Source organism: Nocardioides sp. CPCC 206347 (assembly GCF_048654605.1).
In the GTDB taxonomy this organism is placed as follows: domain Bacteria; phylum Actinomycetota; class Actinomycetes; order Propionibacteriales; family Nocardioidaceae; genus Nocardioides.
The window spans coordinates 166,216-391,618 of record NZ_JBMCYZ010000005.1 but is presented as its reverse complement, the minus strand read 5'-3'; the positions used below and the strand labels follow the sequence as shown (position 1 = coordinate 391,618).

Genomic DNA, 225,403 nt, shown 5'->3' with positions numbered 1-225,403 from the left:
GCGGGGACCCGTTCCTGGTAGGTGATCGTGTCACCGTCGCCCGCAGCGACGTCACCGATGTTCCAGACCAGCGGGTTGCCCGAGGGCTGGGGTTCCCCGGCGACTGCGACGTACGTCAGGCCGGGGTCGAGGACGTCGGTGATCGTCACGTTCTTCGCAACGGCGTCGCCGTCGTTGCGGTAGGTCAGGGTGCAGGTGGCCAGACCGCCGGGCGCGACGACGTCGTCACAGTCCTTGACGATCGACATGTCCGGAGACCCGACCGTGGAGATCGGCACCGTGTCCGTGGAGGGCACCCGGGTCTTGTCCGAGGACGTGATGGCAACGTTGGCGCACGAACCGACGCTCACGACGACCGCATCGAACGCGACGGTCGTGATCGTGCCGTTCTTGACGTTCGCGAAGGTCCAGACGACCTCGCCACCGGGTGGGATGACGCCGTCGACCGCGGTCGGCGCGGAAGCCGGTGCCGGGGTGGCGTTGCCGGCGTACCGCAGGCAGGTGGGGAGCTGGTCGGTGATGGTGACATTCTGCGTGCCCTTGGCCGGGCCGACGACCTTGGAGGCGATGGTGACGCGCACGCGCTGGCCCAGGGTCAACGGGCTGTCCGCCGTGATCGCGTCCTTGCCGTCGATCTTCTTGTCGGTCTCGGTCGCGAGGATCGCGTTGACCGGGATCGGCACGTCCTTGCTGCCGAAGCTGATCGTGCCGCCATTCGCGGTAGCGGTCCCGACCGCCATGTGGAGGGCCGAACCGTTGTAGAGGTGGGAGCCGATCGCGAGCTCCGCGCCCCACCTCAGCACGAGTCCGCTCGCCGGGATGACGACGTTGTGGAACGTGTAGGAGACCTGCTCGACCCCGGAGCTCACCGGGTTCGGGAGGTCACGCGTCACCGTCAGCGTCGTCTGGTCCGGCGCATTGCAGCCGGTCGCGCCGGCCGGCGTGGTCGTCGGGGCGCCCGTGCAGACCTGGAAGCTGTTGAGGTCCTCGATGCCCTTCACGCCACTGCGCTTGTGGTCGGCGAGGATCTGGAGGGTGCTCAAGGTGCCCGGGCCGGTCAGGACCAGGCGGAAGGGGATGCTGTCACCTTCGGCGTACCCGCCCGTGTTGCCGGGCGTCCACGACTTCGACAGGGCGTCGTAGCCCTGGATCTTGACGCCGATGCCACCCCCGGAGCCACCACCGCCGCCGGGTCCGGGCTTCGCTGCCTGACTCGGCAGTGGAGGTCCGAAGGACAAGGCCACCATGGCGATGACCGTCATGAGTGCTTGCAGAGCGCGCCGTGAGTGCATCTTGGTTCTCCCCGTCAGGTATGGACGAGGCTCACCCCGGGAGAGGTTCCCTCCCCATTACCCGTGGGCCGACCCAGTCGACGGTACGCGCAGCACCCGATCGTGAGGAGACCTCGGTTCCGCTGGTCGCTGCGCGCGCCCGGGATCAGCCCGGGGAGATCGTCGATGCGCGGTGGAACAGGTCGCGTGCGCGGAGGATCGCCCTCATCACCGGGTCGCGGGCGAGCGGCGTGCCGGTGTCATCACACGGGGGATCCGGGGTGGTCTGCAGGACGAACACGGGACGATCGGGGTGGGCGTCCGTCAGCAGACGGGTGATCCGCGGCCCCACGTCGGTCAGCGCCAGGAGGCCGTCAACGGCGAGGAAGCGCGGGTGTTCGCGGACCAGCAGGCCGAGGCAGGCGGAATCCATGAAGACGACCGCCGACAGGTCCAGCCGTACGACGACCCGGCCCGTCTCGCGTTGGCGATGGAGGACGTCAGCGAGCCACTCCCTGGCTGCGAGGTCGAGGTCGCCCCGCACCCGGATGGTGGCGCATCGAGGATCGCCGTCGGCGAGTGTCACTTCGTACCCGGTGTCGGGCCGCGTCGTGAGAAGAAGGACCTCCGTCATGATGACGCTCCTCTGGAAGGACGGTGCGTCACCCGGGGTCCGGGGGTGAAGGCGTCCAACGCGGACGCCCGTTGGTTCGTTCTACCAGCACCGGGATGTGCCCGTCCACAAAGTCCCCGCGGTCGGGGCATTCGGGCTACTGTCGAAACACATGGCCACGAGGGGGAAGACCGCGAGCGGCATCCTCGCGTCGCTGCTGTCATCGGACCAGGAACCGGCCACGATCCTCAGCCGTCTGTGCGACGACTGCGCGCGCGACATACCCGTCACCGGAGTCGGCCTCGCGCTGATCAACGATGACGGCCATCAGGGGGTGGTTGCGGCCACCGACGGGCTGGCTGCCGCCATGGAGGACCTTCAGTTCTCACTGGGCGAGGGTCCCTGCATCGATGCGTCGCGGCATCGTCGGCCTGTCCTCCAACCCGAGCTGGCGCGTACGGCGATGGCTCGTTGGCCCGCCTTCGGCCCCGAAGCGCTCGACGCCGGGATCGAGGCGATCTTCGCCTTTCCCCTGCAGGTCGGCGCGATCAGGATCGGGATCCTCGATCTCTACCGCGACCAGCCGGGAAGCCTGGCACCCGAGGCCGTCGCGGATGCCCTCACGTACGCCGACGCAGCCGTCCAGGTCGTCCTGCACCTGCAGTCGCAGGTGTCGCCCGGAGGCGGACTGCCTCCTCAGTTGGCGCACCCCATGGAGAACCGTGCCGAGGTGCACCAGGCCACCGGCTTCGTGTCGGTGGTTGCGGCCGTGACCCTGGCCGAGGCCCTGCAGCTGTTGCGGGCGCACGCGTACGCCGCGGAGCGCCCCATCCTCCTGGTTGCACGGGACGTGCTGGCGGGAACCCTTCGCATCGGATCGCTGAGGAGCGATGATGAATGAACAGCCGCTCGCTACGTCATCACCCATGCACGGCAGACAGGAACCATCGTGAAGACCGAACAGCGGCTCGCCGAGATCTTCGTCGAACTGGCCGACACCCTCGTCGCCGAGTTCGATGCCCTGGACTTCCTCGGCACTCTCACCGAGCGCAGCGTCGAGCTCCTGCACGCCGATGCTGCTGGTGTCATCCTCAGCGACCAGCACGGTCGGCTGCAGGTGGTGGCATCGACCAGCAACCGGGCCCAGGACCTGGAGCTCTTCGAGCTGCAGAGTGAAGAGGGGCCGTGCCTGGACTGCTTCAACAACGGTCACGTCGTCGCCAACGTCGACCTCGCCGAGGCGCAGGCGCGGTGGCCCCGTTTCAGCGCCGCGTCGCTGGAGCTGGGTTACCAGTCCACCCACGCCGTCCCCCTTCGCCTGCGCGACCAGGTGATCGGCGCCATGAACCTGTTCTGCACCGACCAGCGTGAGCTCAGCCGGGACGACCTCGCGCTGGCCCAGGCCCTGGCGGACGTGGCGACCATCGGCCTGTTGCAGGAGCGCGCCGTGCGCGAGGCGGACCTGCTCGCCGAACAGCTGCAGACGGCCTTGAACAGTCGTGTGCTGATCGAGCAGGCCAAGGGCGTGATGATGGCCAAGTCCGGGGTGGACGTCGATGAGGCGTTCCGCAGGATGCGGGACCACAGCCGGAAGAACCAGCTCGCGCTGCGTGATGTCGCGGCATCGATCCTCGACGGCACGCTTGCTCCGGAGCGCATGAGTCCGTGATCGGGACCCCGGGTGCGCGATGATGTGGAGGTGACGGACTCCAGCGCCAGGTCCACGTGGCCGCCCGTGACGAACCGCGTCCGGATCCTCGACGCGGTCACCACCCTTCTGGCGAAGGGCCCGTGGTCGTCGATCTCGCTGACGAAGGTCGCCGACGAAGCCGGGGTGTCGCGCCAGACGATCTACAACGAGTTCGGCGATCGCTCGACCCTGGCTGACCTGTACGTCGAGTTCCTCGTGGACCGTCTCGTCGACCAGCACGTGCCCGTCGACGACGAGGCGCTGATCGCCGACGGCGACGTGATGGGCGCCCTTGCCCAGGTGCTCGGCTCCTGGTTCTCGTCCGTCGTCACCGACCCTGTCCTCGGCCGTGCATTCGACCGCTCCGCGTCGGGAGGACTGTTCGGCGGGATGGTGCTCGACGAGCTCGCGCTCGTCGAGCGAACGACGCAACGCCTCGCCGAGCGGTACGTCGTCCTGGCTCCCGGCCTCGCGATCGACCGGGCCGTCCCGATGGCCCGCGTGGTCGCCCGGCTCTGCATCAGCTACCTGCTGGTGCCCGCGCCGCAGGACCAGGACCCGGTGGCGGACCTGGTCGCCGTACTCGGGCCACACGCGGTGAACCTGTTCCACGGGACGTGAGGCGGCAGTGGAGACGGTCGAGGAGTTCTTCTCGCGCTCGGTGCGTTCCTGGAGTGCGGATCCCGCGGACGGCGCCCTTCCCGGCGATCCGGCGCTCCTGCACTCGCTCTTCGCAGCCCAGCTGCAGAGCCGCCACCTGGACTACGCGGCGCGCTGGCTGCAGGGACAGGGACGCGGCCACTACACGATCGGGTCCGCGGGCCACGAGAGCAACGCGGCGCTGGGACTGCTCACGCGCGTGGACGACCCGGCGCTCCTGCACTACCGCTCCGGCGGCTTCTACGCCGCCCGGGCGGCCCGGGCTGCGACGACCGACCCCATCCGGGACGTGCTGCTGAGCCTGACGTCCTCGGCGCGCGACCCGATGTCGGGCGGGCGGCACAAGGTCTGGGGTCATCCCGACCTCCACATCATTCCGCAGACCTCGACGATCAGCTCGCACCTGCCGCGCGCGGTGGGACTGGCGTACGCGCTGGGCCTCGCGCGGGCGGTCGGCCGACGTACGCCCTGGCCGAACGACGCGATCGTGGTCAGCAGCTTCGGCGATGCGTCCGCGAACCACTCGACGGCGGTGGGTGCGATCAACGCGGCGTCGTACCTCACCCAGCGGGAGGTGCCGTGCCCGATCCTCTTCGTCTGCGAGGACAACCGGATCGGCGTCAGCACACGGTCCCCGGACGGCTGGCCCGGCGCCATGCTGCAGGGCATTCCAGGCATCGCGTACGTCCACGTCGACGGTGCGGACCCCACGACGCTCCTCGACCGCACGGCGGCGGCCGTCGCCCGCGTGCGGGAGACCCGGCGGCCCGTTGTCCTCCATCTCGACACCGTCCGCTTCCTCGGCCATGCCGGCTCGGACACCGAGATCGCCTACCGCACCCAGGGCGAGATCGTCGGCGACTACGAGCAGGATCCGCTGCTCGCCACGGCCCGTTGCCTGATGAGCGGTGGACTGGCCACGCCGGACGAGATCCTGGCGGCGTACGACGACATGCGGACCAGGGTGATGGACGCGGCGCGGAGTGCGCTCGACGAGCCCCACCTCCCGGACCGGGCGCAGGTGATGGCGCCCCTCGCCCTGCCGGCGGTCCCGCCACCCGTCACCACCCCCTCGGCGGCCGCCAACGAGCCCGACGGCGCCCGGCTGACCCTCGCCCAGGCGATCAACCAGACCCTGGCGGAGCTGCTGGCCACCCACCCCGAGATGCTGGTGTTCGGTGAGGACGTCGCCGTCAAGGGCGGCGTCTACGGCGTCACCCGCGGGCTGCGCAAGCGGTACGGCGCCCAGCGGGTCTTCGACACCCTCCTCGACGAGCAGACCAGCCTCGGCGTGGCGCTCGGTTCGGCCCTGGCCGGGTTCGTCCCGGTCCCGGAGATCCAGTACCTCGCGTACCTCCACAACGCCGAGGACCAGCTGCGCGGCGAGGCGGCGTCGCTCAGGTTCTTCTCCAACGGCCAGTACCAGAACGGCATGGTCGTCCGGGTCGCCGGACTCGCCTACCAGCGTGGCTTCGGCGGCCACTTCCACAACGACAACTCCGTGGCCGTCCTGCGCGACATTCCCGGGCTGGTCCTCGCGGTCCCCAGCCATCCCGCCGACGCACCGGGCCTGCTGCGCACCTGCCTGGAGCTGGCCCGCCAGGACGGGCGGGTGTGCGTCTACCTCGAGCCCATCGCGCTCTACCACGTCCGCGACCTGGCGCCGGGCGACGGTGGCTGGACGGCGCCCTTCGCGGACGCCGCCAGCGAAGGTTCAGACCGTCCGCTGGGCGAGGTCGGTGTGTACGGCGACGGTGGTGACCTGTTGCTCGTGAGCTTCGGCAACGGCGTGCCGATGAGCCTGCGTGCCAGCGAACGACTGCGCGAGCACGGCATCGCGACCACGGTCGTCGACATGCGCTGGCTGTCGCCGCTGCCACTCGACGGGTTGCGCACGCTGGCCGAGGACTTCCCGGCGGTGCTCGTGGTGGACGAGACGCGCGCCAGCGGGGGAGTGTCCGAAGGGGTCGTCACCGGCCTGCTCGAGCACGGCTACCGGGGCCGGCTCTCGAGGGTCGCCAGTGCCGACACCTTCATCCCGCTCGGCCCTGCGGCCGCGACGGTGCTGCTGTCCGAGGAGGACGTGGTCGCCGCCGCCCTGTCCGGGCGGTGACGAGCCAGTCCTCAGTGCCGGTCGTCAGTCGGCAGTGTCAGTCGGCGAGGACGTGCCGCGCGCCGGCCTTGGTGAACAGGTCCTGGTTCTTGGCGTACCACTCGACCGTGCGGTTCAGGCCCTCTTCGAAGTCGATCTTCGGGGTGAAGCCGAAGTCGTGCAGCTTCGACGAGTCCAGGAACTGGTCCGGGATCTCGATGAAGTTGTCCGGCTTGGGGATGGTGACCGACTCCAGCTTGTTGTCGAGCATCCCGCCGATCTGCTCGATGACCTGGCGCACGCTGCGGATGTTGCTGAACTCCTGCGGCTCCTTGCCGTCAGCAGTGGTGAAGCTGCCGACGTTGTACGCCGCCCAGCCGTAGGTCGCACGACCGGTGCTGGGGATGTCGGTGTTGTAGTGGCGCTCGACGTTCTCGGCGAGGAAGAGGTAGGAGTCGACCAGGTCGTCGATGTAGACGTACTCGCGCAGCACGTCGGCGTTGCCCAGGTTGATGACCGGGGCCTTGCCGTTGAGCATGCGCAGGCTGGTCCGCGGGATCAGGCGCGAGAAGTTGAGGTCACCCGAGCCGTAGATGTTGCAGCTGCGGACGATCAGGGCGGGCACCTTGAACTGGAACCCGTAGGTCTGCGTGATCATGTCGGCGCAGGCCTTCGACGCGCTGTAGACGTCCATTCCGCGCAGCGCGTGGCCCTCGCGGTACGGCAGCGGCTCCGGGTCGTCGAGGTCGGCGTGGTCGCCGTAAGACTTGTCGGTCGAGGCGATGAGCACCCGCGGGATGTTGTTGATGCGCGCGGCCTCGAGCACGTTCATCGTCGGCAGGATGTTGTTGTGCAGCGTGCTCATCGGAGCGTTCGCTGCGTCACCCACGATGGCCGAGGCCGCGAGGTGGAAGATCGTGTCGATCTGGTGGCGGTTGCACAGGCGCTGGACCTGCGCGAAGTCGTCCATCTCGCAGACCTCGACGTCCGGCCGGCCGTCGAAGCCGAGCAGGGCGGCGGTGGGCACGGGGCGGTTGTGCCGCACGGTGATGGTGACGAGCGCGCCGCGGCGGATGAGGGCCTCGGTCAGGTTGCTGGCGACGAAGCCGTCGCCGCCCGTGATGAGGACACGCTTGCCGTACCAGAAGTCGTTCATGGTGGGTGATTTTTCCTGTCGGACTCATTGGGCGCCTGCCGCACGTACGGCGACAAATACACCCACGCAAACTGCGAAATTCGGCGTGGGGGCGGCCGAATTCGGTGACCATTGGTCGAGCGGGCGCGACTCTATCAGCGGCAGGATCGATATGGTGGCGACTGCCAGATCTCGCTCAACAAGGAGTGTCGTTGCAGACCCCAGTCGTCATGTTCGTGTTCAACCGACCGGACCTGACCCGGCGCACGCTGGCCTCGATCAGGGGCGCGAAGCCCGAGAAATTGTTCGTGATCGCCGACGGGCCGCGGGCAGGGAACGAGAACGACGAGCGGCTCTGCGCCGAGGTGCGCGCGCTGTTCGACGAGGTCGACTGGCCGTGTGAGGTGCTGCCGCGGTTCGCCGAGACGAACCGTGGGCTCGACCCCAACATCGAGGCCGGCATCGACTGGGTGTTCTCCCAGGTGCCCGAGGCGATCTTCCTCGAGGACGACTGCATCGCCGACCCCACCTTCTTCGTGTACTGCGAGGACCTCCTCGAGCGCTACCGGGACAACAAGGACGTCTGGCTGATCTCCGGCGACACCCACGAGGTGCCCGAGTCCTACTTCGGTGACAACAGCTACGACTTCGCGACCTGGGCCAGCATCTGGGGCTGGGCGAGCTGGGCCGATCGCTGGCAGGCCCACCGGGCGCTGTTCGACCGTCAGCACGTCCCCGTCGACGAACCCGGCCGCCTGGTTCCGCCGCACCGCGCGGTGCCCGCACCGCCGCACCCCGACGCCCTGGTCTCCGAGGCGGGTCGCCGCCACTTCACCAAGGTCGCCGAAGACGTCGACCCGTCGTCGTACTTCTGGGACCACCACTGGTGGGTCACGATCATCAACCAGAACGGCCTCTCGGCCGTGCCGCGCCACAACCTGATCGAGAACGACGGGTACGGCGAGGGCGCCACCAACGTGCGCGCGAAGAAGGACTCGATCCCGGCGCGCCCACTCGAGCTCCCGATCCGGCACCCCGCCGCGGTGGTGCGCAACCGGAAGGTCGAGGAAGAGCTCGAGCTGGTGATGGTGCGCACGGACAGCCTGCTGCCGCGCATCGTCAAGTCGATCATCCGGCCGCTGTGGCTGCGCGCGATCGTGCGCAAGATCGTCACGCAGCCGCTGATCTGGCGGCTGGTGCGGAAGGTCCTCCGCTAGGTCCCGCGGATCCTGGTCAGATCGCCGTGGTGTCCGAACGGGGATCGACCAGGATCTTGGCGTGCTTCTCGGGGTCGCCGAGTGCAGAGAACGCCGCTTCCACGCCGGCGAGCCCGACGGTGCCGGTCATCAGCGGTGTGGGGTCGACCTTGCCGTCGGCCATCAGGTGCAGGGCCTCGCGGAACTCGGTGGGCAGGTAGCCCAGCACGAACCGCAGGTCGATCTCCTTGTTGATCGCGATCGCCGGGCGGATCGCGTCGCTGCCCATGCAGACGCCGACGACGACCACGCGTGAGGAGATCGGCGCGCTGGCGATGACCTGGTCGATGATGCCGGGCACGCCCACGCACTCGAAGATCACCGGTCCCTCGGGCAGGGCGCCGAGCTTCTGGGCCGTCTCCATCGCGGTCCACCACGGCAGCAGGGGTACGGCGCGCAGCTTGGTCATCGAGTCCACGGCGAGGTCGAACAGCCCCGCAGCGGTGACGTACTTCCCGCGGGCGTCGGCGGCGTCGTACGGCGAATCGGTGGCCGGGTTGACGACGACGTCGGCACCGCACTGGGCGGCGAGCGCACGGCGGCCGGGGGAGAAGTCGCTGGCGATGACCGTGCGGACGCCCGACGCCTTGAGCAGCGAGATCACCGCGAGGCCGATCGGGCCGCAGCCGATCACGACCGCGACCTGGCCCTTCTTCACCTGCCCACGGCGTACGGCGTGCAGCCCCACCGCCATGGGCTCGGTCAGCGCGGCCTTGTCGGAGGGCAGGCCGTTGGGCACGGGCATCGCGAGGGCCGCCTGGACGACGACCTGCTCGGCGTACGCGCCGGGAGCGTGGACGGAGAGTCCGGTGGTGTGGACGGCACCGCCGGTGCGCAGGATCGGCATCGCGACGACGCGGGTGCCGGTCTTGATCTCCTTGCTGGTCCGCGGCCCGCGGTCCACGACCTCGCCGCAGAACTCGTGGCCGAAGACCACGGAGTCGCCGGCACGCATGAAGCCGTCATAGCCACTCGCCGCGGCCGCGTCGGCCATGTCGTCGGCGTGCACACGGGCGTGCAGGTCGGACCCGCAGATGCCGCAGTGGTGCACGTCGAGCAGCAGGTGGCCGCGACCCGGCTCGGGTGCCGGGACGTCGGTGACCTCGAGCTTGGTGTCGTGACAGACGACGGCCTTCATGGCTTCTCCTCGGAGTTCGGTGCGTGTGCTTGGTGCGGGGCCGCGACGGTCTACGCGTAGGTGTAGTCGTCCAGGTCGTAGCGTGCAGCCTCCCACTTGGTCTCCAGCGTGAGGGCCGGCCGCAACGGCACGTCGCCGTGCGCGTCGAAGTAGTAGCTGTTGGCCGTCGCGCAGGCATCGCGGAAGAACACCTGCTGGGGTCGGCGGCCCAGCATCCGCTGGAAGTAGGCGTCGTTGGCCTCGGCGGTCACCTCGACCCGGGTCGAGCTGCGGCGGCGCGCCTCGCGCAGCGCGCGGACGATGTGGCGGCTCTGCGCCTCGATCAGGTTGAAGTACGACGACCCGTTGAAGCCGTAGGGCCCGAGCATCATGAAGAGGTTGGGGAAGCCCGGCATGCTGACGCCCTGGTAGGCCTGGAAACGGTTCTCGTCCCACCACGCCTCGAGGTCGAGGCCGTCGGCACCGACGACCGGGATCGGCGGCATGTTGCCCTTCTCGAAGACCTTGAAGCCGGTCGCCAGGATGAGGACGTCGATCTCGTGCTCGACACCGTCGGTGGTGCGCACGCCGCTGGGCGTGATGGCCTCGATGCCGGTGGTCTCGAGCACCACGTTGTCGCGGTTGAAGGCCGACAGGTACCGGTTGGAGAAGCTGGGGCGCTTGCAGCCCAGGCCGTACTTCGGCGTCAGCTTCTCGCGGGTCACCGGGTCCTTGACCTGCTGGCGGAGGAACGCTCGGCCGATCCGCTCGGCGCCGTCGGCCAGCGGTACGACGCCGTAGAAGTGCGCGGCGATGGGGAAGTTCGCCTCGACGAACGCCTCACTGATCGTGCGGGTCAGGGTCTTCGCGCCGGGCACCCGCAGCGCCGTACGCAACGGCCAGGCGAGCCGTGCATCGGGCTTCGGCAGGCACCAGATGGGAGTGCGCTGGAACACGGTGAGCTGCTCGACCTCGGGCGCGATGGTGGGGATCACCTGCACTGCGGAGGCGCCGGTGCCGATGATCGCGACCCGCTTGCCGCTCAGGTCGACGTCGTGGTCCCAGCGTGCGGTGTGCAGGGTGGTTCCGGTGAACGACTCGACGCCGGCGATGTCCGGCAGCTTCGGCTGGGTCAGTGCGCCGGTCGCGACCACGACGTTGCGCGCCACGATCTCGTCACCGTCGGCGGTCTCGAGCGTCCACTCGTGCGTGTCGTCGTCGAAGCGGGCGCCGGTGACGCGGGTGTTGAAGCGGGTCCGCTCGCGCAGCCCGTACTTGTCCGTGCAGTGCTCGGCGTAGGCCTTGAGCTCGGCACCGGGCGCGTAGACGCGCGACCAGGTGTTCCGCTGCTCGAAGGAGAACTGGTAGCTGAACGACGGGATGTCGACACCCACGCCCGGGTAGGTGTTCCAGTGCCACGCACCGCCGACGCCGTCACCGTCCTCGAGGAGGAGGAAGTCGTCGAAGCCGGCCTTGTCGAGCTGGATCGCCACACCGATGCCGGAGAAACCGGCGCCGATGATGACGACGTCATGGGTCGTGGTGGTGGGCATGATGCCTCCCGATCGATCGAGGGTGTCAGTAGAGGTCGGCGCGGACGACGAGCCGGTCGCCCCGGGCGCGCGAGACGCAGGGCAGCAGGCAGCCCGCGGCGCGTTCGTCGTCGGTGAGGGAGCCGTCGCGGTGGTCCGCGTCGCCGTCGACGACGGTGAGCCGGCAGGTGCCGCAGAAGCCCTGGCGGCAGGAGTACGGGATCGCGGGGTACGCCTCGGCCAGCACGTCGAGCGGCGATCGGTCCGCCGGTACCTCGAAGACCTCGCCGGTGTTCTCGAGCTCGAGCGTGAACGCCCGGCCGTCGACGACCGGCGGTGCCGAGAAGCGCTCGAAGTGGAACTCGATGTCGGCCCGGTCCAGGAGGCCCGACCGCAACGTGTCGATCATCGGGATCGGCCCGCAGCAGTAGACGGCAGTCCCGGCGTCCACGCCGGCGAGCAGGTCGGCGGCGGTCGGGAGACCATCGGCGTCGTCGGTGCGGACGACGACCCGGTCGCTGTACGCCGCCAGCTCGTCGAGGAACGGCAGGGTGTCGCGCCGGCGGCCGACGTAGACCATCGTCCAGTCGACGTCGAGCGCGTCGGCGAGCCGCAGCATCGGCAGGATCGGAGTGATGCCGATGCCGCCGGCCACGAAGTGCAGCCGTTCGGCGGGGGATCCGTGCCCGGGCACGGCCAGCGGGAAGGCATTGCGCGGTCGGCTCACCCGGAGCGTGGCGCCGAGGGGCAGGTCGTGCATCTCGGCGGACCCGCCGAGGCCACCATCCTCAGCCGGGATCCGTCGTACGGCGATCCGGTACGACGTCCGGTCGGCGGGGTCACCGCAGAGCGAGTACTGCCGCTTGCGTCCCGACGCCAGGAGCACGTCGAGGTGTGCCCCGGGTCGCCACGACGGCAGGCGCTCGCCGTCGGGTGGGGCCAGCTGGAAGCTGACCACGTCCTGGTCGGTCGCGACGACGGTGCGCTCGGTGACGACCAGGTCGAGGCCCGCATCGGGGAGCCGCCGGGTCGCGGGGACCTCGGAGGGCCCCACGCGCGTCCACGCCCGGAGGATGAGGTCGGCGGCGCTGAGGAGGGGGTCGGAGGCGGTGCTCTCCATCAGCTCGCGGCCCGGGCTGCAGGGCTCTTCGCCAGGTAGGCGACGGCCTGTGCGGTGTTGCCGATCCACTCGGGCGTGAAGCGCGGGTGCAGGCCGAGGGCGGCGCTCCATCCGATGCTGCGCAGCGTCGGCAGGGTGCCACGCCGGCCGCTGCGGACGAGCTCGAACCAGACACGGGCATAGCTGTGGTCGGGCAGGTCGGGGTCCTGCTTCACGAGGTCGTGCGCGACCCGGCCGAGCAACAGCAGGAAGCCGGCGTACGCGATGCCGAGGGCGCCGGCGCGCTGGAGGTAGCCGACACCGAAGTACTCGGCCACCTCGTGCGCGACCATCCGGTGCTCGACCTCCTCGGCGCCGTGCCAGCGGAACAGGTCGAGGACGGCGGGGTCGGCGTCGTACTCCTCGAGAGGGGCGGTGAGCACCCAGTCACCGAGCAGTGCGGTGAGGTTCTCGATGCCGCCGATGAGGGCGAGCCGGGCGACCAGGTGCTTGTGCCGGGCGGCCGCCGTGGGCAGGTTCCGCGGCCCGAGCATCTGCTGGAAGATCCGCTCGGCGACGGCGACCATCGGCGCGGTGTCGATGCCCTGCGCGCGGAAGAGGTCGCCGAGGACGTCGTCGTGCGCCTGGGCATGCATGGCCTCCTGGCCGATGAAGCCGCGGACGGCCTCACGCAGGTCCGCGTCCTCGATCAGCGGGAGCGCCTCGTTGAACGTCTCGCAGAACCAGCGCTCGCCCTCGGGCAGCACGAAGTTGATCGCGCTGATGATGTGGGAGGCGAAGGCGTCGCCACGGATCCACTGCAACGGGGTACGGCTGACGTCGAAGGCGACGTTGCGTGCGTGCAGGGCGACCACGCCGGGGTCGGTCAGGGTCCTAGGCATCGTTGCCTCCACGGTTGAGGACGTAGCTCGTGACCAGGTCGGCGACGAGCTGGGGATCGCTGACGGGCAGCCAGTGCCCGCGGTCGAGGTCGACCCGCGTGAGGTCGACGGTCCAGTCGGCAGCGCCTTCGAACATCGACGGCGTCATCGCGATGTCCTTGGAGTTCACCACCAGCTGGAGGGGGACCTGGCTGCGCCGGGGCTGCGGGTGGAGCAGGCGCTCCAGCATGTTGGCGCGGTAGAGGCGGACCCCGGCGACCATGTCCTCAGCGAAGGTCGCGGCGGGCTCGGGCGCGGCGATCCCTTCCGTGGCCTTGAAGAGACGTGGCCAGACCCGGGGGCCGACGACAGGCAGCAGTGCCTCCGGAAGGCGCGGGGTCAGGAAGAAGTAGATGTACGACGACTTGGCCGCCTGTTGGGCGAGCGTGGCGAGGTTGCGCGGCGTCGGCCGCTTCGCGAGTCCACGCAACCAGGTCACGGCATGGTCGAGGCTCGGTCCCGAGATCGAGGTGAAGCTCGCGAACCACTCGGTGGCATCGGGCCGGCAGACGGCCTCCCACAGCTGGATCGATCCCCAGTCGTGGGCGACCAGGTGCACGGGGCGATCGCTCACGGCCTGGGCCACGGCGACCGCGTCATCCGCCAGCAGCTCGAGCGTGAACTTGTCCTTGGTGCCGGGCAGGGGAGAGGCGCCGTGGCCGCGGGTGTCGTAGGTGACGACGTGGAAGTTCTCGGCGAGCAGGGGTACGACGTCGTCCCAGACGGTGTGCGTGTCCGGCCAGCCGTGCACCAGCAGGACGGTCTCGGCGGCCGGGTCGCCGTGCTCGAAGACGGCCAGGCGGGCGTCGCCGCTGACGACGTGGGTGGTGCGGGTTTCGTGGTGGGTCTGCCGAGTGGCGTCCATGACATCTCGCTTTCACAGTTCACGTGAACAGTAACCGTACTATGGGTCCCACGACCCGACGATGACAACGGAAACGGGACTTGATGAAGGTCACACGAGCAGCCCAGCGGCAGGCGACGCGACAGGCCATGCTCGAGTCCGCCGTCGACGTGGTCTCCTCCGAAGGGCTGGCGGCGGTGACCACCCGCCGGATCGCCGACGCGGTGCGGGTGTCGCAAAGCGCTGTGATGTACCACTTCCCGACGCGCCTGGACCTGCACTCCGCTGCGGTCCGGCACCTCGCCGACGGCATCGAGGCCGATGCGCGCCATTCCGTCCGGGAAGTCCTCGACACCGGGGTGGTCGACGCCGAGCAGCTGATCGACCTCGCCTGGCGCATGCTCGCCACCCCGCGGGCCCTCGCCGTGGCACAGCTGTGGATGGCGGCCGGCTCCGAGCCGGCCTACGTCGAGACGGTGCGGGAGCTCGAGGTCAAGATCGTCGACATCGGGCTCGAGGCGCTGCGCCCCCTTGCCGACCGGTTCGAGGACGAGGCCGCTCTCTTCGCGTTCATGGACACGGTGTTCTCGGTGATTCGTGGGCTCGTGATCTCGGTGCCGGTGTGGGGGATGGGCTTCATCGAGGAGCGGTGGCAGGGCAGCAGGAAGATGCTGCTCGGCCTGGTGCCGCCGGGCTGAGCTGGGCGACAGTTGCACCACTTTAGGTCAATAAAGTGGTGTAACGTGGCGGGATGAACCACGGTGCAGCTGGCTTCGCGATCGGGTGGGAGCTCCATCCCTGGGAGCGCGAGCCCACGCGTGAGGCGTCGCGCCGGCAACGGCTGGCGGCCCGGGGTCCCTACCGCGCCGCCGTCCCGGCCCGGATCGCGGAGCTGCCGGTGTCGATGGACGCCGGTCTGCAAGCGGAGGCCGAGGACGCGATTCGCGAGATCACGCGGTTCGACGCCGAGGTCGCTGCCCTGGCGGACCGTCGGGCAGAGGTCGATGGAATGACCGCCGCGACCGAGCTGGCTCCGCTGGCCTCGGTCCTGCTGCGCACCGAGTCGGCGTCGTCGTCGGAGATCGAGGGCGTCACGGCCGGTGCCCGGGCGCTGGCCCTCGCTGCCGTCGACGCGAAGAGCGGCCCCAACGCCCAGCTCGTCACCGCGAACGTCACCGCCATGCAGCGGGCCGTGGACCTTGCCGACGACATCAGCAGCGACTCGATCCTGGCTGCCCACGAGGCGCTGATGACCGGTCACGAGTACGCCGCCCCCGGGCGATTCCGCACCGAGCAGGTGTGGATCGGCAATCGTGCGCTGAGCCCGCACACGGCGTCGTTCGTGCCGCCGCACCACACCCGTGTCGTGGCGAGCATGGACGACCTGATCGCGTTCGCGCAGCGCGGGGACCTGCCGGTGCTCGCCCAGGTGGCCCTTGCGCACGCTCAGTTCGAGACCATCCACCCGTTCAACGACGGCAACGGCCGCGTCGGTCGAGCGCTGGTTCATGCGCTGTTGCGCCACTCCGACGTGACGCGGCGGATGACTGTCCCTGTCTCGGCAGGTCTGCTGACCGACACCGGTGCCTATTTCCGCGCGCTGACGGCCTACCGTGCCGGAGATGTCGGGCCGATCATCCGACAGTTCGTCAACGCGTCGTTCCACGCCGTCGGCAACGGACGTCAGCTGGTCCAGGACCTCGACGCGATCCACCAGTCGTGGACGGAGCGACTGTCCTCGCGTCGCGGCTCCGCGGCCCGGCGCCTGCTGCCGTCCCTGCTCAATCAGCCGGCAGTGAACGTCGCGTACGTCGAGCGTGCCGGCGACGTCGCGCTGTCGGCCGCGCAACGCGCGGTCGAGCAGCTGGAGCAGGCCGGGATCCTGGTCCGCTCGGGCGCGGGCCGACGCAACCGGGTCTGGGTCGCCCCCGAAGTCATCGACGCGCTGGACCGATTCGCAGAGCGGGTCGGGCGGCGGGGGTGGTGAACACCCCCGCCGGGATGCCCGAACAGTGAGCTACTGGGTCAGTTGTCGTTCTGTACGTCGCCGCGCCATGCGCCGGTCTCGGTGCCCCGGGCCTCGATGAAGTCCTTGAAGCGCTCGAGGTCGCCCTTGACGCGGTGCTCGTCCACGTTGATGGCCGAGCCGACCTTCTCCACGAGGTCCGAGGGCTGCCAGTCGATCTGCACCATCACGCGGGTCTTCGCGTCGTCCAGGCGGTGGAAGGTCACCGCCCCGGCCTGCTTGGTGTCTCCGCCGGTGCTGGTCCAGGCGACGCGCTCATCGGGGTGCTGCTCGGTGATCTCCGCGTCGAACTCGCGCTCGACGCCGGCGACGCTGGTCACCCAGTGCAGGCGCTTGTCGTCGAGCTGGGTGATCGATTCGACCCCGGACATGAACTGCGGGAACGACTCGAACTGCGTCCACTGGTTGTAGGCCGTGCTCACCGGCACGTCGACATCGATGGACTGCTGGATCTGGGTCATCTGACTACCTTCCGTCGGGATTTCGTCGGCCTCCGGCATCCGCTGGAGCGGGCGGGGCGATCGACTGTCCATTCGATGCAGTACCCGTCCCCACCGGACGCAGACGGGCTGCCGCCCGCAGGCTCACCTCCGACGACAAGCCGCCCACGGGAGACGAGGTGACGATCGAGCACGGTCGCCGGGATACCGTGAGCCGTGTTCCATGTGATGTTCCTCGAGCCCCGGATCCCTCCCAACACCGGGAACGCGATCCGGATGGTGTCCGGCACAGGAGCCACGCTCCACCTCATCGAACCGCTCGGGTTCGACCTCTCGGAGCCCAAGCTGAAGCGGGCGGGCCTGGACTACCACGACCTCGCGTCCGTGCAGGTGCACGCCGACCTCGATGCCGCGCTGACCGGCGAGGCACTGCAGTCCTCGAGGGTCTTCGCGTTCACGGCCCATGCGACCCGTTGGTACACCGATGTCGAATTCCGGGCGGGCGACGTACTCCTCTTCGGGCCTGAGCCGACCGGACTGCCCGACGACGTACTGGACCACCCGAGGGTCACCGAGCGGATCCGGATCCCCATGCTGGCGGGCCGCCGGTCGCTCAACCTGTCGAACTCCGCGGCCGTGGTGGCCTACGAGGCCTGGCGCCAGCAGGGATTTCCGGGAGCGCAGTAGGAGGGAACTGGCATGTCTCCTGACGACCACACTCGTTGAGCCACGTCGTGTCTGTCGGTCGTGGCGGCCTGTCCGGATTAACCTCGGAACGTGGCCGACCTGACCGAACCCTGCCCGAACTGCGACACCCTCATGCGCTGGGAGACCTCCCACGAGCGCTGCGACGGATGCGGTTACATCCGGCCGTGCTGTGAAGGCGCTCCCTGCAACTGAGGACCAGGTCCTCGTGCCAGCTGCCGCGATCTCGATGACCTACACAGGAACGAACGGAGTGTCGCGATGACCAACCACGAGCTGGGGCGCCCAACGGTGGTGTCGGCATGAGCGTCCACATCGAACGTCGCGGGGCCGTCACTCTCGTGGTGCTGGACCGGCCCGAGGTGCGCAACGCCGTCGACACCGAGCACGCCCGGGCGCTGTACGACGCCTTCCTGGCGTTCGACGCCGACGACTCGGCCAGCGTCGCGATCCTCACCGGGGCGAATGGCGCGTTCTGCGCGGGAGCCGACCTCAAGGCCGTCAGCGCGGGCACGATGGAGGTCGCCCCGCCGACGGGTGTGGCGCCCGAGATCGGGCCGATGGGCCCGACCCGGCTACTGCTCTCCAAGCCCGTGATCGCCGCCGTCGAGGGACATGCGGTGGCGGGCGGGCTGGAGCTCGCGGCCTGGTGTGACCTGCGCGTGGCTGACCCCGACGCGGTGTTCGGCGTCTTCTGCCGGCGCTGGGGTGTGCCGTTGATCGACGGCGGCACGGTCCGGCTGCCGCGCCTGGTCGGGCAGTCCCACGCCCTCGACCTGATCCTGACCGGCCGCCCGGTCGGCGCCGACGAGGCGCTGCGGATGGGCCTGGTCAACCGGGTCTCGGCGCCCGGCAAGGCGCTCGAGGAGGCGGTCGCGCTGGCCGAGCAGCTGGCGGCCTTCCCACAGGCGTGCCTGAGGGCCGACCGGTTGTCGGCGTACGAGCAGGAGGACCGGGCGATCCCCGACGCGATCGCCAACGAGTGGGCTCACGGGTCGCAGGTGCTCCTCGAGGCGATGAGTGGGGCCGGCGTCTTCGCAGCCGGGGCCGGTCGGCACGGCAGCTTCCGGTTCCCGTCGACGCGCTGAAGCGCCATGCTTGGGGGGCCGCACCCTGGAAGCAACTCGTTCGCGGCCGGACCGGGAGTGACCATGACTGAAGCCAAGCACCTGGAAGTCCTCATCGTGGGCGCCGGCTTGTCCGGCATCGACGCCGCGGTGCACATCAGCCGTGCCTTCCCCGCGAGGAACTATGCGGTGCTCGAGCAGCGCGGCGAGCTCGGCGGGACGTGGAGCCTGTTCAAGTACCCTGGCATCCGTTCGGACTCCGACATGTACACGCTGGGCTTCGGCTTTCGCCCGTGGGACGGCAAGAACGCGATCGCCGACGGGGCCGACATCCTGCGGTACCTGCAGGACACCGCGGTCGAGTACGGCGTCGACAAGCGGATCCGGTACCACCGCAAGGCGACCCACTTCGCGTGGTCCTCGGCGGACCAGTTCTGGACCGTCACGGTCGAGAACACCGAGTCCGGCACCACGGAGACGATGACGGCTGACTTCGTCTTCTCGACCAGCGGCTACTACAACTACGAGGCCGGCTACACCCCGGACTGGCCGGGCCTCGAAGACTACCGGGGTCAGGTGGTGCATCCGCAGCACTGGCCCGAGGACCTGGACTACACCGGCAAGCGGGTGGTGGTGATCGGCAGCGGTGCCACGGCGGTCACCCTGATCCCGTCGATGGCCCGCGACGCGGGGCACATCACCATGTTGCAGCGCACGCCGACGTACATCGTCAGCCAGCCGCGGATCGACCCGATCGCAGAGACGCTCAAGCGCACGATGCCGAAGAAGCAGGCAGCGAAGCTGATCCACGCTCGCTACGCCGCGGTCACGATCGGGTTCTACGAGTTCTGCCGGCGCAACCCGAAGGTCGCGAAGGTGCTCCTCAAGCGCTGGGCCAAGCTGCACCTGCCGGACGACTTCGACTACGACACCCATCTCACGCCGCCGTACGACCCGTGGGACCAGCGCCTGTGCGTCATTCCGGGTGCCGACCTGTTCCGGGCGATCCACAGCCACAAGGTCGATGTCGTGACCGACCACATCGAGCGCTTCACCGAGAGCGGCATCGTGGTGAAGTCCGGCAAGGAGCTCGAGGCCGACATCGTCGTCACGGCGACGGGTCTCGACGTGATCGCCATGGGTGGCGCGACGATCGAGGTCGACGGAGAGCAGATCGACCTGGGCAAGACCTTCACCTACAAGGCGATGATGCTCAGCGGCATCCCGAACTTCGCCTTCATCGTCGGCTACTCCAACGCGTCGTGGACGCTGAAGGCCGACCTCGTCTGTGAGTACGTCGTGCGGTTGCTCGAGTACATGGACCAGCACAACCTCAAGGTCGCCGTCCCTCCGCACGAGGAGGGTCTCGTGCCGGCACCGATTCTCGACCTGGATTCGGGCTACCTGAAACGGGCGGCCGGGCGGCTTCCGATTGCCGGTGACCGCGACCCCTGGCGGCTCAAGCACAACTGGTACTTCGACAAGAAGTTCCTGCGCAAGAGCAAGGTCGACGACGGCGTCATGGAGTTCACGGCCTGAAGGAGCCGGCTGACGGATCGGCGCAGCCGCCAGCCAGGCCCCTATCCTCAGCCTGCGAGCGCCGCGGTGACGGCGACCCCGAGGACCAGGACGCCGATCAGGAGCGTGATCTTGCCGACCGTCGACGGACGGCCGTTCGACAGCGCCAGGCAGGCGCCGGCGCCGGCGAAGACGACGGGCAGGCCGGTCCAGAAGACGGCCACCAGGGGCACCGACACCAGCGCGAGGACCAGGCCGCGGCGGTCGGCACGCTGCGGGGAGGCAGTACGCACGGCCAGGCCGAAGGCGATCGCGAGGCCGACGGTGATCACCCCGACGACGACCAGCCAGCTGTAGAAGTCGTTCCTGGTCCGGGTCGCCTCGTAGTTGGCGAGGGGCGACCAGAAGGTGCCGATCGCGGTGAGGACTGCGGAGATGCCGGCGCTCGCCGCGGCCCAGGCGGGCCAGGTGCGGGTGCCGGTGGTGAGAGATGCGGTGGTGGTCATGGCTGCTCCTCGGTGGAAGGTGAACGAACAGCTCCATGGCACCGGTTCGCCCGTCTTCTCGGCAGTGACCGGTGACCGTGCGGGCCCGGGACGATTTCCCGGGACAGTTGGGACAAAGCGGCACCCACAACAGCCCGTCTGACTCCACACTGGCTCCATGACCGTGCCGTCCGACGCCGCGCTCCGCCGCCTGGGGCTGGCCGTGTTCGGTGCGCAGGTGGCGCTCAACCTCGCCTACTACTTCCTGTCGCGGGGCGTCTCCGACCAGCCAGCGCTCACCTACGAGACGCAGACGGACGCGAGCAAGATCGTGCTCGGTCTCGCTCCGGGCCTGGTCGGGCTGTTCCTGGTCTGGGCGCGGCCGCGCAACCCGATCGGGTGGCTGATCGGGGTCGCCGGGCTGTCGCTGATGCTGAGCAACGCCGGCCAGATGTACGGCGCCCGCGCCTTCGCGATGCCCGAGGAAGGACTGCCGCTCGGCACCCTGGTGCTCTCCCTCTCCGCGCCCCTCTGGGTCCCGCCGGTCTACTTCCTGGTGACCCACCTCCTGGTCCGCTATCCCAGCGGGTCGGTGAGCGGGCGCTGGCCGCGCCGCTTCGACCGCGCCGTCCTTGTCGCGTACCCGTTCCTGTTCGTCGGCTATGCGACGAGCGACCCGTCGGTCACCGACGTCGTGCGCGACGAGCACCCGCCGGTCCGGCTGCCGGAGCTACTTGCGGGCGCAATGGCAGGGGCTGCTGCGGTCGTGATCCTGGTCTGCGGTGTGGCGATCATCGCCGACGCCGTACGCCGGATCTGGACGTCGACCGGCTCCGAGAGGTGGGCGCTGGTCTGGCTGATGGCAGCGACCGTGTTCGCCGTCCTGGTCATCATGGTCGGACCGGACGAAGCCCTGGGTGACCTTGCGTACGCCGGGGTGCTGGTCACGGTGGCAACCGGGGTCCTGCGGTACGGGGCGCTCGGCATCCATGTGACGGTGCTGACCGGCGACCGCAACGACCCCTTCACTGCCCTGAACCGGCTGGGCTCCTCCATCGGGCAGGACATGGACGAGCGCTCGCTCGGAGACGTGCTGGACGCGGTCCGGGAGGCGCTCGACGTCGACGGCATCGCGATCGACGGACCGGTCCAGGCACTCTCCGGCACGCTGCGCGAGTCGCCGCGAGAGTGGCCGCTCGAGTTCGCGGGCGCTGACCTCGGCGTCCTGCTGGTCGGTGGCCGGCCCGGCCGCGCGGGACTCGGCCGCGCCGGAGAACGGTTGGTGGAGGCGGTCGTTCCACTGATCGCGGCTGTCCTGCACGCCGTCCAGGTCGCCGAGGAGCTCCGGGTCCAGCAGGAGAGGGTGGTCGCTGCCACCCAGGCGGAGCGGGTGCGGCTGCGCCAGGAACTCCACGACGGCCTCGGGCCTGCGCTGACGGGGATCGGGCTCGGTCTGGAGGCCCTGACTCCCCGGGTGCCGACCATGGACGTCGAGCTCGTCACGCGACTGCGCGCCGAGGTCGCCGGGTCGCTCGAGGAGACCCGGCGGATCATCGACGACCTGCGACCGTCGGCGCTCGATGACGGCGACCTGGGGGCCGCGCTCCGGCGCCGCGCGGAGCAGCTCCGGGCAAGTGGGCTCGTGGTCGACGTCGACATCCCGGCAGAGCTCCCGGTCCTGCCCGCCGCCGTCGCAGTCGCCGTGTTCCGCATTGCCGAGGAGGCGATGACCAACGTCGTCCGGCACTCCGGTGCGGGTCGGGCCCGGCTCGCGGTGTCCTGCGAGGGCGACCAGATCGTGCTCGAGGTCGAGGACGACGGCGTGGGGCCGGGCGCCGGCCGCGCTGGCGGCGTCGGCGTCGTCTCGATGCGTGACCGGGCCGAGCGACTGGGCGGCCGGTTCGAGATCGTGGCGACGGATCCCGGTACCCGGATCCGGGTCCACCTGCCGTGGGAGGTGGCGCCATGATTCGGGTCGTGGTGGCCGACGACCACCCGATGGTGCGCTACGGGATCACCGCGGTCCTCGCCGACGTCGCCGGGATCGAGGTGGTGGGTGAGGCCGCGGACGGTCAGGAGCTCCAGGCCCTGGTCGCCACGGCCGGCCCCGACGTCGTACTCACCGACCTGGCCATGCCCGTCATGGACGGCATCACCGCGATCGGGCGGCTCCGGGTCAGCCATCCGGGTGTCGCCGTGCTCGTGCTGACCATGCACGAGGACGACGAGTCCGTGCTCGCCGCGCTACGGGCTGGTGCCCGCGGGTACCTGCTCAAGGGAGCGGAGCGGGCCGAGCTGGTCCGGGCGATCGAGTCCGTTGCTGCCGGCGATGCGGTCTACGGGCAGTCGGTGGCGAACCGGATCATCGCCCTGCTCTCCGGGGCGGCGGCCACCCACGCGCCAGCCTTCCCGGAGCTGACCCCGCGCGAGCGCGAGGTGCTGGACCTGATCGCCGCCGGTCTGCGCAACCGGGCCATCGCAGAGCGTCTCGGGATCTCCGAGAAGACGGTCCGCAACAACGTCTCCTCGGTGCTGGTGAAGCTGCAGGTCGAGGACCGGACCAGTGCGGCGATCAAGGCCCGCGAGGCAGGCCTCGGTCGCGACGACTGACCTGACAGTGTCCGAGCCCGGGGCAGGCAGGCCGTTCAAAACCTCAACCACCGCGGCCGCCGTGGGCGTGGGATGCTGGCACATGCGATGGGTGCTGGTCGCGTGGTCGGTCGTGCTGCTGCTGGTGGCGTGTGCGCCCGACGCACCGACCGCGCAGCGGCCTGCTGCCGATGGCTCGTCGACCTCCAGGGATCTGCTGCCGGTGGTGGTCGACACCGACCTCGGCGCCGACGACCTGCTGGCCCTGCTCGTGCTGCTTCGCGACCCGGCCGTCGACGTCCGTGGCATCGCGATCAGCGGCACGGGCCTGGTGCAGTGCGAGCAGGGCGAGCAGAACCTGGCGCGCCTGCTCGCCGTACTCGACCGGACCGACGTGCCGTTCGGGTGTGGCCGTGAGAAGCCCGGGCCTCACGGCCGGTCGTTCCCCGTGGAGTGGCGCAGGGCCAGCGACGCGATGAACGGCGTGGACCTGCCTGAGGTCGAGGATCCGGTCGAGGACCTGGTCGCTCGGCCGGACGCTGTCGCCGTTCTCGCCCAGGCGGTCTCCGCGGGACCGGCCACGGTCCTGGCGCTGGGCCCGTGGACCAACCTCGCCGACCTCCTGGCCGCGGACCCGGCGGCCCTCGAGCAGGTGACGGGCATCCTCTCCATGGCGGGCACGATCGAGGCGCCCGGCAACCTCGAGGTCGCGCCGACGACGTCGAGCGACCACGTCGAGTGGAATGCCGGGGCCGACTCCGACGCGTTCGCCGCGGTGCTCGGGTCCGGCGTGCCGGTGACGCTCGTACCGCTCGATGCGACCCGCCACGTCCCGGTTCCCGAGGACGTCCTCGCGCTCCTCGGTGCCGACCACGAGGCCGCGGGTGCTGACATCGCCTACGAGATGTACCTCCGAGCGCCAGCGCTCGCAGGGCCCGGCAACTACTGGTTCGACCCGGTGGCGGCGGTGGCGCTCACCGACCCGGACCTGCTGACCTGGGAGCAGTTCACGGTCTCGGTGACCCTGGACGGCCCCGCGGCGGGTCGGATCTCGCGTGACCCGTCGGGTCGGCCGGTGAGGGTGGCGACCCGGGCGGACGGTGACGGCGTGGTCGAGGCGACCCTCGCAGGGCTGCGCCGGGGTGCGCCACGGCCGGGAGGTGTGGTCGCGAACGGGTCCCTGGAAGTCTCGTTCGACGGCACGACCTGCTCGCTCGGCACGCCGCTGCCGACGACCGCCGGCATCGTCAGTCTCACCCTGCGCAACAGCTGGGAGGGACCGACCGGACTCTTCGTCGCGGGCGTGGGCGACGGCCACACCTGGGACGACGTAGTGGCCCACGTGCAGTCTGCGGACTTCACCGACCCGGGCAACGTGCCCCCTGCCTGGATCCGGCAGCCGGGCGGCGAGGCCCCCTTCGCCGACGGGCGCGGTGATGCGACCTCCCTGGCTGTGCTCCCGTCGGGGACGGTCGGCGTACTGTGCGCCGCGGGGGAGTTCCCGCAGTTGAGGTTCGTCGACGGTGGCACGTTCGTGCTCGGCGGATGAGTTCGCTCAGGTCTTGCTTCGGTGAGTTCGTTCGCGAAATGTCGATGGCCCCGGGGGAGACCCGGGGCCATCGCAGTCACGACGCCGGCGAGTGGGACATCACCCCGAAGCAACTGTCGGTGCCCATCTACGTGATCGAGGTGGAGACGGAGCCGATCGCTCCCGAGCGCATCGCGGCACTCGGCTGAACCAGTGGCATGGGCCTCGTGACCCAGCACGCGATCATGGAGAACTACCGCCTCACCCCGCGCAACACCATCGTCTTCGGTGTACGACGACTGGAGCGCGGCACCACCTACCCGCTCCCGGAGAAGACGCCCGATCCCGGCCTGGTCGAGGAGCTGGCAGGTGCCTTTGCGCGGCGGTTCCCGTCGCTCGCCGACGTCGCGGTCGAGCGCGCGTGGGCCGGGTGGATCGCGATCACCTCGCCGCCGCGGCCGGTAGCCGTCCCTCCCAGTCACGCGCAAGCGTCGCCGATGTCGGCTCGTCCTCCGCGATCGACGATGACCTCTATCGGGGACGCCAGCGTGCCGTTCGGCCGCTTGCAGGTGAGTGTCCACGCCTCCTTGACGGGGTTCTCGACGCGTGGCCTCGGGCTCTGGAACGTCACGCCGCCGTTGCCCCAGTCGTCGAACGCCTGGCCGTCGACCTGGTCAAAGTTGACGACCACGGCCGTGTACGTTCCGGGCGGAGGGTCGAACAGGACGGCGTCCTCGGTCGTGTCGCCGAACGCCGCGGACTGCGCCACGAGGTTGCCAGCCGCGTCGTAGACGTAGAGGTCCCAGTCGGTGTTCGCGTCGCCCCAGTCGATGTGCACCGCCATGCGGCCGTTGTCGTACGTCGGCAGGCCCTCGACCTCGAACTCGATCTCCTCGTGCGCTCCCGCGAGCGGGTCGCCCGTGTTCTCTCCCGGCTGGCCGGCAGGGTTGGCCAGCGCGATCGGCCCCTGCGGCGGTCCCAGCGCGTCGCGCCCGTCGCGTCCGGCGACGACCGGCCGCGTCGACGGGTTGACGTTCCACTCGAACGTCGTGCCGTCGGTGACCATGGAGTACTCGAGCGTGTCCTGGAACGTCTGGACGGCGCCGATGTCCGTCCCGTAGTCGTTGTTCCAGATGGGCGAGGTCTCGGTGAGGAACGTCTTGCTGATCGTCAGCGTCGAGCCGGCCGGTGCCGAACCCTCGATGACCGAGTGCAGGGCCTCCTCCTTCGTCGACGTGAGCATCTCGTAGTAGGCCTCGCGGTTGCCGCCCCTGCCGGCTCCCGCTGCCTGGCCGCGGCCGAGGTACTCGTCGACGACGCCGTTGTTGTACGGCGGGTGGAACTCGTCGGGTCCGATCTCGTAGGTGAATCCGAGCGAGCCAGCGGTCCAGAACGTCCAGTCCTCGGTGCTGCCCGTGGTGTCGTAGAGCCCGTAGCCCGGGATGTTGGCGTAGCCGTTGTGGCTGGTCATCCGCGCCCCGAGCGCCTTCACGAGCGATTCCTCGAGCGGGGCACCCATGTCGGCAACACCCGGCGGGCGCAGCACGAGGTTCGAGAACGTGTGGTTCGTGATCAGGTTCGTGATCGACCGGGTGCTCTGCAGTTCGCGGATGTTCTGGATCTCCGGCTCGGAGAACGGCGCATCGCCGCGGAACGTGTCGTTGGACCAGGACACGCTCGCGCCGCTGCCGCCCCACAGGCCGCCGTAGTTGCGGTTGGGGTCGGTGCCACGCAGGCGCCCGGCGGCGTTGTCACCGCAGGTGCCGCTCGCGTACTGCGCCGGCGTCGAGGACGAGATCCGGCAGTTCTTGCGCTTCATCTCGTAGTCGAACAGGCCGAAGGAGGCGCTGAAGCCGGCGTGCCGAGCCTCCCGCGAAAGGTTGAAGCCGTCCACGTTGACGATCGGTACGACGATCGTGCGCGTCGTGTTGACCAGGTCCGTGGTCCGGCTGCTCCTGCCGTAGTTCGTCAGGAGGTCGTACGCGAACTCGATCACGTGCTCGGACGACGGCCACTCACGCGCGTGGTGGACGCCCATCTGCAGGAAGATCGGCTTGCCGTCCCGCGCGTTGGGGTTCTGCGTGATCTCGATGCCGTGGATGTCGCGGCCCTCGACCGACTGGTGGTTGAGTGTCAGCTCCTTGACCAGCCCCGGGTAGCGGATGGCCAGCTGCTTGAGCTCGAGGTTGTAGTCCGCGAGGTGGCGGTAGGCGTTGCTACCGCTGGGCAGCTGCGTCTTGGGGTTCGCGGCCGCGAATTTCGAGTCGGCGGTCGCGTTCGACTTCGAGCGTGACTCGAGATCCGCGATCCGGACGCTGAAGGTGAAGCCGGCCTCGCGCAGCTTGCGCTCGTCGGCGGTGCCATGCAGGACGACCTCGACGGAGTTCGAGTCGCCGTGCTCGGTGAGATCGAGGTCGAGGCCCTGCAGCCGCTGCTTGAGCTTGCGGGTGGGGGTGTTGACATCAACGATCTTCACCTTGCCGATGGAGTGCTCTGCGATCGCGACGAAGTCGATCGACAGGTCGGCGCTCGACGCGCTGCCTCGGAAGCGGCACGCCTGGACGCGCAGCTTCTGGCCCTTCTTGACGAAGCCCTCCGCCAGCTCGTTGGACGTGAAGCCGGCCGAGCCGGCGACCGTGCGACCGGAGCTGAAGTCGAAGACGCCGAGGTCCCAGTCGCCGCCGCCCGACAGGCGCGCGCGGACGAGGCCCGTGACGGGCGCGGTCGCCGTGACCGTCTGCGTGCCGGCGGCCCCGTCGACGTACTTGGCGTGGCACGAGCGCGCGACGGCCGTCGCGGCCGTGACCTTCTGGCCGGCTGCCGCTTGAGCAGGTACCTGGGCAGGTACGGCGGCTATGGCGGCGCCGACCAAGGCGAGCGCGAACGCCGCCTTGCCCCACGCCGAGTGTCGTCGCAAGCGATGGGTGAGGCTGCCTCGTGTCATCGGGATCTCCGATCCGGCGCCGCCGCTGCAGCACCTGGGTGCTAGACATCCCAGACTAGATCGAGCCATCACCCTTGCCTAGATGTCTACGCACGCATTGCGGTGACCCCGGGAAGGCGCGATCGGAGTCCGTAACAGAAATGACGGTGGCCCCAGGAACTCCTGGGGCCACCGTTGCGAACTGTGTGCGGCTTCGAGACGGTCGCCGCGCGACCCTCCTCAACCTCCGATCGATCAGATGTCGTAGTACTGACTGACTGACCCATGCTGACCTGCGCAAACGTCGAAATCGTGTGGCCATTTGTACCAGCCTTGTAACTCTCGGCCGCGCGGGTTCCGCGTGAGCGCCTCGATGGGCTGGTTTGTCCGACCACGGTACCCCGGGTCGTAGTACGCCCGGAGTCGCGACGGGGATGGAGTTCGCCGTCGCTGGCGATGGGCGGTTGGGTTCCCACTACGCGGGCGTCGCGCCGTCGCGTGTGGTGGCGTGTCGACGCGATCCGAACCGGCGCGGGCGCGTCAGCGTGACCTGCTAGCGCGCAGGTGGATGGTCCCTACGTTTGGGTCGCCAACCGGGGCGCCCCTCATGGACTCTTCTCGGGAGTACTTGCGAGGGGCATCGTTCCGGGAGGCCAACTCTCGGGCGCCAACGCAAGCGAGGGACACAGTGCTCGCGCGGTTGCAGGACTCGACCGTTGCACGGCTGGCGATGTGCAGGCCTTCTACGACGGGACGAGGAACAGGCACGATCTTGCGTGCGAGAATTTCTTCCGGGGAGACCCAGACGACGTCGCCTTCAGAGCGCGAGGCGGCCAGGCCTGCTTCGATGTCGTTGTGGGCTCGGATAGAGAGCGCTCGGGCTGGTCCGGTGAGGCCCGGGACGTTGGCCTTCTCGGAGACGACGTAGGCGAGCTCCGAACTGGACCCGAGGGCATGGAGGGTCGCGCGAGTGCTGCGATCGAGGCCGCGCCTGGTGGCGATGACGTCGAGGCTGTCCATCGTGGTGGAGCCGTGGGTCAGCTCACGGCAGGCAGCGCGGACCTCGGCGGCCGCACGCGTGAGGTCTGGGTCCAGACGAGCATCTGGGGCGGTGAGGTCATCCCAGCGGCTGGCGAGGTTGCTCCAGGCGCGGCCAGACTCGGCGATCGCCGGAGAGAGCCGGTCGTTGGGTTCGACGCGGCCGCCGATTTGTGCGGCGTCGACGAGCACCATGGCGGCACCGGCGAAGAGTCCCTGGGTGCGGGTGATGAGGACCATGTTCGTTGGCCAGGCGTCGGAGGCGAGGGTGCGGTGGGCCTGGATGTCCCACCCGGCGAGAGCGCGGGAGATCCGGGTGTCGTCCTCGACCGGTCGGCTGGCTTCGCCCCGGAGCGCCTGGGTGAACCGTCCGTCGATGTATCTGCCCGCGGCCGCCTCGGAGACGGTCATGCGGCGGATCCACTCGGTGGTCGGCGGTACTGCGTAGGGGGAGTGACGAAGGTTGAGCTCGATGGGGCGGTTGGTACCGAGCGCGGCCTGGTACCGGCTGCGGCCGTGCTGGTGCAGCGAGACACCGACGGCGTGGGCGCTGACGTACAGGGCGTGCATGATCCGGGCGCGAGCGGCCTCGAGGTCGCGGAAGCTCTCGGTGCGCTGGACCGGGATGTCGGCGCCGTAGCGGTGCACCAGGTCGCCGGCGTGACCGAGGGTCCTGGTCATCTGTGTCAGGCGCCGATCGGGCCGGCTCGCCGGCGGCCAGCTACTGCTGCGCAAACTCCTGCCGATCGCGTCCCCGACCGAGACCAGGCGGGTGATGGGTTCATCGCGGGTGTGCGCACCTGCCCCGAATCCCTGCCCGGGCAGGCTGCTCCACAGCGACGCCGCGGCCGTGACCAGGTCAGGCCAGCCATGTAGGAGCCGGCCGGCGTCGTCGCCGGCGACGTCCATCAGCAGGTGGCGCGCCGTGTGGTCGACGTCGTGCAGCAGCTCGCCGACGGTGCGGATGTCCCGAGAGGTGAGCGGGATCTGCGTGATGTCGAAGAGCGCGTCGTCGACGTCGGCGAAGCCGCGCCGGCTGTCAGCATCCAAGGTCGCGTGCCTCCCGGATCAGGTCGCACAGGTCGACCACCAGTTGGGAGCTGTTGACCAGGTCGGGCCGGTGGGCCGGGAGTGGCCGGGTGAGCTCCTCCGCGGCCGTGAGCAGCTGCAGCGCGCTCTGCCCATCGAGGTCCTCCTGGTCGACGTCGGGCAGCTGGTAGTCCTCGGGGAGGAGTGAGCTGGCCTGCGCCTGTGCCAGGTAGACGCCGAGACCGAGGGACTGCAGCGGTGAGTCGGGCTCTGCCCCTTCCCAGACGCGGGTGGCGGCCTGGTGGAGCAGCTGGGCGATGGAGCCGAGGCGGTCCCAGGTGTCATTGGCGGTGAGGGTGTTCACGGGTGGTTCCTTTCGATCGGAGTGGTCCGGGATCGGGTCTGGTCCATGAACCCAGGTCGGGCCCGGTCCCTGCTCTGGCTGGATTGGGGCTGTGGATAACTCCGTTGGTGTCGGCGGCTGGGCACAAACTGGTCTCGTTTTCCTAAGTCGCGCGGAGGTCGTCGAACGATCACCCCGCGGCAAAGTCGAGAGATTCGCACTAGTGCTAACCGACGGAGGTGGTCGAGATGAAGGTCCCGATGACGGTGCTGAGGGTCGTGACCCTCGGGCCTGCGCTGCTGGTGAGCTTCGTCCTCGCCCGTGGTGGTGTTCGCGCTGCTCCCGCCGGCGCTGGGCCTCGCCGCACAACGTCAAGGTCTACGGGTCCGCCGCCACCCACGTCCACGACACCTGCGGCTCCGGGGACCCGGTCTTCGTGCACGGCCTCGAGCGCACCGAGAGCTGGCCGGCCAAGGAGACCGGCGAGAAGCGCACCAAGAACGTCGTGGTCGTCGACAACCGCTTCGGCGAGGTCGGCATTTCGCTTAGGTACGTCTCCGCCCGGATCGAGCGTGCCGAGCGCGCCGCGGCGCAGGCCGGCTGAGGGCGGGGACGGGCCCGATGGACCTCGTCGTACAGTCCCCGGACGAACTGCTCGCCGCAGTGCCCCACGTCCTCGGCTTCAACATGGCCCGAGGAGTCGATCATCCTGATCCCCTTCGGGCCCGGTCTCCCGATCACCCGCGTCGACCTGCCCAAGACGGCACGGGCCCGGGACGAGGTCTGGGATGCGATCGCGGACGTCTACGGACGGCATGCCCGGCCGGGCGCGCGGGTCGGCATCGTGTGCATCACCGAGGACCGCCGCAGCGCCGAGCTGGCCAGCCAGCACCTGTCCACCCGGCTGGACACCGTCGGCATCACCACGCACCTGAGGTTGTCGGCCGACGGCGAGCGCTGGCGGGAATTCAACACCGGGGCCACCGGCCTGCAGACCCAGGCGACCGCCGAGCGGATCGCCGCGAAGACCGTTTTGACCGGCGCTGTCCAACCCGCCGCCAATCGGGCCGCCTGGCAGCGTCCCTGGTCGGAGACCGTGAGCCGCTCGCCCAGGTCCTCCCTGAGGCGCGCGCCGCGGCAGTCACGCGCAGCCCCAGCGGCGAGCGCGAGTGGGCCCTGGACCGACTCGAGCAGTTCCACGCAGACGGAAACCGCGTCACCGACGTCGACGGCGCTCGGATGCTCGTGGCCCTGGAGACCATCAGCACCCGAGACGCGCTCTGGGAGGACATGAGCACCCATAACACCGCATCCCACATCTCCCTGTGGACCGACCTCACCCGGCGCGCGCGGGACGAAGTCCGCGCGGCGCCGGCCTCGATGCTCGGCTTCGCCAGCTGGCTGCGCGGCGACGGGGCACGTGCCTGGTGCGCACTCGACGAGGTGCCGGCCGACCGGCCCTACTCCATGGCCGCCATCGTCGCTTCGGCGCTGCAGAACGGCCTCCATCCCCGGGAGTGGGAGCGCCACCAGACGCAGATGCGCGAGGTCGGCGCCGAGCTCGACGAGTCGTTCGTTCCGAAGCCACCCGGCCACCACAACCAGCGGGACGCCCCACGGGCTCAACCCGCCACCGACCGACCTGCCCCCGGCCGCTGAGGAGAGATCCGTGATGGACCGCGACGACACCACCCCGCAGCAGAGCGTCACCGGGCGCCAGCTGCAGCGACTGGTCGTGCCGGCACCTGCCGCATACGACCCCAGCAAGCGCATCGACGTCATCCACGAACCCGACCTCGACCTTCTGTGGGGAGGCACCGAATAGGCGCCACAACCAGCGACGTCGACGAGGCCGACCGCCTCGCACGCGTCAAGCTCAGCTGCACCATCGAGCCCGGCGACCTCCGCGTCACCGGGCTGGTCAGCGAGCTCGGGGCAAGCAAGGTCCTCGGCTACCTCGAGGCCGCCGCCGAGGTTCAGCCTCACTGGGCCTTCTCGATCGGCCACGATCTCGCCCACGTCGACCCCAGCCGGGTCCTCGAGCAGGCAGAGAGCCGCGGCATCCGGTTTCTCACCCCGGCCGACGCCGAGTGGCCCAACCGACTCGGAGCGCTGCGCGAGGCCGGCGCGCTGCACGACCGTGGCGGCGAACCTGTCGGCCTGTGGGTCAGAGGCGAAGGCGACCTCCGCCAAGGTGGCGGCCAACGCTGTGGCGGTGGTCGGATCACGAGCTGCGACCAGCTACGGCATGGAGCAGGTGAGCGACCTGAGCCGAGAGCTGACCTCCACGGGTCAGACCATCGTCAGCGGCCTCGCGTTCGGCGTCGACCAGGCCGCCCATCGCGGAGCTCTGGCCGCCGGCGGCCCCACCATCGCCGTGATGCCCTGCGGAGTCGATCGCCCCTATCCGACCGCGCACGCTCAGCTGCTCGAGGCCATCGCGCAGCGCGGCCTGGTCGTCTCCGAGACCCCACCCAGCACGGCCCACACCCGAACTCGATTCCTGGCAAAAAACAGGATCGTGGCCGGCCTCGCCGAGGGGACCGTGGTCGTCGAGGGCGCCATCCGCAGCGGCGCGCTCAACACCGCCCACTGGACCACCAACCTCCACCGGCCCCTCACGGGCATGCCCGGCCCCGTCACCAGCGCCGCCTCCACCGGAGTCAACCAGCTGATCCGTCACGGCCAGGCATCCATGGTCACGAACGCCCAGGAGGTCCTCACCGACCTCACCACGGCCACCGCCGTGGCGAGCGCGCCACCGATCGACCAATCCTACGTCCCCGCGACGCGTCGCCAGGCGCCCGACCGCGTCCCGCCGACCGCCGCCACGATGTCGCGATCCGCGCCCGGCCGGTAAGCCCCGCCCAGCTGCACCGGATGATCCGGCCCTGTGGATAGCCTGCTTTGCGTCGGAGACCCCGCATACCGTGGCCACCAGACCGGATCTCAAGCCAGCACCGCCGGACGTTCAGGAGGCACCACCGATGATCGAAGGAGCAATGCAGCCGCCGAGCGCGAGCGCTGTACGAGTCGACTGGATGTGGAACACCCAGGTCGAGCGCGTCCTGGACGCCCCCCGACCTCCTCAGCTGGGCCAGCTGATAGCCACCCAGCAGCGCCCGACCGTACGTGCAGGTGGGCGTCGATGGGCGGCTACCTGCCAGCACAGACCTACCGCGAGGAGGCCGACACAGCTGGTCCTGGGTGACCGGACCGCGAAGGCGACCCCTGTCGGAAGGTCTGGAGGCGGCCCGTGCCTCCTGTCGCCAGCCACTGGAGGCCGCGGGTTGGGTCGTCAACGAACGCACGATCGCGAACCTCGAGCGCGTCCTGCAGAAGCTCAGCGGAGCACTGGACGCCCCAGCGCGAGTGGCTTGCCGCCGGTGGCGGCCGAGGCGGCACTCACAAAGAGGTAAGCGCCTACGAGGACAAACGCGAACACCACGAAACCGGCGGTCTTCTGTAGTCCCAGAGACCCGTTTGCGGTGGCGAGCAGAACGAGCAGCAGCGCGAGGTCCACGAGCACGAACAGCAGGGTAAAAGCCAGGGGGAGCCGGAGTGTCACAAGGGTCAGCATGACGATCATCACCAGCCAGCTGATGAGGAACAGTTCCTGGGTCCTGATTGCATCGTCGGCCGCGATACCGAACCAGTTGTGGGTGAGGCCAAGGACGAGCAGTGAGTAGCTAAGCCAGAAGCCGGCGAAGACCCCGAACACGGCACCGACAACGCTCTGGCCGATCGCGGCCGCCCAGATGGCTGCGATGGTCAGCCCAAGCCCGGTGGCAGCAACCAGGATCGCCAACGAAGCTCCGGCGGCCGCTGGGGGCACGAATCCGACCAGTACTAGCCCCAGCGCGGTGGAACCGACGATGAAGGACGGCAGTCCCAGAACCGAGGGGTCCCCGGCCCAGACTGGTGCGGGTTCGACCGCTACAGGGTGGTTGAGATCCAGGTCGGACGTAGTCATGCAGCACCTCTTCTTCGGGGCACGGCCGGGTTGGCCGTGGCGCCGGAGGTCCGACGCGCTGCGACCTTATGGGCGTCGAACTGCGTCAGGCTCCGTCCTCGGAGGACCAAAGAATCGACGGTCGTTGGGCCGCCCGGGAGCAGCGGTGGACACGCGGACGTCGACGCAAACACAGCCCGCGGGCGTCGCCAGCACTGGGTTTAGTTCCAAGACGTCCAGATCACGATGCCGGACCATCAAGTCGCCCACGCGGCACACGAGCTGGGCGACGGCGGATATGTCGACCCCGGGTGAGCCACGCACTCCATCGAGGATCGCGGAGCCACGCAAGCTTCGTAGCAGCGCGTGGGCTTCCTGCTCGGAGAACGGCGCGCCCGCGAAACGTACGTCGTCCGAGAGTTCCACCAGCACGCCACCCAGGCCAACGACCACCACCGGACCGAAGGTCGGGTCTTGCAGCCCGCCAACGACGAGCTCGACTCCGGTGGCCATTGGTTGGATCAGTACCTGCGCATCGTCGTACGATCCGAGAAGTCGCCGGGCCGCGCTCCCCACCTCGTTTGCGTCACGCAGACCGAGGACCACCCCGCCGACATCGGTTTTGTGGGTGATCGACCCATGTTGCAACTTGACCACAACGGGGTAGCCGAGATCCTTCGCGGCCTCGACCGCCGACTTCTCGTCGCGACACAGGGTGCCAGGCACAAGCGGGATCCCCTGATCGGCGGCGAACGCCAGGTCGACGGCCGGGTCGTACCCGAGTCCCATGGGAAGCGTGTCCGCGCCGCGCTCGTCGCAGGTCGATCGCAGCACAGCGGGCGCGGACCGGAGTTGACCAAAGCGGACCGCATGTCCGATAGCTCGGGCGGTTCGCTCCGGCCATTCGAGAACTGGCACGCCCGAGCGCCGGAGCATGGCCGCGACGGGCCGCTGCGACTGCCTGGCGACCCAGCACACACAAACGGTGACTGGAACACCGTCACGGCGCAGAGTTTGAACGGCATCGACGAGCCGCTCTGCCACCTCATGATCAGCCGCGCGCTGCAGCAACACGGCCACCACGACGTCGACCTCGCCGGACCGGGCTAGGTCCTCGACCAGTGAGGGGTAGAGATCGGCGAAGCGCGACCAGACCGGTGTGATGTCTACGGGGTTGCGAGGACTGGCATATGAGGGGAGGTCGCGGGCCAATCGCTGCTGGAGCGTGTCCGAGAGTTCGGGTACCTCCAGCCCTTCCGCCTGGAGCAAGTCCGTCAGTTCCGTGCCGATGCCACCAGAGTTGGTCACGACGGCCACGCGGGGCCCACCTGGAATGGGTTCTGCATCAAGCAGCGCCGCGACGTCGAGCATCTCAAGCCCGGTTCGGGTCACGATGGCCCCTGCCGAGACCAACACGTCCTCCCAGACCCGCCTGCTGGTTGCGAGCGCCGCGGAGTGCGAGGCCGCTGCCCGCGCTCCGGAGGGAGATTGGCCGAGAAGCGTCACAACGACAGGCTTGTCCGGCACGAGCGCTCGAACCTGCTTCAGAAGCTCCTGCCCGGCGCCCACTGACTCCAGCAGAAGGCACGCCACCCGTGTCTGAGGGTGTGCTGCCAAGTGACCTAGAACCTCAGCTTCGTCGACATCGGACCTGTTGCCGGTCGAACAGCCGACGGCGAATCCGTATCCGTCGTCCGCGGACAGCACGGGCAGCGCCATCGCATATGAGCCTGACTGAGTTACCAGGCTGACGCCCCCTGAAACGGCGATCGATTCGCGGGTCAATGACGCATTGAGGGAAGTACCAACAACTTGCACTCCCAGACAGTTCGGTCCGAGCAGCAGCATTCCGGCCCCGCGGGCGATGGCTACCAACTCGTCCTGCAGGATTCGTCCACGCTCGCCTGATTCGGCGAAGCCGCCACTGAGCACGATGCAGGCACCAATTCCGGCTGCCGCGGCGTCGGCCACGACACGTGGAGTGGCTTCGGCGGGCACGGTCACCACCGCCAGGTCGACCGGCCCTGCCACCTCACGCAGCGAACGGTGAACGTGGTGCCCCTCGAGCTCACCACCGTGGACGTTGACCGGCACAACCTCGCCCCCGAATGACGAGAGGTTCGTCCAGACCAAGTTGCCGACGCTCCCCTCCCGTGCGGAAGCGCCGACCACGGCGACGCGCCTGGGCTCGAACAGCGCCCGCAGGGATCTTGGCCCGAACGGCTGCTGGTCACTATCCGTCATCCCATACTCAGGCGATCGCAGGCTCGGACGTGAAGGTGCGGTCGAGTTCGGCAGAGTCGAACTCACTTGCATGTACAGCAAGCGGGTCAACGGCGCGCACCATTTCAAGCTCCTCCGGCGTCGGTACGGGCACCGTGCCCAGATCCGAGGAGATTTGCAGCTCGAAGCCGGTCGAGCGCTCCACCTCTTCGAGTGTCACGTCGGGGAACAGCTGAACCAGGCGGGAGCGTCCAGCGTCGTCGTAGTGGAACACCCCGAGTTCGGTGACGAGGTGCTGTGGCCCCCCACCTGTGTAGCCGAGCTCGACCCTGCTGCCACCCGGGGAGCGATGGCCGAAGTCGGTGATGAAGTCGCACTCGCGTACGAGCGTCCGGCCGGAGCGGTGCCGGGTCGTCCAGAGCGTCAGGTTCTGGATGGTCGCCGAGATGTTGCAACCGCCGCCACCACCACCCAACTTCACCTTCAGTCGATCCAGCGGCCCGACGGCGGTGACATTGGTGTTGCCGTAGGGGTCGATCTGGCCACCGGAGAGAAACATCCGGTCGACTTCGCCTCGGCAGGCGGCGTCGAAGAATTCTTCGAAGCGCATGCTGTAGGCCGCCCCGTATTTCAGGGCATGGTCGTTGCTGGTCGGCGGCACAAAGGGCGGGTCCGGGTTGACGGCGTACATCGCCCCCTCGATCAGGAGCATGTTCGGCGCGTGCGTACGGCGGGCAACGTGCATAGCCACTTGCGCGCAAGGACTCCCGAACCCGTGGAAGACGACCTCACGGTCAGAGATCGTCCGGGCCAGCGTGACCACGAACCACTCAGGCAGTGTCCAGTTCATGCGAACAGTTCCTTCCACTCCTCGATCGAGTGCGACCATGACATCAGTCGGTCCAGCCGGTCCTGGCCCAGCGCCGCACGGTAGGCATCTTCGCCGCCGAGTCGCGTTACCCAGTTCGTTAGGTATTCCTGAGCCGTTTGGGTCTGTCCGGCCGCCGCTACGTACGTCGCCAGGTGTTGCCGGTCGTAGGCGTACCCGGGGTAGCAGGAGGTCGGGTGTGCCCCGAACGGAACCTCGACCACGACCGATACGCGGTGTCCTGGAATGGTGACACCGGTCGCCACGACCTCCTCGGTCGTGACCAACCGGTCGACCGTCGCCACGACCTGTCGAGCAGCACGGGCGAAGTGTTCGTCGAGCACGTAAGGCTGCTCCAGGTGCAGATTTCCAGCCCGATCGCCAATCGGGGCGTGGATCAGGGCAACGTCTGGCTCAAGCGGCGGTACGGCGACGAGTGTCTCCCCGGTAAACGGGCACACTGTCTCGGCGTACTCAGGGTGCATTCGACGGATGTCGGTCCCCTTCACTCCGCGAACGGGGAGGAAGGGGAGGCCCATCTGTGCCGCGCGCAGTTGGGTCAGCATCGTTACACAGCAGGTCTCGCGAATCTCCAGCTCGCCTGCCTCCGCCGCGCGCCGGTAGGAAGGGGCGAGCCCAAGGTCCTGTTCGAAGCCCACATAACTCTCTTCGCAAACCGAGACTGCGCCCGCGGCGACGAGAAGGTCGACGTCCATGCCGTGGGCAGAGCCCACGACGTGCAGGTTCCGCCGGCCGAGCCTTACCAACTCTCGGACGAGGGCCATCGGAAGCCGGGAGGACAGGCCGCCGCCCAGCGCCACCATGTCCCCGTCGCGCACTCGGGCAGCGGCCGACGGCAGATCGCCTACTTTGTCCTGATCGACGAACATCGCGCTCCTTCTTCCTTCATTGGCTGGTCATTCCGCCGTCGACCGTCAGCACTGAGCCGGTGACGAAGGCCGACTCGCTCCCGGCGAGGTACAAGGCGGCGGCTGCGATGTCCTCAGGCTGGGCAAGCCTGCCGATGGGGTACTTCACGAGCGTCATCGCAAGTCCGCGTTCCAGGTCTCCGTCGCCGCGCGCCCTTAGGAGCGGTTCCATCAGCGGGGTGTAGACCGTGCCCGGCGCGATGACGTTGACGCGGACGCCTCGTGGTGCCAGGTCCACCGACATGGACCTGGTTAGCGCCAGCACCGCACCCTTGGCGGCGCAGTACGCCGCGAAGTTCGCCACACCCACGATTGCGGCGACCGAGGCCTGGTTGATGATCGAGCCCCCTCCAGCCGCCAGCATGCTCGGCAACACGGCCCGAGAAGCAAGGAAGGTTCCTTTGGCGTTGATCGCCATACAGCGGTCCCAGTCGTCCTCGTCGGCGACATCCACGGCACCGGTACTGGCGACGCCGGCGTTGTTGTAGAGCACGTTCACCGGACCGAGCGACTCCACCAGTGTCCGAACAGCTGCGCAGACCTCAACATCGACCGAGACATTCGCCGCAACGGCGATGGCCCGTGCGCCCTTTGCCGTCAACTCGTCAGCGACCCGGGTCGCGGCAACTCGGTCGACGTCGAGAACGCCAACCGCCGCTCCTTCGGCCGCAAAGAGGTGGGCTGCGGCACGGCCGATCCCAGCCCCACCACCAGTGATGAGGGCGACCTTGCCGCTGAGCCTGCCGGTCAACATGCGATGGACCTGTACTCCAAGCCGAGTGCCCTTACCAGAAGGCTCTCCATCTTCAGCGTCTCGAGCGTCGGGCTCCCGATGCCATGAGCGACGACCACACGGTTCATAGTCCGCGGCTCCCGGCGACGGCTGACGGACGGTTCGCCTCACGCTGGGCGGCCTGGGCCACCTGCGTGATCGGGTCGTAGACAGGGGAGAAGGGAGGCGCATAGGCGAGATCGAAGCCGGCCAGGTCATCGACGGTCGAGCCGGAGTGCAACGCCGCTGCGACCACATCGATCCGCTTGGCCGCGCCGTCGGCTCCGACGATCTGGGCTCCGAGGATACGTCCACCGCGTTCGTGGACCAGCCGAACATGCATGGCTGCCGAGCTCGGGTAGTACTTTGCGCGCGTCTTCGCGGACACATCAGCAGCGACAGCATCTAGGCCTGCGGCCCTGGCCTGCTCGAGCGAAAGCCCTGTGTGTGCGACCTCGAGGTCGAAGACCTTGACGACGGCTGTCCCCACGACACCAGCGAAGGCTGCGTCCCCACCGGCTGCGACGATGCCCGCGACACGGCCGGTCTTGTTCGCGGCGGGCCCGAGCGGCACGTACGACGGTGCGGCCAGGACTCGGTGGTGGTGCGCGACGCTGTCGCCCGCGGCGAAGACACCGGCGTGCGACGTCTGCATTCGTTCGTTGACCAGCAGTGCACCTGCCTGCGATGTTGCGAGGCTGGCAGCAGCGAGTAGGCCGGTGCGGGGACGTACGCCGAGCGCGAGTACGACAAGGTCTGCAGTCAACTCGTGGTCGTCTAGCTCGACGACCACTGCGTCGGTGCGCAGTTGGAGCCCTCGGAGGCTTGAACCGAGGTCCAGTTGGACGTGCTTTCGCACCTCGACCTCGACGCGCTCCGCGATGACCTCGTCGAGCGTTGACATCACGCGCGGTAACCGGTCCACGACAGTCGTTTTCACACCCCGGTGGGCCAAGCAGTCCGCGACCTCAAGACCCACGTAACCCGCGCCGACGACGACGGCTCGGGCCACCTCGGGGAGCCGGGCACGCAGAGCCATCGCGTCATCGAGGCTGCGGACCGTTACGACTCTCGGGTCTTCGGTCCGGAGCGTCGGTGGGACGATCGGTTCAGCGCCTGCTGCGTAAACCAGCGTCGAGAATTCCAGGGTCTCGCTGTCTGATGTTTGTGCCGTGCGTTCATTGAGGTCGAGTGCCACGACCTCGACGGAATGGCGCAGGTCGATGCGGCGATGTTCGATGAACTCGGTCGGCGGATGCGCGATCAAGGAGGCGGCGTCCGCGACCAGGCCGGCCAGATAGTAGGGAATGCCACAGACACCGTAGGCGGAGTAGCGACCTGACTCGAGGACGGTTATCTGAAGGTCCGGGTCTGTCCGGCGTGCCGCGGAGGCGGCCGACATCCCGGCCGCACCTCCGCCGATCACGAGGAGGCGCTCCGCTGGGTTGCGCCGAAGATGGTTGGACACCCGGCCAACCTAGGGAGGGTGATGCCGATCGACCCATAGCCTAAAAGGGCGAACAACCGCTGGTTCTTTGCCCTCTTGGGCCGGGGTGGACCCCGGCGATCAGGCCTAGCGTCCCGTTGAGTCAGCGTCAATCACGACGTGACGAGCGCGACGCAGGAGGAGACGATCGGATGTACCCACCCTCATTCCTGGCAGTTCCTGGACGTTCAGGGAAACCGCGCGTTGCGGGCCTAACGCATATGCTCGACAAGGGACTGGGCGTCATCGCGACTCGCGAACTGCTTGAAAGTCACGTGGACCTGGTCGACATCGTGAAGATCGGCTGGGGTATCGCCTACGTCGACTCCTCGGCACAGCGTCGCATCCAAACGTACGCTCGTGCAGGGGTCCCAGTCTGTTTGGGCGGCACGCTTTTGGAGATCGCCGCGGCCCAGAACCGGGTCGATGAGTTGCGCGTCTGGGCCCTCGAAATCGGCGTCTCCATGATTGAGGTTTCCAACGGTCTCGGTGTGCTCGATGCGGACCGAAAGAGTCAGCTGATCCGCACTCTTAGTGCCGACTTCACGGTTCTCGCAGAGGTCGGAAGCAAGGACGACCGCCCACCGGTTCTCGCCGCTTCTTGGGCGGCAGAGATGGAGCGTGACCTGGAGTCGGGCGCTGCCTGGGTGATCGCGGAGGGACGTGAAAGCGGAACGGTTGGGCTCTACGGTGCTGACGGCCACGTGCGCGAAGACCTCATCGCGAAGCTGACTTCGCGAGTACCCGTTGATCGTATGATCTTCGAGGCGCCCCAGAAGGCGCAGCAGACCTGGTTCATCCGGTCGCTGGGACCTTCGGTCAATCTCGGCAACATCGGCCCCGACGACCTCGTAGCCCTAGAGACGCTCCGGCTCGGCCTGCGCGCCGACACCGCACTCGTCGGGTCGTTGATGCTTGGAAGCTCGTCACGCCGGTGATACCGCTGCCCATCCCGAATACGATCTCGCGTCCTTACCGGGGGCTGTCGCTGCAAGACGTCGAAGTAGACCTAGACGACACCGACGCGGTGACTGCCTTTCTGATGGGCCGCGAGGTCTATCGACGCACCCGGTGGCTGCTGTTGCGCAACGACGCACGGCTGGCTCTGGTCGAGGTGCGTACCGCAAACGAAGCGCCGTTGCTCGCTCCGGTGGTGCAATTGCGGGTCCTATCCGGCCCTGCCCGTACCACCTGGCTTGAAGACGCGACGGTCGACGTCGGCAGTGCGACGGCCCTGGCCAAGGCGGTGGAGCTCGCGCTGAGCCCGGATGTGGACGCTTATGCCGTGCAGGGTCGCTATGAGCATGTCAACGTCATCTGGCGGCCCGAGCCGGTACGGGTGACTGTCACCGAGGTCATCCCGCCCGAGCCGGCGAAGTTGTACGAGATGGCCCGCGCAGCCGTCGCCTTCGACGAAGATCTCCCTCCCATCGATCTGGTGCTCGACGCCGTCGACATCCGCGAGCTTGCTCGTGAGCACCGCGCTCCGGTCTACCTGCTCCCGTGTCGGGGCTCTGGCGTCGACTTGCCCGGTGACGTCGCCTTTCTCGACACGCATCCGCCCGCACGGGAGGGCTGGCTGTTGGTGGGCTGTGGACGCTCGCAACAGTTCCACCGACACTTCTACGGTACGGACGCACGGCAGGTGGATTTCTGCCCGAGCATCCGCGCCGCTGATCACCTCACCGGTCGAGTTCTCACTAAGTGCTGCATGCTGGAGCGTGGCGTCGAGCGTCATGGGGATCGGGTGGTCGTACCTTGGGGCTCGACGCTCGATGAGGTGCGCCTCGCCCTGCGTCTGCTCAATGGCCTAGGCCCGGTCGCCGAAACCGGCCCCCTCGGCTCGGCCCGCACCGTGCCAGTCGCGGGAATCGAGGGCCTGTGAGTGCGCACCTGACTGACTCCGAGGTCTATGGCCACTTGTGGGCCTCGCCCGAGGTGCGCGCGCTGTTCACCGACGAGGGCCGGACATCCGCGTGGCTGGACATCCTGGCAACACTCGCCGAGGCGCAGGCGGATACCGGCCTGGTTCCGCAGGCCGCAGCGGAGGCGATCCGTCGCACCGTGACCACATGGCGCCCCGACATGGCCGAGCTCGGCGTCCGAACGCGGGAGACCGGCCACTCCACCATGGGACTCATCCAGATGCTCCAGGAGGTGCTCCCCAAGGAGGCCGGCGAGTGGGTCTACTACGGTGCAACGGTTCAGGACCTGACCGACACGTGGTTCGCCCTGGTGATGCGGACCATGACGACGCTGCTTCAGCGCGATCTCGATCGCGCCCGAGGAGCCGCTGCTGCGTTGGCCAACCGCCATCGCAACACCGTCATGTGCGGCCGCACCCACGGTCAGCCAGGGCTTCCCATCACCTTCGGTTTCAAGGCGGCGGTGTGGGCGGCAGAGCTCGACCGACACCTCGACCGGCTCGAGGAAGGCAGGTCCCGGCGCGAGCTGGTGCAGATCGGCGGCGGTCTGGGCACGATGGAGTTTTGGGGTGGGGAAGCCGAGTCGATGTCCGTCGCCTTTGCCAACCGGCTGGGGCTCGCCATACCGACTGTTCCGTGGTTGACCGCCCGCGATGGCGTAGCCGAGTTCCTGTCCTTGCTTGCGCTGGTAACCGGGACGATCGCGAAGATCGGCGACGAGGTGTACGAACTCCAGCGCGACGAGATCGGTGAACTGCGTGAGCCACTCACGGACGGCACGGTGGGCAGCATCACGATGCCGCACAAGCGCAACCCCGAGCTTTCCGAGCTGGTCAACACGCTGGCACGGCTCGTGCGTGCTGCTGCGTCATTGGCTCTGGAGGGAATGGTCCACGGGCACGAACGGGACGGCCGGGCGTGGAAGACCGAGTGGCTGATCATTCCCGAGGCCTGTATGTACGCAGGTGCGAGCGTCGCTGCTGCCATCCGGCTGCTGGAAGGGCTTGAGGTGGACGCCGACAGGATGCGCGCGAACCTCGACCGGCTGGGCGGCTACCCGATGTCCGGGCCGGTCATGCGGGCTCTGTCGGACAACATCGGCAAGCACACGGCCCAGCGGCTCGTGCAACAGGCGGCGCGTGAGGGTCGCGAGCGCGGCGTTGACCTCCGGACGGCTTTGGAATCCGCGTTGGCCTCCGCTCCGGGGCTGGCGCTGGACTCGGCCGAGCTAGATCGGCTGCTGGATCCGGACCAGGCCTTGGGCTCAATTCCTCGGTTCGTTGACGCCGTGGTGGGTCAGACGGACATGTTCACCGTCGGTGACCCAAGCGGAGGAGGGGTCGATGAGTGCGACGGCCTTTGAAAGGATAGTGCAGCGGCTAGCGCGGGTGCGGCTCGCGTGCCTGCCAACTCCCCTGCACGCGGCCCCCCGACTGTCGGAGGAGTTGGGTGTCCCGATCTGGTTCAAGCGCGACGATCTCACCGGGATCGGTCTGGGCGGCGCAAAGGTGCGCGCGCTCGAGTTGATCCTGGGCGACGGCCTGGCTCGTGGGTGTGACGTCCTCGTGACAGGGTCCGGGCCGCATTCCAACTGGTCGATGCTGGCGGCGCTCAGCGCCCAGCGCTGCGAGATGGCGTCGGTTCTGTGCTTCTACGGCGATCCTCCGCCGGACGCGACGGGGAACCTGCGCCTGGCTCAAGAGTTCACCGGAGCGACGGTGATGTTTTCTGGCGACTCCGCGCGGTCGTCGGTCGATGCGCTCATCGAAGAGGTCGCCGCCGACCTTGAGAGACGTTCACGCCGACCGCTTGTCCTTCCCCGCGGCGGTGCCGTGGCGCTCGGTAGCGTGGGTTTCTACCTCGGTGCCCGCGAGATCCGCGAGCAAGCGGATCGCATCGGGTTGCAGACTCCGGTCGTCTGGCTGGCGACCGGTTCGTGCGGCACTCAGGCCGGGACTGTCCTGGCAATCGCGACCGGTGAGCTGGACCGGGTGGTAGGCGTAAGTGTCAGTCGGCCAGTGGCCGAGTGCGTCAGGAGGGTGCAGGACCTCGCCATCGGTGCCGCGGGCCTGCTCCAACTACCCGCTCCTGACTCTGCTTCGGTCGATGTGCGCGACGCGTGGATCGGTCCCGGATACGGAGTCCCCTCCGAGGAGGGGAAGGCCGCAGCGGCACTCGTGGCCAGGACCGAAGGGGTCCTCCTCGATCCGTGTTTCGGGGCCAAGGCCATGGCCGCGCTCATTGGGAGTGCAAGGGCGGGCGAGGAGAAAGGACCTGTGGTGTTCCTGGTCTCCGGAGGCGCGCCGACTCTGTTCGCAAAAGAGATGGCACTGTGACCGCAGCGATCCCCGAGGGATACCTCGGAACCTCAGGACGTATATCCGAAGGACCTGCACCCGAACTGATCGAAGCTGGATATCGGCTTGAGCTGGGCGATGCCGAAATGCTGCACCATGGCCTTCACCTCGCCGACCTGGCACACGTGATCTCGCTGGACCGGCAGCGGCTGATGCCCGAGGCAGCGGCGCCTGCCTTGCTCACCCAGCTGCTTGAACTCGGCGAAGTGACCTTCGCTGATTTCCAGTTCGATGTCCGACTCGGCGACGCGTACAACAGTCGCGAGCAAGAACTAGTCAGGCGTGCGGGCGATCTCGCAGGTTGGGTCCATCTTGGCCGCACCCGCCGAGAGGCTGGTCGGATCGCGTTCCGGCTGTCCCTGCGCGACCAACTTCTCGACCTTGGCGATGCAGTGGCGGCGTTCACTGACGTTGTGGCGGATAGGGCAGTGTCAGCCGCCGAAGTCGTTTGGTCCGACCTCACCTACCTGCAGCCGGCGCAGCCTTCGACCTTTGGTCACTACCTGGCGAGCTTCGCTGAGGAGGCAGCGCGACACCTGCCACGTCTGAAGGCTGCGTACGTATGGGCTGATATCTCGCCGGCAGGCTCGGGTGGGGTAGGCGGGACCCGCATGAGCCTTGATCGAACAGGCCTTGCAGATCTCCTCGGGTTCTCAGCTGTCGGGCGCAACACCAGGGACACGATGTGGAATCTCGACGGGCTCGTGGATGCGGTGACAGTGGCCGTCCAGGCCACGCTGACCGCATCGCGTTTGGCCGAGGATCTGCAAATCTTCGCGAGCCCAGGGTTCGGATTGGTGCAGCTCCACGCCTCACACTGTCGGGCCTCAGTCCTGATGCCGCAGAAGCGCAACCCCTACGCCCTCGCCGTGATCAGGGCTGGGGCGGGCACATTGGTCGGTCGGCTGACCGGCTTGCTGACAACGTGCCGTACGCCGTCTGGCCAGACTGACAACTGGCTTCACACCTACGGCGAGGTGACCTCCTCGCTGGCACTGGCCACCCGGCTGTTGGCGCTGGCCCGAGCGGTGGTGGAGCGACTGGAGTTGGACGATGAGGCGCTCGCGCAGAGTGCTCATGACGAGCAGACTGCCGCTACCGACCTGGCTGACGCGATTACTCGCTGCACCGGGGTGGATTACCGGACGAGCTACCGGATCGTCGGCCGAGCTGTGGCAGTTAGCCTCGCGACGGGACACGGGCTGTCAACTGAGTCGGTCAACGAGGCGGCCGCGGCTGTCACTGGCAGTGACAACTTGTTGCGTGATGGGGCTGTCGATGTCGCGGCGATCCTCGATCCGGTCCAGGCGGTCTGTACCCGCCAGGAGTTGGGCGGCTGTGGTCCTGCTCAGGTCCGACAGGAGATGAGGGCGCTGCGCCCGGAGGTGAAGCTGCACCGAGATTGGCTAAACGCACGCCGGACCGCCCATCGAGAAGCCGAGACCGCCCTGGTGTCGGCGGCCCGGGCGGTTGTTCGCGCCGGTACCGAAAGCTAGGTGGCCATCTTGGTGCGAGCATGCTGCGGACGTGTCCTCGGAGGTCCGCGAATCGAGGGGCTTTCGTCCCGTCGGGCCGGTTCGTTGTCCGGCTCGGAAAGTGCACGATGCAGTCATGACCACCACTCTCGCCACTAAGCCAACCGCACAGGACGACGCGGACGAGGTCGCCCGTGTTGTAGCCGCCGCTCGTGCAGCCTCCGAGAGGATCGCGGACTGGGACCAGGATCGGGTCGACGGCCTCGTGACAGCGCTTGCGTGGGCCGTTGTCCGCCCCGATCACGCGCAGGCGCTGGCCCGCCTGGCCGTGGACGAGGGTGGCTTCGGAACCTATGAGGACAAACTGATGAAGATTCAGCGGCGGGTGGTCGGCCTGCTAGCCGACATGCGCGACGTACGAACCGTCGGCGTGGTCGAGGAACTCCCGGAACGGGGCTTGGTCAAGATCGCGAAACCTGTGGGTGTGGTGGCGGCTCTGATTCCCACCACAGGTCCGGATGCGACCCCCCCGATGAAAGCGATGATGGCTTTGAAGGGCCGCAACGCGATCATTGTTGCTCCACATCCGCGGACCCGGAAGACCAGCGAACTTGCAGTCGAGTTGATGCGTGCCGCTTGTGCCCAGGTAGGTGCGCCAGAGGATTTGGTGCAGAGCCTTCCTTCTCCTTCGATGGGAAAGACCACTGCTCTCATGCAGCAGGCCGACCTGATCGTCGCCACTGGGGGTGCAGGCATGGTCAAGGCTGCTTATAGCTCCGGCACCCCGGCATACGGTGTCGGCGTGGGCAACTCGGTGCACGTCATCGACCAGACCGCGGATCTCGACGACGCCGCCGAGATGATCGTGACTGCGAAGACCTTCGACCTGGCGACAAGCTGCCTGGCCGACAACTCGCTCGTGATCGAGAGCACGGTGTACGACGCACTCATCGGCCGCCTCCGGGCTCGGCACGGCCACGTGTGTAGCCCTGACGAGAAAGCTGCTCTGCAGCACGTGATGTGGCCTGATGGAGGAGAGATCCCGGCAATCGAGGTGATCGCCAAGCCGGCCGCGACGATCGCTGAGCTCGCCGGCTTCGTGGTGCCTCCGGAGACCGCGTTTCTCGTGGTCGAAGAAGACGGCACCGGCCCGGCGCACCCGTTCTCCGGGGAGAAGCTCTCCGTCGTCCTGGCGGCCTACAGCTACACGGGCGGCATCGATCAGGCGGTCGCCTTGGTCAACGCGATCACGACCTACCAGGGCCTGGGACACACCTGCGGCATCCACACGTCCCGCGACGCGCACGTCGAGGCGCTCGCAGCTGGTACCCGCACGGCACGCGTGATGGTGAATCAGAGCCTCAACGAAGGCGCCGGCAGCCCGCGCAACGGACTGCCGTTCACGCTGAGCCTGAGCTGCGGAACCTGGGGCGGGAACGTCACCACGGAGAACGTGAATGCGCGTCACTTCGTGAACCTGACCTGGGTCTCCCGGCCAATCCCGCCCCGCGTGATCGACGAGCAGGACCTGTTTGAAGCTCACTGGGAACGCAACGGACAGTAGGCTCCTCGTCCCAGCGGGACACAGAATGGCTGCTTTCTAGTCCAGATAGGACGGGTCACGCGCGTCGTGGCGGAGGTAGCCTGACCCTGAGATGGACCCGACACAGGCGATCCCAGAGCGGGGTCATGCAGCCGACAGCGGCGGAGGCGTATTTGACTTGTCTCCGGTCGCTTTGCGAGAACAACTCACCAACATGCGAGGGCTGTTGGTGTTGTCGATCTTGATGACCGAAAGCCCCGACGAGGACCAGATCCTCAATCTGGCGACGTCGTCTGCATCCTCGTTTGGATCATGGCGGGTCCATGCGTTCGCCTTTGTCGATGAGGATGTGCTCTGGACTGCCCGAGGCACTGCGCATCATCGGCAGCGGATCCCTGAGGACCTCGCGGTCGCACTCACGCGATTAGAAGAAATGGGGGGCCGGTTGTCGTGGCCTGTCGCGCCCTGGACCTATGCCACTCCAATGCGAACTCCAGGCGGGATGCTTGGGCACCTCATCGCATCCGCCGACCAACCGCCGAGTCAGGAGGAGGGGTTCCTGATCAAGGTGCTCGCCCAACAGACCGCCGTGGCTGCGTCGAACGCCCGACTTCGGGCCATCGAACGTCAGCAGACCGTCGAACTCGAGTCCGCCAACGCAGCGTTGGAACAGACCGTGGCGGACTTGCGGCGCGGCACTGAGATTCACGCCCGACTGACGGCAGCTGTCGCGTCGGGCGAGGGGTCGAACGGCATCGCCCAGATTCTGCACGAATTGTCGGGACGTCCTGTCGCGATCGAGGACCGCCATGGAAACCTGCGCGCGTGGGCTGGGCCGGGCGAGCCAACGCCGTACTCGAAGTTGTCAGCGCAAGAGCACGAGGTCTTGGTGCGCAAGTTGGGGTCCCAGCCCGGATCCCTCCGTCACGGTGGACGAATCGTTGCTATGGCCTCGCCTCGACCAGGGGTCGCGGGGCTCATTGCACTCGTCGACCCAGAGGACTCGTGCGACGCGGCAGACATCATGGCGCTCGAGCACAGCGCCACTGCGCTCGCCGTTGAACTCGCGCGGGTTCGGGGTCTTGCGGACGCAGAGATCCGGCTGCGCCGCGATCTGCTGCACGATCTGCTTGCAGGCATCGACGACGAGAGCGCCTATGCCCGTGCGGATGCGCTCGGCTACGACCTCGGGTCCGAGCACAGGGTGCTGCTGGTTGACTCGCCCAGCTCGGCAGGAAGCGAGGACGACATGCTACACGCCGTGCGTCGGGCGATGCGCGAGGTCGGGATCATTGGCTTGCTCGGCACTCTCACCGGCTCGGTCGTCATCGTCACCAGCGGTTCGGGGGACTGGGAGCCTTTGCGTGAGGTCATTGTCCGAGAGCGAGGGGGTCGCCAATGCAACCTGAGCGCAGGTAGTGCCCGCCAGCGCCCCTCAGAGGTACCAGAGTCTCTGCGTGAGGCGCAACTGGCCTTGCGCCTCCTTCAGGTCTTGGGAGGAGCGCCACGCTCAACCGAGTATGACGACCTGGGGGTGTTCCGTATGTTCGCCGCAATTCCCGAACTAGGACACGTGGACGCCTTCGTCCGCACCTGGCTCGGGGCGCTCATTGACTATGACGCGGGCAAAGGCGCCGAACTCCTGCACACGCTTACCGTCTATCTGGCCGAAGGCGGTCACTACACCGAGACGGCGAAGGCGTTGATGGTGCATCGCAGCACCCTCAAATACAGGTTGCAGCGGATTCGGGAACTGACCGGGTTCGACCTCAACGACCCCGAGACCAACTTCAACCTGCAACTCGCAACGCGCGCCTCGCTGGTGCTGCAGGCCGTTCACCACTGAGTGAGCACTGCCCCCAGTGGGGCGGACGTCCCGCTGACTTTCGCCCCTGCAGGACGGTGCGACACGGCTCCACGCGTGACTACGGTCACACAAGTGGAACCAACAGTCGACACTAGGACGGGCCGAGTGACTCAGGAAACCGTGGCAACGAGAACACTCGAGGACGGGGAGGTCCCCAACGTCGAACTCTTCCAGAAGGTCGTAAACATCCGCCGATTCCTGGAGAAGGTCGATGCCCTGTACCGCCAGGGACGGGTGCATGGCCCGGCACACCTTGGCCTGGGCCAGGAGGCGATCGCAGTCGGCGTTGGTTCACTTCTGCGCTCCGGGGACCGTTCGATCGGGACCTATCGGGGTCACGCCCACGCCCTCGCCCGCGGTGCCTCGCCAGAGTCAATCCTGCGCGAACTACTCGGCCGTGAGGGCGGGATCTGCGCCGGCAAGGGCGGCTCGATGCACATCACTAGCGTCGAGCATGGCTACTACGGCTCCTACGCCATCGTCGGTGCTCACCTGACTATCGCCAACGGGTTGGCCTGGGCGGACCAGATCCAGGGGAACGATGCGGTTACCGTCTGCTTCTTCGGCGACGGGACGGTCAACATCGGGGCCTTCCACGAGGCGCTGAACTTGGCAGCGGTATGGAAGCTCCCGATCGTATTCGTCTGCGAGAACAATCAGTACATGGAGTACACCCCGATCTCGGCGATGATCCCAACCGCGCGTCCCGCTGCGGACAAGGCAGCCGCCTACGGAATGACCCCGATCGTGGTGGACGGGAACGACCTCACCGAGGTGCGTCGCGTCATCGGGGCCGCGATCGAGGACGCGCGTTGTGGCCGGGGGCCTGCCCTCGTGGAGGCCGACACCTACCGCCTGAAGGGACACTCGGCGGCCGACGCCGGGAAGTACCGTCCCGCCGAGGAGGTCGAACGGTGGCGCTCCCGTGACCCGCTCCTGGTCTACCGGGAGCAGCTGATCGCTGCGGGACTCCTCGATGAGTCGGCGGCGGAACAGATCTGGACCGACGCGCGAGACGAGTTGAACGCGCTGACCGAGGCGGTCCTAGAGGCGCCTCCACCGGACGCGTCGGGAGTCTGGACCGACCTATGGAGCGACGGGAGTTCGTCGTGGCGCAACTGAGTTTCCGCAACGCGGTGCGCGACGCACTGGCGCAGGAGATGCGCAGAGATGAGCGTGTCATCGTGCTGGGCGAGGACGTTGCCATCGGCGGTGTCTTCAAGACAACTGCCGGTTTGCTTGATGAGTTCGGCCCGCGGCGAATTTGGGACACGCCGATCTCCGAGCAAGCGATCGCCGGAGCGGCTATGGGTGCCGCCATGGCCGGGCTGCGACCCATCGCAGAGATCATGTTCTCCGACTTCTACGCCACGTGCTGGGATCAAGTGGTCAACGAGATCGCCAAGACGCGATACATGACCGGCGGACAGGTCGCCATCCCGCTCGTGCTGCGCGGAGCCAACGGCTTTGGCAGCCTGGGATTTGGAAGCCAGCACGGTCAGGCATGCGAGAACTGGGCGATGACGGTTCCTGGCCTCAAGATCGTTTCCCCCGCCACCCCGGCCGAGATGAAGGGCCTCTTGGCGGCTGCCATCCAGGACCCAGACCCGGTGCTGGTATTCGAGCACAAGGCGCTCTACGGGGCTGTCGAGGAGGTGCCTGAGGGCGATCTGGTCATCCCGCTCGGCTGTGCGCGGACTGTGCGCACCGGTCGGGACGTCACGCTGGTCGGGCTCTCCATCACGGTGGTGACTTGCCTGGCGGCCGCTGAGCAGCTCGCTGCCCAAGGCATCTCCGCTGAGGTGATCGACCTCCGTTCCCTTGTCCCGCTGGATGCACAGGCGGTCCTCGAGTCCGTCGCCCGCACCCACCGGCTCGTGATCGCCGAGGAAAACCCCGGTCAACTGGGGTGGGGTGCCTCACTGAGCTCGATTGTTGTGGAAGAGGCGTTCGGTGAGCTCGCCGGACCACCGGTCCGAGTCTCCGGCGGAAACATTCCCTACCCGGTGGCCAGCGTGCTCGAGGCGGAGGTCGCGGTAACCCCAGAGCGGGTCGTGCGAGCGGTCCAACAGGCACTTGGCATCTCGGCACCCACCACGGTTGCGGTCCCGCAGCCTGCAGCAACCAACTGAGGAGTACGAGCATGAAAATTCGGGAAGAAGAAGTCTTGCTGCCAACGTCGGCTGTCTCCGCGTTTCCGCGGCCGCACTGGCTACAGGGTCGAGTACTCGGCTCGCTGAATGAGCCGGTCTACCGCAGCCACAACGCGCGAGTTACCTTCGAGGACGCGACGAAGATCTGCGCCCACGAGCAGGAACAGGCCCGCCTCGACATCCTCTGTGACGGCGCGCAGTACTACGAGTGGGAGGCCCCAGGCTTCCAGTTGGAGCCGATCTTCCATTTCATCCCCGAGAACCTCGGCGGGTTCCGGCCCTACGGCCCTCCCGGTGACGGAGCGAAGTACGCGCCGTTCTACAAGGCAGTGGTTGCCGAGAAGATTGAATGGAAGCGCCCCATCTTCGAGTCGGTCGTCAACGCCATGAAGCTCGCTACCGACCGGCCGTTCAAGGTCGCGTTCCTCGGCCCTGCGCAACAGAGCATCATCGTGGACAACCAGTTCTATTCCGATCCGGTTGATGTCGCGCGCGACCTGGCGATTGCGATGAACCACGAACTGAAATACCTGGCGGGGATGGGCCTGGAGGCTGTGCAACTGATCGACGTACTTGCTCCGTACACGCAGGAGTCGTGGCAGATCGAGGTGCAAGAACTGATGTTCGACGGTGTGGAGGTCATGAAGTTCTGGCATGTCTGCTACGGGAGCGTGGATGGTCAGCGGGACGTCTTCGAGGCGAAGACCCGCGACATGATGCCGTTGTTCAAGGCGTCCCCCGTGGACGTGATCCAACTCGAGAGCTGCAGCTCCGAGTTTGGCGAGCTGGAAGCCTTCCGTGACTTCCCAACCGACAAGGTCCTGGGTCTGGGAGTAGTCGACGCCAAGAACACGATGGTCGAGACCCCTGAGGTCATCGCCGAGCGGATCCGGAAGCGGCTTGAAATCGTGCCGGCCGACAGGCTCCTGGTGTCCCCCGACTGCGGGCTTGGTTACTTCTCTCGCACCACGGCCTACGCGAAGCTACGCTCGATGGCAGCGGCGGTCGAGATGGTCCGGAGCGAACTCTAAGGCGATGCCCGTAAGTCGCACGCAGACCAATGGGAAACGTGCAGCGGGATTCAGGTGCCCCCGCGGCGACCCGGCTCAGAATGGAGATGGGATGACGAACACCGACGACTTCTTTCCTGCCGGTGCAGGCATGGCTGCGGGGGACCACCTGTGCGGTTTCTACCGCAATGACCACGAACGTGACGCGATCGTGATCCCCTTCATAGAAGAAGGTCTGGCCGAGGGCGCGTCGTGCACCTGTGTTGTGGACAGTTGTACCCCGACACAGGTGCTTGACCGGCTGGCTCAGGACATTGACCTCGCCCCGCACCTTGACGCGCATCACTTGGAGGTTTTGACGGCAGACGATACTTACCTGAGTCGCGGGACGTTCCTGGTTGAGGAGATGCTGCAGTTCTGGGAGTCAAAGGGCCGTGCTCTGTGGGGCGACACCGTCCCCGAAGCTCCAGTTCGCAACCTGGGAGACATGAGCTGGGCGCACCGAGAGTCGGTCTGCTTCGAGTCGCTGATCAGTTACGAGGCCGAAATCAATCGGATCATGCGCGACTTCCCGCAGATCAATCTATGTCTCTACGACCTTAACCGATGCTCGGGGGAGGTGGTGATGGATGTGTTGAAGACTCATCCGAAGGCGCTACTGGGGGGAATGGTGATCGACAACCCTTACTACATCGACGCCGACGAACTCATCAGCAGCCAGCCAAGCCAAGCATCGCCAGCCCCCGAAATGGCGGATGCTCAGACCGCGGCAGGTAAGTGACCACGCCATCTGCATGCCTGAAGCATTAGGGGCTCGTCGACGCCTTCGGCCCGCTGCCCGGAGCGAGAGGCACGCCCAACCGCTAGTGGCGGTTCGGAGTCACCGCAGCTCAGCGTTTTCTACGCCGGACAGCACGGCGTCGACCAAGAGCCCCGGGTCGGCTCCTCGGTGGACCAAGGTGTCGGCTAGGACCACTCGGAGACCCACTGCTTCGATCTCGTTCGCGAATGCAGCGTCCGCCCGATCGAGTACGAACACCCCGGCGACGTCGGCATAGAACAGCGCCACCCCCACTGGCGTCGGCTCGTAGCCGGCGGCCTTCAGGAGGCGGGCACGGCTTCGAGCTCTGCCGGCCTCACCCTCGTCATCAATCGGCACCGTCTCCACGGTCGGTGACACCACCACCGTCCGCTGTCGCGCCGATTGAAGTGCCGCTCGCATCCCCTGCAATTGCAGGATGGGTTGCAGGCTCGCGATGGGGTTGCTTGGCGCGATGACCACCAGGTCGGCGGCTGAGATGTCGTCCAGCAACCCTTCGACGGGTTGTGCGTCGTCCATCCCGGCGACATACGAGCGAAGGACGTCAACGTCGGCGTGCTCGCGCACCAGGAACTCCTGGTAGTGCAGATCTCGGCCGTCGCAAGTGACCACACGTGAGGTCACTTCGGCTTCGGTGGCCGGGAGGATCTTGCATCCGACCTGGAAGGCCCGGGCAATCTCGGAGGTAATGTCACTCAAGCGGTGTCCGGCGCGGAGTTGGCCGGTGCGGAAAAGGTGAACGGCCAGGTCTCGGTCACCCAAGTTGAACCACTGGTTGCCGGCGATCTCACTCAGCGTGGTCATACATTGCCACGTCTCCTCCTTGACGCCCCATCCGCGGCTTGTGTCCTGGCGGCCGCTCAGTGCATACAGCACGGTATCGAGATCGGGACACACGCGCAGGCCGTGCAGCCAGAGATCCTCGCCAGTATTGACTGCCACGGTCAGGTCGAGGTGCCGTGCAGGGTCGATCATGATGGTCCACAGCCGGGAGGCGCCGATGCCGCCTCCGAGTCCGACAACTCTCATGATTGCTCGCCCCTGATGTCGGGCCGGAGACGCAGCCGGAATCGTGCGCCCCCCTCCTTTCGGTTCTCGACCGTCAGGTCACCGCCCATCGCGGTCGCCAAACTGCTAGCAAGGACCAGACCCAGCCCGTAGCCGTCGACCTCCACGCCGGATCCCCGAACGAACGGCGTAAACAAGTGGGGGAGAAGGTCCGCCGGGATACCTGGCCCGTTGTCAGACACGGTGACCGAGATATTCTCTTCCTCTTCCTCGATCAGTACCTCGATGAGCCCCGCGGGCGCGCCATGGCGCACGGCGTTGGCGAGCAGATTGAGCACGATCTGGACGAGCCTGCGGCGGTCAATGTACGCCGCAACGCGGGTGCCGGCTCGTAGACGGATCTCGACGGCTCGTGCATCTGCCTCGGCCGCAACCAGATCGATGGCATCGCGGACCGCGTCGACAACCTGTACATCCTCGAGGTTCAGGGGAAGGACGTCCGCCTCCACCCGGCTAATGTCCAGGACTTCGGTGACCAGGGCGAGCAGGTGATCTGCGGCGGTGTTGATCCGCCTTAGCGCCTCCTGGCGACGCGGACCATCCAGGTCGAGGGTGCCGAGGAGTTCGGTGAAGCCCTTGATGGCCTGCAACGGGCTGCGCACCTCATGACTTACCGCGGTCAGGAGCTCCGATTTGGCCCGGCTGTGTTCATCGGCCGTGCGTCGAGCCACCTCGGCCTCCCGTCGGGCACTCTCGGCTGCCTCGACCGCCTGCCGTTCGGTCAGATCCAAGACGGTGATGGCGAACAGCCGGGGCCGGTTGTCAGCGCCCCGTACGACAGCGGCGGTTGCCTCGACGGGGACCTGGTCACCGGTCCCGGTTCGCAGATAGGTCTGCTGGGTGATGTGATCGAGGCGACCCGCCAGCATCTCGGCGACGGTGGACTCGGCCCAGGCGTCGTCGGTGAACACCAGTCCTAGCGGCTGTCCGGTGAGTTCGCTGGCGGTGTAGCCGGTGATGTCGACCATGGCATGGTTGACACGTTCGATGCGTTGGTCCAGCGCCAGCAACGCCATGCCAGCGGCGTTGTCCTCGAACGACCTCCGGAACAGCTCCTCGTTCTCGATCAGGTCACCGACCAGATGGCTGTGCTCAATGGCCACCGACGCCAGGTAGGTGAAGCGGTCAACCAACCGCAGTTCACGGGCTGACGGCTGTTGCGGACGGCGGTGGTACACGGCGAACGTACCGCTGGGGAAGCCTTCCCTACCGGGGATCGGCGTGGACCAACAAGCGACCAGGCCAGCAGCCTGCGCTGCCTGCCGGTACTCCTGCCACCTCGGATCGAGCCGCACGTCGGGCACGATGACCCGCTCGTTCAGGTACGCCGCGGTGCCACAGGACCCCGCAGAGGGACCGGGACGGAGCCCGTCGATGGCGACTATGTAGGCGCTGGGTAGGCGAGGCGCGGCGCCATGGTGAAGTCGTTGCCCGGACCGGTCTAGCAGCAGGATCGAGCAGTAGGCGTCTGGTATCAGCTCTTCGATCGCCTGGAGGATGCGCTCGAGCATGGTCTTCAGGGGAGCGGCGGCGGCGATCAACTCGAGGATCTCGGTGTGCCGACGGAGCACGACGGCAGCGTCTTGTGGCCCGAAGTCGAAGCCGGTTTCAGTGTCGCGCAGGGCTGCGTGTCCCTCGACGCGCCTGTTCATGCCGGCACGTCCAACTGGTAGCCGACGCCGTGCACCGTGCGAATCAAGCCGGTGGTGCCTGGTGCCTCTAGTTTGTTCCGCACCCGGTGGATGTGCTCAGTCACGGTCGCCTCGCCCAGCCAGTCGGCTGACTTCCACACGCGTTCGAGCAGTTGCGGCCTGGTGAATACATGCCGCGGGTGTCTGGCAAGGAAGGTCAGCAACTCGAACTCCTTGGGCGTCAGGTCGATGAGGGTGTCCTTCAGCCAGACCTCTCGGGTAGTGACCTCGATCCGCAAAGGACCCGCGATGATCGAGTCAGTGGGCTCCGGGCCTGAGCGGCGCAGGACCGAACGGACGCGCGCCAACAACTCGCCGGTGGAGAACGGCTTGACCAGGTAGTCGTCTGCACCTAGGTCGAGACCCATGATGCGGTCGGTCTCACCGCTCCGGCCGGACAGAATGACGATCGGTAGGGTCCGGGAGGCCCCGGCGCGCCCGGATCGGACCGCCCGCAGGACGTCCAGTCCGCCGAGGGTCGGCAACGAGAGGTCGAGGACCACTAGCGTCGGGGACTGATCGGCGATCGCCACGATGGCGGTCGGACCGTCGGCGGCCTCCAGTACCTCGTAGCCGGCGTCGTCAAGTTGCCAGCGCACGACTGTACGGATGCTCGCGTCGTCGTCAACGACCAGCACCCGGGGGCGAACCTGATCGCCGTCGGGTGCTGGGCCTGCTGCGGCCGGGATGGTCATAGATGACTGCTATCACCTAGCGCCAGGCCCCACAAGATCCGTGGGCGGCACTGACGCCCAAGCCGGCTCCCAACGTTGAGGATGCGTTGATATTGCGTTGACAGGGTGGTGAGATCCAGGTCACAGAGTGTGCGTGTGACGTTCATCGCTCCCCGAGGCCCCGACACCGTCGCAAGTGTCCTATCAGCTCAGACGTCTTTGCGTCCAGATGCCACGTTCTTGGTCTTCGAACGCGAGCCGGGTGTCGTGGAGACCATCACGTGGGCCGACCAGGAGGCGAGGTCGCGGCGGGCCGCCATGGCGCTGAAGGAGCTGGGGATCTCGGCTGGCACCCGCTTTGGTGTGCACCTGACCAACTGCCCCGCCTTCTACGATGTGTGGTTTGCCGCCGCTCACCTTGGCGCCGTGATGGTGCCGACCAACCCGATCGCGACGGGCTCTGAGTTGCGGTACATGCTCGAGCATTCGGGTTGCCGAGTGGTCTTGACCGAACCCGGTCTCCAGGAAACAGTGCATGCTGCGGGTGCCGAGCACGTGGTCGATGTGACGGGCAGCTGGACGGACGGCGTGGAGCCGTGGGTTGGACCGTCGGCTGCTGCGGCCGGCGATGTCTTGGCGGTGCTGTACACGTCGGGGACGACCAGTCGACCCAAGGGCGTGGAGATCACTCACGCGGCGTATCTGGCAGTCGGCGACGCGGTCGCCAACCACGTGCGCCTACGCCCCGACGACCGCTTCCTAGTGGTGCTCCCGCTGTTCCACGCCAATGCCCAGTACTACTGCACGATGGCGGCACTCGTCTCCGGTGCGTCAATAGCGTTGACTCCCCGATTCAGTGCCAGCCGTTGGTCCGAGCAGGCGGCGGCACTCGAAGCAACCGTCGCAAGCCTGTTCGCAGCACCTATCAGGATGATTCTGGCGAAGGATCCGACCGATTGGGACCGGGCACACAAGCTCCGGGTCACTCTGTTCGCCCAGAACATGTCGAAGGAACAGGCTTTCGAGTTCGAGCAGCGCTTCGCGAACCCCCTCGTGCAGCTCTACGGCATGACAGAGACGGTCATCCCGCCGACGATGAACCCGCTGTACGAGACACGTCACTCCCTGAGCATTGGGCGCCCGCTGCCAGGCTCCCGCCTCCGCGTCGTCGACGTCGACGGCCAGGACGTGCCTGCGGGCGACCCCGGAGAGCTGCTCGTGGGCGGCGAACCAGGCCAAACCATGATGCTCAGATACCTAGACGATCCAGAGGCGACGGCCGCCGCGCTCTCCGACGACTGGCTGCGGACCGGTGACATGGTGCGGGCCGACGTGGATGGCTACCTGTACTTCGTCGACCGCGCGAAAGACATGATCAAGCGCTCGGGAGAGAACGTCGCGTGTGGCGAGATCGAGAGGGTGGTCGATCAGCTAGACGGAGTCCTTGAGTCGGCTGCCGTTGGCGTGCCGGACTCGATGCTGGACGAGGCGATCCACGTCTACGTCGTGGCCCGTGACGGCCTCCGGCTCGACGCCGAGGACGTGATCGCGCACTGCCGTCGCGAGTTGGCCAAATTCAAGGTCCCCGACCAGGTCCACGTCGTTGAAGAACTTCCGCGCACATCCGTGGGGAAGATCCAGAAGCACCTGCTGCGCCGACCGGTGCCGCAGGCCCGATGAGATGAGGTACGCAATGACTGCAGTGCAGCCAGAGACGACGGTCCCGGCACCGACGTCTTCGCTCGGCCTGACGTTCAAGGAGGCGGTCGGCCGTCGACGCTCCATCCGCTACTACAAGCCTTGGCAGCAGGTCGAACGCCAGAAGGTTCAGAAGGTACTGGAGGCGGCCCGGCTCCAGTCCTGCCATGGCAACGCGCAGCTGGTGCGCAAGGCCGTCGTCGTCCACCGCGACGAAACCGATCCCGACGTCTTCGCCGGTCTGGTCGAAGCGCTCTACAACCAGCCGCAGGCTTCCCAAGCGCCTGTCCACATCTACTGGACCATCGACCTGGCAGGCTGGGACAACCTGCGCGAGTACCTGACGGGTCTCATGGACGCAGGCGCACTTACCTCCAGCTACGGCTGGAGCGAGCAGTTCATCGACGAGATCGTGCTTAACACCGCGGACTTCAACGTCATGGCTGGAGAGCGCCAGTTCGCAGAATGGCTCTCGGCCATCGAGACCGGGCTTGCCATCGGAGCCTCGCTCTTGGCTGCCCAGGACGAGGGTCTCGGTACGCAGCTGCTGACCGGGAACCGGCAGCGGATGGCGGAACTGCTCGGCCTCCCCGAGACCGCGACCGTCGCCCAGATCCAGCTGCTCGGCTACGCCGCCGAAGGGACCGACGCAGGTGGCCAGCGGCCGCGGCCCGACTTCGAGGACCTCTACTTCGACGGGAAATGGGGGAACTCCCTGCACCGCGACCCCGCCGTCGTCGCAGAGCTCATCGAGGCCGGCATGATCCAGACCCCTGCGCCGCTTCCGCACCGTCGCCGCGAGGTCAGGGCGCTCGCGGCAATGTTCGGCCTTCCCGACTGATCCCATCCCGAGCCCCGGGGGCGGCCTGACCGTGCGGCCGCCCCCGGGTTCCAGCCCACCAGAGGAAAGACCCCACCATGCCCAGCCCCGAATTTGCCGCCCATACGTCCATCCAGCGGTACGCCGCAACCCTCGATGACCTGACGGCGCGGGAACGCGACGACCGGCTCAACCTTCTTGAGGCCTTCGCGGCCCATGTGGACCGGGACCCCGACACGATGATCGCCGAGATCTTCGACGAGGAGACCCGCAAGTACAAGAAGCGCGGCTTCTACACCGAAGGCGCCAAGGCCTTCGCCGCTAGCTTCGGTGACTCGTCGAACGCCCAACTCCAGCGCAGCAATGTCATCCGCGCCTTCTTCATCGCCAACGGCCGACGCCTGCTCACCGAGCAGCCGGCCTGGATGAGCTGACCCACACGCGACCCGCCGAAAGGACCGTCATGGACGACCTGACGAGATGGAGCACCCAGGATCTGGTCGCCGAGGCCACGCGTCTCCGCGACCTTGCGTTCGGCACCCGCCTGACGTACTCGCCGAAGGTCTTCGTCCCGCTCACGCAGCTGTGTCGGGATCGGTGCGGCTACTGCACGTTTGCCACAGCACCCCGCTCGCTACCTGCCCCGTATCTCTCGCCTGACGAGATCCTGTCCATAGCCAGCAGGGGCGCAGATGCCGGCTGCCACGAAGCGCTCTTCACGCTGGGCGAGAATCCCGAGGCCCGCTACCCCGAGGCCCGCGCCTGGCTCGACGAACACGGCTACAGCTCGACCACCGACTACCTGGTGGCAATGTGCGAACTGGTCGTCGAGCAGACCGGTCTGCTGCCGCACGCCAATGCCGGAGCAATCGGTGCGGACGCGTTGGCCGCCCTGCGGCGGGTGTCACCCTCCCAGGGAATGATGATCGAGTCGCTCCGCGACGACCTCATGGCACATCGCGGGGCACCCGACAAGACTCCGCCTCGACGACTCGCGACCCTAGAGGCGGCCGGACACCTCCAGATTCCGTTCACCACCGGGATCCTGGTCGGGATCGGCGAGGGCGAGGCCGACCGGATCGCGGCCCTGCGGGCGATCGCTGAGTCCCATGCCCGGCACGGCCATGTCCAGGAGGTGATCGTCCAGAACTTCCTGCCCAAACCCGGCACCGCCATGCGCGCCGCGGCAGCCTGCACGCACGAGGAGCACGTCCGCGCGATCGCCATCGCCCGCCTCGTCCTACCGGTCGACATCCATCTCCAAGCGCCTCCCAACCTGTCCGAACCAGACCAGCTAGGCACCTTGGTGTCCGCGGGCATCGATGACTGGGGCGGGGTGTCACCAGTGACGGCGGACCACGTCAACCCCGAACGGCCCTGGCCCGCACTGACCACCCTCAGGACGGCGACCGAACTGACCGGCCGGACCTTGGCGCCTCGATTGCCGGTGTACCCGGAGTTGGCGGCGGACCCGGACCGATGGCTCGACGAGCGGCTTCGCTTCCCCGTGCTCGACCGATCCGACGCAGACCTCTTGGGACGCGACGACCCCGGCGCCCTGTGGCCCGAACGTCATCAGGCCGCGGCCAACGTCGGAACCGGCGCGGAGGTCATCCAGATCGGCCGCCGCTCCACCGGTTGGTACTCGGGTGCCGGAAGTGACCCCATCGTCCTGGTGCCCGGGCGCTCCGCCGCTGCCGGAGCCATCCGCGAGGTGATCGGCGGGGTCCGGGCCGGACAGGACGTCGGCTCCGAAGAGTTGCTGACCTTGTTCACCGCGCGTGGTCCCGAGGTCACCGCCGTCGCCGAGCTCGCCGACCAGATCCGCCGCGATGTCGTCGGCGAAGACGTGACCTTCGTCGCGAACCGCAACATCAACTACACCAACGTCTGCACCTTCCGATGCACATTTTGCGGATTCTCCAAAGGACCGCTGTCGCTCAACCTGCGCGGCAAGCCGTACCTGCTCACCCTCGAGGATGTCGCCGAACGAGCCGCCGAGGCTTGGGACCTGGGTGCGACCGAGGTATGCCTCCAAGGCGGCATACATCCGAACTTCGACGGCAACTTCTACGTCGACGTAGCCAAGGCGGTCCATGAGGCGGTCCCCGGCATCCATATCCACGGCTTTACGGCACTCGAGGTGATGGAGGGCGCGAAACGGCTGGGTGAGTCCCTCGAGTCCTATCTGCTGCGGCTGCAGCAGGCCGGACTGAAGTCGCTGCCGGGCACGGCAGCCGAGATCCTCGACGACGAGATTCGCGCCGTGCTGTGCCCGGACAAGTTGAATACCGAGGAATGGCTACAGGTCCACGAGACGGCCCACAGCGTCGGCCTGCGCAGCAACGTCACCATCATGTTCGGTGCCATTGAGACGCCCGAACACTGGGTTCGGCACATATTGCGCACCCGCGACCTGCAGCGTCGGACCGGCGGATTCACCGAGTTCGTGGGTCTCCCATTCGTGCACATGGCCGCCCCCATCTATCTCAAACGCGGCGCCCGCCGCGGCCCCACCTGGCGCGAAACACTGCTCATGCACGCGGTAGCGCGCATCGCCTACCGCGGCGACATCGACAACATCCAAGCCTCCTGGGTCAAGCTCGGCAGCGTCGGCGCCCAACAGCTGCTTGCCTCGGGCGTCAACGATCTCGGCGGCACCCTGATGGACGAGAACATCAGCCGCGCCGCCGGGGCCGCCCACGGCCAAGCACTGACCCCATCTGACTTCGCAGCCATCGCCGCGGCCGCCGGGCGCCCAATCCGCCAACGCACAACGCTCTACGGCGACATTCTGGCCGGTTCACGCGACGCCATACTGGTCGGTGGCAACTGATGTTCGACGCGCTGGCTCACTGGGAGCAATCACTCCGCAAGACCGTTGGACTCGACGACGTAGAGATAGACGCGCACCTCGCCGCCCTCCACCAGTTCTGCCATACCCACCACACCGATCCGGCGACCCTGCTGGACCGATGGCAGGAGTTCCCAGAACTCACCGTCCGGCGCGACGGCCCGGACAGCAGACGCCGACCACTCCTGGCGCTCGAAAGCTTCCTGATCCACAACGGCGTCAACATCTTCGGCGACCTGGTATGCGTCCCAAAGAACGCCGACGAACTCCGCCAACAATGGCGGCCCGACCGCATCGCGCTAACCAATTCAACCGAGGAACTCCCGTGATGAAACACCGGATCGCCGTGATCGGCGGCACGGGCCCACAAGGCAAGGGACTTGCCTTCCGCTTCGCCGCGGCCGGTCACGCTGTGGCGATCGGATCCCGCGATTTCGAACGTGCCCAGGTGGCGGCCGACGAGATTGCGAGCCGCCTTGACGGCGCCGTCGTCAGCGCGGGAACCAACGGAGACATCCTCAGCGACTGCGACATGGTGTTGTTGGCGGTTCCTTGGGACGGGCACGGCGAATTGGTCCGAACATTGGCAGAGCGGCTAGCTGGCCGAGTCGTCATCAGCTGTGTGAACCCGCTCGGTTTCGACAAGCGCGGACCGTTCGGACTCGAGGTCGCCGAGAGTGCCGCAGAAGAGGCTCAGCGCCTTGTCCCGGCGGCCATGGTCGTGGGTGCGTTCCACCATGTCGCCGCCGCCACGCTCTGGGAGGACACCGAACCCATGGGCCACGAGTCCGTGCTCGTGTGTGGCTACAACCACGAGGCCAAGCAGACTGTCGTGGAGTTGGCGCGCGCGGTTACGGGTACGCCGGGTGTCGACGCCGGAGCCCTGCGACTCGCCCGCCAACTAGAGCCGCTCACCGCCGTCCTCATCAGTATCAACAAGCGCTACCGGACGCGGTCTGGCCTGGCCATCACCGGACTACCGCCGGCCACGAACGCCGCGGAGGTCAGCACATGAGACGTCCAATCCTGTCCCGTGTGCGACGTGAAGCAACGACGTCACTCCCGACCGAAGCGGGCCATTTCACGGCAATCGGCTACGTGGACCGTCGCGGCACCGAACACCTGGCCCTGGTCCATGGCGAACCGCGATCGGGTATCGCGATGGTGCGGATCCACTCAGAATGCCTGACCGGTGACGCATTCGGCTCACGTCGCTGCGACTGCGGCCCCCAACTGCAGGCCTCGATGCGCGCGATCGTCGCGGAGGGCTCCGGCGCCGTCATCTACCTTCGTGATCACGAAGGTCGTGGGATCGGCCTGGTCAACAAGCTGAGGGCATACGCCTGGCAGGACCGTGGGCTGGACACCGTCGACGCGAACCTCGTCCTCGGACTACCGGTTGACGCCCGCGACTACCGGTCCGCCACAGCAATCCTGCGAGATCTCGGTATCGAGGCAGTCCGCTTGCTGACCAACAACCCGGAGAAGGTCTCGGCCGTGGCGGCCGCAGGCATCGACATCCGAGAACGTGTTGCGCTACGTATCGAGCCCGGGCTGGAGAATGTGCGTTACCTGCGCACCAAGCACGCGCGCATGGGACACCTCCTTGGGGCGAGCGATGCCTGATCCCGAGATGCAGATCGTCGTCGACGTCGACGGCCCCGTTCGGCGAATCCGGCTGCATCGACCTGAGCGGCTCAACGCCGTGACCCCGGAAATGCTCGTTGCGCTATTGGAAGCTATCCGGGCATCCTCCAGGGACCTAACAGTACGGGTGATGACACTTGAGGGCAGTGGCCGAGCGTTCTGTGCGGGTGGCGACCTCACCGCCCCAGGGCAGCCATCGGAGGGGACGGTCGCACTCGTGAACGAGGTAGTGGTCGCGCTGCGAGAGGCACCGTATCCGGTCGTAGCGTTGGTCCACGGCATCGCCGCTGGTGCCGGGGTTTCTCTCGTTCTCGCATGCGACGTAGTCATGATGGGCAGCACCGCCGCGTTGGCCCTCGGCTTCAGCAGTATCGGCCTGATGCCCGACGGGGGAGCCACTGCAACGCTTGCCGCTGCTGTGGGCCGAGCACGTGCCTTGGGCCTAGCCGTTCTCGGCGACACCCTGAGCGCTGCACAGGCACACGATTGGGGGATCGCGTCGCGGGTCTTCGACGACGACGAGTTCGACGCACGCGCTGATGAGGTCGTGCAGCGGCTTGCGCAGGGACCTACGGCCGCGTTCGCACAGACCAAGAAGGCCGTCGATGCGGCCACGCTAGGTGATCTCAGAGCGCACCTCGCTCGCGAGCGCGCCGCCCAGACAGAGTTGATCGCCACCGCGGACGGCGTCGCCGGAGTGCGGGCGTTTGTTGAGAGGCTCCAGCCCACCTTCAAGGGTTCTTGACCTCATACCCGCGTAGACCACACCTGGTTGCTGGGATGCGGGCGCCGTATGACGACGGTCGTCGCAGTGTCTTGCCCACCGGCGACGGCCTTCCCCGTGCCGTGTTCGGGCGACGATGGCGGGGGGAGGTCATCGAAGCTGGGGAGTGTTTGCACGTTCACGTGTCCTGGCAGGACGATGGTCCTCGACGTGGATGGTGGTGCGTATGCGCCAGCCGAGGATTGCGATGGCGAGGACCGCTGCGCCCGCGACCAGGAGGTACGAGCATCCCCAGGTTCCGGTGAGGGCGTGGGCTGCGCCGAACAGGAGTGGCCCGAGGAGGGCGATGGCGCATCCGATGCCTTGGACGAAGCCAGAGAGCGCCGTAGTTCCGGCGTGGGTGCGGGCGTGGGTGTTGATCATCGTCAAGGTGATGGGGAAGAGGACGCATCCGATACCGACCAAGAATGTCCACAGCACCGGGGCAGCACCAGGCGCGAGGGCAAGGCCGGTGTATCCGAGGACGTAGGCGACCGCGCAGGTGCCGGTCAGGAGGAACGTGTTGCGCAGGCTGCCAGTCAGCCGCGGAACAGCGAAGGATGCAATAAGGCTGACGCCGATGATCAGGGACACCATCGTTCCGCCGAGGGATCGAGGTTGGCCGGCGTCGACGAGGAGGGCCGGGAGCCAGGTAAAGAGGATGAATACGTTCCAGGATGTAAAGCCGTAGAGCGCCGCCCGCGCCCAGGCGCGCGGGATCTGCCACATCGGCAGCACTGGTCCCTCAGCTGCTGCGCTTGCCTCCACTGGATGGTGGATGTGCTGCGAACGGGGGTGTTGGAGCCAGAGCAGGACGGCGAATGTGGTCGCGAGGACGGCTGGGACTGCCCAGATGCCGACAGCGGCGCGCCAGCCAAATGCGATGTCGAGAGGCATAGCGAGAAGCGGCGGGATCAGAGCCCCACCATTGAGGGCTACGAGCTGGATGGTGTTGAGCGCCCCGATGTGGTCAGGGAAGTGCTTCTTGATCAGCGGGGGAACGAGCTGCGATGACGTTAACGCTGTCTGGGGTGTTGAGGCTGTGCGTGAACTCGCGGAGGGCGGCGCGCACTTCGCTGGCGGCTCGGAGCGGGCACCTCTCGATGCTTGGCCGTCTTGTGCTGGCCGATGCGATCCGAAGAAGCGACGAGCTCAATCCCAGCTACACCCACCGAGCCAAGTCACATGTAGTAGGCGTATCGCGGCGCCGGGCGTTCATTCGGGCCGAGGTGCTTCAGGATCCGGCCGATCGAGTCAGCTGTGCGCAGCGTGATGGGCACCCGTCCGTCGAGTTGGGTGGCGTTCCAGTTCATCTTGGAGAGCGCGAGCAGCTCAGTCGCGATCTCGGCCGCGCTCGACTGCACGTCGACAAGGCGGAAGGGGAGTGCCGACGGCACGTACATCCCTGGGTAAGTCCGGTAGAACGGAACGCTCCCACGGGTGTAGAGCAGGTGCCGGGTGTCGGTGAGCGACAGGAGCGTGCCTCGTAGGGTCGTCTGCTCGCCTTGCCGAAACAGCCGGGGGGAGTCATCGCGTGGGATCCAGACGAGTTCGAGCATGGCCAGGCGCTCCGCCTCGGCGGCAGCCCGGAAGCCCTCCAGCTCTTCAGGCGTGAACGAAGAGGTCTTGTGCAGCATGACGCGTGCGGGTGCCGTCTTGTGCTCGATGCGGTAACGGGCCAGCGACTGCTCAAGGAGGTCCTTGGCGTCGTCACCGGTGAGGTGTGGCTGTCGGTCGTCCTTCGACTGAGTGGCCTGCGCGCCACGGACGATCACGCCGTCGCCGCGCTCGTTGAAAACCTGCGCCACGCTCGTCTGCAGTGTTTCGTTGTCGGTGCTCCGGTAGAAGGCGACACCGACGTAGCAGGTCGTGAGGTCCCGGACATGGCGGGTCATCCGCCATGGCACGCCGCCGGCCTTGTAGTACAACGCCGTGTGCAGGTTCCAGGCCTTGGTTGCCTCGTCCTGCTGGCGTCGCCTGTCGCGGCCCTTTGGCTTGTAGGTCGGGTCCCAGGTCTCGCGTCGGATAATTTGGATGGGACGACTACCGCTCAGCGAGCGTGCCTTCAGCAGTTCGTGGAAGTCGAAGCCGATAGACGCAGCTTTTGGTTGCTCCCACGGTCGGTCAGGGTTGGTCTTCGGCTCCTCGCGTTCCGGCAGATCGTCGGGACGGCAGACGATGATCACGTCGCAGTTGGGTTCCTCATCGAGCGTTCTCAGCTCGGCCTCGTACAGTTCGACGCCCTTCTGCACAGCCTGCAGCGGACTCAGCGTTGCGATGTTCTCCAGGGCTCGTTTGTCGAGTGTGCGCTCCAGCCGTCCGTTCCAGATGATCGTCGAGCGGAAGCCGACGCTGGTATGGAACCCAGGAAACGGCAAGTAGAGGTGCGATAGCGGGCTTTCTTTGGGTGCAATTGGTTCGCGGCAGCGGTCGAGCCATGCCTTGACCCCATCGATGGCCTCCTTGGTGCCGACGATGCCGATCTGGATCGTCCGGACTCCCGTATTGCTCAGGTCGGCCGGACCGTAGTTGTTGATGCCGCTACGTGGGTCGATGTGGCGGCTGCCGTTGCCGAATTCCAGGTCCGGTTCTTCGATGAACGTGAGTTTCATGCCGTCTCCGCCAGCTCCCCGTCAGCCAGAGGATCGGTCGGGTCCGACGCCTCTGCCGCTCGCTTCCACTTCGCCTCGTCGATGCCTCGGTCGGTGTCGAAGGTGACGAGTTTGCCGAAGTCGAGGATGCGCTCGTTCTGGCTGAACAAGCTGTCATGGCCGCCCTCGCGACCGGCGAGGATGGCGGCCCACATGCGGGTCTCGCCGAGCGCAGCGGGGTTACGTTCGAGCCGCTTGATGCCGCTCAGGTACTGGGCTGTGAACCGTGACTCGCGGTAGCCGTCGATCGAGTAGTAGTAGTCGGGCGTCAGGGCGCAGAACCACTCGTCGTCGAGGTTGAGGAACTGCCACTTGAGGCCGGCGTGCTTGTAGTAGCTGACCTGCGATGGGTTGGTCTTCTTGGCGTGCGGCTTGAAGACGGAGCGCCAATGGGTGCCGCTTGTGTTCCAGCTCCGTGGCGACAGGTCGTCGGTGGCACGGAAGTAGAGCATGTGGCGCTTGCCGTGGAAGGCGCAGTCATCGCGGAGGTCTTGCCGGAAGGCGTTGTTGAGTAAGCGCACCAGTACTCGCTCGCTGTCCGGGCTGCCGTCGAGCAGTTCGCCGGTGGCCTCGATCGTCGGGTCACCGTTCACCGCGCCCGCCAGCGCGGTGTCCTCGACGGGGCTCCACGTCAGCAGCCGGCCGCCGAAGAGGGTGAAGTCGTCTCGGATGTCGAGGCTGCTCTCGCGCTGTAGGTCGTAGACCTTCCGGGGGAGTGTGACCGCGGCGTCGTATGCCCAGAACACGTCGGGCATCGTCACGGGCAGCAGGTTCGACTCCAGCGTTTCATCACGCAGATCAGCGACGGGCGTGTGCGCGCGGCCGTGAGGATCCGCAACCGCGAACAGCCGGTCGGAGACGTCCCCTCCAAGGGACATGGTGATCTTGTTGAAGTCCACACGTCCGCCGGCGCGACGGGCGGGATCCGCGAAGTAGGACTGGATGTGCGCCCACCAGGCTTCGCCCCGCTTGGGGTGTGAGCAGACCAGCAGGACGGGCATTGAAGACTTCATCCAGTAGTCCAGGTCGCGCTCGTCGCAGTCGTAGTGGAACCGGTCGGCGGTCTCACCGGGGAAGTCGTTGTCGCTGGCCTTGCTTTGCACCTGGAGGTGGCAGTTGCTGACTTCGCCCGTCGCATGGTCGCGCAGCTCGATCGTGCCATCGATGCCGGCGTCGACTGTGCGCTCGTGCCAGACGTGATCCATGGCGCTGACCCGCTGGTGGATAAGGGCGATACCAGCATCGCCGATGTGCGCGCTGCGGCTGACCTGCTTACCGCTTCCCACCCGGTCACCTCGCTTCTGCCGAGGAATCTGGAGGGCCTCGGCTCTCTGAGAGTACGAGTCGCCTCCGACAGTACGAGGCAGACGCGGTTCAGAGGCGGTGCTACCTGCGGGCGTCCGGATTTGATGAGGCCCACGCCTTTCGAGAGGACCGGTAGGCATCGCCGTTGTCACGCTCCACCTCGAGTCAGCGGCGTGTCCCAGCGCCCTCTGCCCAGCGCGGGTATCACGTAGGTCGCTCAACTTGTGAGGAGATTCGCGGCGGGGGCTCCCGCTTGCTCCGACTAGTGTCTGTCAGCGATGGTTTCCGGAATTGACCCCTCAGTGCTGCGCGCCGCTCGCGAGAAGGCGGGCCTGACCCAGCATGAGTTGGCGCGTCTAGTTGGTGCCGCCGGTGGGGAGCGCATATCTCGTTGGGAGCTGGGCGCGTCGGTTCCTCGGCCGGACTTCTTGGTCAAGCTTGCTAGAGCGCTCGACATCCCGACCCTTCGTCTAATTCACATGGAGGGTGAGGTTCCTGATCTCAGAGCACTGCGTTTGAAGGCGGGGCTGACGGTGCCCGAGTTGGCTGCGGCCGTCAACGTGGCTGTGCCGACCTACTACGCCTGGGAGCAAGGCCGTTGGACCCGACTCCCAGCAGCCAGGCAGCTTGAGAGTCTCGCGCGTGGGTTGGGGGACACAGTCGACGTCGTCGCCGCGGCCTTCCAGGAAGCCCGGCAGCAGCGTCTGCGGCGCGGGTAGGTCCAGCGCCGTAGACGGGCGCACCTGGCGCCGAGTTTGACCGTAATCCACAGGGAGATATTCCTCCCGAAAAGTCCGCATGATTTGTGGTCCCATTGACCTGGATGTTCGGTGCGTGCGAGCGCTCAGTCCCATCGGGGGGATTGGGCCACGCAACCACTTCCGGTCAGGACTCGGGCGATGACATCTCGGAATCGGTCAGCTGTGGATAACGACCCTCGCGATAGAAATGCACTAGTGTGGTTCTATCGAGTCGGGCTCGCGATGACCGCTCCCGGCACGTCTTGACACGTAGGTGATCGAGACAAGAGAGGACTCGGGGATCCATGTCGATGAACACTGCTCAACAAGCACGGGACGAGGTTGGCGCCAGTATCAAGGCACCTCCCGACCACAACCACTTTCCACGGCTGAGGCGCCGCCGCAGGCGTTGGGTCGTGGCACTCTGCGCGGCTCTTGTCGCTGCCGGCGGCCTGGGGACCGCGTTCGCGTTCACCTCGGTTAACGACGCCCAAGAGGTCCTGGTCGTCAGCAACGACATCAAGCGTGGCGAGACCATCGAGGCCGGCGACCTCGCCGTGGTGCGGGTCAGCGTCGACCCGGCGTTGACCCCGGTCCCCGGCAGCCAGAAGGCCGAGCTCGAGGGCAGCCGCGCTGCCGTCGACCTGTGGGCCGGCACCCTGCTCACCGCGCAGGCGGTCACCGACAACCTGGTGCCGGGGGAGGGAGAGTCCCTGGTGGGCATCAGCCTTACTCCCGCGCAGATGCCGTCGGAGCCGCTCTACGGCGGCGACGTCGTCCGGATCGTCACCACGCCCGGCGACCAGGGCGAGATCACCGACGAAGACCCGGTCACCATCGAGGCGACCGTCGTTGGTGTTAACCGGGTCGAGGAGACGGGCGAGACCGTCGTCGACGTCTCGGTGCCCGAAGCCGAGGCGGCCGAACTGGCTGCCCGGGCTGCCACCGGACGGGTCGCACTCGTCCTGGACGCCCGGGAGCGCTGAGGCATGGCGGTGATCGTCCTGGCCTCCGCGAGCGGTTCGCCCGGCGCGTCCACCACGGCGCTCGGGCTCACCCTCAACTGGCACCGACCCGTGCTCCTGGTCGACGCCGACCCGACCGGATCCTCCTCGGTCTTCGCCGGCTACTTCCACGGCACCCAGGAGCCGACCGGCGGCCTGATCAACCTCGCCCTGTCCCTGCGCGAGGGAACGCTGGCGGACGCACTGCCCCGCGAGACGCTGCTGCTGGACCCCGAGGCGCCGGCCGAGCGCTCGGCCTGGTTCCTACCCGGCATCCGCGCCCACGAGCAGGCCCCCAGCCTGTTGCCCCTGTGGGAACCGCTCACCGAGCAACTGCGCGCCCTCGACCGCAACGGCCAGGACGTCATCATCGACGCCGGACGACTCGGCCTCGCCGGCTGGCCCCAGCCGCTGATCGCCGGCTCCGACCTGACCCTGCTCGTCACCCGCAGCTCGCTGCCGGCACTGGCCGGTGCCACCAGCTGGGCCAAGACCCTGCGGGCACAGTTCGCCGCGGTCGGTGGGCTCTCCCGTCTCGGGGTCCTCCTCGTCGACGAGGAGCGACGCTGGCCCACGCTTCCCACCGGCGCCCGAGTCCGGCCCTACACCGCACGCCACATCGCCAAGGCCCTCCAGATCCCCGTGGTCGCCTCCGTGGACTGGGAGCCCGAGGTGGCCGAGGTCTACTCCCACGGCGCGCGCAAGCCCCGCAAGTTCGAGTCCTCCGGGCTGCTGCGCGGCTACCAGGGCAGCACCGCCGCCATCCAGTCCATCCTCGGCGCCAACCAGGCCGCCCTCGCTCCCACGAACGGAGGCCACGCATGAGCACCAACGGACACAACCCGGAGACCAACGGCCGCGACCCGCTGCGCGCCGACGAGTGGCTGGAGGCCCGCCATGCCGCGAACCGCGAGCCGACCTCGCCCTTCGCCCGCGGCACCAACGGCACCCCGCCGCCCCCGCCGCCGGTCGTCGAGGACCACGACCCGACCTCGCTGCCGATCTTCGCCGGCGCCTGGACCAGCGAAGGCGAGGGCCAACTGCCTGGCCGCGCCCGCTCGGAGTTCAGCCTGCGCCCGCTCGTCACGCCAGCGCCGGAGGAGCACCACGACACCCGCGGCGCGGATGGCGAAGTCGAGCTGGACTGGGAGCTGATCGCGCAGTACCGCGCCGAGATCTCGTCGCGACTGACCGCCCGGCTCGACAAGGAAGGTGGCCGGGTCACCGAAGAGGACCGCGAGCAGATGGGCCTCGACGTCATCGAGGAGCTCATCAAGTCCGAGGCCGAGACGCTGGTCTCCACCGGTCGGCCGCCGTGGACGAAGGACCACGAGAAGGAACTCAAGTCCGCCCTCCACGCCGCCCTGTTCGGACTCGGCCGCCTGCAGCCCCTGGTCGAGCGCGAGGACGTCGAGAACATCATCGTCATCGCCCGCGGCCCGCTCTGCTCGGTGTGGCTGGAGCTGGTCGACGGCACCCTGGTCGAGGCCGCCCCGATCGCCGACTCCGAGGACGAGCTGCGCGAGTTCCTCTCCGACCTCGGCGCACGGCAGAACCGACCCTTCACCGAGGCCCGGCCGCACCTGGACCTCCGGCTGCCCGGGGGAGCGCGGCTCGCGGCCGGCTCCTGGGTGATGGCCTACACCTCCGTCGTGATCCGCCGACACAGCATGCGCGAGGTGTCGATGGACGAGATGGTCTACGACCGCAAGGCATGTAGCCCGGTCCTGGCCGACTTCGTCGCAACCTGCGTGCGTGCCGGCAAGAGCATCGTCGTCTCCGGCGTCCAAGGCAGCGGCAAGACCACCTGGGTCCGCGCCCTGTGCTCGTGCATCCCGCCCTGGGAGATGATCGGCACCTTCGAGACCGAGTTCGAGCTGCACCTGCACGAGCTCGTCGACCGCCACAAGATCGTCCACGCCTGGGAGCACCGCCCCGGATCCGGAGAGGTCGGCATCGACGGCCGCCAGGCCGGTGAGTTCAGCCTCGAGGAGGCCATCCACCACTCCTTCCGGTTCAACCTCGCCCGCCAGATCGTCGGCGAGGTCCGCGGCCCCGAGGTCTGGAACATGCTCAAGGCCATGGAGTCCGGGCCGGGCTCGATCAGCACCACCCACGCCCGCAGCGCCGAGCACACCATCGAGAAGCTCGTCTCCTGCGCCATGGAGAAGGGCCCCCAGGTCACCCGCGAGCTGGCGATCAGCAAGCTGGCCGCCGCGATCGACATCGTGATGTACCTGCGCTCGGAGGTCGTCCCCAATCCCGACGGCACCTTCCGCAAGCAGCGCTGGGTCGAGGAGGTCCTGGTCGTCCAGCCCAGCATCGACGCCGCCAGGGGATACGCCACCACCCCGATCTTCGCCCCCAACCAGCTCGGCCAGGCCGTCGCGACCGGCAAGCTCGACAACTTCCTCGCCCAGGAGCTGGCGCGGCACGGGTTCGACCTCGAGGCGTACAAGGCCGAGTCCCAGGCCAACCCGGGGGTGGCCACGTCATGAGCACCGCCTTCCTGCCCGCCGTCTTCGGTGGGCTCATCGTCATCGGCCTGATCGGGATGGGCTACGCGCTGATCCCCGCGCCGCCCAAGCCGCCGCGGCCCGCCCGGACCGTCACCCCGTTCGGGCGGCTGGGGAACTGGTTCGTCCGGCTCGACCGCCGCACCCGGATGCTGATGGTCGGCGGTGGCGTTGCCGGCCTCCTGGTCGCGCTGGTGACCGGCTGGGTGATCGCGATCGTGCTCGTCCCGGCCGGGATCATCGGTATCCCGCTGTTGCTGACGCCCCCACCGGCGGCCGCGAGCATCGAGAAGCTCGAGGCGCTCGAGGAGTGGACTCGGTCCCTGTCCGGCAAGCTGACCGCCGGCCAGTCCCTGCGCTCGGCGCTCATCAAGTCCCTGCAGTCCTCGCCGGCGCCGATCGAGCGCGAGGTCGGCCTGATGGTCTCCCGGTTGTGGAACAACACCGCCAGCACCGAGGACGTGCTACGCGCCTTCGCCGAGGACCTCAACGACTCCACCGGCGACGTCGTGGCCAGCCAGCTGATCCTTGCCGCCAGCGGCCGCGGCCAGGCCGGACTGTCGAAGGCGTTGGACGCCCTCGCCGAGACCGTCGCCTCCGACGTGCGCGCCCGCCGCCAAACCGCCGCCGACCAAGCCAAGCCCCGCACCACCGCCCGCACCGTCACCGTCATCACCCTCGGTGTGCTCGGCATGCTCGCCTTCACCGGCGACTACATCGAGCCCTACGGGTCCCCGTTGGGCCAGGTCATCCTCGCCGTCCTGCTCTCGGCCTACGTGGCCACGCTGCTGTGGATGCGCCGGATGGCCGTCGCCAAGCCACTCCCGCGGTTCCTCGACCTCCAGGCCCGCAACGCGCACCGCGCCGCCCAACGCGCGGCACCGGGCGAGAAGGAAGGAGCACTCGCATGACCGGCCTGCAGATCGCGCTCGCCAGCGGCACCCTCATCGGGCTGGCCCTCGCCCTGCTCGTATGGCGCCTCGCGCCCTCCGACCCCGACCTGGTCGACGCGCTGGACCGTCTCTCACCTGACCACGTCGTACCCCGCCGCAACACTCCCAGCCTCGACGTCGACGCCGGCACCGGCTCGGCGGTCGATCGGATCGGCTTGTGGGCGATGAAGAACCTGCCCGGCGGCGCCTGGGCCCACACACCTCGCAAGGACCTGGCCATCCTGCAGATCAGTGAGACCCGGTTCTACGGCGAGAAGGTCGTCTGGGCACTGCTCGGCCTGGTCATGCCGCCCCTGCTGGCCGCCTTCTTCATGCTGATCGGCCTGCCGCTGCCGTTTGCCATCCCGACGCTCGGCTCGCTGGCGCTGGCCGCCCTGTTCTGGTTCATGCCCAACTGCAACGCTGCCGACGACGCCAAGAAGGCCCGCATCGAGTTCAGCCGAGCCTTGGGCGCCTACATCGACATGGTGGCCACCGGCGTCCGCGACGGATCCAGCGGCCAGCAGGCGCTGCGCTCGGCAGCCGAGGTCGGCGACAAGTGGGTCTTCAAGCGGATCGAGAGCGAGCTGCGCCGCGCCCGCTACATGACCCGCGCACCCTGGGACTCCCTGCACGGTCTCGCCGACGAGCTCGCCGTCCCCGAGCTCGATGACCTCGCCGACATCATGCAGCAGTCCGGCCAGGACGGAGCCCAGATCTACAACAACCTCCGGGCCCGCGCCGCCGCACTTCGCTCGGCGATGCTCAGCGCCGAGGTCGGCAAGGCCAACGCCACCTCCGAGCGCATGTACATCCCAGCCAGCCTGCTCGGCATCGTCTTCATGGCGATCCTCGTCACCCCTTCGATGCTCCGCTTCACCACCTGACCGACCTAACACCGAACCCAAAGAACCAGGGTCACCCAGACCGCAAACCGAACAACCAGGAAGGAAGAACCCCGATGTTGAAGCTCTTCATCACTCTTCAGATGGCGGCGCTGACCTCGCTCGCCTCCCTCGAGGACCGCGTCACCAGGCAGCGCGACGAGCGCGGCTCCGTCACGATCGAGCAGGTCCTGTGGGCCGGCGCGGTGATCGTCATCGTCGGCATCGTCGTCGCGGCCATCAAGTTCTTCGTGACCAGCGAGTCCGCCAAGATCAAGTAGGCCGCCATGTTCGCCAGCCTCCACCGCCGCAGCCGGGACGAGCGCGGGTCGGTGACCATCCAGATGGTCTTCCTGATGCCCGCGCTGTTCCTGCTGATGTTCCTCGGCCTCCAGGGCGCCCTTTACTACCACGCGAAGCAGGTAGCGCTCGCGGCCGCGCAGGAGGGCGCCCGTGAGGCAGGCAGCGAGACCGGCACCCGCGACGCCGGTGTGGCCACGGCGAACACGTTCCTCCACGACGCCGGAGGCTCCGACGTGATGACCTCCACCAGCGTCTCCGGATCACGGACCACGACCACCGCCACGATCACCGTTACGGGCAAGTCCATGAGCGTGATCCCCGGCTGGCACGTGACCGTCACCCAGAGCGCCAGCGTCCCGGTCGAGAGGCTCACCGAATGACCAGGCAGACCAGGCGGGCCAGCGCACGCCGCCGGCGCCGGGACGAGCGCGGGTCGGTGGCCATCGAGGCCGCGATCGGCGTCCCGGCCTTCGGCCTGTTCGTGGCGATGATCATCCTCGGCGGCCGCGTGGAGATCGCCAAGCAGTCCGTGGACGCAGCCGCCTACGAGGCGGCACGAGCGGCCTCCATCGAGCGAACTCAGAGCGAGGCCATCACCTCCGGCAAGTCCGCGGCCACCAGCAGCCTGTACGACCAGGGCCTGCAGTGCACGACCACCAACATCACGATCAACGCTGCGGCCTTCAACGCCCCGCTGGGAACCACAGCCCAGGTCACCGCCACCGTGACCTGCAAGGTAGACGTGGCGGACCTGAGCATCCCAGGCCTGCCCGGCACCCGGACGATCACCGCGACCGCCAGCAGCCCCGTCGACGCCTACCGGGAGCGCCGATGATGACCGCCCGCATCCGCAGTCTCACGATTCGGCGCTCGCGCGATGAGCGCGGCTCCATCAGCGTCTGGTTCGCCACCGCAGCACTGGCGATGATCATCCTCGTCGGGATGGCCGTCGACCTCGGCGGCAAGGTCCACACCCAGCAGCAAGCCCGCAGCGCTGCCGCCCAGGCCGCCCGCACCGGCGCCCAGGAGGTTCAGGGCTCGACCGCAGTCCGCGGCGAGGACCTCCACGTCGACCTCACCGCCGCCAAGACGGCCGCCTTGGACTATCTCCGCGCCGCCGGCGTGGAGGGAACCGTCCGCGTCGTCGACGGCGACACCCTGATCGTCACCACCACCGACACATACACCAGCAAGTTCCTCGGGATCATCGGCCTGGACACGATGCAGGTCACCGGGGAGGCGTCCGCGCGGCTCATCCGCGCCGAAGGAGGCATCGAGAGATGACCACGCCCACCCATCCCACCCTGGGCCAGCGGCTCACCGGCCTCGCAGCCTCGGTCGCCGTACTCGGCATCGTCCTCGGGCTGCCCGCACTATTCCTCGCGATCGGTGCCAGCCCAATCCCGGACCACGTCCCGACCCTGGACGGCATCAAGAACGCGCTCATGGCGCCCGACGACGGCACCCTCGTCCTCGGCCTGTTCAAGGTGATCGGCTGGGTCGCGTGGGCCTTCATGGCGCTGAGCCTGGTCGTGGAGGCCATCGCACGGCTCCGCAAGGTCCAGGCGCCCCAGCTGCCGGGCCTGGGCCGGCCGCAGGCCGCAGCACGCGGCCTCATCGGCCTCGCCGCTCTGATGTTCATCGCCGCGCCCATCGCCGCCCAGCCAGCCACGATCACCTCGGCCGCCGCGGCGCCGGTGACGGTGGGACACGTCAACGCCGGTGCCGCCGACCAGGCACCCGCCCAGCAGGACCTCAAGGTCGAGACGAAGCAGGAGCGCCAGCGCAAGACCGTCGACCACGCTGTGAAGCCGGGGGAGAGCCTGTGGTCGATCGCCGAGGACCACTTCGGCGACGGTGCCCGCTACAAGGAGCTCGTCGAACTCAACCGCGACCTCCTCGGCGCGCAGCCGAGCTTCCTCGAGCCCGGTTGGGTACTCAAGCTGCCCGCGCTCAACGGCGGGGCACCGGCGCACGACTACACGGTGCAGCCCACCGACACCCTCAGCGAGATCGCCCAAGAGCAGCTCGGCGACGCCGACCGCTGGCCCGAGATCTACCGGGCCTCCACCGGCATCACCCAGCCCGGCGGGGCCCAGCTGACCGACCCCGACGTCATCGACGTCGGCTGGAAGCTCAACATCCCCGACGCCGAGCAGGGGGGCAGTCACGACGACACCCAGCACCAGCAGTCGCGCGACGTCGAGCCCGAGACGCCCGCCGGCCCCGAGGACCAGCGGCCCGTCGACCCGCCGGCCGAGGAGGAGCCGCCGGTCGCCCATGTGCCCGAGGTGCCCGAGGTGCCCGAGACGGCCGTGCCCGACGCGCCGCCCCAAGCCGAGGAGCCGGCGGCGCCGGTCGCCGACGTCGACCAGGTCGACGACGCTGACGACTCGATCCTCGACGCGCCGTGGGTCCTCGCCGGTCTGACCGGCGGGGGCGTCCTGCTGTCCGGGGCACTGCTCATGGCCCTGCGGTCCCGCCGCCGCGCCGGCTACCGGAACCGGACGCCCGGCCGCGCGATCGCCGCGCCGCCTCCGGAGCTCGCGCCGGTCGAGATGACCCTGAACGCCACCGGTGCCGCGGCCGCAGCCACCGTGGAGTTCGCCGACGAGGCGCTGCGCCGCCTCGCGGCCGCCGTCGGCGCGCAGGGCACCACGATGCCGCCGCTCGCTGCCGTGGAGCTCGCGCACGGCAAGCTGACCCTGCACCTGAGCGCGCCGGCCGCCGTCCCGGCGCCCTGGGTGGGCAGCCCGGACCAGACCCACTGGCACGTCAGCACGGACACCGCCGTCGACGACCTCGGCCCCGACACAGGGAACGTCGAGCCGCCCTACCCGCTCCTGGCCACCATCGGCATGAGCGACACCGGCGAGACGTGGCTGCTCAACTGCGAGGAGCTGTCCACCCTCACCATCAGCGGCGACCAGACCTACGGCCGGGACTTCGCCCGCCACCTCGCCGCGCAGCTCGCCGTCAACCCGTGGTCGCGCCGCGTCCAGGTCGACTGCATCGGCGTGGCTGAGGAAGCCGTCGCCATGGACGAGCGGATCAGCTACTACCCGACCGGAGCAGCCGGGTCACCCGCGACCGCGGAAGCCCTCGCGGCCGCCGTCACCACGGTCGACCGGGCGAAGCGACACGACACCGACGCGTCCACAGCGCGCACCGGCAGCGTCGACGACGACACCTGGCCCGCCCGGATGCTGTTGCTCGACGCGGCTGCCGGAGACCCCGAGGACCTCGAGCAGCTGCTGCAGCTGGTCACTAACCACGTCGGGCAGTCCGCCACCTCCATCGTCGTCGCCGGCGAGCGACCCAACACACCGGGCGCCGTCCTGCACATGACGAACACCGGCCGCGTCGTCCTCGAGCACGCCGGCCTCAACCTCATCGCCGTCGGCCTCACCAGCGACGAAGCCCGCGGCTGCGCCCTGGTCTACGCACAGAGCGAGGTCGCCGAGGAGGTACCTGTCCCGGTCGACGAGACCGCCACCGACGGCTGGGAGGCCTACACCGACCAGTCCGGGGCACTGCGCCGCGAGTACACCCTGCCGCGCAACACCCCCGCGGACACCGTCGACGAGCCGCTGTCCTCCCTCCTGGAGGGCGACGACGAGGACTACATCCGGCACAGCGCGATCGTGCAGGAGGACCTCGAGACGCTGGCGCCGAAGGTGCCAGAGCACGTCCGAGCCGAGGTCGAACAGTGCGACCCCACTCTCGACCAAGACATCGCCGACTGGTTCTCGACCAACTGCGACCGTCCAAGGCTCATCCTGCTCGGCCCGGTCACCGCGCGCACCCACGGCAAGGCGCTGGCCAAGCGCAAGCCCTACTTCACCGAGCTGCTCGCGTACCTGGCCATGCACGGCAAGCACGGAGCCACCCGCGAGGAGATTGGCGAGGCATTCGGGATCACCCCCGGCAAGGTGCGCGACTACACCAACACCGTCCGCGAGTGGCTGGGCACCAACCCCACCACTGGAGAGCCCCACCTGCCCCACGCCGACAAGGCCCCTGCCACCAAGCTCCGCGGCGTCAACGTCTACCAGGTCGACGACGGTCTCCTGGTCGATCTCCACCTCTTCCTCCGGCTGCGCAAGCGCGGGCAGGCCCGGGGCGGAGCGGAAGGCGTCGCCGACCTCTGCACCGCGCTCGAGCTGGTCGGCGAGTCGAAGCCCTTCAGCCAACTGCGTGAAGAGGGATGGTCTTGGCTCGTCAACGAGCCCGACCGCGTTGACCTCATGGCGTCCGGCTGGATCGCCGACGTCGCCCTCATCGTCGTCACCGAGGCTCTCGCCGTCGGCGACCTGGTCAAGGCCCGCTCCGCCGCCTACGTCGCCAACCGGGCAGACCCTGACGGCGAGAGCACCCGCCTGTGCCTGGCGCACGTCATGAAGGCCGAGGGCGACCAGCTCGAGGCCGACCGGATCATCCGCGAGGAGATCTGCAACCGGTCCGACGACGGCGACGCCCCGCTGGAATTGTCGGAGCGCACGAAGACCATCATCAGTAACCACGGCTGGCTCGCGAGCTGACTCGGGAAGGGAGCACCAGCACATGACCACGCTCGACCAGGAGCTCACCGGCCGCTACGTCGCGGCCGGCGGCGACCGCCCCGACCTCGACGCCCGCCGCGTCGCGCGGGCCGTGTTCGTTCGCGACACCATCGGCACGCTCTACAACGCCGACAAGAGGTTCGGGATCGAACCCGCCGACAACGGCTCGCTGGCCGAGCTCGTCGACGCCGCCGAAGAACACCTCGAGCACATTGCCACCGACGTCAGCCAGCGATCAGTCATGGCGCCGCCCAACACAGGAGGAGACACCGCATGAGGAAGCACCACTCCGCACTCGGGGGAGTGGCCCTCGCCCTTGCCCTGACCCTCATGGGCTGCTCGGACGACGGCACCGACCCCGAGGCCGAGGACACCCCAACCACCACCCCGACCGAAACGCCGACCAGCGCTTCGCCGACCCCGATGACTCCTGAGGAGAAGGCTGCCGCGCAACTGACCACCTACCTCGAGGTTCGTGACGACGCGCTCCGTGCCGCGACCATCGACTTCAAGCGCCTCAACAAGGTCGCAACTGGACAAGAGTTCCTGAACCTTCAGCAGAACGTCTCTGGAATCGAGCGCTCCGGCAGCAAGGTCACGGGGGAGTACGTTCACTTGCTCGATGAGCCGCGCGACCGCGGCTCTCAAGTGCTTATCACCGACTGCGAGGACCGCAGCGGAGTCGAGCGCACGAAGGACGGCAAGCCGGTTCCCGAACCTAAGGACCCCGAGGGCAACCCCCTGCGAAACCCGGTGCCGATCGAGTACGAGTTGATCAAGCAGAAGGGCCGCTGGCTCGTCAACAGCTCAAACGTGCTTTGGGACAAGTCGTGCTAGCCCGGGCGCTCGCCGCGATCGTGGCCGCCGCATGGCTGGTCACGATTGGGGGCTCGTCGCCGGCCGCCGCTGATGGCGACCAAAACTGCCACTATGAGACCAATCCGGACACCGGCGAGGTAGTGCTCGTCTGCGAGGACCCCGGCGATGATGGCGACGAGGACAACGATCCTGGTGATGGAGGCTCGTCAACGTGCTCGTACCAAGGCAACGAGATTCCCTGCACGGGCCCAGAAGGATCGACTTGGAGCAGCGCTCACGGGTGCTACGTCGGAGAGGCGTTCCCCGCAGACGAGACCGAGCCGCCGCCCGGGCAGACCGAGGAGGACGGCGCCTGGCACGTCTGCTACTTCCCCCCGCCCGGGTCCTCGTGGGAACTGATGTGGATCGAGAACGGCACAGTGACCATCGATCCAGAGGTGCTGGCTCAACGGGCCATTGCATCGATGGACCTGGACCCGATCACGATCGGCATCGTCCCCGAGTCGGGCGCCAACCGGGTTGGTCTCGTTGGTCTGCCGGTGTGGATGTGGGTCGACAGCCCGACCGATGACACGTTCGGACCGATCACCGCGTCCGCCAGCGAAGGGCCGGTCTCGGTCAGCGCCACCGCCAGCGTCTCCAGCATCGTGTGGAACATGGGCGACGGAACCAAGGTGACGTGCACCGGCAAGGGAACGCCGTACGCCGATCACTACGGCAAGCAGGACTCCCCGACCTGCGGGCACCGCTACGCGAAGATGTCGACCAACCAGCCCGAGGGTGCGTACCAGGTCACCGCGGCCAGTCGCTGGGTGGTCGAGTGGACCGGTGGCGGGCAGTCCGGAACCATCGAGTTCGACCTGGCCACCGAGCCGCTCCCGATCCGCATCGGGGAGGCCCAGGTGCTGACCCAGTGACCCTGTACTACTAGCCGACCGATCACCGACACAGGTCCCCGTCCTCACAGCAGGACCGGGGACCTGTGTCGTTCGCTGCCCGAGCGCGGCCCGGAGGCACCGGGCCCCGCCCGAACTGAGATGCTCGTGCTGCCGCTGGTGGACGTGAAAGAGCCCCAGGCGTCTCGGGTCTCCTGGGGCTCGCGAGAAGCAGAGCATGGGGTGGCTCGCCTGCGCAGATGAATAAGACAACGCGCGAACCTAGACCTTAGGGCTCACGGGTTGGCGTGACAGCAGGCCCAGTCACGTGACCTGGGTGCCGCCTTCCTGGCGGTCAACGAGGCGGGGACCCGGGCCAGCGCCGCGCCGACCTGGCTGTCCCGGCGACAGGAAGCCGCGCCGTCGTGCGGTGCCGATCCAGTCCCGCACGGTCGGCTCGGGGCGCCCGAACTTCGTGGCGAGCCGACCCGTTAGCCCAGGCCCGTTGGCGGCTTCCTGGAGGTACGTGCGCGCTACGTCCTCGAGGAGGGTGTCCGGTAGGCCTGGTCGGCCGCGGCGCTTGCCTGCCGCGGAGCTCGTAGCAGTCTCCAATGTGCTGAGTTCCTCGGGCAGGAGGTCCTCTACCGCGATGTCTCGCCGGCCGTCGAGGCCGAGCTGGGTGACGCCCTCACTACGCCAGTCGTCTTGGGCGAGAGTCGCCTGCGCGCGAGCGACGATCTTGCCGAGAGGGATGCGGCGAAGGAGATCGCTCGTGATGAGCTGGCCCAGCTCAGTGCCGGGATCGTGGTCGGTTGCAGCGCGGTCCTCGTCGCCACCATCCTCGTATCGCCAGGTCAGTTTGAAGAGCTCGAGTTCCGCAACCTCCAGGCCGCGGCCGCGGTTGACCAGGATCCCGTAGACCCGGACCGGGAGGTCTCGCGACGTGTAGACGAAGTCCGCCACGTAGCCGGCGCCTCGCGCGCGGCTCTTCATGTAGAGCTCGAGGCGATCCGGCGGCGGCGGGTCGCCGGGATAGTCAAAGCCGGGATCGAAAAGAGACTGCTTGAACAGGTCGTACATCTGGCGCGTCCGCGTGAAGTCGTACGACAGGTCGCGGACCTCGAGGTGGTCGTCGGGCATGTGATCGGTGGCGTTCTCGGTCATGGTCTCGACGGTAGGCCAGCAGGGTCGCGAACCGTACGGAAAAACCGTCCGACTTGCGCCGCTCGATTAGTCGTACGCCTGCGGCTGTCGCGGCGGGCGCGGATTATGAGGCGGGGCGCTGACGTAGCGCGCACCCTCAGGCGACCCCTCGCGCGCACGACGTCCAGAAGCCAGAGAATAGAAACAATAGGCTCCGCGCCACCCTGGCCAAGAAGTTTCTGCAACTTTCGGGGGGACGCCCTCTGACCTGCGGAAACGCGCGTCCCCCCTCTGCGTCCCCCTCCGAATCGGGGGTTTGGGGGGACGGATGCGGGGACGCCCGCTCGCGACCTTTCTGCCGTGCACAGCCACGGACGAAAGGAGCGAGTGCGATGAGTGTGGGCGACCAGCTCGGCCTCGACGACAACAGCGAACTGCTCGACAAGGCCCGCCAGAAGTGGCCGACTTGGGTGGCCGTTGATCCACGGCTTGGAGTCGTCGAGGAGTTCGACGACCTCCGGGCCTGGCTGCCCTCGGTCGACAGCGCAGCCTCTGACGAGGTCCTCCTGGCGCTGGCCATGCTGGCGGCTCCCGATGGCGGTGACGACATCGCTGCCGCGGCCGCGCTCGCCAAGTGCCTGCTGCCCGGCGCGTGCCGGCTCGCCGGCTGGCTCAGCACCCTCCCTCCCCGCGAGGTCTTCCGCGACAGCCAGCCCGTCGCGGCCGGCTCCTGGTCGGCCGTCGAGCGGATCGACGAGCTGGTGGCCTCCCAGCTGTGGATCGAAGTCCGGACCTTCAAGTGGCGCCGGCTGCGCAAGGTCGCCGCGAACATCCTGATCAGCACCCGCGTCGGCGTCCTCCGCGAGGTCGGGGACTTCTTCCACGTCTCCCGCGCCGACCGCACGTGGGCGAACACCACCCTCGTGGAGTCCTTCTCCTCCGGCGACCTGGCCGACGGCGACGCAGGAGCGTGGAGCGCCACCGCGATGCCGATCGAACGGGTTGCCGGCGCCCCATTCCCCTGGCCCGAGATGCTCGCAGGCGCCGGTCCGGGGCAGGAGGAGCCGTCGGCCACCGAGGAGCTGCTGGAGCTGCTGGCATGGGCCTGCGAGAACCAGGTAATCAGCGCGGCCGACCGCTACCTGCTGCTCTGCCTGGTCGACGAGGCCGACCGCGTCGAGACCCGCAACCTCGCCCGCGGCTACGGCGGCCTGCTCAGCAACGAGGTGTCCAGCCGTGTCGCACCGCGGGTCGGGGTGTCCGAGGCAACCGTCCGTCGCCACGGCTCGCGCAGCATGCGCGCCCTCGCCGCGGCCGCCACGAGGAAGTTCGGCCATGACGAATGAGCGCGACCGTGATCGCTCCCACCGCCCGACGACACATAGGCGACTGGAGGTGGTGAAGCCCATGACATACACCCAGGACGACGGCGAGAGCCGGACGCCGGAGAAGATCGCCGACCTGTTCGCGATCGCCGGCCGCGAGGTCGAGGCGATCGAGCAGCTCACCGGCTGCGTCGCCCAACTGCACGAAGTCCAGGCCGCCAAGGCAGAGCTGGCAAGCCTGACCCCGGCTGAGGTCCGTGCCGCGCTCGAGTTCCGCCGCGGCGGTATCGGGGAGGCCAAGTGAGCACCCAGACCTCGAGCCGCCCGGTCGGCGTCGACGAGCTCAAGCGAGCCTGGGACGCCGTGAACGCCGGCGAGTTCCGCGTCGGCGCCGGCGCCGGCAAGGGACCCCGCGGCCGCGGCACCGCAGCCGCGGACGACTGGTCGCCAGCCGCGGGGGAGCACACCATCGCGGTGATCGGATGCGCCGGGTCGGTGGGAGCCAGCACCATCGCCCTGGCAGCCGGCCTGGCCGCCGCCGCCCCGGTCCGGGTGATCGAGTGCTGCTCGGTCACCGCCTCTGGTCTCGCCGCGGCAAGCACCGCCGAGCTCGGCCTTCACCCGACCGACTGGCGTCAGGGCAAGCGCGACCACGTCCTGCTCGAGCGGGCCAGCGAGGTCCTCGCCGGCGTCGACGAGATCCCGCTGCCGATCGACGCAGAGCACGAGACCCAGCTGACGATCCTCGACGTCGGCTGGGAAGCCGGTCAGCTGCTGGCCACCGACTGCTGGCTCGCCGAGGCCGTCCGCACCGCCGACCAGGTCGTCCTGGTCACGACAGCCACCGTCCCCGGGATGCGCCGCGCCTCGGTCGCGCTCGAGCTGCTGGCCAACCACTGCCAGCCCGAGCAGATCGCCCTCGCCGTGCGTGGGCCGCGCCGCAAGAAGTGGACCCGGGGCCTCGAGCACGCCGGCGGCCCCGCCTTACGTCGCGCCCTGGTCGCGGACCGGTGCGTGGAGATCCCCGAGGACCGCGAGCTCGCGGTCAACGGCCTGGACTCCCGGCCCGTCCCGGCCCCCCTCATCTCGGCAGCACGTCAGCTGCTCGAGCCCGCCCATCTGCCCACCTGCCCAACGGCGCCAGCGAAAGCGACTGACCCGAACCGGCGTCAGCAACCCGGAAAGGAAGTCCCTCTGTGGACGTCATGACCACTCTCCTCCCGATGGCCGCCCAGGTCTGCCCGAAGGCGCCGCCGGGGGCCGTCGGACCCACCAACGAGATCACCAGCTACGTCCTGTGGGGCGTCATCGTCCTGTTCGGTCTCGGCATCGTGATCGCCATCGGCGCGATCATCGCCGGCCGCGTGTTCTCCCTGCCGCACGCCTCCAAGGTCGGCGTGATCTCGGTGGTGGTCGTGTTCGCCTGCGCGATCGCCTACCTGGTCCTGCCCGGCATGCTCAACGGGATCCTCGGCAAGGGCTGCATCTGATGCGGCGCGCAGCCACGAAGAAGGCCGCCCAGGAATCAGGGGGCGCCACGGAGTGGGGCCGACGCCGCCTGCTCGGAATCCTGGCCGCAGTCGTCGTCGTGGCTGCACTCCTGCTCAGCGGCCTCGGCTACGCGGTCTACCTGGCCTTCGCCGGTATCGGCGAGGACTCCAACGCGATTGCCGGCGTGGCCACCGGCGAGACCGACCACTCGACGGTGGCCCAGGGTGCCGCGCACCGCGACGAGATCGCCGCCGAGCGGATGCTGGCCGTGCAGGAGAGCGCTGCCTTCCCGCCAGTAGCACCAGGGACCATCAACTCGGAGGCGCCCGTCATCAAGATCCCTGCAGGCACTGGCGTAATCGGACCCGCGTACGTGATGACCGGGTTCCCGCACACCCCCGAGGGCGCGATCGGGCAGCTCGCCCAGATCGACCTCGCGGTGCTGCAGTCGATGAGCCTGACCACGGCCGCAGAGGTCTACAACGCCTGGGCATTGCCCGGCGGGGTGCGCGCCGAGGAGTGGTGGATTACCGCCAGCGTCCGGGCGTTCCTCTCCAGCGCCGGGATGGGTGAGGTCAAGGACCCCAGTTCCTCGGTCTCCCTCCAGCCGGCCGCCGCGCTCGTGAAGGGAACCGACGGACCCGGCTGGGCAGTCGTGTGCGTGCTGATGAAGGTGACCGCCTCCTACAAGCAGGAGGGCCAGATCGCCTTCGCCCACTGCGAGCGCATGCAGTGGGTCGGTGGCCGTTGGATGGTCGCCCCCGGCGCCCCGCCCGCACCCGCCCCCGCGACCTGGCCCGACACGCAGCTTGCCCACGAGGCCGGCTGGCGCACCTGGTCGACCGACGACACCACTGACCCTGACCACCCCGGCGACAGCGAAGGGGACCGCTGATGAAGAACCTGACGACCGGCCCAGCCTTGAGTGGCGACCCGCGGGCCACCCTGGTGCGCATCGGCATCCTGGTGGCGATCGCCGCCATGGTGGCCACCGTCGTCTGGATCGGTGCCCGCACCCGAGCCGACGACTCCCGCGGCCCCGACCCCGCGGGCGGGGACAACTTGACCCAAACGGTCCAAACCGCGCCGGTCGAGCAGGTCGCACCAGACACCGCCCCGGCCGACGGCGTCGTGATCCCGACCGGCGACGACCAGGTCGACGGCTACCCGACCGGATTCCCGGCCACCGACCTGGGCGCCGTGGCGCTGCAGGTCGAGCTGGCCAAGGCTCAGCTCGGGTTCGACTACGACCAGGCCGTCACCGTCGCCCGCCTCTACGCCAACCCCGAGGACAAGGCCGTCTTCGAGGAGCGCTCCCGTGCCGCGGTCGCGCTGCGCCGCCAGCAGGCCGGCGTCGCGAAGGAGGGCGACGTGCCCGCCCCCGCGTCGTACGCCGTCACCCCGGTCGCCTACACCCTCGAGGAGCTCGACACCGGCTACTACGCGGTGAACCTGCTCAGCTATGTCACCCTCACCACCGCCGACGGTCAGGTCAAGGACAGTCTCTACGCCGGAACTCAGCTGATGCGGTGGTTCGAGGGTGACTGGCGACTGGTTCAGGGCAGCGAGGAGGACATCGAGCACCTGGTCTCCGAGGGCCAGCCGCAGGCGGTGGCGCCCGGCACCCCCGAGTTCGACAAGGCCGGCTGGATCCGGATCAACGGAGCTCCCCAGTGAGCACCGTCATCAACACCGTCGTCACCGCTGCGCGCCGGACGAGCCGACTCGGCACCGCCGCCCTGGCGCTCCTGGTATTCACCACGCTCCTCGGAGCTGCCACGACCCTCCAGCCTCCCGCCGCAGAGGCCAGCGAGCCGGCCGTCCGCGTGGCGCACCTCGCCCCGGTCGCCAGCGCCGGCACCGGCACGCTACCGACCCGCAACGTCAAGATGGGCTGCCCGGGGCCCGACGCCCTGTGCGATCTCGGCGGTGACGCGCTCGACTGCGCCAAGGACCCGATCGACTGTGGGAAAGACGTCGCTGGCGATGTGAGCGACGGTGCTAGCGACCTGCTCTCCGACGGCTGCGGGATCCTTGACGCGATCTGCGGCAACATCGGCGGGCTGCCCGGGCTTCCGGGGGTCCCTGGGCTGCCCGGGATCCCCGGTCTGCCGAACGTCGGTGACCTCTTCGGTGGCGGCATCCCTGGTCTGGGCGACATCCCCAACCCGTTCGAGGCGATCGGCGACGTCATCGCCAAGGCCGCGGCGGACGCCTGGACCGCGGCCATGCTCGCGATCTGGAACTCCGGCCTGTTCGTGCTGCGCATCGTGCTCACGTTCAGTGAGCTGTTCTTGACTCCGGACCTGAGTGCTGACGGCCCGGGCAAGGACGTCTACGCCTTCACCCTGTGGCTGGCGCTGGCCCTGGTGGTCATCTTGGCGATGGTCCAGCTCGGCGCCGCGGCCTTCAAGCGCGAGGGTAAGAGCCTCGCCCGGGCCTTCATCGGGTCCGGTCAGTTCGTCTTGGTGTGCGCCTGCTGGTTCGGGTATTGCGTCATGATCATCGCGGCCTGCGGGGCGCTGACCAAGGCGCTGATGAAGTCGCTGCTCAAGGTGCAGACTTGGCCCGACTGGGACCCGCTCGGCGGCCTCGGTATCGACGACATCACCGACGCCGGCGTGGCCACCGCGCTGGCTTTCCTCGGGATCTTCTTGTGGCTGGCCGCCATCGGGCACGTCCTGGTCTACCTGGCACGCGCGGCGTCCCTGCTGGTGATCACCGCCACGGGGCCGCTCGCGGCCGCCGGCCTGGTCTCGGACTTCACTCGTTCCTGGTTTTGGAAGTCGCTGCGCTGGTTCCACGCCGCGGCGTTCACCCCGGTGCTGATGGTGATGGTGCTGGGCATCGGTGTGCAGTTCGCCAACGGAGTCGCCGCCCACCTGGCCGAGGACACCGCCAAGGCGTTCGGCACCGCGCTGCCGGCCGTGATGACGATCCTGATCAGCGTCGTCGCCCCGCTGTCCCTGTTCAAGCTCCTGGCCTTCGTCGACCCCGGCACCCCCAGCGGCGCGTCGTTCCGCCAGGGCATGGCCATCCAGGGCGGCTTCCAGGGTCTGCTCGGCGGCGGCGGTGGCGCCGGCGGTGGCTCGTCGGCTGCGTCGAGCACCGACGCCAACGGTCGCTCCTCGGGCGAGCAGAGCGCCGAGGCATCGACTGGCGACCGGTTCAGCAAGTCGACCCAGGGCGCCCTGGGCAGCTTCGGCCCGGTCGGCCAGGCGCTGTCGACCGGCATGGGCTGGATCAACTCCGCCGGCGCGAAGGCGACCTCGCTGATGTCGGACGAGACCAACCAGGCCGGTGTCGGCCAGAGCACCTACGGCCCCGACTTCAGCGGCCTGGGTGGACGGCAGTCCGGTGGCCAGTCGGGCGGCCAGGGCGGGACCCACCCCGGGTCGCAGAACAGCGGGGACGACGACTTGTCGATGCCGACCCCGCCCTCGCCTCCTGTGCCGCCCACCCCGCCGACGCTGCCCACTGGCGGCGGACCCGGTGGTGGCTCGGGTGGCGGTTCTGGCGGCCAGGGCGGCGGGGGAGCGGGCGCCGCTCCCAAGACCCCGGCCGCTGGAGGCGGGGGAGCAGCAGGAGGTGCTGGCGGCGCCGGCGCGGCGGCTGGCGGCATCCCACCGGTGGCGGTGTAACCGATGCGCCGACCGCCCCACCTCGAGCACCGATCAGCACGCACCGACCTCACTGACCAGAAGGGAAGCCGACGATGACCACCTACGCCGACTACCAGCGCGACCGCATCGGCTGGTTCTTCGGCCTCTCCGGAGGCCAGCTGATGTTCCTGGCGCTGGCCAGCCTGCCGGCGTTCTGGGCGATCAGCCGCGGAGCGTGGTTCTCCGCGTTTCTGTTCGCCCTGGTCTGGTTGTTCCTGCTGGCCATCACCGTGATCCCGGTGCGCGGCCGCTCGGCCACCGGCTGGGTGTTCGCCTCGACGATGTACGCCGTCGGGGGCCTTTTCGGCTGGACCTCGTTCCGCGCCAAGGCCACCCAGGGCCGCGCCGAGGACCTCGACACCCCGGACCTGCCCGGCGTCCTCCAGGGCGTGCAGATCCACGACGGCCCGCCGCACGGATCGCAGCTGCAGCGCGTAGCGATCATCGAGGACCACGCCTTGAAGACCTGGGCGGTTACGGCCTCGATCGTGCACCCCGGCATCGGCATGAAGGACACCGAGGAGCGCGCCTGCTACGGCGAGGCGCTGGCCGGGCTGCTCGACGTCGCCGGCCGCACCGAGAAGGTCGACGAGATTCTCTTCATGGTGCGCACCGTCCCCGAGGACGGCGCCGAGCGTGACCTGTGGGTCAACCGCCACCGCCGCTCCAACGCACCGGAGCTGTCGGAGGTCGTCAATAGCGACCTGGCCCACGGCCTCACCCAGGCATCGGTGCGCACCGAGCAGTTCGTGACGATCGTGATCCCGGAGACCCGGATCGCGCGGTCGGCCAAGGAGTCCGGGGGTGGCTTCGAGGGCCGCTGCCGCGAGCTCTACCTGCTCATGGGCGAGATCGAGGCCCAGCTGCGCGGCCCGATGGGGATGACTCAGGTCCGCTGGCTCACCAGCCCCGAGCTCGCGTTGGCCTGCCGGACCGGATTCGCCCCTGGTGACCGGGCCGGCATCGTCGAGGCGCTGTCGCTGCGGGAGAAGGACCCGAGCGTCAACGCCGACGTCCCGTGGGCGATGGCCGGCCCCTCGGGTGCCGACGCCACGGTGCGGCACTACAGCCATGACGCCTGGAACTCGGTCAGCGCCACCATCAAGCTGCCGACCCGCGGCGTCGCCATGGGTGCTCTCGCCCCGATGCTCACCCCCAGCGAGTTCGGCGAGCGGAGGTCGTTCGTCGTCGCGTACCCGATCGTGTCCCAGTCCAAGGCCGACCGTCAGTCCGGCAACGCTGAGTGGGCCGCCGACCTGACCGAGGGGATGAACGAGAAGCTCGGCCGCAAGACCCGAGCCAAGCAGCGCGACGAGGCGCACAAGGCCCGCGGCCTGGACGCCAAGCTGGCCCGCGGCAACTCGCTGACCCGGCCCTACGGCGTGTGCACGGTCACCGTCCCAAAGTCGATGCGGATCACCGAGTTCGGGCGGCGCCTGGATGCCTCGGTCCGCCGCGCCGGGTTCGCACCGCTGCGCCTCGATCTCGCCCAGGACGTCGGGTTCGCCGCGTCCACCATCCCCCTCGGCACGAGCCTGACCCGAAGCGGAGACGCCTGATGACCACCAACCCCCGGCGGAACCGCCGCGGCGCCGATCGAGGCCGGGACATGGCGGCTTTGCTCTCCGACTTCGGGCACGACCTGCCCACGATCCCCACGCTCGCCCCGCAGGCCAAGGAGCCCCGACTCTTCCGCTACGCGCCGCGCCGCGGTGCCACCCGCCGCGGCCGAGGATGGGCAGCCGCCACCGCCCCGGCGATGGCCTGGCGGATGACCAGCGACCAGGCCCCAGTGTTCTGGCCCTTCGTGTCGGCTCCCGCCCTGCCCCCAACGGGCGCCCAGATGGGCGTCGACCAGCTCTCCGGCGGCAGCTTCTACTGCGACCCGTTCGGGTGGGTGCTGCGCGACGACGTGCCGGCAACCAACCCGAACATCTTCCAGTTCGCCAAGCCGGGAAGTGGCAAGTCCGGCACCACCAAGGCGTTCTGCACCCGGATGATGCCGTTCGGCTACCGCACCCTGGTCACTGGCGACGTCAAGGACGAGTACGAGTCGTTGTGCCGTGCGCTCGGTGTCGAGCCGTTCGTCATCGCCCCCGGCTTCACTGCCCGGGTCAACCCGCTGTCCATGGGGCCGCTCGGCGACGGGTGGGAGAAGCTCTCGGCCGAGGAGGCGCAGCGCCGCGCCACGATCATCTTCAAGCGGTGGCTGGTCCTGGTCCGCGGCCTGGTCGGCAGCATGAAGATCGACGACGAGCGCCGGGTGCCTTTCGGCCCCGACGAGTCCGACGTCGTGCGCAACGCGCTGGCGATCCTCACCGGCTACGCCGCCGGCAACAGCGTCCTGGCCGAGACCACCATCCCGCGGCTGTGGGACCTGCTGCGCAACCCCACCGAGGAGCTCGTCGGGGCCTGCGAGTACGCGAACAGCCGCGTGTTCCTCGACGAGACCCGGCTGCTGCGCAACGCGCTCGGCGAGCTAGTCACCGGCACCCTCGCCGGCCTGTTCGACGACTTCACCAACATCGAGGTCGACTGGCGGGCCCCGATCCAGTCGTTCAGCCTCTCCCGGCTCGACGGCCTCGGCGATGAGGCCGTGGGCATCGCGCTGCTGTGCATGAACTCCTGGGGGCGCGGTCTGCGGGAGATCGCCGAGCCTGGCGACCTGCGCATCGTGGTGCGTGACGAGGTCTGGAAGCAGATGCGCCTCGGAACCGCCGCGGTGGCGAGCTTCGACGCCGACCTGCGGCTCTCACGCGGCATGGCCGGCAAGGGCGGCGACATCCAGTTCTGCAACCTCCACAAGCCCTCCGACCTGCTCTCGGTCGGCGACGCCGACTCCCAGGCCGCGATGATCGCCAAGGACCTCCTCGAGCTGGCCGACATCAAGATCCTCGGCGCCCAGAAGCCCCGGGTCGCCCGCGAGCTCGACTCCATACTCGGGCTCGGCCCGATCGCCCAGGACCTCGTCTCCGGGTGGGCCATGCAGGACAAGGGCCGCGCCCTGTGGTGCATCGGCGACGCCACCTACAAGGTCCAGACGGTGCTCCACCCGCTGGAGAAGAAGCTCTACTACACCAACGGGGCCATCGAGTCCGCCGCCTGAGCGCCGCGACCTCGGGACTGACCTGCCATGAAGAAGCTGCTCCTCGCCGAACTGCCCGTCCTGATCATCTTCATGGGGCTGCCGTTCCTGGTGACCCTGATGGTGGTGATGACCACCACAGCGGCCGCCGAGTGCCGCACCCAGAGCAGCCAAGGCACCGCGCCCACCGAGCTCGGTGACCTCGGAGCCATCGACGGCCCCGTGGGCGGCCCGGTCAACGGCAAGATCACCTTCGCCCAGGCCAACATCCCGCGCCGCTCCGGCCTCGACGGATTCCGGGCCTCCATGCCCAAGGTCCTGTCCCAGAACCCCGAGTTCGTCACCCTCAACGAGGCCAGCGGCTGGAGCCTGGAGCAGATCGAAGCCGCCGCCCCGGGCTACTCAGCCTTCCGGGTGGCCGCCCCGGCCGGCACCAGCACCGGCGCCGAGCAGGCCATGGGCAACGTCGTGCTCTGGAAGAGCTCGACCTGGACGAAGGTCAACGGCGGCCGGGTCCAGCTCGTCGACGACGACAAGACCTTCTACGACGGCCGCCCGGTCACCTGGGATCGCTTCGCGACCTGGGTGATGCTGCGTCGCGCCGACGGCTCCGTGGTCTCGGTGGTCTCCACCCACCACATGACCAACCCGCACCGTTGGCCGAAGCAGCACGGCAACCCGCCACTGACCCGGCCTCAGCAGTACGGCGCCGGAATGGACATCCTGCTGCAGCTGCGCAACTCGCTCGCCGCCCACGGTCCGGTGCTGATCGGCGGCGACATGAACACCCAGGCCTCCTACACCGACATCCCCTGGACGGCGGCCGCGAAGATGAAGGCCGCCGGCTACGGATGGCACAACCACGGCGTCGACTTCATCTTCTTCCCGCACCACCAGGGCGCCCGCCTCGAGCAGGGCTGGGACGGCACGATGGTGTCGGATCACCACTGGCTCTCGGCTCGCATCGCGATGAACGGCGCTGGCCCGGAGAGCGCGCCCGAGACCACCACCACGACCGACGGGATCGTGCCCGCGGCGACCACCGCCCGGACGTCCGCCGAGCCGCCGGCCGGCGACGTGCTCGCCCAGCTGATGCGGCTGCGGTTCGCGTCCAACTACCCGACCATGACCGCCGAGCAGGCCCGCAACGCGATCACCATCGCCCAGGTCGCCCGCGACCTCGAGATTCCCCGCTACGGGCTGCAGATCGCGATCGCCGCCGCGATCCAGGAGTCCAAGCTGGTCAACCTCACCGGAGGTGACCGCGACTCCGGCGGCCTGTTCCAGCAGCGCCCCTCGGCCGGCTGGGGAAGCCGGGCCGAGATCACCAACCCCGTCCTCGCGGCCCGCGCGTTCTTCGGCCAGGCCCAGCACACCGGCAACCCCGGCCTCCTCGACATCCCCGGCTGGCAGAACATGCCGCTCACCCAGGCCGCGCAGGCCGTCCAGCGCTCGGGCTACCCCGACGCCTACGCCCAGTGGGAGGACGTCGCCGGCGACATCACCGATCTGCTCGGCGGCGACCTGCCGGACCTGCCCGACTCTGACTCCGAGGGCTCCACCACGAACGTGGCCAACTGCCAGGGCGAGACCTTCAACCCGATCACGGTCGGCACCCTCAACCTGCTCGGCGCCGGCCACACCGACAAGCCGGGAGAGCGGCCCGGGTACGACACCTGGGACAAGCGACTGCCCGGCGCCATGCGCACGATCGAGAACGCCGACATCTCGATCGCCGGCCTCCAGGAGGTGCACGGCCCGCAGGCCAAGGCCCTGGAGACCCAGTACGCGGCCAAATGGGGGATCTACCCGGCCAGCGGCAAGGCACAGAACCGGGTGATCTGGGACCGCAACGAGTGGGAACAGACCGACGGGCGCCTCGTCGACATCCCCTACTTCGGCGGCAAGGACGTCGGCATGCCCCTGGTGCAGCTGACCTCGACGACCACCGGACAGGTGATCTGGGTCTGGAGCATCCACAACCCAGCCAACACTCAAGGAAACGCCGCCGGGCACCGCCAAGAGGCGCTGCGCCGCCAGCTGGCCACGATGACCGAACTCGCCGGCGCCGGCACCCCTGCGGTGATCCTGGGCGACTTCAACGACGGCAAGGACGGCAACAACTCCTCGCACTGCGCACTGACCCCTGAGCTGAGCAACGCCTTCGGCGGCTCTGCCGAGCCCTGCAAGAAGCCCAAGCAGGACGCGCCGATCGACCACGTCTACGGCGCGAACCTCACCTGGGCCAGCGCCGAGGTCCACAACAGCACCCAAGCCAGCAAGATCACTGACCACCCGCTGGTGACCGCCACCACCGCCGGCAGCAGCGCCGGGTGCGCAGTTGACTCCGGCACCGCGGAGGCCAAGTACAACCTCGGCCCGGTCAAGCCGCGGCTGACCCAGCTGGTCAACATCCTCGGCCCCATGTTCGACATCAAGACCGTCGGCGGCTACCGCGAGAGCGCCACCGACCCCAACGGCCACCCGGCCGGGCTAGCGGCCGACTTCATGGTGCCACTCACCGCGGCGGGCCGCGCGCAGGGCGACCGTCTCACCGCCTACGCCAAGGCCAATGCCCAGAAGCTCGGCATCGACTACATCATCTGGTACCAGCGGATCTGGTCGGTCGCCCGCGCAGGCGAGGGCTGGCGGCCGATGGAGGACCGGGGGAGCGCTACCGAGAACCACCTCGACCATGTTCACATCAACGTCAAGCCCGGCGCCTCCGTCCAGCCGGTCGGCCTCGAGGGCGCCTCCTGCGACGAGGTCGTCTATCCGGTGCCCGCGCAGTACGTCGGGACCGACAACCACAACTGGCACGAGACCGGCGCGTACTGGTCCAAGTGGCACACCGGCACCGACTTCTCCGCACCCTGCGGAACCACCGTCTACGCCGCCCACGCCGGCACCATCGAGATCGACACCACCCAGCGTTGGGCTGGGCCGCAGCTGGTCAAGGTCACCACCGGCGCCGGGTCCCTGACCACGTGGTACGCCCACATGGCGACCGTCAGCGTCAGCCGCGGCCAGACCGTCGCAGCCGGCGAGCCGATCGGCCAGGTCGGCAAGGAGGGCAACGTCTCCGGCTGCCACCTCCACTTCGAGGTCCACCTCAAGAACGGCTCCATCTACGGCCCCGACAACGTCGATCCCTCGACCTGGCTCGCAGAGAACGCATCACGCCCGAGTCACGCCGTGTGATCGCACCGGAGCCCTGACAGCACATAGGTGACCAGCGAGGCCCAACGACCCACGACCGCCTGGAGGTGGCCATACGATGCAGCGTGAGCGACGACGAGACCCCTACCCGTGGACCTGGGAGATCCCAGTCGCGGTAGCCCTGGCGACCCTGTTCGTCATCGTCATCGGCATCCAACTCGGACGATCAGTCGCGAACCTGGTCGCCGGCGCCGGATGGACATGGCCCGACGCCAACGCCGGCGCGTTCCCCTCACCCATCGGCACCGCCTTCTGGACCAGCCTTCCCGCCGTCCTCGGCGGACACGCCGACGCCGGGCTGCCCAGCCCCACTCCCGACGGTCTGGCCGGTCGCGGCCTGGTCTGGGTCAGCCTCGCCCTGACTGAGGTCGCGCTGCTCACCGCGACCGTCTGGCTCGGCGCGTGGGCCTACCAGCGCTGGGGCCCGGGCCGCATGCGCGGCATGGCGACCGCAGCCGAGGCCGAGAAGCTGCTTGGCGTCACCCGGCTCCGCAAGGTCGCCGGCATCGTCCGCCCGGACCTCTACGGCAAGCACGCCGCCGCGACACCAGCACCGGTCCAGCGCACCGCCGGCGACCTCACCGAACAACCCGGCCCGCATCTGGGCCACGGCCTCAGCCCGTGGCTCCTGCACGGCCGGCGAACGAAGGAAGACCGATGAGCAACGAGACCCCACTGCACGGCAACCCGACACTTCGCACTCGCGGCCGCCGCCTGGGCGGCAGCAGCTGTCGCCGCCGCGGACACCGGCCGGTCCTCGTCGAGCGCCACTACGTGGCTGCCGGCCAGGTGGAACTCCTCTGCGAGGCCCGCGACCTGCTGTCCGACGCCTCTTTCCTGCTCCTCGGTCGCCGGGCAGAAGAACGCCGCGGCAGTGCGGTGATCTGCCGTCGATGCCTCGCCCCGTGCGGGGACACCGTTCCCGAGGTGGCGCGATGAAGCTGAGGTTCGACCCCTGGGACGTGGGCTGGCGCATCGGTGATGCCCACGAGCCGCGAGGCGGCGAGCTGTGGGTGCCGTGGGACCGCACCGCCGGCGTAATCGGCCCGCAGGGATCCGGAAAGACCCTCGACCTGCTCACCCCTGCGCTGCTCGGCGCGCCGGGTGCCGCCCTGGTGACACTGACGAAGGTCGAGGACCTCCTGCTCAGCCTCACCGAGCGCTCCCGCGACGACCGGCCCTGCGTGGTGCTGGACCCCTTCGGCCTGGCCGAGGGCGTCATCGACGAGCTGATCTGGGACCCGATCGCCGGCTGCGTGGACCCGAAGGTCGCCGAGCGGCGCGCCAAGGCTTTCACCGCCGGCACCGTCAAGGGCGCGATCAACGGCGGCACCGGCGACGATGCTGCGCGGTTCTACGCCGCCGAGTCCGCGAAGGTGCTGCAGGGCTACTTCCACGCCGCGGCGCTGACCGGTAGGACGCTCGAGGACGTGCTGCAGTGGGTCGCCAACCCCGCGGCAGCCACCCAGCCGATGGAGATCCTGCGGCGGCACCCGCACGCCGAGCCGTTTTGGCACGGCCTCCTGCACGGGGCGCTGAACGGTGACGACCGCACCGCCGGAAACACCGTCACCACGGTCCAGCAGTCGGTCTCGCTGTTCTTCCAGGCCGACATCCGACGACGCTGCATTCCCAGCCCCGGACGGCCAGCCACCGACCTGGCCGACGTCATCCGGCGCCGCGGCACCATCTACCTGCTCGGCCGCGAAGACCCCTACGCCTCGGCGAGCCCGCTGATGACCGCCGTCGCCGAGCACGTCTTGGACACCGGCCTGCTGCTGGCCAACAGCTCCTCGTGGGGAGGCCGCCTGTGCCCGCCCCTGGTCTCGGTGCTCGATGAGCTGCCCTCGACCGCACCGCTGCCCACGCTGCGCACCCGGATGGCCAACGAACGCGCCCAGGGGCTGTCGTTCATCTGGGCCGCCCAGACTCGGCCCCAGCTGACCAGCATCTTCGGCGAGCACGAGGCACGAGCACTGCTCGGCCTCACCAACGCCCTGGTGATGTTCGGCGGCTCCAAGGACGTCGCCTTCAACCAGGAGATCTCCGACCTCCTCGGAACCGTCCGCATCGGCCGGGTCACCCATTCCTCAGGCGGGTTCAACGGCGGCGGCCGGAGCTTCTCCGGCGACGACATCCCGATCATGCGGCCCGAGGAAGTCCGGCAACTGCCCGAACGCCAAGCTCTGGTCGTCGCCGAGAACGGCAAGCCGATCATCGCCAAGTTGCACCGCTGCGTCGAAGGCAAGGCCGGCGAACGACTGCTGGCCGACCAGCGGGCGCTGCGCGAGCGCCTCACCAACGACCGGCGCACGGTCATCACCCCCGAGGCCCGAGCCACCGCCGCGCTCGTCGAGGCACGCCGTCTCGGCTTCGTCGATGACGAGACCGACCACGCAAGGAGTGAACTTTGACCACCGAGCAACAGACCGGCCGGGCTGCACCCACGCTGATGGTCTTCCCGTTCCCCGTCGCCGGGGACCACGTCCGGCTCGCCTACCGCGAGCTCCACATCGCCATCAACGGCACCGAGGAGGAGAAGAAGGCCCTCGGCCACCACGCTCTGCTGTCGCGGCCCTGGGAGCCGGCGACTTGCCTGGACCCCGAGCTGCGTCACGACCTGTGGGAGTGGCTCGAGGACGTCGTGATCTGGCTCAACCGCGAGTACACCTGGGACGTCTCCGGGCTCATCCCCAGCTGCTGGCCTCTGCACCCGCACCTGGTCCACGAGATCGCCGTCCTGGCCGACCAGCGCCGGCGGGCCGGCCTGGCGATGACCAGCGACGCGCTCGAGGAGTGGCACCGCTACTCCCTGCCGGCGTTCACGGACCGGATGCGCAACAGGCTGCGCACCCACTGCGACGACGAGCACAAGAGCTGGCCGGCCAAGCCGCGCCACAGTGAGCACCTGGCCGACACCAGCCGCCAGCGCCGCGAGAACACGTTCGCCCACGACATCGACGCTCTGCCCGTCAACCGGCGGGCACACGAACAACCCCCGGCCGGTCCACCGCGGCTCGGCCTCGTCGACCTCGACACCGGCGAAATCCACGACGACGAGCGGGGCGGCGCTCAGCCGCGCACCCGCACCGAGAAGGGACCCCGCGAATGATGCAGGTGAACGAACGCTCCGAGGCCATCGGCCGAGCCCAGCGCGCCCTCAAGGCTCTCGGCGAGCACCCGCGCTCAAGCAAAAAGGAGCTCGGCCACGCCCGCGAACACGTCAACGCCTGCTACTCCCACGGCTCGGGTGAGTACGTGTGGAACGCCGTTGCACAGGTCGAGGCGATGGCCGAACGCCGCTACGGCGTATCGAGCACAGAGGAGCAGCGTCAGCTGGTCGAGGCGACCGAGGACCTCGAGAAGCCTGCGACAGCCGCCCGCGGCCGAGCGGCGGAGGACCGCGCAGTCCCGCCGCCGGGGTCGACCCCAGACGTGGAGCTCGCGCCCACTGCATCGCGATGAAGTGGGCACGACGGGCTCAAGACGGCGTTAGAACGCCGCTGAGAGAACGGAAACCCCTGCCAGCGGGTAGTCACACACCGCTTCGTTGTGGGAGAGCCAATCTGAGCGTTCTCGCCGCTTCGACCTCCCAGGCGTAGAACTGATGCCGGATCAGCTGACCTCAGCGCTCCTCATCGTGGTGGCTATCGCCTACCTCGGCGGAGCCGTTCTGTTGGTCGTGGCGCTTGCAAAGGTCCTGCTCGCCTGGTCGGTCAGCTGGCGCGCCAGCGGGCAAACAAGCCCGGTCGACGTCGTGCTGCAGCAGCGGGCCGCCGCGGCGATGGCCGCCGTCGCCGCAGTCGCGAACGTCCCGCCTCCGGCAACCGACGTCGTTGCGATCCTGGGCGCCCCGGTCGCCGGGGAAGCCGATGGGACCGTGGGCGATGGTGGTCTCGCGGTGACCCGCTTCCGGGCTGGTCGTCCCCCCACCGTGGTGTTCGCGCGGGCCGCGCTCACCGGCCTCAGCGCCGGCGCAGTGCAGAGCCTGGCCGCCCACGAGCTCGGCCACGTCATCCGCCGCGAACGCAGTTCGGCCGCGGCGCGGTACTCGTGGCTGGTCGGTTACTTACTCCTCGTGTTGGCATGCGCTGGTCTCACTGCAGCTGCTCTTGCGGCCTCGCCCCAGCTGGCCGGCCCCTCGTTGCTGGCCACGATGAGTGCGGCCGTGTCGTTTCTCGGTCTCCGCTTCACATTCGACCGACGCGAGGAGGCCGCCGCCGATCTCTTCGCCATCGACCTGACTCGCGACCTGGACGCGGCCGCCGAGCTGATGCGGTTCTACGAGAATAGCCTGGCGCGGCCGACGCCCGACGGCGGCCCCGCATGGTCGCGGCTGGAGCGGCGGTGGTTCGCAACCCACCCCGAGCCGCAGGCGCGGCTCGCAGCCATGCGCCGTCGCCTTGGGTGACGTCTCGAACGCGGCGGCGAACACCTCTGGTAGCAGCCGGGCCGACCGTTGGCCCGTTCAGCGGCTGGCAGCCGACGTAGTCCATCCGGTCGGCCGCGGCCTGGGTAGACCCTGGCTTCTTCGCTGCGTGAGGATGACGATCGTGATTCCAACCGATCTGGGACCAGTTTGGCGGCAGCACAATTGCTCACGTAAGCACAGGACCTATCTGACGATGGCGAAGTGCATCTGGAACGACGCTCCGTGGGTCTCCGGCGAAGGAGCTATCGCGTTGGTGGCGTGCAGACCTTCTGGGCCTGTCAGGTACCGGCACGGAGCCGTGTCCCTGCACCAGACGGCTGATAGTGCGTTGGAGGCCAAGACGTTGATCGACGAGACCGGCTGCGGAGGCCGCTGTCACCGCGACCACAGGATCGTGCAGCTGGTCATACCGTGACGCCAGCCTGCGGGCTTCCGGAGCGGCTCAGCGGCGTGGGGTACCGCGGCGGGGCGGCCGCGGACTGTTCACGTCCTGCCGATCTCGTGCCACGCCCGGCGACTGGGTCGGCGCCGGGGTGCCTTCGCCGGTGTCGATCGGGATCTCGAGGCGGGACACGATCCGGTAGCGCAGGTCACGCGCAGGGCTGTCGCCCATGGGCTTCTCAGCGACCAGGCCGCGCGTGGCGGCGCCGACGTCGTGACCCTGCTCGTGGGCCTGCTGCAGCATCGCGGCGGTGGCCGGCCAGTCGCCCTGCTCGAGCAGCCGTGGGTCGAGCTCGCGAGCCAAGGTGGCCCACCGCTCGGCCGGGGTCTTCTCGGCCGCGGCCGAGAGCCGTGCGCGAACCTCGCTGCTCTTGTGGAGCTCGGCCAGTGCCGCCTTCCGCGGGTCGGCATCCCAGGTCTTGATCGCGTCGCGCAGGTCGCGTCGTGCCTGCAACTGGGAGAGCTGCAGCCGGGCCCGGACCTGGTTGACGCCCGGCTCCCAGGCGCGGCTGGGACGTGCCGAGATGACCCGCATGGCGGCCAGATGTGCCTGCTCCGGGGCGAGGTTGTCCAGCCGCTCGGTGAGCAATTGGTCACCGAGCGGGCGGAAGGCGGGCTGGCCGCTGGCCACCGCGGCAGTGAGCGCGGCGGGCCCACGCTGGGCGAGCAGGTCGGCGGGGTCGAGGCCGTCGGGGAACCGCGCGAAGCCGGGGTCGAGGCCGTGCGGGGTGAGCATCCAGAAGTCCCGCTCGGCCGCGACCTGGCCAGCGAGGTCGGCGTCGGTGGCCACGATCGGGTCGCGGCCGACGGCAGCCAGCTGGGCGGCCTGCTCATCGGTCAGCGACGTGCCGAGGGGCGCCACGCCGAGGTAGAGGCCGGCACTGGCCAGCGTGACCGCTATGGCGTCCGTCGGGCCCTCGACGATCACCGGGACCGCACCCTCGGCGAGCAGTTCGTCGACGACACCGAATAGCTGGGCGCCCTTGTGGAACAGCGGGGTGTCGGCTGTGTTGAGGTACTTCGGGCCGCCCTTGTCGGCGTCGGTGAGGTCGGGCCGGCGGCGGCCGACGAAGCCGAGCACTTCGCCCTGGTGGATCACCGGGAACATCACCCGGTCGCGGAACCGGTCGATGAGGCGACCGGTGCTGGCCTCGGTCGCGACGCCGGTGGCCACCATCTCGGTGTCGCTGACACCGCGGCCGCGCAGGTGGCCGACCAGGTTGGTCCACCCGGCCGGCGCCTGCCCGGGGCGGAACCGCTCGTCGCCGGCGAGGTCGGTGCCGAACCGTCCGGTGAGGTAGTCGCGGCCCCACGAGTCGGTGAACCGGGCCTCGAAGAAGGCCTGTGCCATGTCGTTGATCTCGAGCATGCGTTCACGCGAGACGGGGGAGGAGTGCCACTCGTCGGCCCGCTGGTACATGAGCCGGAGGTCGGCGTCAGTGGGCTCCAGGCGGGTGCCGCCGAGGTCGCGGATGTAGGCGGCCAGGGTGAGGTCGGGTTCGACGAACTGGTCTTCATCGACGTCGACCAGGGCGCCGGCGTCGACCAGGTGCTCGTCGTACGGGCCGGGGTCTTCGGCGAGCGGCCAGTCGCCCCAGTCGGGGTCGGTGACGTGGTCGACGAGCGTGGCCGGGTCCGGCTCGACGCCGTCCCACAGGTCTGCGGGCGGCTCGTCGAAGTCGTAGGCGTGCGCGTGCTCGTCCGGGGCCGTCTCCAGCGCGATCGAGGTCCGCCAGACCAGCGCCTGGCACTCGTCGACGCGCTCCCAGCCGTCGCTCGGCATCGCCCGCCCTGCGCCCAGCAGGGCCTCGACCTGCCAGCCGCGCTGCACGCCGTGGTCGACGTTCGCCACCAGCGCGGGCCACCAGGTGCTGGCCTGGATGCTCGCGGCGCGCTCGGGGCCGAACAGGTCGGCGAGCCGAGGAGTCCACTCGGTGGTGACGCCCTCGCCGTGGGAACCGTCGCCGATCTGGGCGGCGACGGCCGGGGTGAGTTGACGGGCCATGCGCCACCACACGGCCGCCGCGGCGTGCTCGTCGGGCAGCGGTCCGGCGGGGTGGTCGGGTGCGGTGGTGGTGCGCAGCAGCTGGTGGGCGGTGACGCCGGCGCGGGACATCGCGGCCAGGCGCTCGGCGAGCAGCGGGGTGAACTCGTCGTTGCGGACCTGCGGGGCGAGCGAGTAGAGCAGCTGGCGCCATTCCTTTAGGGCCGGCGTGTGGTCGCCGCTGACCGCGCGGTTGAGGCGTCGCTGCCAGGTCGCGGGGGCCTTCTGCAGCTGCGGTGCACCGGTCGGTCGCCGGTCGTCGACCGGGACCTGCATGGCGGCTCGCCAGACTTCGATGTCGGCGACCGTGGCGGCCTCGGGCCGCAGACCGTTCTGGGCCCACACCGGCAGTGCGCCGTCGTCGGTCGCGCGGGCGTGGACGTGCTCGGCGAGCTGCTCGACCAGGTGAGCGCGCTGGGAGAGGTAGGGACCCCAGTGCGGGTCCTCGGCCAGGCGGGCCGGGACCGCGGGCATCCACGGCAGGGGCCCTGCGCCGGCGTTGCGCAGGCCGGAGGCGTCGAGGCGCCAGTCGAGGACCGCGGCGCGGTCGTGCGCGGTCTCCAGCTCCCGGCCTGTAGCGGCGGCATGAAGTGCGTCGACCGGGTTCTCGTCGGCCGCGCCGAGCAGCAGCAGGTGGGCACGCAAGGTTGGCCAGGCGGCCTCGTCAGAGAGCCCGGGGACGAGCGTTTCGACGGCGTTGTCCAGGGCGTCGACCACGTTGACCGGGGTGCCGTCGGCGGCGGTGATCGTGTGATGGCGAAGGAGGTCCTCGGCGGCGACGTAGAGGCTGTCGAGGTAGCGTTGTGCGGCCTCGCCGAGCCGGGTGGCCGGATCGGCCTGCTCGCGCAGCAGGCTGGTCGCCGACCGCTGCGTGTTGTCGCGCGCCAGCATCGACTCGAGGATGTCGGTCGGCGTGAGCGGCCGGACCAGCGTCGGGTGGATCACCGAGTGCGGGTCGCCGTCGCCGACGACCTCGACGTAGACGTGGTTCGCGTGCGCGCCGCGGGTCATCATCGTGTAGAGCTGCTGGCGCGACTCGCTGCCGGTGGCCAGGCCGTGCATCGTGTCAGCGGTGACGCCCTGGGCGGTGTGCACGGTGCACGCGTAGCCGAGCTCGGAGGATCGGGCGACGTAGTCAGCGGGCAGCCGCACCGTGCGGCCGTGCTGGGTGTGCTGGACGGTCAGGTCGCCGCCGTCGTGGATCTCCAGCACGTTCCAGCGGTCGCCGTTCTTCACCCAGTCGGTGGCCGAAGTACGCAGGCGACGGTCGTTCTCGCGGGTGATGATCAGTTCGCCGATCGAGGCCTCGTTGCCGTCGGCGAGCCGGCGGACCGGCCCGCTGGCGGCGACGTCGGCCAGGTCGATTCCTTCGAGCCGGTGGGCGCGGGCCTGCTGGTTCAGCTCGCTGACCAGGTCGCGGGTGGGGGCGAGCATGATCGAGTCCAGGCCGGCGGCACGGTCGGCCTGCCAGGCCGCGAAGACGTCCTCGGTCATGGTGGCCAGGTCGCCTACGTGGACGCGGTCGCGGTCGAGGTAGAAGCCGAGCGACTCGGGCTTGCCCTCGCGCAGCGCGAGCGAGGCCGCGCCCTCGGCGGGGTCCTTGAACCGGACGAGCTCGGTCAGCTGCAGTGCCCCGTGGGTTGCGCGGATGTCGCGCAGCACGCCGCCGGCGCCGATCGCGGAGAGCTGCTGGTCGTCGCCGATCAGTCGGACGCTGCCGCCGCGCTCGAGGATGTAGGAGACCGCCGCGTCCAGCGAGAGGGTGTCGGCCATCCCGGCCTCGTCGATGACCACGAGGGTGGAGGAGTCGATGCCGGCGACCCAGGCGGGCATCGCGGCGCCGGACTCGCGGGCCTGCTCGAGCGAATGGGTCAGCTTGGCCAGGGTGTCGGTCTGGGTGTCGATTTGGGAGCGCAGCGCGTCCGCGGCCGCCGCTGAGGGAGCCAGGCCGATGATGGTGCCGCCGCCATCGCTCCAGGCGCTGGCCAGGGCTCGCATCGCGGTGGTCTTGCCCGATCCGGCGGGCGCGATCGCCAGCTGCAGCCGGGCGCCGGAGGTGGCCATCTCACGGACCAGCGTGGCCTGTCCGGCGTTGAGGGTGATGCCGTTGGCGGTCGACTCGAGCAGCGCCAGGTCGACCGAGTCGGTCGTGACGGCGTACCCGTCGTGCCGGCCGGCGACCTCGACCAGGCGCTGCTCGGCGGCGAGCACCTTGCCCGAGGTGAACAGCTCGGCGCCGCTCTGGGTGTAGACCGAGGCCCCGTCCGCCCGACGCAGCTCGACCGGCTCGCTGATGGCGTCCCAGGGGCGGGCCATGCTCACCGAGCGGCCGTCGAGGACCTCGCTGACGAGCAGGTCGACGACCTGGGAGACCTGGTTGGTGGGCACGTTGGCGCCCCGAACCTGCCGCTGGGCCTCGGCGTAGACGTGCCAGAACTGCCAGGTGCTCCGAGCTCCCTCCATCGTCGCCACGATCCGGTCGGTCGTCTTGGCGAACCAGGCCGAGTCGGCCAGCGACCGCGCTGCGCCCTTCGGGTTCAGTGCGCCGTGGACCATCTGCTTGACCCGCTGAGGGGTGCCCAGCACCTCGATGGCCTCACGGCTCCAGGTCTCGCGCTGCTCGGCCAACGAGCGCGGCTCGTGCTTGGCCTCGCGGGTCTCCAGCGTCGCCTGCTGGGACAGCTGGATGGTCTCCACCGGCGTCGGCGGGCGGCCGTGGGTGGCCTGGAACGCGGCCGCGAGGACCTTGCGGCGGTCCTCAACGCTGGCGCGGCGCTTAGAGAGGCGGCGGTTCAGCTCGGGGTCGACGCCGACGATCTCGCGCACCGGCCGCTTGCGAGGGTCCTCGTTCGGCCGCTCCTCGAACCGCACGCCGAGGGCGTCGACCAGGTGCCGCTCGAGCGCGGTGTTGTAGGTCTCCGAGGCCGAGACCACCGCCTTGTGCAGCGGCCGGCCATCGATGGCCAGCCACTTGCCGTCGAGCGTCTGGACCTTGTTCGCCACGGCGACGTGCGTATGCAAGTCAGGGTCTCCCGCGCGGGAGTCGCGGTGGGTGAACGCCGTGGCGACCAGGCCGCGGACGTCAACCTGGCGGACGCCGTTGGTGCCCCGGCGGGTGAACAGTGCCTTGGACTCGATGAAGCCCAGCGCGTCCTTGATCGCCGCCTGGTGGGCCCGCTCGATCACCGCGGCGGTCTTCGGGTCGGAGATCGCCCACAGCACCGAGACGCTCTTGAACGGGGAGAAGGTCAGGTCGTAGCCGGCCACGGCGTTGGTCTTCGGTCGGGAGTGCTTGGCGATCGCGGCGGCCAGCTCGCGTGCGTCGGCGGGTTCGCGGCCGTGCTCAGCACGGAAGAACTCGGTGCCGACCTCGGTGCGGACCTTGGCCCGGTCGGCCGCGGGGACCGGCCAGTCACCCGGCAGGCCGGCGGCCTCGTTGATGGCCGCGATGCGCTTGGCGACCTCGATCCGGAACGGGCTGATGTCGTTCTCGTAGACCTTGTACGGCGTGCCGAGCTGGCGGGCCGTCTTGTAGTCCGCGTCGGCCGGCCGGTCGACGCCGTCGCGGCCGATGCGCAGGTCCAGGTTCTTGGTCCGCTGGGTGGCCAGCGGGTGGTGACCGGAGCCGAACAGGCTCTGCATGTGGTCAGCGGTGACGACGTCGCCGGCGTCGAGCCCTTCGAGTCCCTCCATGCCGGAGCCGACCCACACGCCGGGAGTCTCGCCCTTCTCGGTGTAGTAGCTCGCGAGGCCGGTGTGGCCCTTGTCCGTGGCGTCCATCGCTGCGACCTGGCGGGTCAGGTAGTCGTACCCCGACCCCGCCGTCAGCTTGTGGAGGCTCATCGTCACGGTCACCTACGTGCGCGCGGGCGTGCTGTGCGATCACTTCCGACCGGATTTCTGTTGTGTTCTTTCTATTCGGTAGACCGAGAATGCAAGAGGTGTGTGGCACTTGGGAGTTCGCGGAAATCTGGGGGGACGCTGAGCGGCGTGGGTGACGGCTGGGGCGTCGGGTTCGGACTGGCTGAAGTGGGCGGGGCTGGCTGGGGCCGAGATTGGCGGGTTCGGAAGGTTCTTGGCCGGAGGTGATCGCACGGGGACCGGGAAATGTCGTAGGTGACTGTCAGAGTCCATGTCGACACAAGTGAGGACCGGATGAGTCAGCAGACGATCAAGCAGCAGGCGCGGCGTACGGCGCGGGAGATGGCCGAGAAACGGCGCAAGGAGCGCGAGGAGCGCGAGCGCCGGGTGATCGACCTGGCAGAACAGGTCATGGTCGCGATCGGTGAGCGCGACGCGGCGGTGGCTGAGACCGAGAAGCGCGCCGGTGAGGCGCTGCGGGAGTTGACCGAGGCTGGGGGCCTGTCGCTGGGCGAGGCCGTCGAGTGGTGCGGCGAGACCGTGACCGTGCGCGAGGCGACGCGGCTGCGGCGGCTCGCCAGTCAGCCCCAGGCCGACGACGGCGACCAGGGCGGCGACGGCGCGACGATGGCGACCGCTGGGATTGGGGGAGCGGGTGCCGGTTCGTCGGCTGGATGACGCCGGCCTCGCGGCGGTCGCGGCCGCCCTCGCTGATCCGGCGGTGCTCGCGCGGTATCGGGCGAAGGTCGCCACGGTGCCGGGCAGTGAGTGCCTGTGGTGGACCGGAGCGGTCTCGGGTCGGTCCGAGCGAGAGCGCACTGACGGCGGTGGCCATGGCCGGTTCTGGTACGCGCCGGGGCGGGTGATCATCGCGCACCGGTTCGCGTTCGCGGTCATGCACGGCGTGGACGCGCTTGAAGAGGCGCGGCTGCTCGGGCACCGCTGTCACAACCCGCTGTGCCAGCGGATCGTACCGGAACACGTCGTGGTCTCGACCGCGCGCAAGAACCGGCAGGAGTGGGCCGTCCAACGGCGACTGCCCTACAGCCCGCTGGCCGACCCGCGCGGGCCGCGTCGGCGGGCGCGGGAACTGCGCGACCTGGCGCGTGAGGACCCGCAGCTGGTGGCCGACGACCTCGCGCGGCTCCAGGAACTGCTAGGCGAGCAACTGACGCTCTGGTGAGGCTGTGCCGACGCAGAAGGCCGCCCGGAGCGGACAGCGCTACGGGTGGCCTTCTGGCTGCTGCGGGTCAGGCGGGCTCCCCGTCGAGGAGTCGGCCGAGCGTCTCCCACAGGTCGAGGTAGCCGTCGGCGTCCTCGGGTGACCGCTCGCCCCACTTGGCGTGCAGGTCGCGGATGCGGTCGAGTCGGTCGAGCCGGTCGGGGAGTGCGTCACGGGCGGCGGTGATGAACTCGACGTCGACGGCGTGGCTAGTGGTCTTGAGGCCGAGCCGGTGGTCGTGCCCGGTGTAGTAGGCCACGAGGATGTTGTCTGGAATCAGGGCGTCGGCGGCGGTGGCGCGGATCTTGTCACCGTCCGGAGTCCACGGGCCGGGGGTGGCGCCGGGCCTCCAGGGCGCGGAGCGTGGCGTCGTCGCTCATGCGGGCTGGTGCGCCCGGGCGGCGAGGTCGAGCCGCCCGGCTGCGGCGGTCGCCACGGCGGTGATCCGAGCGGCCAGCGCCCGCAACTCGGCGGGCGTGCCCTGGATCGCGACCACGTCGTCACCGGCCAGCGTCAGGACCGGCTGACGGTGCTCGCCGGCTCCCACCCAGTCCTCGCCCGGCGTGAAGACCTGGACGCTGGTCTCCCGAGCGGCCAGCCACTCGATGTGCGCGCTCACTGGGTCACCTCGGCGGGCGCGGTGCCGATGAGGCGGCGGAACGCCTCCACGTCGGCCTCGAGGGAGAACAGGCGGCGCCGGTGCTTGTCGCTCTCGGCCGCGACCTCGCCCAGGACTTCCGCGAGGCCCTCCAAGAAGCCCACGACGGCGTCGGCGTCGACGGCATCGCCCATGGCGACCCACGGCTTGGGCACCCGCTCGGTGGCGGCGTAGGGCATCGCGGACATGGCGGCTCGGATGCGGCGCTGGTCGCGCTCGCTGATCACCGTCGTGGTTGAAGCTGCGTCGTGGTTGGTCATGACTGCTCCTGTTCGGTGGTGCGGTGGCTGTGCTCGGCGTGCAGGGCGTCCAGCGCCGTAGCGACGCTGGAAAGGGCCGTGTCCAGGTGGGCGCGGGCGGTCTCGGGGGTCCAGCGGCGTACGTCGCGCAGCCGGTGCTCGATGACGATCAGGTCGCAGGCCGTCTCGCTGAGGGTGTGCCGCCGGTCCTTGGCGGCGCTGGCCTCGACGTCGGCGGCAGTGCCAGTCGGGGTGTTGTCTCGTTTCGCGATGGTGACGAACTGGTTGAGCGGCAGGATGCGGCCGCCGAGGACCAGGGCTGCGATGTGGACCTTGCGTCCCGCGCGGCCGGGCTCATCCACGGTCACGGTGGTGATGAGGAAGGCGACGCCGGTGTCGGGGTCGACCAGAGTGTCCGTGGGCCGGAGATCCCATGCGCGGACCTGTTCGGTGGCGAGGTCGGTGTGGGTGGTCGTGTCGGTCATGGCTCCTCCTTTGGTTGGGCCGGTGGCGGGCCGGACTCGGGGTCTCAGCCCGCCACCGGAGGAACTGGCGTGACGGTCAGGCCGGGGCGAGAGCGGTCCAGGCGCGGCGCTTGATCCGGTCGGGGTCAACGCTGATGAGAACTCGCTTGGCGCGGGCGGCGTGCTCGTCGCCCTTGGTGCGGACCGGGGCGTAGTGGTCGACGTACTCGGCCACGGCCTGGTAGCCGGCCCATGCGGTGTCGCGGATGCCGGCCTGCGTCTCGGCGTCGGCGAACAGCCAGTGCAGCCGGGAGCGGCGACGGCGCTCGGTCTCGCGGACTCGCTTGGTCGCGTTGCCCTCGGCCTTGCCGAACGTGGCGTCGATCAGGGCGTCGAACGCGGCGTCGGTCATGGTCTGCTGGATCAGCCGCTCGGCCTCGACCTGGAACGCGTCGACGTAGGTGAACGTCAGCCCGAGCGCGTCGCGGGCGGCCTGCACGGCGGCCTTGGCGTTGCGGGTGTGCCGGATCGAGAACGACGACTCGTGGTTACGCAGGGCCGCGCTCTGGGTGTTCGCGCACACGACGCGAACCGGGGTGACGAGGATGCGGAACGCGCTGGACCCGTCGCGGCTGTTGAGCGCGGCGATGTTGAGGTCGACGCGGTCGGTGCCGCCGACCGTGAGCGAGTCCGGCAGCTGCATCGTGATGAACACCTGCCGCCCGCCGCGCAGCGACCCGGCGGTGTCGAAGATTGCGCCCGACTCGTTGGCCAGCAGGTTCAGGAACTCGGCGTGGTCCTCGTTCTGCAGCGGGGTGTAGCCGCCGCCGACGACGCCGAGCGCCTCGGGCGCTCCGATGAACGGGTTGGTGCGCACCGTGGCGAAGCCGGGGACCTCGATCGCGGTGACGCCGCCCTCGCTGACCTCGGCGGTGGTGAGCGGCAACTTGCGGACGTCCCAGCCGCCCAGGTGGCCGAGCCTCATGGCCTCCTCGGCGGTGAACGCGCGGTCGCGGACGGTGGTGCCCAGGCGGTGCCAGGCGTCCTTGCGGGCGAAGACGGCTGCGGCCTGCGTGCCGTGGGTCTCGATCTCGTGTGACATGGCGGGGTCCTCCCGGGTAGCGGATCAGACGAACTGACTTCATTCTATGGTTTCTATTCCACAGAGGGCGGTTCTCCACAGGAAGAACTGCCCTCAGGTGGGGGAGGGGAGCCGGTCAGGCGGCGCTATCGCTGGCCTCGGCGGAGTTGTTGCCGCCGTCGTCCTCGGTGCTCGGCTGCGGCTCCTCGCCGAGCAGGATCCGCTCGACCTCGCTGGGCTGGTAGCCCCACTCCACGAGTGCGCCGAGCACGCGGGCATCCCACGCGTTCGGGTTGCGCCACGAGTGCTTGCCGGTCGTGGCCTCCCACGCGGCCACGACGGCGGCGAGCGTGGTCATGGTCGCGGCCTTCGGCGTGCTCGCCTTGGTGGCAATCTTGCGGCACTCGTCAGCGCCGTAGTAGCCGGTCGGGACGTCGATCCCGAGCAGGGTGAAGAGCATCGGGTGCCGGTGGTCCATGGCCTTGCTCAGCGAGTGGTGGCCGGTGACGACGGCCTCGCAGATCAGGGCCTCGGCACCCTTCGGGGCGGTCCTGCGAGCAACGAGCGTCGCCAGCCACTCCCGGCGCACGGTCTCCGCGCTCGCCCACGCCTTGTTGTTGGCGATCACGCGGCGGCGCTCCTCGCGGCGGGCCTCGGCGTCCTCCTCGCTCTCGCCCTCGTCCCCGCTGTCGGTGGTGGTGCTGCCGGAGCCGCCGCCGCGACGACGCAGGCCGGAGGCGTCGAGGTCGGTGACGACCCACACCGGCGCGTACTGCTGGTAGGGCTCGGCGGGCTCGTAGTCGTCGTCCTCCCCGTCGGTGCCGTCCTCGCTCTCCTCGTCGTACTCGTCCTCGGGGTAGACCCACTCCTTGACGACCTGGACGCAAGCGCCGGGAACGTTGGGCCACTCCTCCTCGGGCAGCGGCTCGCCGTCCTCGGTGACCAGCCGCTCGATGCGCAGCACCTCGTCGGCCTCCGCGACTTCGTCGGCGCTGAGCACCGGCAGGCCCTCGGCACGCAACCGCTCGACCTCGGCGGCGTCGGCCTCGCGCTCGGCCGCCTCGTCGCGCAGCCGCTGGACCTCGTGGGCGAGCGAGCGCCGCCACTTCTTGGTGTTCTCCAGCCGCTGGACGGCCTCGGGGTCGTGCTCGAACTCGGCGAACATCGCGGCCTCCTCCAACGTCAGGTCGCCGGAGTCCAGCCGGTCGCGGGTCTGGTCGGCCTTGGTGACCGCCAGGGCGGCGTTCACGGTCGGGCGATCGATGCTCGTGCGCTTGGCGATCTGCGCCGCGCTCACGCCAAGCAGGGCCAGCTGCTCCACGCCCGCGACGATCTCGGCCTCGCGCATCCCGGCGCGGTGGATGTTCTCGACCATCTGGTCACCGATCCGGTCGGCATCGGCGGGCTGGGGCACGACGCGAGCCGGGATCAGGCCGGTGGGGGTGCCGACCTCGGCGGCGGTCACGGTGCGGCGCTGGCCGCGCAGCAGGACGTGCTGGCCGTCCTCGTTGCGGTAGACCGTGACGGCTTCCAGCACGCCGCGCTCCTTGATCGACTTGCGGAACTCCTTGTGGTCGGGTCGCAGGTCGGTGCGTACGTTGGTGCCGATGATGATGTCGGCGGGGTCGAGGTACGCGAACTCCTCGACCTGGACCGCGTCGGTGGCCTCGTCGGCGGCGGTGTCGGCGGGGGTCTGGATGGTGTCGGTCATGCTGCTGTCCTCCGTGAGTAGAATAGAAAGAACTGACAGGACTAAGTCTCCCAGCGGCGGCCGACGCCTACCGGGGCACAGGGCGGACCTGTGGAAAGGTGGGCACCCGGTGAGGGTGGGGATAACCCCGGCCTCCCGGGCGCGGACTCCGCAGCGGCGGCGCGGCGCAGCTGCACCTCGTAGCTGGCTGGAACGAAAGGAATGGAGCGAGGGTGGGAACGGCTGCGCAGGGCCCCGACCGGGAATGCAGCGGCGTTGGTGTTAGCCGCTGCAGCTCGTCGCCGGCGGATGAGACCAGGGGAGTGATCAGGTGACGAGCCAGACCACCATCCCGGTCGGGATCTACTGGAAGCCCGGCGTGTGGGACCTCGCGCGATCGGCCTACATCGCCGACCTGGACACCGACGCCGACTCGCCCGGCTCGTTCGTCGGCTGGCTCGCCCAGGCGCTTGAGCTGCACGCCCGGCGCTCACCACAGCAGCGGGCCGAGCTCGCGGCCGCGGGCGAGAAGCATCCCGCCCTGGTCAGCGTGACCCGCAAGAGCTTCAACAAGAAGCACGACCTGCCGGCCTCGACCATCGAGGCGGTCGAAGACGCGCTCGTGGCCGACCGCCAGGAGCTCGGCCGGATGCTCGCCCGCTCCGCGTTCGCCCAGGAGGCCGTGATCGCCGCGGCCGAGGATGCCCGCCGCCGGCTGGGCCTCGAGCTGCCGCCGCCTCCGCAGAAGCTCAGCAACCGGCCGCCGCGACGCCGGCCGGCACGGTAGGTCAGCTGGCCGCCTGGCACGGGTCGTGTCGGTGCCTACGCCTGCGTGCTTCTAAGCGCCCCGATCCGGTACCCGAGAGCCGGTCGGGGCGCTTCTTTGTGCCCTTGATGATCGCCCCGGACCCCGTCGCGGACCTAGGTGACCGCGGGGCCGGCCTGCGTCCCGCCCGAACCGAGGAGGAACGCATGTCCAGATCACCCCACCGCGCTCGACGCGGCTCAACCCACCGAGCAGTCCTGGCCACCCTCGCCGCGGTCCTGGCGTCCGCACTGTGCCTGGCCGCCGCCTCGCCGGCGGCCGCAGCCGAGCCCGTCGAGGACATGGGCTGCCGGATGGTCATCTTGGCCTCCGACAGCGTCTTCGACACCTCCTACGCCCACGACGGCATGCGACACACCTTCCGCGGCTGCCTGGTCAAGCGCGGCTGGTCGACGAAGTCCTACCGCGCCCTCAAGAACCGGCAGTGGCGGCTGAACAACCACCTGGCCAGCTCGGAGTGCCGGGTCGGCGACTACCACCTCTCCGGCGTCCGGCGGACCACCTACAAGGGCACCCGCGTCGTCGTCTGCAAGTACCGCTTCGACTACCTCGTGCCCTGCTGAGCAACCCCACGCGAGCACGAGCGGATCCGAAACAAGTTCGGCCGATGTGATCGCTGCCGGACCCCGATGGGACCTAGGTGACTGCGGGACCGATCCGAACGTCTCGCAGTCACATAGGAGGAAGTCATGTCCACCACCGTCACCTTCGCCGGCAACCTGGCCGAGGCTCCCGAGCTGCTCTACACCCGCGAGAACAAGCCGTTCGTCAGCTGCCGGGTCCTGGTCAACCGGCGCGTGCAGAACGACGAGGGGGAGTGGGTCAACGACGAGCCCACTGCCCACAACGTCAAGATCTTCGGCTCGGCCGCCACGCACGTGCACGACAGCTGCGGATCCGGCGACCCGATCTTCGTCCACGGCCTCGAGCGCACCGAGAGCTGGCCGGACAAGGAGACCGGCGAGAAGCGCACCAAGGACGTCGTGGTCGTCGACAACCGCTTCGGCGAGGTCGGTGTCTCGCTCAAGTACGTCTCCGCGCGCATCGAGCGCGCCGCCCGCCCGGCCCAGGCCAGCTGACCGCGCGGAGGTTCCGATGGATCTCGTCGTACAGTCCCCGGACGAACTGCTGGCCGCAGTGCCGCACGTCCTCGGCTTCAAGCCCGAGGAGTCGATCGTCCTCGTGCCCTTCCGGCCCGGGCTCCCCATCACCCGCGTCGACCTGCCGAAGACGGCCGCCGACCGCGAGGAAGTGTGGGACGCCCTCAGCGGCCCCTACGGCCGCCACGCCCGCCCCGGAGCGCGCCTGGCGATCCTCTGCTTCACCGAGGACCGCCGCAGCGCCGAGCTCGCCAGCCAGCATCTGTCCAACCGCCTCGAGACCGTGGGCATCACGACCCACATCCGGCTGTGGGCTGACGGGGAGCGATGGCGTGAGTTCAACACCGGCCAGACCGGGCTGCAGAACCCGGCGACCGCCGAGCGGATCGCAGCCGCGACCGTGCTGACCGGCGCCGCCCAGCCGGCCGCCAGCCGGGCCTCGCTGGCCGCGTCCATGGTCGGGGACCGTCAGCCGATCGCCCAGCTGATCCCCGCGGGCCGGCCCGCGGCCGCGGACAGCACTCCCGCATTCGAGCGGGACTGGGCACTGGACCGGCTCGAGCAGTTCCACACGGACGGCAACCGGCTCTCAGACGTCGACGGCGCACGGATGCTGGTGGCCCTGGAGACGATCAGCACCCGCGACGCGCTGTGGGAGGACATGAGCCGGGAGAACCACACCTCCCACATGGCCCTCTGGAACGACCTCACCCGCCGCGCCCCCGACGAGGTCCGCGCCGCGCCGGCCTCCATGCTCGGCTTCGCCAGCTGGCTGCACGGCGACGGAGCCAAGGCCTGGTGCGCCCTCGACCAGGTGCCCGCCGACCGGCCCTACTCCATGGCCGCCATCGTCGCCTCGGCCCTGCAGAACGGCATCCACCCACGCGAGTGGGAGCGATACCAGACCCAGATGCGCGACATCGCCGCCGAGCTGGACGAGTCCTTCGTCCCCAAGCCACCCGGCCAGCAACGCGACATCCCGGGCACGCAGCCAGTCACCGACCGAATGGCCCCGGGCCGCTGAGGAGGACCGCGATGAATCACGACGACGACACCCCGGTGCAGCACAGCACCACCGAGCGGCAGCTGCGCCGCCTGGTCGTGCCCAAGCCCGCGGCCTACGCCCTCGACAAGCGCCTGGACGTCATCCACGAACCGGACCTCGAGCTGCTGTGGGGAGGCCAGGAATGAGCACCCGAGCGCCCTGAAGCCGAGCTCGAGCGGCTGAGGAAGGACTGATCGAGCTCGCCCGCCGCAGCGGCTCGGCCTACGCGGCCGTGTCGCCTCGTCCCGCGTACAACTGTCCCCGCGCGCCGATAGGATTCCCCGCAAGGCGCCCCACTCTCGGCGGTGCAACCGGGCTGAGGACAGGGGCACGATGACGACCACGCAGTCGGCGAACAGTCATCTTGGCGCGGCGAAGGCCGCGAAGAACGACGAGTTCTACACGCAGTGGGGCGACATCGAGCGGGAGATGAACGCCTACCTCGAGTACGACCCCGACGTCTTCCGCGACAAGGTGGTCCTGCTGCCGTGCGACGACCCGGAGTGGTCGAACTTCGCGAAGTTCTTCGCGCTGCACTTCATGGACTACGGCCTCAAGAAGCTGATCTCGACGTCGTACGCCCCCGACAGCAACCCGGCGCTGTTCTCGTACGAGCCCACGCTCTTCGAGATGGGCGACCCGAAGTTCGACGAGACGAAGACGCACGCAAACGGCAAGAAGTTCGTGCTCGAGCCGAAGGACATCAACGACGACGGCGTCGTCAACATCGAGGACCTCCAGTGGGAGTACCTGGAGGGCGACGGGGACTTCCGCAGCGAGGAGGTGACGGCGCTGCGCGACGAGGCCGACTTCGTCATCACGAATCCGCCTTTCAGCCTGTTCCGCCCGTTCATGACCTGGGTCGTCGGCGGCGGACGGAAGTTCTCCGTGATCGGCAACAACAACGCGATCACCTACAACGAGGTCTTCCCACACATCATGGCGAACGAGCTCTGGAAGGGCGCGACGGCCAACAGCACCGACATGGTGTTCGGCGTGCCGAAGGGCGCGAAGGTGTCGGACGCCGACCGGCTCAAGGCCGAGAAGCTGGGCTACCCCTCGGACGACGAGCGCGACTACACGCGGCTCGGGAACTCCTGCTGGTTCACCAACATCGACCACGGCCGCCGTCACGAGCCTGTGCAGCTGATGACCAAGGCGGACAACGTCAAGTTCAGCAAGCACAAGGAGGTTCGCGGGCGGGGCTACCCGACCTACGACAACTTCCCGGCGATCGAGGTGCCGTTCGTCGACGCGATCCCCAGCGATCACGACGGCCTGATGGGCGTCCCGATCACCTTCCTTGACAAGTACAACCCCGACCAGTTCGAGATCGTCGGGAGCAGCGAGGGCGACTTCGCCCCGACACGGACCTACGGACCGAAGGAGCGCGTCGTCGACGGGGTCCGGATGAAGTCGAACACCGGAACGCTCGGCTGCTTCGTCCGCACCGACTCGTTCGGCGAGGGGACGTACTTCGACGTGGGCTACCCGGTCAAGCGCATCTACAAGCGGCTGTTCATCCGGCGGAAGGACGGGTAGTGGAGACCACGCTCAAGGAGTACACCGTCGACGAGGTCCTCAAGGGCTTCGTCTACAACGAGCTCGAGGGCAAGGGTCTGTTCGGGCTCGACGGCAAGCTCGTCATCCAACCGGAGTTCCAGCGCAACTACATCTACAACGACGGCAAGCGCGACGTCGCCGTCATCGACTCGCTGCTCAAGGGCTACCCGCTCGGGCTGATCTACTTCAACGTCGATGACGACAACGACCAGCTCGAGGTCCTCGACGGACAGCAGCGAATCACCAGCATCGGGCGGTTCATCACGGGCAAATTCGCGATCCAGGTCGCGGGCAAGGAGCAGACGTTCTCCTCGCTGCCGCTCGAGGACCAGGCGCTACTGAGGAAGAGCCCGCTGCTGGTCTACGAGTGCCAGGGCACCGAGTCCGAGATCAAGGAGTGGTTCCAGACCATCAACATCGCCGGCGTCCCGCTGAACAAGCAGGAGCTGCTCAACGCGATCTACTCCGGGCCCTTCATCACCAAGACGAAGGCCGAGTACAGCAACTCGAACAACGCCAACATGCAGAAGTGGTCCTCGTACGTCAAGGGCGACCCCAAGCGGCAGGAGGTCCTCGCCGTCGCGCTGGACTGGGTCGCATCGTCCCAGGGCAAGAGCGTCGACGCCTACCTCGCGCAGCACCGCCACGACACTGACATCGCCCAGCTGAAGACCTACTTCACATCCGTGATCGACTGGGTCGGCAGCGTCTTCAACCGCCCGCCGGACAAGGAGATGCGGGGCCTCGAGTGGGGCCGGCTCTACGAGGAGCACCATTCGACGTCGTACAGCGCGGCCAAGATCGAAGACCGCGTGAACGAGCTGCGCGGCGACCCCGCGGTCACCAGCAGCAAGGGGATCTACGAGTTCCTGCTCGGCGGCGAGAAGCAGCCGCAGCTGCTGGCGATCCGGCTGTTCGACGACAAGGACAAGCGCGTCGCCTACGAGCAGCAGACCAAGAAGGCCAAGGCCGCCGGCGAGTCGAACTGCCCGCTGTGCGCAATCGGCGGGGACAACAACAAGGCGCGCATCTACAAGCAGAACGACATGGACGCCGACCACGTGACCGCCTGGTCCAAGGGCGGCTCGACGAGCCTGGCCAACCTGACAATGCTCTGCGTGACCCACAACCGCGCCAAGGGCAACCGGTAATCCGGTGGCAGGGAATCCGAGGTAGCGATGCCCACGGGGACAGACGGAGGGCTGCTCGACAGCCCCAAGCCGCAGTCGGTCTACAAGCACGGCATCCTCGAGCAGTACGTCATCCGGTTCGCGACGATGACGGCCAGCAAGCTGAACCCCAAGCGGGCGGTGCTCTTCGACGGATTCGCCGGGCGCGGGCGCTTCGACACCGGTGAAGCGGGCTCCGCCGAGCACATGATGATCGCCGCACAGAAGGTCAAGGCGACGACCCAGATCGATCTGCTCCTAGTGGAGAAGGCCCGCGAGGACTACGCGAGCCTGGACAAGGTCGCCGATGAGTACCGCGCCCGCGGCATCACCATCGCGAGCCACAACGGGGACTGCGGCAACCATCTCGACGACGCGCTGCAGCTCGCCGCCGGGGCGAGCCTGTTCGTCTTCCTCGACCCATGCGGTGCCGTGCTGCCGATGGACTCGATCGAGGGCGTCCTCCGCAAGCGCGGCGCGTGGCCGCGGACCGAGGTGCTGCTCAACTTCAGCGCCGACCTGATCCGGCGTGCCGGAGGCCAGCTGAAGAAGGGCCAGCTCGACCTCGGCGGCGTCGCCAAGGCGGACGCCGTGTGCGGCGGCGAGTGGTGGCGGGACGTCGCCCTCCAGGCACACAAGGCCTCTGGCGGACAGGATTGGGAGTCAGCGGCCGAAGCCGTCGCCATCGAATACGCCCGACGTCTCACCGACGGCACCAAGTACGGGTTCGTCGTCGCGCCGGTACGCCGGCAGGTCCACCACCAGCCCGTCTACTACCTGACGTTCCTCACCCAGGACCCCCACGGTTTCTGGGTGTTTGGCGTCGCCGCCGCCAAGGCACGCGAGAAGTGGATCGACTTCCTCGGCCCGGACCCGGACGAGCGCGAGGGCATGCTGTGGGACACCGTGGCCGACCAGCTCAAACGTGAGCACGTCAAGGCGATCGAGCACGTCACCGACAACCTACGCCGCCTGACCGCTGACGGGCAGCCGAAGGCGGTGGTCCAGCACGTCCAGGGGGTCTACGGCGACCTCTACGGCGAGGCCAAGGAAACCGCGTTCACAGCGGCGCTCCGCGCACTGGTGAAGTCGGGCGAGGTCGAGTTCGTGACAAAGGGCACGAAGCCCCACCAGCACGTCATCCGCAAGGCCGCGGGCTAGCCCAACGCTGCAGCCAGCTGCGGCATGTCGTCCCAGGTCCGCCCGTCGAGCTCGCGACCGTTCGCCTTCGGCGTCCGGCCGCCCCACTGCTTGAAGAAGAACGCCACGCCGGCCTCGACGCACTGGTCGCGGATGTCCTCTACCCACGCGGGGTCCATCGGGCGCGCACGGGGCCCGGACTCGCCGCCGGCGATGACCCAGTCGATGCCGTCGAGCTTCAGCCCGGGAAGCGCCGTCAGCAGCGGCTCACACGACAGGAACCGCGTCGCAGCAGGGACGGCTCGCAGATGGTCGATGCGGTCGACGACGTCGTACGACTCCACCGAGACGCCCATCCAGAGGTTCTCCGGCCATTCGAGCTTGTCGGCGATCCTCGCCGTGCGGTGCGCGCGCTTGGTCAGCACCTGGTAGGTGTGCTGCGGGGTCTCGCGGATCACGTCGAACACGTCGCGGATGAAGTCGAGCGGCACCTTGGCGTGGAACAGGTCGCTCATCGAGTTTACGAACACGACCTTCGGTGTGCGCCACCGGTACGGCTGGGTCAGGGCCCGTGGGTGGGCCGTCACCCCGAAGCCGGGCCCGGATGTCCTGGGGTCGCCGTCGTTCTGGTACTTCTCCGCGCCCATGGCCTTGAGGCGCTTCGCGAGCGCCAGCGCGTAGCAGTTGTCGCAGCCGGCCGCGACCCGGTCGCAGCCGGTGACGGGGTTCCAGGTGACCTCGGTCCATTCGATCGCGCTGTTCGTGGCCACGTCATCACCCTCTCATCTCGGTGAGCGTATCGGGAGCCGCTCGAGCCGCAGGGCCGAACCGCCGTACGACCCACCTGCCACTTCCGTCACAGCTTCCCGGTGCTCGTGGCGGTCATCATGCCGCCCTGCACCGACAGACCCCACACCTACGCTGGACCCCAGGAAGGAGCCGCCCCGTCTACCCGAACCGACAGGCGACGTTCCTCCCCCCAGACCGTGCAGCGCCGCGACCGCGGAAGCGGCGATCGCGGCAGCACTCGTGGCACTACTGGCTGCACGGATCGCCTCCGAGACTGGCGCCGGGACAGGGACCAGTCGTTTCGCGAGGATATCGGCGGGGGAGACCCAGACGACGTCGCGGCCGGAGGCCTGCGCCGTTGCCAGGCCGGCCTCGACGTCGTTGTGCGCACGGCGGGACAGGGCCCGGGCCGGCCCGATGAGGTCGGGTGCATTGGCCTTCTCGGCGACGACGACCGCGAGCTCGGAGCCGCCCTCGATCGCGCGCAGCGTTGCGGGCAAGGCTTGGGGGAGCGCTGGGCGTATGGCGATGACGTCTGGGGTAGCGAGGACGGTCTTGTCGTGGGTGATCTGGCGATACGCGGCGCGAACCTCCGCGGCCGCGCGAGCTAGCGGCTCCTCGAGGCGGGCTCCTGGGGGAGCGAGGTCGCCCCAGCGGCTCGCTAGATTGCTCCAGGACCGCCCTGCCTCGGCGATGGCGGGGATCAGGCGGTCGGAACACGCGAGCACACCGGCAGTTGCGGCGGCGTCGACGAGGACCATGCTCGCGCCGGCGATCAGCCCCTGGGTGCGGGTGATCAGCAGGATGTTGGACGGTTCGAGATCCCGGGCCAGCGCGCGATGGGTCTGGATGTCCCATTTGGCCAGTGCTTGCGCCAGCCGGCCGCGGTCGTCGAAGGGGCGCATTGCTTCGCCGGCGAGGGCTTGGGCGAACCGGTCGGTCAGGTAGCTGCGGGCGGTGTTCTCGCAGGCGGAGATCCGGTCGATCCAGACGCCGGTGGGGGCGATCGCGTAGGGGGAGTGGTGCTGTGCCAGGTGGATCCGTCGGCCGGCGCTGCGGGCGTCGTTGACGCGGTCGCGGCCGTGCTCGTGGAGCGCGACGTTGACGGCGTGGGCGGTGAGGTAGAGCCCGTGCATGATCCGGGTGCGTGCTGCCTCGAGGTCGCGGTGAGCGCCCGGTTGCTCGTGGCGGATCTCGGCGCCGTAGCGGCGGACCAGCGAGGCGGCGTTGAGGAATGTCTGGGTCATCTGGTCGATGCGGGGGCTGGTCGGGCCTTGCCCTGGCCAGGCCGTGCGGCCGGAGAGGCTGGTCTCGATGGTGGCGGCCTGGGCGGAGAGGCTGGTGATGGGCCGGTCGCGCTCGTCGAGGCCAGGTCGTCGACCGGGCAGGGATGCCCACAGGTCCTCGGCGGCTGCGACCATCGTCGGCCAGCTGCGCAGCAGCGTGCCGGCGGCGTCTCCGTCGACGTCCATCAGCAGTTGGCGCGCCAGGTAGTCGACGTCGAAGAGCATCTCGCCGACGCTGCGCACGTCGCGCGAGGTCATCGGGATCTGGTCGACGTCGAAGAGCGCATCGTCGATGTCGGCGTAGGCCAGCCGCAGGTCAGTAGCCAAGGCCGCGGGCTTCCCGGATGAGGTCGCACAGGTCGACGACCAGTTGGGACCCGTGCACCAGGTCGGGCCGGTGCAGCGGCAGGGGACGGGTCAGCTCCTCGGCCTCGGTGAGCAGCTGCAGCGGCGTGCGCTCCTCGAGCTCCGAGTCCTCGTCGACGTCGGGCAGTTCGTAGTCGTCGGGCAGCAGGGCGCTGGCCTGGGAGTGCGCGAGATAGACACCGAGGCCGAGGTCGTGCAGCGGCGAGTCGGCGGCCGCCCTGTCGGCGTCGCTCCACACCTGGTTGGCGGCTTGGTGCAGCAGGCGGGCGATCGAGCCGAGGCGGTCCCAAGTGGCGTCAGCGTTGAGGGTGTCCACGGGTGTTCCTTTCGGTCGGAGGTCGGTCTGGCCCATGAACCCACGTCCCGGTTGGTCCTCGCTCCGCGGAGCGGGGGGCTGTGGATAACTCGGGGTCGTGTCGGCGGCTGGGCACAAACTGGTCTCGTTCGCCTATGTCGTACGGCGGTCGCCGGACGATCACCGCGAGCAAAGTCAAGAGATTCGCACTAGTGCTGACGGATGAAGGAGGGTCGTGATGATGAGGTTCCCGATGACCGTGCTGAGGGTGGTGACGCTGGCGCCGGCGTTGCTGGTGAGCTTCGTCCTCACCGTGGTGGTGTGCGCACTGCTCCCGCCGGCCCTTGGCCTGGTGGCGTTCCTGGCGGCAGCCGGCCTGCTCGTTGCGCTGGCGATCGGCCAGCTCGAGGTGCCGGCGATCGCGGCACTGACCAGGTCGCGTCCGGCGACCGCAGCTGAGCGTCAGGTGATGACGCCCGTGCTCACCGAGCTGGGCGGCCGCGGCGTCGACGTCGACACCCTGTTCGTACGCCGGCACCAGGGTCCGAGCACCCCGGTGGCTGTGGCGATCGCGGATCGCGCCGTCGTGGTCAGCCCCGGACTGGTCGACGCCACGTACCGGGGAGGAGTGACCGCTGCGGAGGCGGCCGCCGCGATGGCTCATGCCGTCGGCCGGCGGCGGGCGATCCGGCCGCGGCTGGAGCTCGCCGTGCTGGCGGCGACGGCGCCGTGGCGGCTGGTGGTCGCGACATTCCGTGGCGTGGGCCGGTCCTTCGCCTGGCTTCCGTTCGTGCGGCTGGCGTGGACGCTGCGGGGTGTCGTCGGAGTGATCTGCATCGTGCAGTCGGTTGCTGAGGGCCGGGCCGCTCCGGGCATCCTGGGCGGCGCGGTGATCGCCCTGACCTACCTGGTGCCGGCGGCCGGCCGGCGGATCGAGGCCCACTCGGAGGCCGCGGCCGACCAGCTGGTCGTCTCCCTCGGCCTGGGCTCCGTGCTGGCCGGCCTGCTCCGGCGTCACGGGCATCCGATGACGCTCGAGCGGCTGCAGCGCCTGGAGACTGCCGTCGAGCAGCAGCCGCGGCCGCGGCTGCACCTGGTGCACGGCTGAGGCTGCTTCTTGGGCGCTGCAGTCGGAGCGCGTGGGGCTACTCGTCTTCCTGGAAGCCGGACGTGGAGTGGTGCACGCAGCCGCGGCCGTTGCCCTCGTGCGGCTTGTGGTTCATGCACGGCAGCGACCCCAGCTTGTGAGAGCAGTCGACCCAGCGGACCGTCGTGCGGCCTGGGATGCGGCTGGTGTTCGATGATGCGAGTGCGGTAGCCATCGCGACCTCCTAGCGTCGCGGGCCGCGGCGGCGGCCGAGCTGGGGCCGCTGGTAGGCGGCCGTGTCGGTATGGTCGTGCTGGCGGCCGGATCGGTGGACCTGCGCGATCTCGGCGTCGGGGGAGGGGCCGGTGTCGGCGGCCGCAGCCTGAGCGGCGGCCTCCTCGGTGGCCCGGATCTCCTCAGCGCGCTGACGGGCCTCTTCCTCAAGCGCGGCTTCCTCGCGAGCGGCTTCACTCATGTGAACTCCCATGGATCCCGTGGACCGGCACCGGCTGCGCCAGTCCTCCTTGGTCTCCTATGTGCGGACCAGGGGCGGGAGCGATCACTTCGGCTGATCCGTGTTCGGCCTCAGGTGCTCTCAGGCCGGCTGCGCCAGCAGCGTGGCTCCGAGCAGTTGTGCGGTGTGCTCGAGGAAGGCCGAGGATCCGTTCGCGCCCGGCCTGTCGCAGCACGGGTGGGTGTCGAAGCCCTCGTCGACGACGATGCGGTGCAGCTGGCCACCGCAGGCACGACATCGCCGGCCGGCGTGGGTGGGGCACTGGTCGACCGCCACGGCGCAGGGCAGGCACGCCGCGGGCGTCGGTGGGCTCACCTGGTGGTCGCGGTCCCAGTTGCGGCGCTGGCCCAGCAGCGCGGCGGTCTGTTGCCACAGGAGTCGCTCGAGGTGCGGCGGCGCTGCTCGGCCCAGTGCCTGGTCGACCGCGGCTCTGAGCACCTTCTCACCGCACTCGAGGATGCGTTCGTCGATCCCGCGGGCGTAGCACCAGCGGGCCAGTGTCTTCGCGTTCGCAGCCAGCTGCTCGTCCATGATCCGTTCGCCCCTGGCCTGTCAGCAGATGCCCCACAGGCCGCGGTCAGCGCCCTGGGCATCGTCGACGGCCGCGGACAACGACTTCTCGCGGGCGAGCGTCCGGTCGGGCTTCGTAGCGGCGTGCGGCGCCGCTGGCCAGGAGCTCGCGGGCTACGTCGACGTCGTCGTGGTCGACGTAGCGGAGCAGCCGGTCGTAGCGGTCGCGGTTGGGCTAGGCGGTGTCGGTGACCAGCTCGACGGTGCTGCCGACCGGCGCGAGTTACTCGAGCAAACCGGTGGCGTCCGCGGCGTAGCACTCGGCCGGCTCCGGCGGGTGGGCGACTTCGGGGGCGTCGATGCCGAGCAGCCGGACTCGGCCGTGCTGGCGGCCGCCGGAGGTCTCGACGCGGATGGTGTCGCCGTCGACGACCGCGGTCACGCGCACCTGGCTGGTCTTGCCCTCGGCTGGTTCGGGGCCGGTCTGGGCTGCAGGCAGGGCGGCCTTGATCCCGCCGGCGGTCAGCGCGAGGATCGCGGCCGCGGCCAGGCCGATCAGGGCCTTCACCGGGCGACCCTCAGCTGCGGACGCTCGCCGGCACCAGGGATCGCACGCTGCTGCTCGCGCAGCCCGGGGGAGCGGTAGCCGCTCTCGGGGACCTGCTCGTCGCCGTCGAGCCGACCGGCGCCTGCCGGCTGCTCGGGGAGATCCGCGGCGATCTTCGCGGCCAGGTCCCGCAGCGGCGGGGTCTTCTCGGTGCGCCGGGTCGCCTGCAGCACCGTGGTGTGGTCGCGGTCGAAGTGCCGGGCGATCGTGGGCAGGCTGTGGCCGTGCAGTCGGGCGGCGGTCATGGCCACCGCTCGGGCGTCCGCGGACACCCGGCTCCGGTCGGCACCCAGGAGGACCTCGGGTGTGGTGTTGAAGGCCGCGGCGGCCGCCACCACGGGGTGCTCGACAGGGCCATCGGGCTCGAACGTCGAGGCCGTCGGCTGCTGGTGGAGGTTGACGACGTTCTCCTCGGCACGGTGGAGACGGGCGGTGTAGCGGCTGTTGACGTGCTCGCTCACCCGGGCCGCTGCGTCGGCCAGCCGGGGCCGCTCGGCGGTGCGGCGGACCGCATGGATCACCGAGCAATGGTCCTTGTTGAAGTGCTCGGCGATCGCCGGCAGGGACAGGCCGGTCTCGCGGGCGGCGGTCATCGCCACCGCGCGGGCATCGCTGACCGGTCGGCTGCGCTCGGCGCTGAGGATCGCCTCCGGTGTGGTGCCGAACATCGGCGCCGCGGCGTTGATGGCCAGCTCGCACACCGCCGCGGGGCCGGTTGCCGAGGAGGCCGGCACGCTCTGGTCGACCTGGACGGCCAGCACCACCACCAGCGATCGCAGCTGCTCGGCATCGAGCGGTGCGACCAGGTCGGCCACTTGGTCGTGCTGCCCGCGGCCGGCCGCGTCGAGGATGAGGCCCGCCAACTGGCGGCCGCCCTGGTCGAGGTCCATCGCTCCCCCTACCGACCCGGGGACCTGGGCGCCGGGGACGAGGCGCTCGGGATCGGGTCCCGGCTCTGCTCGGCCATCCGCCGGCGGGCGTTGTCGGTGATCTCGCTGGCGATCCCGGCCGACTCCCGGGCGCTGGCCGCTGCATGGTCGACGACATTGCCGAGCAGGCGCACGTCCTCGTCGGCGCGGCCGAGCTCCTTGCCGGCGGTCGCAATGCTGCGCTCCAGGCTGACCGGCTCCAGCAGGCCCATGGCAGTCACGTCCCGGCTGGCCTGCTGCGCAGTCTCAACGTGCTGGGCAGCCAGCTGGGCCACCGGCTTGGCCAAGGCGACCATCTCGCCGACGACCGCGATGCGCGGCTTGAGCTGCGCGACCTCGCTGGCAATGACCGGATCGGAGGTGTCAGCCAGGTCGAGGAGGGTGCGGGCATCGGTGACGGACTGCGAGGCGCGGTTGAGGTGCACCAACAGGTCGTGAGTGAGCTCAGGCATGTCGTTGCACCGCGTGCGCAACCGTCCCAAGTGCTCGCCGGCGGCCTCGAGGTAGAAGGAGCCGCGCTCGGACAGCTTGGCCTTGGCCGAGTCGAGCTCGGCGTCGTCGAGCACGCGGAGCGCGGAGGCGATCGTCTCCTGGAGCTCCTCCACGACCCAGCAGGCCCGGCTCACGGCCTGCTCCGCCTCGAACACGGCGTCGGCGGCGCTCAGGGTCGTGTCGGTGGTCATGCCGACTCACCACCTCCGATTTCGGGCGGGGGAGCGGTGGGAGGCGGCAGAACCTCGCGGAGTCGATCGAGCGCAGCCAGGGCCTGCTCGAGGTGGGCGCGGGCCTCGTGAACCGGGTCACGGTCGGCCGCGGCGGACGGGGAATCGGTGGGCGTGCTCACGGACAGCTCCTTGGTGGACCGGGGTCATCTCTCAGTCACCAAAGGAAGGTCGACCCGCCGGGGCGATCACCCGACGCAAAGAAATCCCGCGGATGCTCAGCGCGGCCGCGTCAGGGCTGGTCCCAGGGCATCGACTCCTGGCCGTCGTCGACGCCCTGACTGATGACGTGCGCGGTGGCGTTCCGCGCGGCGTTGAGGTGCTTGTGGAGGTCGACCGCGAGACCGCGGGCCTCCTCGAGGTGGAGGCGGGCGACGTCGACTGCCATCGCCGGGTCCGACTCGTCGGTCATCGCATCCATGCTGAGCGCCTGGTGAGCCAGGGCCTGCTCAAGCGTGCTGGAAAGCTGCGAGAAGGCCTGGGGGAGTGCGGCCGCGAGGTCGGCGAACTCCGCCAGCTGGTCCGAGGCCTCGGCCGGGATCTGGTCGCGCTCCCACATCGTGGCGCGGTTGAAGCCGTAGACGTGCTCGCGGGCCGCCGTCGCGTGTCCGCCTGCTTCGAGCTGGTCGTTGTCGTCCACCAGGTGCCTTCCTGCCGAGAGGTAGGACTTGAGTCTCGCGGATCTCACCGGCCGGCGATCGCCGCCGGCGTCGAGCCTGTGGACAACGGGGAAGGGGCGCGCGCTGCCTGCGGGGCGGGAGACTTGAGCAGCCATGGACGACTAAGCGGCCTTGATCGCGCGGCGCGTCGGGATGTCCGCCGCGGCGTGGTTCAGCGCCCCAGGATGTCGAGGCCTATCGTCGTCTCGCCGCGGCGGTCAGCGAGTGGAGCGCCTACTGCGCCCCGACGATGGAGACACTGACGGCAGACGACTCCGAGTTGCTCGGCGAGCTGGCCGACGTCGCGCCGCCGCAGCCCCTTTCCGCGCTGCTGCCCGACGTGACAGGGCCCATGCGGTCCGTGTTCGGCCCGCTCCAGGCTGTGTTGCCACCACGGTTGTTTCTGAGTGCGCGTCGCCACTCAGGAACGCGGCCGTCCAGATCCGCCGCTGGGCGGTGGCAACTGGCGGGTTTCGTTCTGCTCGCTTCGGCGCAGCATGTCCGGGCCCGCGTGTGCTGCTGAGGGATCCAGCCCGGCGTTCGCGATCATCTTCTGCAGGCTCAGCAGTTCGGTCGTTGCCTCGGGCCGCGTGCGTTCGTAGTGGCTCAGAACGTAGCGGTTGAAGAGCGGGACCGCCATCGCCAGTTGGCCGCGCTTGGGTGCGTAGACGTCGCCTTCCTCGATGAGCTCCTCACGGAGCCAGGACAGCTCTTGCTGGGAGCGACCGAGGGTCTTGGCGATCGCGGCTGTCGTGGCGCGCCCGCCGTGCAGAGCGAGGGCGGCAAGGAACTCCATCTGTCGATCGCTGATTCGGTCCCAGCGGGGGCCAAGGGTGCGGCGCTCGAGCATGTCGGCGATCTGGGGGAGTGCGGCTTCGACGTCGCCGAGGGTGATCTGGTCGGGCCCGGGCGCGGATGTCCAGATGGCGTGGGCGAACAGCTGCAGGTGGGCCGGGTAGCCGTTGCTGGCCTCGACCACGGCTGCCGCCGCCTCGGGGGTCCACGCGACACCGGCCTGGCGTGCTGGCTCCACCACGGCGTAGCGGGCGTCATCGGGTTCGAGGGTGAGGGGGATGGGCTCCAGCACGAAGAGGCGGTCAGGATGGGTCACGCCAGCCTTGCGGAGCGCATCGGGAGTGAAGGGCAGTCCGGTGCCGGCGAAGAGGACCGGCGCGGAGGGGCGGTCGACGTTGAGTCGGTGCAGCGTCGCCGCGAGCAGGGCGAGGTCGGGCCCAGAGGCGACCTGGAGCTCATCAACGGTGATCAGCAGGCCGCCGCTGTGGGCGTCCTTGCGGACTTCGGCCGCCAGCGTGGCCAGGGCGTCAGCGAGCGTTCCTGCGTCCAAGCCTGGTGCTGCGGCGTCGGATTGGCGAGTGGAGATCCCGGCACCGATGCCCGCGATGCTGAGGTTGACCCCACCGATCCGCTCGAAGGCTTTGCGGGCGCGCTGCCATGGGCCGGCCTCCTCGGCCATGCGGGTGCGAGCGCGCTGGAGCAGCGCCTCTACCAGACCAGCGTGACCCGACACAGCCTGGAGGTTGACCACCTCGAAGCCTTGCTCCTTGGCCAGGTCCGCGAACGCGCTCACCGTGACGGTCTTCCCCACGCCGCGCGGGCCAGCAAGGATCATGTCCTGGGCACGGACGCGGCCGCCAGTGACAATGTCGTTGAGCACCAAGTGCCAGTCACGGAGAAGGCCGTCGCGTCCTGCCAGGACGGGCGGGTTGTGGCCAGCACCGGGCGTGTACGGGCTCTGATCCACCAGCGCCACCCTTCCTAGACTCACCTAGATTTAGAGAGTTTTCTAGGTCAGTCTAGGTGGCAGTCGGGTCACTCGGCGGGAGGAGCTCCGCGTGTGTGACCGGCGTGTCAACGGCCGATCCGGGGTGGCGGGGGAAGATCGCCGCCGGCAGTGGACCGGTCGGCGCCGAGGCGTCGACGGGCTGCATGGTCGGGACTCTCGGGGGCTGCGCCGGCCTCGCCGGCGACGAGGGATTCGCCGAGCTTGTCCGCAAGCTCGGCGATATCGGCCGACAGGACCTGTTCGAGGATGTCGGCGATGCTGGCGGTGGAGCCGTCGCAGTGGTCGACCAGATCTGCGGCGAGGCGATCGAGGGCGCGGTCGCCCTGCTGGGTGAAGGTGACAATGCCGGGGCCCGGCTGCTCCGCGGGTGAAGTGCTCATTGGTCCTCCTCTGTTTGGTCACCTAGGTGATCCCGGACCTTGGGAGCGATCAGCTGTGTGAGGGCTTTCGCCAGATCGGCGGCGCGGCAGGCGAGCCGACCGGTCCGCCGCCGTCGTGCCGCAGAACGCGGAGCGCACCGGCGGAGAGGCCCGGGCGGCATCGGATCCGCTGCTAGTTGCGCTCGACTCGCAGAGCGATGATTCGCCACCCGTCACGAACGCGGCGTCGGGCGGCCGCGAGCGCCCGCTCGTAGTCGGAGTCCTCGACGGTCAAACTCGTCTCGGCCGAGGGTGTAGCCGCCCGCGGTGGTCGGGCGGGATCTCCTGCACCGTGGCGTACAGGGTGAGGACTCGTGCTTCGGTCTCGGTCACGCGTTCGACTCCTGCCCAGCCATGGTGCGCATCAGGCGAACGTCGCGGCGGAATGCTGATGGGATCCCAGCGCTCTCCTCCGGATCAACCTGGTAGCCGATCAGGCCATCCTCCACCAGGTCCGCGGCGGTCTCCAGGATGCGCGCCACGCGCAGGAGTAGTGCCGGGGGCATCTGGACCGACGGCTCGTCATAGAAGCCGGTGGTGGCCACCTGATCGTGGACCAGCAGGCCGAGATAGCTCTGCGCGTGTGCGATCTGAGCCACCCGATCGCGGGTGTGCTCAAGATCGTCGCGCTCGACGAGGAGGATGCGGACAACCTCGCCCAACCCCGCGAAGACCCTCCCGGCGAACCTCACGGGAACCGCGGCGGTCCGCGGTGCGCTCATCAGGTCCGCACCCGGTGTCTCTTCGACGAAGCCGAAGACGATCTCCCTGGCCATGCCGGCGAGGGCGTCGTCGGTGAGGTACCGGCGGGCGGTGGTGTCTGTGACGCGCATCTGCTCGGCGACGAACTGAACCCGTTCGTCGAGCAACTCGCCGGCAGCGGAGCGGGACATCGTCATGCCGAGGTCGGAGACGGCCACCAGGAGGTCGTCGATGCGCTTGTCGCGCCAGGATCGTGCAGCCACCCGATCAGCCGGCCGCAGTGGAGTAGGGGTCTGGCGTAGTCATCACCGGGATTCTGCCATCCAGGTGCGAAGGGGCGTCAGCGCCGATCGCGACGGGCGTGGGAGCTGGTCACGTTGTCGGACCGTAGGGCGGGAGCGACGGTGACGGACAGTGGGCCGGCGGCTCCAAGACAAGCCGTTGGTTCGGGTTGGCGCCTGCTAGCCGCGAGAGGGTTGCTCGAGTTCTCTGTCGACCCTTTCTCCCACGTGGCGCCCGGCTGCAAAGGCCGCATCCACTGCTGCCCGGGTTCGCTCCGTGCTGCTGGGCATGAGATGGGTATAGGTGCGCAGGGTGAAGCCGGGGTCGCTGTGGCCGAGGTACTCGGACACAGCGCGAATCGATTCGCCGGCGTCTAGGAGCACGGAGGCGTACCAGTGGCGTAGGGCGTGCATGCCGTTGTCACGCGATTGCTCGATGCCCACATGGGCTTGGCCGGGCTTCCAGAGCCGTGTGTTGAAGTAGTTGCGGTTGAGTGCAGAACGCTCGCGTGTGGTGAGTATGAGTCCTGCGCTCGATTTCGTGTTCGCCTGGGGTGTTCCCCACAGCAGCGTGACGCTACGTCGCGGGTAGTTGGCGAGGTGGCTGCTGAGTTCCGTTGCGACGCTCTCGGGCAGGGGGACGGTGCGGGTCTTATCGCCCTTCGGCAGGCCAAAGACGAGGCGGTTTCCTCCGAACACCTTGACTTGTCGCCTGACTTCGACGACCCCGCGGAGGAAGTCGATGTCCTCGACCGCGAGCCCGAATACCTCGCCTTGGCGTAGTCCCAGCCCCGAACCTAACGTGACTGCGATCCTGTATTGGGGCGGGAGTGCGTCGTGCATGGAGGAGACCCATTCGGACGGCCAAGGCACCACCTTGCGGCGCGACGTTGCGGGCCTTGTCACTGAACTGGCCTTGCACGGATTCTTGGCAATCATGTCGTCGTCGACCGCAGCCGAGAAGATGGCAGACACGTTGGAGAAGATGACGCGCCGGTAGGTCTCGGCCATCTCCATCGATCGCAGGAGCTTCTGAATCGTCGACGGCTTGATCTGTCGCAGTTCGAGGTGTCCCAGCGTCGGGAACACGTGGAGCCTGAGGCGCAACTCAGTCGCCTCATAGGTCAGTGGACTGAAGGTCCGGCTGTCGAGCCACTCCTCGGCATAGGCCCGAAACGAGATCCTGCCGGCGTCGACATCAAGGTAGGTTCCACGGAGCTTGTCCGCCTCAACGGTGTTGCGGAACGCGACCGCCTCGGCTTTGCGTCTGAAGGTCTTCCGGCGCTGCCGCCCCTCGGGATCTCGATAGTTCACAACGTAACGAGGGCTCCCGTCGTCCGCTGGCCTACCGGGACTAATGCTGGCCATGGCTGTCCTTGGCAGAGTCCGACGGGGTGACCAGCATTGCTGACGAGCATCTGCGGCCTGATGGCGCTGGAACCGATTCCGCCTGAGGCTGATGGCCTCTCGGTATCACTGATTCTCCTCGAGTTGCACCGTCCAGTTGATCACGGTTGCTGCCCGCCAGCGCAGGTGCTTTCCGACACGGAAGCCGGTGGGGCCGTAGCTCGTCGTCCGCCAGGAGTAGATGGTTTGCTTGGTCACGCCAAGGTAGGACGCGACATCGTCGATGTCCCACAGCTCTTGGGCGTCGACCAGCCTGGGTGGCCGGCTGCCGCGGCCTCCGCGCCGCCGCGGCCCAAAGACTCCCGGTTCCATAGCCGGCACGTTCGAGTTCGTTGCCATCATCAAGCCCCTCCTCGCGGCGTTGACGGACAGTTGGTCTACGGGCACCTATGTCCGACGGCGGCATGGGAGCGATCACGTCGGTGGAAATGATGTGGCACCAAGATGGCTCGGGCATCGCGGCGGTGGTCGCCGAACTGTGCGATGCCAGGCTGGTGGTTCGGGCAACCGACGCGGGCCGAGACCTACCCGGGGAGGCCTCTGAGGACCGTGTGGCAGGGGATGGCGCTACCCAAATTTGTACCGGATTTGTAACAGACGAGCGGCTACCAACAGCAAACGCCGCCGAACGACCAAAAGGTCGCTCGGCGGCGTTTGCGCAGGTCAGCGGCTGTTCTTTGCGGTCGTTCGGCGTTGCTGAATAACCGCAGCCGGAGGCCCGGTTAGATGTCGTAATACAGCTCGAACTCGTGCGGGTGCGGCCGCAGCTGCACGGGAGCGATCTCGTGGACCCGCTTGTAGTCCACCCACGTCTCGATCAGGTCGGGGGTGAACACGTCGCCGACCGTCAGGTAGTCGTGGTCGGCCTCGAGGGCGTCGAGCACGGCACCGAGCGAGGTCGGGACCTGGGCGATCTCGGCCATCTCGTCCGGCGGGAGCTCGTAGATGTCCTTGTCGATCGGTGCGGCCGGCTCGATCTTGTTCTGGATGCCGTCGAGGCCGGCGAGCATCAGCGCCGAGAACGCGAGGTACGGGTTCGCCGACGGGTCGGGGAACCGGGTCTCGATGCGCTTCGCCTTCGGGTTGGTGCCCGTGATCGGGATCCGGACCGACGCCGAACGGTTGCGCGAGGAGTAGACCAGCGAGATCGGGGCCTCGTAGCCCGGCACCAGGCGGTGGTAGGAGTTCACCGTCGGGTTGGTGAACGCCAGCAGCGACGGGGCGTGCTTGAGGATGCCGCCGATGTACCAGCGCGCCATGTCGGAAAGGCCGCCGTACCCGGTCTCGTCGTAGAACAACGGCGAGCCGTCTTTCCACAGCGACTGGTGGACGTGCATGCCCGAGCCGTTGTCACCGAAGATCGGCTTCGGCATGAACGTGACGGACTTGTTGTTCTCCCACGCGGTGTTCTTGATGATGTACTTGAACTTCATGACATCGTCCGCGGCCTTGAGCAGCGTGTCGAAGCGGTAGTTGATCTCCGCCTGACCGGCCGTGCCGACCTCGTGGTGGGCGCGCTCGACCTGCAGGCCGGAGGCCTCGAGGTTGAGGACCATCTCGTCACGCAGGTCGGTGTAGTGGTCGTACGGCGCCACGGGGAAGTAGCCGCCCTTGAGGCGGGTCTTGTACCCGAGGTTGTCGCCCTCCTTGCCCGAGTTCCACCAGCCCTCGACCGAGTCGATGTGGTAGTAGCTCTCGTTCACACCGGTCGAGTAACGGACGTTGTCGAAGATGTAGAACTCGGCCTCGGGGGCGAAGAACGCAGTGTCGGCGATGCCGGTGCTCGCCAGGTAGGCAAGCGCCTTCTTCGCGATGTTGCGCGGGTCGCGGGAGTACGGCTCACCCGTGATCGGGTCGTGGATGAAGAAGTTGACGACCAGCGTCTTCGACTTGCGGAACGGGTCGATGTAGGCGGTCGTCGGGTCCGGGAACAGTGCCATGTCGGACTCGTTGATGGCCTGGAAGCCACGGATCGAGGAGCCGTCGAAGCCGAGGCCGTCATCGAAGACGGACTGGTCGAACGACGAGACCGGCACCGTGAAGTGCTGCATGATGCCCGGCAAGTCGCAGAAGCGGACGTCGACCTGCTCGACGGATTCATCCTTGATGAACTTGAGCAGGTCTTCGCTGTTGTTGAACATTCGTTCCTCCTCGGCTGTGGCGGAGCCCCCAGCCATCGGTCAGTCAGTTCGATCTCCCCGGCAACCTACCGAATGGCTCCTTGCGCACGCATCACCCCCAACGTTTCGTCCATGTAAACAAAACCGGGAACGCGAACTGCCCCCGTCCCCGGGAGGGGACGAGGGCAGTTCGTTGACCGCAGGGAATCAGCGGATGAAGAGCATCTCCTGGTACGTCGGCAGCGACCACAGGTCGTCAGCGACGACGGCCTCGAGCGCGTCGGCCGCCTCGCGGACCTTCAGCATGGCCGGGAGGATCGCGTCGCGGTGGTACGTCGCCTCCTCGATGCCCTCGCTGGCGTGCGCGCCGGCCTGGGCAGCCTGGAGCTCGGCGATGCCAGCGCGGAGCGCGGCGATGAGCTCGGAGACGGCGAGCAGGTCGGTCGTGTCGGCGTCGACGCCGGCAGCCTTGAGCGCGGCGACGTTGCCCGCGAGCTCGGTCTGGTAGCGAACCGCGGCCGGGAGGATCGTCGTCTTGGCGATCTCCTCGGTCAGGTTGGCCTCGACGTTGACGACCATGACGTACTGCTCGACACCGACCTCGAAGCGCGACTCGAGCTCGGCCTCGTTGAGGACTGCGTACTTCGTGAAGAGCTCACGGGCCTCGGCGGTGAGGTACTCGGGCAGGGCGTCGACCGTCGTACGCAGGTTCTTCAGGCCACGCTGGGCCGCCTCGGCGTGCCACTCCTCGGAGTAGCCGTTGCCGTTGAACACGACCGCGCCGTGGTCCTCGATGATCTTCTTCAGCAGCGCCTGGACGGCGTCGTTGAACTCGGTGCCGGCGGCAACCGCGGTCTCGAGCTCGGTCGCGCAGAAGTCGAGCGCCTCGGCCATGATCGTGTTGATCACGGTCATCGGGGCGGCCACCGTCTGGTTGGAGCCGGCCGCGCGGAACTCGAACCGGTTGCCGGTGAAGGCGAACGGCGAGGTCCGGTTGCGGTCGCCCGGGTCCTTGGTCAGGTCGGGGAGCGCGTCGACGCCCACGGACAGGACGCCCTTCTGCTTCGAGGACGTGGCGCCGCCACCCTTGGCGATCTGGTCGAACACGTCGGCCAGCTGGTCGCCGAGGAAGATCGAGATGATCGCCGGCGGGGCCTCGTTGGCGCCCAGGCGGTGGTCGTTGCCGGCCGAGGCGATCGACAGGCGCAGCAGGCCGCCGTACAGGTGGACCGCGCGGATGATCGCGGCGCAGAACACCAGGAACTGGGCGTTGTCGTGCGGGTTGTCGCCGGGGCTGAGGAAGTTGCCCTGGTTGCCGTTGCCGAAGGAGAAGTTGACGTGCTTGCCCGAACCGTTGACGCCGGCGAACGGCTTCTCGTGGAACAGGCACTCGAAGCCGTGCTGCTTGGCGATCGAGCGGAACGTCGACATCAGCAGCTGCTGGTGGTCGGAGGCCAGGTTGGCGCGCTCGAAGACCGGGGCGATCTCGAACTGGCCGGGCGCGACCTCGTTGTGACGGGTCTTGGCCGGGACGCCGAGCTTGAACAGCGCGCGCTCGGTGTCGTGCATGAAGCCGAGGACGCGCTCCGGGATGGCACCGAAGTAGTGGTCGTCGAACTCCTGGCCCTTCGGCGGCTTGGCGCCGAACAGGGTGCGGCCTGCGTTGAGCAGGTCGGGGCGCGAGTTCACGAACGACGTGTCGACCAGGAAGTACTCCTGCTCGGGGCCACAGAAGGACACGACGTTGTCGATGTCCTTGTGGCCGAACAGGCCCAGGACGCGTCGGGCCTGGGCGGACATGGCCGCCTCGGCGCGCAGCAGCGGGGTCTTGTGGTCGAGCGCCTCGCCGGTCATCGAGACGAAGATCGTCGGGATGCACAGGGTGTTGCCGTTGGGGTTCTCGAGGATGTACGCGGGGGACTGGACGTCCCAGCCGGTGTAGCCACGGGCCTCGAACGTGGCCCGGATGCCACCGTTGGGGAACGACGACGCGTCGGGCTCGCCCTGGACCAGCGTCTTGCCGGAGAACTCCCACACGGCCGTGCCGTCGCCGACCGGCTCCATGAACGAGTCGTGCTTCTCGGCGGTCAGGCCGGTCAGCGGGTAGAAGACGTGCGCGTAGTGCGTCACACCCTTCTCCATCGCCCAGTCCTTCATCGCCTTGGCGATGATGTCGGCGAGGGCGGGGTCCAGGCGGTCACCGTTCTGGATGGTCGCGGACACGGCGCGGTACACCGACTTCGGGAGGCGCTTCTGCATCACCGAGAGGCCGAAGACGTTCTCCCCGAAGACCGCACCGGTCTCCTCGGCGACGTCGAAGAACGCCGTCGGGGTCTCGTTGGCCTCGATCTCACGGATCGCACCCAGGCGGGTCGGGTTCGCAGTCATGACACACAGTCCCTTCGCATTGGCGGCGCAATGCCGCCCGATCATCGAAGTCCTCACAGTAGGTAACGCGCGTTACACGAGAACGCCCTTGTGTTACGGGGGTGTTACAGAGTGTGTGACCTGCACCGCTAGCGTTGAGCCATGTTCGAGACCGCCTCCTGGGGCCGCCGCATCCTCGCCCTGCTCGTGGACTGGATGCTGTGCACGCTGGTCGTGATCGCCATCTTCGGCCTCGACGAGTACACCGAACCCGGCTCGATCGCCTCGGTCCTGGTCCTGGCCGTGTACGTCGTCGAGACCGCCCTGACGACCTGGCTGGCCGGCGGTTCCATCGGCAAGCTGCTGACCGGGCTGTGCGTCGTACCGGCGGACGGGCACCTGCGAAAGCTCAACCCGCTCAAGGCCTTCGGGCGTCAGGTGCTCGTGGCCCTGGTGATCCCGCCACTGGTCTTCCGCTCCGACGGTCGCGGCCTGCACGACCTGTTCGCGGGTACGTCGACGGTCACCTTCGCGACGCTCCGGTCGCTGACCAAGTAGCGCTCAGTACCCGACGAGCTTGGGCTGGGCCTCGATGGCGCGCAAGGCCTGACCAGCGCCGTTGATGGTGACCGTGCCCGGGATCTGTCGCCACGGCCCGCCGCCGACGCGGAAGCGCCCGGTGAAGACGGTGTCCAGGCTCGGTTGATAGGTGCCCGTCCGCAGGTAGTTGTGGGTGATCGTGAGGTCCGGGTACGGCGCCCCCGGCTCGGACGTCGCCAACGACTGGCCGTCGCCGAAGATCCAGTGGAACTCGGCCGGTGTCGCCTCAAGGGTGACTTGCTGACCGAGAAGCGTGACCGTGCGGCTGATCGGCCGGGTGCTGGTCGTGTAGAAGTTCGTGTCGAAGTTGACCAGGGTCAGCCCGTCCGGCGGCTGGATCACGAGCTTGGCCGCGGGGAGCTTGAGCTCAGCGAACGCGGTGCGGACGATGCTGACGGTGAGGACCTCCGGCCCAGAGTCGGGCGGTAAGCAGAAGCCGAAGGGCAGCACGCTCCCGTCGTTCACCGTGACTACTTGCTCAGCCCCGGAACAAGCCTGACCACCTGCGGTGAACACAGGCTGACCGTCGGACGAGTGGCTTGCGTCAGCGCCGCCGGTCTGCGCATTGTCGTCCGCTTGCTCGACTACCTCGACCAGCAAACTGTCCGACGAAACCTCACCCGTCGCTGACGACGTTGCGGGAGGCGGATCGTTCTCGTCTGCATTGGCTGGTGCCGCGATCGCCACGGCGAGGATCAGGAGCAGCAGCGAGGCGACCTTGGTCATTTCAGCCCACCTGCAGGACGTCGAGGCGCCACCGGCCATCAGCCCACATGATCAGCGCGGTGAAAGCATTGGTTGCAGCGCCTCGTTCCTCTGTGTCTCCGTCGCTGTCGGTGAGAGTTTGCTCGTCGTGGAAGACGTCGAGTTTCATTTGGAAGCCGTACGCGGCCTTTGACGTTGTCGTGACCTCTGTCGCGCTGATCGACTTCAGAGAGTTGACGCCTCCGTCAATACGTCCGCCGTCCTCGTACTGGTTCCGGAGTCGCTCGGCGAGGTCCTCGCATGCGCCGCACGTCGATGCGGAGAGGGCATTGAGGGTGCTTACCTCGCCGGTCGCTTGGGCGTAGTTGATGACGTCGAAGTAGTAGGTGATGAACGCCCGAGCCCCGGCCTCGGTGGCCTTGGTGGCAGCCGCGGGCAGCACCGGCTCGACCGGCTTCTCGGTCGGTGGCGTCGTACTCGGCTCCGACGAGGAGGCGGACGGCTGGGCCGTGGGTGACGGGTCGGCGGGGTCGCTGCCGCCGTCACAGCTGGACAGGGCGAGCACGGCCACGAGTGCGGTGGCAGCAGCGCGGAGTGGGCGCAAGGGGTCCTCCCGAGAGTGCTGCGCCCGGACCAGGGCGCGGAGCGACGGTATCCCGACGTGGGGGAGCGTCGCTACTCGGACGGGTGAGGCTGTGGACAGACCCCTGGGTCTCGAGACGGTTGCTGCGCAACCTCCTCGACCAACGGTGGCGGTCGGCGCGAAGGGTCAGCGGCCGCGGAGGTTGCCGCGCTGGCCCTTCATCGAGTTCGGGACCGGGCCGCGGGGGATCGGGACCTTGGGGCGCTGGGCGTCCAGGGCGCGCAGGCGCTGGCGGAGCTCGGTGATCTCGGCGGGCTTGACCTGGCGGCCGAGCTTCTGGACGTGGCGAACCAGCTTCTTCAGCGGGACCTGGCCCTCGTCGTTGCCGACGATGATCTCGTGCACGGGGAAGCCGCCGGCGACCCGCTCGTGCTTCTTGGCCTCGCTGATCATCAGGGGCTTGAGGCGGCCGACATTGCCCTCGCCGACCAGGACGATGCCGGGAGGGCCGACCACGCGGTGGACCATGTCCTGCTGCTTGGTGAAGCCGACGACCTCTTCGAGCACCCAGCCGCGACGCAGCATCGACAGGGCGCGGGCGGCGGCGCCGACCTGGCCCTCGAGCTGGGCGAACGCTGCCTTCTGGGCACGGCGGCCGAACACGATCGTGACGGCCAGCAGGCCGACCAGGAACGTCGCGAGGCCGGCAAGGATCCAGCTGAAGACCGAGTCGTTGTGCGGCAGCACGAAGCGGAAGAGCGCCAGGGCAAGGCCACCGGCGACCACGAAGGCGCCGATCATCCACCACAGGATGGGCTTGTCGACCTTGCGGGCCATCTTGTACGTCTCGACGATCTGCTTGCGGCGGCTCATCGTTGACGGGTCGAGAGGGGTGTTCGACATAGGTGCTGCTGTCTCCTCAGGCAGTGGCTTCTGCGGTCGCGCTGCGCGCGGACATCGCCTGACCGTACAACCGACCCGCACGGTACGACGAACGGACCAGCGGTCCTGAGAGGACTCCGGCGAATCCGATCTCCTCGGCCTCGGCCGCGAGCTCGACGAACTCCTCCGGCTTGACCCACCGCTCCACGGGGTGGTGGCGCAGCGAAGGACGCAGGTACTGGGTGATCGTGATCAGCTCGCACCCGGCGCCGTGCAGGTCGCGCAGGGCCTGGGAGACCTCCTCGCGGGTCTCGCCCATGCCGAGGATCAGGTTCGACTTGGTCACCAGCCCGAACGCACGGGCCTGGGTCAGCACGTCGAGGGAACGCTCGTAGCGGAACGCGGGACGGATCCGCTTGAAGATCCGCGGCACCGTCTCGACGTTGTGGGCCAGCACCTCGGGGCGGGACTCGAAGACTTCCTGCAGCAGCTCGGGGATGCCGTTGAAGTCGGGGATCAGGTTCTCGACGCCGGTGTCGGGGTTCATCTCGTGGATGACGCGCACCGTCTCGGCGTACAGCCAGGCGCCGCCGTCGGGCAGGTCGTCGCGCGCGACGCCGGTGATGGTGGCGTACTTGAGGCCCATCTTCTGGACCGACTCGGCGACCCGGCGCGGCTCGTCGCGGTCCAGGGGTTCCGGCTTGCCGGTGTCGATCTGGCAGAAGTCGCAGCGTCGCGTGCACTGGTCACCACCGATGAGGAAGGTCGCCTCGCGGTCCTCCCAGCACTCGAAGATGTTGGGGCAGGCGGCTTCCTGGCAGACCGTGTGGAGGCCCTCGGACTTCACCAGCTTCTGCAGCGCGGTGTACTCCGGACCCATCCGGGCGGTGGTCTTGATCCACGACGGTTTGCGTTCGATCGGCGTCTCCGCGTTGCGTACTTCGAGTCGCAGGAGCTTCCGGCCATCGGGAACAGCAGTCACCTCGTCAGGGTACTCCGCACCCGATGCCGGACCGGCATCGCGCCGGGGCCCTACGGGACGTCGCGGCGACGGAACCAGAGCAGCGATGCGAGGCAGGACGCGCCGACCGCCGTACCGAGGACGCCGGCGCCCTGCGCGAAGGTCAGCGTGCGTTCCTCGGAGCAGTAGCCGTAGTCGCCGCCCATCTCCTCGATGGCCTTCTGCGAGCACGGCACCTCGGCGTAGTACTCGATGCCATCGGTGATCACCGCACCGACATTGAGCGCCGGGTTCCAGCGGTCACCCACGCCCAGCACGCCGAGCAGGATCCCGCCGGCCAGGGCGATGCCGAACAGGATGCCGAGCGTGGCCACGGTGCTGCGGAACAACATCGTCAGGGCGAACCCGAGCAGCGCCGCGACACCGGCGACGCCGGCCGCGCGCCAGCCCATCTGCAGGCAGTCGAGGAGTACGCCGTCGGGCAGTCGGTCACGTGATCGGGCCACCGCCCCGATCGCCAGCCAGTACGACGTCAGGACCACCGTCGCGAGCGCGACTGCCGTCCCGGTGACCACGAGCGCCTTGGCGAACCAGACACGGAGTCGTCGCGGCTCGAACAGCAGCTGGTTGCTCACCGAGCCGCTGGCCCAGTCGTGGCCGGTGAAGGTGGTGCCGAGGAGCATCATCGCCATCGCGAGGATCAGCGTGATCGCGATGCCGGAGCCGCTGTCGCGCTCCTGGGCGGGGTCGAGCTGCGAGGAGTAGAGGTAGTTCTCGAGCCGCGGCTCCATGTCGGACCGGCAGGCCTTCTCGGCCTCCTCCGACCCCGGGGCGATGTCAGGGGAGTAGCCGCCCCACTCCTGGGGGTTGGCGACGCACTGCGCGACACCTTCCTCGAAACCGGGGTTGTTGCGCTCGGCCTCCATCTGCTGCTCGGCCTGGGCGATCTCGGCTGCCGACGGCGGGAGGGTGTCGATGACGAGGATGACGCCGATGATCGTCGGGACGATGAGGCAGGCGGCGACGAGGACCAGTGCGGCCCGGCGGTGCAGCAGCCGGCTCAGCTCGACGCGGACCAGGCGGAGGAAGGCGTTCATGAGTCGGCTCCGAGTCGCTCGGCGTCCGTCAGGGCGAGGAAGAAGGTCTCCAGGTCGGGCCGTAGCGGGGTCAGCTCCGTCAACCAGACGCCGGCCTCGCCGAGCACCTGGGTGATCCGCGCGGCGTCCTCGGTCTCGACCCGGATCGCGTCCTGCTCTGCGGTCGCGTCCAGCCCGGCCGCGCCGAGCACCTCCAGCGCCCGGCCGGCTTCCGGTACGACGACCCGGAACGCCGTACTGCTGCCGAGGAGGTCCTCGACGCGTCCGGATGCGAGCAGCTTGCCGTTGCCGATGATGGTGGCCGACGTACAGACCTGCTGGACCTCGGCGAGGATGTGCGAGCTCAGCAGCACGGTGACGCCGGCTTCGCCGAGGCTGCGGATGGTCTCGCGGATCTCGCGGATGCCGGCCGGGTCCAGGCCGTTGGTGGGCTCGTCGAGGATCAGCAGCTGCGGGTCCTTGAGCAGCGTCGCGGCGATCGCGAGGCGCTGCTTCATGCCGAGCGAGTACCCCTTGTAACGGTCCTTCTCGCGACCGTCGAGCTGCACCGTCGCGAGGGCTTCCTCGACGCGTGAGCGGGGTGCGCCGATCGCGTCCGCGAGCAGGCGCAGGTTGACCTGGCCGGTGAAGTTGGGGGAGAACTTCGGGGACTCGACCACCGCACCGACGCGGCCGATCACCTGGGGCAGCTTCTCGGGCACCGGCTCGCCGAAGAGCCGCATGGTGCCGCGCGTCGGGCGTGCGAGGCCGAGCAGCATCCGGATGGTCGTGGTCTTGCCCGACCCGTTCGGGCCGAGGAATCCGTGCACGCCGCCGCCGGCGGGAACCGCCAGGTCGAGGTTCTGTACGGCGACCCGCAGGCCGCCCTTGCGGGTACGGAACTCCTTGCGCAGTCCGCTGGTCTCGATGACGAGATCACTCACGTTGGCCCCTTGGGATCCGGTGGCCCGAGCGGCCAATAGATACCGAGTATAGGGTCAGCGGGCGGGGTAACTCAGGAGCGCCACGCCGCCGGTCTTCGCCGGGTCCGGGCGCGGCTCGTAGTCCGGTGTCGCCTCGTAGGGGCCCCACGCCAGCAATTCGCTGAAGTGTCGTCGTACCACGTCGAGGACCTCGGTGACGGGGACGTCGCGGCCGAGCTCCTGGCTGAGCGAGGTGACGCCGGCGTCGTTGATGCCGCACGGGACGAAGCGGTCGTACCAGCCGAGGTCGACGTCGCAGTTCAGCGAGAAGCCGTGCATGGTGACGCCGCGGCGGACCCGGATGCCGAGGGCCGCGATCTTGCGCTCGGGGCCGCGGTCGTCGGCCTTGAGCCAGACGCCACTGCGTCCGGGAACGCGCGCGGTCGTGACGCCGAAGTCGGTGCAGACCGCGATCAGCGCCTCCTCGACACGGCGCACGTAGTCGACCACCTTGACGTGGTCGGGCAGCCGGACGATCGGGTAGCCGACGAGCTGGCCCGGGCCGTGGAAGGTGATCTGGCCGCCGCGGTCGACGTCGATGACGGCCGCGCCGCCCGGGTCCAGGGGCCGGTCCTGCGGGAGCGTGCGCTTGCCGGCGGTGAAGACGGGCGGGTGCTCGAGCAGCAGGACGGTGTCGGGCGTGGTGCCGGCGACGACCTTCTCGTGGACCTCCCGCTGGAGCTCCCACGCGGCCATGTACTCGAGTGCTTCGGCGCCGAGGCCGACCTCACGGAACTCCACGGTCCCGAGGTTACTCCGGTGCCTGTGGATGACCGGATGCACGTCCGCCCGATCTGGCGTAGGAACAGGGCATGCGGATCTCGGGATCGCGACGGCTCCTCGCGAGCGCGGCCGTGCTGGTGGGCGTGCTGGTGCTCGGCGCGCTGGTGGTCGGAGCAGCGTTGCGCGGCGCCGCGCCGTCGGCGCCGCAGGTGAGGGCGCCCGCAGCCGTGGTGGCTCCCGAGGCCGCGACGGTGAGCGTGGTGCGCGCGGTCAGCTCGCTGGCGGTCCTCCGCGACTGGGACCGGGCCCGGGCGGCGGCGTGGTCGTCGGGTGATCCGGACGTGCTGGCCGGGCTGTACGTCGCCGGCTCCCGTGCCGGCGCGACCGACGTCGCCATGCTCCGGGCCTGGCGCGAACGCGGGTTGCGGGTCGAGGGGATGTCGATGCAGGTGCTCGCCGTGGAGCTGCGGGAGCGGAGCGAACGGCGGCTGGTGCTGGTCGTGACGGATCGTCTGGTCGGTGCAGTGGCCGTCACTTCGGGCGGGCGGCAGGCCTTGCCTCGTGACCAGGCGTCCACGCGGACGCTGGTGTTCCGCAGGACCGGCGGCCGGTGGTTGCTGGCCTCGGCTCAGGAGAGCCCGGTGGCGAGCACGGCGGCGACGTCCGGGTCCTCGAACTGATAGCCGAGGTCGAGCAGGGCCTGCGGGCGCAGGTTCATCGACCCGAGGACCTCGTCGGACATGGCGCCGGCAGCCACCTTCAGCACCGGCGACGGCACCGCGAAGAACGCCGGTCGGTGCACGAGACCGGCCAGGGTCCTGGTGAAGTCAGCGTTGGTCGGCGTCGTGGGGGAGCAGAGGTTCACTGGGCCGGACGCAGTCGGGTGCTCGACCAGGAAGGCCACCGCACCCACCCAGTCGCGCCGGGAGATCAGCGGGGTGTGCTGGTGCCCGTTGCCGAGGCGGCCGCCGAGTCCGGCCTTGAACTGCAGTCGCTGCTGCTGCAGCGGCGGATTGGTGCGGTCCTGGACCGGCGCCGTCCGGAGCAGTACGACGCGGGCGCCGGCGCCGATCGCCGGCTGGGCCGCCGCCTCCCACTCCCGGCAGACCCGGGTGAGCAGGGCGTGACCACGACTGTCGGAGGACTCGGTCAGCACCGCGGAGCCGTGGTCGCCGTACCAGCTGACGCCGGAGGCGTTGACCAGCGCGGGTGGCTCCGCGACGGCAGCGATCGTGGTGGCGATCGTGCTCGTCGTGGCGACGCGGCTGGTGCGCACGGCCTCGGCCCAGCTCTTCGAGTGCGGGTTGCCGATCAGGGGTGCGCCAGCGAGGTTGACGACCACGTCGGCTGCGCCGATCACGTCTGCGTCCACCACGCCGCCCTGCGGGTCCCACGTCGACTCACCCGGCCCGCGCGCCTCACGGCGAACCAGTCGGGTCACCTCGTGGCCGCGAGCCTCGAGCTCGGTGCACAGGTGGCTCCCGAGGAACCCGGACGAACCTGCGACGACGACGGACAGTCCTGCGGGCGTGGTCATGGTCAAACCCTCCCACCGCGCCCCAAGGCGTGCACGGGCGTGGCACCCTGTGGCGGCGCACCCATCCGAGGAGACCCATGCCTGTCGCACGTCCCCGCCGCCTCTCGCTGGCCGTTGCTGTCGTCGCCGTGCTCGCCCTGTCGGCCTGCAACGACGCCGAGAGCCCGAGTGCTGACCCGTCGGCCCCGACGACGGCGACCGGCGACGCACCCGCGCCGGTCGCCCCGGCCGTGGTGACCCTCGTGGAGCCGGGCGCCGCACCGCGCCGAGTCGTGGCGCTCGACGTCGAGGAGGGGCACATGGAGACGAGCACCCTCGAGCTGACGTCGACGACCTCGGTCGACTTCATGTCCTCGCCGCCGATCACCGTGCCGATGACCATCCCGTTCACGAGCACCGTCGCGGACGTCACCGACGACGGGGTGACCGTCGAGGTGGTCTACGGGAAGGCGACCGTTGCCGGCGGCGGGTTGCGCAAGGACGCGCTCGACCAGGCCCGCAAGGCGTTGGGGTACCTCGACGGCGTGACCGCCCGGGTCGGGTACGACCGGTCCGGCGCGGTCACGTCGCGAGACGTCGAGGTCGGCGACGACGCCCCCGACGTCGTCGGCAGGATCCTCGAGGACGTCGTCTCGCAGGGCTCCGCCCTCGCCGTCGCGTTCCCCACCGAGGAGATCGGTGTCGGTGCCCGTTGGAAGGTGGCGTCCGCCATCAGTGTCGGCGGCAGCAAGGTGGGGGTCGTCTCGACGTACCGGCTGACCGAGCTCACCGACGCCGGCTACGCCGTCTCCGTCCGGGCCACCCAGGTCACCGAGCCGGGCGACACCCTCGCCGGCAAGGTCATCGAGGGAAGCAGTACGTCGACCGGCACTGTCCGCGGGCAGACCGGCCTGCTGGGGCCGGCGGTCGCGAGGTCCTCCACCGAGGGCGACACGACCGTCGAGGTCGGCGGTCAGCGGGTGAGGACGACCTTCGAGGTCACCCTGCGGGCCACGACCCAGTAGTCCGACCGGCAACGCGAAAGCCCCCGGCCCGCTTGCGCGGTGCCGGGGGCTTCCGTGGTGCTCAGACCTCGAACTGGCCGGACTCGAGGCGCTTCTTCAGGTCGCGCAGGAAGCGACCGGCGTCGGCCCCGTCGACCACGCGGTGGTCGTAGGTCAGCGCGAGGTAGACCATGTGGCGCACCGCGATGGTCTCGCCCAGGTCGTCGTCATCGATGACGACCGCACGCTTGACCACGGCACCCGGGCCGAGGATCGCGACCTGCGGCTGGTTGATGATCGGGGTGTCCCACAGGGCGCCGAAGCTGCCCAGGTTGGTGATCGTGAACGTTCCGCCGGACAGCTCGTCCGGGCCGATCTTGTTCGTGCGGGTCCGCTCGGCCACGTCGGAGATCTTCTTGGCCAGGCCCGAGATCGAGAGGTCGCCGGCGTCCTTGACGACCGGCGTCAGCAGGCCCTTCTCGGTGTCGACGGCGAACGCGACGTTCTCGCGGTCGTAGTAGGTGATCTCGCCGGCCGGCAGGTCGATCGTGGCGTTCAGCGACGGGTGGTGCTTGAGAGTGTCGATCGCTGCCTTGGTGAAGAAGGGCAGGTAGGTCAGCTTCACGCCCTCGCGGGCCAGGAAGTCGGCCTTCGCGCTCTCGCGCAGGCGGGCGATGTTGGTGACGTCGACCTCGACGACCTGCGTGAGCTGTGCCGAGACGTGCAGCGAGTCGACCATGCGCTCGGCGATGATCTTGCGCAGGCGGCTGACCTTGACGGTCTGGCCACGCAGCGGCGACGGGCTGGCCGACGCGGCGGGAGCAGCAGCGGCCGCAGCCGGTGCAGTAGAGGCGGGCGCCGGAGCGGCAGCCTTGAGCGATGCCGCAGCGTCCAGGACGTCCTGCTTGCGGATCCGTCCGCCGACGCCCGAGCCGCTCACCTGGGCGAGGTCGACACCGTGCTGGGCGGCGAGCTTGCGGACCAGGGGAGTGACGTAGCCGGGGCCGTCCTCGGAGGCGGCGGGAGACGGAGCCGGAGCAGCGGGTGCCGGAGCAGCGGGTGCCGGAGCAGCGGGCGCCGGAGCAGCAGGTGCCGGAGCGTTGTCGACCGGGGCGGGCGCGGCGGGTGCGGGGGCGGGTGCGGCCGGAGCCGGCGGCGGCGTCGGGGCAGGTGCCTCGGCGGGAGCCGGCGCAGCAGGGGCAGCGGGCGCAGCCGGAGCGGCCGCCGGCGTACCGGAACCGATGATGGCCAGCTCGGCGCCGACCTCGACGGTCTCGTCCTCGGCAGCCTTGATCTCGAGCAGCGTGCCCGCGACCGGAGACGGGATCTCGGTGTCGACCTTGTCGGTGGACACCTCGAGCAGCGGCTCGTCGACGGCGACGGCGTCACCGACCTGCTTGAGCCAGCGGGTGACCGTGCCCTCGGTGACGGACTCGCCCAGCGCGGGGAGCGTGACCGCCGTACCGCTGGCGGCGCCGCCGGCAGCGGGTGCCTCGGCAGCGGGAGCTTCAGCGGCGGGTGCCTCGGCGGGTGCCGGCGCAGCAGGTGCCTCCTCGACCGGTGCCGGGGCGGCCGGCTCCTCGGCAGCCGGAGCTGCCGGCGCCTCTTCGGCGGGCGCAGCAGGCGCCTCGGCGGGGGCCTCGCCGGCCTCACCGATCACGGCGAGAACGGCACCGACCTCGACCGTGTCGTCCTCGGCCGCCTTGATCTCGAGAAGCGTGCCCGCGACCGGAGAAGGGATCTCGGTGTCGACCTTGTCGGTCGAGACCTCGAGCAGCGGCTCGTCGATCGCAATCTGGTCGCCGACCTGCTTGAGCCAGCGAGTAACGGTGCCCTCGGTGACGGACTCACCGAGCGCGGGAAGAGTGACTTCGGTCGCCATGGACCTCATCCTTGCACCACGACTGAAGCATCTGGCAACCAGCCACCCATCGATCGGGCAAACTGTCTGCATGGCTTGGTTCGATCGATTCCGCAGGGGCTCGAAGGTACGCATGAGTAACCCCACGGCAGAGGCGCGTACGGGTTCCACCCGTGTGCGCGCATCGGACCGTACCGACGAGCTGCACCTGCAGACCTGGGTGGGCGAGCGACGCGGCGTCGAGGGGTTCGTCGAGCCGCGTACCGCCGTCAGCGACGTGACGCTCCTCCTCGTCGCGCACGACGGGGAGTGGACCCGCCGACGGGTCCCGTCGGTCAAGTGGGCGCACGACTTCTGCAACCGCCACCAGATCCCGTCGTACGACGCCGCGGTGGTCGGTGTGCCGCAGCGGATGCGCGACTACAACTCCCGGGTCAGGCAGCAGCAGAAGCAGCAGCGGCCGCCGACGCCCTGAGCAGCTCGACGAGGGTCGCGACGCCGTAGCCGGTCGCGCCCGAGGTCCAGTGGCCGTTCGGGCCGCCGCGGTTGTACGTCGGCCCGGCGATGTCGAGGTGTCCCCACGGCAGCCCGCCCGTGAACTCGCGCAGGAACGCCGCGGCGAAGATCCCGCCGCCCCAGCGGATGCCGTCGTACTGCGACAGGTCGGCGATCTTGCTGCTGCGGATCCGCTCGTCCATGAAGTCCGGGATCGGCATCGGCCAGGCGTCCTCGCCCGCGGACTCGGCGGCGGCGAGCACCTGCTCAACGACGGCGTCATCGCCCATCACACCGGCGATCTTGTCGCCGAGCGCCATCACCATGTGGCCGGTCAGGGTGGCGATGTCGATGACCAGGTCCGGCGCGCACTCGACCGCGCGACCGAGTGCGTCGGCAAGCACCAGCCGGCCCTCGGCGTCGGTGTTGCCGATCTCCACGGTCTGGCCGTCGTACATCGTCTGCACGTCACCGGGGCGCATCGAGGCGGCGCCGATCATGTTCTCGGCGAGCGCGGCGAACCCGGAGATCCGGACCGGGAGGTCGAGGCGGGCGGCGGCGATCATCGCCTGCACGACGGCGGCGGCCCCGGCCATGTCCTCCTTCATCGTGCCCATGCTGGCGGCGGGCTTGATCCACAGGCCGCCGGAGTCGAACGTGATGCCCTTGCCGACCAGCGCGATGTGCAGGACCGCGTCCTTGGGGCGGTAGGACAACTCGACCAGGCGCGGCGGTGCAGCAGAACCTGCGCCGACGCCGAGGATCCCCCCGCAGCCGAGCTCGGCCAGTCGCACCTCGTCGAGGACGTCGACCTTCACCTTGGTGCCGCCGCTGGGGACCTGCTTGTTGCCTGCCTTCACCGCTGCGGTGATGGCGTCGGCGAACATCGGCGGGGTCAGGTCGGCCGGGGGAGTGTTCACCCAGTCGCGGGTGGCGAGCACGGCATCGACCACGATCTGGGCCGGCTCGACCGCGGCGACCACCTCGGCCCGGCGGGCTGCAGGGGTCAGGACGACGATCTCGGCCGGGGTGGTCGGCGTACCGGGCTTCGACTTGTAGGCGGTGAAGGCGTAGCCGCCCAGGCGGTAGCCCTCGATCACGGCGCGCACGAGCTCGGGACTGTCCGCAGGCAGTGCCAGTGCGACCGACGCCGCGTTGGTGACGGCGCGCGCGGCATTGCCGGCCGCTCGTCGTACCTCTGCCGGACCGGGGTCGGCGCCGAGGCCGACCAGCACGAGCAGGGGCGAGGAGATGACGCCGGCGGTCGGGACCTTGGTGACCTCGCCCGGCTTGCCCTTCGCGCCGACGGTGGCCAGCAGGCCGGAGAGCTTGCGCCCGTACGCCGCCGCGACGTCCTCCGCACCTGGCGCCAGGACGCCGTCCGGCAGCACCCCGACGACGACAGCCTCCGCACGGGTCTTGGCAGGACTGGCAGTTCGCAGGGCAAAGGACGTCACCGCCAGAGCCTATCGAGCGGGTGCTGCCGACGTGTTCGGGGAATGCAATAGATTCCGGTCATGGCTGATGCGACCCCCCTGCAGTCCCCGCTCCATGACCGGCACGTTGCGCTCGGCGCGAAGTTCTCCGAGTTCGGCGGCTGGTCGATGCCGCTGGAGTACCCGACGGGAGTGGTCAAGGAGCACGCCGCGGTGCGCGAGGGCGTCGGCATCTTCGACGTCAGCCACCTCGGCAAGCTCGTCGTGCGGGGCCCGGGTGCGGTGGAGTTCCTCAACTCGACGCTGACCAACGACCTGCACCGGATCGGCCCCGGCAAGGCGCAGTACAGCCTCGTCGTCGACGACGAGACCGGCGGCATCATCGACGACGTCTTCACCTACTACCGCGACGACGAGCACGTCCTCGTCGTCCCGAACGCCTCCAACAACGAGGAGGTACGACGCCGCCTGGCCGACGCCGCGCCCGAGGGCGTCGAGGTCATCGACCACCACCAGGACTACGTCGTGCTGGCGATCCAGGGCACGAAGTCCGACGAGGTCGTCGCCGCCGTGGGCCTTCCCGTGGGCCATGACTACCTCACGTTCGTCGAGGCTCCGTTCGAGGCCGACGACGCCGACCCGGACCCCGACGCGCTCGTCATCGTCTGCCGCACCGGCTACACGGGGGAGCGCGGCTACGAGCTGATCGCCTCGTCCAAGGTGGCCGTGGCGCTGTGGGACCGGTTGCTGGCCGCCGGCGAGGCCGTGGGCCTGACCCCGTGTGGCCTCGGCGCCCGCGACACCCTCCGCACCGAGATGGGCTACCCGCTGCACGGCCAGGACATCTCGTCCTCGATCACCCCCAACGAGGCGCGCCTCGGCTGGGCCGTCGGCTGGAAGAAGCCGGCGTTCTGGGGGCGCGACAGGCTGCTCGCCGAGCGCGAGGCCGGTCCGCAGCGCAAGCTCGTCGGCATCGTGTCTACGGGCCGGGCCATCCCGCGCCCGCACATGAGCGTCCGGTTGCTGCGCGACGTACCCCTCGGCGAGGTCACCTCGGGCACCTTCTCGCCGACGCTGAAGAAGGGCATCGGCCTGGCCCTGGTCGCCAGTGCGGTCAACGACGAGGCCGAGGTGATGGTCGACGTGCGTGGCCGCAACGAGGTCTTCCAGATCACCAAGCCGCCGTTCGTCACCCCCTCGGTGCGTGAGTCATGAAATCACCCCACGGTGTTCTCGATCTCCCCCGCTTCGCTCCTCCGTCCGACAACACCGCAGGGACCCCGAAATGATCCTCCCGGAGCAGCCGTCCACCTTCCGTCCGCCCGCCGTGCCGGAGCAGCCGTGGCACTGGCGGCTCGAGGACGCGTCCGGCGCCGAGGTCACCCTCGAGGGCGAGGGTGCCGAGGAGTACGCCGACAAGACGTTCCCCAGCCAGGGTGACGCCGAGTCGTGGGTCGGCGAGATCTGGGCCGAGCTGGCCGAGTACGGCGTCGCCCAGGTGACGTTGTTCGAGGTCGACCGCGAGGTCTACGGCCCGATGTCGCTCAGCGCCTGACGGTGTCGTCGCCGCGGGAGTTCCGTCAGGTCGACGTGTTCAGCGCCGAGCCGCTGCTCGGCAACCCGGTGGCGGTGGTGCACGGCGCCGAAGGACTCACCGACGAGCAGATGCAGGCCTTCGCCCGCTGGACGAACCTCAGTGAGACGACGTTCCTGCTCGCTCCCACCGACCCCGCGGCGGACTACCGGGTGCGCATCTTCACCGGCACCAGCGAGCTGCCGTTCGCCGGACACCCGACTCTCGGCACCGCCCATGCGTGGCTCGAGGCCGGGGGAGTGCCGGCTGGTGACGGCGTCGTGCAGGAATGCGGGGTCGGTCTGGTGCAGCTGCGGCGAATCGACGGCCGCCTGGCCTTCGCCGCGCCCGACCTGCTGCGCTCCGGGCCCGTCGACCCGGACCTTGCGGCGCAGATCGCCGGCGCGCTCGGGATCGATCGTGACGAGATCCTCGACATCGCCTGGGCCGACAACGGACCCGGATGGGTCGGCGTGCGGCTCGCGTCGGCCGACGTGGTGCTCGCACTGACCCCGGACTTCGCGGCGATGCCGGTCGACGTCGGCGTGGTCGGTCCCTACCCCCAGGGCTCCGAGTGCGCGGTCGAGGTGCGTGCGTTCTGCCCACACGCCGCCGGCACGACCGAGGACCCGGTGACCGGTTCGCTCAATGCGTCGCTCGCGCAGTGGCTCGCGGGCGGCGTGCTCCCGGCGTCGTACACGGCCAGTCAGGGGACGGTCCTGGGGCGCCGCGGACGGGTGCACATCGAGACTGACGAAGCAGGTTCGATCTGGGTCGGCGGCGACACCCTGACCACGATCCTCGGGACTGTCGCACTCTGAGCGCCTTGCCCGACTAACCTGCACCTGTGCGCTCTTACCTCGACCTCGTCCAGCGGATCCTCGACGAAGGTGTGGAGAAGGGCGACCGCACCGGAACTGGCACGCTGAGCGTCTTCGGGCACCAGATGCGGTTCAACCTGGCCGAGGGCTTCCCGATGGTCACCACGAAGAAGATCCACACCCGCTCGGTGTTCGGCGAGCTGCTGTGGTTCCTCCGCGGCGACACCAACGTGAAGTGGCTGCAGGACCGCGGCATCTCGATCTGGGACGAGTGGGCCGACGACAACGGTGACCTCGGACCGGTCTACGGCTACCAATGGCGGTCCTGGCCGACGCCGGACGGCGGACACGTCGACCAGATCAAGCAGATCGTCGAGCAGATCCGCCGCGACCCCGACAGCCGCCGGCACATCGTCTCGGCCTGGAACGTCGCCGACATCCCGCAGATGGCGCTCGCCCCCTGCCACACGCTCTTCCAGTTCTACGTCGCTCCCGCGGACGACGGTGGTCCGGCGCGGCTCAGCTGCCAGCTGTACCAGCGCTCGGCCGACGTGTTCCTCGGCGTGCCGTTCAACATCGCGTCGTACGCCCTGCTCACCCACATGGTCGCCCACGTGACCGGCCTGCGCGTCGGGGACTTCGTGCACACCCTCGGCGACGCGCACCTCTACTCCAACCACCTCGACCAGGCCCGGCTCCAGCTCGGCCGGGAGACGCGTGGGCTGCCCACGCTGTGGCTCGACCCCGAGGTCACCGAGCTCGACGCGTTCGACCTCGAACACATCCGCATCGACGGCTACGACCCGCACCCCGGGATCAAGGCGCCGATCGCGGTATGAGTACTCCAGGAGGCAGGCGCGTCACGATGGTGGCGGCCGTGGCCGAGAACGGTGTGATCGGTTCGGACGCCAACATCCCCTGGCACATCCCGGCGGACTTCGCGCACTTCAAGGCGACCACCACGGGCCACGTGCTCATCATCGGCCGCACCACCCACGAGGGCATCGGCAAGCCGCTGCCCGGCCGTCAGACGATCGTGCTCACCCGCGACCCGAACTGGTCCGCCGAGGGCGTCCGGGTCGCGCACGACCTCCCCGGCGCACTGGCGCTCGCCGACGAGCTGCTCGTCGACAGCCCGCGCGGCCAGGTGATGATCGGTGGCGGCGCAGCGGTCTACACCGCCGCCCTGCCGTACGCCGACGAGCAGATCCTGTCCGAGATCCCGCTGAAGCCCGAGGGCGACACCCACTACCCGAAGTTCAGCCGCACCCGGTGGCGCGAAGGTCGCCGCGACCCGCGCGAAGGCTTCACCGTGGTGTGGTGGGAGCGGGTCTTCGCCTGCGGCTGACGGCTGGCGGGACCTGTCCCCGAGACGGGGCAAGTGGCTGTCCACGGAGGCCGCGACCAGCCATCTGCCCGATCTCGAGCGGGCTGTGGAGAACGTCCGCCGCCGTTGGCGGAAATCGGAGACGGTGTCGGGGTGCCTCGTCGTACCCACCACATGACCCCGCCCGCGGTCGACCCGCGCCGGCCGGGGCTGATGTGGCCGGTCTCCATTGATCCTGCTGGCATCACGGGACCGACCCGGGCCCAGGCCCGCGGCAGCAGTTGGCTCAAGGAGGCCCATGGTCTGTACCTTCCTGCCGGCCGGGATCCGTCACTGGCCGTCGACCAGCGCATCGTGACCGCGGCTGCCGTGACACCGACAGGTGGCGCGATCACCGGCTGGGCGGCTCTGCGTTGGGGCGGCGCACGGCACCTTGACGGCACTCGTGGTCGGACCGTTCTGCCGGTTCCGGTGGCCGTTCCGCCGTCAGTCTGCGACGGCAGGCCGGGCATCACCGTCAGCGCCGAGCGGCACTTGAGGTCCCCGTTGATCGAGGTCGATGGGCTGACGCTGTCGTCGTACCTGGCAGCGACGGCCTACGAGGTCTGCCACGCTCCGTCCCTGCTCGATGCCGTTGCCATGATCGACCGGGCCTGCGCTGCCGACCTGATCTCGTGCGATGAGCTCAGGGCATACCGGGTGGGGTTGGCGGGCTGTCGGTGGGTGACGCGACTGGACGCTGCTGTCGAGCTCGCCGAGGAGAACTGCTGGTCGCCGACGGAGACTGCGCTCCGCCTGTGCTGGAGGGGCATCGGGATGACCCACGTCGTCTGCAACCGACCAGTGTTCGCCCTCGACGGAACGTTCCTGGGGACACCTGACGTGCTGGACGTGGAGAGTGGAACGGCCGGGGAGTACGACGGCGCGCTCCATCTGGCCGGCCGCCAGCGGGCCAAGGACATCCGCAGGGAGGGGGTGTTCCGTCGTGCGGGACTCGAGTACGTCGAGATGGTGGCAGCGGACCTGGCCGACACCAGCGACTTCGAAAGGCGTTCGCTGGATGCGCGTGCACGCGCTGCCGCCCTACAGCGGAACTGGACCGTCACACCACCTCCCGGCTGGGTGGAGACCCACACGGTCGACCGGCGCCGCGCGCTGACGCCCTGGCAGAGGAGCCGGTGGCTGCGGTGGCAGGCCTCCTGAGATCTCCGGGACGGGGCAAGTGGCTGTCCACCGAGGCCGCGACCAGCCATCTGCCCGATCTGGTCAGCCGGGCGGACCTTGATCGCGGCTGACAGGGTTGGCCCATGACTGTCGAACTCCGTGTCTTCACCGAACCCCAGCAGGGTGCGACTTACGACGACCTGCTGACCGTCGCGCTCGAGGCCGAGCGGCTCGGCTTCGGTGCGTTCTTCCGCAGTGACCACTACCTCCACATGAGTGGGGACGGCCTGCCCGGTTCCACGGACGCCTGGACGACGCTCGCGGGTCTCGCCCGCGAGACGAGCACCATCCGGCTCGGGACGCTGATGACCAGCGCGACCTTCCGCCACCCCGGCGTGCTCGCGGTCCAGGTGGCGCAGGTCGACCAGATGAGCGGTGGCCGCGTCGAGCTCGGCATCGGCGCCGGCTGGTTCACCCAGGAGCACACGGCGTACGGCATCCCGTTCCCCGAGACCGGCGAGCGGTTCGAGCGGTACGCCGAACAGCTCGAGCTGGTCACCGGGATGTGGGCGACGCCCGTGGGAGATCGCTACGAGTTCGCGGGCAAGCACTACCAGCTCACTGACAGCCCCGCGCTGCCGAAGCCGACCCAGACGTCCGGGCACCGCGGCGGTCCGCCGGTCCTGATCGGCGGCAAGGGCGCGAAGAAGACGCCCGCGCTCGCCGCGGCCTACGCCGACGAGTTCAACCTGCCGTTCGTCGACGAGGAGTTCACGGCCCTGCAGTTCGGCCGGGTCCGCCAGGCAGCCGAAGCCATCGACCGCGACCCTGCGAGCATCATCTGGTCGAACGCGCTCGTCCTCTGCGTCGGGGAGGACGAAGCGGAGATCGCCCGCCGGGCGGCGTACATCGGCCGTGACGTCGACGAGCTCCGCGCCAACGGCCTTGCCGGGACACCGGCTGAGGTGGTCGACAAGATCAAGCGGTTCGAGGCCCTCGGCGCCCAGCGGATCTACCTCCAGGTCCTCGATCTGGGCGATCTCGATCACCTGCGCCTCGTGGCTGCCGAGGTCATGCCGCTGGTGTGAGGGACGGCGGCGAGGTCATCGGGCGGCTTGACGATAGGCTGGACACCATGACTTCTGCACCCTTCGGCACCGTGCTGACCGCCATGGTCACGCCGTTCCACGCGGACGGCTCCGTCGACCTGGATGCGGTGCAGAAGGTTGCCAAGCACCTCGTCGACAACGGCAACGACGGCATCGTCGTCTCGGGCACCACCGGTGAGTCCCCGACCACCACGGGCGCCGAGGACGGCGAGACGCTCGCGGCCGTCAAGGACGCCGTCGGTGACCGTGCGAAGGTCGTGGCCGGTGTCGGCACGAACGACACGCGCCACTCCGTCGAGCTGGCCCGCCAGGCCGAGAAGGTCGGCGCCGACGGCCTGCTGCTCGTGACGCCGTACTACAACAAGCCCAGCCAGGCCGGGGTGCTCAACCACTTCCGTCAGGTCGTCGAGGCCACCGCCGTCCCGGTGATGTTGTACGACGTCCCCGGCCGTACCGGCACCAAGATCTCGCTCGAGACCTACACCGCCGCGCGGCAGTGGGAGACGGTCACGACCGTCAAGGAAGCCACGGGCGACCTGGCCCGCACCGCGCAGCTCGTCGACCTCGGCTACACCGTCTACTCCGGTGACGACGTCAACACCCTCGGCTACCTCGCCTACGGCGCCACCGGCCTGGTGTCCGTGGTCGGCCACGTCGCGGGCGTCCAGCTCAAGACGATGATCGACGCGTTCCTCGCCGGCAACCACGCCGAGGCGCTGCGCATCCACACCGGGCTGATCCCGGCGTTCGAAGCGATCATGGGCGTGGCCAACTACGGCGCCACGACGGCCAAGGCCGCCCTGGAGCTGAAGGGCGTGCTCGACAACCGGCGCGTCCGACCGCCACTGCTGGCGCTCGACGACGACGAAGTCGCGGACCTCCGGGCCGGGCTCGTCGCGGCGGGCCTGCTCTGATGTCGCACGCACACCCGGAACTGTCGGCGCCGCCGGAGCTGCCCAAGGGCGGCCTGCGCGTCATCCCGCTCGGCGGCCTCGGCGAGATCGGTCGCAACATGACCGTCTTCGAGTACGACGGCCGGCTGTTGATCGTCGACTGTGGCGTGCTGTTCCCCGATGAGCACCACCCGGGCGTCGACCTGATCCTGCCCGACTTCACCGCCATCCGGGATCGCCTGGACGCCGTCGAGGCGCTGGTGCTGACCCACGGACACGAGGACCACATCGGCGCGGCGCCGTACCTCCTGCGCGAGCGCCAGGACATCCCGCTCGTCGGCTCCGAGCTCACCCTTGCCCTGCTCAACTCCAAGCTCCGCGAGCACCGCCTGCGCCAGACGCCGTTCTACACGGTCAAGGCGGGCGACAGGATCTCCTTCGGTCCCTTCGACCTCGAGTTCGTCGCCGTCAACCACTCGATCCCCGACGCGCTCGCCGTGGCGATCCGTACGGGCGCCGGCCTCGTCCTGCACACCGGTGACTTCAAGATGGACCAGCTGCCGCTCGATGGCCGGATCACCGACCTCCGCGCGTTCGCGCGACTGGGGGAGGAGGGTGTGGACCTGTTCCTCACCGACTCCACCAACGCCGAGGTCCCCGGCTTCACCACGCCCGAGAAGCGGATCACCCCGGTCCTCAACCAGGCCTTCCAGGAGTCGAAGCAGCGGATCATCGTCGCCTGCTTCGCCTCCCACGTGCACCGCGTCCAGCAGATCCTCGACGCCGCCGTGCTGCACGACCGCAAGGTCGCCTACGTCGGCCGCTCGATGGTCCGCAACATGGCCATCGCCCGCGACCTCGGCTACCTCCACGTCCCGCCGGGCGTGATGGTCGACGCGAAGCAGCTCGCCGACCTGGCGCCGGAGAAGCAGGTGCTGATCTCGACCGGATCGCAGGGCGAACCGCTCAGTGCCCTGGCCCGGATCGCGCAGCGCAACCACCACTTCGTCCACCTCGAGGAGGGCGACACGGTCATCCTCGCCTCGAGCATGATCCCCGGCAACGAGAACGCGATCTACCGCGTGATCAACGGCCTGACCCGTCTCGGCGCCCGCGTCGTCCACAAGGGCAACGCCCTCGTGCACGTCAGCGGTCACGCCAGCGCCGGTGAGCTCCTCTATTGCTACAACATCGTCAAGCCGCGCAACGTCCTGCCGGTGCACGGCGAGTCCCGGCACATGCTCGCCAACGGCGAGCTCGCGAAGCAGACCGGCGTCGAGAACGTCGTCTATGCCGAGGACGGCGTCGTCGTCGACCTGGTCGACGGCGTTGCCTCGGTCGTCGGCAAGGTCGACTGCGGCTACGTGTTCGTCGACGGCCAGTCGGTCGGTGACGTCACCGAGTCCGAGCTCAAGGACCGCCGGATCCTCGGCGAGGAGGGCTTCGTCTCGGTCATCGTGGTCGTCGACTCCGTCAGCGGCAAGGTCTCCGCCGGTCCCGAGATCCACGCCCGCGGCCACGCGTGGGAGGACTCGGACTTCGAGAGCATCAAGCAGCCGATCCTCGATGCGGTCAACCGTGCGCTCAGTGAGGGCAGCACCGACACGTACCAGCTGCAGCAGATCATCCGCCGTACGATCGGCCGCTGGGTCAGCGGCACGCACAAGCGTCGGCCGATGATCATTCCGGTTGTCGTCGAAGCGTAGCGCCCGTCAGGCGGGCTGCGTGACCGGCTCGCCCCCGAGCGCACCGACGAGCGGGCAGGCGGCGTTCGGGTCGATGCACTGCTGGTCGAGCAGCCCGGCGAGTGCGCCGCGGACCCGCGTGAGGTCGGCGATCCGTTCGTCGATCTCGGCCAGCTTGGCCTGACCCGCGCGGGCGATGTCGCCGGTGAGCAGGACCTCCTGCCCGGAGAGGGCGGTGAGCTCGCCGAGCTCGGCGAGGCTGAATCCGAGCTGCTGGCCGCGGCGCAGGAACCGGACGCGGGCGACCTCGTCGTCGGGGAACTCCCGGTAGCCGCCCGAGGTGCGTGAGGGCGCGGGCAGCAACCCGCGCCGTTCGTAGAACCGCACCGTGGAGACCTTCACGCCGGCCCGGGCGGCCAGTTCGGAGATGTTCACGTCGTGAGGGTACGGCGCTGCAGGGCCACCGCGACCGCAATGCCCTGCACGACGCCCCACACGGCCTCGGGCACGAGGAAGCCGACGATCACCGTGCTGGCGCCCTCGGCCAGTGCGACCACCATGCCGAGGCAGAACAGCGCCCGCGCCACCGTGTCGGCTGCGCCGACGAGCAGGGTGGGCCGGACGATCCGTACCACCGACCAGACGAGGACGAGCCCGCCCATCAGGCCGGCGAACAGGACGGTGAAGGGATCGTCGGCGTCCGGGAGCGAACCGCTCAGGTCGAGCTTGTCGTGGACGTCGGCGAGGGTCCCGAAGGTCGCCGCGGCGAGCCAGGGGAGGGCGAATCCGGTCGTCACGACGGCGTCGTAGAGGGCGGAGGCGCGGACGATGCGGAGGGCAGGGGAGTTCCCGGTGGAGGTCATGGCCCAACGGTCGACCCTGCACCATGGTGCAAGGTCAAGCCCGACACACCAGCCTGTGGTCCCTGTGGCTGGTGTGACTTGTGGGTAGGTTGTGAGCATGGCGACCCGTACGTCTTCCCCGACGGCGTCGCGCAGCCGGACCACCCCTTCCTCACGCTCGGGCGCGAAGAAGACAGCCAGCTCGCGATCACGTAGTACGACCAGCAAGAAGTCACCGGCCAAGAAGAGCGCGGCCCGGCGACCGGCGCCCCGCGCCGTGCGCAACGGACCCGGACCGGTGGCCCGGGCGTTCGTCGCGCTCGGACGCGGTGTCGCGGCGATCTGGCTGGCCTTCGCGCACGCCATCGGAGCGGTGGCCCGCGGCATCGGGCACAGCGCCCGCGAGATCGAGCCCGAGCAGCGCCGCGACGGCTTCGGCCTGTTGCTGTGCGGCCTGGCGCTGATCATCGCCTCGGCCGTGTGGTTCGAGGTCCCCGGCGGTGTCATGGACTTCACCCGCGCCGCGGTCTCCGGCACGGTCGGCAAGATCGGCTGGTTCGTCCCGCTCCTCGTCCTGCTCGGCGGCTGGCGGGTCATGCGTGACCCGGTCGGCAACGGTCCGGCCGGACGCCAGATCATCGGCTGGGCGGCCCTTGCCTTCGGCCTGCTCGGGATCGTCCACATCGCCAACGGCAGCCCCGAGCCCGTGCAGGGCGACACCTCCGCCCTTCGCGAGGGTGGCGGCGCCATCGGGTACGTCGTCTCGGCGCTCCTGCTCGACCTGCTGCGTTCACCGGCGCTCGTCGTACCCCTGCTGGCCCTGCTCGCGTGCTTCGGTGTCCTGGTCATCACCGCCACGCCGCTGTACCGCGTGCCCGACCGCCTGCGCGAGCTCGGCGACACGCTCTTCGGCCGCCACCACGACTACGACGACGCGGACGCCACCCAGCCGATCCGGCTCAGCGACACCTTCGAGCGGACGGGCGACCCTGCCTACGACACGCCCCTGCTCGCGGAGGACGGGAAGAAGAAGCGTCGCGGCAAGAAGTCGGCCGACGAGCTCACCGTCGAGGAGTCGATGGCGCTCATGGAGCCGATCGACGTCCCGCTCGAGGACCCGATCGACCCGGAGGCCGGATCGAACGCCCTCATCGCCCGCAAGCTGGGACGTTCCCGTGCCGCGGTCGAGGACGACGGCGACGTCGAGCCGCCGCCGCACGCCGACCTGCCCCAGCGCGTCGAGCAGCTCGCGCTCTCCGGGGACATCGTCTACACGCTGCCGGACGCCGCGGCCCTCAAGCCCGGCGACCCGCACCGGTCGCGCTCGAAGGCCAGCGACGACGTCGTCGCCCGCCTCCAGACCGTGCTCGACGAGTTCAGCGTCGACGCCCAGGTCACCGGCTACACCCGCGGTCCGACGGTCACCCGCTACGAGATCGAGCTCGGCACGGGCGTCAAGGTCGAGAAGATCCTCGGCGTCCAGCGCAACATCTCCTACGCCGTCGGCTCCGAGGACGTCCGGATCCTCAGCCCGATCCCCGGCAAGTCCGCGGTCGGTGTCGAGATCCCCAACACCGACAAGGAGATCGTCTCCCTCGGCGACGTGCTCCGGTCCAACACTGCCCGTACCGACCACCACCCGCTGATCGCCGGCCTCGGCAAGGACGTCGAGGGTGGATTCGTCGTCGCCAACCTCGCGAAGATGCCGCACCTGCTGGTCGCCGGCGCCACCGGTTCCGGCAAGTCGAGCTTCATCAACTCGATGATCACCTCGGTCCTGATGCGGTCCACGCCCGACGAGGTGCGGATGATCATGGTCGACCCCAAGCGGGTCGAGCTGAACGCCTACGAAGGCGTTCCGCACCTGATCACGCCGATCATCACCAACCCGAAGAAGGCCGCCGAGGCCCTCGAGTGGGTGTGCCGCGAGATGGACATGCGGTACGACGACCTGGCCAACTTCGGCTTCCGTCACATCAACGACTTCAACAAGGCCGTCCGTGAGGGCAAGGTCGAGGTTCCGGCCGCCAGCGAGCGCGTGTTGACGCCATACCCGTACCTGCTGGTGATCGTCGACGAGCTCGCCGACCTGATGATGGTCGCCCCGCGCGACGTCGAGAGCTCGATCGTCCGGATCACCCAGCTGGCCCGCGCGGCCGGCATCCACCTCGTGCTCGCGACGCAGCGGCCCTCGGTCGACGTCGTGACCGGTCTGATCAAGGCGAACGTCCCGTCCCGACTGGCGTTCGCGACCTCCAGCCTCGCCGACTCGCGCGTCATCCTCGACACCCCCGGTGCCGAGAAGCTGGTCGGCCAGGGTGACGGCCTCTTCCTGCCGATGGGTGCGTCGAAGCCGATACGCGTCCAGGGCTCGTGGGTCACCGAGAAGGAGATCGCGCAGGTCGTCAAGCACTGCAAGGGCCAGCTCGAACCCAACTACCGCGACGACGTCACCGCCCCGGCGGCCGCCAGCAAGGTCCTCGATGACGACATCGGCGACGACATGGACCTGGTCATCCAGGCGATCGAGCTCGTGGTGTCCACGCAGTTCGGTTCGACCTCGATGCTGCAGCGCAAGCTCCGCGTCGGCTTCGCCAAGGCCGGCCGGTTGATGGACATCCTCGAGAGTCGGGGCGTCGTGGGACCCAGCGAGGGTTCCAAGGCACGCGACGTCCTGGTCAAGCCTGACGAGATCGACGCCGTGATCATGACCATCCAGGGGGAGGCGTGAGCCAGATGACCGACAACCTCGACCAGACCGACGACCAGAACGACGACAACGACCGTTTGGGATCGACCGAACCCGACCTGGAGCAGCAGGTCGAGGTCCGGCGCAACGCGACCCTGTCCGCGCTCGTGGGTGGTCTCTCGGCCCTGTTGACCGTGGCCTTCGCGGTCCGCGCCTTCACCGACGGCACTGGTCTGGACTGGTTGCTGTTCGGTGTCCTGGCCGTCGTCACGATCGCCCACCTCGCCTCCCTCGCCGACAGTCGCGCGCCGCTGCTCGTCGCCGACCCGCGCGGGGTCCGGGTCCGTCAGGGCGCCCGCTGGCGCGGGATCGCCTGGCCGGAGATCGACTGCCTCGAACACCTGCCGCGCCGCGGCCTGCGCGACGGCCACATCCTCGTCGACGGGTACGACGACCGGCAGTTCGTCGTTCCGCTGACGCTCGCCACCCGCGTCGTCGGCGCATCGCTGGCCTCGCTCAGCGACGTCCTCGCCGAGCTGGCGGACGGCCGCGCCGACGTGGTGGAGGTCGTTCCCGGCCTGGACGACCAACCGCAGACCCGCCGCGACGTGATCCCGAACCTCAGCGACCTCTATCGGGACGACGAGGAGATCGCCGCGGCTGCGGAGCGCCACGGGATCGCCGCCCGCGTGGCTGCCGGACTGGCCGGTGTCGACCAGGACCGTGACCTGGACCTCGACCAGGACCTCGACCAGGACCTCGACCAGGACCTCGACCAGGACCTCGACCAGGACGACGTTGATGATGACGACGACGTCGACGTTGACGACGACGCCCTCGCCGTGGCGGAGGTGCACCCGGCCGAGTCCGACGTGAGCCGGCTCCGCTCGCGACTGGCCCAGATCCGCGGCTGGTCGACCCAGTCCGACGATGCGGACGCCGACGTCGAGAACACCGACGAGATCGTGCTCGACGAGGACCCGTCGGACGTCGAGAACACCGACGAGATCGTGCTGCCGCCCGAAGAGCTCCGCCGCGACCCGCGCGACGGCCTGCGCGACGACTGGCACGACGACGAGGGCGGCGAGCCGCCCGCACCGGGACGCCCGACCGTGCTGTCTGCACGTGTCGAGGTCGACCGACCCGTCACGGCCCGGATGCCGCTCGATGACTCCGTGGCGACGTACGCTGCACCCGGGGACACCATGACGGTCGTGCTGGACGACCTCGCGCTGCGGCCGTCCGCGCAGCCGATCATCGGTCCGGACCTCGCTGCTGCCCGGGACCGCCTGCGGCTCACGATCGACCAGCTCTCGGACCGCACCCGGATCCGGCCCCACGTCATCGAGGCGATGGAGGTCGACGACTTCGGCCCGTGCGGTGGCGACTTCTATGCCCGCGGCCACCTGCGCACCCTGGCGCGCGTGCTCGGCGTCGACGCGGCGCCGTTGGTGGCGACGTACGACGAGACCTATGCCCACGCTCCCGTCGACCCGCGTCGGGTCTTCGAGTCCGAGCTCGCCACCGGTGCCGGTGGCGCGATCCGGAGCACCCGCGGCGGACGCAACTGGTCGGTCCTGATCGCTGCCGTGATGGGCGCGATCCTGATCTGGTCGATCGCCCGACTCGTCATGGACGGTCCGGCCCCGGTCGGCGACACCCCGGTGCTCAACCAGAGCGGCGGCATCTCCGACACCGCGGCCGCCAAGGGCGACCCGGTGAAGCTCACCCTGACGGCTGCCGGTGGCGGCGCGACGCTCAACGTGCGCGACGGCGCCGGCGAGATCGTGTTCGACGGTGCCCTTGCGTTCGGTCAGACGACCGAGCTCAGGGTCGTGCCGCCCATCCGGATCACCAGCTCCGACGGCTCGGTGACCTACGCCCTCGGCAAGAACAAGGCCAAGGCGCTGGGGGAGACCGGCGTCGACGTCGCGAAGACCCTGGTCAGCCGCTGACGCCTGCCGACGTGCGGCGGCCCGACGAATCCCGGCAGAGGGCCGTCCGCCGGTAGGCTCGTGCGGACATGACCAGCACTCCCGCCCCCGTCTCGGTTGCCCTGCTCACCCTCGGGTGCGCCCGCAACGACGTCGACTCCGAGGAGCTCGCCGGCCGCCTGGCGGCCGACGGCTTCGTCCTCGTCGACGACCCGGAGGACGCGGACACCGTCGTCGTGAACACCTGCGGGTTCGTCGACGCGGCCAAGAAGGACTCGATCGACACGCTGCTCGCCGCCTCCGACCTCAAGGAGTCGGGAAGGCCGCAGGCCGTCGTCGCTGTCGGTTGCCTGGCCGAGCGGTATGGCGAGGAGCTCGCCGACTCGCTGCCCGAGGCCGACGCGGTGCTGGGCTTCGACGACTACGAGGACATCGGCGGTCGGCTCCGCTCGATCCTCGCCGGCGACAAGCAGCACCCGCACACCCCGCGTGACCGGCGCCTGCTGCTCCCGATCAGCCCGGCCGATCGCCAGGCAGTCGTCGAGCGTCCCGCCGATGCCGGCCAGGAGGTCGCGATCCCGGGTCGTTCGGCACTGCGCAAGCGGCTCGACGGTGGCCCGATGGCCCCGCTCAAGCTGGCCAGCGGTTGCGACCGGCGCTGCACGTTCTGTGCGATCCCGATGTTCCGCGGCTCGTTCGTGAGTCGCCGGCCGTCCGACGTGCTGCAGGAAGCCGCCTGGCTCGCCGAGCAGGGCGTCAAGGAGCTCTTCCTCGTCTCGGAGAACTCGACGTCGTACGGCAAGGACCTGGGCGACCTGACCCTGCTCGAGACGATGCTTCCCGAGCTCGCGGCGCTCGACGGGATCCAGCGGGTGCGGGTCTCGTACCTGCAGCCCGCCGAGACCCGCCCCGGACTGGTCAAGGCGATCGCGTCCACACCGGGCGTGGCGCCGTACTTCGACCTGTCGTTCCAGCACGCGAGCGCATCGGTGCTGCGCCGGATGCGCCGCTTCGGCGACCCGGAGAGCTTCCTGGGCCTGCTCGACCAGGTGCGCGGCCTGTCCCCGGAGGCCGGCGTGCGGTCCAATGTGATCGTCGGGTTCCCCGGTGAGACCGAGGAGGACCTGCAGACCCTGTGCGACTTCCTCGTCGCCGCCCGGATGGACGTCACCGGCGTCTTCGGGTACTCCGACGAGGACGGCACCGAGGCCGAGACGTTCGACGGCAAGCTCGACGACGACGAGATCCGCGCGCGCCTGCAGCACGTCACGGACCTGGTCACCGAGCTCACCACCGACCGTGCCGAGGAACGCATCGGCACCGTCGTCGAGGTCCTCGTCGAGGAGGTCGACCCTGACGGCACAGGTGACGGCACCGTCGAGGGCCGGGCCGCCCAGCAGGGCCCCGAGGTCGACGGAACCACCCGCATCCTGGGGGCGCCGGGAGCACGTGTGGGTGACTTCGTCCGGGCGATCGTCGTTGCAAGCGATGGCGTCGACCTGATCGCCGAACCGGTTGAAGGAGTGGCATGAGCGAGACCACTGGATCCAGTGCGCCGGTTGCGTCGGGTGACGTGAAGCCGAGCAACTGGAACGTCCCCAACGCGCTCACCACGCTGCGGATCATCCTGGTGCCGTTCTACGGCTGGGCCCTCCTGTACGACGGCGGCGAGTCCGTCCTGTGGCGCACCGTCGCCTTCGGGATCTTCTTCGTCGGCATGGTGACCGACAAGGTCGACGGCGACCTGGCCCGCAAGCACAACCTGATCACCGACTTCGGCAAGATCGCCGACCCGATCGCCGACAAGGCGATCACGGGCATGGCCTTCATCGGCCTCGCGATCATCATGGACACCTGGTGGATGTGGACGATCGCCATCGTCGTGCTGGTCCGCGAGTGGGCCGTCACCCTGCTGCGCCTCTCGGTGCTCAAGGCCGTGGTCATCGCGGCCGCGCAGAGCGGCAAGTGGAAGACCGTCGCCCAGGCGTTCGCGCTCGGCTTCCTGAGCCTGCCCCTGCTCGAGGTCAAGGGCTGGCTGGACGTGCCCGGCGAGATCACCTACGGCGTTGCCCTCGTGTTCCTCGCGGCCGCCTTCGTCCTGACCCTCTGGTCGGGCTACGAGTTCTTCCGTGACGTCTGGAAGCAGCGCCACGACATCCGCAGGGCTGTCTAGCGCGCCTGCAAGTCCTCCGTGCTGCAGGTGTCGGCGCGGTGATCCCTCCGGTCTGACCTGAGGGTTTGCACCGTTTCTTCATCAAATCGTTGCGAGAGTTTTCCTCAACCCCTTGCCACGGGTGCGGTCGGCCGACATAAGGTCAGGCTCCTTCCCCCCGTTTCGCCAGCTTTCTCGGGCACGCGTTGCGGTTGCCGCTTTGTCGACCCCACCCTCGGAAGTAGCGCGATGCGTTCAGCGAAGCAGTTCCTCTTCGGATCCCTCGGCACCGCCCTGGCCCTGACGGGCCTGAGCGCCCTGGCGCCCACACCGGTGCAGGCAGCCAGCACCGGCCTGATCATCAACGAGGTGTACGGCGGCGGTGGCTCGACCTCCGTGTCGGCTGCCTACAAGGCCGACTTCGTCGAGCTGTTGAACCGTTCGGGGGTCGCTCAGCCACTGAACGGCCTGAGCCTCCAGTACCGGAGCGGCGGCTACACGACTGGCGCCCCCAGCGTGCTCCCACTGCCGAACGTCGAGGTGCCGGCCGGCAGCAAGTACCTCGTCCAGGTGAGTACCAACCTGTGCTCGGGCGTGCCGTGCGGCGGCGCTGACGTGCCGTCGCCGGACCACTCCGGGACTGCGCTCAACATGGCGGCCGGCAGTGGCCAGGTGATGCTGGTCCAGGGAACGACCGGCATCACGACGACGGGCACGTCGATGCACACCGTCACCAATGTCATCGACTTCGTCGGCTATGGCACGGCAACGTCCTCGGAGACCGCCCCGATCGGTCCCGCGGCGGCCAACACGACCTCGGTGCAGCGCAAGAACACCACCGACGCCGACAACAACTCCACGGACTTCAATGCGCCGGCCACTCCGTCCCCCGAGGGCATGGGCGTGGTGGCGCAGCCGCTGGCGGCCACCGACCCGGGCGACAAGACCTTCAACCAGAACTCCCCGATCACGCCGATCACCCTTGCCGCGACGGGCGGCACGTCGCCGTACACCTGGGCTGTCACCAACGGCACCCTGCCTGCCGGACTGACGCTGAGCGGCAACCAGATCACCGGTACGCCGACGACGGCCACCGCAGGCCCCGTCGAGATCACCGTGACGGCCACGGACTCCGCCGTTCCGACGCCGGCGGCGGCGACCGCCACCTTCACGATCACCGTCAACGCGGCGCTCGAGATCACCCCGATCGCCACCCTCCAGGGCACCGGCGCCCGCTCGCCGTTCGCTCCCGCCAGTGGCAACGGCAACGGCACGGAGGTGAAGTCGACCGAGGGCGTCGTCACCGCCGCCTACCCGGTGGGCGGCTTCAACGGCCTCTACATCCAGACCCCGGGTGCCGACACCGAAGGCGCCTCGGACGGCATCTTCGTCTACGGCGGCCCGACGAACGCCAACATCCCCGCGGGCATCCAGGTGGGCGACTCCGTGCGCGTCACCGGCCCGATCGCGGAGTTCTTCGACCTGACCCAGATCGTTCCCGGCGCTGGGGGAGTGACCGAGCTGGAGACCTCGCTCGGCACGATCACCCCGCGTGCGATCGCGTACCCGACGGCGGTCGCCGACCGTGAGGTCCGCGAGGGCGAGCTGCTCGCACCGACCGGCGACTTCACGATCACGAACGCCTTCCAGACCAACAACTTCGGTGAGGTCGGCCTCGCGTCCGGCACCGGCCCGCTCAAGCAGCCGACCGAGTTCGTCGACGACGACGACGCGGCCGGCCTCACGGCGATCGACGCCGAGAACGCCTCGCGTGCGGTGACCCTCGACGACGGTTCGACCACCAACTACCTGGGGACCCAGGCCACCAAGGCCCTCCCGGTGCCGTGGCTCACCCAGGGTGCGGGCGCCAACCCGTCCCCGCCGCGCGTCGGTGCCGGCATCACCTTCCACGCCCCGGTCGTCCTCGACTTCCGCAACAACGTGTGGAAGTTCCAGCCGCAGGGCCAGGTGACGACGAACGGCGCCGCCGTGGCGACCTTCGAGAACACCCGCGCCCAGAACATGGCGCCCGCGGACGTCGGCGGCGAGATCAAGATCGCGACGTTCAACGTCCTGAACTACTTCAACACCACCGGTGAGGCGTACGTCGCCGCCGGCCCGCTGCAGAACCCGCCGCAGAACACCCACTGCACCTACTTCACCGACCGTGGCCCGGGCGGTGACAACGGCACGGACGCCAGCGACCGCATCGGCAACAACGACTGCGGCGTGATCGGACCCGACGGCATCAAGTCCAGCAACGGACCGCGTGGGGCAGCGACCGCGGCGAGCCTCGCCCGCCAGGAGGAGAAGCTCGCCAAGGCGATCGTCGCCATGGACGCCGACGTGATCGGCCTCGAAGAGGTCGAGAACTCCATCAAGCTGCCCGGAGAGACCAACCGCGACGACGCCCTCGCGCGCATCGTCGAGCTCATCGACGCCCTGGAGCCCGCTGCCGGCTGGAAGTTCGTGAAGAGCCCCGGTGAGGCCGTCACCGCGGCCGCGGTCGGCGAGCAGGACGTGATCCGCCCGGCCTTCATCTACAAGTCCACCGCCGTGGCGACGGTCGGCCAGTCCGACATCCTGTTCGGCACCTCCGAGTTCGCCAACGCCCGCGAGCCGCTGGCGCAGGCGTTCAAGAAGGCCGGGGGGCTCGACTCCGACGCGTTCGCCGTCATCGTGAACCACTTCAAGTCCAAGGGCGACAACGCCAGCCCGGCGCCGCCGGCCACGGGCGACAACACCAACAGCCCCTACTACGGCGCCTTCAACGGCGACCGGACCCGCCAGGCCACGCGTCTCCTGCAGTTCGCCGACGACTTCGCCGCCGACCGGGGCATCGAGGCGGTCTTCCTGGCCGGTGACTTCAACTCGTACACCAAGGAAGACCCGATCCACGTCCTCGAGACGGGTGGCTTCACGCCGATCGAGTCCGACGACGCGGGCGACGAGAGCTACTCGTTCTCCGGGTTCTCCGGCTCGCTCGACCACGTGCTCGCCAACGAGGCAGCCGAGGCCCTGGTGACCGGCGCGGACATCTGGGAGATCAACGCCAACGAGGCGATCTCCTTCCAGTACAGCCGCTACAACTACAACGTCACCGACTTCTGGCAGCCGAACCTGCCGTTCGCCACGTCCGACCACAACCCCGAGGTCGTCGGTCTCGACCTGGCGGACGCCACCGAGCCGGACTACAAGGAGATCCAGGTCCTCGGGACCAACGACTTCCACGGCCGCCTGCTGCCCGACAGCGGCAACGCTGCCGGAGCAGCGCCGTACGCCACGGCGATCAAGGAGCTGCGCGAGGAGAACCCGAACACGGTCTTCGTCGCCGCCGGTGACCTCGTCGGTGCCTCGACCTTCGAGTCCTTCATCCAGGACGACGAGCCGACGATCGACGCGCTGAACGCCATGGGCCTGGAGGTCTCGGCCGCCGGCAACCACGAGTTCGATCGTGGGTACGCCGACTTCGAGGGCCGGATCCGGGACCGTGCGGACTGGGAGTACATCGCCGCCAACCTGGACTACGCCGACACGATCGCCGAGCCGGACCAGCTCGCGGAGACGTGGAAGAAGACCATCGACGGTGTCGAGATCGGCTTCGTCGGTGCCGTCACCGAGGACCTGCCCGCGCTGGTCAACCCCGCCGGCATCCAGGGAGTGACCGTGACGGACGTGGTCGACGCGACCAACGCCGCCGCCGCCGCACTCAAGGCCGAGGGCGTCGACCTGGTCGTCCTGCTGGTCCACGAGGGTTCGGCCACGACCGAGTGCAGCTCGCCGAGCTTCACCGATCCCGCCACGGTCTGGGGCAACATCACCCAGAACACGTCGGCCGACGTCGACGCGATCATCTCGGGCCACACCCACCTCGCCTACAACTGCAAGTACACCGTCGACGAGTGGGTGAGCGAGGGCCGGGCCGTCACGAAGCGCCCGGTCGTCTCGGCGGGCCAGTACGGCACCAACCTGAACAAGCTGGTCTTCAAGTTCGACGGCGACAACCTCGCGGTCATCACGCAGGAGATCCTGCCGACCGCCGGTGTCGGCTACGCGCCCGACCCGGACGTGCAGGCGATCGTCGACGACGCGGTCGACTTCGCCGAGACCGCCGGCAGCGCCGTGCTCGGGCAGATGGACGGCCCGTTCAAGCGGGCGTCGTACAACCCCTCGGGCAACCCCACCGAGAACCGCGGTGGTGAGTCGACGCTGAGCAACCAGGTCGCCGAGGTCCAGCGCTGGGCCACCGACGAAGCCGGCATCGAGACCGACATCGCCTTCATGAACCCGGGCGGACTCCGCGCGGACATGGCCGGCACGATCAACGGTGACCTGCGCGACCTCACGTTCCGCCAGGCGGCGGACGTCCAGCCGTTCGCCAACACGCTGGTGAACCTGAAGCTCACCGGTGCCCAGCTCGAGACCGTGCTGGAGCAGCAGTGGCAGCGCAACGCCCTGGGTGGCGTGCCTTCGCGGCCGTTCCTGCGCCTCGGTGTCTCCGAAGGCTTCACCTACACCTACGTCGAGACCCCCGAGACGGTCAGCGTCCCGAACGCGGCCCCGGTCAACACGTTCCGCGGCGAGGTCACGGGGATGTGGCTCAACGGTGAGCCGGTCGACGCCGCACAGGTCTACTCCGTCACCGTGAACTCGTTCCTCGGTGGTGGTGGCGACAACTTCTGGGAGCTCGCCAACGGCACCGACAAGGTGGACACCGGCAAGGTCGACCTCGAGGCGATGGTCGAGTACATGGACCAGTACGACGCCGCGAACCCGCTTCCGGTCGACTACGGCCAGCGGGCCGTCGAGATCGATCGCGGCTCCGAGGCCACGGCCGTCTACGAGCCCGGCGACCAGGTCACCTTCGACGTCGGGTCGTGGGCGATGACCGCGTCCGGCGACGCACAGGACACCGACCTGCAGGTCAAGCTCGGTGACGAGGTGATCGGTACCTTCCCCGTCAACAACACCGTCGGGGCCGCGGCGTACGACTCGTACGGCACCGCGTCGGTGTCGGTGACGTTGCCGGAGTCGATCGGCAACGGTGTCCAGGAGCTGACCGTCCACGGTCCGACCACCAAGACGTCGGTCCCGGTCTTCATCGAGGTCGACGACGTGGAGGATCCAGATCCTCGGGACCAACGACTTCCACGGTCGTCTGCTGGTCGATGAGACCGCGTCGGACAAGGACTGCGACGACGTCCTGTGCCCGGCCGCCGTCCTCTCGGGCACCGTCAAGCAGTTGCGCACCGAGAACCCGAACACGGTGTTCGTGGCGGCCGGTGACCTGATCGGCGCCTCGACGTTCGAGTCCTTCATCCAGAACGACGAGCCCACGATCGACGCGCTCAACGAGGCCGGTCTCGAGGTCTCGGCCGCGGGCAACCACGAGTTCGACCAGGGCTACGAAGACCTGGTCGGTCGGGTCCAGGACCACGCGGACTGGGACTACATCGCCGCCAACGTCGAGGAGCCGGAGGGTCGTGACGACCTCGCCGAGACGTGGACCAAGGAGTTCGGTGACGTCACCGTCGGTTTCGTCGGCGCCGTCACCGAGGAACTGCCGTCCCTGGTGAGCCCCGACGGGATCCAGGGCCTGACGGTCACGGACATCGTCGACGCCACCAATGCGGCCGCGGCGGACCTCAAGGCGGGCGGTGCGGATCTGGTCGTACTCCTGGTCCACGAGGGTTCCGCCGACACGACCTGCACGTCGCCGCAGTTCACCGACGAGAACACGGTCTGGGGCAACATCACCCAGAACGTCTCGGCGGACGTGGACGCGATCGTCTCGGGGCACACCCACCTCGCCTACAACTGCGCCTTCCCGGTGCAGGAATGGGTCGACGGCGGCCGTGCGGTCACCGAGCGACCGGTGGTGTCGGCCGGTCAGTACGGCCAGAACCTCAACAAGCTGGTGTTCTCCGTGGACTCCAGCACCGGCGACGTGGTCGCGAAGGCCCAGTCGATCGTGGCGCTGAACGCCAGCTCGCCGAGCGACCCCGCCGTCGAGGAGATCGTCAACGCGGCCAAGGCGGTGGCTGAGGTCCAGGGCGCCGTCAAGATCGGCGAGATCGCGGCCCCGTTCAACCGGGCCCGGATCACGGGCAGCACCGAGCCGAACCGTGGTGGCGAGTCCACGCTGGGCAACAAGGTGGCCGAGGTGCAGCGCTGGGCGACGGAGAACCCGGAGTCCGGGGCGGCGCAGATCGCCTTCATGAACCCCGGCGGCCTGCGCCAGGACATGGTCGGCACCGTCAACGGCGATGCGCGCGACCTGACCTACAAGCAGGCTGCGGTGGTCCAGCCGTTCGCCAACACGCTGGTCAACATGGACCTGACGGGTGCGCAGCTCGAGACGGTGCTGGAGCAGCAGTGGCAGCGCACCACCGGCGGAACGGTGCCGACGCGTCCGTTCCTGCGGCTGGGCGCCTCCGACGGCTTCACCTACACCTACGTGGAGACCCCGGTGACCGTCAGCGGCACCGCGACCTTCCAGGGCGAGGTGACCGGGATGTGGCTCGACGGCGAGCCGATCGACCCGGCGGCCACCTACTCGGTCACGGTGAACAAGTTCCTGTCCTCCGGCGGTGACAACTTCTTCGAGTTCGCGAACGGCACCGGGAAGGCCGACACCGGCAAGGTCGACCTGCAGGCGATGGTCGACTACATGGCGGAGTTCTCGGCCACCGAGCCGCTGGCCGTCGACTACAGCCAGCGTGCGGTCGAGGTCGAGTTCCCGGCCGGTGCCCCCTCCGGCTACGAGCCGGGTGGCACGGTGACCTTCGACGTCGGGTCGTGGACCATGTCCAACCCCGACGACGTGAAGGACACCGCGGTCCAGGTCAAGCTCGGCGACACCGTCCTGGGGACCTTCGCGCTGGACAACAGCATCGGGACCGACCGGTACGACCCCTACGGCAAGGCGACCGTCGCGGCCACGCTCCCGGGCGACCTGGAAGCGGGCGCCGTCGACCTCACGCTCGTCGGTGCCGAGACGGGTACGTCGATCATCGTGTCGATCACCGTCATGGAGCCGGACCCGGTGGCGGTCGTCAACAACACGCCGCCGACCATCACCGGGACCGCGAAGGTGGGCGCGCCGCTCGGCAGCACGCCGGGCACCTGGACGCCGGCCGACGTGGAGCTGGCCTACCAGTGGATCGTCGGTGGAGTCGAGGTCAACGGCGCGACCACGTCGACGTACACGCCGGTCGTGGCCGACCTGGGCAAGGTGGTCACGCTCGAGGTGACGGCGTCTGCCGAGGGTTCGCTCGACGGGGTGGCGACGTCCGCGCCGACGGCGGCGGTGGCGGCGGGCACCATCGTCAACACGGCGCTGCCGACGGTGACGGGCACGGCAAGGGTCGGCAGCAAGCTGACCGCGACCGCCGGCACCTGGTCGCCGACGCCTGCATCGGTGGCCTATCAGTGGCTCGCGAACGGCACGCCGATCGCGGGTGCGACGGGCACCACGCTGACCCTCAAGGGCCCGCAGGCAGGCAAGCGGATCTCGGTGCGGGTGACCGCCCAACGGCCCGCCTACACCGATGCGCTCGCTGTCTCGGCGCAGACCGCTGTCGTGGTCAAGGGAAAGGTCCAGCTCCTCAGCCGGACCACCCCGTTGCGGGTCGTGGTCAACAAGACCCGGGTGACGGTGATCGTGGTGCCACGCAACGCCGACCGCATTCCGGCCACCGGCACGGTCGAGGTCAGGATCGGGCGCACGACCATCACCCGCACGCTGGTGGGCGGTCGGGTGGACATCCGGTTCCCCGTGATGCGTTCGACGGGCCTGAAGTCGGTCCGGATGCGCTACCTGGGCAACGCGTCGCTCGCCCCGCAGACCGACTACACCTCGTTCTCGGTCGTCCGCCGATAGTCGCTGGTTCCGACGTCCCGGCACGCTCGTGCCGGGACGTCGGAGCGGCGTGCCACGATTCGGGGCATGGGATCAACCGCTGACCTGCTCGTCGCCGCACTGCGTGACGCGAACGCCACCGTCGGAACCGCCGAGTCACTGACGGGTGGCCAGCTCGCGGCACGGATCACGAACGTCCCCGGGTCATCGGTCGTGTACGCCGGCGGCGTGGTCAGCTACCAGACCCCGGTCAAGATCAACGTGCTCGGCGTCCCCGAGGAGACCGTCGCCGAGCACGGTGTCGTCTCGGCCGAGTGCGCGCGGGAGATGGCCGACGGGGTGCGACGTCTCCTCGGGACGACGTACGGCGTCAGCACCACGGGCGTGGCCGGTCCCGACCGCCAGGAGGGCAAGCCCGTGGGCACGGTCTTCGTCGGCGTCGCCGGCCCGGAGGGCGTGCACGCCGAGGCGCTGTCCCTCGAGGGGGACCGGTCGGCGATTCAGGATGCGAGCGTCGGCGCCGCCCTGTCGGTACTGGCTGCGATGATCTCATCGACCGGTCCAGCGCCGGAAGATTCTCGGCTCGGGTAGCGTTGAGCCAGAGTCCCCCGCACAACCACCCATGAGAGGAGATCGAGATGGTGCTCTTCCGCCGCTCGCTCGGTGACATCCTGCGCAGTCGCCGCACCGAGCTCGGTCTGACCCTCCGGGAGGTCTCGGGCTCCGCGCGGGTCAGCCTGGGCTACATCTCCGAGATCGAGCGCGGGCAGAAGGAAGCCTCGTCCGAGCTGCTCTCGTCGCTGTGCGACGCGCTCGAGATGCCGCTGTCCGACGTGCTCCGCGAGGTTGCCCACCACGTCGCCGTCGAGGAAGCCGCGCTGCTGGCGATGGCTCCCACCCCGATCGCTCCGCGTCGTGCGGGCGAGGTCGTGGCCTCCGCGGCGTAGGTCGCTCAGCGCGCCATCGCTTCGAGGCGTGCGATCCGCTCCGCCATCGGCGGGTGGGTGGCGAACATCCGTGACACGTCGGCGGCGCGGAACGGGTTCGCGATCATCATGTGACTGGCGTTCTGCAGCTGCGGCGTCGGGGCCAGTGGCGCGCGGGCGGTGCCGTGCTCGAGCTTGCGCAGCGCGGACGCCAGGGCGAGCGGGTCGCCGGTGAGGCGGGCGCCGTCCTCGTCGGCGTCGTACTCGCGGGTCCGGCTGATCGCCATCTGGATGATGCCGGCCGCGAAGGGTGCGAGCAGCGCGGTCGCGATCATCACCAGCGGGTTCGGGCGGTCCTCGCCGTTGCCGCCACCGCCGAAGAGGGACGAGAACGCCAGGAACTGGCCGACCGAGCTGATCACGCCGGCGAGGGCCGCGGCGACCGAGCCGGTGAGGATGTCGCGGTTGTAGACGTGCATCAGCTCGTGGCCCAGAACGCCGCGCAGCTCGCGCTCGTCGAGCAGGGCCAGGATGCCGTCGGTGCAGCACACGGCGGCGTGCTCCGGGTTGCGGCCCGTGGCGAACGCGTTCGGCGCCTGAGTGGGGGAGACGTAGAGGGCCGGCATCGGCTGGTTGGCAGCCGTGGAGAGCTCCCGGACGATCCGGTACATCGCGGGCGCCTGCTGCTCGGAGACCGGGTAGGCGTGCATGGCGCGGATGGCGAGCTTGTCGGAGTTCCAGTAGCCGTAGGCCGTGGTGGCCAGGCCGATCGCCGCGAAGATCCAGATGAACAGGGAACTGCCGGTGGCCGAGGCGACCAGGCCGCCGATGACGAGGAGCAGGGCGAAGATGCCTGCGAAGAGTCCGGCGGTCTTGAGCCCGTTGAAATGGCTGTGCATGTCACGTTCAACGGACGGGTGGTGCGGGAGCGTTCCCGGCCGTGCAGAGATCACGGTCACGTGGCCGGCGACGGCTGGCAGGTCGGACACCAGTAGGTCGTCCGCACCCGCCCGGGCGGGCCGACGGTCCCGGCCACCAGCGGCGTGCTGCACCGGCGGCACGGCTGGCGGGTGTGCCCGTAGACCCACAGCGGCTCGCGTCGATCGCCGGTCGTGATCGGCTTGCCGTGCTGCAGGCTGGCCTGCATCATCTGGCGGGCACGGGCCAGGAAGCGCGCCGGGTCGCGGAGGTCGCCCGTCGGGGCGACGGGGGAGATCCCGTGCACGAAGCAGGACTCGGACACCCAGATCGTCCCGAGTCCGGCGACCACGGTCTGGTCGAGCAGGGCCTCGCCGAGGGTTCGTTCCGGTACGGCGGTGAGGCGTTTGACTGCGATCGCCTGGTGCTCCGGGGTCCAGGCTCCGAGCAGGTCGGGGCCGAGGTGGCCGATGATCTCGGCCTCGTCGGCGGTCGCGACCAGCTCGACGACGCCGAGCAGGAAGCCGACGGCCTCGACCTGGTGCGCCGTACGGAGCACCACGCGCGCGTCCACGGCGGGCTTGGGCCAGCGGCTACCCATCCGTGCGACCTGCCAGCTGCCCTCCATCTTGAGGTGGGTGTGCAGGGTCAGCCGCGCGCCGCTGGTCGTGGCGAGCCGGGTGAGCAGGTGCTTGCCGTGGGTGGCGGTGCGCCCGACCCTCGCGCCCGCCAGGTCGGTGGTCGCGAGCTGGGGCACCCGGAAGTCGGACTGCTGGAGGGTCTGGCCGGCAAGCGCCCGGTCCAGGCGGTCGGCCGTACGACGGACTGCGTCGCCCTCAGGCACGGATGCGGAGCCCCCTCGGCGTGGCGATGAACCCCGCGGCCGCGAGTGCGTCGCGCAGCGGACTGCCGCTGCCGAGGAGGGCGGTGCCGTCTGCCTTCTCGACCGTCAGCTGGCCGAGGCTGCCCCGGCGCACGGTGGTGGAGAGTGCCTCGGCGGCCGGCGCGAGCAGGTCGGGGTCGTCGGTCCACGTGAGCAGCGTGCGGCCGCCCCGCTCCACGTAGAGGACCAGGGCGCCGTCGACGAGCACGACGATGGCACCGGCCTTGCGGCCCGGTCGGTGGCCGGACTCGTCGGTGCCCGCTGCCGGCCAGGGCAGGGCGGCTCCGTAGGGGTTGGCCGGATCGGTGGCGGCGACCATGACGGCGGACGGCTTGTCGGTGCCCTGGGCGTCGGGGCCGAAGGTCCGCAGACGGTCGATCGCACCGGCGGTGCCGAACTGGGCCGCGCCGAGGCCCTCGACGAAGTACCCCCGACGACAGCGGCCGGCCTCCTCGAAGGCGCTGAGCACCTTGTAGACGGCGGCGAACCCGCCGACCACCCGCTCGTTGACCACCGCTCCACGGGTGACGACCCCGTGGCGGTCGAGGAGCTGCTCGGCCTGCGCGTGCGCGCGCCGGGTCGGGTCGAGATCGATGGCCGGCAGGACCGACCAGCGGCCCGCGGTCTCGGGAGGCCCGGAGCGGGCAACCCGTCCCGGTCGAGCCGGCGCTCGACGGGTGCGGTGGGCGGCCTTGCCCGAACGGGTGAGGGCTCGCAGGGGAGCGAGCGTGTCGTTGGTGAGGTGGCCGGACCAGACCAGCGCCCAGAGCGCGGCGCTCACGGCATCGTCGAGGGGCGCGACGTCGTCGTCGGCCAGGCAGGCCCGGGCGACCTGGTCGGCGACCTGGCGGAAGAACCAGGCGCCGCCCGGTGCGAGGACGTCGAGCACCCGCTGTTGCAGCGGATCCTCCACCGGTCCCGGAGCGGGGAGCGTGAGGTGGGCCTGGTCGGCGAGGTGCAGGGACACCCAGCCGTCGCTGCCGGGCAGTGCGTTGTGGCCCGCCCACAGCACCTCACCGGCCGCGGTCAGCTCGTCGAGCAGGGACGGCTCGAAGTCACGGACCCGGGACGCCAGGACCAGCGGCTCGACGGCGCTGGCCGGGACCGCGGCACCCGCCAGCTGCTCCACGGCGCGCAGGACGCCGTCGGTGCCGCGCAGTCCCTTGCCGCCACCTGATGACGCGGAAGCGATGCCGTGCCAGGCCAGGGAGAAGCGCGCGAGGGTGGTCGGCTCGACCGGCTCGATCTCGTGGCGCAGCTTCGCCAGCGACCGCCGGCGCAACCGGCGCAGGACCTCGAGGTCGCACCATTCCTCGCCCGAGCCGACGGGACGGAACTCGCCGCTGAGGACCCGCCCCTGGGCCTCCAGCCGCTGCAGCGTGTGCCGGACGACCGCGACGCCGAGCCCGAGGCGCAGGGCCACCTGGTCCGGGGTGAACGGTCCGTGGGTGCGTGCGAACCGCCCCACGAGGTCGGCGAGCGGGTCGTCGACCGGCTCGGTGAACGCGGCAGGCGTGCCGGGAGGGGCGGGGATGCCCAGTCCGTCGCGGAGGCGAGCGATGTCCTCGACGGCGGCCCACGCGTCCACGCCCCCGTCCTGAGGTGCGAGCGAAGCGAGCCTCGAAGGGATCCTGACGGGGACCACACGGCGTGCGGCGGTGAGGTCGGCGAGCCACTCGCCGACGGGCGCATCCTCACGGGCACGTGCCGTGACCTCGTCGAGCGTGAGCGGACCGAGCAGGCGAAGGAGGTCGGCGACGCCCTCGGCATCGCGCGCCCTCCGGTCCGGAACCGTGCGCTGCAGCTCGGCCTCGACCTCGGCCAGGACGTCGGGGTCGAGCAGCTCCCTCAGCTCGGCGCGACCGAGGAGCTCGGCGAGCAGGCCCTGGTCGAGGGTCAGGGCGGCCGCACGCCGCTCGGCCAGCGGGGAGTCGCCCTCGTAGACGAACTGGGCGACGTACCCGAACATCAGGGTCCGGGCGTACGGCGACGGCTGGGTCGTCTCGACCTCGGCGACCGTGATGTCACGCTGGTCCACCCGGCGCAGCAGCGTCGTCAGGCCCGGCAGGTCGTAGACGTCGTTGAGCACCTCGCGGACCGTCTCGAGGACGATCGGGAACGACGGGTAGCGGGATGCGACCTCGAGCAGGGCGGCGGCGCGCTGGCGCTGCTGCCACAGCGGGGAACGACGCCCGGGATCGCGCCTCGGGAGCAACAGGGCCCGGGCTGCGCACTCGCGGAAGCGCGCCGCGAACAGCGCCGAGCCACCGACCTCGCGGGTGACGATCTCCTCGATCTCGTCGGGCTCGAACGAGATCAGGTCCGCGCCCGGCGCCTCCGCGTCGGTGTCGGGGATCCGGATCACGATGCCGTCGTCGGACGCCATCGCCTGGCCGTCGACGCCGAAGCGCTCGCGCAGGCGGGCGTTGATGGCCAGCGCCCAGGGCGCGTGGACGGCGGTTCCGTAGGGGGAGTGGACGGCCAGTCGCCAGTCACCGAGCTCGTCGCGGAACCGTTCGACGAGGATCGTGGCGTCGCTCGGCAGCACCCGGGTGGCCTCGACCTGCTCGCGGAGGTAGGTCATCAGGTTGGCTGCGGCGTTCTCGTCGAGGCCGACGGCACGGGCACGGGCCAGCGCTGCCTTGTCCGGCAGCGCCGTCAGCTCGCGAGTGAACGCACCGATCGCCTCGCCCAGCTCGGTCGGGCGCCCGGCGGTGTCGCCCTTCCAGAACGGCAGGCGGCCGGGCACACCCGGCGCCGGGGTGACGATCACCTGGTCGTGCGTGATGTCCTCGATTCGCCAGCTCGTCGCACCGAGCGCGAACACGTCGCCGACCCGGCTCTCGTAGACCATCTCCTCGTCGAGCTCGCCGACGCGGCGGTTCGTGCCCTCGCCGGCGAGGAAGACGCCGTACAGGCCCCGATCGGGGATGGTGCCGCCGCTGGTGACGGCGAGGCGCTGCGCGCCGGGCCGGCCGGAGATCCGTCCGGTCACGCGGTCCCAGGTGATCCGGGGGCGCAGCTCGGCGAACTCGTCGCTGGGGTACCTCCCCGCGAGCAGGTCGAGGACGGCGTCGTACGCCGACCGGGGGAGATGGGAGTACGGAGCACAGCGACGGACGACCTCGAACAGCTCGTCGACGTCCCACTCGTCGATCGCGGTCGCGGCGACGACGTGCTGGGCGAGGACGTCGAGCGGGTTGGCGGGGACGCGCAGCGCCTCGATGCTCCCGCTGCGCATCCGGTCGACGGCGACGGCGGCTGGCGCCAGGTCGCCGCGGTGCTGCGGGAAGAAGACGCCGTGGGACGTCTCGCCGACCTGGTGGCCGGCCCGGCCGACGCGTTGCAGGGCGCTCGCGACGCTCGGTGGCGAGGCGATCTGGAGGACCAGGTCGACCGCGCCCATGTCGATGCCCAGCTCGAGGCTGCTGGTCGCGACCACGGCCGGCAGCCGGCCGGCCTTGAGGTCGTCCTCGACCATCGCGCGCTGCTCCTTGGAGACGGAGCCGTGGTGGGTGCGGGCGAGCAGTGAGGGGGCGCCTGCAGCCGCTCCGGACTGCGCCATGACCTGCGCCGGTGGCTCGACACCGTCGGCGGTGACACCGGCCGCGATCTCGTTGAGCCGAGCCGTCAGCCGCTCCGCCGTACGGCGCCCGTTGGTGAACACGATTGTCGACCGATGCTCGCCGATCAGCTCGGCCACCCGCTGTTCGACGTGCGGCCAGATGCTGGCGCGCACCGGGGGAGCGGTCGGGTCCTCGAACTCGTCGCTCGCGCCCTGCCGGGCGCCCAGCTCCGTCATGTCCTCGACGGGGACCTCGACCCGCAGGTCCCACAGCTTGCTGGCCGGTGGCGCGACGATCTCCACGGGTGCGGCGCCCCCGAGGAAGCGGGCGACCTCCTCCGTCGGCCGCACCGTGGCGGACAGTCCGACGCGCTGTGCGGGACGGGGGAGAAGGGCGTCGAGGCGCTCGAGGCTGACCGCGAGGTGCGCGCCACGCTTGGTCCCCGCGACTGCGTGGACCTCGTCGATGATGACCGTCTCGATGCCGCGCAGCGTCTCGCGCGCCTGGCTGGTCAGGATCAGGAACAGCGACTCGGGCGTGGTGATCAGGACATCGGGTGGTCGGGTCGCGAGCTTGCGCCGGTCGCCTGCTGCCGTGTCGCCGGAGCGGAGCCCGACGGTCACCTCGGGGAAGGGTCGTCCCGGATGGAGCCGCTCGGCGGTCTGCCGGATGCCGATGAGTGGTGCGCGCAGGTTGCGCTCGACGTCGACGGCCAGGGCCTTGAGGGGCGAGATGTAGAGGACCCGGGTCCGGCGCAGCTTGTCGTCCGGTGTCGGCGTGGTCAGCAACCGGTCGATGGCGGCAAGGAAGGCGCTGAGGGTCTTGCCCGAACCGGTGGGCGCGACGACCAGCGTGTGACGACCCTGGCCGATTGCTGCCCACGCGCCGGCCTGCGCCGGGGTGGGTTCGGAGAAGGCCGCCTGGAACCAGGTCCGGGTCGCCTCACTGAACCCCGCCAGCGCATCGGACGGCGGGTCGGTCTCGGGCATCTGCCCATCCTCCCGCACGGCGCCGACAGCGGGGCCACAATGGCCAGGTGGCAGGGACACGGTCGGGGAATCGGCGGACGGCGCTGGTGACGACGGGGGCGGCGCTCGTCGTCCTGGTCGCCGCGCTCCTGGGCTGGTTCCTCCTGCGTGACGACCCGGCGCCCGAGAAGGCGGCCGAGCCGCGCACCACCGTCACGCCCACCACGCCTGTTCCCGTGCCGAGGACGATGTGTGACCGATCCGCCCGCGCAGGCTTCGTGCCGACGGAGATCAGCGTCGAGGGCGTCGTACGACGGGCGCGCGTGCTCGCCGTACCGCGGACCCCGAACGACGTGCCGGGGGTGCCGCCGGTCAACGAGAAGAACGTCTTCGCGTGGGACCTCGGTGGCGTCGAACCCGGGTCGGACGCAGGGCACGTGCTGCTGAACACCCACACCTGGCCGGACGGCAGCGCGATGGGCAACGCGCTGCTCGGTGCCCTCGAGGTGGGCGACGAGCTCGTGCTGCGCGGCGACGGGCGGTTCGCCTGCTACCGGGTCACCGAGCGGGTGGAGGTGCGCGACTCGGACGGATTCCCCGGCTACAAGGCGACCGACGGCCCGCCGGAGGTCGTGATCATCGTCTGCTCAGGTGAGCGGACCGGGCCGGGACAGTGGACCCACCGGACCCTGTGGTTCGCCGAGCCGATCGGACCGGACTCCAACCCGACGCCGGTGTCGTGACATCAGGAAGGGTGAAAGGAGGGGACGATGACCACTGGACACCCGGACCCGCTGCGGCACTCCTTCGAGGAGTACGTGACCGCCCGCTGGGCTGCTCTCTACCGCACCGCCCACCTGCTCACCGGTGACCGCACCGCCGCCGAGGACCTGCTGCAGACGACCTTGATCAAGGTGCTGGCGCAGTGGCCGAGGGTACGACGAGCGGACTCGCCCGACGCGTACGTCAGGAAGATGCTCCTCAACGAGATGCTCGGCGAACGGCGAAAGAGCGGCCGCCGGGCACAGAAGGCCCACCTGGTTCCCGTCCCTGACCCTCCGGCCGACCCGGCCGTCGCCAGCTCGACCCGGCTGGACCTCTGGGCCCAGGTGCAGGTCCTGCCGCCACGGCAGCGAGCGGTCCTCGTCCTGCGCTACTACGAAGACCTCTCGGAAGCGCAGATCGCCGACGTCCTCGGCGTCTCCACCGGCACGGTGAAGTCCCAGGCATCTCTGGCCCTGCGGACGCTCCGCGACCACCAGGACCGCTCCACTGAACGAGCCCACCCTGCCCACCCGTCGACCGAGGAGGTCTCGTGATGACTGATCAGCTCGAACGTGACCTGACCCAGATGTTCTCCCGCCATGCCGACGAGGTGGAGATCCCGCCGGTTCCCGTCGTACTCCTCGACGCTCCGGCGGCCCGCCCGCGTCGTGGGCGGACGCTTGCTCTCGTCGCTGCTGCCGCAGCCGTCGCCGCCGCGGTCGCCATCCCGATCGGCCTGGCCGCGCGGGACGGCGACCAGGTCCAGCCCGCACCCGCGCCGAACACGCCGCAGGTCACCGGGGCGCCGGCGATCGACGTGCCGTACCTCCTGCACGGCGAGCTCCACGTCGGGACGCTCACCCTCTCGACTGCCGCGTCGGGGATCGTCGCCTTCGGCGACGGCGTGCTCGTCGCCCAGGGAGCCGACACGGTGACGTGGCGGCGTCTCGACGGCGACCGACTCGTGGCGGCGCCGTACCTCGACGAGGCCACCCAGGTCGCCGTGTCGTACGACGGCGGGGTGGTCGCCGGCAGGGTCGACCAGGGCGGGACGCAAGCGGTCCGGATCTGGAACGCAGCTTCCGGCACGGTGCTCGACACGATCCCGCTGGCCGCTCCACCGGTGGGCCATGACCCCTGGCAGCTGGGGTTCGACGCAGGCGGCCGGTTGTACTGGCAGGACGGCACGACCCCTGAGATGCGCAACCCGGACGGCACCGTCGTCAACCTCGCGGCGGGTGGCCGGTCCCTGATCGGGATCGCACCGACTGGACCGCTGTTGATGACCGGTGCAGCAGAGCGGGTCGAGGTCGCGACCATGCGCGCGGACGGGACGGTGGCCGGGGCCAGCGTGGTCCCGGTCAGCACGTCCGCCGCCTGGAGCGAGTCCGGTCAGCTGGCCTATGTCGCCGTCGGTGATGGCCGCCTGTACGCGACGCAGCCGCAGATCGGCACCGAACCCGTGGAGGTCCCGGTCGCGGGATCACGGACCGCCCAGCCGCTGGGGTGGAGTGACGGGAAGGTCGTCGTGATCTCCTACGGCGCCACCGAGACCCGGGTGTTGCTGATCGATCCGGCGACGGGAGACGCGGAGGAGCTGTTCACCGTCGCCATCAACGACGACGGCTACGGATTCCCTGCGGTCGGCGGCACCGGCGCCCTGTAGCGGAACCGCCGGGGTGGGTAAATTTCACTGGAACATCCTTGCATTCAATTGAGGTCGAGGCGCATGCTGCTCGGGTGAGCACCGCACCCCGCGCCTACGACAGCACCGGCCGTCGCGCCGCCGCTGCCCGGACCCGTCGCCAGGTCGTCGAGGTCGCCACGCGCCTGTTCGCCGAGCGTGGCTGGGCCGGCACCTCGGTGCGGGACGTGGCCCGTGAGGCCGGGGTGGCGGTCGAGACCGTCTACTCCGCAGTCGGGTCCAAGGTCGCCCTGCTCCGTGCCGCGATCGAGGTGGCGGTGGTGGGCGACGACGCCGAGGTCCCCCTGGCCGATCGCGCGGTCTTCCGGGCTGTGGCCGAAGGAGACCTCGACGCACGGTTGCGAGCCGGGTCGGAGCTGCTGGTCGGCATCCACGGCCGGGGCGCCCGTGTGATCCGTGCGCTCCGGGGCGGTGCCATGAGCGAGCCCGAGCTCGCCGTGCTGAGTGCTGAGTTCCGCGCCCAGCAGATCGAGTCCTTCGCCCAGGCCCTGGGACTCGTCGCGCGCCGGACGGTGACCCAGCGCGAGGCGGAGACCCTGCTCGGGCTCGTCGGCGAGGAGAGCTACCTCGTCCTCACTGACGAGTTCGGCTGGAGTACCGCCGAGGTCGTGGACCTGGTCGCCACCACTGTCGTGAACGTGCTCAACCTCGTGGAGGAGGAATCAGATGGCTGACATGCAGGATCCGGCGGACACCCGGATCATGGGAATCGTGCACAGCGCGCTGCGGCGCGACCTGTGTCGCGCCCGGATGGTGCTGGAGGCCGGTGGCCTGGACCCCGTACGACGCCGGACACTGGGCGCCCACCTGGTCTGGATGATGGACTTCCTGCATCGCCATCACACGGCCGAGGACACGGGGCTCTACCCGGCGGTGCGCGAGCGGAACGCCGCCATCGGTCCGCTCCTCGACCGGATGGACGGCGAACACGCGGCGGTGCACCCGGCGATGGACCGGCTGACCGCTGCCGCGCGGGTGCTGGAGCAGCGGGACGAAGCAGCGGCTGTGCTGGCTGCCGTGATCGGGCTCGAGGACGTCCTGTTGCCCCACCTCGAGCACGAGGAGCGTGAGCTGATGCCGATCGTGGACCGCACGCTCTCCGACGCCGAGTGGCAGGAGCTCGACAGGAAGCACAACCTCGACACCAAGTCGAAGCGGGACCTCGCGTTCGAGGGGCACTGGCTGATCGACGGCCTGGACGCCGAGAGCATCGGCGTGGTCACCGGACTGGTGCCGCCCGTGCCCCGGTTCGTCCTGGTGCACCTGCTCGGCGGTCCGTACAGGAAGCGGCGCCGCACGTTGTGGGCGGGCACGCCCGCAGAATCGGTCCCGTCCCTGAGCCTGGCGCCGTCATGTTGAGGCTGAAGCCGTCCGGGACGTGCGAGGTCGTCGTCCCGGCGAGTCCCGAAGTCGTCTGGGGCGTCCTCACCGACGTCCGCCGCGTGGGCGAGTGGAGCAACGAGGCCCGGGCAGGGGAGTGGCTCGACGAGCACCGGGGTGTCGGGGCCCGTTTCCGCGGGCCGAACAAGCGGGGCCTGGCCCGCTGGACCAAGATCTGCACCGTCCGGGAGTACGACGCCCCGCGGCGTTTCGTCTACCACACGGCTCCGGCTCGCACCGATCCCGGCGCCACCGCCTGGGAGTTCGACCTGGTCGGCGTGGAGGGCGGGACCATGGTGCGGCAGTCCTTCCGCATCCTCGAGGGCCCACGCTGGGCCGAGATCGCGATCAGCCTGCTCATCCCGGCGCACAAGGACCGCAGCGCCGAGCTCCGCGCCGACCTCGAGCGGCTCGGCAGGGTCGCGGCCGCCGACCAGGCGCGAGTCCGGAGCTCCTAGGTCTCGAGCGGCGCGGGCGTCGGCGTGATCCGGCCGTTGGCCGTCTCGGAGACCTGCCGTTCCAGGGCCAGGGCCATGACGCCGATCGCCGCGCAGCCGAGGACCATCAGCCCGACGTAGACCGCGCCGAGGTCGTGTTCGAGCAGGAAACCGGCCACGACCGGACCTGCGATCGCGCCGCCCTGGAAGGCGCCGGCGCTCAGCGCGTTGTAGCGCCCGCGGGTGTGGTCGGACGCGAGGTCGTTGCTCATCGCCGGCACGGTGGGCTGCAGCAGCGTCTCGCCCAGCGCGAAGACCGCCATGAAACCGAGGACACCGATCACGGCTGTCGCCCCGCCGGGGGTCGTGCCGGAGAAGCCGAGCAGCCCCCACGCGCCGGCCCAGATCACGGCCATCACGATCATCACGCGGGTACGACGATGGCCGCTGATCTTCGTCAGCACGGTGAATTGCAGCAGCACGATCACGGCGGTGTTGACCGCGAACGCCAGTCCGATGGTCCGGGTGGACACCTCGGCGACCTGGCGGGAGAACCCGGGGAAGCCGGCCTCCAGCTGGCCGTAGCCGATGAACATGGCCACGAAGGTGAGTGCGGTCAGCCAGCGCACGGCCGGCTCGCGCAGGATCTGGAGGTAGCCGACCGTCGGATGGGCGGACCCGTCCTCCGGCTGGGCGGCCCGGCCGTGGACATGGCGGAGCGGCCCCAGCAGCAGGGCCAGCGGGATCAGTCCCGAGGCGGCGTCACCGAGGAAGATCACGGTGAAGGTGCCGGGCCGGTCCACGTCGGCGAACAGGCCGCCGATCACCCCGCCCACGCCGATACCGAGGTTGACGAGCGCGAAGTTGATGCCGAAGTACTGCTGGCGCAGGTCGCCGTCGACGACTGCGGCGATCAGGGCGTTGAAAGCCGGCCAGGAGACCCCGAAGTTGAGGCCGATCAGGATCAGCGCCACCGCCGCGGCGGCCGGCGTCGTCGCAAAGGCGAGCAGCACGTTGCCGGCGATCATCGCGACGATGCCGAGCAGCAGGATGACGCGGGCGCCGTAGCGATCGACCAGCGCACCGCCGGGCCCGGTCACCAGGAGCCCGACGATCGCGATGAGGGCCATCAGGGTGCCGGACAGGCCGAGGTCGAACCCGCGCACCTCGTGGAGATAGATCAGCGTGAAGGGCAGCGTGAGACCGCGCCCGAGCGTCTGGATCGCGACGGTCGAGAGGAGCCAGCGTCCTTCGGTGGGCAGCGCCGCCCAGAAGGTCCTCACTTCGCCGGCAGGGACGCGGCGTACGACGTGCCGCGACCGACCCATGTCGCGAGCTGGTCGTCGGTCTCGACGTCGGCGTCGTCGACGCGGAGCCAGCCGTTCATGGCGCGGCCCCGCATCTCCATCGGGAAGGCGGCGGTCGTGGCGAGGAGATCCTCGGTCGCGGCCGGTTCGACGCGCACCAGGAGGCCGCCCTGGCCGCTGGCGGCGACCGCCATGTGTCCGCCGACCAGGAAGGCCAGTCCGCCGAACATCTTCTTCTCGGTGACGGCGTGGCCCGCGAGTGCAGGATCGTCGTCCAGCAGTGCCCGGAGCCGCCCGGCCAGCCCTTCGTCGTACGCCATGGAACGAGGCTAGGGCGCGGCACCGACAATCGACGACCGGGTTTCGGGCCGGCCCGCCGGATCAGTCCAGGGCGAGGTACTGGTCGGCCCAGGCGCTGATGATCCGCGCGGCCCGCTTCGCCTGGCCCGGCGCGGTCAGGAAGTGGTCGGCGCCTTCGAGCGAGATGAAGTTCCGGGGGTGCCGGGCGGCGCGGAAGATGTCGCTCGCGTTGGCGATGCCGACCGTGTTGTCGGTGGGGGAGTGCATCACGAGCAGGGGCCGTTTCAACGCCGGGATGCAGGAGGCGAGGTCTGCGTTGCGGACGTCCTCGATGAAGGTACGACGCAGGGTCAGCGCCTTGCCGCCGATCAGCCACTCGGCCTCGCCGTCGGCCATCACCCGGTCGAGGATGGCGTCGAAGTTGTGCTCGACGTGCGTCGGCTGGAAGGGCGCACCGACCGTCGCCACGGCCCGGACCGTCGGGGTCTCGAGAGCCGCAGCGAGCACCGCGGCACCGCCGAACGAGTGCCCCACCAGGATCTCGACGGTGCGCCCGGCCGCGTTCATGAACTCCACCGCCCGGACCGTGTCCGCCACCTTGTGGGTGAACCCACCGTCGCCCCAGTCGCCCTCGGAATCTCCGAGACCGAGGTTGTCGAAGCGGAGCATGCCGACGCCCTCGGCGGCGAGCTGCTTGCAGATCCGTGCCGCGGCGGGCGAGTCCTTGCCGAGCGTGAAGCCGTGGGCGAAGACGCCCCAGCCACGTACCTCTCCTGCGGGGAGGTCGACCAGCCCGGCGAGGAGCTCGCCGCTGACACTCGGGAACCGCACCTTCTCGGGCATGGCGTCATCGTGCCATCGCCGGGCGGCCCGTGGGTCCAGCGTCAGGGACGCCACTCCGGGTCGCGGCCGATCAAGCCGATGAGCTTCGCCTGCGCATCGGCGTCGTCGGGCACGGGGACCCGGGCGCCGTACTGACCGCTCTGGCGCAGCATCTCGTCCATCGGCTCCATGCCCTCGAACATCGACTGGCAGCGCCCGGCGTCGAGCCGGTCGTCCTGGCCGGTGGCGCGGGCGAGGTCCCAGGTGTGCATGAAGACGTCGTTCGTGTAGAACTGCGCGATCGCCTGGGGGAGGGGCATCGCGGGCAGGTGCGGGTGGGCGAACGTCGTGTCGGCCGCGGCCGGGTCGTCCAGCACTGCCTGGACGGCGGCGGCGTGGTGCTCCCACGCAGCGACCGGGTCCTCATCGACCGACGGGCCGATCGGGAGCTTGATGTCGGAGCCGCCGGCGAGGAAGCCGGGGAACCACTCCACCAGGTGGCGTACGACGTCGCGCGCCGTCCATTCCGCCACGGGTGTCGCGACGTCCCACCCGTCGGGAGCGACGCCGCGCACCTTCTCGGAGAAGGTGCCGGCGATGCTCGCGTGCTCGGCAGCGGGACCGGCGGGGATCATGCCTGGTCCTTCAGTCGGGCCAGCAGTGCGTCGAGCGCTTCGTAGCCCTCGTTGACGCCGACCTCCATGCCGCTGGCGAGCATGCCGGCGCGGGACTCGAAGTCGTAGACGACCGACAGGATCTCCAGGCGGGTGCGGCCGTCGGGGAGGTCGTGCAGGGTGAGCGTGTCGAGGCTGACCGCCTCCGGCATCTCCTCGAACCCGAAGGTCTGCACGATCCTCTCGTTGTCGGTGACCCGGTGGACCGAACCGTAGAAGTGCGCGATCTCCTCACCCTCGCGGGTGGCGGTGTAGCGGTACTCGCCGCCCGTGCGCATGTCCCAGACCTCGATGTCCATGCCGATCGAGTGCGGACCGAGCCATTGCTTGATCAGCTCGGGCTCGACGTGCGCGCGCCAGACGAGCTCACGCGGAGCGTCGAACTCGCGGACGAGCCTCACGGTGGGGACGTCGGGATCGGCTTCGATCACCGTCTCCGGGGTGGTCGTGCTGGTGTTCATCCTGCTTCTCCTTCGATGCGCTCTTGTTCGTCGGTGGGGGAGGCCTTGCCCTGGAGGCGGGCCAGGACCGCGTCCAGTCGTCGGTAGCGCTCCTCGGCCTGTTGCCGGTAACGCTCGATCCACTTCGTCATCAGGTCGAACACCTCCGCGTCCAGATGCACCGGCCGCCGCTGTGCGTCGCGACTGCGACTCACCAGCCCGGCCTCCTCGAGCACCTTGAGGTGCTTGGAGACGGCCTGGAGCGAGACGTCGTACGGCGCCGCCAGCTCGCTCACCGTCGCGTCGCCCGCTGCCAGGCGGGCGACCATGTCGCGACGGGTCGGGTCGGCGAGTGCCGAGAAGACCCGCGACAACCTGTCGTCGTACTCAACCATGGGGTTGAGTAAACGCCGTCGATCCCTCTTTGTCAACCGTTGGGTTGAGAAAGGCGAGGGCGGATTCATCAAGGTAGGTAGGCGAACTGTCACTTCCCCGTGTGTGCCCGCCGTGGGGAGTGCGACCTCGCCGACATACCTTGATGAATCCGCAGCAGCGTCAGCCCCGCACCATCGGCGGTTGTACGACGACCGCGGGGCCGCGTCGGTAGAGCAGGGCCGGGCGGCCGCCACCCTCGGCAGCCCCGCCCGTGGTGTCCGTGGCGACCACGAACCCCTCGGTGCCCAGCACCTTGCGCCGGAAGTTGCCGAGGTCCGGGGGAGTGCCCCACACGGCGGCGTAGACGCGCCGCAGCTCGGGCAGCGTGAACGGCTCGGCGACGAACTCGGTCGCGAGCGTCGTGTACTCCAGCTTCGCGCGCACCCGTTCTCGGGCGTCGACCAGGATGTTGCGGTGGTCGAAGGCCAGGGCGGGTGCGTCCTCGCCGGAGAGCAGGTCGTCGACGACCCACCAGCGGGCGTCGGCGGCGTCGGTGCCGGCCTGTGGTTCGGGGAGATCGGGTGCCAGGGCGACGTGGGCGACCGACACGACGCGCATCCGCGGGTCGCGGTCGGGGGCGGAGTAGGTGCGCAGCTGCTCGAGGTGGCCGGGGAAGCGGTCGACGCCCGTCTCCTCCCGCAACTCTCGCCAGGCGGCCTGCTCGGCGTCCTCGTCGGGTTCGACGAATCCGCCGGGCAGGGCCCAGGAGCCCGCGAACGGTTCCTCGCCGCGCTCGACCAGCAGGACCGCGAGGGCGCCGTCGCGGATGGTGAAGATCGCGAGGTCGACGGCGACGGCGAAGGGCGGGTGCGTCGTGCTCATGCCGTCACCTCCACGCCGGCCGCGGCCATCTCCTCGAGCGCCGCCGCCGAGCTGTCGGGTGCCACCCCTGCGTGCAGGCCGGGCAACAGCCGCACCGCGAAGCCTTCCTTGACCGCATCCAGCGCCGTGGCCCGCACGCAGTAGTCGGTCGCGATCCCGGTGACGTCGACCTCGGTCACCCCGGCCGCGCGCAACAGGTCGGCCAGCCGGGCGCCGTCCTCGGTGACGCCCTCGAAGGCCGAGTAGGCCGCCTCGCCCATGCCCTTCACGACGTGGTGGGTGACGGCGTCCGTCACCAGCTCGGGTGCGTAGTCCGAGCCCGCCTCGCCCTGGACGCAGTGCACGGGCCAGGTGTTCACGAAGTCGGGGTCCTCGCCGGGGGCGTGGAAGTGGCCGCCGTTGGTGTCGCCGGCGTGGTGCCAGTCGCGAGATGCCGCGATCAGGGCGTAGTCACCCGACTTCGTGGCGAGGTGTTCGCTGATCCGGCCGGCGACCTCGCGGCCGCCGGTGACGCCGAGCGAACCTCCTTCCACGAAGTCGTTCTGGACGTCGACGACGATGAGTGCGCGGTGGGTGGGCACGGCGGTCTCCGTTCTCTCGGTGGTGGTCAGGTACGACGGCCCGGCGGCCACGCCGCGCACATCGGCCGGCAACGTGGCCAGCGCCGCGGCCGCGAACGCCCGGATCTCGTCGAGGATCGGTGCGTGCACGACCGCGCCGGCCCGGATGAGCGGTACCTGGACGGGGCGCGCGGCGCCGGGGGCAGTGCCGTCGCGGGTGACGAGCTCGGCGACGAGGAGCCCGTTGTCGTCGTACTCGCGGAAGGCGGTCTTGCGGCCGCCGACCGAGGCCTTGTCCTGCGACTTCTTGGCGACGGGCCGCATCGGTTCGCCGGGTGCGTCGGCGATGGCGACCAGCTTGTAGACCATGCTCGCGGTCGGGTGGCCCGAGCCGGTCGCGACCCGGGTGCCGACGCCGTACCCGTCGATCGGGGCGTCCGCGAGGGCCGCGATCACGAACTCGTCGAGGTCGCTCGTCACCACGATTCGGGTCCCGGTCGCGCCGAGCGAGTCGAGCAGGGCGCGTGCCTTGTGGGCCTCCTCGCTGAGGTCGCCCGAGTCGAGCCGCACGGCGCCGAGCCCGGTGCCTGCGACCTCGACTGCCGTCCGGATGCCCTCGGCGATGTCGTAGGTGTCGACGAGCAGGGTGGTGCCGACGCCGAGCGCCTCGACCTGGCTGCGGAACGCATCGGCCTCGGTGTCGTGCGCGAGGGTGAAGGCGTGCGCGGCGGTGCCCGCGGTCGGTACTCCGAACTGCCGGCCGGCGGCAAGGTTGCTCGTCGAGCCGAACCCGGCGACGTACGCCGCCCGCGCGGTCGCGACCGCCGCTTCCTCATGGGTACGACGCCCGCCCATCTCGATGATCGGCCGGCCCTGGGCGGCGTCGACCATCCGGGCGGCTGCGCTGGCGATGGCGGTGTCGTGGTTGAGGACGCTGAGCACCAGCGTCTCCAGCACGAGGCACTCGCCGAGGGTGCCGGTGGCGGTGAAGATCGGGCTTCCGGGGAAGTAGAGGTCGCCCTCGCGGTAGCCGTCGATGTCGCCGGCGAACCGGAAGTCCCGCAGGTAGTCCACGGTCGCGTCGCCGATGACACCCTGCTCCTGCAACCAGGCGAGGTCGTCGGCGTCGTAGGTGAAGTTCTCGACCAGGGTGAGGAGTCGGCCGAGGCCGGCGAGCATCCCGTAGCGACGGCCCTCGGGCAGGCGCCGCGAGAAGGCCTCGAACACCGCGGGGCGGCCGACCATCCCGTCGCGCACGAAGGAGTCGAGCATGGTGAGCTCGTAGCGATCGGTCAGCAGTCCGGTGCGGTCCATCTCGACTCCTCGATGTTGTAGTCATTTTGACTATAACACGGTGACGGGTGGGGGTTCGGTGTCGACACTAGGCTGCGGCCGTGGCCGACCGGCGTCAGGACGCTGCAGCGATGTCTGCTGCCTACGAGCGCGAGCTCGCGGCTGACCGGCCGGACGACCGGCGTCGGCAGGGCGCGTTCTACACGCCGCCCCACCTGGTCGCTTGGGTGCTCGACCACGCGCTTCCGCAGCAGGGAACGGTCCTCGACCCGGCCTGCGGCACCGGCCACTTCCTCGTCGAGGCGGCCCGGCGGCTCGGTGTGCGCGCGGTCCACGGTTCCGACCTCGACGCCGAAGCGGTCCGGATCGCGCGCGAGCGCCTCCACGCCGAGGACCCGACGGTGCCGGTCGACGACATCGCGCGGCAGGTCGTGGTCGCCGACGGGCTCACCGCCTGGGAGGGGCGCACCTTCGACGCCGTCGTCGGCAACCCGCCCTTCCTCGGCCAGCTCAGGACGAGCACCGCCGGGCAGTCCGACCGACGCGGCCTGGGCGCCTACACCGACACCAGCGCCGTCTTCCTCCACCGCTCGCTCGACCTGGCAACCCCGGGCGGGGTGGTCGCGCTGGTGCAGCCGCTGTCCGTGCTCGCCACCCGCGACGCCGGACCGGTCCGGGCGGCCGTCGCCGCCCGCGGTGCCGTCACCGACTTCTGGTGCTCGGACCGGCCGGTCTTCGACGGCACGCCGGTACTCACCTGCGTGCCCGTGGTGCGGATGGGCCGCCCGTCGTCGCTCGGTCCCGACAGCTGGGGGAGCCTCGCGGCGTCGTACTTCGGGATCCCGGAGGTGGACCTGCCGATCATGGATGGCACCACCGGCACCCCCGGCACCGTCGGCGACCTCGCCACCTGCACGGCCGACTTCCGTGACCAGTACTACGGACTGAAGCCGTTCGTCCGCGACAACCCGGACGGGCTGCGCGAGGGCGACGCCCGGCTGGTCACCAGCGGACTGATCGACCCGGCCGAGCTGCGCTGGGGTACGACGACCACCCGCTTCGCGCGTCAGGAGTACGACGCCCCGTCGGTCGACCTCGTTGCCCTCCGCGCCGACGGGAAGCTGGCCGGCTGGGCCGACGCACGCCTGGTGCCGAAGCTGCTGGTGGCCGGGCAGGGCCGGGTGATCGAGGCGGTTGCGGACGCCGAGGGCGCGTGGTTGCCGTCGGTGCCCGTCGTCACGGTGGCACCCCATGACCCGGCCGATCTCTGGCGGCTGCTGGCGGTCACCCTCGCGCCGCCGGTCGTCGCCCACGCGGCCGCCCGCTACCTCGGGACCGGCCTGTCGCCCGGATCGGTGAAGGTGAGCGCCCGGCAGCTGGCGGCGCTCCCGTTGCCCGCTGACACGGCTGCGTGGGACGAAGGGGCGGCGCTCGCCCGGCGCGCCCAGCGCGCCGAGGGGAACCGTACGGAGGTCCTGGCCGACGCGGCGCGGGCGATGACCGCGGCCTACGCCGGGTCGGACGAGACGCTGGCGTGGTGGCTGGCGCGGGTCGAGCGGACCGCTACTCGACCGTGAGGCCGATGCTGGCAGCCAGGAGCGGGGCGATCATGACGAGCTGGTCGTGGCTGATCGTCGCGCCGCGCAGGTCCGTCAGTCCGTCGATGGCTGCCAGCGTGGCGCCGCGCAGGTCGACGTCCTGCAGCTTCGCCTGGCGGACGTTGAGACTGCCCACCCGCGTGTTCTCGAACCGGACGCGGCGGGCGGACGCACTGATCAGGTCCAGCTCGTCGATCACGCAGTCGGTGAAGGCGACGTCCATCAGCTCGGCTCCCCGCAGGTTGATGAAGCTGAGCTTGCAGCCGACGAAGTGCACGGACTTCCACTGCGCCTCGTACGCCTCGAGCGAGCCGAGCCGGCCGTTGACCTTCACGTCACGCCACTGGCCGCGGGCGGCGCGGACGACCGGGAGGTTGACCCGTTCGAGCTCGACCTCGTGCAGGCGGGCGCCCTTGAGGTCGGTGTCGTCGGCGCTGACGTCCTCGAACCGCGACGTGGAGACGAGCGCACCGGCCAGGTCGAGACGCGCGACCCGCAGGTCGGCGTACCGGACCGATTCGAGGTCCGCGTCACGGGTCAGGTCGAGCAGGTCCCCTTCGGCGAGCGAGCCGAGCCTGATGGGGTCGATCTGCGGTGCCTGCACGCGGGCGACTGTAGCCAGCCGTACCGATGAATCCCCGGCCCGCCCGAGGTCGGAACGGGCATGACCGAATTCCTGGGCGACGGGCTCGAGCTGTTCGCCGGCATCTGTGTGCGGGACTACGACGCGGCGCTGCCCTGGTACGAGGCGCTGCTCGGCACGCCGCCCACCTTCGTCGCCCATCCGACCGAAGGTGTCTGGGAAGTGGCGCCGCACCGTTGGCTGGTGGTGGAGCAGCGACCGGAGCGCGCCGGGTTCTCCGTCCAGACGTTGTTCGTCGACGACCTCGACGCCCGGGTGGCCGCGATGGCGTCGCGCGGGATCGAGCCGGCCAGCGAGGAGACCTACGACGGCGGCACCCGCAAGGTGATCTACACCGACCCCGACGGCAACGAGATCGGCTTCGGCGGCAACCCCTCCTAGGCCGTCGAGAACGGTAGTCCCGGGCCAAAAGCACGGCGACACGCCGGATTTCGGTGCTTTTGGCCCGGGACTACCACCGTCAGCGGCCGTGCAGGCGGCGGGTCAGGGTCGCTGCGGTCGACACGACGGCCGCGGCCAGCCGCTCCGGATCAGCCCCGTCCAGGGGAAACGTGATCGCCACCCCGGCGACCGGCAGTCCGTTGTGGTCCAGGACCGCGGCAGCGACGCTGGCGAGCCCGGCGGTCACCTCGCCGTCCTCGATCGCGTGGCCGCGACGACGGGTCTCGGCGAGGACCGCACGCAAGGCGGTGGGGGAGCCGGGGCCGACGCCGGTGCGATCGACGAACGCATCGCGGTCCGGGTAGAGCGCGCGCACCTGGCTGGCCGGCAGGTGCGCGAGGATCGCCCGTCCGCTGGCGGTCAGGTGGGATGGCAGCCGGACACCGACGTCGGTGACCAGCGACGGCCGGCCGGGCGCGCGCTCCTCGAGGACGTAGAGCACGTCGCGCCCGTGCGGCACCGCGAGGTGCGCGCTGTGGCCGGTCCGGTCGACGAGTGCGGCCAGCGGGCGTCGCGCGATCCGCTGCAGGGGAGCCTGGCGGGCGTACCCGCTGCCGACCTCGAAGGCAGCGACCCCGAGTCCGTACCGCCGGTCGTCGGCGAGGTGCACCACGAAGCCTTCGTCGGCCATCGCCTGGAGCAGGTGGTACGTCGTGGAGCGGGGGATCGCGAGCTCGCGGGCGATCCGGTCGACGGCCACCGGCTCCGGCTGGCCGGCGAGGAACCGCAGCACCCGCAGGGCACGGGTGGCGGCAGGGACCTGGCTCATGGACGGAGCGTGCCACGACCGCGGTGCAATGTCTCGTATCCGAGACTCTGAGTGTCCCTCCGCTCTGGTCAGCGGTGCACCGGAAGAGTGGAATGGCGGCATGCAGATGGTGACGGTCGGGACGGGTGCGGTTTCCTTCGAGGACGTGGTGGCGGTGGCTCGCCATGGTGCGGGGGTGGCGCTCAGCGAGGAGTCGCTGGCCGCGATCGACCGTGCCCGTGCGGTGATCGAGGACCTGGCGGCGTCACCCACGCCGTCGTACGGCGTCTCGACCGGCTTCGGCGCCCTCGCCACCCGCCACATCGCTCCGGAGCTGCGTGCCCAGCTCCAGCGCTCCCTGGTCCGCTCGCACGCAGCCGGAAGTGGCCCCGAGGTCGAGCGCGAGGTCGTGCGGGCCCTGATGCTGCTGCGGCTCTCGACGCTCGCCACCGGTCGCACCGGCGTACGACGCGAGACGGCCGAGCTGCTCGCCGGGCTCCTCACGCACGGCATCACGCCGGTCGTCCACGAGTACGGGTCGCTCGGTTGCTCCGGCGACCTCGCGCCGCTCGCGCACTGTGCGCTGGCCCTGATGGGTGAGGGACCGGTGCGCAACGCCGACGGCGAGCTCACCGATGCAGCCACCGCGCTGGCGGCCGCCGGCCTCACTCCGGTCGCCCTGCAGGAGAAGGAGGGCCTCGCGCTGATCAACGGCACCGACGGCATGCTCGGCATGCTGGTGCTCGCGATCGACGACCTCACCGACCTGCTCCGCGTCGCGGACATCTCCGCCGCCATGTCCGTCGAGGGCCAGCTCGGCACCGACCGCGTGTTCGCCCCCGAGCTGCAGGCGATCCGCCCGCACCCGGGCCAGGCCCTGTCGGCGGCCAACCTCACCGCGCTGTTGAAGGACTCCGGAGTCGTCGCCTCGCACCGAGGCCCCGACTGCAACCGCGTCCAGGATGCCTACTCCCTGCGCTGCTCGCCGCAGGTGCACGGTGCCGCCCGCGACACCGTCGCGCACGCCGCGACCGTCGCCGGCCGCGAGCTGGCCTCGGCGATCGACAACCCGGTCGTGCTCGGCGACCGGGTCGAGAGCAACGGCAACTTCCACGGCGCGCCGGTCGCCTACGTCCTCGACTTCCTCGCGATCGTCGCGGCTGACGTCGCCTCGATCGCGGAACGTCGTACCGACCGGTTCCTGGACAAGAACCGCAGCCATGGCCTGCCGCCGTTCCTCGCCGACGACCCGGGTGTCGACTCGGGCCTGATGATCGCGCAGTACACCCAGGCCGCGATCGTCTCCGAGCTCAAGCGGCTCGCGGCGCCCGCGTCGGTGGACTCGATTCCGTCGAGTGCGATGCAGGAGGACCACGTCTCGATGGGCTGGTCGTCGGCCCGCAAGCTGCGCCGCTCGGTCGACGGTCTCACCCGCGTCCTTGCCGTCGAGCTGATGACGGCGTCCCGTGCCCTGAACCTGAGGGCGCCGCTCGAGCCCAGTCCCGCCACGGGTGCGGTCGTCGGCCTGCTCCGCGACCACGGCGTCGGCGGCCCGGGCACCGACCGCTTCCTCGCCCCCGAGATCGAATCCGCCTACCAGCTCGTCCTGGGCCGCCGGGTCACCGCGGCCGTCACCGACGTGATCGGAGAACTCCAGTGAACGACACCAACCCCCGCCTCCCCATCCACGCCGCCACCGGCACCGAGCTGACCGCGAAGTCGTGGCAGACCGAGGCGCCGCTGCGGATGCTGATGAACAACCTGGACCCCGAGAACGCCGAGCGTCCCGAAGACCTCGTCGTGTACGGCGGCACGGGCAAGGCCGCCCGCAGCTGGGAGGCGTACAACGCCCTCGTCCGCACCCTGCGCGACCTCGAGGACGACGAGACGATGCTCGTCCAGAGCGGCAAGCCGGTCGGTGTGATGCGCACCCACGCGTGGGCGCCGCGCGTGCTGATCGCGAACTCCAACCTCGTGGGGGACTGGGCGAACTGGGAGGAGTTCCGCCGTCTGGAGGACCTCGGCCTGACCATGTACGGGCAGATGACCGCCGGTTCGTGGATCTACATCGGCACGCAGGGCATCCTGCAGGGCACGTTCGAGACCTTCGCGGCCGTGGCCGACAAGCGCTTCGGCGGGACCCTGGCCGGCACGATCACGCTGACCGCAGGCCTCGGCGGCATGGGCGGCGCGCAACCGCTCGCCGTGACGATGAACGACGGTGTCGCGATCTGCATCGAGTGCGACGACGCCCGCATCAAGCGGCGCATCGAGCACCGCTACCTCGACGTCCAGGCGTCCTCGCTGGAGGAGGCCGTCGCCCTCGCGGTCGAGGCGCGCGATGCCCGCAAGCCCCTGTCCATCGGGGTTCTCGGCAACGCGGCCGAGATGGTGCCGCTGCTGCTGGAGCAGAAGGCGCCGATCGACATCGTCACCGACCAGACCTCCGCCCACGACCCGCTCTTCTACCTGCCGGCGGGCACGGCGTTCGAGGACTGGGAGGCCGAGCGCACCGCCGACCCGGTGGGCTTCACCAAGCGGGCGCAGGAGTCCATGGCCACGCACGTGCGAGCGATGGTGGAGTTCCAGGACGCCGGTGCCGAGGTCTTCGACTACGGCAACTCGATCCGTGACGAGGCCCGCAAGGGCGGCTACGACCGGGCGTTCGAGTTCCCGGGGTTCGTGCCGGCGTACATCCGGCCGTTGTTCTGCGAGGGCAAGGGCCCGTTCCGCTGGGCCGCGCTCTCCGGCGACCCGGCCGACATCGCCGCGACGGACAAGGCGATCCTCGAGCTGTTCCCCGACAACGCCCGGCTGCACAAGTGGATCACCATGGCCTCCGAGCGGGTCGCCTTCCAGGGCCTGCCGGCGCGCATCTGCTGGCTCGGGTACGGCGAACGCCACCTGGCCGGCCTGAAGTTCAACGAGATGGTCGCTTCGGGCGAGCTCAAGGCACCCGTGGTGATCGGCCGCGACCACCTCGACTGCGGGTCGGTCGCGTCGCCGTACCGCGAGACGGAGGCGATGCTCGACGGGTCGGACGCGATCGCGGACTGGGCGCTGCTCAACGCGCTGGTCAACACCGCATCGGGTGCGTCGTGGGTGTCGATCCACCATGGCGGCGGGGTCGGCATGGGACGCTCGATCCATGCGGGTCAGGTCTGCGTCGCCGACGGCACCGAGCTCGCTGCGCAGAAGATCGAGCGCGTGCTCACCAACGACCCGGGGATGGGCGTGATCCGCCACGTCGACGCCGGCTACGACCGGGCGGTCGAGGTCGCTGCGGAGCGGGACGTCCGGATCCCGATGCAGGACGGCTGAGGTGGCTGACTTCGAACAGATGTGGGTCGACCTCGCCGCGGTCGGCCGCTCGTCCACCTCCGGCGGCTACTTCCGCCAGCCCTGGGCGAGCGCGGAGGAGGAAATGCGGGTGTGGTTCGCCGAGCAGGCGGCGTCGCGCGGCCTCACGCTCGAGACCGATGCGATGGGCAACCAGGTCGCCTGGTGGCGCCCGGTTCCGGTCGCTGGTCGGGTCGAGACGCTCGGCGTGCTCACCGGCAGCCACCTCGACAGCGTCCTCGACGGCGGGGCGTACGACGGGCCGCTCGGAGTCGTCTCCGCGCTGGCCGCGATCGACCTGCTGCGTGAGCGCGGCGCCGAACCGGGCCGCGCGGTCGGTGTCGGCGTGTTCCGCGAGGAGGAGGGATCCCGCTTCGGGCTGGCCTGTCTGGGCTCGCGGCTCGCGACCGGTTCGGTGGCGTGGTCCGACGTCGAGGGACTGCGGGACCGCACCGGGGTCGCCCTCGGCGACGTGACCGCCGCACCCGCGACCGGCGCCGACGGCCTGCTGGCCGAGGTCGGCTGCTTCGTGGAGCTGCACGTCGAGCAGGGGCGAGCGCTCGTCGACCACGACGTGCCGGTCGGCCTGGCGAGCGGGATCTGGCCGCACGGTCGCTACCGCTTCGACTTCACCGGTCGGGCCGACCACGCCGGCACCACCCGGATGGAGGACCGGGCCGACCCGATGCTCACCTACGCGATGACTGCACTCGCCGCCAACAAGCAGGCCCGGCTCGGGGGATCGCGCGCGACCTTCGGACGGATCGAGGCACACCCCAACGGCACCAACGCCGTGCCCTCGCGCGTCACGGCCTGGCTCGACGCGCGCGCCGACTCCGACACGACGCTCGCCGGACTCGTGGCCGCCATCGAGAAGCAGGCCTCCGAGCGCGCCGCACGCGACGGCACCTCGGTGGCCGTGACTGCCGAGTCCGTCTCGGGCGAGGTGGCGTTCAACGTCGATCTCGCCGCCCGGATCGGGGAGGGCCGCGACTGGCCGGTACTGCCGACCCAGGCAGGCCACGACGCCGGTGTCCTCGCCGCAGCCGGCCACCCGACGGCCATGCTCTTCGTCCGCAACCCGACCGGCGTCTCCCATTCGCCCGACGAGTTCGCGGAGACCGAGGACTGCCTGGCCGGTGTCGAGGCGTTGGCCGACGCGCTGTCGGCCCTGGGGGTGTGAGCGTGCTGACGATCCCGGCCATGGCCAACGCCCATTCGCACGCCTTCCACCGCGCCCTGCGCGGCCGCACCCAGCAGGGCACGGGGAGCTTCTGGACGTGGCGCGAGCAGATGTACGACCTCGCGGGTCGCCTCACGCCGGACCTCTACTTCGAGCTGGCCCGGGCGACCTACGCCGAGATGCTCGCGGGCGGGATCGGTGCGGTGGGGGAGTTCCACTACCTGCACCACCAGCCCGACGGGACGCCGTACGACGACCCCAACGAGATGGGCCGCGCCCTGCTGGCGGCGGCCGACGACGTCGGCATCCGGATCCGCCTGCTCGACACCTGCTACCTGACGGCTGGGATCGGCCAACCCGCCGAGGGCGTCCAGCGCCGGTTCAGTGACGGGACCGCGGACGCCTGGGCCGAGCGGGTCGCGGCGTTCGGCGACGACCGCGTCGGCGCCGCGATCCACAGCGTCCGAGCGGTGCCGCAGGACCAGATGGCGACCGTGGCGGCCGGTGCGGCCGGCGGCCCCGTGCACGTCCACCTGTCGGAGCAGCCGGCCGAGAACGACGCCTGCCGGGCGGCGTACGGGCGCACCCCGACGGAGGTGCTCGCCGAGGCGGGCGTTCTCGGACCGCGCACGACCCTCGTCCACGCCACCCACCTGACCGACTCCGACGTCCGCCTCATCGGCGACTCGGGGGCCTTCGTCTGCATGTGCCCGACGACCGAGCGCGACCTCGCCGACGGCCTCGGTCGCGCCGCGGACCTGCGTGCTGCCGGCGCCCGGATCTGCCTCGGCTCCGACAGCCACGCGATCGTCGACCTCTTCGAGGAGATGCGCGGCGTGGAGATGCACGACCGGCTGCGCACCGGCGTCCGTGGCCACTGGACCGCCCAGGCACTGCTCGACTGCGCGACCGTCCACGGCCACGCATCCCTCGGCCTGGACGACGCCGGCGTCGTGACGCTCGACCCGGCCAGCCCGCGTACGGCGGGCACCGGCGCCGACGTCCACACCGTCGCGTTCGCTGCCGCACCTGCCGACGTCACCGAGGTCGAGATCGACGGCCGGGTCGTCTTCGACGGCGACCACGGGCGCGTCGGCCGCGACCTGGCCTCGGTGATCGACAAGGTGTGGCAATGAGCTCGCCCCGGACCAGCACCCTGGTCACGAACATCGGTGAGCTCGTCACCAACGATCCGGCCGCCGCCGACCTCCTCGGCCTGCGCGCGAACGCCGCGGTCGTGGTCGACAACGGCGTCATCGCGTGGGTGGGCGACACCTCAGCCGCTCCTGCCGCCGACGAGGTCATCGACGTGGCCGGCGCCGCCGTCATCCCCGGCTTCGTCGACAGTCACAGCCACCTCGTTTTCGCCGGCGACCGTGCACTCGAGTTCCAGGCCCGGATGGCGGGGGAGTCGTACGCCGCCGGCGGGATCCGCACGACCGTCGCGGCCACCCGCGCCGCCTCCGATGCCGAGCTCGAGGCCGGCGTCGCGCGGCACGTGGCCGAGATGCGCCGCCAGGGCACCACGACCGTGGAGATCAAGTCCGGCTACGGGCTCACCGTCGACGACGAGGCCCGTTCGCTCCGCATCGCGCAGGCCTTCACCCCCGAGACGACGTTCCTCGGCGCCCACGTCGTGCCGCCGGAGTACGCCGACGACCCGGCCGCCTACGTCGACCTGGTCACCGGTCTGATGCTCACCGCCACGGCACCCTTCGCCCGCTGGATCGACGTGTTCTGCGAACGCGGCGCCTTCGACGCCGACCAGGCCCGGACGATCCTGTCGGCCGGCGCGGCGCTCGGCCTGCGCGGACGGCTGCATGCCAACCAGCTCGGCCACGGTCCCGGCGTCCAGCTCGCTGCGGAGATGGGGCTCGCCGCCGTCGACCACTGCACGTTCCTGTCCGACGACGACGTGCACGCGCTGCGCGACTCGGGAACGGTCGCGACGCTGCTGCCGGGCGTCGAGTTCAGCACCCGCCAGCCCTATCCGGACGCACGCGCCCTCGTCGATGCCGGCGTGGCCGTCGCCCTGGCCAGTGACTGCAACCCCGGGTCGTCGTACACGAGCTCGTTGCCGTTCTGCATCGCCGTCGCCGTCCGCGACATGGGCCTGACTCCCGGCGAGGCCGTCTGGGCCGCGACCGCCGGGGGTGCCGCGGCGCTCGGGCGCTCCGACATCGGGTCCCTGGTGCCGGGATCGCGCGGCGACCTCGTCGTCCTCGACGCCCCGAGCCACGTCCACCTCGCCTACCGGCCGGGCGTCCCGCTCGTCAGCCGAACGCTGGTCTTCTAGAGTCGACGCATGAGCCGCAAGCGCCGGATCTGGCTGACGATGGGCGGGTTGTTCCTCGTCCTCGCCGTGGCGGGCGCGCTGGTCTTCCAGCCCTGGCTGCTGTTCATCGACAAGGAGGTCGATGACGGCGACGACGCCAGTGAGGTCGTCGGTACGGCGACCGCCGGGATCTCCGACACGACCGTCCCCGAAGCGTCCGGGACGGCGAGGACACGTGTCGAGCTGGCCTCCGGCAGCTTCATCGACGCCGAGCACGGCACATCGGGCGACGCGAGGATCTTCCGCCGCAGCGACGGCAGCCGGTTCGTCCTGCTCGACGGCCTCGACACCTCCAACGGCCCCGACCTGCACGTCTGGATCACCGACCAGGAGAGCGGCGGCGGCTGCGACGGCTGCGTCGGTTCGTGGAGCAACTACGACGACGGCGACTACGTGAAGCTCGGCGAGCTCAAGGGCAACAAGGGCAGCTCACGCTACGAGATCCCCGCCGACGCCGATCTCGCCGGCATGAAGTCCGTGGTGATCTGGTGCGACAAGTTCAACGTCGCGTTCGGCACTGCCGCGATCGCCTGACCCACGAAGTGTCGCAATTGGGGCCACGAAGTGTGGCAATTGGGGGTGCGAAGTGCCCCCAACAGGGCACACCTCGCACCCCCAATTGCCACACTTCGTGGGGATGGCAGTCCCTCGACGGAGGATGACCGGATATCGCTCGTGCCGGTCCTGACCCAGCCGTGAGGATGGGCGCATGACGACTGCACCGCTGCCCCCGCCGGACACCAAGGACTGGACCTGGGTCCTCGACCAGCCCTGCGCCGAGTGCGGCTTCGTCGCTGCGGACGTGGGTCGGTCGACGATGGGCGCGACGGTCCGCGAGAACGCCGCCCACTGGGCCCAGGCGCTGGCCGACCCGCGTGCCCGGCAGCGCCCGGAGCCGACCGTCTGGTCGCCGACCGAGTACGCCTGCCATGTCCGTGACGTGCACCGCGTCTTCGCCGGGCGGCTCGAGCAGATGCTCACGGACGACGACCCGGTCTTCGCGAACTGGGACCAGGACGAGACCGCTGTCGCAGATCGCTACGACCTGCAGGACCCGGCGGACGTCGTACCGGACCTGGTGGCGGGGGCCGAGGCGATCGCGGTCCTGTACGACTCCGTCCCCAGCGACGCATGGGAGCGTCCGGGGCGCCGCAGCAACGGCAGCGTCTTCACCGTGGACACGCTCGGGAGGTACCACCTGCACGACGTCATCCATCACCGATGGGACGTCCGCTGGCTCGACCAGCGATGATGGTCGGGTGCGGCACACGGAGTTCTGGGAGCGGATGGAGCACCACCTCGGGTCCGGGTATGCCCACGTCTGGGCGGACCAGTTCGTGATGGCCACCCTCGGCGGCCGTACGGTCCGTGAGGCCATCGACGCCGGCGAACAGCCCAAGCAGGTGTGGCGCGCGGTCTGGGAACAGCTCGAGCTGCCCGCGAGCGAGCGGTGACCCTTCTCGATCCCACCCGGGACGTCCTCGCTGCGCAGCGTCGTACGGTCCGCGTCCTGGTCCTGACCCAGGCAGTAGGAGCCGTCGGCATCACCATCGGCATCGCCACTGCCTCCCTGCTCGCCCGCGACCTGTCGGGGTCGGAGGCGCAGTCGGGCCTCGCGCAGACCGCGCAGGTGCTCGGTGCCGCCGTGATCTCGTTCCTGCTCGCGCCGCTGATGGCACGCCGCGGACGACGGACGGGCCTGATGAGCGGCTACCTCATCGGCGCGTGCGGTGGCCTGCTCGCCGTCGTCGCCGGTGTCGTCGGGTCGATGCTGGTCCTGCTCGTCGGAGCCGTCCTCCTCGGCGCTGGTACGGCGGCCAACAGTGCCGCGCGCTACGCCGCCACCGACCTCGCGACCGACGCGACCCGTGCCCGTTCGTTGTCGCTCGTGGTGTGGGCGACCACCGTCGGCGCGGTCGCCGGCCCGAACCTCACCGGTCCTGCCGGGTCGTTCGCCGACGCTGTCGACATCCCCGAGCTGACCGGACCGTTCGCGCTCGGCGCGATGGGCATGCTGCTGGCTGCGCTGGTCGTCGGCGTCCTGCTCCGGCCCGACCCGTTGCTGCTCGCCCAGCAGCTCGAGGGGGAGGCGGACGCTGCCGCGGGTCGTGCCCCGCGCGTCGCCGGCGGCCGCTCGTCGTGGGGACGTGCCATGAAGGCGATCGGCGACAACCCGGTCCTCGGCTACGCGATCGCTGCTCTCGCCCTGGCCCACGCGACCATGGTCGGTGTCATGGTGATGACCCCGCTGCACATGGAGCACGGTGGTTCGGGCCTCGAGGTGATCGGCATCGTGATCAGCGTCCACGTCCTCGGCATGTTCGCCTTCTCGCCGCTGGTCGGGATGCTGGCCGATCGCGTCGGACGGCCGCCCGTGCTCGGTGCCGGGGGAGCGACGCTCCTGGTGGCGCTGCTGCTGTGCGCCTCGGCACCCACCGGCATGTCGTGGCAGGTGACCGCCGGGCTGTTCCTTCTCGGAGTCGGATGGTCACTGGTGATGGTGTCGGCCTCCACCCTCGTGGCCGAGCATGCGCCGATCGAGGCACGCACCGACGTCCAGGGGACCTCGGACCTGGTGATGGGCCTGACCGCCGCCGTGACGGGTGCGTTGGCGGGCGTGATCGTCGACCTCGGCGACTACCCGACGCTGGCGCTCGCGAGCCTGGTGCTCGTCGTCGGCGTGCTCGGCGCATCGGCCCGCGCAGCGGTCGAGACGACACGCCGCACCGCCTGACCAGGTCCGATCGCCGGGTCGTGCTGGCCCGTCAGCGAGGGCGCACCCGACGGCGCACGGCGGTCCAGACGCGGTCGCCGAGCGGAGTCCGCCGGATCCGGCGCAGCAGGCGCAGGGGAGCGCTGTCGGGCCGGGGCAGTTCCGGGGGCGTGGTGACCCGGAGGTAGGTGGCGCCCGTGGCGGGCCGGGCGGTGTCCGCCTCCAGCCGCTCCGCCGCGACCGCAAGCGCGGTGAACTGCTGCAGGACCCGTGGGTCCGGGCGACCGCCCCGCACTGCGTTGCGGAGGGCCTTCTCGACCGCAGGCCTGTGCATCAGCCCGGCGAGCGAGCCGTGCGAGGTGTCCAGCAGCTCGCACATCACCGCCACACCGTCGCCCTCCCACACGCGGGTGGAGGTGGACTGCATGGACGGGACCTTCACGAACGGTACGTCGGCCCATTCCGGCACCAGCCGGGCGATCAGGCCGGTGTGCAGCAGTTGGTCGCGTTTCTGCGCCGGGGCCGACGAGAACGTGGCGGCGACGAACCCGGGTGCCAGGAAGGGGGTGACCATGCCGGTGACGTAGGCGGAGGTGGCCCAGCGCCGCACTCGTTCCACCAGGTAGAGGTAGTCGAGGAGGTGCAGGCCGTGGACGCCGGTGGCCCCGGCGTGCTGGACGATGCCGTTGATGCGGTCGCGTTCAGCCTCCACGACCTCCGAAACGATGGCGGCCTTCGGTGCGCCACGGATCAGGCGGTCCAGTCCCGCCTGGTGCGGGGTGAGGGCGGGGTCGGCGTCGGCCGCCGGATACCAGTAGCCGGTGGCGAGCTCGCCCGCTGCGCCGGTGTAGGTGGCGGGCCGGACCTGTCTCGACAGCATCGCGGAGGTCACCGGGCGGGCCATGTAGGTCGACGGGAACTGGTGGTCGTAGTGGTCGCGCAGCCCGCGCGCACGCTCCAGCAGGCCGGTGTCCAGCACCTTGGCAGGTGCTCCGGCGAGCCGCACCACGTGCTCGGGCTCGAGGCCGCGCCGGTCCCGCAGCAGCTGCACCAGGCGACGGGCCGTCTCGCCCTCGGCCGGGATGTCCTCGGTGGTGAGGAACCGCGGCGTCCGGTCGGCGGCGATCAGGGTGGCGGCGATGAGGCGCGAGTCCTTGCCGCCGGACAGGCCGAGGGTGATCTCGTCGGCGTAGAGCCGGTGCACGCTGTCGGCGACGCCGGTCAACGCGGTGGCGGCGCGGTCCAGCTGCTCCTCCACCGGGCGCCCCTGGTCGGCGAGCCCGCTGGCCACCACGTCGTCCACGGCGTACCGCAGCTGGCTGTCGACCTCCCAGCCGCCGCCGGGCAGGCGCCGCCCCGTGGCCCGCTCTCCGGGACGCAGCTGGCGGGTCCCGGCCACCGGTGACAGGTCCCCGCCGAAGTGCCCGCAGACGGTGTACGACGTCCAGCCGGCCAGGTCCGGCCGCGCCGTCCCGTGCAGGAAGGTGGCGAGCAGCGTGGGCTGGGTGCAGAACGCGGTGATGCCGTCGGCCGTGCCGGTGAAGACCCGGGCCATGCCGAGCCAGTCCTGCTGCAGGGCGAACCGGTCGGTGTCCAGGGCCAGCAGGGCGAACGGGGGGACCCCCTCGCGATGCACGTCCTCGCCGGCCAGCAGCCGCCGGGCGAGTGCCGGCGGGCCGGTCCCGACGTCGATGCCCACGGGGATCCCGTGCGAGACCGCGTTGACGGGACCCTCGGTGGCGACCACCGGCCACCGGTAGGCGCGCTGGTCGGCGGGATGCAGGACGATGACGCCCCAGTCGTCGCCGCCGAAGTCGTGGCGCTGCCAGGAGGTGGGCACGAGATCGCGGAGCGCGGGGGCGACCCGGGCGGTCCGTGCCGAGGTCGCCTCGGTCCCCAGCGGACCACGGGCAAACCAGGACAGCACGACCTGCATGCGCCTACTCCGTTGTCGACGTCAGGATTTGTGAAGGCTAGCCGAAACGCGGAGTGGTCGCTGTCCCCGGCGTTCGGACGACACGCCGGGGCCACCTGAACGGTTTCGAACACCTGTTCGTCTAGGTTTGTTCCCACGGGACGCTGGCTGACCGCCAACCGTCCACAGGTACGACGTACAGGCGTGTTTGTCCACACCCACGACCCGGCTGATCAGGCTGTGTCGGGACCTCGTCATAACGTCGCCGATGTACCGACCTCACCACGACACCAGGAGCGAACAACATGGCTGGCGATGACCGGATGAAGGCGCTCGACGCAGCGCTGCTCAGCATCGAGAAGAACTACGGCAAGGGCTCGGTGATGCGCCTCGGTGACGACACCCGTGCGCCCCTCGAAGTGATCCCGACCGGCGCGATCGCGCTGGACGTGGCCCTGGGCATCGGCGGGCTGCCGCGCGGCCGGGTCGTGGAGATCTACGGTCCCGAGTCCAGCGGCAAGACCACCGTCGCCCTGCACGCGGTGGCCAACGCCCAGGCCGCTGGCGGCATCGTGGCGTTCATCGACGCCGAGCACGCGCTCGACCCGGAGTACGCCAAGGCGCTCGGTGTCGACACCGACTCCCTGCTGGTCTCCCAGCCCGACTCCGGTGAGCAGGCGCTCGAGATCGCCGACATGCTGATCCGCTCCGGTGCGCTCGACCTGATCGTCATCGACTCGGTGGCCGCGCTCGTGCCGCGCGCGGAGATCGAGGGCGAGATGGGCGACAGCCACGTCGGCCTCCAGGCGCGACTGATGAGCCAGGCGCTGCGCAAGATGACCGGTGCGCTCAACAACTCCAACACCACGATGATCTTCATCAACCAGCTGCGCGAGAAGATCGGCGTCATGTTCGGCTCGCCGGAGACCACCACGGGTGGCCGGGCGCTGAAGTTCTACTCCTCGGTGCGCCTCGACGTCCGCCGGATCGAGACGCTCAAGGACGGCACCGACATGGTCGGCAACCGGACCCGCGTCAAGGTCGTGAAGAACAAGGTCGCCCCGCCGTTCAAGCAGGCCGAGTTCGACATCATGTACGGCAAGGGCATCAGTCGCGAGGGCGGTCTGATCGACGTCGGCGTCGAAGCGGGCCTCGTCCGCAAGGCCGGCGCCTGGTACACCTACGAGGGCGACCAGCTCGGCCAGGGCAAGGAGAACGCCCGGACCTTCCTCAAGGACAACCCGGACCTCGCCAACGAGCTGGAGAAGCGGATCCTCGAGACGCTGGGCGTGACGCCGACGGTCGACAACGACGCGCTCTCCGACGAGCCCATCGGCGTGGATTCCTTCTGATCGTTGGTTTCGAGGCTCGCTGCGCTCGCACCTCAACCAGCGGCACCGGTGGTTGAGGTGCGAGGAGCGCCAGCGACGAGCCTCGAAACCTCCGGGCTCATCTCACGGAGGCAGTCATGGCGCAGTGGCCCAACCGCAGGGCCGAGCCACCCGACGATCTCGGGTGGACCGAGGACGCCGACCCCGAGTCGGTCGCGCGCAAGATCCTGCTCGACCAGCTGAGCATCACGGCACGCAGCCGTCATGAGCTGGAGGAGCGGCTGGCCCGCCGCAACGTCCCCGAGGACGTGGCGGGCCGGCTGCTCGACCGGTTCGAGGAGGTCGGGCTGATCGACGACGAGGCCTTCGCCCGGGCGTGGATCGACAGCCGGCAACGCACCCGCGGGCTCGCACGGACCGCGCTGGCGGCCGAGCTGCGTCGCAAGGGCATCGCGGACGAGACCGCCCGCACCGTGCTGGCGGAGGTCGACCCCGGTGACGAGGAGGACGCGGCAGGCGTCCTTGTCCGCAAGAAGCTGCGGACGATGCGCGGACTCGACCGGCAGGTCGCCACCCGCCGACTCGTCGGCATGCTCGCCCGCAAGGGGTACTCGCCCGGGCTGGCCTATGCCGTGGTCAAGCGTGAGCTCGGTGCCCCAGAATGGTCGGGTGACGACGAGTGAGACGCCGCCCCCCGCCCGCGAGGTCCTGACCTACGACCTGTTCGGCACCGCCGTCCGCGAGCTCGCCCAACAGGTCGTCGACGACGGCTTCGAGCCCGACATCGTGCTCGCGATCGCCCGCGGCGGCCTCGGCCTGGCCATGGGGCTCGGCTACGCGCTGGACGTGAAGAACCTGTCGGCGGTCAACGTCGAGTTCTACACCGGCGTCAACCAACGCCTCGACGTGCCGATGATGCTGCCGCCCACCCCCGCGGCGATCGACCTGACCGGCATGAAGGTCCTGATCGCCGACGACGTCGCCGACACCGGCAAGACGCTCGAGGTGGTCCGCGACTTCTTCGCCGACCACGTGGCCGAGGCGCGCACTGCCGTCATCTACGAGAAGCCCTGGACCGTCATCAACGCGGAGTACGTCTGGCGTCGTACGGATGCCTGGATCGACTTCCCCTGGTCGTCGACACCGCCGCTCGTCAATCGTCAGGGCGGCAAGGCCCATTAGGGTCGGCGCATGACCGCGTTCCCTGTCTCGGACCTGACCTCCTCGCTCCGGGTCGCCCCGGGCCCGATCGATCTCGCCGCCATCGACACCGATGCCGCGCCCGGCTTCGACGGTGACAAGGACGCGGGCACCGAAGCCTTGCTGGACAAGGGCCCGGAGCTCGCCGACCTCCAGGAGCGTCTCTTCGCCGACGGGAAGTCGGGCGGCCACCGCAACGTCCTGCTGGTGCTCCAGGGCATGGACACGTCCGGCAAGGGCGGCACGCTGCGTTCGACCGTCGGTCTGGTCGACCCGCAGGGGGTACGGATCACCTCCTTCAAGGCGCCCACCGACGAGGAGCGTGCCCACGACTTCCTGTGGCGGATCACCAACGCACTCCCGTCCGTGGGCGTGATCGGGGTCTTCGACCGTTCTCACTACGAGGACGTGCTGATCGCCCGCGTGCGTTCGTTCGCCGAGCCCGACGAGATCGAGCGCCGCTACGACGCCATCAACGCCTGGGAGGCGGATCTCGTCGCCAAGGGCACGCTGATCATCAAGTGCATGCTGCACATCTCCGCCGACGAGCAGAAGAAGCGCCTGCTGGCCCGTCTCGACGACCCGACCAAGTACTGGAAGTTCAATCCCGGCGACATCGACGAGCGTGAGCTCTGGCCGGCGTACCAGGAGGCCTACGAGATCGCGATCGAGCGGACGAACACCGACGTCGCGCCGTGGCACGTGATCCCGGCCGACAAGAAGTGGTACCGCAACCTGGCCATCGGCACCCTCCTCCACGACGCCCTGTCGTCGCTCGACCTCGACTGGCCGGAGGCCGACTTCGATATCGAGGCCCAGAAGAAGCGGCTGGCCGACGAGAAGCCGCTGTGACCCTTCCGACCGTGCGGGTCACCCGCTACGTCACGCCGTTGCGTGAGGGCGGCAGCCTGCCCGGGATCGTCGAGGCCGAGGACCTCGGCACCTACGTGTGCAAGTTCCGCGGCGCCGGCCAGGGACCGCGCGTCCTCGTCGCCGAGGTGATCGTGGCGGGACTCGCTCGCAGCCTCGAGATCCCGACGCCCGACCAGGTCGTGCTGGACCTCGATCCCGACATCGCGCGTTACGAGGCCGACGAGGAGGTGCAGGACCTGATCAACGCGAGCCCCGGGCTGAACCTCGGGATCGACTTCCTGCCCGGCTCGTTCGGCTACGACCCCGGCTCCGGGCCCGATCGCGACCTCGCCGGTCGGGTGCTGTGGCTGGACGCGTTCACGGCCAACGTCGACCGCAGCTGGCGCAACCCGAACCTGCTGGTCTGGCGCGACGTCCTGTACGCGATCGACCACGGGGCCTCGCTCTACTTCCACCACTCGTGGTCCGGCGGCCCGGGTGATCCAGCCCGCTTCGCGGCCCAGGCGTACGACGCCTCGGAGCACATCCTGCGCGAGTACGCTCCCGAGGCGCAGGCCCAGGACGCCGTACTCGCTGAGCGGTTGAGCGACGACGCGATCGATGCCGTGCTCGCGGACATCAGTGATGACTGGCTCGAGCCGACCCCGGGTGCCGACGACCCCGCAGCCGTGCGGAAGCACTACGCCGCCTTCCTCCGGGCCCGTCGCGACGGCGACCGTTCGTGGTTGCCCGGTGTGGGGGAGTCGGCATGAAGCCGTACCAGTACGTCACGCTGCGGTGCGTCCCCCGCGTCGAGCGCGAGGAGTTCGTCAACGTCGGAGTCATCGTCCACTGCCCGGCAGAGGACTTCCTCGGCGTACGGACCGCCGTCGACGACGCGCGCGTCCGTGCCCTCGACGCGGGCATCGACCTCGACTCCGTCCGCGCCGCACTCGCCATGATCGACCGGGTCTGTCGCGGTGAGGCGCACACCGCCTTCGGCGTGGGCGTGCGTGCCACCGCGTACGGCGTCCGGGAGTCCCGCGACGACGCAAGCACCCGGTTCGGGTTCCTCAAGGCACCGCGCAGCACGGTGATCCAGCCCGGCCCGGTGCACGGCGGGGTGACGGCCGACCCCGCCCGCACGCTCGAGCACCTGCTGGAGTCGCTGGTCCTGTAGCCCGCCGGCACCGGCTGAAGTGGAGTAGTGGCCACTTCCCTCCCGTCTTCGCCGGGATCCTGGCCTGCGGCCCGCTGACCCTGGAAGCAGTGTTGCGCTCGCACCGTGCGCTCATGCACGACGATCCCGGCGAATCCGATTACGCCGGCCGGATCCGCGACATGCAGAACTGGGTCGGAGGCAGCGACCCCAGCGCGTGGGTGGTGCCGCCAGTGCGATGTACCGCGCGGTCGATGCGCTGGTCGAGGCGCGCGCGCTCCGGCCCCTGACAGACCGCCGTCGGAACCAGGTGTGGGGCGTCGGCGACATGCTCGACGAGCTCGAGGACCTCAGTGTCCGGATCGGGGCGGCCGCGCGCGCCGACCGCTAGCAGGGGAGCGTCCCGCCGATGAACTCCGTGATCTCGTTGTCGCCCTGGACCCAGAACCGGGAGGGGATGTCGCGGCGTTCGAGGAACTCCGTGGCCGCGCCGTCGGCCGTCACCCCGTAGCCGCCGGGCTCGTCCGGGCCGTCGAGGTCGAGCAGCTCCCGATGTCCCGCCAGCAGGAGCCGAAGCTTCGCCCCTTCGGCCTTCGTGAGGCGCCACGCCGGGTTCGGGTTCCCGGACATGATGCTCCACTCGATGACGAAGCCCGACCCGCTCGAGGACACCTCGTGGGAGAAGTTGCAGGTGGATGCCGGTTCGGGAGCGGTCGGAGTGGGGCTGGAAGTGGGGCTGGGAGTGGGGCTGGGAGTGGGGGTCCGGGTGGGACTGGGAGTGGTCGTCGGCGCAGCGCTGCTCGCGGCGCCACCTGTCGGCCTCGAGGCGGACGGGGGAGCGTCCTCGCCGCCACAGGCGGTCAGGAGTACGACGAACAGGGCTCCGGTGACGACGAGGCGCGAAGACACGAGGCTGACCCTGTCACCTGCGCAGCCCCGTTCGGGGAGAAACCGCGAAGGTCGCCCGACGGGCTGCCGCCGTCACCCCTGGTACGGCGGCGCGACACCCCAGCCCCAGCGCGGTGTGGGGGCGTGCTCGACCGGGTCGGCTCCGGGCTGGGAGTTCTCCATCGCCAGGCGCGTGCCCCACTCGAGGTAGCCGATGATGGCCGCCCGGAACTCCGGGTCGGCGGGCAGCTCCGCATCGTCGGCGGCGAGGCTCATCGTGGCCGCGAACCGGTGCCGCTGGGCCGGCGTGATGGCCAGGCCGAGGTGGTGCCTGAGCATGGACTCGTAGCCGCCGTGCTGCTCGGTGTACGTGGCCGGTCCGCCGAGCACCTCGGCCCACCAGTCGGCGACATGAGCCCGGTGGTGCTCCGAGACTCCGCCCGGGAAGAAGCCCGACAGGGCGGCGTCAGCCTCGACCCGGTCGTAGAAGCTGTCGATCATCAGGCGCAGCGGAGCCAGGCCGCCTGCCCATTCGTACAACGTCGGCAGTCCCGGCTCGTCGACTCCACCCATGGCGACAGTTCACCGCACTCGCGGGACCGGCGCACCTGATTTCGGGATCAGACCGGAACGAGCTCGACCGCACCCACGGCGTACCGGGCCAGGATGGTCCGGGCGATCTCCGGGTGGGCACCCAACGGCTCGGAGACCGCCACGGCCCCGGCCTCGATCGCCAGTTCGGCAGCCCGGTCCTGCAGGCCACCGGGCGCCAGGAACAGCGACGCGACGGCGATGTGGCGGCGACCCTCGGCCCGGAACTGGCGGACCGCTTCGCCGGTGGCGGGCGGCGCGCTCCCGGCGTACGCGGCAGTCACGGGGAGCTTGTGGTGCGCACCCCAGAGGCGAGCGAGGCGGGCGACGGCCTGGTTGGCCAGCGGGTCGGTGGATCCGGCTGCCGCGAGGACGAGGGCGTCGAGCTCGCGGACCCGGGCACCCTTGAGGGCCTCCCGCAGTCGCTCGTCGAGAACCTCGAGGAAGCGGGCTTCCAGGCCGAGCACCTCGGTCGCGCGGATCTGCAGGCCGGGGTGACGGGCCGTGGCCTCGGCGATGACCGAGGGCACGTCGACCCGGGCGTGGAACGCCTCGACGAGGAGCAGCGGCACGACGACGATCTCCTCGAACCCGGCCTTGACCAGCCGGTCGACCACGGTGTGGAAGTTCGGCTTGGCCAGGTCGAGGAACGCGCGTTCGATGCGCAGGTCGGGACGCAACGACTTCGTGGCGTCGACAAGCGCGGTGACCGTCGCGGCAGAGCGCGGGTCGCGGCTGCCGTGGGCCAGGGCAATGAGGGCGGGAGCGGCCATCAGTTGTTTCCCCTCTCGGCTGTCGTGAGTGCTGCCTTCATGAGTGAATGCCGCATTCGGTCTTGTTGGTGCCGGCCCAGCGCCCGCTGCGCGGGTCCTCGCCGGGTGCGACGCGTCGGGTGCACGGCGCGCAGCCGATGGACGGGTAGCCGTCGTACACGAGGGGGTTGACGAGCACGCCGTTCTCGGCGATGTACCGCTCGACCTGCTCGTCGCTCCAGCGGGCCATGGGGGAGACCTTGACCTTCCCCTTCTTGGCGTCCCAGCCGATGACCGGTGCGATCACGCGGTTGTGGGTCTCGGCGCGGCGCAGGCCGGTCGCCCAGGCGTCGTAGCCGGCCAGGGAGTCGGCGAGCGGCTTGACCTTGCGCAGGGCGCAGCACAGGTCGGGGTCGCGCTTGTAGAGCTCGGGGCCGTACTCGGCATCCTGCTCGGCCACCGACTGCACGGGGGTGATCGAGAGCAGGTTGACGTTCATCGTCGCGGCGACCGCATCGCGGGTACCGATGGTCTCGACGAAGTGGTAGCCCGTGTCGAGGAAGACGACGTCGACGTTGTCGACCACCTTCTGGGCGAGGTGCGCGAGCACCGCGTCGCCCATCGAGGAGGTGATGCAGAACCGGTCCCCGAACGTCGCCGCGGCCCATTCGATGATGACCTCGGCAGGGGCGAGCTCGAGCTCGGCACCCCAGTGGGACACCAGTTCACGGAGTTCTTCGGGGGAGCGGCCCTCGGTGGAGGCGCCACGGAAGGCCCGCGCGCTGGCAGTGGCCGGAGCGGTCATGAGGCACCTCCTTGAGGAGCAGTGGTGGAGGCCCGGCTGATCATGCCGAGCGAGGTAACAGAGAACGCGCGGAGGCAGCTGCGGCATTCCCAACCGGTGGGCTCGTGGGGCCACAGGTCGGTCTCGCTGCAGAACGGGCAGTGGTACGGCGTCCCTGCGCGGGCACCGCCTTCGCCCTCGGACTCCTGGCGGGTCACACCGACTCCAGCGTCCTGGCGTCGAGGGTCTTGTCGCCGCGCAGCAGGTCCTCGTCGGCACGGTGCACCCACTCGACGAAGGGCTCGCCGGCGTTGCGGTCGGCCAGGAAGTTCTTGACCACGCTGGTGATGTAGTCGTCGAGCCCCGCGCTGGTCACCTTGTGGGCGCGCAGCTTGCGACCGAAGTTGGCGTGCAGGCCGGTGGCGCCACCGAGGTGCACCTGGAAGCCCTCGACCTGGTTGCCGTCGGCATCAGTCACGAGCTGGCCCTTGAGGCCGAAGTCGGCGACCTGTGTCCGGGCGCAGGCATTGGGGCAGCCGTTGACGTTGACGGTGATCGGGGTGTCGAGGTCGGGGAACCGCTTCTCCAGCTCGGCGACCAGGAGGCGCGAGCGCTCCTTGGTGTCGACGATCGCGAGCTTGCAGAACTCGATTCCGGTGCAGGCCATCGTGTTCTGGCGCCAGTTCGACGGGCGGGCAGTGAGGCCGATCTCGTCGAGGTCGTCGAGCAGCGCGTCGACCGCGTCGGTCTCCACACCGATCAGCACCAGCTTCTGGTACGCCGTCAGGCGGGCACCTTCGACACCGTGCTTCTCCATCAGGTCGGCCAGCTGCACCAGCATCGTTCCGGACACGCGTCCGACGACGGGTGCCAGGCCGACGTAGCGGCGGCCGTCCTTCTGCTCGTGTACGCCCACGTGGTCGCGGTGGGCAACCGGCGTCTCGGGGGAGGCGTTGGTGACCAGGGCCTTGCCGAGGTACTCGTTCTGCAGCACCTCGCGGAACTTCTCGACGCCCCAGTCCGCAACGAGGTACTTCAGGCGGGCACGCGAGCGCAGCCGGCGGTAGCCGTAGTCACGGAAGATTCCGGCGACGCCGGCCCACACGTCGGGCACCTCGTCGAGCGGGATCCAGACGCCGAGCTTCTGCGCGAACATCGGGTTGGTCGAGAGGCCACCGCCGACCCAGACGTCGAAGCCGGGGCCGTGCTCGGGGTGCACGGTGCCGACGAAGGCGACGTCGTTGGTCTCGGGCGAGACGTCGTGGCTCGGGTGGCCGGTCACGGCCGTCTTGAACTTGCGCGGGAAGTTCGAGAAGTCCTTGTTGCCGATGTAGCGGCGCTCGATCTCCTCCAGGGCGGGGGTGCCGTCGATGATCTCGTCGGCAGCGATGCCGGCAACGGGCGAACCGAGGAAGGGTCGGGGCGAGTCGCCGCACGCCTCGGTGGAGTGCAGGCCGACGGCCTCGAGCCGCTCCCAGATCTGGGGCATGCTCTCGATCTCGATCCAGTGGTACTGGATGTTCTGCCGGTCGGTGATGTCGGCGGTGTCGCGGGCGAAGTCGACACCGATGGTGCCGAGCGTGCGCACGGCGTCAGCCGACAGCAGCTTGCCGTCGGACCGGACCCGGAGCATGAAGAAGCGGTCGTCCAGCTCCTCCTCCTCCATCGAACCCGTGCGGCCCCCGTCGATGCCGGGGCGACGCTGCGTGTAGAGGCCCATCCAGCGGAAGCGACCGCGCAGGTCGGCCGGGTCGATCGAGTCGAAGCCACGCTTGGAGTACGTGTAGAGGATGCGGTCCCGCACGTTGAGCGGGTCGTCGTCCTTCTTGGACTGTTCGTTCTTGTTCAGCGGCTCGGTGTAACCGAATGCCCACTGGCCCTCCGCGCGGCGGGGGCGGGGCACGTCAGTGTGACGAGGAGGCTGGGACTGGAAGCGCAGATCGGGCATGCGGGGAGGAGGTCCTTCGCTGATGGGCGCCCGGGTGGTTTCCGGCGCGCGACTCGAGGGTGACGGGTGGCGTGATCAGCGGGGCCGACACATCATGCTGCCCATGCGCCCGAAGTCCACGTGGCGGCGAGCCACGAGGTGCGCGTGAGTTGCAGCAGAGACCATGTCAATGAGTCTCATCCTTCGGACGCGCTCCCACCAAATGTCAATCTCATAGTTTGGACCGATGTCTCAAGATCCGGGACGATTTGAGGCCGAACCGGCTGGTTTACCCGTGCGCTGCGACGCAGGTCACACGAGGCGGTGCCTGCCACGTCGCCAGCAACCGTGCTGCACCGACCGTTGCGCCGCCTGTCCGTGACCGGCACTACGCTGTGCGCCATGAGCGACAACTCCGCCCTGACTCCCAACGCCGACCTCGTCAGCAGCGCCTACCGCCAGGCGCTGGAGGTCATCGCGGCCGTCGAGCCTCGCGTGGCCGAGGCCACCCGCCAGGAGCTCGCCGACCAGCGGTCGTCGCTCAAGCTGATCGCGAGCGAGAACTACGCCTCGCCCGCCGTGCTCCTCACCATGGGCACCTGGTTCAGCGACAAGTACGCCGAGGGAACCGTCGGCCACCGCTTCTACGCCGCCTGCCAGAACGTCGACACCGTCGAGGCGCTCGCCGCCGAGCACGCCCGCGAGCTGTTCGGTGCGGAGTACGCCTACGTCCAGCCGCACTCCGGCATCGACGCCAACCTGACGGCGTACTGGGCGATCCTCGCTCACCGCGTCGAGGGTCCGTGGCTCAAGAACGCCGGCGTCAAGAACATGAACGACCTCAGCGACGCCGACTGGGAGAAGCTGCGCCACGAGTTCGGCAACCAGCGCCTGCTCGGCATGAGCCTGGACGCCGGCGGCCACCTCACCCACGGCTTCCGCCCGAACATCAGCGGCAAGATGTTCCACCAGCAGCAGTACGGCACCAACCCCGAGACCGGGCTCATCGACTACGACGCCCTGCGCGCCAAGGCGAAGGAGTTCAAGCCGCTCATCCTGGTCGCCGGCTACTCCGCGTACCCGCGCCGCGTGAACTTCGCGAAGATGCGCGAGATCGCCGACGAGGTCGGCGCCACCCTGATGGTCGACATGGCGCACTTCGCCGGTCTGGTCGCAGGCAAGGTCTTCCAGGGCGAGGAGGACCCGGTTCCCTACGCCCACGTGGTCACCAGCACCTCGCACAAGTCGCTGCGCGGCCCGCGCGGTGGCTTCATCCTCGCGACCGAGGAGTACGCCCCCAGCGTCGACCGCGGTTGCCCGATGGTCCTCGGTGGCCCGCTGTCGCACGTGATGGCAGCCAAGGCCGTCGCGTTCGCCGAGGCCCGCACCCCCGAGTTCCAGACCTACTCGCAGAACGTCGCCGACAACGCCAAGTCGCTCGCCGAGGGCTTCCTGAGCCGCGACGCCAAGCTCGTCACCGGCGGCACGGACAACCACATCGTGCTGCTCGACGTCGCGAAGTACGGCCTGACCGGTCGCCAGGCCGAGTCGGCCCTGCTCGACGCCGGCGTCGTCACGAACCGCAACTCCGTGCCGAACGACCCGAACGGCGCCTGGTACACCACCGGCATCCGCTTCGGCACGCCCGCGCTGACCACCCGCGGCTTCGGCCACGACGAGTTCGACAAGGTGGCCGAGCTGGTCGTCGACGTCCTCAGCAACACCGAGGCCGGCGTCAACAAGGCCGGGGCCCCGTCGAAGGCGACCTACCAGCTGGCCGACGGCGTGGCTGACCGGGTGCGCAGCGAGTCGGCGAACCTGCTCGACAAGCACCCGCTGTACCCGGGCCTCAACCTCGTCTGACGGGCCTGTCCCGACCAGCCAGCATAGTCGAGTGAATTACTCGACTATGCTGGCTGGATGACTTCCGACCTCGCCCTCCGCTATGGCGATCCCGATGCAGTGCTCGGGGTCACCAGCGACGTGCTCGCCCTCCAGCTGGCTCATCGGTCCGTCCGCGCGTTCCTGCCCGAGCCGATCGGCGACGAGGTCCTCGAGGCGCTCGTGGCTGCGGGACAGTCGGCTCCGACGTCCTCGAACCTGCAGCCGTGGAGCGTCGTCGCTGTGCGCGATCCCGCTCGACGGCAGCGTCTTGCCGAGCTGGCGGCCGAACAGGCATTCGTGGCGCAGGCACCGCTCTTCCTCGCCTGGGTGGTGGACCTCGGTCGCGCCCGCCGGATTGCCGAGGCTGCCGCGACCGGCATCGACGCCGCGGACTACCTGGAGACGACGGTGATCGGCTTCGTCGACGCAGCGCTGGCGGCGCAGAACACCCTGCTCGCCGCCGAGTCCCTCGGACTCGGTGGCGTCTTCGTCGGTGCGCTGCGGAACCGGCCGGCCGACGTGGCCGCAGAGCTCAACCTCCCGGACCACACCTTCGCTGCCTTCGGGCTCGCCCTCGGCCGACCGGATCCGGAAGAGCAGGCGGGGGTCAAGCCGCGGTTGCCCCAGCAGGCCGTCCTGCACCACGAGCAGTACGACGCCGACCTGGCCGACGAGCAGATCGATACCTACGACGACCGGCTCGCTGCCTACAACCATCGCTTCGGCCTGACGGGTCGCTGGACCGACCGGGTGCTGTCACGCCTGGCCGGACCCCAGTCCATGGCGGGTCGCCACGAGCTGCGGGCGCACCTCGAAGCCCGCGGGCTGCCGTCGCGCTAGCGCCAGGTGTAGACGACCTCGGGCCGTCCGCTGCCGCCGCCGTAGCGGGCATTGCGCTGGGCGAGTCCCTGGTCGGCCAGGTGCTCGAGGTACCGCCGCGCGGTGACTCGCGAGATGCCGACGGCTGCGGCCGCAGCGCTGGCCGAGAGCCCTGCGGTCGCGTCGCGGAGCGCCGAGGTCACGCCACGCAGCGTCTCGGTGCTCATGCCCTTGGGGAGTGGCGAGTTCGCGTTCGGGCGCAACGCCCCGAGCAGCCGGTCGACCTCGTCCTGGACCACCTCGTCGGGTGCGTCGGCCAGCTGGGCCCGGTAGGCGGCGTACTGCTCCAGCTTGGACCGGAAGGTCGCGAAGGTGAACGGCTTGAGCAGGTAGAGCACGACGCCCTGGCCGACGGCCTGGCGCACGATCGCGGTGTCGCGGGCGGCGGTCACGGCGATCACGTCGCACTGGTGGCCCGCCGTGCGCAGGCCCGCGAGCAGGGACAAGCCGTGTCCGTCGGGGAGGTTCATGTCGAGCAGGACCAGGTCGACGGGAGTGCCGGCAGTGCGCGCCGCATCGAGGGTGCGTACGGCGTCCCGGGCCGATCGTGCGACGCCGGCGAGCTCGAAGCCGTCCAGCCGGGCGACGTACGACGCATGCGCCTCGGCGGCCAGTGCCTCGTCCTCCACGACGAGGACGCGCACGCTCATGCCGGGTCCGCCGGGTGCAGGACGACCGTGAACTCCGCGCCGCCGAGCGTGGACCGTCCGACCTCGACCGTTCCGCCGTGCCGGCGGGCGACCTGGACGACGAGGGCGAGGCCCAGGCCGCGCCCTGTTCCCGGCGCCGCCTTGGTGGTCCAGCCTCGTTCGAGCACGTGGGCCACGGCGGCGTCGTCGAGTCCCGGTCCGCTGTCGCCGACCCGGACCTCCAGGCGCGCCGGCTCGCCGGACAGCCGCACCTCGACGCGTCGCTGGTCTGCGTCGGCCACGGCGTCGAAGGCGTTGTCGACCAGGTTGCCGAGCAGGGTCACCAGGTCGCGGGGCGGGATGCCCGAACCGGCGGGGACCTCGCCCGCGATGACGAACTCGATGCCCTGCTCGGCGGCCTCGGCCGACTTGCCGAGCAGCAGCGCAGCGACCACCGGGTCGTCGACGGCGGCGACCACCTGGTCGGCGAGGACCTGCGCCACCTGGAGCTCTGCGGTCGCGAACTCCACGGCCTCGTCGCTGCGTCCGAGCTCGATGAGCGACACGACGGTGTGGAGCCGGTTCGCGGACTCGTGGTTCTGGGAGCGGAGCGACTCGGTCAACCGGCGGACGATCTCGAGCTCGCCGGTGACCGAGCGCAGCTCGGTGTGGTCACGCAGCGTCACCACCGAGCCGACGTCCTTTCCGTCCCATCGGGCGGGAGCCGAGGAGACCACGAGGATGCGTTCGCCGGCGAGGTAGAGCTCGTCGGCCTCGGCGGTCTCGCCGCGCGCGGCAGCGACGAGACCGGGAGCCAGCTCGAGGTCGGCCACGGCCCGGCCGATCACGTCGTCGGGCAGGGCGAGCAGCCGACGGGCTTCGTCGTTGACCAGCTGGACCCGGCCGTCGCCGTCGAGGAGCAGCAGGCCTTCGCGCACGGAGTGGAGGACGGCCGAGTAGTACTCGTACATCCGGGCCAGCTCCTTCTCGCCGAGGCCGTGGGTGATCCGGCGCAGCCGCCGTCCGAGCAGGGCGGCGCCGAGGATTCCGGCGAGCAGCACCGCGCCGGCCCAGAGCACGATCGCCGTGATGTCGCGGCGCAGCCCACGATTGATGTCGCTGACCGTGATGCCGACCGAGACGTAGGCGACGACGCGGTCGCCGTTCATGACGGGCACCACGGACCGCACGGACGGACCGAGGCTTCCCGCGTACTCCTGCGTGAAGACGTCGCCCCGCGGGGCATCGCCGAGGTCGCCGGCGAACCGGTGTCCGATCTGCGATGGGTCGGGGTGCGTGTAGCGGCGCCGGTTCAACGACATGACCACGACGAAGTCGGTGTCGGTGTCGCGGCGCACCTCCTCGGTCCACGGCTGGAGCAGGGCAGTGGGGTCCTTCCCGGCGAGTGCCTCGCGGACGGTGGGGGAGTCGGCCACGGTCTGGGCCACAGCCACCGCGCGCTCGGTGGCCCGGCTGCGCGCGTCGCGCCGGGCGTCGTACGCCGCCAACGCGATCGCGGTGACCACCAGCAGCAGCACGATCGCGACCTGCAGCAACAGCACCTGGCGCGCGACCGACCGGTCGCGCAGGAGGCGAGGCAGGCGGGGCACGCCTGCAGTCTCTCCCATCCACCGCGCAGGATCGCGGCGCGCGTCGCGAACACAAAGAACACAACGGTGACGGAGGTCACATCACGCCGGAGAGTGGCTGAAGACCCCGGTCGGGGTCCCCGGACCAGGAGGATCGATGAGTACGACGAGCACCAGCGCGGCAAAGGGCCACGGCTCCCGCGCCACCCACTACCTCTACCTAGCTGTGATCGTGGCGGTCCTGCTCGGCATCGCGACGGGCCTGGTGTTCCCCGGCTTCGCCGTCGAGCTCAAGCCACTCGGCGAGGGCTTCGTCAACCTGATCAAGATGATGATCCAGCCGATCATCTTCTGCACGATCGTCCTCGGCGTCGGCTCGGTGGCCAGTGCCGCGAAGGTCGGCAAGGTCGGCGGCATGGCGCTGGTCTACTTCCTCGTGATGTCGACCGCCGCGCTGACGATCGGCATGGTCGTCGGCAACCTGCTGCACCCCGGTGACGGCCTGCACCTGACGGCCGACGCTGCGGCGATCGCGCAGGAGAAGGCTGCCGAGGGGCACGCCGACACGACCGCGTTCCTGCTGGGCATCATCCCGACCTCGCTGTTCAGCGCCCTCACCAGCGGCAGCGTCCTGCAGACCCTGCTCGTCGCGCTCCTGGTCGGCTTCGCACTCCAGCGGATGGGTGCGGCCGGCGCGCCGGTCCTGACCGTCGTCGGTCACGTGCAGCGCCTGGTGTTCCGACTGCTCGGCATGATCATGTGGGCCGCCCCCGTCGGTGCCTTCGGCGCCATGGCGGCCGTCACGGGCCAGGGTGGTGTCGACGCGCTCAAGAGCCTCGGCGTGCTGATGATCGGGTTCTACGTCACCTGCCTGCTCTTCGTGTTCGTGGTCCTGGGCACGCTGCTCAAGGTCGCCGCCGGCGTCAACATCTTCTCGCTGCTGCGCTACCTCGGCCGCGAGTTCCTGCTGATCCTGGCCACCTCCTCCTCGGAGTCGGCGCTCCCGCGGGTGATCGCCAAGCTCGAGCACGCCGGCGTCGACAAGACGACCGTCGGCGTCGTGGTCCCCACGGGCTACTCGTTCAACCTCGACGGCACCGCGATCTACCTGACCATGGCGTCCATCTTCATCGCCGAGGCGATCGGCAGCCCGCTCGCCATCGGTGAGCAGATCTCCCTCCTGCTGTTCATGATGATCGCCGCGAAGGGCGCCGCCGGCGTCACCGGATCCGGCATGGCCGTCCTGGCCGGTGGCCTCCAGTCGCACCGCCCGGAGATGGTCGACGGGGTCGGCCTCATCGTCGGCATCGACCGGTTCATGTCCGAGGCCCGGGCGCTCACGAACTTCGCGGGCAACGCGGTCGGCACCGTCCTGATCGGCCACTGGACCGGCAGCATCGACCGGGACCAGCTGGACCGCGTCCTCGCCGGCGACGACCCGTTCGACGAGACCACGATGGTCGACGACCACGCAGCGGAGCCCGAGACGGCGGAGCCGGTCAGGGAACCTCAGCCGGTCTGATCGAACAGGTCCAGGCTGTAGCGGGCGATGGTGGCTCTGGTGGCCGCCATCGCCCGCACCTGTTCCGTCGGCTCCGCGTCGAGCAGCTCGAACGGCAGGGCGGACAACCCGGTGAACAGCAACAACTGCAACGCATGCGCCCGGCGGACCGCCTGCTCGTCGATGTCCACGCCCTCCGCCGCCAGCCCGTCGACGTACGACGTCAGGCTGGCGGCGCCGCGTTCGGAGAGGTCGTCGGACGGCCTGAGGCCGATCTGCACGTCGCCGACGAGGAGCTGTCCTAGGTCGAACCCGACGGGCAGCGCGGTGAAGAACCCGAAGTCGATCATCGTGAAGTCGTCGTCGCCCGGCGTCACGAGCAGGTTGTTCGGGCAGGCGTCGCCGTGGCCCGCGAGCACGGGGAGGGCCATCAGCTCGGCCGCCACGGCATCGACGGAGGCCGCCGCCCGGTCCAGGCGTGGGCGCAGGTCGGCGAAGGCTTCCACGAGGAGCGGGTGGTGCCAGAGGTCGTCGCTCCCGAGCATCGGGAGGACCTGGAACTTGAGCCGGCCCTCGACGTACTTCGAGACGTCCCACTCGTGCCCGCCCACGTTGGCGCGGTCGCGGACGGCGGGGCTACCGGCGAAGCGGCCGAGCAGGTGCGCGGCGCGGCGGTAACGGTCGAGGTCCCACTCCGCGTCGACCGTCGGCACCACGTCCAGCCACACGGCGTAGGACAGGTCGTCGATGTCGTGGACGCCGAAGGGCCGTGGCATGGCGAGGCCCGTCGGCAGGTGGTCGACGAGGTCGGAACGGTAGACGGCACCCTCGGTCCGCCACGGCACCTGCTGGGCTGCCCAGGGCTGGACCTCGACCGGCACGTCGGCGAAGAAGGGGGACCGGGACCACTCGTGGACCTGCTTCACGAACAGCGTGAAGGGGGTGTGCTCGCCGGAGACGTCGGCCGTGCCGCGCACCCACCAGCGACCGCCGGTCGTGATCGCGGGGATGTCGTAGGACACCAGCTCAGCGGTCGAATCGACCAGTGCAACTGAGGAAACAGGGGTGTCCAGCAGGCCGGCCACCATGGTGGCGAGCGCCTCGTCGGAGACGTCGGCGGAGCCGAGCGCGGCGCGGTCGTGCATGAGGACCTCCGGAGGGGAGCGACGCAGATCACCGCATGTTAGGCCGGTCGGGATGCCCGGGTCCGTGCCTTCTGACAGATAGCGTGACTCCCATGAATGACGATCCGGGGCCCCAGTCCCGGCCGTCGTACCTCCGGACGACCTACGCCCGGTTTCCCGCCCCGCTGCGGAGCTTCTTCCACGTCGTCTGGCGGCTGATCGTCACGACCGTGGCCTCGTGCCTGAAGTACCGCGTCACCGGGCTGGCCGCCGAGGGTGCCTTCTTCGCAGTCCTCTCCGTGCCGCCGCTGATCTTCGCCATGGCCGGCGGCGTCGGCTACGTGACCGAGCACTTCACTCCCGGCCAGGTCGAGGAGGTACGACGCGCGGTCACCGACCTCTTCTCGCGCTTCCTCACCGACACCGCCGTCAGCAAGGTGATCACGCCGACGATGGACGACGTCCTCGAGGGCGGGCGCTTCGACGTCATCTCGCTCGGTTTCGTGCTCGCGCTGTGGTCCGGATCCCGTGCGCTCAACGTCTTCGTCGACACCATCACGATCATGCACGGCCTCGGCGGCCACCGGGGGATCGTGAAGACGCGGGCGCTGTCGTTCGTCCTCTACATCCTGGCCGTGGTCACCGGGGCGATCACCCTCCCGCTGGTCGTGGCCGGTCCACGGCTGGTGCGCGAGTGGCTGCCGAACCGCGCCGACTTCCTGATCGAGTTCTACTGGCCCCTCGTCGTCGTGGTCTGCATCTGCTTCCTCGCGACGCTCTACCACGTGTCGGTGCCGGTGCGGACGAACTGGAGCTTCAACCTCCCGGGCGCGACCTTCTCCCTGATCGCATGGATCGGTGGGTCGTACCTGCTGCGCTGGGTGCTCACCGTGACCGCGCAGGACTCGCACTCCATCTATGGTCCCCTCGCGGCGCCGATCGCCATCCTGATCTGGCTCTACATCGCCGCACTGGCGGTGCTGATCGGTGCTGGAGTGAATGCCGCCTTCGACGAGGTGTTCCCGCAGGAGACGACCCAGCGGGCGCGCCGGGAGCTGATGACGCGACTCCTGCGCCGTACGCCCGAGCCGGTGGACTAGGTTCGGGGCCGTGGGCGTAGAAGCACCGGTGTCGGCGCACGTGGGGCGCATTGCCCTGCCCGAACGCACCCGCTCGCCGTGGTGGGAGCTCGGACGCCGTCTCCTGCTGGCCTTCGGGATCATGGCCGGCACCGTCCTGCTCGTCTACTTCGACCGCGAGGGCTACCGCGACGCGGGCGACGCCACGGCGGCCGACCCGTACGGCACGATCTCCCTGGTCGACGCGATCTACTACACGACCGTCACGCTCAGCACGACCGGGTACGGCGACATCGCCCCGGTCAGCGACCCGGCGCGCCTGGTCAACGCGTTCATCATCACCCCGGCCCGTATCGCGTTCCTCGTGCTCTTGATCGGCACCACCCTCGAGGTGTTGGCGCAGCGCGGCCGCGAGATGTTCCGCATCGCTCGATGGAGGAAGAACATGGGACACCACGTCGTGGTGATCGGATACGGCACCAAGGGACGCAGCGCCGTCGAGACGCTGGTCAACAACGGGCTGCAACGCGAGCACGTGGTCGTCGTCGACCCGAGCCCGGTCGCGATGGCCGACGCGCACGCCGACCAGCTCGCCGTCGTCACGGGCGACGCGACCCGTCGCGGAGTGCTGCACCGGGCCGGTGTCGCCGAGGCCGACCAGGTCATCATCACCACCGGCCGCGACGACTCCAACGTGCTCGCCGCGCTGACCGTGCGGCAGCTGAACCCGGACGCCTGGATCGTCGCGTCGGTCAGCGAGCAGGAGAACGCTCCGCTGATGCGCCAGTCCGGCGCCGACTCGGTGATCACGTCCTCTGACGCCGTCGGCCGCCTGCTCGGCCTGTCCACCTTGTCGCCGACCCTCGGGTCGGTGATGGAGGACCTGCTGACCTACGGCGAGGGCCTCGAGGTCGCCGAACGCGAGTTGCTGGTCAACGAGGTCGGCATGCCGCCCCAGTCGCTGCCGGACCAGGTCATCGCGGTCGTCCGCGACGAGAAGGTGTACCGCTACTTCGACCCGGTCGTGACCCTGCTGGCGCGGGGCGACCGGCTGGTCGTCGTACGTCCGGCCAAGGAGCTGCCGTGGGCGCCGCGCCCCGGCACCCACAACGAGGACTTCGCCAACGACGAGGACTGAGCCGGAATCCTGGGACCGTTGTCGGGACCAGTGGTTCATCGGGACTAGTCCGTGGGCTGCCGATCGTGCAGACCTGCTCCGACCCGTGAGAATTGCCTTGTCGGAGCGCGACTTTGGGTGCGCGAAACGGCAGGCTGAGGGTCGTGGGGAAGAACTACGGACCTTGGGTCAGGCACGACTGGTGCCCCAGCTGCTACCGGCGCACCGAGCAGACGCGCTGGCATCGCCGGCTCTTCGGCGAGCCGGCCGAGCGCGGTGAGCACCGGATCAAGTGCAACGAGTGCGCCAGCGACGTGGACGTCGCCGCGAGCTGACCCGGCGAAGTCGCCCCGACTGCTTTCCGGGCATGCGGGTACCTGCGGTGGCAACAGTCAATCCGAGGAGGAACGACATGCACCGCAAGAGTTCCACGCAAGACCTGCGTGATCTCCTGGACACCGTGGCGCCGAAGGTCGAGTCGGCACTGCACACGGTGGCCGAGAAGGCACCGCCCGCCATCGAACACGGCCGGGCCGCTGCTGTGGAGCACGGTTCTCACCTGGCGGAGGCCCTCGCCGACCGGCTCCCGGACTCGGTCGTCGACAGGCTGCCCGAACGCGTCGTTGACCACCTTCCGATCAGTCGACCCCGCCGCGGACGAAAATTGCTGCTGGTGGGGCTCGTCGCCGCTGTCGCTGGTGCCGCTGCCGTCGCAGCGCGACGGACGCGAGGAAGCAGCGCGGGGGAGCACCGCACCGCAGCGCCACGACCCACGCCCGTCGAGGACCCGGGCGGCCCGGTCGGCGCCACGCCGTCCACTGCCACCCAGGCAGGCGCTGACGGACTCGTGGACCCGTCCGACCCGCTCGTCGAACCGCAGTTCAACGGTCGGCGCGACTGAACCGAGAAGGTCCCGGAACACGTGTCCCGCCGGACACGAATGTCTGGCGGGACACGGTCGCGCCCGGCGTGTGTGGGGACCGTCGGGCGCGGTTTGGGATCCCGCGGAGGACGCTAGTGGCAACGGCGGCTCGTCCGTGGGCAAATGCCAGAGTCTTGTCTTTGTTCTCAGCCAGTTCTTGGGACTGGCCGTGACTCAGCTGAAGTGACGGTCGCGGAATCGACGCAGGGCATCGCGTGACCCTTGCGCCGCAGCGATGATCGGACGCATCGGCGGAGCCAGGGACACGCGGGCACGGCGGCGCGATCGATCGGCGTACGCCGGCGCGTCGCCC

General features: G+C 69.5%; 216 protein-coding genes (2 of these 216 running past the window's edge). 130 read left to right on the top strand and 86 right to left on the bottom strand.

All coding sequences use genetic code 11. The features are described from left to right. Together ACOACQ_RS18810 and ACOACQ_RS18805 are read right to left on the bottom strand one after the other, a co-directional pair. Positions 1 to 1,292, bottom strand: the beginning of a protein-coding gene (locus ACOACQ_RS18810) for a choice-of-anchor P family protein (protein WP_420289012.1). 2,419 nt of this gene lie to the left of the window's left edge; the window shows 1,292 of its 3,711 coding nt (coding positions 1-1,292); the start codon lies at positions 1,290 to 1,292; the stop codon falls past the left edge of the window. Positions 1,293 to 1,437: 145 nt separating this feature from the next. Further along, complete coding sequence (locus tag ACOACQ_RS18805; RefSeq protein WP_378597557.1) at positions 1,438 to 1,905, bottom strand: STAS domain-containing protein; 468 nt, start codon at positions 1,903 to 1,905, stop codon at positions 1,438 to 1,440. 151 nt (positions 1,906 to 2,056) lie between these two features. Between ACOACQ_RS18805 and ACOACQ_RS18800 the strand changes: the two genes are divergently transcribed. From ACOACQ_RS18800 to ACOACQ_RS18785, 4 genes are all read left to right on the top strand, one after another. After that, positions 2,057 to 2,785 carry a GAF and ANTAR domain-containing protein gene (locus tag ACOACQ_RS18800; RefSeq protein WP_378597558.1) on the top strand — a complete coding sequence of 243 codons (729 nt, stop codon included), beginning with the start codon at positions 2,057 to 2,059 and terminating at the stop codon, positions 2,783 to 2,785. A 48-nt stretch (positions 2,786 to 2,833) separates the two neighbouring features. Next, complete coding sequence (locus ACOACQ_RS18795; RefSeq protein WP_378597559.1) at positions 2,834 to 3,553, top strand: ANTAR domain-containing protein; 720 nt, start codon at positions 2,834 to 2,836, stop codon at positions 3,551 to 3,553. Positions 3,554 to 3,619: 66 nt separating this feature from the next. Continuing rightward, positions 3,620 to 4,195 (top strand): TetR/AcrR family transcriptional regulator, encoded by a 576-nt coding sequence (locus tag ACOACQ_RS18790; protein WP_420289011.1) that lies wholly within the window; start codon positions 3,620 to 3,622, stop codon positions 4,193 to 4,195. 7 nt (positions 4,196 to 4,202) lie between these two features. Next, positions 4,203 to 6,347, top strand: a complete 2,145-nt coding sequence (locus tag ACOACQ_RS18785) for a thiamine pyrophosphate-dependent enzyme (RefSeq protein WP_420289010.1) — start codon at positions 4,203 to 4,205, stop codon at positions 6,345 to 6,347. A gap of 37 nt (positions 6,348 to 6,384) precedes the next feature. On the opposite strand, the gene ACOACQ_RS18780 is transcribed toward ACOACQ_RS18785, so the two are convergent. Further along, entirely contained in the window at positions 6,385 to 7,482 is a 1,098-nt protein-coding gene (locus tag ACOACQ_RS18780) for an NAD-dependent epimerase/dehydratase family protein (protein WP_378602038.1), read from the bottom strand. A 191-nt stretch (positions 7,483 to 7,673) separates the two neighbouring features. Between ACOACQ_RS18780 and ACOACQ_RS18775 the strand changes: the two genes are divergently transcribed. Continuing rightward, entirely contained in the window at positions 7,674 to 8,678 is a 1,005-nt protein-coding gene (locus ACOACQ_RS18775; RefSeq protein ID WP_420289009.1) for a hypothetical protein, read from the top strand. A 16-nt stretch (positions 8,679 to 8,694) separates the two neighbouring features. On the opposite strand, the gene ACOACQ_RS18770 is transcribed toward ACOACQ_RS18775, so the two are convergent. From ACOACQ_RS18770 to ACOACQ_RS18750, 5 genes are read right to left on the bottom strand one after another with little or no spacing between them, the layout of a single operon-like run. Continuing rightward, complete coding sequence (locus ACOACQ_RS18770) at positions 8,695 to 9,855, bottom strand: zinc-binding dehydrogenase (protein WP_420289008.1); 1,161 nt, start codon at positions 9,853 to 9,855, stop codon at positions 8,695 to 8,697. 50 nt (positions 9,856 to 9,905) lie between these two features. Then, positions 9,906 to 11,387: a flavin-containing monooxygenase gene (locus tag ACOACQ_RS18765; RefSeq protein ID WP_420289007.1), complete on the bottom strand. Its 1,482-nt coding sequence runs from the start codon at positions 11,385 to 11,387 to the stop codon at positions 9,906 to 9,908. Between the two features lie 25 nt (positions 11,388 to 11,412). After that, positions 11,413 to 12,486: a PDR/VanB family oxidoreductase gene (locus tag ACOACQ_RS18760; RefSeq protein ID WP_420289006.1), complete on the bottom strand. Its 1,074-nt coding sequence runs from the start codon at positions 12,484 to 12,486 to the stop codon at positions 11,413 to 11,415. Continuing rightward, positions 12,486 to 13,367, bottom strand: coding sequence for a metal-dependent hydrolase (locus ACOACQ_RS18755; protein ID WP_420289005.1), 882 nt, complete (start codon positions 13,365 to 13,367; stop codon positions 12,486 to 12,488). The genes ACOACQ_RS18760 and ACOACQ_RS18755 overlap by 1 nt, the downstream gene beginning before the upstream one ends. Next, complete coding sequence (locus ACOACQ_RS18750) at positions 13,360 to 14,271, bottom strand: alpha/beta fold hydrolase (protein ID WP_420289004.1); 912 nt, start codon at positions 14,269 to 14,271, stop codon at positions 13,360 to 13,362. Before ACOACQ_RS18750 ends, ACOACQ_RS18755 begins: the two co-directional genes overlap by 8 nt. A gap of 83 nt (positions 14,272 to 14,354) precedes the next feature. On the opposite strand from ACOACQ_RS18750, the gene ACOACQ_RS18745 reads away from it, so the two are divergent. Both ACOACQ_RS18745 and ACOACQ_RS18740 read left to right on the top strand, forming a co-directional pair. Continuing rightward, positions 14,355 to 14,948: a TetR/AcrR family transcriptional regulator gene (locus ACOACQ_RS18745; protein WP_420289003.1), complete on the top strand. Its 594-nt coding sequence runs from the start codon at positions 14,355 to 14,357 to the stop codon at positions 14,946 to 14,948. A gap of 53 nt (positions 14,949 to 15,001) precedes the next feature. Beyond that, positions 15,002 to 16,237, top strand: coding sequence for a Fic family protein (locus tag ACOACQ_RS18740; RefSeq protein WP_420289002.1), 1,236 nt, complete (start codon positions 15,002 to 15,004; stop codon positions 16,235 to 16,237). Positions 16,238 to 16,275: 38 nt separating this feature from the next. Here ACOACQ_RS18740 and ACOACQ_RS18735 read toward each other — a convergent pair whose 3' ends face one another. After that, positions 16,276 to 16,737 (bottom strand): SRPBCC family protein, encoded by a 462-nt coding sequence (locus ACOACQ_RS18735; RefSeq protein ID WP_378602002.1) that lies wholly within the window; start codon positions 16,735 to 16,737, stop codon positions 16,276 to 16,278. Positions 16,738 to 16,932: 195 nt separating this feature from the next. On the opposite strand from ACOACQ_RS18735, the gene ACOACQ_RS18730 reads away from it, so the two are divergent. The 3 genes from ACOACQ_RS18730 to ACOACQ_RS18720 all read left to right on the top strand — a co-directional run bounded on the left by ACOACQ_RS18730 (position 16,933) and on the right by ACOACQ_RS18720 (position 20,027). Beyond that, complete coding sequence (locus tag ACOACQ_RS18730; protein WP_378601999.1) at positions 16,933 to 17,403, top strand: tRNA (cytidine(34)-2'-O)-methyltransferase; 471 nt, start codon at positions 16,933 to 16,935, stop codon at positions 17,401 to 17,403. Between the two features lie 320 nt (positions 17,404 to 17,723). Further along, a complete protein-coding gene (locus tag ACOACQ_RS18725; protein WP_420289001.1) occupies positions 17,724 to 18,509 on the top strand; it encodes a crotonase/enoyl-CoA hydratase family protein in 786 nt (261 codons plus the stop codon). Positions 18,510 to 18,572: 63 nt separating this feature from the next. Beyond that, complete coding sequence (locus ACOACQ_RS18720) at positions 18,573 to 20,027, top strand: flavin-containing monooxygenase (RefSeq protein ID WP_420289000.1); 1,455 nt, start codon at positions 18,573 to 18,575, stop codon at positions 20,025 to 20,027. A 47-nt stretch (positions 20,028 to 20,074) separates the two neighbouring features. Here ACOACQ_RS18720 and ACOACQ_RS18715 read toward each other — a convergent pair whose 3' ends face one another. Next, positions 20,075 to 20,512 carry a hypothetical protein gene (locus ACOACQ_RS18715; protein ID WP_420288999.1) on the bottom strand — a complete coding sequence of 146 codons (438 nt, stop codon included), beginning with the start codon at positions 20,510 to 20,512 and terminating at the stop codon, positions 20,075 to 20,077. Between the two features lie 157 nt (positions 20,513 to 20,669). On the opposite strand from ACOACQ_RS18715, the gene ACOACQ_RS18710 reads away from it, so the two are divergent. The 4 genes from ACOACQ_RS18710 (at position 20,670) to ACOACQ_RS18695 (ending at position 24,817) form a co-directional block, all read left to right on the top strand. Beyond that, positions 20,670 to 22,460: a sensor histidine kinase gene (locus ACOACQ_RS18710; RefSeq protein ID WP_420288998.1), complete on the top strand. Its 1,791-nt coding sequence runs from the start codon at positions 20,670 to 20,672 to the stop codon at positions 22,458 to 22,460. Beyond that, a complete protein-coding gene (locus tag ACOACQ_RS18705; protein WP_420288997.1) occupies positions 22,457 to 23,101 on the top strand; it encodes a response regulator in 645 nt (214 codons plus the stop codon). The genes ACOACQ_RS18710 and ACOACQ_RS18705 overlap by 4 nt, the downstream gene beginning before the upstream one ends. An 82-nt stretch (positions 23,102 to 23,183) precedes the next feature. Beyond that, positions 23,184 to 24,629, top strand: a complete 1,446-nt coding sequence (locus ACOACQ_RS18700) for a nucleoside hydrolase (RefSeq protein WP_420288996.1) — start codon at positions 23,184 to 23,186, stop codon at positions 24,627 to 24,629. Between the two features lie 38 nt (positions 24,630 to 24,667). After that, on the top strand, positions 24,668 to 24,817 hold the full coding sequence (locus ACOACQ_RS18695) for a hypothetical protein (RefSeq protein ID WP_420288995.1): 150 nt from the start codon (positions 24,668 to 24,670) through the stop codon (positions 24,815 to 24,817). Positions 24,818 to 25,086: 269 nt separating this feature from the next. Here ACOACQ_RS18695 and ACOACQ_RS18690 read toward each other — a convergent pair whose 3' ends face one another. The 3 genes from ACOACQ_RS18690 to ACOACQ_RS18680 form a co-directional block, all read right to left on the bottom strand. Continuing rightward, positions 25,087 to 27,552 carry a M14 family metallopeptidase gene (locus ACOACQ_RS18690; RefSeq protein WP_420288994.1) on the bottom strand — a complete coding sequence of 822 codons (2,466 nt, stop codon included), beginning with the start codon at positions 27,550 to 27,552 and terminating at the stop codon, positions 25,087 to 25,089. A gap of 519 nt (positions 27,553 to 28,071) precedes the next feature. Continuing rightward, on the bottom strand, positions 28,072 to 29,619 hold the full coding sequence (locus tag ACOACQ_RS18685; protein WP_420288993.1) for a hypothetical protein: 1,548 nt from the start codon (positions 29,617 to 29,619) through the stop codon (positions 28,072 to 28,074). Continuing rightward, complete coding sequence (locus tag ACOACQ_RS18680) at positions 29,609 to 29,962, bottom strand: hypothetical protein (RefSeq protein ID WP_378601957.1); 354 nt, start codon at positions 29,960 to 29,962, stop codon at positions 29,609 to 29,611. The genes ACOACQ_RS18685 and ACOACQ_RS18680 overlap by 11 nt, the downstream gene beginning before the upstream one ends. 202 nt (positions 29,963 to 30,164) lie before the next feature. Between ACOACQ_RS18680 and ACOACQ_RS18675 the strand changes: the two genes are divergently transcribed. The 4 genes from ACOACQ_RS18675 to ACOACQ_RS18660 all read left to right on the top strand — a co-directional run bounded on the left by ACOACQ_RS18675 (position 30,165) and on the right by ACOACQ_RS18660 (position 32,801). Next, the gene (locus ACOACQ_RS18675) at positions 30,165 to 30,545 is read left to right on the top strand and encodes a single-stranded DNA-binding protein (RefSeq protein WP_420288992.1); all 381 of its coding nucleotides are present in this window, start codon (positions 30,165 to 30,167) and stop codon (positions 30,543 to 30,545) included. Between the two features lie 17 nt (positions 30,546 to 30,562). Then, entirely contained in the window at positions 30,563 to 31,600 is a 1,038-nt protein-coding gene (locus tag ACOACQ_RS18670; RefSeq protein ID WP_378601954.1) for a DUF4192 domain-containing protein, read from the top strand. Between the two features lie 10 nt (positions 31,601 to 31,610). Then, positions 31,611 to 31,766 (top strand): hypothetical protein, encoded by a 156-nt coding sequence (locus tag ACOACQ_RS18665; protein ID WP_378602085.1) that lies wholly within the window; start codon positions 31,611 to 31,613, stop codon positions 31,764 to 31,766. A gap of 390 nt (positions 31,767 to 32,156) precedes the next feature. Beyond that, positions 32,157 to 32,801 (top strand): DNA-processing protein DprA, encoded by a 645-nt coding sequence (locus ACOACQ_RS18660; protein WP_378601951.1) that lies wholly within the window; start codon positions 32,157 to 32,159, stop codon positions 32,799 to 32,801. A 483-nt stretch (positions 32,802 to 33,284) separates the two neighbouring features. On the opposite strand, the gene ACOACQ_RS18655 is transcribed toward ACOACQ_RS18660, so the two are convergent. From ACOACQ_RS18655 to ACOACQ_RS18630, 6 genes are all read right to left on the bottom strand, one after another. Then, entirely contained in the window at positions 33,285 to 33,914 is a 630-nt protein-coding gene (locus ACOACQ_RS18655) for a GPR1/FUN34/YaaH family transporter (RefSeq protein WP_378601948.1), read from the bottom strand. Positions 33,915 to 33,980: 66 nt separating this feature from the next. Continuing rightward, entirely contained in the window at positions 33,981 to 36,137 is a 2,157-nt protein-coding gene (locus ACOACQ_RS18650; protein WP_378601945.1) for an acetate--CoA ligase family protein, read from the bottom strand. A 7-nt stretch (positions 36,138 to 36,144) separates the two neighbouring features. Next, a complete protein-coding gene (locus ACOACQ_RS18645; protein WP_378601942.1) occupies positions 36,145 to 36,966 on the bottom strand; it encodes a CoA-transferase subunit beta in 822 nt (273 codons plus the stop codon). Next, positions 36,963 to 37,874 carry a CoA transferase subunit A gene (locus tag ACOACQ_RS18640; RefSeq protein WP_378601939.1) on the bottom strand — a complete coding sequence of 304 codons (912 nt, stop codon included), beginning with the start codon at positions 37,872 to 37,874 and terminating at the stop codon, positions 36,963 to 36,965. Before ACOACQ_RS18640 ends, ACOACQ_RS18645 begins: the two co-directional genes overlap by 4 nt. Positions 37,875 to 37,890: 16 nt before the next feature. Next, the gene (locus ACOACQ_RS18635; RefSeq protein WP_420288991.1) at positions 37,891 to 38,667 is read right to left on the bottom strand and encodes an SDR family NAD(P)-dependent oxidoreductase; all 777 of its coding nucleotides are present in this window, start codon (positions 38,665 to 38,667) and stop codon (positions 37,891 to 37,893) included. Between the two features lie 103 nt (positions 38,668 to 38,770). Next, the gene (locus ACOACQ_RS18630; protein WP_420288990.1) at positions 38,771 to 40,111 is read right to left on the bottom strand and encodes an FAD-dependent oxidoreductase; all 1,341 of its coding nucleotides are present in this window, start codon (positions 40,109 to 40,111) and stop codon (positions 38,771 to 38,773) included. Between the two features lie 212 nt (positions 40,112 to 40,323). Between ACOACQ_RS18630 and ACOACQ_RS18625 the strand changes: the two genes are divergently transcribed. From ACOACQ_RS18625 to ACOACQ_RS18575, 11 genes are all read left to right on the top strand, one after another. Beyond that, the gene (locus tag ACOACQ_RS18625; RefSeq protein ID WP_378601930.1) at positions 40,324 to 41,109 is read left to right on the top strand and encodes a phosphosulfolactate synthase; all 786 of its coding nucleotides are present in this window, start codon (positions 40,324 to 40,326) and stop codon (positions 41,107 to 41,109) included. Next, positions 41,106 to 42,056, top strand: a complete 951-nt coding sequence (locus ACOACQ_RS18620) for a DUF7714 family protein (RefSeq protein WP_420281053.1) — start codon at positions 41,106 to 41,108, stop codon at positions 42,054 to 42,056. The genes ACOACQ_RS18625 and ACOACQ_RS18620 overlap by 4 nt, the downstream gene beginning before the upstream one ends. Beyond that, on the top strand, positions 42,053 to 43,459 hold the full coding sequence (locus ACOACQ_RS18615) for a class-II fumarase/aspartase family protein (RefSeq protein ID WP_378601924.1): 1,407 nt from the start codon (positions 42,053 to 42,055) through the stop codon (positions 43,457 to 43,459). The genes ACOACQ_RS18620 and ACOACQ_RS18615 overlap by 4 nt, the downstream gene beginning before the upstream one ends. Further along, positions 43,440 to 44,432, top strand: coding sequence for a 1-aminocyclopropane-1-carboxylate deaminase/D-cysteine desulfhydrase (locus ACOACQ_RS18610; protein ID WP_378601921.1), 993 nt, complete (start codon positions 43,440 to 43,442; stop codon positions 44,430 to 44,432). The genes ACOACQ_RS18615 and ACOACQ_RS18610 overlap by 20 nt, the downstream gene beginning before the upstream one ends. Then, on the top strand, positions 44,429 to 45,949 hold the full coding sequence (locus tag ACOACQ_RS18605) for a lyase family protein (RefSeq protein ID WP_378601918.1): 1,521 nt from the start codon (positions 44,429 to 44,431) through the stop codon (positions 45,947 to 45,949). Before ACOACQ_RS18610 ends, ACOACQ_RS18605 begins: the two co-directional genes overlap by 4 nt. 115 nt (positions 45,950 to 46,064) lie before the next feature. Next, positions 46,065 to 47,492 (top strand): aldehyde dehydrogenase family protein, encoded by a 1,428-nt coding sequence (locus ACOACQ_RS18600; protein WP_378601915.1) that lies wholly within the window; start codon positions 46,065 to 46,067, stop codon positions 47,490 to 47,492. Positions 47,493 to 47,583: 91 nt separating this feature from the next. Then, the gene (locus ACOACQ_RS18595) at positions 47,584 to 49,317 is read left to right on the top strand and encodes a PucR family transcriptional regulator (protein ID WP_378601912.1); all 1,734 of its coding nucleotides are present in this window, start codon (positions 47,584 to 47,586) and stop codon (positions 49,315 to 49,317) included. Between the two features lie 93 nt (positions 49,318 to 49,410). Then, complete coding sequence (locus ACOACQ_RS18590) at positions 49,411 to 50,460, top strand: thiamine pyrophosphate-dependent dehydrogenase E1 component subunit alpha (protein WP_420288989.1); 1,050 nt, start codon at positions 49,411 to 49,413, stop codon at positions 50,458 to 50,460. Beyond that, positions 50,448 to 51,470: an alpha-ketoacid dehydrogenase subunit beta gene (locus ACOACQ_RS18585; protein ID WP_378601906.1), complete on the top strand. Its 1,023-nt coding sequence runs from the start codon at positions 50,448 to 50,450 to the stop codon at positions 51,468 to 51,470. The genes ACOACQ_RS18590 and ACOACQ_RS18585 overlap by 13 nt, the downstream gene beginning before the upstream one ends. 11 nt (positions 51,471 to 51,481) lie before the next feature. After that, a complete protein-coding gene (locus tag ACOACQ_RS18580) occupies positions 51,482 to 52,522 on the top strand; it encodes a hypothetical protein (protein ID WP_378601903.1) in 1,041 nt (346 codons plus the stop codon). A gap of 91 nt (positions 52,523 to 52,613) precedes the next feature. Next, positions 52,614 to 53,282, top strand: coding sequence for an MEDS domain-containing protein (locus ACOACQ_RS18575; protein ID WP_378601900.1), 669 nt, complete (start codon positions 52,614 to 52,616; stop codon positions 53,280 to 53,282). A 99-nt stretch (positions 53,283 to 53,381) separates the two neighbouring features. Here the strand turns inward: ACOACQ_RS18575 and cofD are convergent, their stop codons facing one another. From cofD to ACOACQ_RS18560, 3 genes are read right to left on the bottom strand one after another with little or no spacing between them, the layout of a single operon-like run. After that, positions 53,382 to 54,350, bottom strand: coding sequence for a 2-phospho-L-lactate transferase (gene cofD, locus ACOACQ_RS18570; protein WP_378601897.1), 969 nt, complete (start codon positions 54,348 to 54,350; stop codon positions 53,382 to 53,384). Next, positions 54,347 to 56,041: an ATP-binding protein gene (locus ACOACQ_RS18565; RefSeq protein ID WP_378601894.1), complete on the bottom strand. Its 1,695-nt coding sequence runs from the start codon at positions 56,039 to 56,041 to the stop codon at positions 54,347 to 54,349. The genes cofD and ACOACQ_RS18565 overlap by 4 nt, the downstream gene beginning before the upstream one ends. Then, a complete protein-coding gene (locus ACOACQ_RS18560; RefSeq protein ID WP_378601891.1) occupies positions 56,038 to 56,775 on the bottom strand; it encodes a response regulator in 738 nt (245 codons plus the stop codon). Before ACOACQ_RS18560 ends, ACOACQ_RS18565 begins: the two co-directional genes overlap by 4 nt. Before the next feature lie 105 nt (positions 56,776 to 56,880). Between ACOACQ_RS18560 and ACOACQ_RS18555 the strand changes: the two genes are divergently transcribed. The 8 genes from ACOACQ_RS18555 to ACOACQ_RS18520 all read left to right on the top strand — a co-directional run bounded on the left by ACOACQ_RS18555 (position 56,881) and on the right by ACOACQ_RS18520 (position 64,518). Continuing rightward, the gene (locus tag ACOACQ_RS18555) at positions 56,881 to 58,434 is read left to right on the top strand and encodes an AMP-binding protein (protein ID WP_378601888.1); all 1,554 of its coding nucleotides are present in this window, start codon (positions 56,881 to 56,883) and stop codon (positions 58,432 to 58,434) included. Positions 58,435 to 58,447: 13 nt separating this feature from the next. Further along, the gene (locus ACOACQ_RS18550; RefSeq protein WP_378601885.1) at positions 58,448 to 59,293 is read left to right on the top strand and encodes a nitroreductase family protein; all 846 of its coding nucleotides are present in this window, start codon (positions 58,448 to 58,450) and stop codon (positions 59,291 to 59,293) included. 77 nt (positions 59,294 to 59,370) lie between these two features. Beyond that, a complete protein-coding gene (locus ACOACQ_RS18545; protein ID WP_378601882.1) occupies positions 59,371 to 59,706 on the top strand; it encodes a hypothetical protein in 336 nt (111 codons plus the stop codon). Positions 59,707 to 59,735: 29 nt separating this feature from the next. Beyond that, complete coding sequence (locus tag ACOACQ_RS18540) at positions 59,736 to 62,108, top strand: bifunctional FO biosynthesis protein CofGH (RefSeq protein WP_378601879.1); 2,373 nt, start codon at positions 59,736 to 59,738, stop codon at positions 62,106 to 62,108. Then, positions 62,108 to 62,455, top strand: a complete 348-nt coding sequence (locus tag ACOACQ_RS18535) for a hypothetical protein (protein ID WP_378601876.1) — start codon at positions 62,108 to 62,110, stop codon at positions 62,453 to 62,455. The genes ACOACQ_RS18540 and ACOACQ_RS18535 overlap by 1 nt, the downstream gene beginning before the upstream one ends. Continuing rightward, positions 62,455 to 63,141, top strand: coding sequence for an NADPH-dependent F420 reductase (npdG, locus tag ACOACQ_RS18530; RefSeq protein WP_420288988.1), 687 nt, complete (start codon positions 62,455 to 62,457; stop codon positions 63,139 to 63,141). The genes ACOACQ_RS18535 and npdG overlap by 1 nt, the downstream gene beginning before the upstream one ends. Before the next feature lie 20 nt (positions 63,142 to 63,161). Then, positions 63,162 to 63,752: a GTP cyclohydrolase II gene (gene ribA, locus ACOACQ_RS18525; protein WP_420288987.1), complete on the top strand. Its 591-nt coding sequence runs from the start codon at positions 63,162 to 63,164 to the stop codon at positions 63,750 to 63,752. Next, positions 63,745 to 64,518, top strand: a complete 774-nt coding sequence (locus ACOACQ_RS18520; RefSeq protein WP_378601867.1) for an enoyl-CoA hydratase-related protein — start codon at positions 63,745 to 63,747, stop codon at positions 64,516 to 64,518. Before ribA ends, ACOACQ_RS18520 begins: the two co-directional genes overlap by 8 nt. A 129-nt stretch (positions 64,519 to 64,647) precedes the next feature. Here the strand turns inward: ACOACQ_RS18520 and ACOACQ_RS18515 are convergent, their stop codons facing one another. From ACOACQ_RS18515 to ACOACQ_RS18505, 3 genes are all read right to left on the bottom strand, one after another. After that, positions 64,648 to 65,526: a CynX/NimT family MFS transporter gene (locus ACOACQ_RS18515; protein ID WP_420289082.1), complete on the bottom strand. Its 879-nt coding sequence runs from the start codon at positions 65,524 to 65,526 to the stop codon at positions 64,648 to 64,650. A 191-nt stretch (positions 65,527 to 65,717) separates the two neighbouring features. Next, a complete protein-coding gene (locus ACOACQ_RS18510; RefSeq protein ID WP_378601864.1) occupies positions 65,718 to 67,148 on the bottom strand; it encodes an argonaute/piwi family protein in 1,431 nt (476 codons plus the stop codon). Then, positions 67,145 to 68,644 carry a DUF4365 domain-containing protein gene (locus ACOACQ_RS18505; protein WP_420288986.1) on the bottom strand — a complete coding sequence of 500 codons (1,500 nt, stop codon included), beginning with the start codon at positions 68,642 to 68,644 and terminating at the stop codon, positions 67,145 to 67,147. Before ACOACQ_RS18505 ends, ACOACQ_RS18510 begins: the two co-directional genes overlap by 4 nt. Before the next feature lie 126 nt (positions 68,645 to 68,770). Here ACOACQ_RS18505 and ACOACQ_RS18500 point away from each other — a divergent pair, with 126 nt between their 5' ends. The 14 genes from ACOACQ_RS18500 to ACOACQ_RS18435 all read left to right on the top strand — a co-directional run bounded on the left by ACOACQ_RS18500 (position 68,771) and on the right by ACOACQ_RS18435 (position 81,169). Further along, positions 68,771 to 69,211 carry a helix-turn-helix domain-containing protein gene (locus tag ACOACQ_RS18500; RefSeq protein WP_082600003.1) on the top strand — a complete coding sequence of 147 codons (441 nt, stop codon included), beginning with the start codon at positions 68,771 to 68,773 and terminating at the stop codon, positions 69,209 to 69,211. Between the two features lie 437 nt (positions 69,212 to 69,648). Then, positions 69,649 to 70,218 carry an SAF domain-containing protein gene (locus tag ACOACQ_RS18495; protein WP_378601857.1) on the top strand — a complete coding sequence of 190 codons (570 nt, stop codon included), beginning with the start codon at positions 69,649 to 69,651 and terminating at the stop codon, positions 70,216 to 70,218. Positions 70,219 to 70,221: 3 nt separating this feature from the next. After that, on the top strand, positions 70,222 to 71,061 hold the full coding sequence (locus ACOACQ_RS18490; protein WP_378601855.1) for a hypothetical protein: 840 nt from the start codon (positions 70,222 to 70,224) through the stop codon (positions 71,059 to 71,061). Next, positions 71,058 to 72,734, top strand: coding sequence for a CpaF family protein (locus ACOACQ_RS18485; protein ID WP_420288985.1), 1,677 nt, complete (start codon positions 71,058 to 71,060; stop codon positions 72,732 to 72,734). Before ACOACQ_RS18490 ends, ACOACQ_RS18485 begins: the two co-directional genes overlap by 4 nt. Further along, a complete protein-coding gene (locus ACOACQ_RS18480) occupies positions 72,731 to 73,663 on the top strand; it encodes a type II secretion system F family protein (RefSeq protein ID WP_378601849.1) in 933 nt (310 codons plus the stop codon). Before ACOACQ_RS18485 ends, ACOACQ_RS18480 begins: the two co-directional genes overlap by 4 nt. Then, entirely contained in the window at positions 73,660 to 74,571 is a 912-nt protein-coding gene (locus ACOACQ_RS18475; protein WP_378601846.1) for a type II secretion system F family protein, read from the top strand. Before ACOACQ_RS18480 ends, ACOACQ_RS18475 begins: the two co-directional genes overlap by 4 nt. A 74-nt stretch (positions 74,572 to 74,645) precedes the next feature. Then, positions 74,646 to 74,849 (top strand): hypothetical protein, encoded by a 204-nt coding sequence (locus tag ACOACQ_RS18470; protein WP_298519674.1) that lies wholly within the window; start codon positions 74,646 to 74,648, stop codon positions 74,847 to 74,849. A gap of 6 nt (positions 74,850 to 74,855) precedes the next feature. Further along, positions 74,856 to 75,251 (top strand): TadE/TadG family type IV pilus assembly protein, encoded by a 396-nt coding sequence (locus ACOACQ_RS18465; RefSeq protein ID WP_056680593.1) that lies wholly within the window; start codon positions 74,856 to 74,858, stop codon positions 75,249 to 75,251. Then, positions 75,248 to 75,706: a TadE/TadG family type IV pilus assembly protein gene (locus ACOACQ_RS18460; protein ID WP_378601841.1), complete on the top strand. Its 459-nt coding sequence runs from the start codon at positions 75,248 to 75,250 to the stop codon at positions 75,704 to 75,706. The genes ACOACQ_RS18465 and ACOACQ_RS18460 overlap by 4 nt, the downstream gene beginning before the upstream one ends. After that, on the top strand, positions 75,703 to 76,155 hold the full coding sequence (locus ACOACQ_RS18455; protein ID WP_378601838.1) for a pilus assembly protein TadG-related protein: 453 nt from the start codon (positions 75,703 to 75,705) through the stop codon (positions 76,153 to 76,155). Before ACOACQ_RS18460 ends, ACOACQ_RS18455 begins: the two co-directional genes overlap by 4 nt. Further along, positions 76,152 to 79,412 (top strand): LysM peptidoglycan-binding domain-containing protein, encoded by a 3,261-nt coding sequence (locus tag ACOACQ_RS18450; RefSeq protein ID WP_378601835.1) that lies wholly within the window; start codon positions 76,152 to 76,154, stop codon positions 79,410 to 79,412. Before ACOACQ_RS18455 ends, ACOACQ_RS18450 begins: the two co-directional genes overlap by 4 nt. Before the next feature lie 22 nt (positions 79,413 to 79,434). Then, positions 79,435 to 79,710: a hypothetical protein gene (locus tag ACOACQ_RS18445; protein WP_298509395.1), complete on the top strand. Its 276-nt coding sequence runs from the start codon at positions 79,435 to 79,437 to the stop codon at positions 79,708 to 79,710. Between the two features lie 26 nt (positions 79,711 to 79,736). Next, positions 79,737 to 80,270 carry a hypothetical protein gene (locus ACOACQ_RS18440; RefSeq protein ID WP_378601831.1) on the top strand — a complete coding sequence of 178 codons (534 nt, stop codon included), beginning with the start codon at positions 79,737 to 79,739 and terminating at the stop codon, positions 80,268 to 80,270. 401 nt (positions 80,271 to 80,671) lie between these two features. Then, complete coding sequence (locus tag ACOACQ_RS18435; protein ID WP_378601828.1) at positions 80,672 to 81,169, top strand: hypothetical protein; 498 nt, start codon at positions 80,672 to 80,674, stop codon at positions 81,167 to 81,169. Between the two features lie 282 nt (positions 81,170 to 81,451). Here the strand turns inward: ACOACQ_RS18435 and ACOACQ_RS18430 are convergent, their stop codons facing one another. Beyond that, on the bottom strand, positions 81,452 to 82,291 hold the full coding sequence (locus ACOACQ_RS18430) for a hypothetical protein (RefSeq protein WP_378601825.1): 840 nt from the start codon (positions 82,289 to 82,291) through the stop codon (positions 81,452 to 81,454). 371 nt (positions 82,292 to 82,662) lie between these two features. Between ACOACQ_RS18430 and ACOACQ_RS18425 the strand changes: the two genes are divergently transcribed. The 16 genes from ACOACQ_RS18425 (at position 82,663) to ACOACQ_RS18350 (ending at position 99,463) form a co-directional block, all read left to right on the top strand. Then, on the top strand, positions 82,663 to 83,616 hold the full coding sequence (locus ACOACQ_RS18425; protein ID WP_378601822.1) for a hypothetical protein: 954 nt from the start codon (positions 82,663 to 82,665) through the stop codon (positions 83,614 to 83,616). Between the two features lie 61 nt (positions 83,617 to 83,677). Further along, positions 83,678 to 83,899: a hypothetical protein gene (locus ACOACQ_RS18420; protein WP_378601819.1), complete on the top strand. Its 222-nt coding sequence runs from the start codon at positions 83,678 to 83,680 to the stop codon at positions 83,897 to 83,899. Further along, positions 83,896 to 84,804 carry a hypothetical protein gene (locus tag ACOACQ_RS18415; protein WP_378601816.1) on the top strand — a complete coding sequence of 303 codons (909 nt, stop codon included), beginning with the start codon at positions 83,896 to 83,898 and terminating at the stop codon, positions 84,802 to 84,804. The genes ACOACQ_RS18420 and ACOACQ_RS18415 overlap by 4 nt, the downstream gene beginning before the upstream one ends. Then, positions 84,801 to 85,085, top strand: coding sequence for a hypothetical protein (locus tag ACOACQ_RS18410; RefSeq protein ID WP_420288984.1), 285 nt, complete (start codon positions 84,801 to 84,803; stop codon positions 85,083 to 85,085). The genes ACOACQ_RS18415 and ACOACQ_RS18410 overlap by 4 nt, the downstream gene beginning before the upstream one ends. Continuing rightward, positions 85,085 to 85,981 carry a hypothetical protein gene (locus tag ACOACQ_RS18405; RefSeq protein WP_378601813.1) on the top strand — a complete coding sequence of 299 codons (897 nt, stop codon included), beginning with the start codon at positions 85,085 to 85,087 and terminating at the stop codon, positions 85,979 to 85,981. Before ACOACQ_RS18410 ends, ACOACQ_RS18405 begins: the two co-directional genes overlap by 1 nt. After that, positions 85,981 to 86,763: a hypothetical protein gene (locus ACOACQ_RS18400; RefSeq protein WP_378601810.1), complete on the top strand. Its 783-nt coding sequence runs from the start codon at positions 85,981 to 85,983 to the stop codon at positions 86,761 to 86,763. Before ACOACQ_RS18405 ends, ACOACQ_RS18400 begins: the two co-directional genes overlap by 1 nt. After that, complete coding sequence (locus ACOACQ_RS18395; protein WP_378601806.1) at positions 86,760 to 88,727, top strand: type IV secretion system protein; 1,968 nt, start codon at positions 86,760 to 86,762, stop codon at positions 88,725 to 88,727. The genes ACOACQ_RS18400 and ACOACQ_RS18395 overlap by 4 nt, the downstream gene beginning before the upstream one ends. Positions 88,728 to 88,801: 74 nt before the next feature. Further along, complete coding sequence (locus ACOACQ_RS18390) at positions 88,802 to 90,307, top strand: SCO6880 family protein (protein WP_378601803.1); 1,506 nt, start codon at positions 88,802 to 88,804, stop codon at positions 90,305 to 90,307. Further along, positions 90,307 to 91,854, top strand: coding sequence for an ATP-binding protein (locus tag ACOACQ_RS18385; RefSeq protein ID WP_378601800.1), 1,548 nt, complete (start codon positions 90,307 to 90,309; stop codon positions 91,852 to 91,854). Before ACOACQ_RS18390 ends, ACOACQ_RS18385 begins: the two co-directional genes overlap by 1 nt. A 27-nt stretch (positions 91,855 to 91,881) precedes the next feature. Then, positions 91,882 to 95,034 carry a peptidoglycan DD-metalloendopeptidase family protein gene (locus ACOACQ_RS18380; protein ID WP_378601797.1) on the top strand — a complete coding sequence of 1,051 codons (3,153 nt, stop codon included), beginning with the start codon at positions 91,882 to 91,884 and terminating at the stop codon, positions 95,032 to 95,034. 76 nt (positions 95,035 to 95,110) lie between these two features. Continuing rightward, complete coding sequence (locus ACOACQ_RS18375) at positions 95,111 to 95,713, top strand: hypothetical protein (RefSeq protein WP_378601794.1); 603 nt, start codon at positions 95,111 to 95,113, stop codon at positions 95,711 to 95,713. Further along, positions 95,710 to 95,991, top strand: coding sequence for a hypothetical protein (locus ACOACQ_RS18370; protein WP_378601792.1), 282 nt, complete (start codon positions 95,710 to 95,712; stop codon positions 95,989 to 95,991). Before ACOACQ_RS18375 ends, ACOACQ_RS18370 begins: the two co-directional genes overlap by 4 nt. Continuing rightward, a complete protein-coding gene (locus tag ACOACQ_RS18365) occupies positions 95,988 to 97,466 on the top strand; it encodes a type IV secretory system conjugative DNA transfer family protein (RefSeq protein WP_378601789.1) in 1,479 nt (492 codons plus the stop codon). Before ACOACQ_RS18370 ends, ACOACQ_RS18365 begins: the two co-directional genes overlap by 4 nt. Then, positions 97,463 to 98,164 (top strand): hypothetical protein, encoded by a 702-nt coding sequence (locus ACOACQ_RS18360; RefSeq protein WP_378601786.1) that lies wholly within the window; start codon positions 97,463 to 97,465, stop codon positions 98,162 to 98,164. Before ACOACQ_RS18365 ends, ACOACQ_RS18360 begins: the two co-directional genes overlap by 4 nt. A 5-nt stretch (positions 98,165 to 98,169) precedes the next feature. Beyond that, on the top strand, positions 98,170 to 98,517 hold the full coding sequence (locus ACOACQ_RS18355; protein ID WP_378601783.1) for a hypothetical protein: 348 nt from the start codon (positions 98,170 to 98,172) through the stop codon (positions 98,515 to 98,517). A gap of 142 nt (positions 98,518 to 98,659) precedes the next feature. After that, on the top strand, positions 98,660 to 99,463 hold the full coding sequence (locus tag ACOACQ_RS18350) for a M48 family metalloprotease (RefSeq protein ID WP_378601780.1): 804 nt from the start codon (positions 98,660 to 98,662) through the stop codon (positions 99,461 to 99,463). A gap of 463 nt (positions 99,464 to 99,926) precedes the next feature. Here the strand turns inward: ACOACQ_RS18350 and mobF are convergent, their stop codons facing one another. Beyond that, positions 99,927 to 105,812 (bottom strand): MobF family relaxase, encoded by a 5,886-nt coding sequence (mobF, locus tag ACOACQ_RS18345; RefSeq protein ID WP_420288983.1) that lies wholly within the window; start codon positions 105,810 to 105,812, stop codon positions 99,927 to 99,929. Between the two features lie 312 nt (positions 105,813 to 106,124). Here mobF and ACOACQ_RS18340 point away from each other — a divergent pair, with 312 nt between their 5' ends. Together ACOACQ_RS18340 and ACOACQ_RS18335 are read left to right on the top strand one after the other, a co-directional pair. Continuing rightward, the gene (locus ACOACQ_RS18340) at positions 106,125 to 106,508 is read left to right on the top strand and encodes a hypothetical protein (RefSeq protein ID WP_378601771.1); all 384 of its coding nucleotides are present in this window, start codon (positions 106,125 to 106,127) and stop codon (positions 106,506 to 106,508) included. Next, entirely contained in the window at positions 106,486 to 107,013 is a 528-nt protein-coding gene (locus ACOACQ_RS18335; RefSeq protein WP_378601768.1) for a hypothetical protein, read from the top strand. The genes ACOACQ_RS18340 and ACOACQ_RS18335 overlap by 23 nt, the downstream gene beginning before the upstream one ends. Positions 107,014 to 107,080: 67 nt before the next feature. Here ACOACQ_RS18335 and ACOACQ_RS18330 read toward each other — a convergent pair whose 3' ends face one another. From ACOACQ_RS18330 to ACOACQ_RS18305, 6 genes are all read right to left on the bottom strand, one after another. Further along, positions 107,081 to 107,311: a hypothetical protein gene (locus ACOACQ_RS18330; RefSeq protein WP_378601765.1), complete on the bottom strand. Its 231-nt coding sequence runs from the start codon at positions 107,309 to 107,311 to the stop codon at positions 107,081 to 107,083. A gap of 117 nt (positions 107,312 to 107,428) precedes the next feature. Further along, positions 107,429 to 107,671, bottom strand: coding sequence for a hypothetical protein (locus ACOACQ_RS18325; protein ID WP_378601762.1), 243 nt, complete (start codon positions 107,669 to 107,671; stop codon positions 107,429 to 107,431). After that, the gene (locus ACOACQ_RS18320; RefSeq protein WP_378601759.1) at positions 107,668 to 107,970 is read right to left on the bottom strand and encodes a hypothetical protein; all 303 of its coding nucleotides are present in this window, start codon (positions 107,968 to 107,970) and stop codon (positions 107,668 to 107,670) included. Before ACOACQ_RS18320 ends, ACOACQ_RS18325 begins: the two co-directional genes overlap by 4 nt. Continuing rightward, a complete protein-coding gene (locus ACOACQ_RS18315) occupies positions 107,967 to 108,434 on the bottom strand; it encodes a hypothetical protein (protein WP_378601756.1) in 468 nt (155 codons plus the stop codon). The genes ACOACQ_RS18320 and ACOACQ_RS18315 overlap by 4 nt, the downstream gene beginning before the upstream one ends. A 76-nt stretch (positions 108,435 to 108,510) precedes the next feature. Next, positions 108,511 to 109,515: a DUF932 domain-containing protein gene (locus ACOACQ_RS18310; RefSeq protein ID WP_420288982.1), complete on the bottom strand. Its 1,005-nt coding sequence runs from the start codon at positions 109,513 to 109,515 to the stop codon at positions 108,511 to 108,513. Between the two features lie 115 nt (positions 109,516 to 109,630). Next, positions 109,631 to 111,205 (bottom strand): ParB/RepB/Spo0J family partition protein, encoded by a 1,575-nt coding sequence (locus ACOACQ_RS18305; protein ID WP_420288981.1) that lies wholly within the window; start codon positions 111,203 to 111,205, stop codon positions 109,631 to 109,633. A 310-nt stretch (positions 111,206 to 111,515) separates the two neighbouring features. Between ACOACQ_RS18305 and ACOACQ_RS18300 the strand changes: the two genes are divergently transcribed. From ACOACQ_RS18300 to tcmP, 8 genes are all read left to right on the top strand, one after another. Further along, positions 111,516 to 111,971: a hypothetical protein gene (locus tag ACOACQ_RS18300; protein WP_378601748.1), complete on the top strand. Its 456-nt coding sequence runs from the start codon at positions 111,516 to 111,518 to the stop codon at positions 111,969 to 111,971. A gap of 185 nt (positions 111,972 to 112,156) precedes the next feature. Beyond that, positions 112,157 to 112,573 carry a hypothetical protein gene (locus ACOACQ_RS18295; RefSeq protein ID WP_378601745.1) on the top strand — a complete coding sequence of 139 codons (417 nt, stop codon included), beginning with the start codon at positions 112,157 to 112,159 and terminating at the stop codon, positions 112,571 to 112,573. Positions 112,574 to 112,699: 126 nt separating this feature from the next. Beyond that, positions 112,700 to 113,089, top strand: a complete 390-nt coding sequence (locus ACOACQ_RS18290; RefSeq protein ID WP_378601742.1) for a single-stranded DNA-binding protein — start codon at positions 112,700 to 112,702, stop codon at positions 113,087 to 113,089. A 16-nt stretch (positions 113,090 to 113,105) separates the two neighbouring features. Continuing rightward, entirely contained in the window at positions 113,106 to 114,134 is a 1,029-nt protein-coding gene (locus ACOACQ_RS18285; RefSeq protein WP_378601739.1) for a DUF4192 domain-containing protein, read from the top strand. A gap of 11 nt (positions 114,135 to 114,145) precedes the next feature. Continuing rightward, on the top strand, positions 114,146 to 114,301 hold the full coding sequence (locus tag ACOACQ_RS18280) for a hypothetical protein (protein WP_214056134.1): 156 nt from the start codon (positions 114,146 to 114,148) through the stop codon (positions 114,299 to 114,301). Between the two features lie 187 nt (positions 114,302 to 114,488). Beyond that, positions 114,489 to 115,697, top strand: a complete 1,209-nt coding sequence (locus tag ACOACQ_RS18275; protein ID WP_378601735.1) for an adenine-specific methyltransferase EcoRI family protein — start codon at positions 114,489 to 114,491, stop codon at positions 115,695 to 115,697. Continuing rightward, complete coding sequence (locus ACOACQ_RS18270) at positions 115,697 to 116,869, top strand: HNH endonuclease family protein (RefSeq protein ID WP_378601732.1); 1,173 nt, start codon at positions 115,697 to 115,699, stop codon at positions 116,867 to 116,869. The genes ACOACQ_RS18275 and ACOACQ_RS18270 overlap by 1 nt, the downstream gene beginning before the upstream one ends. 27 nt (positions 116,870 to 116,896) lie before the next feature. Next, positions 116,897 to 118,048, top strand: coding sequence for a three-Cys-motif partner protein TcmP (gene tcmP / locus ACOACQ_RS18265; RefSeq protein WP_378601729.1), 1,152 nt, complete (start codon positions 116,897 to 116,899; stop codon positions 118,046 to 118,048). Here the strand turns inward: tcmP and ACOACQ_RS18260 are convergent. Genes ACOACQ_RS18260 through ACOACQ_RS18250 form a run of 3 tightly spaced genes read right to left on the bottom strand, consistent with a single transcriptional unit; the run spans position 118,045 to position 120,784 of the window. Then, the gene (locus tag ACOACQ_RS18260) at positions 118,045 to 118,797 is read right to left on the bottom strand and encodes a DUF5131 family protein (protein ID WP_378601726.1); all 753 of its coding nucleotides are present in this window, start codon (positions 118,795 to 118,797) and stop codon (positions 118,045 to 118,047) included. The genes tcmP and ACOACQ_RS18260 overlap by 4 nt on opposite strands. 12 nt (positions 118,798 to 118,809) lie before the next feature. Beyond that, positions 118,810 to 120,429, bottom strand: a complete 1,620-nt coding sequence (locus tag ACOACQ_RS18255; RefSeq protein WP_378601723.1) for a hypothetical protein — start codon at positions 120,427 to 120,429, stop codon at positions 118,810 to 118,812. Next, positions 120,419 to 120,784 carry a hypothetical protein gene (locus ACOACQ_RS18250; protein WP_378601720.1) on the bottom strand — a complete coding sequence of 122 codons (366 nt, stop codon included), beginning with the start codon at positions 120,782 to 120,784 and terminating at the stop codon, positions 120,419 to 120,421. Before ACOACQ_RS18250 ends, ACOACQ_RS18255 begins: the two co-directional genes overlap by 11 nt. A gap of 217 nt (positions 120,785 to 121,001) precedes the next feature. Here ACOACQ_RS18250 and ACOACQ_RS18245 point away from each other — a divergent pair, with 217 nt between their 5' ends. Then, the gene (locus tag ACOACQ_RS18245; RefSeq protein WP_378601717.1) at positions 121,002 to 121,871 is read left to right on the top strand and encodes a hypothetical protein; all 870 of its coding nucleotides are present in this window, start codon (positions 121,002 to 121,004) and stop codon (positions 121,869 to 121,871) included. 37 nt (positions 121,872 to 121,908) lie between these two features. Here the strand turns inward: ACOACQ_RS18245 and ACOACQ_RS18240 are convergent, their stop codons facing one another. From ACOACQ_RS18240 to ACOACQ_RS18170, 15 genes are all read right to left on the bottom strand, one after another. Next, complete coding sequence (locus tag ACOACQ_RS18240; protein WP_378601714.1) at positions 121,909 to 122,085, bottom strand: hypothetical protein; 177 nt, start codon at positions 122,083 to 122,085, stop codon at positions 121,909 to 121,911. Positions 122,086 to 122,094: 9 nt separating this feature from the next. Further along, positions 122,095 to 122,325 (bottom strand): hypothetical protein, encoded by a 231-nt coding sequence (locus tag ACOACQ_RS18235; RefSeq protein WP_378601712.1) that lies wholly within the window; start codon positions 122,323 to 122,325, stop codon positions 122,095 to 122,097. Between the two features lie 120 nt (positions 122,326 to 122,445). Further along, complete coding sequence (locus ACOACQ_RS18230) at positions 122,446 to 122,895, bottom strand: hypothetical protein (protein WP_378601709.1); 450 nt, start codon at positions 122,893 to 122,895, stop codon at positions 122,446 to 122,448. Positions 122,896 to 123,157: 262 nt separating this feature from the next. Continuing rightward, positions 123,158 to 123,442, bottom strand: coding sequence for a thermonuclease family protein (locus tag ACOACQ_RS18225; protein ID WP_378601706.1), 285 nt, complete (start codon positions 123,440 to 123,442; stop codon positions 123,158 to 123,160). Further along, entirely contained in the window at positions 123,439 to 124,371 is a 933-nt protein-coding gene (locus tag ACOACQ_RS18220) for a helix-turn-helix domain-containing protein (RefSeq protein WP_378601703.1), read from the bottom strand. The genes ACOACQ_RS18225 and ACOACQ_RS18220 overlap by 4 nt, the downstream gene beginning before the upstream one ends. 8 nt (positions 124,372 to 124,379) lie before the next feature. Next, complete coding sequence (locus tag ACOACQ_RS18215; RefSeq protein WP_378601700.1) at positions 124,380 to 125,093, bottom strand: hypothetical protein; 714 nt, start codon at positions 125,091 to 125,093, stop codon at positions 124,380 to 124,382. Then, positions 125,090 to 125,254, bottom strand: a complete 165-nt coding sequence (locus ACOACQ_RS18210) for a hypothetical protein (RefSeq protein ID WP_378601697.1) — start codon at positions 125,252 to 125,254, stop codon at positions 125,090 to 125,092. Before ACOACQ_RS18210 ends, ACOACQ_RS18215 begins: the two co-directional genes overlap by 4 nt. Before the next feature lie 110 nt (positions 125,255 to 125,364). Continuing rightward, positions 125,365 to 125,772, bottom strand: coding sequence for a hypothetical protein (locus ACOACQ_RS18205; protein ID WP_378601694.1), 408 nt, complete (start codon positions 125,770 to 125,772; stop codon positions 125,365 to 125,367). A gap of 440 nt (positions 125,773 to 126,212) precedes the next feature. Beyond that, positions 126,213 to 127,553 carry an ATP-binding protein gene (locus ACOACQ_RS18200; protein WP_378601691.1) on the bottom strand — a complete coding sequence of 447 codons (1,341 nt, stop codon included), beginning with the start codon at positions 127,551 to 127,553 and terminating at the stop codon, positions 126,213 to 126,215. Between the two features lie 107 nt (positions 127,554 to 127,660). After that, complete coding sequence (locus ACOACQ_RS18195; RefSeq protein ID WP_378601688.1) at positions 127,661 to 127,975, bottom strand: hypothetical protein; 315 nt, start codon at positions 127,973 to 127,975, stop codon at positions 127,661 to 127,663. 368 nt (positions 127,976 to 128,343) lie between these two features. Beyond that, complete coding sequence (locus ACOACQ_RS18190) at positions 128,344 to 128,979, bottom strand: hypothetical protein (RefSeq protein ID WP_420288980.1); 636 nt, start codon at positions 128,977 to 128,979, stop codon at positions 128,344 to 128,346. Positions 128,980 to 129,177: 198 nt separating this feature from the next. After that, the gene (locus ACOACQ_RS18185) at positions 129,178 to 130,311 is read right to left on the bottom strand and encodes a site-specific integrase (RefSeq protein ID WP_378601680.1); all 1,134 of its coding nucleotides are present in this window, start codon (positions 130,309 to 130,311) and stop codon (positions 129,178 to 129,180) included. A 159-nt stretch (positions 130,312 to 130,470) separates the two neighbouring features. Continuing rightward, positions 130,471 to 130,746 (bottom strand): helix-turn-helix transcriptional regulator, encoded by a 276-nt coding sequence (locus tag ACOACQ_RS18180; RefSeq protein ID WP_378601678.1) that lies wholly within the window; start codon positions 130,744 to 130,746, stop codon positions 130,471 to 130,473. A 380-nt stretch (positions 130,747 to 131,126) separates the two neighbouring features. Beyond that, entirely contained in the window at positions 131,127 to 132,545 is a 1,419-nt protein-coding gene (glnA, locus tag ACOACQ_RS18175) for a type I glutamate--ammonia ligase (protein WP_378601676.1), read from the bottom strand. Between the two features lie 186 nt (positions 132,546 to 132,731). Continuing rightward, positions 132,732 to 134,912 carry a glutamine synthetase III gene (locus ACOACQ_RS18170; RefSeq protein ID WP_378601674.1) on the bottom strand — a complete coding sequence of 727 codons (2,181 nt, stop codon included), beginning with the start codon at positions 134,910 to 134,912 and terminating at the stop codon, positions 132,732 to 132,734. Between the two features lie 141 nt (positions 134,913 to 135,053). Here ACOACQ_RS18170 and ACOACQ_RS18165 point away from each other — a divergent pair, with 141 nt between their 5' ends. After that, on the top strand, positions 135,054 to 135,449 hold the full coding sequence (locus ACOACQ_RS18165) for an RDD family protein (RefSeq protein WP_378601672.1): 396 nt from the start codon (positions 135,054 to 135,056) through the stop codon (positions 135,447 to 135,449). A gap of 3 nt (positions 135,450 to 135,452) precedes the next feature. Here ACOACQ_RS18165 and ACOACQ_RS18160 read toward each other — a convergent pair whose 3' ends face one another. From ACOACQ_RS18160 to lipB, 7 genes are all read right to left on the bottom strand, one after another. Next, positions 135,453 to 135,956: a PKD domain-containing protein gene (locus ACOACQ_RS18160; protein WP_420288979.1), complete on the bottom strand. Its 504-nt coding sequence runs from the start codon at positions 135,954 to 135,956 to the stop codon at positions 135,453 to 135,455. 262 nt (positions 135,957 to 136,218) lie between these two features. Further along, positions 136,219 to 136,761: a DUF6318 family protein gene (locus ACOACQ_RS18155; protein ID WP_420288978.1), complete on the bottom strand. Its 543-nt coding sequence runs from the start codon at positions 136,759 to 136,761 to the stop codon at positions 136,219 to 136,221. A gap of 204 nt (positions 136,762 to 136,965) precedes the next feature. Then, complete coding sequence (locus tag ACOACQ_RS18150; protein WP_378601666.1) at positions 136,966 to 137,682, bottom strand: DUF4191 domain-containing protein; 717 nt, start codon at positions 137,680 to 137,682, stop codon at positions 136,966 to 136,968. A 16-nt stretch (positions 137,683 to 137,698) separates the two neighbouring features. Then, on the bottom strand, positions 137,699 to 138,643 hold the full coding sequence (gene lipA / locus ACOACQ_RS18145) for a lipoyl synthase (RefSeq protein ID WP_378601665.1): 945 nt from the start codon (positions 138,641 to 138,643) through the stop codon (positions 137,699 to 137,701). A gap of 50 nt (positions 138,644 to 138,693) precedes the next feature. After that, the gene (locus ACOACQ_RS18140) at positions 138,694 to 139,719 is read right to left on the bottom strand and encodes a hypothetical protein (protein WP_420288977.1); all 1,026 of its coding nucleotides are present in this window, start codon (positions 139,717 to 139,719) and stop codon (positions 138,694 to 138,696) included. Beyond that, positions 139,716 to 140,642 carry an ABC transporter ATP-binding protein gene (locus tag ACOACQ_RS18135; protein WP_378601661.1) on the bottom strand — a complete coding sequence of 309 codons (927 nt, stop codon included), beginning with the start codon at positions 140,640 to 140,642 and terminating at the stop codon, positions 139,716 to 139,718. Before ACOACQ_RS18135 ends, ACOACQ_RS18140 begins: the two co-directional genes overlap by 4 nt. A 54-nt stretch (positions 140,643 to 140,696) precedes the next feature. After that, positions 140,697 to 141,452 carry a lipoyl(octanoyl) transferase LipB gene (lipB, locus tag ACOACQ_RS18130; protein WP_378602079.1) on the bottom strand — a complete coding sequence of 252 codons (756 nt, stop codon included), beginning with the start codon at positions 141,450 to 141,452 and terminating at the stop codon, positions 140,697 to 140,699. Between the two features lie 41 nt (positions 141,453 to 141,493). Between lipB and ACOACQ_RS18125 the strand changes: the two genes are divergently transcribed. Beyond that, positions 141,494 to 142,084: a hypothetical protein gene (locus tag ACOACQ_RS18125; protein WP_420288976.1), complete on the top strand. Its 591-nt coding sequence runs from the start codon at positions 141,494 to 141,496 to the stop codon at positions 142,082 to 142,084. Here the strand turns inward: ACOACQ_RS18125 and ACOACQ_RS18120 are convergent. Next, positions 142,033 to 142,941: a TIGR01777 family oxidoreductase gene (locus tag ACOACQ_RS18120; RefSeq protein WP_378601657.1), complete on the bottom strand. Its 909-nt coding sequence runs from the start codon at positions 142,939 to 142,941 to the stop codon at positions 142,033 to 142,035. The genes ACOACQ_RS18125 and ACOACQ_RS18120 overlap by 52 nt on opposite strands. Before the next feature lie 77 nt (positions 142,942 to 143,018). Between ACOACQ_RS18120 and ACOACQ_RS18115 the strand changes: the two genes are divergently transcribed. Then, on the top strand, positions 143,019 to 143,945 hold the full coding sequence (locus tag ACOACQ_RS18115) for a hypothetical protein (protein ID WP_420288975.1): 927 nt from the start codon (positions 143,019 to 143,021) through the stop codon (positions 143,943 to 143,945). Between the two features lie 61 nt (positions 143,946 to 144,006). Here the strand turns inward: ACOACQ_RS18115 and sucB are convergent, their stop codons facing one another. Beyond that, on the bottom strand, positions 144,007 to 145,806 hold the full coding sequence (sucB, locus tag ACOACQ_RS18110) for a 2-oxoglutarate dehydrogenase, E2 component, dihydrolipoamide succinyltransferase (protein ID WP_420288974.1): 1,800 nt from the start codon (positions 145,804 to 145,806) through the stop codon (positions 144,007 to 144,009). A 112-nt stretch (positions 145,807 to 145,918) separates the two neighbouring features. On the opposite strand from sucB, the gene ACOACQ_RS18105 reads away from it, so the two are divergent. Next, a complete protein-coding gene (locus ACOACQ_RS18105) occupies positions 145,919 to 146,260 on the top strand; it encodes a hypothetical protein (protein ID WP_420288973.1) in 342 nt (113 codons plus the stop codon). On the opposite strand, the gene ACOACQ_RS18100 is transcribed toward ACOACQ_RS18105, so the two are convergent. Then, entirely contained in the window at positions 146,220 to 147,737 is a 1,518-nt protein-coding gene (locus tag ACOACQ_RS18100; protein ID WP_420288972.1) for a leucyl aminopeptidase, read from the bottom strand. The two genes, ACOACQ_RS18105 and ACOACQ_RS18100, sit on opposite strands and share 41 nt — an antisense overlap. A 60-nt stretch (positions 147,738 to 147,797) precedes the next feature. Here ACOACQ_RS18100 and gcvT point away from each other — a divergent pair, with 60 nt between their 5' ends. From gcvT to ACOACQ_RS18055, 9 genes are all read left to right on the top strand, one after another. After that, positions 147,798 to 148,931, top strand: a complete 1,134-nt coding sequence (gcvT, locus tag ACOACQ_RS18095) for a glycine cleavage system aminomethyltransferase GcvT (protein ID WP_420288971.1) — start codon at positions 147,798 to 147,800, stop codon at positions 148,929 to 148,931. Positions 148,932 to 149,001: 70 nt separating this feature from the next. Beyond that, positions 149,002 to 149,271 (top strand): hypothetical protein, encoded by a 270-nt coding sequence (locus ACOACQ_RS18090; RefSeq protein WP_420288970.1) that lies wholly within the window; start codon positions 149,002 to 149,004, stop codon positions 149,269 to 149,271. Positions 149,272 to 149,273: 2 nt separating this feature from the next. Next, positions 149,274 to 150,110: a PhzF family phenazine biosynthesis protein gene (locus ACOACQ_RS18085; protein ID WP_420288969.1), complete on the top strand. Its 837-nt coding sequence runs from the start codon at positions 149,274 to 149,276 to the stop codon at positions 150,108 to 150,110. A 26-nt stretch (positions 150,111 to 150,136) separates the two neighbouring features. Further along, positions 150,137 to 150,949 (top strand): thymidylate synthase, encoded by an 813-nt coding sequence (locus tag ACOACQ_RS18080; protein WP_378597219.1) that lies wholly within the window; start codon positions 150,137 to 150,139, stop codon positions 150,947 to 150,949. Next, a complete protein-coding gene (locus ACOACQ_RS18075; protein ID WP_420288968.1) occupies positions 150,946 to 151,458 on the top strand; it encodes a dihydrofolate reductase in 513 nt (170 codons plus the stop codon). Before ACOACQ_RS18080 ends, ACOACQ_RS18075 begins: the two co-directional genes overlap by 4 nt. A 132-nt stretch (positions 151,459 to 151,590) precedes the next feature. Continuing rightward, positions 151,591 to 152,640, top strand: coding sequence for a hypothetical protein (locus ACOACQ_RS18070; protein ID WP_420288967.1), 1,050 nt, complete (start codon positions 151,591 to 151,593; stop codon positions 152,638 to 152,640). A gap of 104 nt (positions 152,641 to 152,744) precedes the next feature. After that, the gene (locus ACOACQ_RS18065; protein ID WP_420288966.1) at positions 152,745 to 153,689 is read left to right on the top strand and encodes an LLM class F420-dependent oxidoreductase; all 945 of its coding nucleotides are present in this window, start codon (positions 152,745 to 152,747) and stop codon (positions 153,687 to 153,689) included. A 47-nt stretch (positions 153,690 to 153,736) separates the two neighbouring features. After that, positions 153,737 to 154,624, top strand: coding sequence for a 4-hydroxy-tetrahydrodipicolinate synthase (dapA, locus tag ACOACQ_RS18060; protein ID WP_420288965.1), 888 nt, complete (start codon positions 153,737 to 153,739; stop codon positions 154,622 to 154,624). After that, positions 154,624 to 156,309: a ribonuclease J gene (locus ACOACQ_RS18055; RefSeq protein WP_378597213.1), complete on the top strand. Its 1,686-nt coding sequence runs from the start codon at positions 154,624 to 154,626 to the stop codon at positions 156,307 to 156,309. Before dapA ends, ACOACQ_RS18055 begins: the two co-directional genes overlap by 1 nt. A gap of 6 nt (positions 156,310 to 156,315) precedes the next feature. Here ACOACQ_RS18055 and ACOACQ_RS18050 read toward each other — a convergent pair whose 3' ends face one another. Together ACOACQ_RS18050 and ACOACQ_RS18045 are read right to left on the bottom strand one after the other, a co-directional pair. Beyond that, complete coding sequence (locus tag ACOACQ_RS18050; protein WP_420288964.1) at positions 156,316 to 156,723, bottom strand: heavy metal-responsive transcriptional regulator; 408 nt, start codon at positions 156,721 to 156,723, stop codon at positions 156,316 to 156,318. Beyond that, the gene (locus ACOACQ_RS18045) at positions 156,720 to 157,151 is read right to left on the bottom strand and encodes a hypothetical protein (protein ID WP_378597211.1); all 432 of its coding nucleotides are present in this window, start codon (positions 157,149 to 157,151) and stop codon (positions 156,720 to 156,722) included. Before ACOACQ_RS18045 ends, ACOACQ_RS18050 begins: the two co-directional genes overlap by 4 nt. A 97-nt stretch (positions 157,152 to 157,248) precedes the next feature. Between ACOACQ_RS18045 and ACOACQ_RS18040 the strand changes: the two genes are divergently transcribed. From ACOACQ_RS18040 to ACOACQ_RS18005, 8 genes are all read left to right on the top strand, one after another. Beyond that, entirely contained in the window at positions 157,249 to 159,861 is a 2,613-nt protein-coding gene (locus tag ACOACQ_RS18040; RefSeq protein ID WP_378597210.1) for an FtsK/SpoIIIE family DNA translocase, read from the top strand. Positions 159,862 to 159,866: 5 nt separating this feature from the next. Further along, positions 159,867 to 161,774, top strand: coding sequence for a helix-turn-helix domain-containing protein (locus ACOACQ_RS18035; RefSeq protein ID WP_420289081.1), 1,908 nt, complete (start codon positions 159,867 to 159,869; stop codon positions 161,772 to 161,774). A 68-nt stretch (positions 161,775 to 161,842) separates the two neighbouring features. Continuing rightward, positions 161,843 to 163,285, top strand: a complete 1,443-nt coding sequence (rimO, locus tag ACOACQ_RS18030; protein ID WP_378597207.1) for a 30S ribosomal protein S12 methylthiotransferase RimO — start codon at positions 161,843 to 161,845, stop codon at positions 163,283 to 163,285. Further along, positions 163,282 to 163,926 (top strand): CDP-diacylglycerol--glycerol-3-phosphate 3-phosphatidyltransferase, encoded by a 645-nt coding sequence (gene pgsA, locus ACOACQ_RS18025; protein ID WP_378597206.1) that lies wholly within the window; start codon positions 163,282 to 163,284, stop codon positions 163,924 to 163,926. Before rimO ends, pgsA begins: the two co-directional genes overlap by 4 nt. A gap of 228 nt (positions 163,927 to 164,154) precedes the next feature. Continuing rightward, positions 164,155 to 169,077: an ExeM/NucH family extracellular endonuclease gene (locus ACOACQ_RS18020; RefSeq protein WP_420288963.1), complete on the top strand. Its 4,923-nt coding sequence runs from the start codon at positions 164,155 to 164,157 to the stop codon at positions 169,075 to 169,077. Beyond that, entirely contained in the window at positions 169,028 to 171,787 is a 2,760-nt protein-coding gene (locus ACOACQ_RS18015; RefSeq protein ID WP_420289080.1) for a 5'-nucleotidase C-terminal domain-containing protein, read from the top strand. Before ACOACQ_RS18020 ends, ACOACQ_RS18015 begins: the two co-directional genes overlap by 50 nt. A 66-nt stretch (positions 171,788 to 171,853) precedes the next feature. After that, positions 171,854 to 172,357, top strand: a complete 504-nt coding sequence (locus tag ACOACQ_RS18010) for a CinA family protein (RefSeq protein ID WP_378597202.1) — start codon at positions 171,854 to 171,856, stop codon at positions 172,355 to 172,357. 47 nt (positions 172,358 to 172,404) lie between these two features. Beyond that, on the top strand, positions 172,405 to 172,713 hold the full coding sequence (locus tag ACOACQ_RS18005; RefSeq protein ID WP_378597201.1) for a helix-turn-helix domain-containing protein: 309 nt from the start codon (positions 172,405 to 172,407) through the stop codon (positions 172,711 to 172,713). Between the two features lie 5 nt (positions 172,714 to 172,718). Here the strand turns inward: ACOACQ_RS18005 and htpX are convergent, their stop codons facing one another. Genes htpX through ACOACQ_RS17990 form a run of 3 tightly spaced genes read right to left on the bottom strand, consistent with a single transcriptional unit; the run spans position 172,719 to position 179,048 of the window. Beyond that, positions 172,719 to 173,681 (bottom strand): zinc metalloprotease HtpX, encoded by a 963-nt coding sequence (htpX, locus tag ACOACQ_RS18000; protein WP_378597200.1) that lies wholly within the window; start codon positions 173,679 to 173,681, stop codon positions 172,719 to 172,721. Continuing rightward, entirely contained in the window at positions 173,648 to 174,454 is an 807-nt protein-coding gene (locus ACOACQ_RS17995; protein ID WP_378597199.1) for a DNA-formamidopyrimidine glycosylase family protein, read from the bottom strand. Before ACOACQ_RS17995 ends, htpX begins: the two co-directional genes overlap by 34 nt. Beyond that, positions 174,447 to 179,048, bottom strand: coding sequence for an ATP-dependent helicase (locus ACOACQ_RS17990; RefSeq protein ID WP_420288962.1), 4,602 nt, complete (start codon positions 179,046 to 179,048; stop codon positions 174,447 to 174,449). Before ACOACQ_RS17990 ends, ACOACQ_RS17995 begins: the two co-directional genes overlap by 8 nt. A 47-nt stretch (positions 179,049 to 179,095) precedes the next feature. Between ACOACQ_RS17990 and ACOACQ_RS17985 the strand changes: the two genes are divergently transcribed. The 6 genes from ACOACQ_RS17985 (at position 179,096) to ACOACQ_RS17960 (ending at position 183,335) form a co-directional block, all read left to right on the top strand. Continuing rightward, the gene (locus ACOACQ_RS17985) at positions 179,096 to 179,770 is read left to right on the top strand and encodes a class F sortase (RefSeq protein ID WP_420288961.1); all 675 of its coding nucleotides are present in this window, start codon (positions 179,096 to 179,098) and stop codon (positions 179,768 to 179,770) included. Positions 179,771 to 179,797: 27 nt separating this feature from the next. Then, positions 179,798 to 180,346 (top strand): SigE family RNA polymerase sigma factor, encoded by a 549-nt coding sequence (locus ACOACQ_RS17980; protein ID WP_420288960.1) that lies wholly within the window; start codon positions 179,798 to 179,800, stop codon positions 180,344 to 180,346. Next, complete coding sequence (locus ACOACQ_RS17975) at positions 180,346 to 181,458, top strand: hypothetical protein (protein ID WP_420288959.1); 1,113 nt, start codon at positions 180,346 to 180,348, stop codon at positions 181,456 to 181,458. Before ACOACQ_RS17980 ends, ACOACQ_RS17975 begins: the two co-directional genes overlap by 1 nt. Positions 181,459 to 181,532: 74 nt before the next feature. Beyond that, positions 181,533 to 182,171 carry a TetR/AcrR family transcriptional regulator gene (locus tag ACOACQ_RS17970; RefSeq protein WP_420288958.1) on the top strand — a complete coding sequence of 213 codons (639 nt, stop codon included), beginning with the start codon at positions 181,533 to 181,535 and terminating at the stop codon, positions 182,169 to 182,171. After that, the gene (locus ACOACQ_RS17965) at positions 182,164 to 182,856 is read left to right on the top strand and encodes a hemerythrin domain-containing protein (protein WP_420288957.1); all 693 of its coding nucleotides are present in this window, start codon (positions 182,164 to 182,166) and stop codon (positions 182,854 to 182,856) included. Before ACOACQ_RS17970 ends, ACOACQ_RS17965 begins: the two co-directional genes overlap by 8 nt. After that, positions 182,850 to 183,335, top strand: coding sequence for an SRPBCC family protein (locus ACOACQ_RS17960; RefSeq protein ID WP_378596888.1), 486 nt, complete (start codon positions 182,850 to 182,852; stop codon positions 183,333 to 183,335). The genes ACOACQ_RS17965 and ACOACQ_RS17960 overlap by 7 nt, the downstream gene beginning before the upstream one ends. Here the strand turns inward: ACOACQ_RS17960 and ACOACQ_RS17955 are convergent. From ACOACQ_RS17955 to ACOACQ_RS17920, 8 genes are all read right to left on the bottom strand, one after another. Continuing rightward, entirely contained in the window at positions 183,332 to 184,642 is a 1,311-nt protein-coding gene (locus ACOACQ_RS17955; RefSeq protein WP_420288956.1) for an MFS transporter, read from the bottom strand. The two genes, ACOACQ_RS17960 and ACOACQ_RS17955, sit on opposite strands and share 4 nt — an antisense overlap. Further along, positions 184,594 to 184,941, bottom strand: coding sequence for a TfoX/Sxy family protein (locus ACOACQ_RS17950; protein WP_378596886.1), 348 nt, complete (start codon positions 184,939 to 184,941; stop codon positions 184,594 to 184,596). Before ACOACQ_RS17950 ends, ACOACQ_RS17955 begins: the two co-directional genes overlap by 49 nt. 61 nt (positions 184,942 to 185,002) lie before the next feature. Continuing rightward, positions 185,003 to 185,764, bottom strand: coding sequence for an alpha/beta hydrolase family protein (locus tag ACOACQ_RS17945; RefSeq protein ID WP_378596885.1), 762 nt, complete (start codon positions 185,762 to 185,764; stop codon positions 185,003 to 185,005). Between the two features lie 41 nt (positions 185,765 to 185,805). Continuing rightward, complete coding sequence (locus ACOACQ_RS17940) at positions 185,806 to 186,378, bottom strand: TIGR03086 family metal-binding protein (RefSeq protein WP_420288955.1); 573 nt, start codon at positions 186,376 to 186,378, stop codon at positions 185,806 to 185,808. Further along, entirely contained in the window at positions 186,375 to 186,878 is a 504-nt protein-coding gene (locus tag ACOACQ_RS17935; RefSeq protein WP_420288954.1) for an SRPBCC family protein, read from the bottom strand. The genes ACOACQ_RS17940 and ACOACQ_RS17935 overlap by 4 nt, the downstream gene beginning before the upstream one ends. Next, positions 186,875 to 187,252 (bottom strand): ArsR/SmtB family transcription factor, encoded by a 378-nt coding sequence (locus tag ACOACQ_RS17930; protein ID WP_420288953.1) that lies wholly within the window; start codon positions 187,250 to 187,252, stop codon positions 186,875 to 186,877. Before ACOACQ_RS17930 ends, ACOACQ_RS17935 begins: the two co-directional genes overlap by 4 nt. A gap of 160 nt (positions 187,253 to 187,412) precedes the next feature. After that, entirely contained in the window at positions 187,413 to 188,114 is a 702-nt protein-coding gene (locus ACOACQ_RS17925) for an NUDIX hydrolase (RefSeq protein ID WP_420288952.1), read from the bottom strand. Continuing rightward, complete coding sequence (locus ACOACQ_RS17920; RefSeq protein ID WP_420288951.1) at positions 188,111 to 189,988, bottom strand: nicotinate phosphoribosyltransferase; 1,878 nt, start codon at positions 189,986 to 189,988, stop codon at positions 188,111 to 188,113. The genes ACOACQ_RS17925 and ACOACQ_RS17920 overlap by 4 nt, the downstream gene beginning before the upstream one ends. Before the next feature lie 80 nt (positions 189,989 to 190,068). Between ACOACQ_RS17920 and ACOACQ_RS17915 the strand changes: the two genes are divergently transcribed. Next, positions 190,069 to 191,544: an HsdM family class I SAM-dependent methyltransferase gene (locus tag ACOACQ_RS17915; protein WP_420288950.1), complete on the top strand. Its 1,476-nt coding sequence runs from the start codon at positions 190,069 to 190,071 to the stop codon at positions 191,542 to 191,544. Here ACOACQ_RS17915 and ACOACQ_RS17910 read toward each other — a convergent pair. Further along, positions 191,531 to 192,169 (bottom strand): pentapeptide repeat-containing protein, encoded by a 639-nt coding sequence (locus ACOACQ_RS17910; protein ID WP_420288949.1) that lies wholly within the window; start codon positions 192,167 to 192,169, stop codon positions 191,531 to 191,533. The two genes, ACOACQ_RS17915 and ACOACQ_RS17910, sit on opposite strands and share 14 nt — an antisense overlap. A 60-nt stretch (positions 192,170 to 192,229) precedes the next feature. Between ACOACQ_RS17910 and ACOACQ_RS17905 the strand changes: the two genes are divergently transcribed. Further along, positions 192,230 to 192,589: a VOC family protein gene (locus tag ACOACQ_RS17905; protein WP_378596873.1), complete on the top strand. Its 360-nt coding sequence runs from the start codon at positions 192,230 to 192,232 to the stop codon at positions 192,587 to 192,589. Positions 192,590 to 192,668: 79 nt separating this feature from the next. Here ACOACQ_RS17905 and ACOACQ_RS17900 read toward each other — a convergent pair whose 3' ends face one another. After that, positions 192,669 to 193,418, bottom strand: a complete 750-nt coding sequence (locus ACOACQ_RS17900) for an IclR family transcriptional regulator (protein ID WP_420288948.1) — start codon at positions 193,416 to 193,418, stop codon at positions 192,669 to 192,671. A gap of 100 nt (positions 193,419 to 193,518) precedes the next feature. Between ACOACQ_RS17900 and hutH the strand changes: the two genes are divergently transcribed. The 9 genes from hutH (at position 193,519) to ACOACQ_RS17855 (ending at position 202,988) form a co-directional block, all read left to right on the top strand. Then, a complete protein-coding gene (gene hutH / locus ACOACQ_RS17895) occupies positions 193,519 to 195,057 on the top strand; it encodes a histidine ammonia-lyase (RefSeq protein ID WP_420288947.1) in 1,539 nt (512 codons plus the stop codon). Then, entirely contained in the window at positions 195,054 to 196,718 is a 1,665-nt protein-coding gene (gene hutU / locus ACOACQ_RS17890; RefSeq protein WP_420288946.1) for a urocanate hydratase, read from the top strand. The genes hutH and hutU overlap by 4 nt, the downstream gene beginning before the upstream one ends. Position 196,719: 1 nt before the next feature. After that, positions 196,720 to 197,919: an allantoate amidohydrolase gene (locus ACOACQ_RS17885; RefSeq protein WP_420288945.1), complete on the top strand. Its 1,200-nt coding sequence runs from the start codon at positions 196,720 to 196,722 to the stop codon at positions 197,917 to 197,919. After that, complete coding sequence (locus ACOACQ_RS17880; protein WP_420288944.1) at positions 197,916 to 199,055, top strand: formimidoylglutamate deiminase; 1,140 nt, start codon at positions 197,916 to 197,918, stop codon at positions 199,053 to 199,055. The genes ACOACQ_RS17885 and ACOACQ_RS17880 overlap by 4 nt, the downstream gene beginning before the upstream one ends. Further along, positions 199,052 to 200,215, top strand: a complete 1,164-nt coding sequence (hutI, locus tag ACOACQ_RS17875) for an imidazolonepropionase (protein ID WP_420288943.1) — start codon at positions 199,052 to 199,054, stop codon at positions 200,213 to 200,215. Before ACOACQ_RS17880 ends, hutI begins: the two co-directional genes overlap by 4 nt. Positions 200,216 to 200,224: 9 nt before the next feature. Beyond that, positions 200,225 to 200,788 carry a DM13 domain-containing protein gene (locus tag ACOACQ_RS17870; protein ID WP_378598335.1) on the top strand — a complete coding sequence of 188 codons (564 nt, stop codon included), beginning with the start codon at positions 200,225 to 200,227 and terminating at the stop codon, positions 200,786 to 200,788. A gap of 175 nt (positions 200,789 to 200,963) precedes the next feature. Beyond that, positions 200,964 to 201,506, top strand: coding sequence for a DinB family protein (locus ACOACQ_RS17865; protein WP_420288942.1), 543 nt, complete (start codon positions 200,964 to 200,966; stop codon positions 201,504 to 201,506). Positions 201,507 to 201,513: 7 nt separating this feature from the next. Continuing rightward, a complete protein-coding gene (locus tag ACOACQ_RS17860) occupies positions 201,514 to 201,708 on the top strand; it encodes a DUF3046 domain-containing protein (protein WP_378598339.1) in 195 nt (64 codons plus the stop codon). Then, complete coding sequence (locus ACOACQ_RS17855; RefSeq protein ID WP_420288941.1) at positions 201,705 to 202,988, top strand: MFS transporter; 1,284 nt, start codon at positions 201,705 to 201,707, stop codon at positions 202,986 to 202,988. Before ACOACQ_RS17860 ends, ACOACQ_RS17855 begins: the two co-directional genes overlap by 4 nt. 31 nt (positions 202,989 to 203,019) lie before the next feature. Here the strand turns inward: ACOACQ_RS17855 and ACOACQ_RS17850 are convergent, their stop codons facing one another. Further along, the gene (locus tag ACOACQ_RS17850) at positions 203,020 to 204,903 is read right to left on the bottom strand and encodes a hypothetical protein (protein ID WP_420288940.1); all 1,884 of its coding nucleotides are present in this window, start codon (positions 204,901 to 204,903) and stop codon (positions 203,020 to 203,022) included. 284 nt (positions 204,904 to 205,187) lie between these two features. On the opposite strand from ACOACQ_RS17850, the gene recA reads away from it, so the two are divergent. The 7 genes from recA (at position 205,188) to ACOACQ_RS17815 (ending at position 209,815) form a co-directional block, all read left to right on the top strand. Further along, on the top strand, positions 205,188 to 206,234 hold the full coding sequence (gene recA / locus ACOACQ_RS17845) for a recombinase RecA (RefSeq protein WP_378598344.1): 1,047 nt from the start codon (positions 205,188 to 205,190) through the stop codon (positions 206,232 to 206,234). A 116-nt stretch (positions 206,235 to 206,350) separates the two neighbouring features. After that, complete coding sequence (locus ACOACQ_RS17840) at positions 206,351 to 206,896, top strand: regulatory protein RecX (protein WP_378598346.1); 546 nt, start codon at positions 206,351 to 206,353, stop codon at positions 206,894 to 206,896. Then, on the top strand, positions 206,883 to 207,395 hold the full coding sequence (locus ACOACQ_RS17835) for a phosphoribosyltransferase (RefSeq protein WP_378598348.1): 513 nt from the start codon (positions 206,883 to 206,885) through the stop codon (positions 207,393 to 207,395). The genes ACOACQ_RS17840 and ACOACQ_RS17835 overlap by 14 nt, the downstream gene beginning before the upstream one ends. Before the next feature lie 9 nt (positions 207,396 to 207,404). Further along, positions 207,405 to 208,265 carry a PPK2 family polyphosphate kinase gene (locus ACOACQ_RS17830; RefSeq protein ID WP_420288939.1) on the top strand — a complete coding sequence of 287 codons (861 nt, stop codon included), beginning with the start codon at positions 207,405 to 207,407 and terminating at the stop codon, positions 208,263 to 208,265. Further along, positions 208,262 to 209,038: a HipA family kinase gene (locus ACOACQ_RS17825; RefSeq protein ID WP_378598350.1), complete on the top strand. Its 777-nt coding sequence runs from the start codon at positions 208,262 to 208,264 to the stop codon at positions 209,036 to 209,038. The genes ACOACQ_RS17830 and ACOACQ_RS17825 overlap by 4 nt, the downstream gene beginning before the upstream one ends. Further along, the gene (locus ACOACQ_RS17820) at positions 209,035 to 209,445 is read left to right on the top strand and encodes a DUF3037 domain-containing protein (RefSeq protein ID WP_378598352.1); all 411 of its coding nucleotides are present in this window, start codon (positions 209,035 to 209,037) and stop codon (positions 209,443 to 209,445) included. Before ACOACQ_RS17825 ends, ACOACQ_RS17820 begins: the two co-directional genes overlap by 4 nt. 196 nt (positions 209,446 to 209,641) lie before the next feature. Then, on the top strand, positions 209,642 to 209,815 hold the full coding sequence (locus ACOACQ_RS17815) for a hypothetical protein (RefSeq protein WP_420288938.1): 174 nt from the start codon (positions 209,642 to 209,644) through the stop codon (positions 209,813 to 209,815). Here ACOACQ_RS17815 and ACOACQ_RS17810 read toward each other — a convergent pair. The 5 genes from ACOACQ_RS17810 to ACOACQ_RS17790 all read right to left on the bottom strand — a co-directional run bounded on the left by ACOACQ_RS17810 (position 209,812) and on the right by ACOACQ_RS17790 (position 214,387). Continuing rightward, on the bottom strand, positions 209,812 to 210,333 hold the full coding sequence (locus tag ACOACQ_RS17810; protein ID WP_420288937.1) for a hypothetical protein: 522 nt from the start codon (positions 210,331 to 210,333) through the stop codon (positions 209,812 to 209,814). The genes ACOACQ_RS17815 and ACOACQ_RS17810 overlap by 4 nt on opposite strands. 72 nt (positions 210,334 to 210,405) lie before the next feature. Continuing rightward, complete coding sequence (locus ACOACQ_RS17805; protein WP_378598355.1) at positions 210,406 to 210,885, bottom strand: group II truncated hemoglobin; 480 nt, start codon at positions 210,883 to 210,885, stop codon at positions 210,406 to 210,408. A gap of 47 nt (positions 210,886 to 210,932) precedes the next feature. After that, a complete protein-coding gene (locus ACOACQ_RS17800; protein WP_378598357.1) occupies positions 210,933 to 211,676 on the bottom strand; it encodes a sirohydrochlorin chelatase in 744 nt (247 codons plus the stop codon). Between the two features lie 37 nt (positions 211,677 to 211,713). After that, positions 211,714 to 212,460, bottom strand: a complete 747-nt coding sequence (locus ACOACQ_RS17795) for a phosphoadenylyl-sulfate reductase (RefSeq protein ID WP_378598359.1) — start codon at positions 212,458 to 212,460, stop codon at positions 211,714 to 211,716. Between the two features lie 193 nt (positions 212,461 to 212,653). Beyond that, on the bottom strand, positions 212,654 to 214,387 hold the full coding sequence (locus ACOACQ_RS17790; RefSeq protein WP_420288936.1) for a nitrite/sulfite reductase: 1,734 nt from the start codon (positions 214,385 to 214,387) through the stop codon (positions 212,654 to 212,656). Between the two features lie 381 nt (positions 214,388 to 214,768). Here ACOACQ_RS17790 and ACOACQ_RS17785 point away from each other — a divergent pair, with 381 nt between their 5' ends. Beyond that, entirely contained in the window at positions 214,769 to 216,229 is a 1,461-nt protein-coding gene (locus tag ACOACQ_RS17785) for a glycine hydroxymethyltransferase (RefSeq protein ID WP_378598363.1), read from the top strand. A 57-nt stretch (positions 216,230 to 216,286) separates the two neighbouring features. Further along, complete coding sequence (locus ACOACQ_RS17780; RefSeq protein ID WP_420288935.1) at positions 216,287 to 217,090, top strand: NADPH-dependent oxidoreductase; 804 nt, start codon at positions 216,287 to 216,289, stop codon at positions 217,088 to 217,090. Here ACOACQ_RS17780 and ACOACQ_RS17775 read toward each other — a convergent pair. Both ACOACQ_RS17775 and ACOACQ_RS17770 read right to left on the bottom strand, forming a co-directional pair. Beyond that, positions 217,087 to 217,779 carry a response regulator gene (locus tag ACOACQ_RS17775; protein ID WP_378598367.1) on the bottom strand — a complete coding sequence of 231 codons (693 nt, stop codon included), beginning with the start codon at positions 217,777 to 217,779 and terminating at the stop codon, positions 217,087 to 217,089. The genes ACOACQ_RS17780 and ACOACQ_RS17775 overlap by 4 nt on opposite strands. Beyond that, the gene (locus ACOACQ_RS17770) at positions 217,776 to 219,368 is read right to left on the bottom strand and encodes an ATP-binding protein (protein WP_420288934.1); all 1,593 of its coding nucleotides are present in this window, start codon (positions 219,366 to 219,368) and stop codon (positions 217,776 to 217,778) included. Before ACOACQ_RS17770 ends, ACOACQ_RS17775 begins: the two co-directional genes overlap by 4 nt. A gap of 136 nt (positions 219,369 to 219,504) precedes the next feature. On the opposite strand from ACOACQ_RS17770, the gene ACOACQ_RS17765 reads away from it, so the two are divergent. Further along, positions 219,505 to 220,869, top strand: coding sequence for a cation:dicarboxylate symporter family transporter (locus ACOACQ_RS17765; protein ID WP_420288933.1), 1,365 nt, complete (start codon positions 219,505 to 219,507; stop codon positions 220,867 to 220,869). Here ACOACQ_RS17765 and ACOACQ_RS17760 read toward each other — a convergent pair. Beyond that, complete coding sequence (locus ACOACQ_RS17760) at positions 220,857 to 221,993, bottom strand: phosphotransferase (RefSeq protein ID WP_420288932.1); 1,137 nt, start codon at positions 221,991 to 221,993, stop codon at positions 220,857 to 220,859. The two genes, ACOACQ_RS17765 and ACOACQ_RS17760, sit on opposite strands and share 13 nt — an antisense overlap. A gap of 92 nt (positions 221,994 to 222,085) precedes the next feature. On the opposite strand from ACOACQ_RS17760, the gene ACOACQ_RS17755 reads away from it, so the two are divergent. The 4 genes from ACOACQ_RS17755 (at position 222,086) to ACOACQ_RS17740 (ending at position 225,069) form a co-directional block, all read left to right on the top strand. Then, a complete protein-coding gene (locus tag ACOACQ_RS17755) occupies positions 222,086 to 223,072 on the top strand; it encodes a YihY/virulence factor BrkB family protein (protein ID WP_378598375.1) in 987 nt (328 codons plus the stop codon). A 10-nt stretch (positions 223,073 to 223,082) separates the two neighbouring features. After that, entirely contained in the window at positions 223,083 to 224,189 is a 1,107-nt protein-coding gene (locus tag ACOACQ_RS17750; RefSeq protein ID WP_378598377.1) for a potassium channel family protein, read from the top strand. Between the two features lie 143 nt (positions 224,190 to 224,332). Then, positions 224,333 to 224,503 carry a hypothetical protein gene (locus ACOACQ_RS17745; RefSeq protein WP_378598379.1) on the top strand — a complete coding sequence of 57 codons (171 nt, stop codon included), beginning with the start codon at positions 224,333 to 224,335 and terminating at the stop codon, positions 224,501 to 224,503. 77 nt (positions 224,504 to 224,580) lie between these two features. Beyond that, entirely contained in the window at positions 224,581 to 225,069 is a 489-nt protein-coding gene (locus tag ACOACQ_RS17740) for a hypothetical protein (RefSeq protein ID WP_420288931.1), read from the top strand. Between the two features lie 195 nt (positions 225,070 to 225,264). On the opposite strand, the gene ACOACQ_RS17735 is transcribed toward ACOACQ_RS17740, so the two are convergent. Then, positions 225,265 to 225,403, bottom strand: partial view of a patatin-like phospholipase family protein gene (locus ACOACQ_RS17735; RefSeq protein WP_420288930.1) — the 3' end only. The gene runs 1,526 nt beyond the window's last position; the window shows 139 of its 1,665 coding nt (coding positions 1,527-1,665); its start codon lies beyond the right edge, outside the window; the stop codon is at positions 225,265 to 225,267.

What these genes read in the sequence shown, in the direction of transcription:
- ACOACQ_RS18805 (WP_378597557.1), bottom strand. Translation starts at nt 1,905, where the DNA reads ATGACGGAGGTCCTTCTTCTCACGACGCGGCCCGACACCGGGTACGAA.
- ACOACQ_RS18800 (WP_378597558.1), top strand. Translation starts at nt 2,057, where the DNA reads ATGGCCACGAGGGGGAAGACCGCGAGCGGCATCCTCGCGTCGCTGCTG.
- ACOACQ_RS18780 (WP_378602038.1), bottom strand. Translation starts at nt 7,482, where the DNA reads ATGAACGACTTCTGGTACGGCAAGCGTGTCCTCATCACGGGCGGCGAC.
- ACOACQ_RS18770 (WP_420289008.1), bottom strand. Translation starts at nt 9,855, where the DNA reads ATGAAGGCCGTCGTCTGTCACGACACCAAGCTCGAGGTCACCGACGTC.
- ACOACQ_RS18765 (WP_420289007.1), bottom strand. Translation starts at nt 11,387, where the DNA reads ATGCCCACCACCACGACCCATGACGTCGTCATCATCGGCGCCGGTTTC.
- ACOACQ_RS18760 (WP_420289006.1), bottom strand. Translation starts at nt 12,486, where the DNA reads ATGGAGAGCACCGCCTCCGACCCCCTCCTCAGCGCCGCCGACCTCATC.
- ACOACQ_RS18755 (WP_420289005.1), bottom strand. Translation starts at nt 13,367, where the DNA reads ATGCCTAGGACCCTGACCGACCCCGGCGTGGTCGCCCTGCACGCACGC.
- ACOACQ_RS18750 (WP_420289004.1), bottom strand. Translation starts at nt 14,271, where the DNA reads ATGGACGCCACTCGGCAGACCCACCACGAAACCCGCACCACCCACGTC.
- ACOACQ_RS18745 (WP_420289003.1), top strand. Translation starts at nt 14,355, where the DNA reads ATGAAGGTCACACGAGCAGCCCAGCGGCAGGCGACGCGACAGGCCATG.
- ACOACQ_RS18740 (WP_420289002.1), top strand. Translation starts at nt 15,002, where the DNA reads ATGAACCACGGTGCAGCTGGCTTCGCGATCGGGTGGGAGCTCCATCCC.
- ACOACQ_RS18735 (WP_378602002.1), bottom strand. Translation starts at nt 16,737, where the DNA reads ATGACCCAGATCCAGCAGTCCATCGATGTCGACGTGCCGGTGAGCACG.
- ACOACQ_RS18725 (WP_420289001.1), top strand. Translation starts at nt 17,724, where the DNA reads ATGAGCGTCCACATCGAACGTCGCGGGGCCGTCACTCTCGTGGTGCTG.
- ACOACQ_RS18720 (WP_420289000.1), top strand. Translation starts at nt 18,573, where the DNA reads ATGACTGAAGCCAAGCACCTGGAAGTCCTCATCGTGGGCGCCGGCTTG.
- ACOACQ_RS18715 (WP_420288999.1), bottom strand. Translation starts at nt 20,512, where the DNA reads ATGACCACCACCGCATCTCTCACCACCGGCACCCGCACCTGGCCCGCC.
- ACOACQ_RS18710 (WP_420288998.1), top strand. Translation starts at nt 20,670, where the DNA reads ATGACCGTGCCGTCCGACGCCGCGCTCCGCCGCCTGGGGCTGGCCGTG.
- ACOACQ_RS18705 (WP_420288997.1), top strand. Translation starts at nt 22,457, where the DNA reads ATGATTCGGGTCGTGGTGGCCGACGACCACCCGATGGTGCGCTACGGG.
- ACOACQ_RS18700 (WP_420288996.1), top strand. Translation starts at nt 23,184, where the DNA reads ATGCGATGGGTGCTGGTCGCGTGGTCGGTCGTGCTGCTGCTGGTGGCG.
- ACOACQ_RS18695 (WP_420288995.1), top strand. Translation starts at nt 24,668, where the DNA reads ATGTCGATGGCCCCGGGGGAGACCCGGGGCCATCGCAGTCACGACGCC.
- ACOACQ_RS18690 (WP_420288994.1), bottom strand. Translation starts at nt 27,552, where the DNA reads ATGACACGAGGCAGCCTCACCCATCGCTTGCGACGACACTCGGCGTGG.
- ACOACQ_RS18670 (WP_378601954.1), top strand. Translation starts at nt 30,563, where the DNA reads ATGGACCTCGTCGTACAGTCCCCGGACGAACTGCTCGCCGCAGTGCCC.
- ACOACQ_RS18655 (WP_378601948.1), bottom strand. Translation starts at nt 33,914, where the DNA reads ATGACTACGTCCGACCTGGATCTCAACCACCCTGTAGCGGTCGAACCC.
- ACOACQ_RS18650 (WP_378601945.1), bottom strand. Translation starts at nt 36,137, where the DNA reads ATGACGGATAGTGACCAGCAGCCGTTCGGGCCAAGATCCCTGCGGGCG.
- ACOACQ_RS18645 (WP_378601942.1), bottom strand. Translation starts at nt 36,966, where the DNA reads ATGAACTGGACACTGCCTGAGTGGTTCGTGGTCACGCTGGCCCGGACG.
- ACOACQ_RS18640 (WP_378601939.1), bottom strand. Translation starts at nt 37,874, where the DNA reads ATGTTCGTCGATCAGGACAAAGTAGGCGATCTGCCGTCGGCCGCTGCC.
- ACOACQ_RS18635 (WP_420288991.1), bottom strand. Translation starts at nt 38,667, where the DNA reads ATGTTGACCGGCAGGCTCAGCGGCAAGGTCGCCCTCATCACTGGTGGT.
- ACOACQ_RS18625 (WP_378601930.1), top strand. Translation starts at nt 40,324, where the DNA reads ATGTACCCACCCTCATTCCTGGCAGTTCCTGGACGTTCAGGGAAACCG.
- ACOACQ_RS18610 (WP_378601921.1), top strand. Translation starts at nt 43,440, where the DNA reads ATGAGTGCGACGGCCTTTGAAAGGATAGTGCAGCGGCTAGCGCGGGTG.
- ACOACQ_RS18600 (WP_378601915.1), top strand. Translation starts at nt 46,065, where the DNA reads ATGACCACCACTCTCGCCACTAAGCCAACCGCACAGGACGACGCGGAC.
- ACOACQ_RS18595 (WP_378601912.1), top strand. Translation starts at nt 47,584, where the DNA reads ATGGACCCGACACAGGCGATCCCAGAGCGGGGTCATGCAGCCGACAGC.
- ACOACQ_RS18580 (WP_378601903.1), top strand. Translation starts at nt 51,482, where the DNA reads ATGAAAATTCGGGAAGAAGAAGTCTTGCTGCCAACGTCGGCTGTCTCC.
- ACOACQ_RS18575 (WP_378601900.1), top strand. Translation starts at nt 52,614, where the DNA reads ATGACGAACACCGACGACTTCTTTCCTGCCGGTGCAGGCATGGCTGCG.
- cofD (WP_378601897.1), bottom strand. Translation starts at nt 54,350, where the DNA reads ATGAGAGTTGTCGGACTCGGAGGCGGCATCGGCGCCTCCCGGCTGTGG.
- ACOACQ_RS18565 (WP_378601894.1), bottom strand. Translation starts at nt 56,041, where the DNA reads ATGAACAGGCGCGTCGAGGGACACGCAGCCCTGCGCGACACTGAAACC.
- ACOACQ_RS18560 (WP_378601891.1), bottom strand. Translation starts at nt 56,775, where the DNA reads ATGACCATCCCGGCCGCAGCAGGCCCAGCACCCGACGGCGATCAGGTT.
- ACOACQ_RS18550 (WP_378601885.1), top strand. Translation starts at nt 58,448, where the DNA reads ATGACTGCAGTGCAGCCAGAGACGACGGTCCCGGCACCGACGTCTTCG.
- ACOACQ_RS18545 (WP_378601882.1), top strand. Translation starts at nt 59,371, where the DNA reads ATGCCCAGCCCCGAATTTGCCGCCCATACGTCCATCCAGCGGTACGCC.
- ACOACQ_RS18540 (WP_378601879.1), top strand. Translation starts at nt 59,736, where the DNA reads ATGGACGACCTGACGAGATGGAGCACCCAGGATCTGGTCGCCGAGGCC.
- ACOACQ_RS18535 (WP_378601876.1), top strand. Translation starts at nt 62,108, where the DNA reads ATGTTCGACGCGCTGGCTCACTGGGAGCAATCACTCCGCAAGACCGTT.
- npdG (WP_420288988.1), top strand. Translation starts at nt 62,455, where the DNA reads ATGAAACACCGGATCGCCGTGATCGGCGGCACGGGCCCACAAGGCAAG.
- ACOACQ_RS18520 (WP_378601867.1), top strand. Translation starts at nt 63,745, where the DNA reads ATGCCTGATCCCGAGATGCAGATCGTCGTCGACGTCGACGGCCCCGTT.
- ACOACQ_RS18510 (WP_378601864.1), bottom strand. Translation starts at nt 67,148, where the DNA reads ATGAAACTCACGTTCATCGAAGAACCGGACCTGGAATTCGGCAACGGC.
- ACOACQ_RS18500 (WP_082600003.1), top strand. Translation starts at nt 68,771, where the DNA reads ATGGTTTCCGGAATTGACCCCTCAGTGCTGCGCGCCGCTCGCGAGAAG.
- ACOACQ_RS18490 (WP_378601855.1), top strand. Translation starts at nt 70,222, where the DNA reads ATGGCGGTGATCGTCCTGGCCTCCGCGAGCGGTTCGCCCGGCGCGTCC.
- ACOACQ_RS18485 (WP_420288985.1), top strand. Translation starts at nt 71,058, where the DNA reads ATGAGCACCAACGGACACAACCCGGAGACCAACGGCCGCGACCCGCTG.
- ACOACQ_RS18480 (WP_378601849.1), top strand. Translation starts at nt 72,731, where the DNA reads ATGAGCACCGCCTTCCTGCCCGCCGTCTTCGGTGGGCTCATCGTCATC.
- ACOACQ_RS18475 (WP_378601846.1), top strand. Translation starts at nt 73,660, where the DNA reads ATGACCGGCCTGCAGATCGCGCTCGCCAGCGGCACCCTCATCGGGCTG.
- ACOACQ_RS18470 (WP_298519674.1), top strand. Translation starts at nt 74,646, where the DNA reads ATGTTGAAGCTCTTCATCACTCTTCAGATGGCGGCGCTGACCTCGCTC.
- ACOACQ_RS18465 (WP_056680593.1), top strand. Translation starts at nt 74,856, where the DNA reads ATGTTCGCCAGCCTCCACCGCCGCAGCCGGGACGAGCGCGGGTCGGTG.
- ACOACQ_RS18460 (WP_378601841.1), top strand. Translation starts at nt 75,248, where the DNA reads ATGACCAGGCAGACCAGGCGGGCCAGCGCACGCCGCCGGCGCCGGGAC.
- ACOACQ_RS18455 (WP_378601838.1), top strand. Translation starts at nt 75,703, where the DNA reads ATGATGACCGCCCGCATCCGCAGTCTCACGATTCGGCGCTCGCGCGAT.
- ACOACQ_RS18450 (WP_378601835.1), top strand. Translation starts at nt 76,152, where the DNA reads ATGACCACGCCCACCCATCCCACCCTGGGCCAGCGGCTCACCGGCCTC.
- ACOACQ_RS18445 (WP_298509395.1), top strand. Translation starts at nt 79,435, where the DNA reads ATGACCACGCTCGACCAGGAGCTCACCGGCCGCTACGTCGCGGCCGGC.
- ACOACQ_RS18430 (WP_378601825.1), bottom strand. Translation starts at nt 82,291, where the DNA reads ATGACCGAGAACGCCACCGATCACATGCCCGACGACCACCTCGAGGTC.
- ACOACQ_RS18425 (WP_378601822.1), top strand. Translation starts at nt 82,663, where the DNA reads ATGAGTGTGGGCGACCAGCTCGGCCTCGACGACAACAGCGAACTGCTC.
- ACOACQ_RS18420 (WP_378601819.1), top strand. Translation starts at nt 83,678, where the DNA reads ATGACATACACCCAGGACGACGGCGAGAGCCGGACGCCGGAGAAGATC.
- ACOACQ_RS18410 (WP_420288984.1), top strand. Translation starts at nt 84,801, where the DNA reads ATGACCACTCTCCTCCCGATGGCCGCCCAGGTCTGCCCGAAGGCGCCG.
- ACOACQ_RS18405 (WP_378601813.1), top strand. Translation starts at nt 85,085, where the DNA reads ATGCGGCGCGCAGCCACGAAGAAGGCCGCCCAGGAATCAGGGGGCGCC.
- ACOACQ_RS18400 (WP_378601810.1), top strand. Translation starts at nt 85,981, where the DNA reads ATGAAGAACCTGACGACCGGCCCAGCCTTGAGTGGCGACCCGCGGGCC.
- ACOACQ_RS18390 (WP_378601803.1), top strand. Translation starts at nt 88,802, where the DNA reads ATGACCACCTACGCCGACTACCAGCGCGACCGCATCGGCTGGTTCTTC.
- ACOACQ_RS18385 (WP_378601800.1), top strand. Translation starts at nt 90,307, where the DNA reads ATGACCACCAACCCCCGGCGGAACCGCCGCGGCGCCGATCGAGGCCGG.
- ACOACQ_RS18380 (WP_378601797.1), top strand. Translation starts at nt 91,882, where the DNA reads ATGAAGAAGCTGCTCCTCGCCGAACTGCCCGTCCTGATCATCTTCATG.
- ACOACQ_RS18375 (WP_378601794.1), top strand. Translation starts at nt 95,111, where the DNA reads ATGCAGCGTGAGCGACGACGAGACCCCTACCCGTGGACCTGGGAGATC.
- ACOACQ_RS18370 (WP_378601792.1), top strand. Translation starts at nt 95,710, where the DNA reads ATGAGCAACGAGACCCCACTGCACGGCAACCCGACACTTCGCACTCGC.
- ACOACQ_RS18365 (WP_378601789.1), top strand. Translation starts at nt 95,988, where the DNA reads ATGAAGCTGAGGTTCGACCCCTGGGACGTGGGCTGGCGCATCGGTGAT.
- ACOACQ_RS18350 (WP_378601780.1), top strand. Translation starts at nt 98,660, where the DNA reads ATGCCGGATCAGCTGACCTCAGCGCTCCTCATCGTGGTGGCTATCGCC.
- mobF (WP_420288983.1), bottom strand. Translation starts at nt 105,812, where the DNA reads ATGAGCCTCCACAAGCTGACGGCGGGGTCGGGGTACGACTACCTGACC.
- ACOACQ_RS18340 (WP_378601771.1), top strand. Translation starts at nt 106,125, where the DNA reads ATGAGTCAGCAGACGATCAAGCAGCAGGCGCGGCGTACGGCGCGGGAG.
- ACOACQ_RS18320 (WP_378601759.1), bottom strand. Translation starts at nt 107,970, where the DNA reads ATGACCAACCACGACGCAGCTTCAACCACGACGGTGATCAGCGAGCGC.
- ACOACQ_RS18315 (WP_378601756.1), bottom strand. Translation starts at nt 108,434, where the DNA reads ATGACCGACACGACCACCCACACCGACCTCGCCACCGAACAGGTCCGC.
- ACOACQ_RS18310 (WP_420288982.1), bottom strand. Translation starts at nt 109,515, where the DNA reads ATGTCACACGAGATCGAGACCCACGGCACGCAGGCCGCAGCCGTCTTC.
- ACOACQ_RS18305 (WP_420288981.1), bottom strand. Translation starts at nt 111,205, where the DNA reads ATGACCGACACCATCCAGACCCCCGCCGACACCGCCGCCGACGAGGCC.
- ACOACQ_RS18295 (WP_378601745.1), top strand. Translation starts at nt 112,157, where the DNA reads ATGTCCAGATCACCCCACCGCGCTCGACGCGGCTCAACCCACCGAGCA.
- ACOACQ_RS18290 (WP_378601742.1), top strand. Translation starts at nt 112,700, where the DNA reads ATGTCCACCACCGTCACCTTCGCCGGCAACCTGGCCGAGGCTCCCGAG.
- ACOACQ_RS18285 (WP_378601739.1), top strand. Translation starts at nt 113,106, where the DNA reads ATGGATCTCGTCGTACAGTCCCCGGACGAACTGCTGGCCGCAGTGCCG.
- ACOACQ_RS18280 (WP_214056134.1), top strand. Translation starts at nt 114,146, where the DNA reads ATGAATCACGACGACGACACCCCGGTGCAGCACAGCACCACCGAGCGG.
- ACOACQ_RS18275 (WP_378601735.1), top strand. Translation starts at nt 114,489, where the DNA reads ATGACGACCACGCAGTCGGCGAACAGTCATCTTGGCGCGGCGAAGGCC.
- tcmP (WP_378601729.1), top strand. Translation starts at nt 116,897, where the DNA reads ATGCCCACGGGGACAGACGGAGGGCTGCTCGACAGCCCCAAGCCGCAG.
- ACOACQ_RS18245 (WP_378601717.1), top strand. Translation starts at nt 121,002, where the DNA reads ATGATGAGGTTCCCGATGACCGTGCTGAGGGTGGTGACGCTGGCGCCG.
- ACOACQ_RS18240 (WP_378601714.1), bottom strand. Translation starts at nt 122,085, where the DNA reads ATGGCTACCGCACTCGCATCATCGAACACCAGCCGCATCCCAGGCCGC.
- ACOACQ_RS18235 (WP_378601712.1), bottom strand. Translation starts at nt 122,325, where the DNA reads ATGAGTGAAGCCGCTCGCGAGGAAGCCGCGCTTGAGGAAGAGGCCCGT.
- ACOACQ_RS18230 (WP_378601709.1), bottom strand. Translation starts at nt 122,895, where the DNA reads ATGGACGAGCAGCTGGCTGCGAACGCGAAGACACTGGCCCGCTGGTGC.
- ACOACQ_RS18220 (WP_378601703.1), bottom strand. Translation starts at nt 124,371, where the DNA reads ATGGACCTCGACCAGGGCGGCCGCCAGTTGGCGGGCCTCATCCTCGAC.
- ACOACQ_RS18215 (WP_378601700.1), bottom strand. Translation starts at nt 125,093, where the DNA reads ATGACCACCGACACGACCCTGAGCGCCGCCGACGCCGTGTTCGAGGCG.
- ACOACQ_RS18195 (WP_378601688.1), bottom strand. Translation starts at nt 127,975, where the DNA reads ATGAGCACTTCACCCGCGGAGCAGCCGGGCCCCGGCATTGTCACCTTC.
- ACOACQ_RS18180 (WP_378601678.1), bottom strand. Translation starts at nt 130,746, where the DNA reads ATGATGGCAACGAACTCGAACGTGCCGGCTATGGAACCGGGAGTCTTT.
- glnA (WP_378601676.1), bottom strand. Translation starts at nt 132,545, where the DNA reads ATGTTCAACAACAGCGAAGACCTGCTCAAGTTCATCAAGGATGAATCC.
- ACOACQ_RS18170 (WP_378601674.1), bottom strand. Translation starts at nt 134,912, where the DNA reads ATGACTGCGAACCCGACCCGCCTGGGTGCGATCCGTGAGATCGAGGCC.
- ACOACQ_RS18165 (WP_378601672.1), top strand. Translation starts at nt 135,054, where the DNA reads ATGTTCGAGACCGCCTCCTGGGGCCGCCGCATCCTCGCCCTGCTCGTG.
- ACOACQ_RS18150 (WP_378601666.1), bottom strand. Translation starts at nt 137,682, where the DNA reads ATGTCGAACACCCCTCTCGACCCGTCAACGATGAGCCGCCGCAAGCAG.
- ACOACQ_RS18140 (WP_420288977.1), bottom strand. Translation starts at nt 139,719, where the DNA reads ATGAACGCCTTCCTCCGCCTGGTCCGCGTCGAGCTGAGCCGGCTGCTG.
- ACOACQ_RS18125 (WP_420288976.1), top strand. Translation starts at nt 141,494, where the DNA reads ATGCGGATCTCGGGATCGCGACGGCTCCTCGCGAGCGCGGCCGTGCTG.
- ACOACQ_RS18120 (WP_378601657.1), bottom strand. Translation starts at nt 142,941, where the DNA reads ATGACCACGCCCGCAGGACTGTCCGTCGTCGTCGCAGGTTCGTCCGGG.
- ACOACQ_RS18115 (WP_420288975.1), top strand. Translation starts at nt 143,019, where the DNA reads ATGCCTGTCGCACGTCCCCGCCGCCTCTCGCTGGCCGTTGCTGTCGTC.
- sucB (WP_420288974.1), bottom strand. Translation starts at nt 145,806, where the DNA reads ATGGCGACCGAAGTCACTCTTCCCGCGCTCGGTGAGTCCGTCACCGAG.
- ACOACQ_RS18105 (WP_420288973.1), top strand. Translation starts at nt 145,919, where the DNA reads ATGAGTAACCCCACGGCAGAGGCGCGTACGGGTTCCACCCGTGTGCGC.
- gcvT (WP_420288971.1), top strand. Translation starts at nt 147,798, where the DNA reads ATGGCTGATGCGACCCCCCTGCAGTCCCCGCTCCATGACCGGCACGTT.
- ACOACQ_RS18090 (WP_420288970.1), top strand. Translation starts at nt 149,002, where the DNA reads ATGATCCTCCCGGAGCAGCCGTCCACCTTCCGTCCGCCCGCCGTGCCG.
- ACOACQ_RS18075 (WP_420288968.1), top strand. Translation starts at nt 150,946, where the DNA reads ATGAGTACTCCAGGAGGCAGGCGCGTCACGATGGTGGCGGCCGTGGCC.
- ACOACQ_RS18065 (WP_420288966.1), top strand. Translation starts at nt 152,745, where the DNA reads ATGACTGTCGAACTCCGTGTCTTCACCGAACCCCAGCAGGGTGCGACT.
- dapA (WP_420288965.1), top strand. Translation starts at nt 153,737, where the DNA reads ATGACTTCTGCACCCTTCGGCACCGTGCTGACCGCCATGGTCACGCCG.
- ACOACQ_RS18055 (WP_378597213.1), top strand. Translation starts at nt 154,624, where the DNA reads ATGTCGCACGCACACCCGGAACTGTCGGCGCCGCCGGAGCTGCCCAAG.
- ACOACQ_RS18045 (WP_378597211.1), bottom strand. Translation starts at nt 157,151, where the DNA reads ATGACCTCCACCGGGAACTCCCCTGCCCTCCGCATCGTCCGCGCCTCC.
- ACOACQ_RS18040 (WP_378597210.1), top strand. Translation starts at nt 157,249, where the DNA reads ATGGCGACCCGTACGTCTTCCCCGACGGCGTCGCGCAGCCGGACCACC.
- ACOACQ_RS18035 (WP_420289081.1), top strand. Translation starts at nt 159,867, where the DNA reads ATGACCGACAACCTCGACCAGACCGACGACCAGAACGACGACAACGAC.
- rimO (WP_378597207.1), top strand. Translation starts at nt 161,843, where the DNA reads ATGACCAGCACTCCCGCCCCCGTCTCGGTTGCCCTGCTCACCCTCGGG.
- pgsA (WP_378597206.1), top strand. Translation starts at nt 163,282, where the DNA reads ATGAGCGAGACCACTGGATCCAGTGCGCCGGTTGCGTCGGGTGACGTG.
- ACOACQ_RS18020 (WP_420288963.1), top strand. Translation starts at nt 164,155, where the DNA reads ATGCGTTCAGCGAAGCAGTTCCTCTTCGGATCCCTCGGCACCGCCCTG.
- ACOACQ_RS18010 (WP_378597202.1), top strand. Translation starts at nt 171,854, where the DNA reads ATGGGATCAACCGCTGACCTGCTCGTCGCCGCACTGCGTGACGCGAAC.
- ACOACQ_RS18005 (WP_378597201.1), top strand. Translation starts at nt 172,405, where the DNA reads ATGGTGCTCTTCCGCCGCTCGCTCGGTGACATCCTGCGCAGTCGCCGC.
- ACOACQ_RS17990 (WP_420288962.1), bottom strand. Translation starts at nt 179,048, where the DNA reads ATGCCCGAGACCGACCCGCCGTCCGATGCGCTGGCGGGGTTCAGTGAG.
- ACOACQ_RS17980 (WP_420288960.1), top strand. Translation starts at nt 179,798, where the DNA reads ATGACCACTGGACACCCGGACCCGCTGCGGCACTCCTTCGAGGAGTAC.
- ACOACQ_RS17975 (WP_420288959.1), top strand. Translation starts at nt 180,346, where the DNA reads ATGACTGATCAGCTCGAACGTGACCTGACCCAGATGTTCTCCCGCCAT.
- ACOACQ_RS17965 (WP_420288957.1), top strand. Translation starts at nt 182,164, where the DNA reads ATGGCTGACATGCAGGATCCGGCGGACACCCGGATCATGGGAATCGTG.
- ACOACQ_RS17960 (WP_378596888.1), top strand. Translation starts at nt 182,850, where the DNA reads ATGTTGAGGCTGAAGCCGTCCGGGACGTGCGAGGTCGTCGTCCCGGCG.
- ACOACQ_RS17955 (WP_420288956.1), bottom strand. Translation starts at nt 184,642, where the DNA reads ATGGGTCGGTCGCGGCACGTCGTACGCCGCGTCCCTGCCGGCGAAGTG.
- ACOACQ_RS17950 (WP_378596886.1), bottom strand. Translation starts at nt 184,941, where the DNA reads ATGGCGTACGACGAAGGGCTGGCCGGGCGGCTCCGGGCACTGCTGGAC.
- ACOACQ_RS17945 (WP_378596885.1), bottom strand. Translation starts at nt 185,764, where the DNA reads ATGCCCGAGAAGGTGCGGTTCCCGAGTGTCAGCGGCGAGCTCCTCGCC.
- ACOACQ_RS17940 (WP_420288955.1), bottom strand. Translation starts at nt 186,378, where the DNA reads ATGATCCCCGCCGGTCCCGCTGCCGAGCACGCGAGCATCGCCGGCACC.
- ACOACQ_RS17935 (WP_420288954.1), bottom strand. Translation starts at nt 186,878, where the DNA reads ATGAACACCAGCACGACCACCCCGGAGACGGTGATCGAAGCCGATCCC.
- ACOACQ_RS17930 (WP_420288953.1), bottom strand. Translation starts at nt 187,252, where the DNA reads ATGGTTGAGTACGACGACAGGTTGTCGCGGGTCTTCTCGGCACTCGCC.
- ACOACQ_RS17925 (WP_420288952.1), bottom strand. Translation starts at nt 188,114, where the DNA reads ATGAGCACGACGCACCCGCCCTTCGCCGTCGCCGTCGACCTCGCGATC.
- ACOACQ_RS17920 (WP_420288951.1), bottom strand. Translation starts at nt 189,988, where the DNA reads ATGGACCGCACCGGACTGCTGACCGATCGCTACGAGCTCACCATGCTC.
- ACOACQ_RS17905 (WP_378596873.1), top strand. Translation starts at nt 192,230, where the DNA reads ATGACCGAATTCCTGGGCGACGGGCTCGAGCTGTTCGCCGGCATCTGT.
- ACOACQ_RS17900 (WP_420288948.1), bottom strand. Translation starts at nt 193,418, where the DNA reads ATGAGCCAGGTCCCTGCCGCCACCCGTGCCCTGCGGGTGCTGCGGTTC.
- hutH (WP_420288947.1), top strand. Translation starts at nt 193,519, where the DNA reads ATGCAGATGGTGACGGTCGGGACGGGTGCGGTTTCCTTCGAGGACGTG.
- hutI (WP_420288943.1), top strand. Translation starts at nt 199,052, where the DNA reads ATGAGCTCGCCCCGGACCAGCACCCTGGTCACGAACATCGGTGAGCTC.
- ACOACQ_RS17870 (WP_378598335.1), top strand. Translation starts at nt 200,225, where the DNA reads ATGAGCCGCAAGCGCCGGATCTGGCTGACGATGGGCGGGTTGTTCCTC.
- ACOACQ_RS17865 (WP_420288942.1), top strand. Translation starts at nt 200,964, where the DNA reads ATGACGACTGCACCGCTGCCCCCGCCGGACACCAAGGACTGGACCTGG.
- ACOACQ_RS17850 (WP_420288940.1), bottom strand. Translation starts at nt 204,903, where the DNA reads ATGCAGGTCGTGCTGTCCTGGTTTGCCCGTGGTCCGCTGGGGACCGAG.
- recA (WP_378598344.1), top strand. Translation starts at nt 205,188, where the DNA reads ATGGCTGGCGATGACCGGATGAAGGCGCTCGACGCAGCGCTGCTCAGC.
- ACOACQ_RS17840 (WP_378598346.1), top strand. Translation starts at nt 206,351, where the DNA reads ATGGCGCAGTGGCCCAACCGCAGGGCCGAGCCACCCGACGATCTCGGG.
- ACOACQ_RS17830 (WP_420288939.1), top strand. Translation starts at nt 207,405, where the DNA reads ATGACCGCGTTCCCTGTCTCGGACCTGACCTCCTCGCTCCGGGTCGCC.
- ACOACQ_RS17820 (WP_378598352.1), top strand. Translation starts at nt 209,035, where the DNA reads ATGAAGCCGTACCAGTACGTCACGCTGCGGTGCGTCCCCCGCGTCGAG.
- ACOACQ_RS17805 (WP_378598355.1), bottom strand. Translation starts at nt 210,885, where the DNA reads ATGGGTGGAGTCGACGAGCCGGGACTGCCGACGTTGTACGAATGGGCA.
- ACOACQ_RS17800 (WP_378598357.1), bottom strand. Translation starts at nt 211,676, where the DNA reads ATGGCCGCTCCCGCCCTCATTGCCCTGGCCCACGGCAGCCGCGACCCG.
- ACOACQ_RS17795 (WP_378598359.1), bottom strand. Translation starts at nt 212,460, where the DNA reads ATGACCGCTCCGGCCACTGCCAGCGCGCGGGCCTTCCGTGGCGCCTCC.
- ACOACQ_RS17790 (WP_420288936.1), bottom strand. Translation starts at nt 214,387, where the DNA reads ATGCCCGATCTGCGCTTCCAGTCCCAGCCTCCTCGTCACACTGACGTG.
- ACOACQ_RS17785 (WP_378598363.1), top strand. Translation starts at nt 214,769, where the DNA reads ATGAGCGACAACTCCGCCCTGACTCCCAACGCCGACCTCGTCAGCAGC.
- ACOACQ_RS17780 (WP_420288935.1), top strand. Translation starts at nt 216,287, where the DNA reads ATGACTTCCGACCTCGCCCTCCGCTATGGCGATCCCGATGCAGTGCTC.
- ACOACQ_RS17775 (WP_378598367.1), bottom strand. Translation starts at nt 217,779, where the DNA reads ATGAGCGTGCGCGTCCTCGTCGTGGAGGACGAGGCACTGGCCGCCGAG.
- ACOACQ_RS17765 (WP_420288933.1), top strand. Translation starts at nt 219,505, where the DNA reads ATGAGTACGACGAGCACCAGCGCGGCAAAGGGCCACGGCTCCCGCGCC.
- ACOACQ_RS17760 (WP_420288932.1), bottom strand. Translation starts at nt 221,993, where the DNA reads ATGCACGACCGCGCCGCGCTCGGCTCCGCCGACGTCTCCGACGAGGCG.
- ACOACQ_RS17755 (WP_378598375.1), top strand. Translation starts at nt 222,086, where the DNA reads ATGAATGACGATCCGGGGCCCCAGTCCCGGCCGTCGTACCTCCGGACG.
- ACOACQ_RS17740 (WP_420288931.1), top strand. Translation starts at nt 224,581, where the DNA reads ATGCACCGCAAGAGTTCCACGCAAGACCTGCGTGATCTCCTGGACACC.